Origin of the sequence: Actinosynnema sp. CS-041913, from assembly GCF_050942485.1 — a bacterium.
In the GTDB taxonomy this organism is placed as follows: Bacteria; Actinomycetota; Actinomycetes; order Mycobacteriales; family Pseudonocardiaceae; genus Actinosynnema.
Window position 1 is genome coordinate 8,648,455 of the sequence record NZ_CP192037.1, and the last position, 221,420, is coordinate 8,869,874.

At 70.3% G+C, this 221,420-nt stretch carries 244 protein-coding genes and 4 tRNA genes (2 of these 248 only partly in view); 77 read left to right on the top strand and 171 right to left on the bottom strand.

Annotated elements, in window-relative coordinates; all coding sequences use genetic code 11:
* Positions 1-1,280, bottom strand: the 5' portion of a protein-coding gene (gene eccB, locus ACQPZF_RS38875; RefSeq protein WP_433265759.1) for a type VII secretion protein EccB. The gene continues 355 nt to the left of window position 1, outside the view; only the first 1,280 of its 1,635 coding nucleotides appear in the window; it begins with the start codon at positions 1,278-1,280; its stop codon lies off the left edge, out of view.
* A gap of 130 nt (positions 1,281-1,410) precedes the next feature.
* Here eccB and eccE point away from each other — a divergent pair, with 130 nt between their 5' ends.
* The 5 genes from eccE to ACQPZF_RS38900 all read left to right on the top strand — a co-directional run bounded on the left by eccE (position 1,411) and on the right by ACQPZF_RS38900 (position 6,789).
* Positions 1,411-2,748 (top strand): type VII secretion protein EccE, encoded by a 1,338-nt coding sequence (gene eccE, locus ACQPZF_RS38880; RefSeq protein ID WP_433265761.1) that lies wholly within the window; start codon positions 1,411-1,413, stop codon positions 2,746-2,748.
* Positions 2,745-3,473 (top strand): hypothetical protein, encoded by a 729-nt coding sequence (locus ACQPZF_RS38885; RefSeq protein ID WP_433265763.1) that lies wholly within the window; start codon positions 2,745-2,747, stop codon positions 3,471-3,473. Before eccE ends, ACQPZF_RS38885 begins: the two co-directional genes overlap by 4 nt.
* 251 nt (positions 3,474-3,724) lie before the next feature.
* Positions 3,725-5,284: a S8 family peptidase gene (locus ACQPZF_RS38890; RefSeq protein WP_433265765.1), complete on the top strand. Its 1,560-nt coding sequence runs from the start codon at positions 3,725-3,727 to the stop codon at positions 5,282-5,284.
* 136 nt (positions 5,285-5,420) lie between these two features.
* On the top strand, positions 5,421-6,038 hold the full coding sequence (locus tag ACQPZF_RS38895; RefSeq protein WP_433265768.1) for a Uma2 family endonuclease: 618 nt from the start codon (positions 5,421-5,423) through the stop codon (positions 6,036-6,038).
* A 136-nt stretch (positions 6,039-6,174) separates the two neighbouring features.
* Positions 6,175-6,789: a Uma2 family endonuclease gene (locus tag ACQPZF_RS38900; RefSeq protein WP_433265770.1), complete on the top strand. Its 615-nt coding sequence runs from the start codon at positions 6,175-6,177 to the stop codon at positions 6,787-6,789.
* Here the strand turns inward: ACQPZF_RS38900 and ACQPZF_RS38905 are convergent.
* Positions 6,786-7,889, bottom strand: a complete 1,104-nt coding sequence (locus ACQPZF_RS38905) for a glycosyltransferase family 4 protein (RefSeq protein WP_433265772.1) — start codon at positions 7,887-7,889, stop codon at positions 6,786-6,788. The genes ACQPZF_RS38900 and ACQPZF_RS38905 overlap by 4 nt on opposite strands.
* A 49-nt stretch (positions 7,890-7,938) precedes the next feature.
* On the opposite strand from ACQPZF_RS38905, the gene ACQPZF_RS38910 reads away from it, so the two are divergent.
* The gene (locus tag ACQPZF_RS38910; protein ID WP_433265774.1) at positions 7,939-8,724 is read left to right on the top strand and encodes a PIG-L deacetylase family protein; all 786 of its coding nucleotides are present in this window, start codon (positions 7,939-7,941) and stop codon (positions 8,722-8,724) included.
* A gap of 188 nt (positions 8,725-8,912) precedes the next feature.
* Positions 8,913-9,761 carry a lysylphosphatidylglycerol synthase transmembrane domain-containing protein gene (locus ACQPZF_RS38915; RefSeq protein WP_433265776.1) on the top strand — a complete coding sequence of 283 codons (849 nt, stop codon included), beginning with the start codon at positions 8,913-8,915 and terminating at the stop codon, positions 9,759-9,761.
* Here ACQPZF_RS38915 and truA read toward each other — a convergent pair.
* The 39 genes from truA to rpsL all read right to left on the bottom strand — a co-directional run bounded on the left by truA (position 9,694) and on the right by rpsL (position 34,056).
* The gene (gene truA, locus ACQPZF_RS38920) at positions 9,694-10,518 is read right to left on the bottom strand and encodes a tRNA pseudouridine(38-40) synthase TruA (protein ID WP_433265778.1); all 825 of its coding nucleotides are present in this window, start codon (positions 10,516-10,518) and stop codon (positions 9,694-9,696) included. The genes ACQPZF_RS38915 and truA overlap by 68 nt on opposite strands.
* Positions 10,519-10,574: 56 nt before the next feature.
* Entirely contained in the window at positions 10,575-11,156 is a 582-nt protein-coding gene (gene rplQ, locus ACQPZF_RS38925) for a 50S ribosomal protein L17 (protein WP_433265780.1), read from the bottom strand.
* 57 nt (positions 11,157-11,213) lie between these two features.
* Positions 11,214-12,266, bottom strand: coding sequence for a DNA-directed RNA polymerase subunit alpha (locus tag ACQPZF_RS38930; RefSeq protein WP_433265782.1), 1,053 nt, complete (start codon positions 12,264-12,266; stop codon positions 11,214-11,216).
* A gap of 145 nt (positions 12,267-12,411) precedes the next feature.
* Complete coding sequence (gene rpsD / locus ACQPZF_RS38935) at positions 12,412-13,017, bottom strand: 30S ribosomal protein S4 (RefSeq protein WP_433265784.1); 606 nt, start codon at positions 13,015-13,017, stop codon at positions 12,412-12,414.
* A 23-nt stretch (positions 13,018-13,040) separates the two neighbouring features.
* A complete protein-coding gene (gene rpsK, locus ACQPZF_RS38940) occupies positions 13,041-13,448 on the bottom strand; it encodes a 30S ribosomal protein S11 (RefSeq protein WP_015105236.1) in 408 nt (135 codons plus the stop codon).
* Between the two features lie 34 nt (positions 13,449-13,482).
* Positions 13,483-13,863 carry a 30S ribosomal protein S13 gene (rpsM, locus tag ACQPZF_RS38945; protein WP_433265786.1) on the bottom strand — a complete coding sequence of 127 codons (381 nt, stop codon included), beginning with the start codon at positions 13,861-13,863 and terminating at the stop codon, positions 13,483-13,485.
* A gap of 219 nt (positions 13,864-14,082) precedes the next feature.
* A complete protein-coding gene (gene rpmJ, locus ACQPZF_RS38950) occupies positions 14,083-14,196 on the bottom strand; it encodes a 50S ribosomal protein L36 (protein WP_010148647.1) in 114 nt (37 codons plus the stop codon).
* Between the two features lie 58 nt (positions 14,197-14,254).
* Complete coding sequence (infA, locus tag ACQPZF_RS38955) at positions 14,255-14,476, bottom strand: translation initiation factor IF-1 (RefSeq protein ID WP_009948665.1); 222 nt, start codon at positions 14,474-14,476, stop codon at positions 14,255-14,257.
* A 237-nt stretch (positions 14,477-14,713) separates the two neighbouring features.
* Positions 14,714-15,061 carry a DUF1707 domain-containing protein gene (locus tag ACQPZF_RS38960; RefSeq protein WP_433265789.1) on the bottom strand — a complete coding sequence of 116 codons (348 nt, stop codon included), beginning with the start codon at positions 15,059-15,061 and terminating at the stop codon, positions 14,714-14,716.
* Positions 15,058-15,507 carry a DUF1707 SHOCT-like domain-containing protein gene (locus ACQPZF_RS38965; protein WP_433265791.1) on the bottom strand — a complete coding sequence of 150 codons (450 nt, stop codon included), beginning with the start codon at positions 15,505-15,507 and terminating at the stop codon, positions 15,058-15,060. The genes ACQPZF_RS38960 and ACQPZF_RS38965 overlap by 4 nt, the downstream gene beginning before the upstream one ends.
* Before the next feature lie 158 nt (positions 15,508-15,665).
* Positions 15,666-16,439: a type I methionyl aminopeptidase gene (map, locus tag ACQPZF_RS38970; protein ID WP_433265793.1), complete on the bottom strand. Its 774-nt coding sequence runs from the start codon at positions 16,437-16,439 to the stop codon at positions 15,666-15,668.
* 53 nt (positions 16,440-16,492) lie between these two features.
* The gene (locus ACQPZF_RS38975) at positions 16,493-17,044 is read right to left on the bottom strand and encodes an adenylate kinase (protein WP_433265794.1); all 552 of its coding nucleotides are present in this window, start codon (positions 17,042-17,044) and stop codon (positions 16,493-16,495) included.
* Positions 17,044-18,354 carry a preprotein translocase subunit SecY gene (secY, locus tag ACQPZF_RS38980; protein ID WP_433265796.1) on the bottom strand — a complete coding sequence of 437 codons (1,311 nt, stop codon included), beginning with the start codon at positions 18,352-18,354 and terminating at the stop codon, positions 17,044-17,046. The genes ACQPZF_RS38975 and secY overlap by 1 nt, the downstream gene beginning before the upstream one ends.
* Positions 18,355-18,606: 252 nt before the next feature.
* On the bottom strand, positions 18,607-19,233 hold the full coding sequence (locus tag ACQPZF_RS38985; RefSeq protein ID WP_433265798.1) for a LysE family translocator: 627 nt from the start codon (positions 19,231-19,233) through the stop codon (positions 18,607-18,609).
* 435 nt (positions 19,234-19,668) lie between these two features.
* A complete protein-coding gene (rplO, locus tag ACQPZF_RS38990) occupies positions 19,669-20,112 on the bottom strand; it encodes a 50S ribosomal protein L15 (protein WP_433265800.1) in 444 nt (147 codons plus the stop codon).
* Positions 20,109-20,297: a 50S ribosomal protein L30 gene (rpmD, locus tag ACQPZF_RS38995; RefSeq protein WP_433265802.1), complete on the bottom strand. Its 189-nt coding sequence runs from the start codon at positions 20,295-20,297 to the stop codon at positions 20,109-20,111. The genes rplO and rpmD overlap by 4 nt, the downstream gene beginning before the upstream one ends.
* A gap of 4 nt (positions 20,298-20,301) precedes the next feature.
* Positions 20,302-20,907 carry a 30S ribosomal protein S5 gene (gene rpsE / locus ACQPZF_RS39000; protein ID WP_015105247.1) on the bottom strand — a complete coding sequence of 202 codons (606 nt, stop codon included), beginning with the start codon at positions 20,905-20,907 and terminating at the stop codon, positions 20,302-20,304.
* 46 nt (positions 20,908-20,953) lie between these two features.
* Entirely contained in the window at positions 20,954-21,352 is a 399-nt protein-coding gene (gene rplR, locus ACQPZF_RS39005; protein WP_221455483.1) for a 50S ribosomal protein L18, read from the bottom strand.
* Between the two features lies 1 nt (position 21,353).
* Positions 21,354-21,893 carry a 50S ribosomal protein L6 gene (gene rplF / locus ACQPZF_RS39010; RefSeq protein ID WP_433265805.1) on the bottom strand — a complete coding sequence of 180 codons (540 nt, stop codon included), beginning with the start codon at positions 21,891-21,893 and terminating at the stop codon, positions 21,354-21,356.
* Positions 21,894-21,909: 16 nt separating this feature from the next.
* Positions 21,910-22,308: a 30S ribosomal protein S8 gene (gene rpsH / locus ACQPZF_RS39015; protein ID WP_184689388.1), complete on the bottom strand. Its 399-nt coding sequence runs from the start codon at positions 22,306-22,308 to the stop codon at positions 21,910-21,912.
* Positions 22,309-22,433: 125 nt separating this feature from the next.
* A complete protein-coding gene (locus ACQPZF_RS39020) occupies positions 22,434-22,619 on the bottom strand; it encodes a type Z 30S ribosomal protein S14 (protein ID WP_433265807.1) in 186 nt (61 codons plus the stop codon).
* A gap of 42 nt (positions 22,620-22,661) precedes the next feature.
* Entirely contained in the window at positions 22,662-23,225 is a 564-nt protein-coding gene (gene rplE, locus ACQPZF_RS39025) for a 50S ribosomal protein L5 (RefSeq protein ID WP_433265809.1), read from the bottom strand.
* Complete coding sequence (rplX, locus tag ACQPZF_RS39030) at positions 23,225-23,539, bottom strand: 50S ribosomal protein L24 (protein WP_433265811.1); 315 nt, start codon at positions 23,537-23,539, stop codon at positions 23,225-23,227. The genes rplE and rplX overlap by 1 nt, the downstream gene beginning before the upstream one ends.
* Positions 23,539-23,907, bottom strand: a complete 369-nt coding sequence (gene rplN, locus ACQPZF_RS39035; RefSeq protein ID WP_033436721.1) for a 50S ribosomal protein L14 — start codon at positions 23,905-23,907, stop codon at positions 23,539-23,541. The genes rplX and rplN overlap by 1 nt, the downstream gene beginning before the upstream one ends.
* Positions 23,908-23,983: 76 nt before the next feature.
* Positions 23,984-24,268, bottom strand: coding sequence for a 30S ribosomal protein S17 (gene rpsQ, locus ACQPZF_RS39040; RefSeq protein WP_433265814.1), 285 nt, complete (start codon positions 24,266-24,268; stop codon positions 23,984-23,986).
* Positions 24,265-24,522 carry a 50S ribosomal protein L29 gene (rpmC, locus tag ACQPZF_RS39045; RefSeq protein ID WP_433265816.1) on the bottom strand — a complete coding sequence of 86 codons (258 nt, stop codon included), beginning with the start codon at positions 24,520-24,522 and terminating at the stop codon, positions 24,265-24,267. Before rpmC ends, rpsQ begins: the two co-directional genes overlap by 4 nt.
* 3 nt (positions 24,523-24,525) lie before the next feature.
* Positions 24,526-24,945 (bottom strand): 50S ribosomal protein L16, encoded by a 420-nt coding sequence (rplP, locus tag ACQPZF_RS39050; protein ID WP_433265818.1) that lies wholly within the window; start codon positions 24,943-24,945, stop codon positions 24,526-24,528.
* A 3-nt stretch (positions 24,946-24,948) separates the two neighbouring features.
* Positions 24,949-25,779 carry a 30S ribosomal protein S3 gene (gene rpsC / locus ACQPZF_RS39055; protein WP_433265820.1) on the bottom strand — a complete coding sequence of 277 codons (831 nt, stop codon included), beginning with the start codon at positions 25,777-25,779 and terminating at the stop codon, positions 24,949-24,951.
* Positions 25,779-26,198 (bottom strand): 50S ribosomal protein L22, encoded by a 420-nt coding sequence (gene rplV / locus ACQPZF_RS39060; protein WP_433265822.1) that lies wholly within the window; start codon positions 26,196-26,198, stop codon positions 25,779-25,781. The genes rpsC and rplV overlap by 1 nt, the downstream gene beginning before the upstream one ends.
* A gap of 35 nt (positions 26,199-26,233) precedes the next feature.
* A complete protein-coding gene (gene rpsS, locus ACQPZF_RS39065) occupies positions 26,234-26,515 on the bottom strand; it encodes a 30S ribosomal protein S19 (RefSeq protein WP_015105260.1) in 282 nt (93 codons plus the stop codon).
* An 18-nt stretch (positions 26,516-26,533) separates the two neighbouring features.
* Complete coding sequence (rplB, locus tag ACQPZF_RS39070; RefSeq protein WP_433265824.1) at positions 26,534-27,367, bottom strand: 50S ribosomal protein L2; 834 nt, start codon at positions 27,365-27,367, stop codon at positions 26,534-26,536.
* A 22-nt stretch (positions 27,368-27,389) separates the two neighbouring features.
* A complete protein-coding gene (rplW, locus tag ACQPZF_RS39075; protein WP_015105262.1) occupies positions 27,390-27,689 on the bottom strand; it encodes a 50S ribosomal protein L23 in 300 nt (99 codons plus the stop codon).
* Positions 27,686-28,372 carry a 50S ribosomal protein L4 gene (gene rplD, locus ACQPZF_RS39080; RefSeq protein WP_433265827.1) on the bottom strand — a complete coding sequence of 229 codons (687 nt, stop codon included), beginning with the start codon at positions 28,370-28,372 and terminating at the stop codon, positions 27,686-27,688. The genes rplW and rplD overlap by 4 nt, the downstream gene beginning before the upstream one ends.
* A 2-nt stretch (positions 28,373-28,374) precedes the next feature.
* Complete coding sequence (rplC, locus tag ACQPZF_RS39085; RefSeq protein ID WP_433265829.1) at positions 28,375-29,025, bottom strand: 50S ribosomal protein L3; 651 nt, start codon at positions 29,023-29,025, stop codon at positions 28,375-28,377.
* A gap of 28 nt (positions 29,026-29,053) precedes the next feature.
* Positions 29,054-29,359: a 30S ribosomal protein S10 gene (gene rpsJ / locus ACQPZF_RS39090; protein WP_003938093.1), complete on the bottom strand. Its 306-nt coding sequence runs from the start codon at positions 29,357-29,359 to the stop codon at positions 29,054-29,056.
* Between the two features lie 327 nt (positions 29,360-29,686).
* Positions 29,687-30,880, bottom strand: coding sequence for an elongation factor Tu (tuf, locus tag ACQPZF_RS39095; RefSeq protein WP_433265831.1), 1,194 nt, complete (start codon positions 30,878-30,880; stop codon positions 29,687-29,689).
* A gap of 143 nt (positions 30,881-31,023) precedes the next feature.
* Positions 31,024-33,126: an elongation factor G gene (fusA, locus tag ACQPZF_RS39100; RefSeq protein ID WP_433265833.1), complete on the bottom strand. Its 2,103-nt coding sequence runs from the start codon at positions 33,124-33,126 to the stop codon at positions 31,024-31,026.
* An 85-nt stretch (positions 33,127-33,211) separates the two neighbouring features.
* Positions 33,212-33,682 (bottom strand): 30S ribosomal protein S7, encoded by a 471-nt coding sequence (gene rpsG, locus ACQPZF_RS39105; RefSeq protein WP_184689371.1) that lies wholly within the window; start codon positions 33,680-33,682, stop codon positions 33,212-33,214.
* Entirely contained in the window at positions 33,682-34,056 is a 375-nt protein-coding gene (gene rpsL, locus ACQPZF_RS39110; protein ID WP_090015396.1) for a 30S ribosomal protein S12, read from the bottom strand. The genes rpsG and rpsL overlap by 1 nt, the downstream gene beginning before the upstream one ends.
* 528 nt (positions 34,057-34,584) lie before the next feature.
* On the opposite strand from rpsL, the gene ACQPZF_RS39115 reads away from it, so the two are divergent.
* From ACQPZF_RS39115 to ACQPZF_RS39140, 6 genes are all read left to right on the top strand, one after another.
* Entirely contained in the window at positions 34,585-35,448 is an 864-nt protein-coding gene (locus ACQPZF_RS39115; RefSeq protein ID WP_433265836.1) for a phosphotransferase family protein, read from the top strand.
* Positions 35,449-35,486: 38 nt separating this feature from the next.
* Complete coding sequence (locus tag ACQPZF_RS39120; protein WP_433265838.1) at positions 35,487-35,786, top strand: zf-TFIIB domain-containing protein; 300 nt, start codon at positions 35,487-35,489, stop codon at positions 35,784-35,786.
* Positions 35,787-35,891: 105 nt separating this feature from the next.
* The gene (locus tag ACQPZF_RS39125; protein ID WP_433265840.1) at positions 35,892-36,338 is read left to right on the top strand and encodes a hypothetical protein; all 447 of its coding nucleotides are present in this window, start codon (positions 35,892-35,894) and stop codon (positions 36,336-36,338) included.
* Entirely contained in the window at positions 36,335-36,769 is a 435-nt protein-coding gene (locus ACQPZF_RS39130) for a hypothetical protein (protein WP_433265842.1), read from the top strand. Before ACQPZF_RS39125 ends, ACQPZF_RS39130 begins: the two co-directional genes overlap by 4 nt.
* 108 nt (positions 36,770-36,877) lie before the next feature.
* Positions 36,878-37,372, top strand: a complete 495-nt coding sequence (locus ACQPZF_RS39135; RefSeq protein ID WP_433265844.1) for a YbaB/EbfC family nucleoid-associated protein — start codon at positions 36,878-36,880, stop codon at positions 37,370-37,372.
* 46 nt (positions 37,373-37,418) lie between these two features.
* Positions 37,419-38,057, top strand: a complete 639-nt coding sequence (locus ACQPZF_RS39140; RefSeq protein ID WP_433265846.1) for a hypothetical protein — start codon at positions 37,419-37,421, stop codon at positions 38,055-38,057.
* Positions 38,058-38,191: 134 nt separating this feature from the next.
* Here the strand turns inward: ACQPZF_RS39140 and ACQPZF_RS39145 are convergent, their stop codons facing one another.
* The 17 genes from ACQPZF_RS39145 to rplJ all read right to left on the bottom strand — a co-directional run bounded on the left by ACQPZF_RS39145 (position 38,192) and on the right by rplJ (position 61,765).
* A complete protein-coding gene (locus ACQPZF_RS39145) occupies positions 38,192-38,893 on the bottom strand; it encodes a choice-of-anchor P family protein (RefSeq protein ID WP_433265848.1) in 702 nt (233 codons plus the stop codon).
* Between the two features lie 44 nt (positions 38,894-38,937).
* Positions 38,938-39,696, bottom strand: a complete 759-nt coding sequence (locus ACQPZF_RS39150; protein ID WP_433265850.1) for a L,D-transpeptidase — start codon at positions 39,694-39,696, stop codon at positions 38,938-38,940.
* A 971-nt stretch (positions 39,697-40,667) separates the two neighbouring features.
* Positions 40,668-44,564 (bottom strand): DNA-directed RNA polymerase subunit beta', encoded by a 3,897-nt coding sequence (locus ACQPZF_RS39155; protein ID WP_433265852.1) that lies wholly within the window; start codon positions 44,562-44,564, stop codon positions 40,668-40,670.
* A 113-nt stretch (positions 44,565-44,677) separates the two neighbouring features.
* Positions 44,678-48,160, bottom strand: coding sequence for a DNA-directed RNA polymerase subunit beta (gene rpoB / locus ACQPZF_RS39160; RefSeq protein WP_433265854.1), 3,483 nt, complete (start codon positions 48,158-48,160; stop codon positions 44,678-44,680).
* A gap of 1,199 nt (positions 48,161-49,359) precedes the next feature.
* Entirely contained in the window at positions 49,360-50,241 is an 882-nt protein-coding gene (locus ACQPZF_RS39165) for a hypothetical protein (protein ID WP_433265856.1), read from the bottom strand.
* Between the two features lie 20 nt (positions 50,242-50,261).
* Positions 50,262-50,768, bottom strand: a complete 507-nt coding sequence (locus ACQPZF_RS39170) for a hypothetical protein (protein ID WP_433265858.1) — start codon at positions 50,766-50,768, stop codon at positions 50,262-50,264.
* Between the two features lie 13 nt (positions 50,769-50,781).
* Positions 50,782-52,008, bottom strand: coding sequence for an MCE family protein (locus ACQPZF_RS39175; RefSeq protein ID WP_433265860.1), 1,227 nt, complete (start codon positions 52,006-52,008; stop codon positions 50,782-50,784).
* Positions 52,005-53,156 (bottom strand): MCE family protein, encoded by a 1,152-nt coding sequence (locus ACQPZF_RS39180; protein WP_433274924.1) that lies wholly within the window; start codon positions 53,154-53,156, stop codon positions 52,005-52,007. The genes ACQPZF_RS39175 and ACQPZF_RS39180 overlap by 4 nt, the downstream gene beginning before the upstream one ends.
* A gap of 2 nt (positions 53,157-53,158) precedes the next feature.
* On the bottom strand, positions 53,159-54,331 hold the full coding sequence (locus ACQPZF_RS39185; RefSeq protein WP_433265862.1) for an MCE family protein: 1,173 nt from the start codon (positions 54,329-54,331) through the stop codon (positions 53,159-53,161).
* On the bottom strand, positions 54,328-55,356 hold the full coding sequence (locus ACQPZF_RS39190) for an MCE family protein (RefSeq protein ID WP_433265864.1): 1,029 nt from the start codon (positions 55,354-55,356) through the stop codon (positions 54,328-54,330). The genes ACQPZF_RS39185 and ACQPZF_RS39190 overlap by 4 nt, the downstream gene beginning before the upstream one ends.
* Positions 55,353-56,381 carry an MCE family protein gene (locus tag ACQPZF_RS39195; RefSeq protein ID WP_433265865.1) on the bottom strand — a complete coding sequence of 343 codons (1,029 nt, stop codon included), beginning with the start codon at positions 56,379-56,381 and terminating at the stop codon, positions 55,353-55,355. Before ACQPZF_RS39195 ends, ACQPZF_RS39190 begins: the two co-directional genes overlap by 4 nt.
* Positions 56,378-57,724, bottom strand: a complete 1,347-nt coding sequence (locus tag ACQPZF_RS39200) for an MCE family protein (RefSeq protein WP_433265867.1) — start codon at positions 57,722-57,724, stop codon at positions 56,378-56,380. Before ACQPZF_RS39200 ends, ACQPZF_RS39195 begins: the two co-directional genes overlap by 4 nt.
* Before the next feature lie 22 nt (positions 57,725-57,746).
* Positions 57,747-58,586, bottom strand: coding sequence for an MlaE family ABC transporter permease (locus tag ACQPZF_RS39205; protein WP_433265869.1), 840 nt, complete (start codon positions 58,584-58,586; stop codon positions 57,747-57,749).
* 1 nt (position 58,587) lies between these two features.
* Positions 58,588-59,319 (bottom strand): MlaE family ABC transporter permease, encoded by a 732-nt coding sequence (locus ACQPZF_RS39210; RefSeq protein WP_433274926.1) that lies wholly within the window; start codon positions 59,317-59,319, stop codon positions 58,588-58,590.
* Positions 59,320-59,369: 50 nt separating this feature from the next.
* Positions 59,370-60,458, bottom strand: a complete 1,089-nt coding sequence (locus ACQPZF_RS39215; RefSeq protein WP_433265871.1) for an ABC transporter ATP-binding protein — start codon at positions 60,456-60,458, stop codon at positions 59,370-59,372.
* Positions 60,459-60,759: 301 nt separating this feature from the next.
* The gene (gene rplL, locus ACQPZF_RS39220) at positions 60,760-61,146 is read right to left on the bottom strand and encodes a 50S ribosomal protein L7/L12 (protein WP_433265872.1); all 387 of its coding nucleotides are present in this window, start codon (positions 61,144-61,146) and stop codon (positions 60,760-60,762) included.
* A gap of 61 nt (positions 61,147-61,207) precedes the next feature.
* Positions 61,208-61,765 (bottom strand): 50S ribosomal protein L10, encoded by a 558-nt coding sequence (gene rplJ, locus ACQPZF_RS39225; RefSeq protein WP_433265874.1) that lies wholly within the window; start codon positions 61,763-61,765, stop codon positions 61,208-61,210.
* A gap of 258 nt (positions 61,766-62,023) precedes the next feature.
* Here rplJ and ACQPZF_RS39230 point away from each other — a divergent pair, with 258 nt between their 5' ends.
* A complete protein-coding gene (locus ACQPZF_RS39230) occupies positions 62,024-62,761 on the top strand; it encodes a hypothetical protein (RefSeq protein ID WP_433265876.1) in 738 nt (245 codons plus the stop codon).
* 85 nt (positions 62,762-62,846) lie between these two features.
* On the opposite strand, the gene rplA is transcribed toward ACQPZF_RS39230, so the two are convergent.
* The 5 genes from rplA to ACQPZF_RS39255 all read right to left on the bottom strand — a co-directional run bounded on the left by rplA (position 62,847) and on the right by ACQPZF_RS39255 (position 65,627).
* Entirely contained in the window at positions 62,847-63,563 is a 717-nt protein-coding gene (gene rplA, locus ACQPZF_RS39235; protein ID WP_433265878.1) for a 50S ribosomal protein L1, read from the bottom strand.
* 68 nt (positions 63,564-63,631) lie between these two features.
* A complete protein-coding gene (rplK, locus tag ACQPZF_RS39240; protein ID WP_184689328.1) occupies positions 63,632-64,066 on the bottom strand; it encodes a 50S ribosomal protein L11 in 435 nt (144 codons plus the stop codon).
* An 85-nt stretch (positions 64,067-64,151) separates the two neighbouring features.
* Positions 64,152-65,054: a transcription termination/antitermination protein NusG gene (gene nusG, locus ACQPZF_RS39245; protein WP_433265880.1), complete on the bottom strand. Its 903-nt coding sequence runs from the start codon at positions 65,052-65,054 to the stop codon at positions 64,152-64,154.
* 70 nt (positions 65,055-65,124) lie between these two features.
* Entirely contained in the window at positions 65,125-65,523 is a 399-nt protein-coding gene (gene secE / locus ACQPZF_RS39250) for a preprotein translocase subunit SecE (RefSeq protein WP_433265882.1), read from the bottom strand.
* A gap of 31 nt (positions 65,524-65,554) precedes the next feature.
* Positions 65,555-65,627: transfer RNA gene (locus tag ACQPZF_RS39255), tRNA-Trp, on the bottom strand.
* 184 nt (positions 65,628-65,811) lie between these two features.
* Between ACQPZF_RS39255 and ACQPZF_RS39260 the strand changes: the two genes are divergently transcribed.
* From ACQPZF_RS39260 to ACQPZF_RS39270, 3 genes are all read left to right on the top strand, one after another.
* On the top strand, positions 65,812-67,056 hold the full coding sequence (locus ACQPZF_RS39260; RefSeq protein ID WP_433265884.1) for a pyridoxal phosphate-dependent aminotransferase: 1,245 nt from the start codon (positions 65,812-65,814) through the stop codon (positions 67,054-67,056).
* 257 nt (positions 67,057-67,313) lie between these two features.
* On the top strand, positions 67,314-67,949 hold the full coding sequence (locus ACQPZF_RS39265) for an MmpS family transport accessory protein (RefSeq protein WP_433265886.1): 636 nt from the start codon (positions 67,314-67,316) through the stop codon (positions 67,947-67,949).
* A 159-nt stretch (positions 67,950-68,108) separates the two neighbouring features.
* A complete protein-coding gene (locus ACQPZF_RS39270) occupies positions 68,109-68,519 on the top strand; it encodes an MmpS family transport accessory protein (protein WP_433265888.1) in 411 nt (136 codons plus the stop codon).
* Between the two features lie 7 nt (positions 68,520-68,526).
* On the opposite strand, the gene ACQPZF_RS39275 is transcribed toward ACQPZF_RS39270, so the two are convergent.
* The 7 genes from ACQPZF_RS39275 to ACQPZF_RS39305 form a co-directional block, all read right to left on the bottom strand.
* Positions 68,527-68,946: a MaoC/PaaZ C-terminal domain-containing protein gene (locus tag ACQPZF_RS39275; protein ID WP_433265890.1), complete on the bottom strand. Its 420-nt coding sequence runs from the start codon at positions 68,944-68,946 to the stop codon at positions 68,527-68,529.
* Positions 68,943-69,392, bottom strand: a complete 450-nt coding sequence (locus tag ACQPZF_RS39280) for an FAS1-like dehydratase domain-containing protein (RefSeq protein WP_433265892.1) — start codon at positions 69,390-69,392, stop codon at positions 68,943-68,945. Before ACQPZF_RS39280 ends, ACQPZF_RS39275 begins: the two co-directional genes overlap by 4 nt.
* 80 nt (positions 69,393-69,472) lie before the next feature.
* Positions 69,473-69,637, bottom strand: a complete 165-nt coding sequence (rpmG, locus tag ACQPZF_RS39285) for a 50S ribosomal protein L33 (RefSeq protein ID WP_015105301.1) — start codon at positions 69,635-69,637, stop codon at positions 69,473-69,475.
* Positions 69,638-69,896: 259 nt separating this feature from the next.
* Positions 69,897-69,969, bottom strand: a tRNA-Met gene (locus ACQPZF_RS39290).
* 43 nt (positions 69,970-70,012) lie between these two features.
* A tRNA-Thr gene (locus tag ACQPZF_RS39295) sits at positions 70,013-70,088 on the bottom strand.
* 74 nt (positions 70,089-70,162) lie between these two features.
* On the bottom strand, positions 70,163-72,766 hold the full coding sequence (locus tag ACQPZF_RS39300) for a putative bifunctional diguanylate cyclase/phosphodiesterase (protein WP_433265894.1): 2,604 nt from the start codon (positions 72,764-72,766) through the stop codon (positions 70,163-70,165).
* A gap of 175 nt (positions 72,767-72,941) precedes the next feature.
* Positions 72,942-73,709, bottom strand: coding sequence for a PhzF family phenazine biosynthesis protein (locus ACQPZF_RS39305; protein WP_433265896.1), 768 nt, complete (start codon positions 73,707-73,709; stop codon positions 72,942-72,944).
* Between the two features lie 21 nt (positions 73,710-73,730).
* Here ACQPZF_RS39305 and ACQPZF_RS39310 point away from each other — a divergent pair, with 21 nt between their 5' ends.
* On the top strand, positions 73,731-74,528 hold the full coding sequence (locus ACQPZF_RS39310) for a GNAT family N-acetyltransferase (protein WP_433265898.1): 798 nt from the start codon (positions 73,731-73,733) through the stop codon (positions 74,526-74,528).
* A 13-nt stretch (positions 74,529-74,541) separates the two neighbouring features.
* Here the strand turns inward: ACQPZF_RS39310 and ACQPZF_RS39315 are convergent, their stop codons facing one another.
* A complete protein-coding gene (locus ACQPZF_RS39315; RefSeq protein ID WP_433265900.1) occupies positions 74,542-75,060 on the bottom strand; it encodes a hypothetical protein in 519 nt (172 codons plus the stop codon).
* A 269-nt stretch (positions 75,061-75,329) separates the two neighbouring features.
* Here ACQPZF_RS39315 and ACQPZF_RS39320 point away from each other — a divergent pair, with 269 nt between their 5' ends.
* Positions 75,330-75,572 (top strand): hypothetical protein, encoded by a 243-nt coding sequence (locus ACQPZF_RS39320; RefSeq protein ID WP_433265902.1) that lies wholly within the window; start codon positions 75,330-75,332, stop codon positions 75,570-75,572.
* Between the two features lie 250 nt (positions 75,573-75,822).
* On the opposite strand, the gene ACQPZF_RS39325 is transcribed toward ACQPZF_RS39320, so the two are convergent.
* Positions 75,823-75,903, bottom strand: a tRNA-Tyr gene (locus ACQPZF_RS39325).
* A gap of 123 nt (positions 75,904-76,026) precedes the next feature.
* Between ACQPZF_RS39325 and ACQPZF_RS39330 the strand changes: the two genes are divergently transcribed.
* Both ACQPZF_RS39330 and rfbA read left to right on the top strand, forming a co-directional pair.
* Positions 76,027-76,518, top strand: a complete 492-nt coding sequence (locus ACQPZF_RS39330; RefSeq protein WP_433265904.1) for a YajQ family cyclic di-GMP-binding protein — start codon at positions 76,027-76,029, stop codon at positions 76,516-76,518.
* Complete coding sequence (gene rfbA / locus ACQPZF_RS39335) at positions 76,515-77,387, top strand: glucose-1-phosphate thymidylyltransferase RfbA (protein WP_433265906.1); 873 nt, start codon at positions 76,515-76,517, stop codon at positions 77,385-77,387. The genes ACQPZF_RS39330 and rfbA overlap by 4 nt, the downstream gene beginning before the upstream one ends.
* Positions 77,388-77,511: 124 nt before the next feature.
* Here the strand turns inward: rfbA and htpX are convergent, their stop codons facing one another.
* The 4 genes from htpX to ACQPZF_RS39355 are packed head-to-tail and all read right to left on the bottom strand — an operon-like array spanning position 77,512 to position 79,844.
* Positions 77,512-78,372, bottom strand: coding sequence for a zinc metalloprotease HtpX (htpX, locus tag ACQPZF_RS39340; protein ID WP_433265908.1), 861 nt, complete (start codon positions 78,370-78,372; stop codon positions 77,512-77,514).
* Between the two features lie 20 nt (positions 78,373-78,392).
* Complete coding sequence (locus ACQPZF_RS39345; protein WP_433265909.1) at positions 78,393-78,869, bottom strand: 4Fe-4S binding protein; 477 nt, start codon at positions 78,867-78,869, stop codon at positions 78,393-78,395.
* On the bottom strand, positions 78,862-79,428 hold the full coding sequence (locus ACQPZF_RS39350; protein WP_433265911.1) for an NADH-quinone oxidoreductase subunit C: 567 nt from the start codon (positions 79,426-79,428) through the stop codon (positions 78,862-78,864). Before ACQPZF_RS39350 ends, ACQPZF_RS39345 begins: the two co-directional genes overlap by 8 nt.
* A complete protein-coding gene (locus ACQPZF_RS39355) occupies positions 79,425-79,844 on the bottom strand; it encodes an NADH-quinone oxidoreductase subunit B (RefSeq protein WP_433265913.1) in 420 nt (139 codons plus the stop codon). Before ACQPZF_RS39355 ends, ACQPZF_RS39350 begins: the two co-directional genes overlap by 4 nt.
* Positions 79,845-80,087: 243 nt before the next feature.
* On the opposite strand from ACQPZF_RS39355, the gene ACQPZF_RS39360 reads away from it, so the two are divergent.
* On the top strand, positions 80,088-81,125 hold the full coding sequence (locus ACQPZF_RS39360) for a LysR family transcriptional regulator (protein WP_433265915.1): 1,038 nt from the start codon (positions 80,088-80,090) through the stop codon (positions 81,123-81,125).
* A gap of 3 nt (positions 81,126-81,128) precedes the next feature.
* Here ACQPZF_RS39360 and ACQPZF_RS39365 read toward each other — a convergent pair whose 3' ends face one another.
* A complete protein-coding gene (locus ACQPZF_RS39365; protein ID WP_433265917.1) occupies positions 81,129-81,284 on the bottom strand; it encodes a hypothetical protein in 156 nt (51 codons plus the stop codon).
* A gap of 120 nt (positions 81,285-81,404) precedes the next feature.
* On the opposite strand from ACQPZF_RS39365, the gene ACQPZF_RS39370 reads away from it, so the two are divergent.
* From ACQPZF_RS39370 to fxsT, 5 genes are all read left to right on the top strand, one after another.
* A complete protein-coding gene (locus tag ACQPZF_RS39370; RefSeq protein WP_433265919.1) occupies positions 81,405-81,560 on the top strand; it encodes a hypothetical protein in 156 nt (51 codons plus the stop codon).
* Positions 81,557-82,111 carry a peptidase inhibitor family I36 protein gene (locus tag ACQPZF_RS39375; RefSeq protein ID WP_433265921.1) on the top strand — a complete coding sequence of 185 codons (555 nt, stop codon included), beginning with the start codon at positions 81,557-81,559 and terminating at the stop codon, positions 82,109-82,111. The genes ACQPZF_RS39370 and ACQPZF_RS39375 overlap by 4 nt, the downstream gene beginning before the upstream one ends.
* Positions 82,112-82,355: 244 nt before the next feature.
* Positions 82,356-83,120 carry a hypothetical protein gene (locus ACQPZF_RS39380; protein WP_433265923.1) on the top strand — a complete coding sequence of 255 codons (765 nt, stop codon included), beginning with the start codon at positions 82,356-82,358 and terminating at the stop codon, positions 83,118-83,120.
* 211 nt (positions 83,121-83,331) lie between these two features.
* Positions 83,332-84,330 carry a toll/interleukin-1 receptor domain-containing protein gene (locus ACQPZF_RS39385; RefSeq protein WP_433265925.1) on the top strand — a complete coding sequence of 333 codons (999 nt, stop codon included), beginning with the start codon at positions 83,332-83,334 and terminating at the stop codon, positions 84,328-84,330.
* Between the two features lie 316 nt (positions 84,331-84,646).
* Positions 84,647-87,562 carry an FxSxx-COOH system tetratricopeptide repeat protein gene (fxsT, locus tag ACQPZF_RS39390; protein WP_433265927.1) on the top strand — a complete coding sequence of 972 codons (2,916 nt, stop codon included), beginning with the start codon at positions 84,647-84,649 and terminating at the stop codon, positions 87,560-87,562.
* 440 nt (positions 87,563-88,002) lie between these two features.
* On the opposite strand, the gene ACQPZF_RS39395 is transcribed toward fxsT, so the two are convergent.
* The 3 genes from ACQPZF_RS39395 to ACQPZF_RS39405 all read right to left on the bottom strand — a co-directional run bounded on the left by ACQPZF_RS39395 (position 88,003) and on the right by ACQPZF_RS39405 (position 90,338).
* Positions 88,003-88,266, bottom strand: a complete 264-nt coding sequence (locus ACQPZF_RS39395) for a transcriptional regulator (protein ID WP_433265929.1) — start codon at positions 88,264-88,266, stop codon at positions 88,003-88,005.
* 55 nt (positions 88,267-88,321) lie between these two features.
* Positions 88,322-88,603 (bottom strand): hypothetical protein, encoded by a 282-nt coding sequence (locus ACQPZF_RS39400; protein ID WP_433265931.1) that lies wholly within the window; start codon positions 88,601-88,603, stop codon positions 88,322-88,324.
* Positions 88,604-88,808: 205 nt separating this feature from the next.
* Entirely contained in the window at positions 88,809-90,338 is a 1,530-nt protein-coding gene (locus ACQPZF_RS39405) for a helix-turn-helix domain-containing protein (RefSeq protein ID WP_433265933.1), read from the bottom strand.
* 168 nt (positions 90,339-90,506) lie between these two features.
* Between ACQPZF_RS39405 and ACQPZF_RS39410 the strand changes: the two genes are divergently transcribed.
* Positions 90,507-90,890: a hypothetical protein gene (locus ACQPZF_RS39410; RefSeq protein ID WP_433265935.1), complete on the top strand. Its 384-nt coding sequence runs from the start codon at positions 90,507-90,509 to the stop codon at positions 90,888-90,890.
* A gap of 134 nt (positions 90,891-91,024) precedes the next feature.
* Here the strand turns inward: ACQPZF_RS39410 and ACQPZF_RS39415 are convergent, their stop codons facing one another.
* On the bottom strand, positions 91,025-91,423 hold the full coding sequence (locus ACQPZF_RS39415; protein ID WP_433265936.1) for a GntR family transcriptional regulator: 399 nt from the start codon (positions 91,421-91,423) through the stop codon (positions 91,025-91,027).
* Between the two features lie 135 nt (positions 91,424-91,558).
* Between ACQPZF_RS39415 and ACQPZF_RS39420 the strand changes: the two genes are divergently transcribed.
* From ACQPZF_RS39420 to ACQPZF_RS39460, 9 genes are all read left to right on the top strand, one after another.
* Complete coding sequence (locus ACQPZF_RS39420) at positions 91,559-91,951, top strand: hypothetical protein (protein ID WP_433265938.1); 393 nt, start codon at positions 91,559-91,561, stop codon at positions 91,949-91,951.
* A gap of 161 nt (positions 91,952-92,112) precedes the next feature.
* Positions 92,113-92,370, top strand: coding sequence for a hypothetical protein (locus tag ACQPZF_RS39425; RefSeq protein ID WP_433265940.1), 258 nt, complete (start codon positions 92,113-92,115; stop codon positions 92,368-92,370).
* Complete coding sequence (locus tag ACQPZF_RS39430) at positions 92,370-92,591, top strand: hypothetical protein (protein ID WP_433265942.1); 222 nt, start codon at positions 92,370-92,372, stop codon at positions 92,589-92,591. Before ACQPZF_RS39425 ends, ACQPZF_RS39430 begins: the two co-directional genes overlap by 1 nt.
* Positions 92,592-92,673: 82 nt before the next feature.
* Positions 92,674-94,050, top strand: a complete 1,377-nt coding sequence (locus ACQPZF_RS39435) for an FtsK/SpoIIIE domain-containing protein (protein WP_433265944.1) — start codon at positions 92,674-92,676, stop codon at positions 94,048-94,050.
* Between the two features lie 29 nt (positions 94,051-94,079).
* Positions 94,080-94,544, top strand: coding sequence for a hypothetical protein (locus tag ACQPZF_RS39440; RefSeq protein WP_433265946.1), 465 nt, complete (start codon positions 94,080-94,082; stop codon positions 94,542-94,544).
* A gap of 38 nt (positions 94,545-94,582) precedes the next feature.
* Positions 94,583-95,305: a hypothetical protein gene (locus tag ACQPZF_RS39445; RefSeq protein ID WP_433265948.1), complete on the top strand. Its 723-nt coding sequence runs from the start codon at positions 94,583-94,585 to the stop codon at positions 95,303-95,305.
* 31 nt (positions 95,306-95,336) lie between these two features.
* On the top strand, positions 95,337-96,704 hold the full coding sequence (locus ACQPZF_RS39450; RefSeq protein WP_433265949.1) for a replication initiator: 1,368 nt from the start codon (positions 95,337-95,339) through the stop codon (positions 96,702-96,704).
* A complete protein-coding gene (locus tag ACQPZF_RS39455; RefSeq protein WP_433265951.1) occupies positions 96,682-96,891 on the top strand; it encodes a helix-turn-helix transcriptional regulator in 210 nt (69 codons plus the stop codon). The genes ACQPZF_RS39450 and ACQPZF_RS39455 overlap by 23 nt, the downstream gene beginning before the upstream one ends.
* Positions 96,888-98,279 carry a tyrosine-type recombinase/integrase gene (locus ACQPZF_RS39460; RefSeq protein ID WP_433265953.1) on the top strand — a complete coding sequence of 464 codons (1,392 nt, stop codon included), beginning with the start codon at positions 96,888-96,890 and terminating at the stop codon, positions 98,277-98,279. Before ACQPZF_RS39455 ends, ACQPZF_RS39460 begins: the two co-directional genes overlap by 4 nt.
* A 173-nt stretch (positions 98,280-98,452) precedes the next feature.
* Here the strand turns inward: ACQPZF_RS39460 and ddaH are convergent, their stop codons facing one another.
* Complete coding sequence (gene ddaH, locus ACQPZF_RS39465) at positions 98,453-99,331, bottom strand: dimethylargininase (RefSeq protein WP_433265955.1); 879 nt, start codon at positions 99,329-99,331, stop codon at positions 98,453-98,455.
* Between the two features lie 75 nt (positions 99,332-99,406).
* On the opposite strand from ddaH, the gene ACQPZF_RS39470 reads away from it, so the two are divergent.
* The 4 genes from ACQPZF_RS39470 to ACQPZF_RS39485 all read left to right on the top strand — a co-directional run bounded on the left by ACQPZF_RS39470 (position 99,407) and on the right by ACQPZF_RS39485 (position 103,832).
* Positions 99,407-99,847 carry an Lrp/AsnC family transcriptional regulator gene (locus ACQPZF_RS39470; protein WP_433265957.1) on the top strand — a complete coding sequence of 147 codons (441 nt, stop codon included), beginning with the start codon at positions 99,407-99,409 and terminating at the stop codon, positions 99,845-99,847.
* 10 nt (positions 99,848-99,857) lie between these two features.
* On the top strand, positions 99,858-100,619 hold the full coding sequence (locus tag ACQPZF_RS39475) for an enoyl-CoA hydratase (protein WP_433265959.1): 762 nt from the start codon (positions 99,858-99,860) through the stop codon (positions 100,617-100,619).
* A gap of 274 nt (positions 100,620-100,893) precedes the next feature.
* A complete protein-coding gene (locus ACQPZF_RS39480; protein WP_433265961.1) occupies positions 100,894-102,783 on the top strand; it encodes a 2-oxoacid:acceptor oxidoreductase subunit alpha in 1,890 nt (629 codons plus the stop codon).
* On the top strand, positions 102,780-103,832 hold the full coding sequence (locus tag ACQPZF_RS39485; protein ID WP_433265963.1) for a 2-oxoacid:ferredoxin oxidoreductase subunit beta: 1,053 nt from the start codon (positions 102,780-102,782) through the stop codon (positions 103,830-103,832). Before ACQPZF_RS39480 ends, ACQPZF_RS39485 begins: the two co-directional genes overlap by 4 nt.
* A gap of 87 nt (positions 103,833-103,919) precedes the next feature.
* On the opposite strand, the gene ACQPZF_RS39490 is transcribed toward ACQPZF_RS39485, so the two are convergent.
* Positions 103,920-106,046, bottom strand: coding sequence for a sunset domain-containing protein (locus tag ACQPZF_RS39490; protein WP_433265964.1), 2,127 nt, complete (start codon positions 106,044-106,046; stop codon positions 103,920-103,922).
* Between the two features lie 198 nt (positions 106,047-106,244).
* Here ACQPZF_RS39490 and rarD point away from each other — a divergent pair, with 198 nt between their 5' ends.
* Positions 106,245-107,171 (top strand): EamA family transporter RarD, encoded by a 927-nt coding sequence (rarD, locus tag ACQPZF_RS39495; protein WP_433265966.1) that lies wholly within the window; start codon positions 106,245-106,247, stop codon positions 107,169-107,171.
* 77 nt (positions 107,172-107,248) lie between these two features.
* Here rarD and ACQPZF_RS39500 read toward each other — a convergent pair whose 3' ends face one another.
* From ACQPZF_RS39500 to ACQPZF_RS39595, 20 genes are all read right to left on the bottom strand, one after another.
* Positions 107,249-108,250, bottom strand: coding sequence for a polyprenyl synthetase family protein (locus tag ACQPZF_RS39500; protein WP_433265968.1), 1,002 nt, complete (start codon positions 108,248-108,250; stop codon positions 107,249-107,251).
* A gap of 19 nt (positions 108,251-108,269) precedes the next feature.
* Entirely contained in the window at positions 108,270-109,835 is a 1,566-nt protein-coding gene (gene nuoN, locus ACQPZF_RS39505) for an NADH-quinone oxidoreductase subunit NuoN (protein ID WP_433265970.1), read from the bottom strand.
* A 1-nt stretch (position 109,836) separates the two neighbouring features.
* Positions 109,837-111,402: an NADH-quinone oxidoreductase subunit M gene (locus ACQPZF_RS39510; protein WP_433265972.1), complete on the bottom strand. Its 1,566-nt coding sequence runs from the start codon at positions 111,400-111,402 to the stop codon at positions 109,837-109,839.
* Positions 111,399-113,327 (bottom strand): NADH-quinone oxidoreductase subunit L, encoded by a 1,929-nt coding sequence (nuoL, locus tag ACQPZF_RS39515; protein ID WP_433265974.1) that lies wholly within the window; start codon positions 113,325-113,327, stop codon positions 111,399-111,401. Before nuoL ends, ACQPZF_RS39510 begins: the two co-directional genes overlap by 4 nt.
* A gap of 10 nt (positions 113,328-113,337) precedes the next feature.
* Positions 113,338-113,637, bottom strand: a complete 300-nt coding sequence (nuoK, locus tag ACQPZF_RS39520; RefSeq protein WP_015105349.1) for an NADH-quinone oxidoreductase subunit NuoK — start codon at positions 113,635-113,637, stop codon at positions 113,338-113,340.
* The gene (locus ACQPZF_RS39525) at positions 113,634-114,482 is read right to left on the bottom strand and encodes an NADH-quinone oxidoreductase subunit J (protein ID WP_433265976.1); all 849 of its coding nucleotides are present in this window, start codon (positions 114,480-114,482) and stop codon (positions 113,634-113,636) included. Before ACQPZF_RS39525 ends, nuoK begins: the two co-directional genes overlap by 4 nt.
* A complete protein-coding gene (gene nuoI / locus ACQPZF_RS39530; protein WP_433265978.1) occupies positions 114,479-115,045 on the bottom strand; it encodes an NADH-quinone oxidoreductase subunit NuoI in 567 nt (188 codons plus the stop codon). Before nuoI ends, ACQPZF_RS39525 begins: the two co-directional genes overlap by 4 nt.
* Complete coding sequence (gene nuoH / locus ACQPZF_RS39535; RefSeq protein ID WP_433265979.1) at positions 115,032-116,378, bottom strand: NADH-quinone oxidoreductase subunit NuoH; 1,347 nt, start codon at positions 116,376-116,378, stop codon at positions 115,032-115,034. The genes nuoI and nuoH overlap by 14 nt, the downstream gene beginning before the upstream one ends.
* On the bottom strand, positions 116,375-118,858 hold the full coding sequence (locus ACQPZF_RS39540; protein WP_433265981.1) for an NADH-quinone oxidoreductase subunit G: 2,484 nt from the start codon (positions 118,856-118,858) through the stop codon (positions 116,375-116,377). The genes nuoH and ACQPZF_RS39540 overlap by 4 nt, the downstream gene beginning before the upstream one ends.
* The gene (gene nuoF, locus ACQPZF_RS39545) at positions 118,855-120,135 is read right to left on the bottom strand and encodes an NADH-quinone oxidoreductase subunit NuoF (RefSeq protein WP_433265983.1); all 1,281 of its coding nucleotides are present in this window, start codon (positions 120,133-120,135) and stop codon (positions 118,855-118,857) included. The genes ACQPZF_RS39540 and nuoF overlap by 4 nt, the downstream gene beginning before the upstream one ends.
* A gap of 12 nt (positions 120,136-120,147) precedes the next feature.
* Positions 120,148-120,948, bottom strand: coding sequence for an NADH-quinone oxidoreductase subunit NuoE (gene nuoE, locus ACQPZF_RS39550; protein ID WP_433265985.1), 801 nt, complete (start codon positions 120,946-120,948; stop codon positions 120,148-120,150).
* Positions 120,945-122,375 (bottom strand): NADH-quinone oxidoreductase subunit D, encoded by a 1,431-nt coding sequence (locus ACQPZF_RS39555; protein ID WP_433265987.1) that lies wholly within the window; start codon positions 122,373-122,375, stop codon positions 120,945-120,947. The genes nuoE and ACQPZF_RS39555 overlap by 4 nt, the downstream gene beginning before the upstream one ends.
* On the bottom strand, positions 122,372-123,160 hold the full coding sequence (locus tag ACQPZF_RS39560; RefSeq protein ID WP_433265988.1) for an NADH-quinone oxidoreductase subunit C: 789 nt from the start codon (positions 123,158-123,160) through the stop codon (positions 122,372-122,374). The genes ACQPZF_RS39555 and ACQPZF_RS39560 overlap by 4 nt, the downstream gene beginning before the upstream one ends.
* A gap of 5 nt (positions 123,161-123,165) precedes the next feature.
* Complete coding sequence (locus ACQPZF_RS39565; protein ID WP_184689265.1) at positions 123,166-123,714, bottom strand: NuoB/complex I 20 kDa subunit family protein; 549 nt, start codon at positions 123,712-123,714, stop codon at positions 123,166-123,168.
* Positions 123,715-123,726: 12 nt separating this feature from the next.
* On the bottom strand, positions 123,727-124,092 hold the full coding sequence (locus ACQPZF_RS39570) for an NADH-quinone oxidoreductase subunit A (RefSeq protein ID WP_033428518.1): 366 nt from the start codon (positions 124,090-124,092) through the stop codon (positions 123,727-123,729).
* Between the two features lie 347 nt (positions 124,093-124,439).
* Positions 124,440-125,717 (bottom strand): geranylgeranyl reductase family protein, encoded by a 1,278-nt coding sequence (locus ACQPZF_RS39575; RefSeq protein ID WP_433265991.1) that lies wholly within the window; start codon positions 125,715-125,717, stop codon positions 124,440-124,442.
* Between the two features lie 156 nt (positions 125,718-125,873).
* On the bottom strand, positions 125,874-126,434 hold the full coding sequence (locus ACQPZF_RS39580; RefSeq protein ID WP_433265993.1) for an NADPH-dependent F420 reductase: 561 nt from the start codon (positions 126,432-126,434) through the stop codon (positions 125,874-125,876).
* A gap of 51 nt (positions 126,435-126,485) precedes the next feature.
* Positions 126,486-127,259: a demethylmenaquinone methyltransferase gene (locus ACQPZF_RS39585; RefSeq protein WP_433265995.1), complete on the bottom strand. Its 774-nt coding sequence runs from the start codon at positions 127,257-127,259 to the stop codon at positions 126,486-126,488.
* Positions 127,260-127,733: 474 nt separating this feature from the next.
* Positions 127,734-128,843: a glycosyltransferase gene (locus tag ACQPZF_RS39590; protein ID WP_433265997.1), complete on the bottom strand. Its 1,110-nt coding sequence runs from the start codon at positions 128,841-128,843 to the stop codon at positions 127,734-127,736.
* Complete coding sequence (locus tag ACQPZF_RS39595; RefSeq protein WP_433265998.1) at positions 128,840-129,943, bottom strand: glycosyltransferase family 4 protein; 1,104 nt, start codon at positions 129,941-129,943, stop codon at positions 128,840-128,842. The genes ACQPZF_RS39590 and ACQPZF_RS39595 overlap by 4 nt, the downstream gene beginning before the upstream one ends.
* Positions 129,944-130,098: 155 nt before the next feature.
* On the opposite strand from ACQPZF_RS39595, the gene ACQPZF_RS39600 reads away from it, so the two are divergent.
* A complete protein-coding gene (locus tag ACQPZF_RS39600) occupies positions 130,099-130,923 on the top strand; it encodes an inositol monophosphatase family protein (RefSeq protein ID WP_433266000.1) in 825 nt (274 codons plus the stop codon).
* A gap of 142 nt (positions 130,924-131,065) precedes the next feature.
* On the opposite strand, the gene ACQPZF_RS39605 is transcribed toward ACQPZF_RS39600, so the two are convergent.
* The 7 genes from ACQPZF_RS39605 to ACQPZF_RS39635 are packed head-to-tail and all read right to left on the bottom strand — an operon-like array spanning position 131,066 to position 135,787.
* Positions 131,066-131,662, bottom strand: coding sequence for a hypothetical protein (locus tag ACQPZF_RS39605; RefSeq protein ID WP_433266001.1), 597 nt, complete (start codon positions 131,660-131,662; stop codon positions 131,066-131,068).
* Between the two features lie 18 nt (positions 131,663-131,680).
* Positions 131,681-132,715 carry a 1,2-phenylacetyl-CoA epoxidase subunit PaaE gene (paaE, locus tag ACQPZF_RS39610; RefSeq protein WP_433266003.1) on the bottom strand — a complete coding sequence of 345 codons (1,035 nt, stop codon included), beginning with the start codon at positions 132,713-132,715 and terminating at the stop codon, positions 131,681-131,683.
* Positions 132,716-133,207, bottom strand: a complete 492-nt coding sequence (gene paaD, locus ACQPZF_RS39615; RefSeq protein WP_433266005.1) for a 1,2-phenylacetyl-CoA epoxidase subunit PaaD — start codon at positions 133,205-133,207, stop codon at positions 132,716-132,718.
* Complete coding sequence (paaC, locus tag ACQPZF_RS39620; protein WP_433266007.1) at positions 133,201-134,082, bottom strand: 1,2-phenylacetyl-CoA epoxidase subunit PaaC; 882 nt, start codon at positions 134,080-134,082, stop codon at positions 133,201-133,203. Before paaC ends, paaD begins: the two co-directional genes overlap by 7 nt.
* Positions 134,079-134,363 carry a 1,2-phenylacetyl-CoA epoxidase subunit PaaB gene (gene paaB, locus ACQPZF_RS39625; protein ID WP_433266009.1) on the bottom strand — a complete coding sequence of 95 codons (285 nt, stop codon included), beginning with the start codon at positions 134,361-134,363 and terminating at the stop codon, positions 134,079-134,081. Before paaB ends, paaC begins: the two co-directional genes overlap by 4 nt.
* Positions 134,360-135,310, bottom strand: a complete 951-nt coding sequence (gene paaA, locus ACQPZF_RS39630) for a 1,2-phenylacetyl-CoA epoxidase subunit PaaA (RefSeq protein WP_433266011.1) — start codon at positions 135,308-135,310, stop codon at positions 134,360-134,362. Before paaA ends, paaB begins: the two co-directional genes overlap by 4 nt.
* 42 nt (positions 135,311-135,352) lie before the next feature.
* Positions 135,353-135,787 carry a DUF3592 domain-containing protein gene (locus ACQPZF_RS39635; RefSeq protein WP_433266013.1) on the bottom strand — a complete coding sequence of 145 codons (435 nt, stop codon included), beginning with the start codon at positions 135,785-135,787 and terminating at the stop codon, positions 135,353-135,355.
* Between the two features lie 63 nt (positions 135,788-135,850).
* Here ACQPZF_RS39635 and ACQPZF_RS39640 point away from each other — a divergent pair, with 63 nt between their 5' ends.
* Genes ACQPZF_RS39640 through ACQPZF_RS39650 form a run of 3 tightly spaced genes read left to right on the top strand, consistent with a single transcriptional unit; the run spans position 135,851 to position 138,785 of the window.
* Positions 135,851-137,080, top strand: coding sequence for an isochorismate synthase (locus ACQPZF_RS39640; protein WP_433266014.1), 1,230 nt, complete (start codon positions 135,851-135,853; stop codon positions 137,078-137,080).
* Positions 137,081-137,124: 44 nt separating this feature from the next.
* On the top strand, positions 137,125-137,673 hold the full coding sequence (locus tag ACQPZF_RS39645) for an RNA polymerase sigma factor (protein WP_433266016.1): 549 nt from the start codon (positions 137,125-137,127) through the stop codon (positions 137,671-137,673).
* On the top strand, positions 137,673-138,785 hold the full coding sequence (locus tag ACQPZF_RS39650) for a CU044_5270 family protein (protein ID WP_433266018.1): 1,113 nt from the start codon (positions 137,673-137,675) through the stop codon (positions 138,783-138,785). Before ACQPZF_RS39645 ends, ACQPZF_RS39650 begins: the two co-directional genes overlap by 1 nt.
* Before the next feature lie 57 nt (positions 138,786-138,842).
* Here the strand turns inward: ACQPZF_RS39650 and ACQPZF_RS39655 are convergent, their stop codons facing one another.
* Together ACQPZF_RS39655 and menD are read right to left on the bottom strand one after the other, a co-directional pair.
* Positions 138,843-140,336 carry a M1 family metallopeptidase gene (locus ACQPZF_RS39655; RefSeq protein WP_433266019.1) on the bottom strand — a complete coding sequence of 498 codons (1,494 nt, stop codon included), beginning with the start codon at positions 140,334-140,336 and terminating at the stop codon, positions 138,843-138,845.
* Positions 140,337-140,393: 57 nt separating this feature from the next.
* Entirely contained in the window at positions 140,394-142,013 is a 1,620-nt protein-coding gene (menD, locus tag ACQPZF_RS39660; RefSeq protein WP_433266021.1) for a 2-succinyl-5-enolpyruvyl-6-hydroxy-3-cyclohexene-1-carboxylic-acid synthase, read from the bottom strand.
* Between the two features lie 162 nt (positions 142,014-142,175).
* On the opposite strand from menD, the gene ACQPZF_RS39665 reads away from it, so the two are divergent.
* The 4 genes from ACQPZF_RS39665 (at position 142,176) to ACQPZF_RS39680 (ending at position 146,465) form a co-directional block, all read left to right on the top strand.
* Positions 142,176-143,087: a 1,4-dihydroxy-2-naphthoyl-CoA synthase gene (locus ACQPZF_RS39665; protein ID WP_433266023.1), complete on the top strand. Its 912-nt coding sequence runs from the start codon at positions 142,176-142,178 to the stop codon at positions 143,085-143,087.
* Between the two features lie 9 nt (positions 143,088-143,096).
* Positions 143,097-144,206, top strand: coding sequence for an o-succinylbenzoate--CoA ligase (menE, locus tag ACQPZF_RS39670; protein ID WP_433266025.1), 1,110 nt, complete (start codon positions 143,097-143,099; stop codon positions 144,204-144,206).
* Between the two features lie 128 nt (positions 144,207-144,334).
* A complete protein-coding gene (locus ACQPZF_RS39675; RefSeq protein ID WP_433266027.1) occupies positions 144,335-145,537 on the top strand; it encodes a hypothetical protein in 1,203 nt (400 codons plus the stop codon).
* A 55-nt stretch (positions 145,538-145,592) separates the two neighbouring features.
* Entirely contained in the window at positions 145,593-146,465 is an 873-nt protein-coding gene (locus tag ACQPZF_RS39680; protein WP_433266029.1) for a 1,4-dihydroxy-2-naphthoate polyprenyltransferase, read from the top strand.
* Positions 146,466-147,257: 792 nt separating this feature from the next.
* Here the strand turns inward: ACQPZF_RS39680 and ACQPZF_RS39685 are convergent.
* Positions 147,258-148,307: a PLP-dependent cysteine synthase family protein gene (locus ACQPZF_RS39685; protein ID WP_433266031.1), complete on the bottom strand. Its 1,050-nt coding sequence runs from the start codon at positions 148,305-148,307 to the stop codon at positions 147,258-147,260.
* Positions 148,308-148,375: 68 nt separating this feature from the next.
* On the opposite strand from ACQPZF_RS39685, the gene ACQPZF_RS39690 reads away from it, so the two are divergent.
* Genes ACQPZF_RS39690 through ACQPZF_RS39700 form a run of 3 tightly spaced genes read left to right on the top strand, consistent with a single transcriptional unit; the run spans position 148,376 to position 150,086 of the window.
* A complete protein-coding gene (locus tag ACQPZF_RS39690; protein ID WP_433266033.1) occupies positions 148,376-149,395 on the top strand; it encodes an ADP-ribosylglycohydrolase family protein in 1,020 nt (339 codons plus the stop codon).
* A gap of 23 nt (positions 149,396-149,418) precedes the next feature.
* Positions 149,419-149,790 carry a PadR family transcriptional regulator gene (locus tag ACQPZF_RS39695; protein WP_433266034.1) on the top strand — a complete coding sequence of 124 codons (372 nt, stop codon included), beginning with the start codon at positions 149,419-149,421 and terminating at the stop codon, positions 149,788-149,790.
* A complete protein-coding gene (locus ACQPZF_RS39700) occupies positions 149,787-150,086 on the top strand; it encodes a hypothetical protein (protein ID WP_433266036.1) in 300 nt (99 codons plus the stop codon). Before ACQPZF_RS39695 ends, ACQPZF_RS39700 begins: the two co-directional genes overlap by 4 nt.
* Before the next feature lie 31 nt (positions 150,087-150,117).
* Here ACQPZF_RS39700 and ACQPZF_RS39705 read toward each other — a convergent pair whose 3' ends face one another.
* Both ACQPZF_RS39705 and ACQPZF_RS39710 read right to left on the bottom strand, forming a co-directional pair.
* Positions 150,118-150,375: a DUF4229 domain-containing protein gene (locus ACQPZF_RS39705; RefSeq protein WP_433266038.1), complete on the bottom strand. Its 258-nt coding sequence runs from the start codon at positions 150,373-150,375 to the stop codon at positions 150,118-150,120.
* Between the two features lie 11 nt (positions 150,376-150,386).
* Positions 150,387-150,854, bottom strand: a complete 468-nt coding sequence (locus ACQPZF_RS39710; RefSeq protein ID WP_433266040.1) for an Lrp/AsnC family transcriptional regulator — start codon at positions 150,852-150,854, stop codon at positions 150,387-150,389.
* A 149-nt stretch (positions 150,855-151,003) separates the two neighbouring features.
* Between ACQPZF_RS39710 and ACQPZF_RS39715 the strand changes: the two genes are divergently transcribed.
* Together ACQPZF_RS39715 and ACQPZF_RS39720 are read left to right on the top strand one after the other, a co-directional pair.
* A complete protein-coding gene (locus tag ACQPZF_RS39715; RefSeq protein ID WP_433266041.1) occupies positions 151,004-151,222 on the top strand; it encodes a BldC family transcriptional regulator in 219 nt (72 codons plus the stop codon).
* 31 nt (positions 151,223-151,253) lie between these two features.
* Complete coding sequence (locus tag ACQPZF_RS39720; RefSeq protein WP_433274998.1) at positions 151,254-151,448, top strand: hypothetical protein; 195 nt, start codon at positions 151,254-151,256, stop codon at positions 151,446-151,448.
* Positions 151,449-151,491: 43 nt separating this feature from the next.
* On the opposite strand, the gene ACQPZF_RS39725 is transcribed toward ACQPZF_RS39720, so the two are convergent.
* The 4 genes from ACQPZF_RS39725 to ACQPZF_RS39740 all read right to left on the bottom strand — a co-directional run bounded on the left by ACQPZF_RS39725 (position 151,492) and on the right by ACQPZF_RS39740 (position 156,239).
* The gene (locus ACQPZF_RS39725; protein WP_433266043.1) at positions 151,492-152,877 is read right to left on the bottom strand and encodes an AAA family ATPase; all 1,386 of its coding nucleotides are present in this window, start codon (positions 152,875-152,877) and stop codon (positions 151,492-151,494) included.
* A gap of 100 nt (positions 152,878-152,977) precedes the next feature.
* A complete protein-coding gene (ccsB, locus tag ACQPZF_RS39730) occupies positions 152,978-153,925 on the bottom strand; it encodes a c-type cytochrome biogenesis protein CcsB (RefSeq protein ID WP_433266045.1) in 948 nt (315 codons plus the stop codon).
* A complete protein-coding gene (resB, locus tag ACQPZF_RS39735; protein ID WP_433274928.1) occupies positions 153,925-155,412 on the bottom strand; it encodes a cytochrome c biogenesis protein ResB in 1,488 nt (495 codons plus the stop codon). The genes ccsB and resB overlap by 1 nt, the downstream gene beginning before the upstream one ends.
* A 50-nt stretch (positions 155,413-155,462) precedes the next feature.
* On the bottom strand, positions 155,463-156,239 hold the full coding sequence (locus ACQPZF_RS39740; protein WP_433266047.1) for a cytochrome c biogenesis CcdA family protein: 777 nt from the start codon (positions 156,237-156,239) through the stop codon (positions 155,463-155,465).
* A 122-nt stretch (positions 156,240-156,361) separates the two neighbouring features.
* Here ACQPZF_RS39740 and ACQPZF_RS39745 point away from each other — a divergent pair, with 122 nt between their 5' ends.
* On the top strand, positions 156,362-157,318 hold the full coding sequence (locus tag ACQPZF_RS39745; RefSeq protein WP_433266049.1) for a M64 family metallopeptidase: 957 nt from the start codon (positions 156,362-156,364) through the stop codon (positions 157,316-157,318).
* Between the two features lie 17 nt (positions 157,319-157,335).
* Here ACQPZF_RS39745 and ACQPZF_RS39750 read toward each other — a convergent pair whose 3' ends face one another.
* From ACQPZF_RS39750 to ACQPZF_RS39845, 20 genes are all read right to left on the bottom strand, one after another.
* Positions 157,336-157,905 (bottom strand): TlpA disulfide reductase family protein, encoded by a 570-nt coding sequence (locus tag ACQPZF_RS39750; protein ID WP_433266051.1) that lies wholly within the window; start codon positions 157,903-157,905, stop codon positions 157,336-157,338.
* The gene (locus ACQPZF_RS39755) at positions 157,902-158,528 is read right to left on the bottom strand and encodes a histidine phosphatase family protein (protein ID WP_433274930.1); all 627 of its coding nucleotides are present in this window, start codon (positions 158,526-158,528) and stop codon (positions 157,902-157,904) included. The genes ACQPZF_RS39750 and ACQPZF_RS39755 overlap by 4 nt, the downstream gene beginning before the upstream one ends.
* Before the next feature lie 5 nt (positions 158,529-158,533).
* Positions 158,534-159,823 (bottom strand): glutamate-1-semialdehyde 2,1-aminomutase, encoded by a 1,290-nt coding sequence (gene hemL, locus ACQPZF_RS39760; protein WP_433266053.1) that lies wholly within the window; start codon positions 159,821-159,823, stop codon positions 158,534-158,536.
* 11 nt (positions 159,824-159,834) lie between these two features.
* Positions 159,835-160,194, bottom strand: a complete 360-nt coding sequence (locus ACQPZF_RS39765) for a hypothetical protein (protein ID WP_433266055.1) — start codon at positions 160,192-160,194, stop codon at positions 159,835-159,837.
* A 102-nt stretch (positions 160,195-160,296) separates the two neighbouring features.
* A complete protein-coding gene (locus tag ACQPZF_RS39770; RefSeq protein WP_433266057.1) occupies positions 160,297-160,734 on the bottom strand; it encodes a hypothetical protein in 438 nt (145 codons plus the stop codon).
* Positions 160,734-161,261, bottom strand: a complete 528-nt coding sequence (locus ACQPZF_RS39775; RefSeq protein ID WP_433266059.1) for a hypothetical protein — start codon at positions 161,259-161,261, stop codon at positions 160,734-160,736. The genes ACQPZF_RS39770 and ACQPZF_RS39775 overlap by 1 nt, the downstream gene beginning before the upstream one ends.
* Positions 161,258-161,872 (bottom strand): hypothetical protein, encoded by a 615-nt coding sequence (locus tag ACQPZF_RS39780; protein WP_433266061.1) that lies wholly within the window; start codon positions 161,870-161,872, stop codon positions 161,258-161,260. Before ACQPZF_RS39780 ends, ACQPZF_RS39775 begins: the two co-directional genes overlap by 4 nt.
* A 19-nt stretch (positions 161,873-161,891) precedes the next feature.
* Positions 161,892-162,278 (bottom strand): hypothetical protein, encoded by a 387-nt coding sequence (locus ACQPZF_RS39785; RefSeq protein ID WP_433266062.1) that lies wholly within the window; start codon positions 162,276-162,278, stop codon positions 161,892-161,894.
* The gene (locus ACQPZF_RS39790) at positions 162,275-162,808 is read right to left on the bottom strand and encodes a hypothetical protein (RefSeq protein ID WP_433266064.1); all 534 of its coding nucleotides are present in this window, start codon (positions 162,806-162,808) and stop codon (positions 162,275-162,277) included. The genes ACQPZF_RS39785 and ACQPZF_RS39790 overlap by 4 nt, the downstream gene beginning before the upstream one ends.
* Positions 162,809-162,976: 168 nt before the next feature.
* Positions 162,977-163,585, bottom strand: coding sequence for a hypothetical protein (locus ACQPZF_RS39795; RefSeq protein WP_433266066.1), 609 nt, complete (start codon positions 163,583-163,585; stop codon positions 162,977-162,979).
* A gap of 42 nt (positions 163,586-163,627) precedes the next feature.
* Positions 163,628-164,167 (bottom strand): hypothetical protein, encoded by a 540-nt coding sequence (locus ACQPZF_RS39800; protein WP_433266067.1) that lies wholly within the window; start codon positions 164,165-164,167, stop codon positions 163,628-163,630.
* Positions 164,149-165,126, bottom strand: coding sequence for a porphobilinogen synthase (gene hemB, locus ACQPZF_RS39805; protein WP_433266069.1), 978 nt, complete (start codon positions 165,124-165,126; stop codon positions 164,149-164,151). Before hemB ends, ACQPZF_RS39800 begins: the two co-directional genes overlap by 19 nt.
* Before the next feature lie 71 nt (positions 165,127-165,197).
* Positions 165,198-166,730 carry a uroporphyrinogen-III synthase gene (locus ACQPZF_RS39810; RefSeq protein WP_433266071.1) on the bottom strand — a complete coding sequence of 511 codons (1,533 nt, stop codon included), beginning with the start codon at positions 166,728-166,730 and terminating at the stop codon, positions 165,198-165,200.
* Between the two features lie 14 nt (positions 166,731-166,744).
* The gene (hemC, locus tag ACQPZF_RS39815) at positions 166,745-167,686 is read right to left on the bottom strand and encodes a hydroxymethylbilane synthase (RefSeq protein ID WP_433266072.1); all 942 of its coding nucleotides are present in this window, start codon (positions 167,684-167,686) and stop codon (positions 166,745-166,747) included.
* Positions 167,683-169,017 (bottom strand): glutamyl-tRNA reductase, encoded by a 1,335-nt coding sequence (locus ACQPZF_RS39820; RefSeq protein ID WP_433266074.1) that lies wholly within the window; start codon positions 169,015-169,017, stop codon positions 167,683-167,685. Before ACQPZF_RS39820 ends, hemC begins: the two co-directional genes overlap by 4 nt.
* Before the next feature lie 151 nt (positions 169,018-169,168).
* The gene (locus ACQPZF_RS39825) at positions 169,169-169,972 is read right to left on the bottom strand and encodes a redox-sensing transcriptional repressor Rex (RefSeq protein ID WP_433266076.1); all 804 of its coding nucleotides are present in this window, start codon (positions 169,970-169,972) and stop codon (positions 169,169-169,171) included.
* Between the two features lie 230 nt (positions 169,973-170,202).
* The gene (locus ACQPZF_RS39830; protein ID WP_433266078.1) at positions 170,203-170,850 is read right to left on the bottom strand and encodes a fasciclin domain-containing protein; all 648 of its coding nucleotides are present in this window, start codon (positions 170,848-170,850) and stop codon (positions 170,203-170,205) included.
* Between the two features lie 78 nt (positions 170,851-170,928).
* Entirely contained in the window at positions 170,929-172,419 is a 1,491-nt protein-coding gene (locus tag ACQPZF_RS39835; protein WP_433266080.1) for a molybdopterin-dependent oxidoreductase, read from the bottom strand.
* Positions 172,420-172,501: 82 nt separating this feature from the next.
* Positions 172,502-172,741 (bottom strand): glutaredoxin family protein, encoded by a 240-nt coding sequence (locus ACQPZF_RS39840; protein WP_433266082.1) that lies wholly within the window; start codon positions 172,739-172,741, stop codon positions 172,502-172,504.
* 26 nt (positions 172,742-172,767) lie between these two features.
* Positions 172,768-174,237 carry an AMP-binding protein gene (locus ACQPZF_RS39845; RefSeq protein WP_433266084.1) on the bottom strand — a complete coding sequence of 490 codons (1,470 nt, stop codon included), beginning with the start codon at positions 174,235-174,237 and terminating at the stop codon, positions 172,768-172,770.
* Positions 174,238-174,479: 242 nt separating this feature from the next.
* Here ACQPZF_RS39845 and ACQPZF_RS39850 point away from each other — a divergent pair, with 242 nt between their 5' ends.
* From ACQPZF_RS39850 to ACQPZF_RS39865, 4 genes are all read left to right on the top strand, one after another.
* Positions 174,480-175,079, top strand: coding sequence for a sigma-70 family RNA polymerase sigma factor (locus ACQPZF_RS39850; RefSeq protein WP_433266086.1), 600 nt, complete (start codon positions 174,480-174,482; stop codon positions 175,077-175,079).
* Positions 175,080-175,168: 89 nt separating this feature from the next.
* A complete protein-coding gene (locus tag ACQPZF_RS39855; RefSeq protein ID WP_433266088.1) occupies positions 175,169-176,245 on the top strand; it encodes a DUF5667 domain-containing protein in 1,077 nt (358 codons plus the stop codon).
* A 39-nt stretch (positions 176,246-176,284) separates the two neighbouring features.
* Positions 176,285-177,178, top strand: coding sequence for an HAD family hydrolase (locus ACQPZF_RS39860; protein ID WP_433266090.1), 894 nt, complete (start codon positions 176,285-176,287; stop codon positions 177,176-177,178).
* Positions 177,179-177,185: 7 nt separating this feature from the next.
* Positions 177,186-177,566, top strand: a complete 381-nt coding sequence (locus tag ACQPZF_RS39865) for a hypothetical protein (protein ID WP_433266092.1) — start codon at positions 177,186-177,188, stop codon at positions 177,564-177,566.
* On the opposite strand, the gene ACQPZF_RS39870 is transcribed toward ACQPZF_RS39865, so the two are convergent.
* From ACQPZF_RS39870 to ACQPZF_RS39930, 13 genes are all read right to left on the bottom strand, one after another.
* Positions 177,563-178,501 (bottom strand): lysophospholipid acyltransferase family protein, encoded by a 939-nt coding sequence (locus tag ACQPZF_RS39870; protein ID WP_433266094.1) that lies wholly within the window; start codon positions 178,499-178,501, stop codon positions 177,563-177,565. The two genes, ACQPZF_RS39865 and ACQPZF_RS39870, sit on opposite strands and share 4 nt — an antisense overlap.
* 20 nt (positions 178,502-178,521) lie before the next feature.
* On the bottom strand, positions 178,522-179,559 hold the full coding sequence (locus tag ACQPZF_RS39875; RefSeq protein ID WP_433266096.1) for an NAD-dependent epimerase/dehydratase family protein: 1,038 nt from the start codon (positions 179,557-179,559) through the stop codon (positions 178,522-178,524).
* 214 nt (positions 179,560-179,773) lie between these two features.
* Positions 179,774-179,875, bottom strand: coding sequence for a 30S ribosomal protein bS22 (locus ACQPZF_RS39880; protein ID WP_015105422.1), 102 nt, complete (start codon positions 179,873-179,875; stop codon positions 179,774-179,776).
* Between the two features lie 122 nt (positions 179,876-179,997).
* Positions 179,998-180,207, bottom strand: a complete 210-nt coding sequence (locus tag ACQPZF_RS39885; protein WP_015105423.1) for a helix-turn-helix domain-containing protein — start codon at positions 180,205-180,207, stop codon at positions 179,998-180,000.
* Positions 180,208-180,327: 120 nt separating this feature from the next.
* Positions 180,328-181,140 (bottom strand): pyrroline-5-carboxylate reductase, encoded by an 813-nt coding sequence (gene proC / locus ACQPZF_RS39890; RefSeq protein ID WP_433266098.1) that lies wholly within the window; start codon positions 181,138-181,140, stop codon positions 180,328-180,330.
* 591 nt (positions 181,141-181,731) lie between these two features.
* On the bottom strand, positions 181,732-182,505 hold the full coding sequence (locus ACQPZF_RS39895; RefSeq protein ID WP_433266100.1) for a thioesterase family protein: 774 nt from the start codon (positions 182,503-182,505) through the stop codon (positions 181,732-181,734).
* 41 nt (positions 182,506-182,546) lie between these two features.
* Positions 182,547-183,467 (bottom strand): proline dehydrogenase family protein, encoded by a 921-nt coding sequence (locus ACQPZF_RS39900; RefSeq protein WP_433266102.1) that lies wholly within the window; start codon positions 183,465-183,467, stop codon positions 182,547-182,549.
* A gap of 40 nt (positions 183,468-183,507) precedes the next feature.
* On the bottom strand, positions 183,508-184,290 hold the full coding sequence (locus tag ACQPZF_RS39905) for a sugar phosphate isomerase/epimerase family protein (RefSeq protein WP_433266104.1): 783 nt from the start codon (positions 184,288-184,290) through the stop codon (positions 183,508-183,510).
* Positions 184,287-185,783 carry a hypothetical protein gene (locus ACQPZF_RS39910; RefSeq protein ID WP_433266106.1) on the bottom strand — a complete coding sequence of 499 codons (1,497 nt, stop codon included), beginning with the start codon at positions 185,781-185,783 and terminating at the stop codon, positions 184,287-184,289. Before ACQPZF_RS39910 ends, ACQPZF_RS39905 begins: the two co-directional genes overlap by 4 nt.
* Positions 185,783-186,805, bottom strand: a complete 1,023-nt coding sequence (locus ACQPZF_RS39915; RefSeq protein ID WP_433266108.1) for a hypothetical protein — start codon at positions 186,803-186,805, stop codon at positions 185,783-185,785. The genes ACQPZF_RS39910 and ACQPZF_RS39915 overlap by 1 nt, the downstream gene beginning before the upstream one ends.
* A 27-nt stretch (positions 186,806-186,832) precedes the next feature.
* The gene (locus ACQPZF_RS39920; RefSeq protein ID WP_433266109.1) at positions 186,833-187,513 is read right to left on the bottom strand and encodes a response regulator; all 681 of its coding nucleotides are present in this window, start codon (positions 187,511-187,513) and stop codon (positions 186,833-186,835) included.
* On the bottom strand, positions 187,510-188,703 hold the full coding sequence (locus ACQPZF_RS39925) for a sensor histidine kinase (protein WP_433266110.1): 1,194 nt from the start codon (positions 188,701-188,703) through the stop codon (positions 187,510-187,512). Before ACQPZF_RS39925 ends, ACQPZF_RS39920 begins: the two co-directional genes overlap by 4 nt.
* Positions 188,704-189,008: 305 nt before the next feature.
* Positions 189,009-189,755 (bottom strand): phosphoglyceromutase, encoded by a 747-nt coding sequence (locus ACQPZF_RS39930; RefSeq protein WP_433266111.1) that lies wholly within the window; start codon positions 189,753-189,755, stop codon positions 189,009-189,011.
* Positions 189,756-189,890: 135 nt separating this feature from the next.
* Here ACQPZF_RS39930 and ACQPZF_RS39935 point away from each other — a divergent pair, with 135 nt between their 5' ends.
* A complete protein-coding gene (locus ACQPZF_RS39935) occupies positions 189,891-190,706 on the top strand; it encodes an NAD(P)H-binding protein (protein ID WP_433266112.1) in 816 nt (271 codons plus the stop codon).
* A gap of 125 nt (positions 190,707-190,831) precedes the next feature.
* Here ACQPZF_RS39935 and ACQPZF_RS39940 read toward each other — a convergent pair whose 3' ends face one another.
* A complete protein-coding gene (locus ACQPZF_RS39940; protein WP_433266113.1) occupies positions 190,832-191,056 on the bottom strand; it encodes a hypothetical protein in 225 nt (74 codons plus the stop codon).
* 208 nt (positions 191,057-191,264) lie between these two features.
* Between ACQPZF_RS39940 and ACQPZF_RS39945 the strand changes: the two genes are divergently transcribed.
* The 3 genes from ACQPZF_RS39945 to ACQPZF_RS39955 all read left to right on the top strand — a co-directional run bounded on the left by ACQPZF_RS39945 (position 191,265) and on the right by ACQPZF_RS39955 (position 192,765).
* Positions 191,265-191,966: a Crp/Fnr family transcriptional regulator gene (locus ACQPZF_RS39945; RefSeq protein WP_433266114.1), complete on the top strand. Its 702-nt coding sequence runs from the start codon at positions 191,265-191,267 to the stop codon at positions 191,964-191,966.
* 90 nt (positions 191,967-192,056) lie between these two features.
* Positions 192,057-192,449: a hypothetical protein gene (locus ACQPZF_RS39950; protein WP_433266115.1), complete on the top strand. Its 393-nt coding sequence runs from the start codon at positions 192,057-192,059 to the stop codon at positions 192,447-192,449.
* Between the two features lie 184 nt (positions 192,450-192,633).
* Complete coding sequence (locus tag ACQPZF_RS39955; protein ID WP_433266116.1) at positions 192,634-192,765, top strand: hypothetical protein; 132 nt, start codon at positions 192,634-192,636, stop codon at positions 192,763-192,765.
* A gap of 250 nt (positions 192,766-193,015) precedes the next feature.
* Here ACQPZF_RS39955 and ACQPZF_RS39960 read toward each other — a convergent pair whose 3' ends face one another.
* From ACQPZF_RS39960 to ACQPZF_RS39985, 6 genes are all read right to left on the bottom strand, one after another.
* Positions 193,016-194,578 carry an AMP-binding protein gene (locus ACQPZF_RS39960; protein ID WP_433266117.1) on the bottom strand — a complete coding sequence of 521 codons (1,563 nt, stop codon included), beginning with the start codon at positions 194,576-194,578 and terminating at the stop codon, positions 193,016-193,018.
* A 417-nt stretch (positions 194,579-194,995) separates the two neighbouring features.
* Positions 194,996-195,862, bottom strand: coding sequence for a DUF4349 domain-containing protein (locus ACQPZF_RS39965; protein ID WP_433266119.1), 867 nt, complete (start codon positions 195,860-195,862; stop codon positions 194,996-194,998).
* 232 nt (positions 195,863-196,094) lie between these two features.
* The gene (locus ACQPZF_RS39970) at positions 196,095-196,586 is read right to left on the bottom strand and encodes a YbjN domain-containing protein (RefSeq protein ID WP_433266121.1); all 492 of its coding nucleotides are present in this window, start codon (positions 196,584-196,586) and stop codon (positions 196,095-196,097) included.
* Entirely contained in the window at positions 196,583-197,836 is a 1,254-nt protein-coding gene (mshA, locus tag ACQPZF_RS39975) for a D-inositol-3-phosphate glycosyltransferase (protein ID WP_433266123.1), read from the bottom strand. Before mshA ends, ACQPZF_RS39970 begins: the two co-directional genes overlap by 4 nt.
* A complete protein-coding gene (locus tag ACQPZF_RS39980; protein ID WP_433266125.1) occupies positions 197,833-198,636 on the bottom strand; it encodes an alpha/beta fold hydrolase in 804 nt (267 codons plus the stop codon). Before ACQPZF_RS39980 ends, mshA begins: the two co-directional genes overlap by 4 nt.
* A 68-nt stretch (positions 198,637-198,704) precedes the next feature.
* Positions 198,705-199,850 (bottom strand): L,D-transpeptidase, encoded by a 1,146-nt coding sequence (locus ACQPZF_RS39985; protein WP_433266127.1) that lies wholly within the window; start codon positions 199,848-199,850, stop codon positions 198,705-198,707.
* Positions 199,851-199,931: 81 nt separating this feature from the next.
* Here ACQPZF_RS39985 and ACQPZF_RS39990 point away from each other — a divergent pair, with 81 nt between their 5' ends.
* Positions 199,932-200,663 carry an SDR family oxidoreductase gene (locus tag ACQPZF_RS39990; RefSeq protein ID WP_433266129.1) on the top strand — a complete coding sequence of 244 codons (732 nt, stop codon included), beginning with the start codon at positions 199,932-199,934 and terminating at the stop codon, positions 200,661-200,663.
* 114 nt (positions 200,664-200,777) lie between these two features.
* Here the strand turns inward: ACQPZF_RS39990 and ACQPZF_RS39995 are convergent, their stop codons facing one another.
* Positions 200,778-201,734, bottom strand: coding sequence for a hypothetical protein (locus tag ACQPZF_RS39995; protein WP_433266131.1), 957 nt, complete (start codon positions 201,732-201,734; stop codon positions 200,778-200,780).
* Positions 201,735-201,854: 120 nt separating this feature from the next.
* Positions 201,855-202,988, bottom strand: a complete 1,134-nt coding sequence (locus ACQPZF_RS40000) for a UDP-N-acetylmuramate dehydrogenase (RefSeq protein ID WP_433266134.1) — start codon at positions 202,986-202,988, stop codon at positions 201,855-201,857.
* On the opposite strand from ACQPZF_RS40000, the gene ACQPZF_RS40005 reads away from it, so the two are divergent.
* The 6 genes from ACQPZF_RS40005 (at position 202,975) to ACQPZF_RS40030 (ending at position 208,070) form a co-directional block, all read left to right on the top strand.
* The gene (locus ACQPZF_RS40005) at positions 202,975-203,472 is read left to right on the top strand and encodes a DUF2505 domain-containing protein (RefSeq protein WP_433266136.1); all 498 of its coding nucleotides are present in this window, start codon (positions 202,975-202,977) and stop codon (positions 203,470-203,472) included. The two genes, ACQPZF_RS40000 and ACQPZF_RS40005, sit on opposite strands and share 14 nt — an antisense overlap.
* The gene (locus ACQPZF_RS40010) at positions 203,451-204,260 is read left to right on the top strand and encodes a class I SAM-dependent methyltransferase (protein ID WP_433266138.1); all 810 of its coding nucleotides are present in this window, start codon (positions 203,451-203,453) and stop codon (positions 204,258-204,260) included. The genes ACQPZF_RS40005 and ACQPZF_RS40010 overlap by 22 nt, the downstream gene beginning before the upstream one ends.
* A gap of 18 nt (positions 204,261-204,278) precedes the next feature.
* On the top strand, positions 204,279-205,013 hold the full coding sequence (locus ACQPZF_RS40015) for a maleylpyruvate isomerase family mycothiol-dependent enzyme (RefSeq protein WP_433266140.1): 735 nt from the start codon (positions 204,279-204,281) through the stop codon (positions 205,011-205,013).
* Positions 205,014-205,026: 13 nt separating this feature from the next.
* The gene (gene purU, locus ACQPZF_RS40020) at positions 205,027-205,902 is read left to right on the top strand and encodes a formyltetrahydrofolate deformylase (RefSeq protein ID WP_433266142.1); all 876 of its coding nucleotides are present in this window, start codon (positions 205,027-205,029) and stop codon (positions 205,900-205,902) included.
* A 124-nt stretch (positions 205,903-206,026) separates the two neighbouring features.
* Positions 206,027-206,938: a COG4315 family predicted lipoprotein gene (locus ACQPZF_RS40025; RefSeq protein WP_433266144.1), complete on the top strand. Its 912-nt coding sequence runs from the start codon at positions 206,027-206,029 to the stop codon at positions 206,936-206,938.
* Positions 206,939-206,999: 61 nt separating this feature from the next.
* Complete coding sequence (locus ACQPZF_RS40030) at positions 207,000-208,070, top strand: LOG family protein (protein ID WP_433266146.1); 1,071 nt, start codon at positions 207,000-207,002, stop codon at positions 208,068-208,070.
* On the opposite strand, the gene ACQPZF_RS40035 is transcribed toward ACQPZF_RS40030, so the two are convergent.
* On the bottom strand, positions 208,027-209,442 hold the full coding sequence (locus ACQPZF_RS40035) for an amidase (RefSeq protein ID WP_433266148.1): 1,416 nt from the start codon (positions 209,440-209,442) through the stop codon (positions 208,027-208,029). The genes ACQPZF_RS40030 and ACQPZF_RS40035 overlap by 44 nt on opposite strands.
* Positions 209,443-209,488: 46 nt before the next feature.
* Here ACQPZF_RS40035 and ACQPZF_RS40040 point away from each other — a divergent pair, with 46 nt between their 5' ends.
* Positions 209,489-209,989 carry a TetR/AcrR family transcriptional regulator gene (locus ACQPZF_RS40040; RefSeq protein WP_433266150.1) on the top strand — a complete coding sequence of 167 codons (501 nt, stop codon included), beginning with the start codon at positions 209,489-209,491 and terminating at the stop codon, positions 209,987-209,989.
* Here ACQPZF_RS40040 and ACQPZF_RS40045 read toward each other — a convergent pair.
* The gene (locus ACQPZF_RS40045; RefSeq protein WP_433266152.1) at positions 209,978-210,526 is read right to left on the bottom strand and encodes a YbaK/EbsC family protein; all 549 of its coding nucleotides are present in this window, start codon (positions 210,524-210,526) and stop codon (positions 209,978-209,980) included. The two genes, ACQPZF_RS40040 and ACQPZF_RS40045, sit on opposite strands and share 12 nt — an antisense overlap.
* A gap of 70 nt (positions 210,527-210,596) precedes the next feature.
* On the opposite strand from ACQPZF_RS40045, the gene ACQPZF_RS40050 reads away from it, so the two are divergent.
* Positions 210,597-211,358 (top strand): MerR family transcriptional regulator, encoded by a 762-nt coding sequence (locus ACQPZF_RS40050; protein ID WP_433266154.1) that lies wholly within the window; start codon positions 210,597-210,599, stop codon positions 211,356-211,358.
* Between the two features lie 88 nt (positions 211,359-211,446).
* On the opposite strand, the gene ACQPZF_RS40055 is transcribed toward ACQPZF_RS40050, so the two are convergent.
* The 5 genes from ACQPZF_RS40055 to ACQPZF_RS40075 all read right to left on the bottom strand — a co-directional run bounded on the left by ACQPZF_RS40055 (position 211,447) and on the right by ACQPZF_RS40075 (position 214,114).
* Positions 211,447-211,992, bottom strand: coding sequence for a type 1 glutamine amidotransferase domain-containing protein (locus ACQPZF_RS40055; protein WP_433266156.1), 546 nt, complete (start codon positions 211,990-211,992; stop codon positions 211,447-211,449).
* A 9-nt stretch (positions 211,993-212,001) separates the two neighbouring features.
* Entirely contained in the window at positions 212,002-212,661 is a 660-nt protein-coding gene (locus tag ACQPZF_RS40060; protein ID WP_433266157.1) for an alpha/beta fold hydrolase, read from the bottom strand.
* Positions 212,658-212,927 (bottom strand): DUF2516 family protein, encoded by a 270-nt coding sequence (locus ACQPZF_RS40065; protein ID WP_433274932.1) that lies wholly within the window; start codon positions 212,925-212,927, stop codon positions 212,658-212,660. The genes ACQPZF_RS40060 and ACQPZF_RS40065 overlap by 4 nt, the downstream gene beginning before the upstream one ends.
* A gap of 132 nt (positions 212,928-213,059) precedes the next feature.
* Positions 213,060-213,725 (bottom strand): hypothetical protein, encoded by a 666-nt coding sequence (locus ACQPZF_RS40070; protein WP_433266160.1) that lies wholly within the window; start codon positions 213,723-213,725, stop codon positions 213,060-213,062.
* A gap of 5 nt (positions 213,726-213,730) precedes the next feature.
* Entirely contained in the window at positions 213,731-214,114 is a 384-nt protein-coding gene (locus ACQPZF_RS40075; RefSeq protein ID WP_433266162.1) for a helix-turn-helix domain-containing protein, read from the bottom strand.
* A gap of 111 nt (positions 214,115-214,225) precedes the next feature.
* On the opposite strand from ACQPZF_RS40075, the gene ACQPZF_RS40080 reads away from it, so the two are divergent.
* A complete protein-coding gene (locus ACQPZF_RS40080) occupies positions 214,226-215,347 on the top strand; it encodes a methyltransferase domain-containing protein (RefSeq protein WP_433266163.1) in 1,122 nt (373 codons plus the stop codon).
* A gap of 339 nt (positions 215,348-215,686) precedes the next feature.
* On the opposite strand, the gene ACQPZF_RS40085 is transcribed toward ACQPZF_RS40080, so the two are convergent.
* Positions 215,687-216,061: a zf-TFIIB domain-containing protein gene (locus ACQPZF_RS40085; RefSeq protein ID WP_433266165.1), complete on the bottom strand. Its 375-nt coding sequence runs from the start codon at positions 216,059-216,061 to the stop codon at positions 215,687-215,689.
* A 55-nt stretch (positions 216,062-216,116) separates the two neighbouring features.
* Here ACQPZF_RS40085 and ACQPZF_RS40090 point away from each other — a divergent pair, with 55 nt between their 5' ends.
* Positions 216,117-218,042, top strand: a complete 1,926-nt coding sequence (locus ACQPZF_RS40090) for an NACHT domain-containing protein (protein WP_433266167.1) — start codon at positions 216,117-216,119, stop codon at positions 218,040-218,042.
* On the opposite strand, the gene ACQPZF_RS40095 is transcribed toward ACQPZF_RS40090, so the two are convergent.
* Entirely contained in the window at positions 218,031-219,203 is a 1,173-nt protein-coding gene (locus ACQPZF_RS40095; protein WP_433266169.1) for a pyridoxal phosphate-dependent aminotransferase, read from the bottom strand. The two genes, ACQPZF_RS40090 and ACQPZF_RS40095, sit on opposite strands and share 12 nt — an antisense overlap.
* Positions 219,204-219,283: 80 nt before the next feature.
* Here ACQPZF_RS40095 and ACQPZF_RS40100 point away from each other — a divergent pair, with 80 nt between their 5' ends.
* On the top strand, positions 219,284-220,489 hold the full coding sequence (locus ACQPZF_RS40100; protein WP_433274934.1) for a DUF445 domain-containing protein: 1,206 nt from the start codon (positions 219,284-219,286) through the stop codon (positions 220,487-220,489).
* A gap of 23 nt (positions 220,490-220,512) precedes the next feature.
* Here the strand turns inward: ACQPZF_RS40100 and ACQPZF_RS40105 are convergent, their stop codons facing one another.
* Complete coding sequence (locus tag ACQPZF_RS40105) at positions 220,513-221,049, bottom strand: CGNR zinc finger domain-containing protein (RefSeq protein ID WP_433266171.1); 537 nt, start codon at positions 221,047-221,049, stop codon at positions 220,513-220,515.
* A gap of 140 nt (positions 221,050-221,189) precedes the next feature.
* On the opposite strand from ACQPZF_RS40105, the gene ACQPZF_RS40110 reads away from it, so the two are divergent.
* On the top strand, positions 221,190-221,420 hold the start of the coding sequence (locus ACQPZF_RS40110) for a PadR family transcriptional regulator (protein WP_433266173.1). The gene runs 303 nt beyond the window's last position; 231 of the gene's 534 nt are visible here — the first part of the coding sequence; it begins with the start codon at positions 221,190-221,192; the stop codon falls past the right edge of the window.

Genomic DNA, 221,420 nt, shown 5'->3' on the forward strand with positions numbered 1-221,420 from the left:
ACCGCGTCGCCCGGCACCGGCAGCGACGGCGCGATCGTCACCTGGGTGTGCTGGGACCGGTTGTCCGCGTTGACGTTCTCCGCCCGCCAGTTCAGGCAGACGACCCGGTTGTTCTGGTTGGGCTCCAGGGTGTCCGGGACCTCGGTCGGGTAGTCCAGGAAGTCCAGCGGCTGGGCCGGCTTCTTGGTGTCGATGCGGGCGATGTCGACCCTCTTGGCGTCCGCGCCCTGGGCGTAGGCGGCGCGGATCAGGTCGCCCGCCGCCCGGCTGATCTCCTGGAGCGCGTCCTTCAGCGCGACGTAGAACACCGGCTGCGAGCCGGTGCGCACGACCTCGATCACGTCGCCCACTTCGAGGTTCGCGCCGGTGATGTAGGTCACCGGGTCGCCGAGGCCGGGGATCTCCGGCGCGCGCAGCGGCTTCGCCTCGGGGATCGCGTTGAGCAGGCCGGAGCTGATCGCGCGCACCGTCTTGTTGCGCAGGTTCAGCGCGGTCAGCACCTCGGGCCGGCTCAGGTCCACCTTGGCCCGCACGGTGGACGTCGAGGTGATCTTCGAGTCGACCGGGGCCTTGTAGATCAGGTAGGCCTGCTTGTCGTCGGTGCCCGCGCGGACCAGCAGCGCCTTGTTGCCGTCCAGTAGCTGGCCGCCGCTCATGCCGGCGAGCACCGTGGTCTCGAACTTGCCCTTGGACGCCGGGTTGTTCAGCGTGTCGTCCAGGTCGAGCGTGTCGCACACGCTCCACTCGGAGCCGATCCGGTCCTCCGGCTTGGCGGGCAGCACGTCCGGGCCGTCCGGGATGCCGGTCAGCCGGCCCTTCGGCATCCGCGCGAGGGCCTTCTCGCTGACCAGCTTCGGCTCGCCGCCGGCCGCCGCGGGCGCGGCGTTGACCTGCCCGGCCTGCGCGTCACCGCCGCCGACCGCCGACTGGGCCTTGTCCGGGTTCTGCTGGTTGAGGATCAGCAGCCGGGCCGACGCGAGGTTGGTCATCGGGACTAGCTGGGTGGGGCTGCGCCGCACCACGTAGACCTGCCCGGTCTCCTTGCTGATCGCGATCTGGGTCTGGTCGTCGATCTTCGGGTCCGGCGAGAAGAAGCCGAACACCAGGAACCCGATCATGCCGATGATGCCGAGCAGCACGCCCACCGCCGTCGCGCGCGAGTGGGTGCGCATCGGGTCGTGCAGCATCACCGCGTCTCTGCGCACCAGGGCGGACTGCATGCGGCGCAGCACGAAGCGGTAGGCCTGGACCTGTGACTTGGTGGTGGGTGTTGATGCCATTCTCGGCTCGCTGCTCTCCCAGTCGCGGTACGGTCTGCACGATAGCCGGACGGCGGGTGGCGCGTGTGCGGGTTGGTCAGACCCGATCGGTCCACCGGCCGAACGCCGACGGGAAAGAGAACCAGATCGGATGTCCGTGACCACCCCACATCCGGGCCCGCCCAACCCTGCCATGGCCCGCGCGCAAGCCGCGGGCGGCGCCGTGCGCGCCGCCCTGCTCCGGGCGCGGCGCCGCGCGACCGGGGCCAGCCTCGGCGCGCTGCCGGTCGCCAACCTGGTGGTCCTGGAGGTCGGCGTCGCGGTGGGCCTGATCCTGCTCGCGATCGGCACCACCGGCGACCGGGTCGCGCCCGCCCTGATGTACACGGCGGGCGGCATCGTGCTGGTCGCCCTGATCCTCGCGTTCGCCCGCTCCCGGGGCCGCTGGCTGACCCAGTGGATCGGCCTGGTCGTCCGCTACAACTTCCGCGGCCACACCCGCACCGCCAAGCGCAGCGGACCGGTGGAGATGAAGCCGCCGTCGGAGGAAGAGGCCTCGGTCATCGGCCCGGACGACCCGCGGGTGGCGCTGCTGCGGCTGGCCGTGCCGGACCTGGTGGTGGCCAAGGGCGTCGACCACGAGCGCCGTCCGCTGGGCATGGCCTGGCACCAGGGCGCGTGGACGGCCGTGCTGCTGGTCGACCCGGCGCCCGGCCTGATCACCGCGGTGGGCAGCGCTCCGGCGCTGCCGCTGGGCGCGCTCGCGCCGACCCTGGAGGACCGGGGCGTGGTGCTGGACGCCATCTCGGTGATCTGGCACTGCTACCCGGGCAGCGCGGCGCTGCCGGCGAACTCGCCGGCGCTCAACTCGTACATGGAGGTGCTGGGCCCGCTGCCGGCGGCGTCCCGGCGCACCACGTGGATCGCGGTCCGGCTGGACCCGAGGCGGTGCGCGGCGGCGATCCGGGAGCGCGGCGGCGGCGTCGTGGGCGCGCACCGGGCGCTGATCGGCGCGCTGTCCCGGGTCCGCAACGCCCTGGAGTCGGCGGGCGTGGCGATCCGGCCGCTGGACTCGGACGAGCTGATCCGCGCCGGCATCTCGGCCGCCGAGCTGACCTCCGTGGCGGGCTCGAACAACTCCGTGTCGCTGCGGGAGAAGTGGTCCGGCGTCACGGCGGGCGGTGTCGGGCACGCGTCGTACGCGATCACCGGCTGGCCGGCCAAGGGGATGCGGAACAACCTGAACGCGCTGACCGGTGTGCGGGCGCTGTCCTCGACGCTGTCCATGACGATCTCGCCGAGCAGCGAGCAGGGCCAGGTCGGCCTGCGCGGCATGGTGCGGGTGTCCGCCCGCACGCCGTCCGAACTGGACCGCGCCGACGACCGGCTGAAGGCGTTGGCGGACAAGCTGGACATCACCCTGACCCCGTTGAACGGCCTCCAGGTCGCGGGCCTGGCCGCCACCCTGCCGCTCGGAGGTGTCGCGTGAGCAGTTCGAGGCTGTTGGACACCCGTGGCCAGGGCAAGGGCGTGGCGCCGGAGTTCCTGGTCGCGCCGCAGCTTCTGGACGTGGTGTCGCCGTCCGGCGACCGGGGCGGCATGGTGCTCGGCTCGGGCCTGAAGGGCGAGCCGCTGACGATCTCCGTGCTGCGGAACGCGCCGACCCGCATGGTGGTGGTCGGCGGCCTGTACCTGGCGCGGCAGATCGCGTTGCGCGCCATGGCGACCGGGGCGTGGGTAATCATCGCGACCGGCCGGCCGCAGGCGTGGCAGCCGGTGGTGCGGGCGGCGGGCGTGGGCCCGGACGGGCGTCCCTCGCCGGCGGTGCAGCTTCGCCGGCTGAGCCCGGTCGAGCTGCCCCGGCCGTCGGAGGACAGCCCGCTGCTGGTCGTGCACGACGGCGGCCACGTGCCGCAGGAGCTGTTCCCGCCGCGGTCACCGTGGCAGACCACGATGTACGTGCTGCCGTACCTGCACCCGCAGGCGGCGAGCACGGCGAACACCGCGGACCTCGTGCTGCTGCAGCGGCTGCCGGTCGGCCAGGCGCAGTTGGCGAGCCAGATCTGGCGGCTGCCGCCGCAGATGGCGCACCAGCTCACCACGTTGAAGGACGACCAGGTGATCGCGCTGGGCGCGAACCTGTGGCGTCCGCTGCGGCTGGTGACGACGCCGGGCGAGCAGCAGATCCTGGGCGCCGTCCGCCGCGGCGACTGATCCCGCGACCTGCTTCGACCAGTGCCCCGGACCGGTGTCCGGGGCACTGTCGTGCGCGGCGGCTTCGATCACGCTCCGCGTCGATGCGTTCACAGCACGAATAAATTCTGTGGAGAGCCTTCCATCCCCTAATTCACGGCGGATTCTTGCGCGCGCACCGCAGGGCGAACTAGGAACTACTCACTGTGTCCGACCGGTATCGGAGGCGAATCCGGCCGGACGCACACCCTGCGAAAGAGGAGACCCCTGCCATGGCAGACGTTCGCGCGTCTTGGACCAAACGGCTGGCCGGTGTCGGGCTGGCCACCGGCACGGCGTTCGCGGTGACCGCCGCGCTCACCACCTCCACCGCCACCGCCGAAGGCGACATCCGCGGCCTCGGCGCCGAGAACGCGGTGAAGGACAGCTACATCGTGGTGCTCAAGGACGTGGGCGCCGCCGGCGTCGGCACGCTGAGCGCCAAGTACCGGGCCACCGTCAAGCACACCTACACCAGCGCCCTGCGTGGTTTCTCCGCGACCATGTCCGAGGCGCAGGCCCGCAAGCTGGCCGCCGACCCGGCGGTCTCGTACGTCCAGCAGGACGCCGAGGTCAAGATCTCCGGCACCCAGTCGCCGACCCCGTCCTGGGGCCTGGACCGGATCGACCAGGCCGGCCTGCCGCTGGACAACTCGTACACCTACCCGAACGAGGGCGAGGGCGTCACCGCCTACATCATCGACACGGGCATCCGCTTCTCGCACACCGACTTCGGCGGGCGCGCCACGTCGGGCCGCGACACCGTGGACAACGACAACGACGCCACCGACTGCAACGGCCACGGCACGCACGTCGCGGGCACCGTCGGCGGCACCGGGCACGGCGTGGCCAAGAAGGCCAAGCTGGTCGGCGTCCGGGTGCTGAACTGCGCCGGCTCCGGCAGCTACGCGGGCGTCATCGCGGGCATCGACTGGGTGACCGCCAACGCCGTCAAGCCGGCCGTGGCGAACATGTCCCTGGGCGGCGGCGCGGACGCGACCGTCGACCAGGCGGTCCGCAACTCGATCGCGGCCGGCGTGACCTACGGCCTGGCCGCGGGCAACGACAACGGCGCGAACGCGTGCAACTACTCGCCCGCCCGCACCACCGAGGGCATCACGGTGGGCTCGACGACGAACACCGACGCGCGCTCGTCGTTCTCGAACACCGGCACGTGCGTGGACATCTTCGCGCCGGGCTCGAACATCACGTCGGCCTGGTACACCAACGACACGGCCACCAACACCATCAGCGGCACCTCGATGGCGACCCCGCACGTGGTCGGCGCGGCGGCGGTCTACCTGGCCGCGAACCCCGCCGCGACCCCGCAGCAGGTCCGTGACGCCCTGGTCAACGGCGCCACCAGCGGAGTTGTGACCAACCCCGGCACCGGCTCGCCGAACAAGCTGCTGCGCGTCGTCGGCAGCACCACCCCACCGCCCACCGGCTGCCCGGCGAAGACCAACGCGACCGACGTGAACGTGCCCGACCTGGGCACCGGCACCAGCACCATCTCCGTCACGGACTGCGCGGGCAAGGCCGGCGCGACCGCCACGGTGGAGGTGCACGTCAAGCACACCTACCGCGGTGACCTGGCGATCGACCTGGTGGCCCCGAGCGGTGCGGTCAGGCAGCTCAAGGTGCAGAGCGGCTCGGACGGGGCGGACAACGTCGACGCCACCTACACGGTGAACCTGTCGGCCGAGAACGCGAACGGCAACTGGCAGCTACGGGTGCGCGACACGTACCGCCAGGACACCGGCTACATCGACACCTGGACCCTCGACCTGTAACGGACCGGCCGTCCGGGACGAGTTCGTCAACACGGCCCCTCACCCACTTCCGCCGGGTGAGGGGCCGCTCCACACCCATCACCCGTTTGGTGGACTATGGAAGACTGATGTCGAACCCGAGCGAAGAGGTGAAGTCGTGGCCGCAGCTCCCGGGGACGAACCTCAGTTCGCTCCGCCGCGCGCGTCGCTCGGCCCGCACACCGTCGAGGACTGGCTGGACCTCGAACCCGCAGAGGACGGGTCACGCACCGAGCTGATCCTGGGACACCTCTTCGTGACTCCCCTGCCCTCCATCGAGCACCAAACCGTCGCCTTCCACCTCGCCGTGCTCATCCAGGAGGCGATCCGAGAGGCCGGACGAACAGACCTCCGCGTCGTTCCGGCGGTGGGCGTGCGGATTTCTGCGGCGATGCGCACGGCTGTGATCCCTGATGTGGTGGTGCTCGACCGAAAGGTGGCAGGCGCGAGCGTCCCGGCGGAAGCGCTGGAACTTGCGGTGGAGGTCTGGTCGCCCGGCAATCCTCGCGCCGAGCGCGAGACCAAGGTCGCCGGCTACGCCGATGCGGGAGTGCCGTTCTTCTGGGCGATCGACCTGCCGAGCAAGCTCAGTGGACTGCGGCTGACCGCGCACCGGCTGGAGAACGGCCTGTACAAGGAGGAGAACATCCTCGAATCCGTCGGTCCGGAGGCAATCACCGCGTCGCCGGTCCCGATCACGCTCGACCTGGCCGACCTGGCCGACCTGATCGCCTGACAGCGCCGCCCGATCCATCCGATGACGGGGCAGATGACGCCCCGTCGCGGGTGTCCCGTGGAGGGCCGCTTCGCACCCTCACCCGTTTGGTGGGCCATGGAAGACTGAGGTCGAACCCGAGCCAGGAGGTGAAGTCGTGTCCGCAGCTCCGGAGCACGGGTACGAGCCCTGGCCGGAACGGCCGTACCCGGCGATCGGCCCGTACACCGTCGAGGACTGGCTGGCCCTGCCCTCGACCGTCGACGGTTCGCGTATCGAGCTGATCCTCGGAGACCTCCACGTGACTCCCGCGCCGTCCGGCGGACACCAGTACGCGGCGAGCAGGCTCATCCGGCCGCTGGAAGACGCCATCGCCGCCGCCGAGCAAACCGGCCTCTACGTCGTCGCGGCGGTGAACGTGGAGATCGCCACCGCCTTCCGCACCGCGCTGATCCCCGATGTAGTGATCTTAAAGCAGAAGCCGACCATGGTGAGCTTCCCGGCGGCGGCCCTGGCACTCGCGGTGGAGGTCTGGTGGCCCGGGAACCCCCGCGCCGAACGGGAGTTCAAGATGCTCGGCTATGCCGGGGCCGGGGTGCCGTTCTTCTGGGCGATCGACCAGCCGAGCAAGCTCAACGAACTGCGGCTGACCGCGTACCGCCTGGACAACGGCCGCTACGAAGAGGAGAACGTCCTCAAGCCCGGTGAGGCCGCCACCATCACCGCGTCGCCGGTCCCGATCACGCTCGACCTGGCCGACCTGATCGCCTAACAACGCCGGCCGGCCGCCTCCACTGGACGCACGGCCCGCTCCCGGCACGCCCGCAGCGCCGCCAACACCCGCGGCCACGTGCAAGGCGGCTCGGTGTCGCGGTTGTGCCGGGCGATGCGCTGACGTTCCTCCCGGTCGACAGCCAAGCGCGCCAAGGCGTCCACGAGGTCGTCCGACAGCAGCCCCTCCACCCCGTGGCGCACGAAGTCCGCCACACCGGTCCCCGGCCGCGCGATCACCGGCACCCCGGCCGTCCGCGCCTCCAGGGTCGCCAGCCCGAACGCCTCCGCCACCGTCGGGTTGACGAACACGTCCGCCCCCGACAGCAGCCGCCCGATCGCCTCCCGGTCCAGCCGGCCCGCCAGCGTCACCCAGCCCATCCCGTGCCGCCGCAGGTAACGCCGCATCGCGGGCATCTCCGGACCCGCGCCGACGATGGTGGCGCGCAGGTTCCCGACGCGTTCCTGCGCCTCCCGCAGCACCGCCAGCAGGTGCATCGGCTGCTTGCGCGGCGCCAGCCGCCCCACGGACACGACGTGCACGGCGTCGTCCGGCCGCTGTTCCGGGATGCCCCTCCGCCACAGCACGGGCGTGATGCCGTTCGGCACCACCGCCACCTCGACGCCCGGCAGCGCCGTCCGCATCCGGTCCGCGGCGGCCGTGCTGACCGCGCCCCACACCAGCGGCCTGCGGGTCCAGCCGTCCAGTCGGTCCAACCAGCGGTAGACGCGCTGCACCGACGGATCCCACATGCTGTGCACGACGGCGACCGTCGGCAGGCCGAGCTTCAGCGCCGAGCGGATGCCGGACCACGCGAACGGCGACACCGCGCCCACGTGCGCGTAGACCACTTCGGGCCGTGACTCGCCCAGGATGCGGTCCAGGTGCCCGGCCGCGCGGGGGTGGACCGGGAGGTTCCACGGCAGGCGCATGGCGACCTGGTGCACGGCGTAGCCGGGCGGTTGTTCGGCGTGCCGGGTCGCGGTGACGACGTGCACCCGTTCACCGGCTCGGCGTTGCGCGTCGGCCAGGCCGGCGACCTGCACCTCGATCCCGCCCAGGCGCGGGAGGAAGCAGTCGGTGACGTGGATGATCGACACGGGCACTCCCGTCAAGCCGCCGAACAGAGCAACTGACACTCTTACACCTGTGAGCCGAACGTGCGTGTTCTTCCACGCCCATCCTGATGACGAAGCCCTGCTGACCGGCGGGACGATGGCGCGCCTCGCGGCCGAGGGGCACCGGGTCGTGCTGGTCGTGGCGACGGCGGGCGAGCGCGGGCTGTCGGCGTCACGGCAGGACTTGGGCGCGGTGCGGACGCGGGAGGCGCACGCGTCGGCCAAGGCGTTGGGGTGCGCACGGGTCGAGTTCCTCGGATACCAGGACTCCGGGCTGGACGGGGCGATGTGCCCCGGACTGGACGGGGCGACGGGCTTCGGGCTGGACGGGGCGATGGGCTTCGCGCGGGCGGACGTGGCCGAGGCGGCGGGCGGGCTGGCGGAACTGCTGCACGAGGAACGCGCGGACCTGCTCACCACCTACGACCCGGCCGGCGGCTACGGGCACCCCGATCACGTGCAGGTGCACCGCGTGGGCGCGCTGGCGGCGGAACTCGCGGGCACCCCGAGGGTGTGGGAGGCGACGGTCGACCGGACCCTGCTGCTGCGCGGTCTGCGGCTGGCGCGACTGGCCCGCCGCTTCGACCTGACCCCGTTCAGGACGGCCTACACACCGCGCCCGGAGATCACCCACACGGTGGACGTACGGCGCTACACGACCCAGAAGCGAGCCGCCCTGGCGGCCCACGCGACCCAGACCACCGGCGGTGACCGGACCAGAACCCTGACCGCCCTGCTGAGCCTGCCGAAACCCCTGTTCACCCTGGTCATGGGCACGGAGTGGTACATCGAACGCAAGCGCTTGCGCGCCCGGTGACCCCCGACCGGAACCCATCGGCCGAAACCCACGCCGAGGTCCCCGAACCACCAGCCGAAACCCGACCCGAACAAGCCCGACCACCAGCGAAAACCCGCACCAGGACGTGGCTCCGCGCCACCGCCTCCCTGGCCTCCCTGACCCTGGCAGCGTGGCTGGTCATAGCCCTGATCCCCACCATCGGCGGCGTGGGCTGGGCGACCATCGCGGACCGCCTCGCCCAAGTCGGTCCGACCGCCCTGCTCGGCCTCACCGCCCTCTGGCTCACCGGCCTCTGGGCGTACACCTACGTCCTCACCGGCTCCCTCCCCGGCCTGACCCACACCAGGGCGTTCAGCCTCAACGCGGCCGGCAGCGCGGTCAGCAACCTGCTCCCCTTCGGCGGCGCGGCAGGCGTGGCGGTCACCGCCGTCATGGCCGCGAGCTGGGGCCACGGCGCCCGCGCCATCACCACGTCCACCATCGTCAGCGGCCTCTGGAACACCCTGTTCCGGGTAGCCCTCCCGCTGCTCGCGCTCGCCGTCCAAGGCGCGGCGGTCCTCGGCAACGGCGTCCTCGCCGCGACGGTGGCGTCCGCCGCCGCCCTGACGACCGCCATCGTGGTCCTGGTGGGCCTGCGCAAGCTGAGCGGCCTGCTCAAGGGCAGGGCCCGCCGCTTCCTGATCCGCCTGCACCGCGACACCGGCCAGGTCGTCCGCGCAAGCTGGGTGGGCATGACCCTCGGCATGATCGCCTACCTGGTGCTGCAAGCCCTGCTGCTGTGGTGCTGCCTCGCCGTCACCGGCAGCCGACTGACGGTGCCCGCGCTGATCGCCGCCTTCGCGGTGAGCCGCCTGCTCACCCTCGCCGTGATCACCCCCGGCGGCTTCGGGGTCAGCGAGAACGGCACCATCGCGCTGCTCGTCGCGCTCGGCACACCCGCCGCGCCGGCGGTCGCGGGCGTGGTGTTGTTCGCGTTCTTCACCTACCTCATCGAGATCCCGATGGGCGGTGTGGTGTGGCTGAGCTGGCACGTCCGACGCGCACGTTCCGCGTGACGAGCGCCCGCGCGGCCAGGTCGGAGTCGTCCGGGTAGTCCACCCGCACGAGTGACAAACCGTGCGGCGGCGCGACCGTCACCGCGCTGGACCGGGCGGTCGACGACAGCAGCGAAGCGGGCCACCCCACGGGTTTCCGCCCTTCGCCCACGGCCAGCAGCGCGCCCACCAGGCTCCGCACCATCGAGTGACAGAAGGCGTCCGCCGACACGGAAGCCGTCAGCACGTCCCCGGCACGCTCCCACGACAGCCGCTGCAACTCGCGGATCGTGGTGGCGCCCTCGCGCCGCCGGCAGAACGCGCGGAAGTCCTGTTCCCCCAACAACAACGCCGAGGCCTCGGTCAGCGCCGCCACGTCGAGCGGACGCGGCCACGCCAAGGTGTCCAAGCGCCGCAACGGGTGCGCGCCGTGGGCCGCGTCCGACACCCGGTACTCGTAGTGCCGCCGCAACGCCGAGAACCGCGCGTCGAAAGCGGCGGGGACCACCCGGGCCGAGAACACCCGGACGTCCCCGGGCAGCGCCCGCGCGAGCCGGCGGGGCAGCCCGGCGACGTCCACGGCGGACGACAGGTCGGCGTGCGCCACCTGGCCGGCCGCGTGCACCCCGGCGTCCGTCCGGCCCGCCACGGTGAGGGTCACGTCCTCCCGCAGCACCGTGGACATGGTGTCCTCCAGCACCCCGCACACCGTGCGCCGCGCCGGCTGCCGCGCCCACCCGGAGAAGTCGGTGCCGTCGTACGCCAGGTCCAAGCGCACACGAACGAGCCCGTCGCCCCCAGCGGGAACGACGGGCTCGTCGGCGGAAGAGTCGGTCAGGACTCGTCCTTCTTCTTGTCCTCGGCCTTCGGCTCGTCGTCCGAAGCGCCCTCGGCGGGCTCCTCGGCGGCGTCCTTGGTGGCCGACTCGGGCGCGTCCGCGTCCTGGTCGGCGACCTCGGCGGCCTTGGTCTCCTCGACCTCGTCGGTCGCGGCGGCCTTCGGGGCCTCGTCCTTGGCGAACTTGGTCTTCCGGGCCCGCTCGGCCTCGGAGGTGACCGTCTTCTCCTGCACCAGCTCGATCACGGCCATGGGGGCGTTGTCGCCCTTGCGCGCCAGCGTCTTGGTGATGCGGGTGTAGCCGCCCGGACGATCCGCGAACTGCGGGCCGATCTCGGCGAACAGCTTGTGCACGATGTCCTTGTCGCGGATGACCTTGAGGATCTCGCGACGGTTGTGCAGGTCGCCGACCTTCGCCTTGCTGATCAGCTTCTCGGCGTAGGGACGCAGCCGCTTGGCCTTCGCCTCCGTGGTCGTGATCCGACCGTGGGTGAACAGCGAAGTGGCCAGGTTGGCCAGCATGAGCCGCTCGTGGGCCGGCGAGCCCCCGAGACGCGGTCCCTTGGTGGGGGTAGGCATCGAATTGCTCCTCGGATTACTTTCTGATCCTCTGCTCCGGCCCGGCCGCTGGCGGCCTCAGAGCTGCTCGGTCTCCGCGTAGTCCTGGCCGTCGTCGTGGCTGTCCACGCCGGGGTCCGCGCCCCAACCCTCGGAGGGGTAGTCGGACGCGGCGGCCGAGGGGTCGAACCCGGGGGGGCTGTCCTTCAGCGCCAAGCCGAGGCCGACGAGCTTCATCTTGACCTCGTCGATCGACTTCGCACCGAAGTTCCGGATGTCCAGCAGGTCCGCCTCGCTGCGCGAGACCAGCTCGCCCACCGTGTGGATGCCCTCGCGCTTGAGGCAGTTGTAGGACCGGACGGTGAGGTCCAGGTCCTCGATCGGCATCGCGAACGCCGCGATGGTGTCCGCCTCGGCGGGCGAAGGTCCGATCTCGATGCCCTCGGCGTCGACGTTCAGCTCGCGCGCGAGCCCGAACAGCTCCACCAGCGTCTTGCCCGCCGACGCCACAGCGTCACGCGGCGTGATGGAGGGCTTGGTCTCGACGTCGAGGATCAGCTTGTCGAAGTCGGTCCGCTGCTCGACACGGGTGGCCTCGACCTTGTAGGTCACCTTCATGACGGGCGAGTAGATCGAGTCGACGGGGATGCGGCCGATCTCGGCTCCGGCCTGCTTGTTCTGCACGGCGGGGACGTAGCCGCGACCGCGCTCGACCACGAGCTCGATCTCCAGCTTGCCCTTGCCGTTCAGGGTCGCGATGTGCAGGTCGGGGTTGTGCACCGTGACACCGGCCGGGGGCACGATGTCGCCGGCGGTCACCGCGCCCGGCCCCTGCTTGCGCAGGTACATGGTCACCGGCTCGTCCTCCTCGGAGCTGACGACCAGCTCCTTGAGGTTGAGGATGATGTCGGTGACGTCTTCCTTCACACCGGGGACGGTCGTGAACTCGTGCAGCACACCGTCGATGCGGATGCTGGTCACGGCCGCGCCGGGGATGGACGACAGCAGGGTGCGGCGGATGGAGTTGCCGAGGGTGTAGCCGAAGCCCGGCTCCAGCGGCTCGATGACGAACCGGGAGCGGGTCTCGTTGACCGCTTCCTCGCTGAGCGAGGGGCGCTGGGAAATCAGCATTGGGTTCTTCCCTTCTCAACCCGGCGACCGCCATATGACGCCGGGAATGCCGGTCGCGGAGACCGGCGAACGCGTGCGGCACACCATTCCGTGCCGTCGCGCGATCCGACTGGGGGGCGATCGGGCCGAACGCCCCCCAGGAGGATCACTTCGAGTAGAGCTCGACGATGAGCTGCTCGGTGACGGGCGTGTCGATCTGCGCCCGCTCGGGCAACTGGTGGACCAGGATGCGCAGGTTGGACTGCACGACCTGGAGCCACGCCGGGATCGGACGGTCGCCGAACGACACGCGCGCGGCCTCGAAGGGCAGCGTGGGCAGCGACTTCGGCTTCACGTCGATGATGTCGAACTTCGACACCCGGTAGCTGGGGATGTTCACCTTCTGGCCGTTGACCAGGAAGTGCCCGTGGCTGACGAGCTGGCGCGCCTGGCGACGGGTGCGCGCGAGACCCGCGCGGTACACCACGTTGTCCAGCCGCGACTCCAGGATCTGGAGCAGGTTCTCACCGGTCTTGCCGGTGCGGCGGACCGCTTCCTCGTAGTAGCGGCGGAACTGCTTCTCCAGCACGCCGTACGTGTAGCGGGCCTTCTGCTTCTCCTGCAACTGCAGGAGGTACTCGGACTCCTTGATCCGACCGCGACCGTGCTGGCCGGGCGGGTAAGGACGGCGCTCGAACGCCTGGTCCCCGCCGACGAGGTCGACCTTGAGACGGCGCGAGATGCGGGTGGCTGGTCCCGTGTAGCGAGCCATGTGTTCTTACTCCTCCCCGTGCCTCAGACCCGGCGCCGCTTGGGCGGGCGGCAGCCGTTGTGGGGCTGCGGGGTCACGTCCTGGATGGTGCCGACCTCCAGGCCGGCGGCCTGGAGCGAACGGATCGCGGTCTCGCGGCCGGAGCCGGGGCCCTTGACGAACACGTCCACCTTGCGCATGCCGTGCTCGGCGGCCTTGCGGGCGGCGTTCTCGGCGGCCATCTGCGCGGCGAACGGCGTGGACTTCCGGGAGCCCTTGAAGCCGACGTGGCCGGCGGACGCCCAGCTAATCACGTTCCCCAGCGGGTCCGTGATGGACACGATGGTGTTGTTGAACGTGCTCTTGATGTGCGCCTGGCCGTGCGAGACGTTCTTCTTTTCCTTGCGCCGGACCTTCTTGACCCCGGCGCCCGTGCGGGACTTGGGTGGCATCTCTGGGTGATCTCCTACTTAAGTTCGCGAGGTCTTACTTCTTGCCGGCCTTCTTCTTGCCCGCCACGGTCTTCTTCGGACCCTTACGAGTGCGCGCGTTCGTCTTGGTGCGCTGCCCGCGGACGGGCAGGTTGCGACGGTGGCGCAGGCCCTCGTAGCAGCCGATTTCCATCTTGCGGCGGATGTCGGCCTGAACCTCGCGGCGGAGGTCACCCTCGACCTTGAAGTGGTTCTCGATGTAGTCCCGCAACTTGGCGAGGTCGTCGTCCCCGAGGTCCTTGACGCGCAGGTCAGGGGAGATCTCGGTGGCGGTCAGCAGCTCCTTGGAGCGGGTGCGACCAATGCCGAAGATGTAGGTGAGCGCGATCTCCATCCGCTTGTCGCGGGGGAGGTCGACGCCAGCGAGTCGTGCCATACGGCGCTTGCTCCTGTCGGTTTCGCTCCAGGTCTGCTCCTCGCCCGATTCCGGGACTGACTCGCTGTGTCAGTACCGACCGCTCTCACGGCCGGTGTCCCGGCCCCGGCCTGGAGTCCGGGGGTGTGCCCTGCCCGGTGAGGGGCGGGGCAGGTGCGAAGAGGCTTGCTTGTGTGTCGCGTCCGGCGAGGACCGCGACGTCGTGCTAGGGGGCTCTGGTCAGCCCTGGCGCTGCTTGTGGCGCAGGTTCTCGCAGATCACCATGACCCGGCCGTGACGGCGGATCACCTTGCACTTGTCGCAGATCTTCTTGACGCTCGGCTGGACCTTCACGCCTGAGCTCTCCTGCTTGTCGCCAGGTGCCCACGAGGCTTCGGGGGCACCGTGGAGGTCACTTGTAGCGGTAGACGATGCGCCCGCGGGACAGGTCGTAGGGCGAGAGCTCCACGACAACCCGGTCCTCGGGGAGGATGCGGATGTAGTGCTGACGCATCTTGCCGCTGATGTGTGCCAGGACCTTGTGACCGTTCTCCAACTCGACGCGGAACATCGCGTTGGGAAGCGGTTCGATTACGCGGCCCTCGACCTCAATGGCCCCGTCCTTCTTGCCCATGTCCTCCGCGTTTCGTGACGGTGGGTACTTCACTGGTGGGTTGCGGGCACGCGCCGGCCCCGACTCCTTCAAGGCCCTCGCGAACCCTGCCAGCCGTGGAGTTGCGTCACAGGCATGGCGGAACCGGCGCTACGTGTGCGCCACCTGTCCATAGTACGCGGGTCTGCGGGTTTGCCCAAATCGACCCCGTCCGGCCGGTCCGCGGGCGGTGTCGTCGGTCACGCCCGGTCGCGGGATCTAGGGTGCGATGAGGACCAGCAGGCCCCAGAACACGGCGACCCAGACCCACCACGGGTGGAGCACGTCGCCCAGCGAGAGGCTGAGGATGCCCCACACCAGGAAGTTCACCGAGGTCACCACCAGGTAGACCGCGAACCGCTTCTTCTTCGACCGCCTGACCGGCGTGGCCGGCAGCCCTTCCCGGGGCAGGTCGGCGGTCAGGGCGGTCAGCTCGGCGTAGCTGTCCGCGGCGGCCACCAGCCGGATGCGCTCCGCGTACTCGGCGTCGGTGAGCCTCCCCTCGGCCCTGGCCCGGGAGAGTTCGTCGGCGACGGCCGCGCGGTCGTCGCGCCGGAAGTCGGTCACCTGGCCGGCCGGACGGTCACCAGCCAGACGACGCCCAGCACGGACCCGGCGGGCACCGCGACCCACAGGAACCACGGGTGCACCAGGCCCTGCCCGCCGAGCAGGCTGACCAGCAGCCAGATGGCGAAGTTGAACGCGCTCACGCTCATCCAGATCGTGGTCAGCACCCGGAGCGCGGTCTTCCCGCCGGAGCCGCGCTTGGCGACCACCGGCTTCGGCGGTGGCTCGCGGACCACGCCGGTCTGGGTGAGGGCGGTCTGCGGCAGGTCGGCGGTGAGGGCCGCCAGCTCACCCCGGGTCTTCGCCTGCCAGGTGCGCACGACCCGCTGGTCGAACTCGGCGAGGTCGAGGCTGCCATCGGCATGCGCCCGGTGGAGCCACTGCTGTACCACTTCGCGCTCGGCGTCGGAGGCCCGCATGTCCTCGGGCCGCACAGGATGCGTCACCCGTCCATGGTGGCCCGGACCGGTGGTGGCCAAGAAGGGGGCTAGCCCCCCGCTTGGGGCGGTGGCCGGCCCCCGCCGCGCCGACTGGGCCGGTCCACGGGCTGCGTCGGCCCACAGGCCAGGTCGGTCTGCCAACCGGGGTCGGTCCACCGGCCGGGTCAGTCCGCCGGTGCGGTGAGGACCCACGGGCCGTCGTCGGTGATGGCCACGCTGTGCTCCCAGTGCGCCGCCCGCGACCCGTCCGCGGTGACCACGGTCCAGCCGTCGTCCAGCTCCACGGTCCGCTCGCTGCCCAGGGTCAGCATCGGCTCGATGGCGATCGCCATGCCGACCTTCAGGCGCGGGCCCTTGCCGGGCTTGCCGTAGTTCGGCAGGAACGGGTCCATGTGCATCTTGGTGCCGATGCCGTGGCCGCCGTAGCCCTCCACGATGCCGTACTCGACGCCGTCCCGCTCGCCGGCCAGGATGGTGGCCGACTCGATGGCGAACGAGATGTCGCTGAGCCGCCCGCCCGGCACGGCCGCCTCGATGCCCGCGAGCATCGAGGCGCGGGTGGCGTCGGACAGGCTCGTCTCGGCCGCCGTCACCACGCCCACCGGCAGGGTGACGGCCGAGTCGCCGTGCCAGCCGTCCAGGATGGCGCCGCAGTCGATCGAGATGAGGTCACCCTCGGCCAGGACCTGGGTCCTGCTCGGGATCCCGTGGACGACCTGCTCGTTGACCGACGCGCAGATGCTCGCCGGGAACCCGTGGTAGCCCTTGAAGCTCGGGATCGCGCCCGCGTCCCGGATGCTCTGCTCGGCCAGCTCGTCCAGCTCGCCCGTGCTGACGCCGACCTTGGTGTGCTCGGCGAGCAGGGCCAGGGTCCGCGCCACGACCAGGCCGGCGGCCCGCATGGCCTCTAGCTGGCCGCGGCTCTTGATCTCGATCATGCGGTCGCGACCGCCCGGCACGACGTTGCGCAGAGCATGGAGGAGGCCACCGGTCACTTCTCGCCGCGCAGCGCGCGCAGCGCCCGCTCGCTGATCTCCTCCACGTCGCCGACCGCGTCGATGGTCACGACGATGCCGGAGTAGTAGTCGAGCAGCGGCGCGGTCTCCGAGCGGTACACCTGCTGGCGGTGGCGGATGACCTCTTCCTTGTCGTCCGCCCGGCCACGGGCCAGCAGGCGCTCCACGACGACGTCCTCGTCGATCCGGAACTCCAGCACGGCGTCCAGGCGGTGGCCCTCGGCGGCGAGGATCTCGCCGAGCACGCCCGCCTGGGCGGTGTTGCGCGGGAACCCGTCGAGCAGGAAGCCGTCCGCCGCGTCGGGCTGGGCCAGGCGGGCCCGGACCATCTCGTTGGTCACCTCGTCCGGCACCAGCTCGCCGGCGTCCAGGTATTCCTGGACCTCCTTGCCGAGATCGGTCTGCTGGCTGATGTGAGCGCGGAAGAGGTCCCCGGTGGAGATGTGCGGCACGCCGAGCTTGTTCTTGATCAGTTCGGCCTGAGTGCCCTTGCCCGCTCCGGGCGGGCCGACGAGAACGAGTCGCACTAGCGGAGGAACCCTTCGTAATTGCGCTGCATGAGCTGGCTCTCGATCTGCTTAACAGTGTCGAGGCCGACACCCACCATGATCAGCACCGCCGTGCCGCCGAACGGGAAGTTCTGGTTCTGCCCCTGGTCGGTGATGTCCAGGAAGAAGTTCGGCAGGATGGCGACGATGCCCAGGTAGATCGAGCCAGGCAGCGTGATCCGCCCCAGGACGAAGCGGAGGTACTCGGCGGTGGGTCGACCCGGTCGGATACCCGGGATGAACCCACCGAACTTCTTCATCTCGTCCGCACGCTCGTCCGGGTTGAACGTGATGCCGACGTAGAAGTAGGTGAAGAAGACGATCAGCAGGAAGTACAGCGCGATGTGCACCGGGCTGGACTGGGTGACCAGGTGGGTGGCGACGAAGGTCGCGAACCAGCCGGGCGCCGACCCGTCGGTCGAGGCGGTCAGCCGCGAGATCAGGTCGGGCAGGTAGAGCAGCGACGAGGCGAAGATGACCGGGATGACACCGGCCTGGTTCACCTTGAGCGGCAGGTAGGTCGAGGTGCCGCCGTACATCCGGCGGCCGATCATGCGCTTCGCGTACTGCACCGGGATGCGGCGCTGGGCCTGCTCCACGTAGATGACGCTGGCGATGATGAGCAGTGCCGCGACGCAGACCAGGAAGAAGGTCAGGCCGCCGCGGTTGAGGATGAGCTGGCCCTCGGCCGGGATGCGCGCCGCGATGCCGGTGAAGATCAGCAGCGACATGCCGTTGCCGATCCCCTTCTCGGTGATGATCTCGCCGAGCCACATGATGACGCTGGTGCCCGCGGTCATCGTCACGATCAGGACGATGAGGGTCCAGACGTCCTGCGCCGGGATGACCGGGACGTCGCAGTTCGCGAATAGCTGGCCGCGCACCGCGAGGGCCACGATGCCCGTGGACTGGAGGACCGCGAGCGCGATGGTCAGGTACCGGGTGTACTGGGTCAGCTTGCCCTGACCCGCCTGACCTTCCTTCTTCAACTGCTCGAACCGCGGGATGACCACGGTGAGGAGCTGCACGATGATGCTCGCGGTGATGTAGGGCATGATGCCCAGCGCGAAGATCGACAGGTTGAGCAGCGCGCCGCCGCTGAACAGGTTGATCAGGGAGTAGATGCCCTGCTGGTCGACCTGTTCGACACACGCTTTCACGTTCTTGAAGGAGACGCCCGGCGCGGGCATGGTCGCGCCCAGCCGGTACACCACGACGATCCCGAGTGTGAACAGGATCTTCTTCCGTAGGTCCGGCGTCGCGAGAGCCGAGCGGAATGCGCCGAGCACGCGAACCTCCATCAGCGTTGCCGCCCCGCCGGGGTCGGCATCCTGCGGTACCGGCTGTGTTGCCGGCACAGTCTTGCGGTCTTTCCGCCGGCCGCGCCGGCGGTGGCGGACGCGACGGGTAGCCGCGACCGACCCGGAGGACATCCGGGTTCAGCCCGCGACTTTAACAGCCGCTTGGCCGATCGCCGTAGTCAGTCGTCCTTCACACTTCGTACCTGATCGACTACGCCGGTTCGCAAGCCCCCGAATGGATCAAGTTCGGCCGGGGGTGGGGGTGGTGGCGGTGGTGGCGGTGGTGGCCAGCAGGCCGGCCATGGCTAGGAGGACCGTGCCGGTGCCCAGGTCCAGGCGGCGCCTGGCCTTCTTGGTGAGGTCGGCCTTGCGGATGATCGTGCCGATGGTGATGTAACCGGTGCCTGCCAGGGCTTCTGCTGCCAGGTAGACCGCGCCCAGGAGGGCCAGTTGGGTGGGGACGTCGCCTCTGGCCGGGTCCACGAACTGGGGGACGAAGGCGGTGAAGATCAACAGTGCCTTCGGGTTGGTGATCGCGGTCAGGAACTCTTTGCGTAGCGGGTGGCCCTGTTCGGGTGCTCTTTCGGGGTGTGTAGGTGTGAAGAAGATGCGTGCCGCCAGGTAGGTCAGGTAAACCACGCCCAGCCATTTGATGATCAGCAGGGCGGTGTGGGAGGCCGCCAGTACGGGGCCCAGGCCTGCTACTACTGCCGCGATCATGATCGTGAAGGCGGCTAGGCGGCCTGATAGGGCGGTGGTGGCCCTGGTTGGGCCGTGGTGTACCGCGTGGTGCAGGCCTAGGAGGTTGTTCGCTCCCGGGGTCAGGGCTACCGCCAGGGAGGCGCCGAAGAAGACTGCTAGCCACATGGGGGTGACGTTAAAAGGTGGGGCAAGTTGTTTTACGCCCTGCGCGAACGGTGGGGTTGCAGGGGGTCTCGGCGGGCGCTTGGTCGAAGTGCGTTCAAGCGTCCTCGCCGGACTGGCAGGCCGCCAAGGATGATCACAAGGGCAGGACTCGGGCGTCGTGTCATCCCCGTATGGCCTGGTCAAAGACCACCACCCTTGTCCAGGGAGCGCAAGCGAAAAGCGTGCTTGCGCTCCCTGGACAAGCGCGGTTCCCTGCGGGCAGGCCATACGGGGATGACACGCAGCCCAGCTCGGGGTGTGCGCTGCGCGCAGCCCGACCGGGAGTGTGCGCGTAGCGCGTAGCCAACCGGGGGTGTGCGCGTAGCGCGTAGCGAAAGGCCCCCGGAGCTTGAGGCTTCCGAGGGCCTTTCTGGTGGTGCTTGGTTCTGGTCTTGTCTAGAGCACCGTCGTGGTGCCGCCGGCGGCTGCGATCTTGTCGACCGCGCTGCCGGAGAACTTGTTGGCCACGACGTCCAGCTTCACGCCGTTCAGGTCTCCGTTGCCGAGGACCTTCACCAGCTCGTTCTTCCGCACCAGGCCCGCGTGGATCAGTGCGTCCACGTCGACCCGGCCGCCGTCCGGGAAGACCCGGGCCAGGTCGCCCACGTTCACGACCTGGTACTCGGTCCGGAACGGGTTGCGGAAGCCCTTCAGCTTCGGCAGGCGCATGTGCAGGGGCATCTGGCCACCTTCGAAGCGCGGGGAGACGTTCTTCCGCGCGCCGGTGCCCTTCGTGCCTCGGCCTGCCGTCTTGCCCTTCGAGCCCTCACCGCGACCGACTCGGGTCTTCGCGGTCTTGGCGCCGGGGGCCGGACGCAGGTCATGGATCTTGATGGTCACGACTGGACCTCCTCGACGACCACCAGGTGGCGCACGGCGTGGATCAGGCCGCGCACCTGCGGCGTGTCCTCGCGGACCACCGACTGGCGGATCTTGCGCAACCCCAGGGTCCGCAGGGACTCACGGTGGTTGTGCTTGCTACCGATGCTGCTCTTCACCTGGGTGACCTTGAGCTGTTGTGCCATGGGGTCACACCGCCCCTGCGCGGGCGCGGAGCATGCCGGCGGGAGCCACGTCCTCCAGGGGCAGGCCGCGGCGGGCCGCGACTTCCTCGGGACGCTGGAGGCCCTTCAGGGCCGCCACGGTGGCGTGCACGATGTTGATGGCGTTGTCGGAGCCCAGCGACTTGCTCAGCACGTCGTGGACGCCGGCGCACTCCAGCACCGCGCGGACCGCGCCACCGGCGATGACGCCGGTACCGGCCGAGGCCGGGCGCAGCAGCACCACGCCGGCCGCCTTCTCGCCCTGCACGGGGTGCGGGATCGTGCCCGCGATGCGGGGGACGCGGAAGAAGTTCTTCTTCGCCTCCTCGACACCCTTGGCGATCGCGGCCGGCACTTCCTTGGCCTTGCCGTAGCCGACACCGACCATGCCGTCGCCGTCGCCGACCACGACCAGAGCGGTGAAGCTGAAGCGACGACCACCCTTCACGACCTTGGAGACGCGGTTGATCGCAACCACGCGCTCCAGGTGCGGGGTCTTCTCCTGGGCCGCGCCGCCGCGGCCGCCGTCACGACGGTCGCGACGCTCTCCGCGCTCGCCCCCGCCGCCTTCGCGACGCGTGCGTCCTGGCATCAGGCGTCCCTCTCAATTCGGATGATGTTCGCGTTGTTGTACACGGTCAGAACTCCAGCCCTGCCTCGCGGGCAGCGTCGGCCAGAGCGGCGATCCGACCGTGGTAGGCGTTGCCGCCGCGGTCGAACACGACCTTGGTGATGCCGGCGTCCTTGGCACGGGCCGCGGCCAGTTGGCCGACCTTCGCGGCACGGGCCTTCTTGTCGCCGTCGACCGCGCGGACGTCCGCCTCCACCGAGGAGGCAGCCGCCAGGGTGTGGCCGGCCAGGTCGTCGATGATCTGCACGGTGATGTGCTTCGACGACCGGTGCACGACCAGGCGAGGACGCTCGGCGGTGCCGCTGACCTTCTTGCGCAGGCGGAAGTGACGGCGGGTCTTGGCGATGCGGCGCGTGGTCGAGATGTCCTTGCCGACCGGCTTCCGCTTGGTTGCAGTCTCGCTCATGTCACTTACCCGTCTTTCCGACCTTGCGGCGGATCTTCTCGCCCGCGTAGCGGACACCCTTGCCCTTGTACGGGTCGGGCTTGCGCAGCTTGCGGATGTTGGCGGCGACCTCGCCCACGAGCTGCTTGTCGATGCCCGACACGGAGAACCGGGTCGGGGTCTCCACCGCGAAGGTGATGCCGTCGGGGGCCTCGACCTTCACCGGGTGGCTGTAGCCGAGCGCGAACTCCAGGTCGGAGCCCTTCAGCGCGACACGGTAGCCGACCCCGTGGATTTCCATCTTCTTCTCGTAGCCCTGGGTCACGCCGATGACCATGTTCTGCACCAGGGTGCGGGACAGGCCGTGGAGCGAACGGCTCCGACGCTCGTCGTTGGGACGCTTCACCTCAAGGGTGCCGTCCTCGACCTTCTCGATGATGATCGGCTCGGCGATCGTCAGCGACAGGGTGCCCTTGGGCCCCTTCACGCTGACGGCCCGGCCCGCGATGTCCACGTCGACCCCGGAGGGGACGGTGATCGGCAGCTTTCCGATGCGCGACATGCCTAGTCCCCCTCCCTCACCAGACGTAGGCGAGGACTTCTCCGCCCACGCCCTGCTTGTTGGCCTGGCGGTCGGTCAGCAGACCGCCAGAGGTCGAAATGATCGCGACGCCGAGGCCGCCGAGGACCTTCGGCAGGTTGGTCGACTTCGCGTAGACCCGCAGACCGGGCTTGGACACGCGCCGGAGACCGGCGATGCTGCGCTCCCGGTTCGGGCCGTACTTCAGCTCGACCACCAGGTTCTTCGCAACTTCGCCCTGCTCGTCGCGGTAGCTCGCGATGTAGCCCTCGCGCTTGAGGATCTCGGCGATGTTCGCCTTCAGCTTCGAGTGCGGCATCACGACCTTGTCGTGGTAAGCCGAGTTCGCGTTCCGCAGACGCGTCAACATGTCTGCGATCGGGTCGGTCATCGTCATGGTGACCTGGTCAACCTTTCTCGCTGCGGTTCCCCAGTCAGGGTCCGAGCCTGCCTTGCGGCCGGCTGGTCGTGAGCGGGCCTACAGCGAAGTGGAATATTCGAAAAGACTGCGCCGAGCCGGGACTACCAGCTTGACTTGTTCACACCGGGCAGCTCGCCGCGGTGCGCCATCTCGCGGAGGCAGATCCGGCACAGGCCGAACTTGCGGAACACCGAGTGGGGGCGACCGCAACGCTGGCAGCGGGTGTAACCCCGCACCTTGAACTTCGGCTTGGCCGCGGCCTTGTTGACTAGCGCCTTCTTGGCCATTCTCAGTTCTCCTTGTTGCAACGCTCGGCAACGGACATCGGGTCACTGCTCCTTGAACGGGAAGCCCAGGAGCTTCAGCAGCGCCCGGCCCTCGTCGTCGTTGGTCGCGGTCGTGACCACGGTGATGTCCATACCGCGGGGACGGTCGATCGCGTCCGGGTCGATCTCGTGGAACATCGACTGCTCGTTGAGACCGAACGTGTAGTTGCCGTTGCCGTCGAACTGCTTGGCCGACAGGCCGCGGAAGTCGCGGATACGGGGCAGCGCGATGGTCAGCAGCCGGTCCAGGAACTCCCACATACGGTCGCCGCGCAGCGTGACGCGCGCACCGATCGGCATGCCCTCGCGCAGCTTGAACTGCGCGATGGACTTCCGGGCCTTGCGGACCTCGGGGCGCTGGCCGGTGATGATGGAGAGGTCCTTGACGGCGCCCTCGATCAGCTTGCCGTCGCGGGCGGCGTCGCCGACACCCATGTTGACGACGACCTTCACGACGCCCGGGATCTGCATCACGTTGCCGTACTCGAACTGCTTGCGCAGCTCCGCGACGATCTCCTCGCGGTAGCGCGTCTTCAGCCGAGGAATGGTCTTCTCAACGGTGGTCATCAGATGTCCTTCCCGTTACGACGGGAAATGCGGACCCGCTTGCCCTCGTCGTTCGTCCGGTAGCCCACCCGGGTCGGCTTGCCGTCCGAGTCGACCACCATCACGTTCGACACGTGGATGGAGGCCTCCTGGGTCACGATGCCGCCCGACTGCGCGCCGCGCTGGGTCTGCGTGATCCGGGTGTGCTTCTTGATCCGGTTGACGCCCTCGACCAGGATCCGGTTCTGCGCCGGGTAGGCCATGATGACCTTGCCGCGCGCACCCTTGTCCTTACCGGCGATGACGACGACCGTGTCGCCCTTTTTCACCTTCATCAGAGCACCTCCGGCGCCAACGAGATGATCTTCATGAACTTCTTGTCGCGCAGCTCTCGACCGACCGGGCCGAAGATGCGGGTGCCCCGCGGCTCGTTGTCGTTCTTGATGAGCACCGCGGCGTTCTCGTCGAACCGGATGTAAGAGCCGTCGGGACGGCGCTTCTCCTTGACGGTGCGGACGATGACGGCCTTGACCACGTCGCCCTTCTTCACGCCGGCGCCGGGGATGGCCTGCTTCACCGTGGCGACGATGATGTCCCCGATACCCGCGTAGCGGCGGCCCGAGCCACCGAGAACACGGATGCAGAGGATCTCCTTCGCACCGGTGTTGTCGGCGACGCGCAGCCGCGACTCCTGCTGGATCACTTACCTACTCCTTGACCATTCCTGGCCCGCCAGATTGCCGACCTGACGGGCTCGGTCCGTGGTGCCCGGTTCGGGCTTACTTGGCCTTCTCGAGGATCTCGACAAGGCGCCAGCGCTTGGTGGCCGACAGCGGCCGGGTCTCCATCAGGAGCACCCGGTCGCCGACGCCGGCGGTGTTCTGCTCGTCGTGCGCCTTCACCTTGGTGGTGGAGCGCAGGACCTTGGCGTACCGGCGGTGCTTCTTCCGGTCCTCCAGCGCGACGACGATCGTCTTGTCCATCTTGTCGGACACGACGTAGCCCTCGCGGACCTTGCGGTCGTTGCGCGTCTGGGTCTCAGTCACTTCGTTGCTCTCGGTCATGCCGCACCCTCACCAGTGGAAACCCCGTCAGGAGAGGTCGAGAGACCCAGCTCCCGCTCCCGCATCACGGTGTAGATCCGGGCGATCTCGTGCCGGACCGTCCGGAGACGGCGGTTGTTGTCCAACTGCCCGGTGGCCATCTGGAAACGGAGGTTGAACAGCTCCTCCTTCGCCTCCCTCAGGCGCAGCACGAGCTCTTCCTCGGTGAGCTCACGCAGCAACGAAGCCGCGGAACCCGCTTCAGTGCTTGCCATTGGCTAGAACTCACCACCCTCACGCGTAACGATGCGGCACTTCATCGGGAGCTTGTGGATCGCGCGGCGGAGCGCCTCGCGGGCCACCGTCTCGTTCGGGAAGCTCATCTCGAAGAGCACGCGACCCGGCTTGACGTTCGCGACCCACCACTCGGGCGAGCCCTTGCCGGAACCCATGCGGGTCTCGGCCGGCTTCTTGGTCAGCGGGCGGTCCGGGAAGATGTTGATCCAGACCTTGCCACCACGGCGGATGTGCCGCGTGATGGCGATACGCGCCGACTCGATCTGCCGGTTGGTCACGTAAGCGGGCTCCAGAGCCTGGATGCCGTACTCGCCGAAGGTGACCCTCGTGCCGCCCTTGGCAGCACCGGACCGACCGGGGTGGTGCTGCTTGCGGTGCTTAACCCTGCGCGGGATGAGCACGACTCAGCCCTCCGTCTTCTGTTCGGTCGCGGCCGGGGCGTCCGTGGCCTGTGCGTCGGCCGCGGCCCGTCCGGCCTCGGTGCTCGTCGCCGTGGTGCCGCTGGCGCCGGAACGGCGGGCCCGGTTCGGGCGGTCGCCGCGGTCGCGCCGCGGTGCGCGCTCGGCCGACGACGGCGCGGCGTCCCGCTCGCGCTTCGCGCTGATGCCACCGACGATGTCGCCCTTGTAGATCCACACCTTCACGCCGATCCGGCCGAACGTGGTGCGGGCCTCGAAGAAGCCGTAGTCGATGTCGGCGCGCAGCGTGTGCAGCGGCACGCGGCCGTCGCGGTAGTGCTCGGAGCGGGACATCTCGGCGCCGCCGAGACGGCCGCCGCACTGCACGCGGATGCCCTTCACCTGCGGCGAGCGCATGGCCGACTGGATGGCCTTGCGCATCGCGCGGCGGAAGGCCACGCGGTTGGAAAGCTGCTCGGCCACGCCCTGCGCGACGAGCTGCGCGTCCGACTCCGGGCTCTTCACCTCAAGGATGTTGAGCTGCACCTGCTTCTTGGTGAGCTTCTCCAGCTCACCGCGGATGCGGTCGGCCTCCGCGCCGCGCCGGCCGATGACGATGCCCGGCCGGGCGGTGTGGATGTCGACGCGGACCCGGTCGCGGGTGCGCTCGATCTCCACCTTGGAGATGCCGGCGCGCTCCATGCCGCGCGAGAGCAGCTTGCGGATCTTGACGTCCTCGGCCACGTACTCGGCGTACTGCTTGTCGGCGTACCAGCGGGACTTCCAGTCGGTGGTGATGCCCAGCCGGAACCCGTGTGGGTTGATCTTCTGGCCCACTACCGAGCCCCCTTCTTCGAGTCAGCGCCGGCCTTCGCGCTGGTCTTCTTCGGACGGGACTCCACCTCGACGGTGATGTGGCTCGTCCGCTTGCGGATCCGGTACGCGCGGCCCTGGGCCCGCGGGCGGAACCGCTTGAGGGTCGGGCCTTCGTCCACGTAGACCTTCGACACCCACAGGGTGTCCGGGTCCAGGGACAGGTTGTTCTCGGCGTTGGCCACGGCGCTCGCGAGCACCTTGCGGACCGGCTCACTTGCCGCCTGAGGCGCGAACTGGAGCACGGCCAAGGCTTCGCCGGCGCTACGGCCCCTGATGAGCTCGACGACGCGGCGCACCTTCATCGGCGTGTCGCGGACGTAGCGAGCCCGAGCCACGGCGCGCGGGAACTCCTGCGCCTCAGCTTCGTTACGGGCGTTCATCGCTGCTTCCCCTTGCTCTTCCTCTAGTTCGTCGCCTAGCGGCGGCGCGACTTCCGGTCGTCCTTGATGTGACCCTTGAACGTGCGCGTGGGCGCGAACTCGCCGAGCTTGTGCCCGACCATCGCCTCCGTCACGAACACCGGCACGTGCTTGCGGCCGTCGTGCACCGCGATCGTGTGGCCCAGCATGTCGGGGATGATCGTCGACCGGCGGGACCAGGTCTTGATGACGGTCTTCTTGCCCGACTCGTTGAGGACGTCCACCTTCTTGAGCAGGTGGTCGTCGACGAAGGGGCCCTTCTTAAGGCTGCGTGGCATCCTTCACTCCCTCCCTGCTCAGCGCTTCTTACCGGTGCGACGACGCCGGACGATGAGCTTGTCGCTTGCCTTGCGGCGGCGGGTACGGCCTTCGGGCTTGCCGGCCGGGTTCACCGGGTGGCGACCACCGGAGGTCTTGCCCTCACCACCGCCGTGCGGGTGGTCGACCGGGTTCATGGCGACACCGCGGACGGTGGGCTTCCTGCCCTTCCACCGCATGCGGCCCGCCTTGCCCCAGTTGATGTTCTGGTGCTCGGCGTTGCCGACCTCGCCGACCGTGGCGCGGCAGCGGACGTCCACGTTGCGGATCTCGCCCGAGGGCATCCGCAACTGGGCGTACGGGCCGTCCTTGGCGACGAGCTGCACGCTGGCGCCCGCCGAGCGGGCGATCTTCGCGCCGCCGCCGGGGCGGAGCTCGATCGCGTGCACCACGGTGCCGACCGGGATGTTGCGCAGCGGCAGGTTGTTGCCCGGCTTGATGTCGGCCTTGGGGCCGTTCTCGATCCGGTCACCCTGCTTGAGCTTGGCCGGGGCGATGATGTAGCGCTTCTCGCCGTCGACGTAGTGCAGCAGCGCGATGCGCGCGGTGCGGTTGGGGTCGTACTCGATGTGAGCGACCTTGGCCGGGACGCCGTCCTTGTCGGTGCGGCGGAAGTCGATCAGGCGGTACGCCCGCTTGTGACCGCCACCCTTGTGCCGCGTCGTGATCTTGCCCGACGCGTTGCGGCCACCGCGGCCGTGCAGCGGGCGGATCAGCGACTTCTCCGGCGTCGACCGAGTGATCTCGGCGAAGTCGGAGACGCTCGCACCGCGACGACCGGGGGTCGTCGGCTTGTACTTGCGAATGCCCATCTCTACGCAGTCCTCGTCGTCATCAGGCGGCCGGGCCGCCGAAGATCTCGATCGGCTTGCTCTCGGCGGACAGCGTCACGATGGCGCGCTTGGTGTCCTTGCGCTTGCCGAAGCCCGTCCGGGTGCGCTTGCGCTTGCCCTGGCGGTTGATCGTGTTGACGCTGACGACCTTGACGCCGAAGACCTTCTCCACGGCAATCTTGATCTGGGTCTTGTTCGAGCCGGGAGCCACCACGAAGGTGTACTTGTTCTCCTCCAGGAGCCCGTAGGACTTCTCGGAGATGACCGGCGCGAGCAGGATGTCCCTGTGGTCGGGGATCACTTCTCGTCCTCCACTTCGGACGAACCGGCGATCGCCTCGGCCGAGCCGGGGCCCTGCTGGGCCCTGCTGGCCAGGAACACGTCCAGAGCGTCCTTGGTGAACACCACGTCGTCGTTGACCAGCACGTCGTAGGTGTTCAGCTGGTCCGGGGCGATGATGTGCACGTGCGGCAGGTTGCGCAGGCTGACCCACGAGACCTCTTCGGTGCGCAACAGCACGGCCAGCACCCGGCGGGCCTCGGTCACGGAGTCCAGCACCTTGCGGGCGGTCTTGGTCGACGGGGTGTCACCCGCGACGAAGCCGCTCACCACGTGGACCTGCCCGGCGCGCGCCCGGTCGGAGAGGGCGCCGCGCAGGGCGGCGGCCTTCATCTTCTTGGGGGTGCGCTGGCTGTAGTCGCGCGGCTGGGGACCGTGCACGATGCCACCGCCGGCGAACTGCGGCGCGCGGGTCGAGCCCTGGCGGGCGCGGCCGGTGCCCTTCTGCCGGTACGGCTTCTTGCCACCGCCGGACACCTCGCCGCGGGTCTTCGTCGAGTGCGTGCCCTGGCGTGCCGCGGCGAGCTGGGCCACGACGACCTGGTGCAGCAGCGCGACGTTCGCCTGCGCGTCGAAGATCGCGGCGGGCAGCTCGACGTTGCCGTCGGTCTTGCCCTCCGGGGTGCGGATCTCAACGGAAGTCATGATCAGGCACCACCCTTCGCAGCGGTCTTGACGAACACGGTGCCGCCCTTGGGGCCGGGCACCGCGCCCTTGATGAGCAGCAGGCCGGACTCGACGTCGACCTTGTGCACCTTCAGGTTCTGGGTGGTCACGCGCACGTGGCCCATGCGGCCCGCCATGCGCACGCCCTTGAACACGCGGCCGGGCGTGGCGCAGCCGCCGATGGAGCCGGGCGAGCGGTGCTTGCGCTGGGTGCCGTGGCTCGCGCCGAGGCCGTGGAAGCCGTGGCGCTTCATCACACCAGCGGTGCCCTTGCCCTTGCTGGTGCCGACCACGTCGACCACAGCGCCGGCCTCGAACACCTCAGCGGTGACCTCCTGGCCGACCTGGTACTCGGATGCGTCCGTGGTGCGCAGCTCCGCCAACTGGCGACGGGGCGTGACCCCGGCCTTGGCGAAGTGGCCCGCGACGGGCTTCTTCACCTTGCGCGGGTCGATCGCGCCGAAGGCGAGCTGCACGGCCGAGTAGCCGTCGTTCTCCTGGGTCCGGACCTGGGTGACCACGTTCGGCTCTGCCTTGACGACGGTGACCGGGACGATCCGGTTGTTCTCGTCGAAGACCTGAGTCATGCCGAGCTTGGTGCCCAGGAGGCCCTTAACCTGCCTGTCAGACATTGGTCTCGTTACTCTCCGCGTCCAACGCTTACTGGATGTTGACGTCGACGCTCGCCGGCAGGTCGATGCGCATGAGCGCGTCCACCGTCTTCGGCGTCGGGTCGAGGATGTCGATCAGACGCTTGTGCGTGCGCATCTCGAAGTGCTCGCGCGAGTCCTTGTACTTGTGCGGCGAGCGGATGACGCAGTAGACGTTCTTCTCAGTGGGCAGCGGCACAGGCCCGACGACCCGAGCGCCGGTGCGCGTCACGGTCTCGACGATCTTGCGCGCGGACGCGTCGATCGCCTCGTGGTCGTAGGCCTTGAGCCGGATGCGGATCTTCTGTCCCGCCATGATGGCTTGCCGTTCCTCTGCTTCTCGATACCGCTGCGGTGCGGGCAACCGGAATGAGGCCGTTGAAGACCTCCGGCGCGTACCGCCCCCTATTCAGGACTGACACCTCAGCGGTGTCACGGTGCCCGGTCCACGCGGTCGGGCGTGTCGCGCCCTCGGCCACAGACCGGTCCCACTGATGAAACCTGTGGGATTGTCTTGCTGTCGATCCCCTCGTGACGGGGCGGCCGAGTTCCGAACGGAACCGGCCGCCCCGACGAGCAACCCGTCAATGGTCGCACACGAGGGTGCGCAGACCAAATCGGGGGTGGAGTTGTTGGAGCAAGGTCACTTGAGGATCTTGGTGACCGAGCCCGCGCCGACCGTCCGGCCACCCTCGCGGATGGCGAACCGCAGACCCTCGTCCATGGCGATCGGCTGGATCAGCTTCACGGACATGGAGGTGGTGTCGCCCGGCATGACCATCTCGGTGCCCTCGGGGAGGGTCACGACGCCGGTCACGTCGGTGGTGCGGAAGTAGAACTGCGGGCGGTAGTTGTTGAAGAACGGCGTGTGCCGGCCACCCTCGTCCTTCGACAGGATGTAGACCTGCGCCTCGAACTCGGTGTGCGGGGTGGTGGTGCCCGGCTTCACGATGACCATGCCGCGCTCCACCTCCTCGCGCTTGATGCCGCGCAGCAGCAGGGCGGCGTTGTCGCCCGCGCGACCCTCGTCGAGGAACTTCTTGAACATCTCGATCGAGGTGACCGTGGTCTTCTTCGAGGTCTCCTTGATGCCGACGATCTCGACCTCTTCGTTGACCTTGATGATGCCGCGCTCGATGCGACCGGTCACGACGGTGCCGCGGCCGGTGATCGTGAAGACGTCCTCGACCGGCATCAGGAACGGCCGGTCGACCTCACGCTCGGGCTCCGGGATGTTCTCGTCCACGGCGTCCATCAGACCGATGAGCTTCTCGCCCCACTCGGCGTCGCCCTCCAGCGCCTTCAGCGCGGAGACGCGCACGACCGGCAGGTCGTCGCCCGGGAACTCGTACTCGGAGAGCAGCTCGCGGACCTCGAGCTCGACGAGCTCCAGGATCTCCTCGTCGTCCACCATGTCGGCCTTGTTGAGGGCCACCACGATGTAGGGCACACCGACCTGGCGGGCCAGGAGGACGTGCTCCTTCGTCTGCGGCATCGGGCCGTCGGTCGCCGCGACCACCAGGATGGCGCCGTCCATCTGCGCCGCACCGGTGATCATGTTCTTGATGTAGTCGGCGTGACCCGGGCAGTCGACGTGCGCGTAGTGGCGCTTGTCGGTCTGGTACTCGATGTGCGCGATCGAGATCGTGATGCCGCGCTGCTTCTCCTCCGGCGCCTTGTCGATCTGGTCGAACGGCGTGAAGGGGTTCAGGTCCGGGTACTTGTCGTGCAGGACCTTGGAGATCGCCGCGGTCAGCGTCGTCTTACCGTGGTCGATATGACCGATGGTGCCGATGTTGACGTGCGGCTTCGTCCGCTCGAACTTCGCCTTCGCCACTGGATTGTCCTCCTGGACTTCTATTGCTTTGCCCGGCGGGTGGGTTGCGTTGCCACCCACCGGGCGTCACGTCAGGGTTCTGCGGACCCCAGGGACGAGAGACCCCGGAGAGCCCGCGTGGTGCTGCGGTGCTCCGGTTGGGGTTACTCGCCCGTCGCCTTCGCGATGATCTCCTTCGCGACGTTCGTGGGAACCTCGGCGTAGGAGTCAAAGGTCATCGAGTAGTTCGCACGACCCTGGGTCTTGGACCGCAGGTCGCCGACGTACCCGAACATCTCCGACAGCGGGACCAGTGCCTTGACGACACGGGTGCCGCTGCGCTCCTCCATGGCCTGGATCTGGCCACGGCGGGAGTTCAGGTCGCCGATGACGTCGCCCATGTACTCCTCGGGCGTGGTCACTTCGACCGCCATCATCGGCTCTAGGAGGGCCGGGTCGGCCTTCCGGGCGGCTTCCTTGAGCGCCATCGAACCGGCGATCTTGAACGCCATCTCGGACGAGTCGACTTCGTGGTAGGCGCCGTCGACCAGCGTGACCTTGATGCCGACCAGCGGGTAGCCCGCCAGCACGCCGTACTGCATCGCGTCCTGGGCGCCGGCGTCCACCGACGGGATGTACTCCCGCGGGATGCGGCCACCGGTCACCGCGTTCACGAACTCGTAGAGCGCGCCCGCCTCGTTCTTCTCCAGCGGCTCGATGTTGACCAGGACCTTGGCGAACTGGCCCGAGCCACCGGTCTGCTTCTTGTGCGTGTACGAGTACTTCTCCACCTTGCGGCGGATCGTCTCGCGGTACGCCACCTGCGGCTTGCCGATGTTCGCCTCGACCTTGAACTCGCGGCGCATGCGGTCCACCAGGATGTCCAGGTGGAGCTCGCCCATGCCGGCGATGATCGTCTGCCCGGTCTCGTCGTCCTGCTTGACGCGGAAGGTCGGGTCCTCCTCCGCCAGCTTCTGGATCGCCGTGCTGAGCTTCTCCTGGTCGGCCTTCGTCTTGGGCTCGATCGCCACCTCGATGACCGGCTCGGGGAAGGTCATGGACTCCAGCACGATGGGCGCCTGGGCGTCGCTCAGGGTCTCACCGGTGGTGGTGTCCTTCAGGCCGATCACGGCGTAGATGTGGCCCGCGATGGCCTCGTCGACCGGGTTCTCCTTGTTGGCGTGCATCTGGAAGATCTTCCCGATGCGCTCCTTGCGGTCCTTGGTCGAGTTGATGACCTGGGTGCCGGCGGAGACCTTGCCCGAGTAGACCCGGATGTAGGTCAGCTTGCCGAAGAACGGGTGGGCGGCGATCTTGAACGCGAGCGCCGAGAACGGCTCGTCCGTCGACGGCTTGCGGAAGGCCGGCGTCTCGCCGTCCTGCAGCGTGCCCTCGACCGGCGGGAGGTCCAGCGGAGCCGGCAGGTAGTCGATCACGGCGTCGAGCATGGGCTGCACGCCCTTGTTCTTGAACGCCGAGCCGCACAGCACCGGGTACGCCGAGGCGTCGGTGACGATCTTGCGGATGCCCGTCTTGATCTGCTCGACGGTCAGTTCCTCGCCACCGAGGTAGAGCTCCATCAGGGCGTCGTCGGTCTCGGCGACGGCCTCGACGAGCTTCTCGCGGTACTCGTTCGCCTTGTCCACGAGGTCGGCCGGGATCTCCTCGACCGCGTAGTCCTCGCCCTTCTGGACCTCGCCGCGCCAGGTCAGCGCGCGCATCTCGACCAGGTCGATGACGCCGATGAAGTCGCTCTCCGCGCCGATCGGGAGCTGGATCGGGAGCGGCTTCGCGCCCAGGCGCTCGGAGATGGTGCGCACGGTGAAGTAGAAGTCGGCGCCCAGCTTGTCCATCTTGTTGACGAAGCAGATGCGGGGGACGTCGTACTTGGTCGCCTGGCGCCACACCTGCTCGGACTGGGGCTCGACGCCTTCCTTGCCGTCGAACACCGCCACCGCGCCGTCGAGCACGCGGAGGTTGCGCTCCACCTCGACGGTGAAGTCGACGTGGCCGGGCGTGTCGATGAGGTTGATCTGGTGGTTCTTCCAGAAACAGGTCGTCGCGGCGGACGTGATCGTGATGCCGCGCTCCTGCTCCTGCTCCATCCAGTCCATCGTGGCGGCGCCGTCGTGGACCTCGCCGATCTTGTAGTTGATCCCCGTGTAGAAGAGGATCCGCTCGGTCGTCGTGGTCTTGCCCGCGTCGATGTGGGCCATGATCCCGATGTTGCGGACCTTGGCCAGGTCGGTGAGCACGTCCTGTGCCACGGCTGTCTTCCCCTGTCTTGAGCTCGCAGGCTCACTAGGGCTGGGAGAGCCCGGCCGGTCCTCGGGGAACCGGCCGGGCGTCACGTCACCAGCGGTAGTGGGCGAAGGCCTTGTTCGACTCGGCCATCTTGTGGGTGTCCTCGCGGCGCTTGACGCTCGCGCCCAGGCCGTTGCTCGCGTCGAGCAGCTCGTTCATCAGGCGCTCGATCATGGTCTTCTCCCGGCGCTGCCGGGAGAAGGTGATCAGCCAGCGCAGCGCCAGCGTCGTCGCGCGACCGGGCTTGACCTCGATCGGCACCTGGTAGGTGGCGCCACCGACGCGGCGGCTCTTCACCTCTAGGGCGGGCTTGACGTTGTCCAGCGCGCGCTTGAGCGTGACGACCGGGTCGGTGCCCGTCTTGTCGCGGGCACCTTCGAGGGCGCCGTACACGATCCGCTCGGCCACCGAGCGCTTGCCGTCGACCAGCACCTTGTTGATGAGCTGGGTCACCAGCGGAGAGCTGTAGACCGGGTCGGAGATCAGCGGCCGCTTCGGGGCCGGTCCCTTGCGGGGCATCAGCTCTTCTCCTTCTTCGCGCCGTAGCGGCTGCGAGCCTGCTTGCGGTTCTTCACGCCCTGCGTGTCGAGGGAACCGCGGATGATCTTGTAGCGGACACCGGGCAGGTCCTTCACACGACCGCCGCGCACGAGCACCATCGAGTGCTCCTGGAGGTTGTGGCCCTCACCGGGGATGTAGGCCGTGACCTCGATGCCGCTCGTCAGCTTCACGCGGGCGACCTTGCGGAGCGCCGAGTTCGGCTTCTTGGGCGTGGTCGTGTAGACGCGGGTGCACACACCGCGCCGCTGCGGGCTGCCCTTGAGCGCCGCGGTCTTCTGCTTGGCGACCTTGTCCGTCCGGCCCTTTCGGACCAGTTGCTGGATCGTTGGCATACGCCGGCTGCTTCTTCCGTTCGAGTGCCCGTCGTCTTGGGGACGTCGACCACTGTTTACCTGGTCCCTCTCTGCACCCGAGGTCGGGCGTGTCGCTCCCCTTCGGCGAACCGAGGAGATCCACACGGGCTGGCCCCAGGTCCGCAGGCGACATCCCAGGATGCCCCTACGTGTGGAGGTCACCGCGGCCGGCTATCCAGCACCACTGGCGCGTAGGCACGCGGAGCGGCCCGACATGGGTCGGGCACGAGTACCAAAGATACCCCGCCCGGTTCCCACCGGTCAAAACGGGCCCCTCACAGCTTACGACCAGGTAGACGGGGCCGCACGCCCATTCCGGCCCGGCCCCGGCGGACCGCCTTGACCAGCCCCGACCGGATGCGCCCCCGCACGGCCGCGCCGGCGCCCGCGATCGTGATTCCGGTCTCATCCCCGCGGATTCGGCGCCGGCGGTGCTCCGGGGGTCCGGCGTGGCCCGCGCCACCCCACCCGGACCGGGCCCCTGTCCGGGTGAACCACACTGGTGGGGTGAATTCCGATCTCGTCGCGGGGATGGCCGCGTTGGTGGCCGCCGACGCGCTGCCCGAGGTGCTCGCCGTGCGCGGGGACGTCGTGGTCGTGCGGGTGGGCGACGTGGTGCTCAAGGCGCACGAGGCCGGCACGGACCTGGCGGTGCTGTCCGCGCGGCTGAGGCTGGCCGGCGATCCACGGTTGGGTGAACTGCTGCTGCCGCCGCGCTCGGCGCCGGCGATCGTCGCCGGCCGGGTGGTCACCACGTGGCCGATCGGGACGCCGGTACCACAGGGCGAGCCCGAGACGCTGCCGATGGAGCAGGCCGGCCGGCAGCTCGCGGCGCTGCACGCGTTCCGCCGGGCCGACTTCGCGCCGCCGGTGCCGCCGGCCGGGTCGCGGGCACGGATGGAGCGGGCCGTGCGGGAACTGCCGGACGGTCCCGCCGCGCCGCTGGTGCGGCGGGCGTTCGCCACGCTGGAGCCGCCGACCGGTGGCGACACCCTGATCCACGGCGACTGGCACCTCGGCCAGCTCGTGTGGCGGGACGGGTGGCGGCTGATCGACGTGGACGACCTCGGCGTGGGCGACCCGGCGTGGGACCTGGCGCGGCCGGCGGCGCTGTTCGCGGCGGGCGTGCTCGACCCGGGCTCCTGGAGCCGGCTGCTGGACGCCTACCTGGACGCGGGCGGCACGGCCGTGCGGCGGGACGACCCGTGGGCGCGGCTGGAGATGCCGGCGCGGGCGCTGGTCGTGCAGATGGCGGCGCGTGCCCTCACGGCCGCGCAGCGCGACGACAAACCGCTGACCGAAGCGCAGGACGCGTTGATCGACGCGTGTGGCCGCATCGTGTCCGAGCATGAACCCATTCGGCGCGGCTAATATCGCGCACATCGCACCGAGAGCAGGAGGCTCACACGATGCAGTGTCCCAAGTGTCATGCGAACATGCGCACCTTCGACCGCATGGGCGTACACATCGAGCAGTGCGACGGCTGCCGCGGGGTCTTCCTCGACTACGGCGAGCTGGAGGCCATCACCCGCCTGGAGACCCAGATGGCCCCTCCGCCCCCGCCGCCGGCCGCGCCGGCGCCCGCCCAGGTCCACTACGTGCAGCCGGTCCAGCAGCCGGGCTGGGGTGCACAGCCGCACTACGGCGGCCACGGCGGTTACGGCCACCGCAAGCGCAACGGTCTGTCGGGTCTGTTCTTCTCGTCCTGACCCCGGTCCCGGCCGGTCCCGGCGCACCCCGGGCCCGGTTCCGCCGCCTCCGTTGCGACTCCCGAAAAACTGGGTGATACTCGGTAGTGACTCAGGGAGGTCGCCATGTCCGTCGCAACGGAGGCCGCGCAGATCCGGGATCTCTTCGACCAGATCGAGGAGATCGAGGAGGTCGCCTCCAGTCTGTCCGCGGACGACGAGCGGCGGCACAAGCTCGACGGGGTGGTGGCCCGTGCCCTGCGCACGGCGCCACCGGTCCGGCCGGTGGTGGCCGGCGAGCTGCTCGACCTGACCGAGAAGACGGTCAAGGCCTGGGCCCGCGAGGGCGTGCTGGCCATCCACAGCCGGGAGCCCCGGCTGCTCCTGGACGCCGTGCGGCTGCACGAGGTGCTGCACGTGGTGTCGGAGCTGCGCCGGGCCGGCCGCACCCGCGGCCTGTTGGACGAGGTGCACCGCAGGATCTCCGACCAGGCGCTGCTCGACCGCGAGGACCTGGCGACGAGCCTGTCGCAGTTGCGCCGTGGTGAAGGACGGGTAGTCCGCTCAGCTTGATCAACGTCGTGGAGACGCCGGTGGCCGGCGCTCAAGCCGCCCTGCTCCGCGGCCCCGCCCGCCTGGCGTACGAACGCTTCCTGGACGAACTGTCGCACCGCGGCTGCGCGGCCCTCGGCTACCGCGTGACCGGTCCGGAGCCGCTCCCCCGCCTGTGCGTGAAGCACCTCCGCGGCGCCGACCGCGTGGTCGTGGCGTTCCCGAACCCCGATGAGGCCTGGGTGCTGCTGGTCGGCACCCACGAGGACGACCCCGGCCGCAACCTGTACGACGCCCTGTACGAGCTGGCCGGTGTCCGCCCGCGCCTCAACGAGCGCCGCACCAAGCCCCCGTGCTGCAGCGACGGCACGCCGCCGACCGCCGACGAGGACCTGGTGGACGACCTCGTGGCCCGCGCCCGCGCGCTGGCGAAATCCCGCCGCCGCCCCTGACGGGGATTTTCCGCCGCACCGCCCGCGCGTCGCGCCGTTTCAGCGGGCGGACCACCCGCGGTTGTCGGAATACTCGGCTGAACGGAGCAAGCCGATCAGGGAGCACGGATGCGCGACTTCGAGGAACTCGTCCGGGAGTTCGAGCGATTCCGGGCGGGCCTGCGGACAGCCGGCGCTCCGGGCACGCGGTTCGACGGCATGGCCGCCGAGATCGCCGCGCTGGAGGCCACCGCGGAGTCCCCCGACCGGGCGATCACCGTCACGGCGGGGCCGGGCGGCTCGGTGAAGGCCATCCGGTTCACCGAGCGGGCGCTGGCACAGGGCGCGGAGGCGCTGGGCGTGACCGCGGCGGGCGTGCTGCACCAGGCGGTCGCGGCGGCGGCCCGCCGGCAGGCCGAGATCGTCGAGCGCTACGTGGGCGAGGACCTGCCGGGGCTGGAGCAGGTGCTGCGCACCCCGGTCGACGGGCCGGGCGCCGCAGCGCCGCGCACCGGGGCCGACGTGCCGGACACGACGGTGCCGGACACGACGGTGCCGCGCACCGATGCCGGCCCCGGGACGCCGGCCACCGAAGACCGCGGCGTGCGGGACGACCGGTCGTGAGCGGGTTCCGGGCGGACGAGAGCGGTTCCGACGACCTGGAACCGTGATGCGGGTCGTGCTGTGGGCCGTGGCCGGGCTGCTGGTCTGGCCGGCCGCCGTGCTGGTCGCCGGCGGTCGGCAGGACTGGCCCTGGCAGGTGTCCGTGCCGCTCGCGTGCGCGCCGGCGCTCGGCTGGGCCGTCGCGTGGCTGGTCCGGCGGGGTGCGCACGCGACGCGTGGAGGGTCGTTCTGGGGTTACGGGCTGCCGCGGGTGGCCAAGCGGCGGGGTTGGGAGTACCGCGCGTCACCGAAGGGGCTCCGGGTGGCCGGTGAGCACCGGGGCGTGCGGTTCGTGCTGGTGGACGTCGAGGAACCGGTGGCCGAAGCCGCCCGGTCGGACACGCCGCCTAGCGCCCGGCCGGAGAGCGTGCTCACGCTGCACGGGGTGGGCGGGTTGCCCGCCGCCCGGTTCGTCATCGCGGGCAGGTGCGCGCGGATCGAGGCCGACGAGGGCGTCGCGCGGGCGTTGCGGGACGAGGGGTTCGACCACTGGCTGGCGGGCCGTGGCCCCGCCGCGACCCTGACCACCGGCGACGACCGGATCAGCGCCCCGTTCACCGACCAGACCACGCAGGGCTTCTTCGCGCTGCTGGACTTCCTGGTCGACGTGGCCGAGCACTTCCCCGACCGGTTGCGTCGCGGCTAGCCACGCCGGCAGTCACCTCGTCCTCGGCACCCAGCAGTCACCTCGTCCTCGACCCCACCTTCGGAACACGGGCCGGCCGTGCGCGGGTGTGGCGAGGGGGTCGGGGCCCCTCGCCACACCCGTGGACCGCGCGATCAGCCCGTGACGGCCAGGTGGCCGTCGACGGGAGTCGGACGCGGAGCCTTGCCCGGCGCGGCCGGGGCCGGGCTGGTGGTGGCCGGCTCGGCCGGCGTGGAGGACGTGGTCGGGGCCGGCGGGGCGGTGGTCTCCGGCTCGTCCGCCTTGGCGCACGTGGCGGAGGCGATGTCGATCTTCTGCACCCCCGCGACCTCGATGGACACCGCGACGACGGTAAGCGAGCCGTCCGCGGCGACGGTCTGCTTGTTGAGCACCACGGACAGCAGGCCGGGAACCTGCACCTCGGTGTTCGCGCCAGGCTGCACCTCCAGCCCGACCGTGCCGATCTTCGCGCCCGCCAAGGTGGCCTCGCCGACACCGTCCACGCAGGAGGCGCTGATCGTCTCGGCGGTCAGCGAGCCGAAGTCACCGGGCAGCTTGAGGAAACCGAGCTGCGCCTTGAGGTCCTTCACACTGGCCCGAGCCCGGCCCGCGTCCACTTCGGAGTTCAGCACCCCGACGGAGACGATGGGCGCCTTGGCGTCCGGCAGTCGCACCGAGGCCACGGACGTCTGCCGGAAGCCCTTCGAGCCGTCCAACGCGGCCAGCGGCTCGATGGCGAGCAGACCGGACGCCGACAGCGCGAAGGCGGAACTGGTCGTGGCGGCGAACGCCGAAGGCGCGGCGAACACGCACAGCGCGGCCGTCAGCACAGCCACGTTTCTCTTGGACAGCAACGTTTTGCCTTTCCGGGGATGCTTGGTCACTTGACGATCACCACAGTCCCCAGCGGAAGGGTGAGGAGGAGGTCGAGGGCGTCGTCGGGCACGCGGATGCACCCGTCGCTGCCCGCGACGCCGAACGGACTGGCGTCCGGCCAGCCGTGCAACGCGACGGTGCCGGGCCCGCCGCCGAAGGTCTCGTGGCTGTCCGAGTGCGCGCCGAGCGGCAGGACGTACGGGCTGAACGTGGCCACGGTCTCCCTGATGGAGGCCATGATGTAGGTCCGCCCGACCGGCGTCGGGTGCTCGGGCTTGCCGGTGCCGATGGTCCAAGAACCGAGCGACTCGCCCCGCTCGGTCACGTCCATCCGGAACGCGGCCAGGTCGACCGTGACCAGGAAGTCGTTCTCGGCCCTCTCGAAGTCGTCCGAGCCGGTGAACACCCACCCACTGGACCGGTTGGGCCGAGCCGGGAGCAACACCCTCGACCAACCGTCACGACGGTCGACCTCGGGCACCCACGTCGGCGAACCGAGCTGCGTGGCAGGCAGCCTGGCCACTGTCTTCCCGCCTACGGCGTCGTAGACCGGCACGTCCTTCCTGGCCCGCAACACCTGCCCTGCGGTCGGCGACGAGTCCTCGTCCCGAGGCAGGTTTTCGATCTTGGCGAAGGTAGTGGCCTCGGGCAACGAAGCGAACGACTGCACGTCGACGGCGACGGGCCGAGGCTGTGGTTCGGGGCCGGCGCACGACGTGACGGCAAACACCGACACGACGGCGACCAGCAGCACACGAAACATCGTGGTTCCTGATCGAGTCGAGGGTCCGATTGGCGGCGGAGGTACCTCGATTGCGGCCGGATCGCGGCCTCGGACGCAAGATCACGCCCAAGCCGGACGTTATCTACTACCCAGTAGGGGAGGCAAGAGGCCTACCGGGGCATCACCCGAATGCCGCAACGACCTTTACGCTGCGCTAGCGCCGAAGCCGCTCGGTTGCGGGTGTCAAGGGCGGATCTGGACAGGCCGAGGACTGCGCTCGCGCCTCCGACCGCACCGATCTTCGCAGTGACGCGCTCCGCGCTCTCGCCCCCGGCGCGCTCCGCGCTTCTACCCCCCGGCGCGCACCGCACTCTCCCCTTGGCGCGCACCGCACTCTCCCCTTGGCGCGCTCCGCGCTTTTCGCAGTGGCGCGCGCAGCGCGCACACCGGTCGGTGGGCTGCGTGTCATCCCCGTATGGCCTGCCCGCAGGGAACCGCGCTTTTCCTGGGAATGCAAGCACGCTTTTCGCTTGCATTCCCAGGAAAAGCGCGGTTGTCTTTTGACCAGGTCATGCGGGGATGGCACGACGCCCGAGTCTTGCTTTTGTGATCATCCTTGGCGGCCTGCCTGTCCGGCGAGGACTCTTTAGCTTTTCGTCTAAGAGCGAAAAGCGACGCTCGCCGCTTGGCAGGCCTCCGGGGAGGAAATGCCAAGGCGTCGTGTTCTCCCCGTATGGCCTGGTCAAAGACCACCACACTTGTCAAGGAGGCGCAAGCGAAAAGCGTGCTTGCACCTCCTTGACAAGCGCGGTTGCCCTGCGGGCAGGCCATACGGGGAGAACACGAGGCCCCTTCTTTGTGCTCGCGCAAGCCTCGGGTTGCGGTGCTCGCTCAGGCTGGTGGCTGGGTGTTTGCACAGGCCGCCTGTCGTGGCCCGGCAAAGGGAACGGCCCCCGGAGCGGGAGGCTTCGGGGACCGTTCTGGCTTGCTGTGCGGTTATTCGGACTTCGTCAGCGGTAATCGCGGCCGAAGTCGTAGTCGTCCAGCGGGACCGCTGCGCCCGTTCCGGTGCCGAAGACGTCCGGCGTGTAGTAGCCGTCGTCGTAGGACGGGATGGCGTAGGCCGCGGCCCGTGCTTCCTCCGTCGGCTGCACCTGGATGTTCCGGTACCGGTTGATGCCGGTGCCGGCCGGGATCAGCTTGCCGATGATGACGTTTTCCTTCAGACCGATGAGCTTGTCCGAACGGCCGTTGATGGCCGCGTCGGTCAGGACCCTCGTCGTCTCCTGGAACGACGCCGCCGAGAGCCACGAGTCCGTCGCGAGCGACGCCTTCGTGATGCCCATCAGGACCGGGCGGCCGGCTGCCGGCTCGCCGCCCTCGGCGACCACGGCGCGGTTGCCGGACTCGAATTCCGCGCGCTCGACCAGCGAGCCCGGCAGGAATTCCGTCGCGCCGGAGTCGATGATCGTGACTCGACGCAGCATCTGGCGGACGATGACCTCGATGTGCTTGTCGTGGATCGCCACGCCCTGGGCCCGGTAGACCTTCTGGACCTCCTGCACCAGGTGCAACTGGGCCTCGCGCGGGCCCATGACGCGGAGCACCTCGTGCGGGTCGGGCGTGCCCTCCAGCAACTGCTGGCCGACGGCCACGTGGTCGCCGTCCTGCAGTGGGCCGGTGGCCGTGTTGGCCAGGCGCTGGCGCTTCGACAGCTTCTCGAAGATGATCTCCTCGGACCCGTCGTCCGGGATGAGGGTGATCTTCCAGAAGCGGTCGCCGTCCTCGATGCGCACGCGGCCGTCGACGTCCGCGATGGGCGCCTTGCCCTTCGGCACGCGGGCCTCGAACAGCTCCTGCACGCGGGGCAGACCCGTCGTGATGTCGTCGCCGGCCACACCACCCTGGTGGAAGGTGCGCATGGTGAGCTGCGTGCCGGGCTCACCGATCGACTGGGCGGCCACGATGCCGACCGCCTCGCCGACGTCGACCAGCTTGCCGGTCGCCATCGAGCGGCCGTAGCAGGACGCGCACACGCCGACCGCCGACTCGCAGGTCAGCACCGAGCGGACCTTCACCCTGGTGACGCCCGCCTCGACGAGGGTCGCCAGGGCCGGGTCGCCGAGGTCGTCGCCGCGGTTGAGCACGAGGTTGCCGTTGGCGTCGGTGATGTCGTCGGCCAGCGTCCGCGCGTACACGGAGGTCTGCGCGAACTCGGCCAGGCCGACCTTGTCGCCCAGCTTCTCGCCCACGGTCATGTTCACGCCGCGGGTGGTGCCGCAGTCGACCTCGCGGATGATGACGTCCTGCGACACGTCCACCAGACGACGGGTCAGGTAGCCCGAGTCGGCGGTGCGCAGCGCGGTGTCGGCCAGGCCCTTGCGGGCGCCGTGCGTGGCGATGAAGTACTCCAGCACCGACAAGCCCTCGCGGAACGAGTTCTTGATCGGGCGCGGGATGTACTCGCCCTTCGGGTTCGTCACCAGACCGCGCATACCGGCCAGCGAGCGGACCTGGGTCATGTTGCCCGCCGCCCCGGACTTCACGATCATGCGGATCGAGTTGTCCTCGGGGAAGTTGGCCTCCATCACCTCGGCGACCTCTTCCGTCGCCTTGGTCCACACCTTGACCAGCTCGTTGTTGCGCTCGATGTAGGAGAGCTGACCGCGCTGGTAGCGCTTCTCCACCGCGTCGGCGAGCTTCTCGTACTCGTCCAGGATGCCCTGCTTGGCCTCCGGCACGAGCACGTCGGAGATCGCGACCGTGACACCCGACCGGGTGGCCCAGTAGAAGCCGGCGTCCTTCAGCTTGTCCAGCGTCCGGGCGACGGTGACCATCGGGTACCGCTCGGCGAGGTCGTTGATGACCGTGGCCTGCCGCTTCTTGGGCATGACCTCGTTCAGGAACGGGTAGTCCTGCGGCAGGACCTCGTTGAACAGCACGCGGCCGAGGGTGGTCTTGGCCAGCCACGGCTGACCGGGCTCCCAGCCCTCCGGCTCCTGGCCCTTCGGCGGGTTCTTGTCGTTGATCCGGATCTTGACCATCGCCTGGAGGCCCAGGACCTTGCGGTCGAACGCCATCAGCGCCTCGGCGGGCGACGAGTACGCCAGGCCCTCGCCGATGTCGCCTTCCTTGTGCCTGGTCAGGTGGTACAGGCCGGTCACCATGTCCAGTCGCGGCATGGCCAGCGGCTTGCCCGACGCGGGCGAGAGGATGTTGTTCGACGACAGCATCAGCACGCGCGCCTCGGCCTGCGCCTCGGCGGACAGCGGCAGGTGGACCGCCATCTGGTCACCGTCGAAGTCGGCGTTGAACGCTTCACAGACCAGCGGGTGGAGCTGGATGGCCTTGCCCTCGACGAGCTGCGGCTCGAAGGCCTGGATGCCGAGGCGGTGCAGCGTGGGCGCGCGGTTGAGCAGCACCGGGTGCTCGGTGATGACCTCTTCCAGCACGTCCCACACGGCCGGGCGGGCGCGCTCGACCATCCGCTTGGCGGACTTGATGTTCTGCGCGTGGTTGAGGTCCACCAGCCGCTTCATCACGAACGGCTTGAACAGCTCCAGCGCCATCTGCTTGGGCAGGCCGCACTGGTGCAGCTTGAGCTGCGGGCCGACCACGATGACCGAACGGCCGGAGTAGTCGACGCGCTTGCCGAGCAGGTTCTGGCGGAACCGGCCCTGCTTGCCCTTCAGCAGGTCGGACAGCGACTTCAGCGGCCGGTTGCCCGGACCCGTCACCGGACGACCGCGGCGGCCGTTGTCGAACAGCGCGTCGACGGCCTCCTGGAGCATCCGCTTCTCGTTGTTGACGATGATCTCGGGCGCGCCGAGGTCGATCAGCCGCTTGAGGCGGTTGTTCCGGTTGATCACCCGGCGGTACAGGTCGTTCAGGTCGGACGTGGCGAAGCGGCCACCGTCGAGCTGCACCATCGGGCGCAGGTCCGGCGGGATGACCGGGACGCAGTCCAGCACCATGCCCTGCGGGTTGTTGCGGGTCGCCTGGAAGGCGGCCACGACCTTCAGCCGCTTGAGGGCGCGCAGCTTCTTCTGGCCCTTGCCGCTGCGGATCGTCTCGCGCAGCACGTCGGCCTCGGCGTCCACGTCGTAGTCACCCAGCAGCTTCTGGATGGCCTCGGCGCCCATGGCGCCGGTGAAGTAGTCGCCGTAGCGGTCGTACAGCTCGCGGTAGAGCAGCTCGTCCGCGATGAGCTGCGCGCGCTCCAGCTTGGTGAACGTGGACCAGATCTCGTCGAGCCGGTCCAGCTCGCGCTGGGCCCGGTCGCGGAGCTGGCGCATCTCGCGCTCGCCGCCCTCCTTGACCTTGCGGCGGACGTCGGACTTGGCGCCCTCCGCCTCCAGCTCGGCCAGGTCGGCTTCCAGCTTCTGGGCACGCGCCTCCACGTCGGCGTCGCGCTTGTTCTCCACCCGCTTGCGCTCGACCTGCATCTCGTTCTCGAGCGTCGGCAGGTCGTTGTGGCGCAGCTCGGTGTTCACGCCCACGATCACGTAGGCGGCGAAGTAGATGATCTTCTCAAGGTCCTTGGGGGCCAGGTCGAGCAGGTAGCCCAACCGGCTGGGGACGCCCTTGAAGTACCAGATGTGGGTGACCGGGGCGGCCAGTTCGATGTGGCCCATCCGCTCGCGGCGCACCTTGGCGCGGGTCACCTCGACGCCGCAGCGCTCGCAGATGATGCCCTTGAAGCGCACCCGCTTGTACTTGCCGCAGTAGCACTCCCAGTCCCGGGTGGGACCGAAGATCTTCTCGCAGAACAAGCCGTCCTTCTCGGGCTTGAGCGTGCGGTAGTTGATGGTCTCGGGCTTCTTGACCTCGCCGAAGGACCACTGGCGGATGTCGTCCGCGGTCGCGAGACCGATGCGGAGCTCATCGAAGAAGTTGACGTCGAGCACGTCTACTCTCTTCCCCTTTTTTGGATCGGTTGCCCCAGCGGGGCTGGCACAGGAGCTGGTGGCTGGTCACCGCGCGGGACGCGGGAGGCATCCCGCGCGGTGACCGGCGAGGGTCAGTTGACGACGTCGTCCACGGACGGCGACTCGGTCCTCGACAGGTTGATGCCGAGGTTCGCGGCCGCGCGCTCCAGGTCTTCGTCGTCGCCGTCGCGCATCTCGATCGCGGCGCCGTCCGAAGACAGCACCTCGACGTTGAGGCACAGCGACTGGAGCTCCTTGAGCAGCACCTTGAAGGACTCCGGGATACCGGGCTCCGGGATGTTCTCGCCCTTGACGATGGCCTCGTACACCTTCACGCGGCCGAGCACGTCGTCGGACTTGATGGTGAGCAGTTCCTGGAGCGTGTAGGCGGCGCCGTAGGCCTGCATGGCCCAGCACTCCATCTCACCGAAGCGCTGGCCGCCGAACTGCGCCTTGCCGCCCAGCGGCTGCTGGGTGATCATCGAGTACGGGCCGGTGGACCGGGCGTGGATCTTGTCGTCCACCAGGTGCAGCAGCTTCAGGATGTACATGTAGCCGACCGACACCGGGAACGGGTACGGCTCGCCGCTGCGCCCGTCGAAGAGCTGCGCCTTGCCGTTCTCCTTGACCATCCGCTCGCCGTCGCGGTTGGGGACCGTCGAGCCCAGCAGGCCCGTGATCTCGTCCTCGCGCGCGCCGTCGAACACCGGGGTGGCGGTCTTCGTGCCGGGCTCCACCTCGTACAGGTCGCCGGGCAGGTTCTTCGCCCAGTCCGGGTCGCCGTTGATGCTCCAGCCCTGCTTGGCGATCCACCCGAGGTGGGTCTCCAGCACCTGGCCGATGTTCATCCGGCGCGGGACGCCGTGCGTGTTCAGCACGATGTCCACCGGCGTGCCGTCCTCCAGGAACGGCATGTCCTCGACGGGGAGGATCTTGCCGATGACGCCCTTGTTGCCGTGGCGGCCGGCGAGCTTGTCGCCGTCCTGGATCTTGCGCTTCTGCGCCACGTAGACGCGGACCAGCTCGTTCACGCCCGGGGGCAGCTCGTCGTCGTCCTCACGGCTGAACACGCGGATGCCGATGACCTTGCCGTACTCGCCGTGCGGCACCTTCAGCGACGTGTCGCGCACCTCGCGGGCCTTCTCGCCGAAGATCGCGCGCAGCAGGCGCTCCTCCGGGGTCAGCTCCGTCTCGCCCTTCGGCGTGACCTTGCCGACCAGGATGTCGCCCGGCTGGACCTCGGCGCCGATGCGGATGATGCCCCGCTCGTCCAGGTCGGCCAGGACCTCCTCGGAGACGTTCGGGATGTCCCGGGTGATCTCCTCGGCGCCCAGCTTGGTGTCCCGCGCGTCGATCTCGTGCTCCTCGATGTGGATCGAGGTCAGGACGTCGTCCTGGACGAGGCGCTGCGACAGGATGATCGCGTCCTCGTAGTTGTGGCCCTCCCACGGCATGATCGCGACGAGCAGGTTCTTGCCCAGCGCCATCTCGCCGTGCTCGGTGCACGGCCCGTCCGCGAGGACCTGGCCCTCCCGCACCCGGTCGCCCTCGTTCACGATGGGCTTCTGGTTGATGCAGGTGCCCTGGTTGCTGCGGCGGAACTTGTGCAGCCCGTAGGTCTGCCGGGAGCCGTCGTCGGCCATGACCGTGACGTAGTCGGCGGAGATCTCCTCCACCACGCCCGTCTTCTTGGCCACCACGACGTCACCGGCGTCGACCGCGGCGCGCAGCTCCATGCCGGTGCCGACCAGCGGCGACTCGCTGCGCAGCAGCGGCACCGCCTGGCGCTGCATGTTCGCGCCCATCAGCGCGCGGTTCGCGTCGTCGTGCTCCAGGAACGGGATCATCGCGGTCGCGGCGGACACCATCTGCCGCGGCGACACGTCCATGTAGTCGACGTCGAGCGGGTCGATCTGCTCGACCTCGCCGCCCTTCTTGCGGACCAGGACCTTGGCTTCCAGGAAGTTGCCCTCGTCGTCGATCTTGGCGTTGGCCTGCGCCTTGACGTAGCGGTCTTCCTCGTCCGCCGTCAGGTAGTCGATCTGGTCGGTGACCCGGCCGTCGATGACCTTGCGGTACGGCGTCTCGATGAAGCCGAACGGGTTGACCCGGCCGTAGCTCGACAGCGAGCCGATGAGGCCGATGTTCGGGCCTTCCGGCGTCTCGATCGGGCACATGCGGCCGTAGTGCGACGGGTGGACGTCGCGGACCTCCATGCCGGCCCGTTCCCGGGACAGACCGCCGGGGCCCAGGGCCGACAGGCGGCGCTTGTGGGTCAGGCCCGCGAGCGGGTTCGTCTGGTCCATGAACTGCGAGAGCTGCGAGGTGCCGAAGAACTCCTTGATCGCCGCCACCACCGGGCGGATGTTGATCAGGGTCTGCGGCGTGATGGCCTCGACGTCCTGGGTCGTCATGCGCTCGCGCACGACGCGCTCCATGCGGGACAGGCCGACCCGGATCTGGTTCTGGATCAGCTCGCCGACCGTGCGCAGCCGCCGGTTGCCGAAGTGGTCGATGTCGTCCACCTCGACCGGGACCTCGGTCTCGCCCGGCTTCATCGTGGTCTCACCGGCGTGCAGGCGGACCAGGTACTCGATCGTCGTGACGATGTCGTCCTCGGTCAGCACACCCGTGGAGATCGGGAGGTCCAGGCCCAGCTTCTTGTTGACCTTGTAGCGGCCCACCTTGGCCAGGTCGTAGCGCTTGTCCTTGAAGAACAGGTTCTCCAGCAGGGCCTGCGCGGACTCCTTCGTCGGCGGCTCGCCCGGACGCAGCTTGCGGTAGATGTCGAGCAGCGCTTCGTCGGTGCCCGCGGTGTGGTCCTTCTCCAGCGTCGTCAGCAGCGTCTCGGAGAACGAGAACCGCTCGCGGATCTGCTCGGTGCTCCAACCCAGCGCCTTCAGCAGCACCGTCACCGGCTGGCGGCGCTTGCGGTCGATGCGGACGCCGACGGTGTCGCGCTTGTCGACGTCGAACTCCAGCCAGGCACCCCGGGACGGGATGATCTTGACGCTGAAGACGTCCTTGTCGGTCGTCTTGTCGATCGCGGTGTCGTAGTAGACACCCGGCGAGCGGACGAGCTGGGAGACCACGACCCGCTCGGTGCCGTTGATGATGAACGTGCCCTTGTCGGTCATCATCGGGAAGTCACCCATGAACACCGTCTGGCTCTTGATCTCGCCAGTGGTGTGGTTGGTGAACTCCGCCGTGACGAACAACGGGGCGGCGTACGTCATGTCCTTGTCCTTGCACTCCTCGGTCGAGGCCTTGACCTCGTCGAAGCGCGGGTCGGAGAAGGAGAGCGACATCGAGCCGGAGAAGTCCTCGATCGGCGAGATCTCGTTGAGCACCTCTTCGAGACCGCCCGTCGGCGTCTCGTCACCTTCGTCGACGCGGCGCTGGAACCACGCCTCGTCGCCGGTGAGCCATTCGAAGGACTGGATCTGCAGGTCGAGCAGGTTGGGCGTCTGAAGCGGTTCGTGGATCTTCGCGAATGAAACCCGCTTGGGCGCTCCGGGGATCCCCGACGTGGAGTTGGTCGCAGCAGTGGCCTTGGTCGCGCGAGAGATCGCCAAGATGCGTCCTTCCAGGGACAGGTAGCTGGCTAGCAGCGGGCTAGCACGGCTGTCAAGGGTGCGGCGATGCCCGGCAATCCAGCTCTCGGCGAAGGGCAAACGGAAAGAGGGCAGCGCAAAGGGGCAGTCTAGCCACGCGCATGCCAACTGTCGAGAGGCACCTGGAAGGACCTTTCTCGTCGTCACCGACAGAGTGACCCTGCCGACGCCCACAGTCAAGATGCCACGCGGCGATCACCCTCGTGGCGCAAGCGAGGCTTACTCGGCGTTATCGCCGTGACCTGCGGAATTACACGGTTGTGGGCCACCGTGAACTGTTGGCGGGTGTTCGTCGTCCGAAGGGAGAACCCCGCGATTCCGTTCGGTTACCTTCGTAAAAGTGTGGCGGAGATCACTGTACGTGATGGTTGCCGGCGGCCCGTTCAGTCCACAACGGACCCCTTGGGCCGAGGTGAGGGCTTGATCGCGTTGGGGTTGGCAGCCGCATGCCCGTTGCGCGAGCCACCGCACGCCCGAGGCTGGCGCGAGCACCGCGTACCCGAGGCCGGCGCGAGCACCGCAGCTAGAAGCTTGCGCGAGCACAAAGAGGGGCCTCGTGTTCTCCCCGTATGGCCTGCCCGCAGGGCTACCGCGCTTGTCCAGGGAGCGCAAGCACGCTTTTCGCTTGCGCTCCCTGGACAAGGGTGGTGGTCTTTGACAGGTCATACGGGGAGAACACGACGCCTTGCCCTTCCTCCCCGGAGGCCTGCCCAGCGGCGAGCGCCCGCTTTTGATCTTTGGTCTTGAGGCGGTCGCGATCGCGCTTCGACGAAGAGCTACAAGCGTCCTCGCCGGACAGGCAGGCCGCCAAGGATGATCACAAGGGCAGGACTCGGGCGTCGTGCCATCCCCGTATGGCCTGGTCAAAGACCACCACCCTTGGGTGGGGAGCGCAAGCGGAAAGCGTGCTTGCGCTCCCCACCCAAGCGCGGTTGCCCTGCGGGCAGGCCATACGGGGATGACACGCAGCCCACCGACAGGTGTGCGCGGCTGCGCGCGCCACGGCAAGCGCGAAGCGCGCAACGGCAAGAGCGAAGCGCGCAACGGCAAGAGCGCGAAGCGCGCCACGGCTCAGAGCACGGAGCGCGCCAAGGGCGAGAGCGTGAAGCTCGCGTTTCGGCGTTGGGTTAGGGCTGAGGGCGATGGGCTTCGGGTGTGGGTTAGTTGCACTTGGCCAGTTCGGCGGACTGGTCGCCGGTGGGGCCGAACATTTCCATGTTGTCGACCTTCCAGCGGCCGTCTGTCTTCTGGGCGCCTGCCCTCATCATGGCGATGCCGCCGCCGCTTTGGCCGTCCGTCGTCCTCGTTGTGACCTGGTCCAGGAACAGCAGGACGGTTGCCCGGTCGTTGTCGAGGGCGGTGACGCCGCTGGACACCGCCTTCACCGTGACCACCAGCTTCTGTTCCGGGGCCAGCGTCTTCACGGGGCCGAAGATGGCGTTGTACTGGCACTTCGCCTTGCCCATGAGGAGTTCGTTGGCGGCCTTCTCGGTCGAACCCACGTCGGCGAAGTTGTACGAGAAGGCCTTTTCGACGGCCTCTCGCACCTGGCCTGACACCTCGGTCGTCCCGGCGCTGTCCACCAGGGCCTCGTTGTGTTGCGTCTCGCCGTGTGCCCGGCCTTGCAGCCACACGCCCAGGCCCACCAGCACGGCCGCTAGCACGACCAGCGCGATGGGTAGCGAAGTGCTGGTCGTGGCGGTGGGCTCGGTCGGCTTGGGGGCCCTGCGTTCGGTCAGGACGCTCGTGCCGACGGTCTGCCCCGTCCGCTTTCGGCGGCCGGTGGGGCGGGGTTTCGGGGTCGGGGTCGGGCTCGGCTTGTCGGCCACGTCCTCCACGAAGGGGGACGGGGTGAGGTCCTGGGTCGGAGTGTCCTGGACCGGGGTGTCGTGGACGGCGGTGTCCTGGGCCGAAGTGTCTTGGACCGAGGACTCGGTCGGGGTGGGGTCCGGTGTCCGCAGGTCCGGGCGTTTGCGGAGGCCGGCGACCCGGGGGCGGCCGGTCGGCGGGGACGGGACTGGGCGGCGGCGGGTGGGTGGCATGGGTTTGGTCCGATCCTCGGTCACGCGCCGCCGGCCGCTACCGGCCCCAGTGCGCTGAGCTTCCAGCCGGCGTCGGTGCGGGTCAGGTCGGTCTGGTACCGGTTGACCTTCTTCACCGACTGGCCGCTGTCCGGGGTCACCGTCGTCTCGACCACGGCTATCAGGTGGGCCTTGCCCGCCCTCGCGTCCAGGTCGGTGACCGCCGCGTCGAGCACCCGGCTGACGGTGACCGTCTTGGCGTCCTCGATCTGCTTCTTACGACCGTCGCGGCTCGACTCGATCTCCGTGCGCAGGTCGCCGGTGGACGAGTCGAGCCAGCGGTTCAGGTCCTCGTCCACCTTCTTGTAGTCCAGGGTCGTGAAGTTCGCTAGGCCGACCCGGCCCACCCGCAGCACCTCTTCGCGTTCCCGGGAGAACTCCACCGAGTCGTTGGTCGTGGAGTTCAACCAGGACACGCCGGCCCAGATCGCGTAGCCCGCGGCCAGCACGACCAGGACCGCCGTGATCGGCAGGAAATAACGTCGCACGGTGTCCTCCAACTCAGCCCGGCAGTCCGAGTAGCTGTCCCAGGCTGGTCAGCACGGGCGCCTCGGGCCGCTGCCCGGACGGCTCCCGGCCGGGCTGGGACGTCTCGTTGCCGGTCGGCGTCGTGGGTGTGCCGCCGTAGGGCGCGTTCTGCGCACCGCGCACGGCGGTGGCGCTGCCCCGGGCCAGCGCGCAGTACGCCTGGGTGTTGAGCTGCACGGGGCTGGTGTCGGTGCCCTGGCGGATCTTGGTCCCCTCGTAGCCCACGGTGCACGGGGGCGGGTCGAAGACGTTGACGGCCAAGCCGAAGTGGGCGCCGGTGCCGTCGCCCTTCGCCACGCTGAACCCCCCGCCCACGGCGATGGGGTAGGTCACCGCGATCTGCTCCAGGCCGTCCAGCCTGGTCACCAGGATGTTGCCGGTGGTCAGCAGGTTCGCCATGACCACGCCCAGGTTGGGCCCGGACTCCCGGAGCAGCGCGGAGAGCTGTTCGGCCGCCTGGGGTGAGATGCCGATCAGCCGGCGCAGGTCGCCGTCGGAGTTCTTCAGCTCCTCGGCCAGCGCCTTCAAATCCGTGCTGAACGACCGGATCGCGCTGCCCTGGGTCGCCTGGGTGTTGAGCACGATCAGGCCGTCGTTGATCAACGCCTTGGTCTGCGGCAGGTGCTGCGTGGCGGCCTGGGTGAACGTGCGCGTGTTGTCCAGGAGCACCTGGAGGTCGGGGCCGGTCTGGTTGAACGCCTTGTCCAGCTCGTCCACGACGGTGCGCAGCGAGTCGGTCGGGACGGACTTGGCGAACGCGTCCAGGTTGGTCAGCAGGCCGTCGACCGGGGGCGGGGTCTTGGTCGCGGACTTCGGGATGACCGAGCCGGCCGCCAGGTACGGGCCGTCCTCGCCGCGCGGGCGCAGGTCGACGAACTGCTCGCCCACCGCCGAGCGGTTCGCGACCACGGCCTCCAGGTCGGCCGGGATGCGGGGCGCGCTGGGGTCGATGTCCAGGTCGACGTCCAGGCCGTCGGAGGTCAGGCGCATCTCGCCGACCCGGCCGACCGCGACACCCCGGTACGTGACCTCGGCGTTGGTGAACACCCCGCCGGAGTCGGCGAGTTGCAGGGTCACCACGTAGCCGGACGCGCCGAACACCCGCCCCAGGCCCACGTACCGGGCGCCCACGTAGCTCACGCCCACCAGCGCGACCAGCACGAACACGCCGATCTGCAGCTTGACCTTGCCGGGGATCACCGCCGACCACCTCCCAGCAGCCCGCCCAGCAGGTCACCGAGGCCGGTGCCGCCGCCCACGCCGGGCAGCGGCAGGTTGGGCAGCGGCAGCGGCAGGGACGGCGCGTTGCCGTCGATGCCTGGCAGCGTCGGCAGCGGGCTCTGCCGCGACCGGCCCAGGTTGTCCACGATGGCGCCCAGGTTCAGGTCCACGTCGGCGTACAGGTTGGTGTAGTCGCCCTTGATGCCGTCGACCGCCGAGTCCGGGAACGGGTAGGTCAGCAGCAGCTCGAACGCGTTCGGCAGGTTCGTGCCCGCCTCGACCAGCTTCTGCAACGTCGGTGCCAGCGCCTTCAGGTCGGCCACGATGTCGTCCTTCGACCGGTTCACCGTGTCCACGGCGACGTCGGACAGGGCGTCCAGCGACTGGAGCAGGGTCACCAACTGGGCGCGCTGCTCGCTGAGCACCTTCAGGCCGGGCTCCAACCCGTCCAGCACGCCGGTGATCTGCGCGCGCTGCGCGTTGAGCGTCCCGCCGAGCCGGTTGATGCCGTCCAGGGCCCTGGTGATCTCGGTCTTGTGCTCGTCCAGCTCGCCGACCAGCGTGTTCAGGTTGGCCAGCAGCGAGCGGATCTCCGGCTCGTTGCCCTCCAGGGCGGCGTTCAGCTCGCGGCTGATGTTCTGGAGTTGGGCGATGCCGCCGCCGTTGAGCAGCATGGACAGCGCGCCGAAGACCTCTTCCACCTCGGGGTTGCGGTTGGTCCGCTCCACCGGGATGGTCGCGCCGTCGGCGAGCGTGCCCTCCTCGCGGCCCTCGGCGGGCTTGGCCAGCTCCACGTACTTCTCGCCGAGCAGCGCGGACTGGCGCAGCTTGGCGATCGCGTTCGCGGGCAGCCGGACACCGCCGTTGACCAGCACGGTCACCTCGGCGGTCCAGCCGTCGGCGGCCAGGTCGATCCGGTCCACGCGGCCCACCGGCACGTCATCGACCTTCACGCCGGCCTGCGGCACGAGGTCCAGGACGTCCTTGAACTGGACTTTCACCGAGTACGGGTGGTCGCCCACGTCCGCGCCGCCGGGCAGCGGCATGTTGTAGACGCCGTCGAAGCCGCCCGCGCCGCAGCCGGCCAGGAGCAGCCCGGCGGACGCCAGCAGGGCGAGTCGTCTGATCGTCACCGGGGCACCCCCGCGAGCGGCAGGGGCAACGGCACCTTGCCCTGGGACAGGTCGCCGATCACCTCGGCGGGCGTCTTCAACGGCACCGCGCCGGACAGGATCGGCTCAAGCTGCGCGCACGCCTGGGACAGCGGCAACGGCACCCTGCCCGGCTCCACGGACTGCATCAGCTTGCAGACCAGCACGATCGGCGGCTGGTTCAGCTCGTTGATGTCGGCCCGGGTGTCGAGCGTGCCGGACGCCGCGTTGTACGCGTTCTGCAGGTTGCCCAGCGCGAGCGGGGCCACGTCCAGCGTCTCGGCCAGCGCCGCCCGCTGGTCCACCAGCACCTGCGTGATGCCGGTCAGCTTGTCCACGTTGGACTTGATCACCGCGCGGTTGTCGTTGATGAAGCCCTGCACCTGACCCAGTGCGGTGGCCAGCTCGGTCAGCGCGCCCGCCAGGTTCTCCCGCTCGTCGGCGAGGAACCCGGCGACCTCGGCGAGCTGCCGGTTGAAGTCGCGGACCTGGCTGTCGTTCGCGGCCAGCATGCCGGTGAACTTCTGGAGGTTGTCCACGGTGCCGAACAGGTCGTCCTTCGAGCCGGACAGCGTGCGGGTGGCGTCGCCGAGCTGCTTGATGGTGTCGCCGAGCGCCTGGCCGTTGCCGTCGAGGTTCTTCGCCGCCGCGTCGAGCAGGTCCGACAGCGCTCCGTCCTTGTTCGCGCCGTTCGGGCCGAGCGCGGTGGTCAGCTTGTCGAGGCTCGCGTACAGCTCGTCCAGCTCGACCGGGGTCGCGGTGCGCTCGCGCGGGATCATCGCGTTGTCGCCCATGGTCTGCCCACCGGTGTACACGGGGGCAAGCTGCACGTACCGGTCGGACACCACGCTCGGCGCGACCACGACGGCTTGGGCGTCCGCGGGCACCTCGACCGTGCGGTCGATCGACATGGTGACCCTGACCAGCTCGCCCTGCGGCTCGACGTCCTCGATCGACCCGATCCGCACGCCGAGCACCCGCACGTCCGAGCCGGGGTAGACACCCACCGCCGCGCCGAACAGCGCGGTCACCTTGCGGCTGTTCACCCCGGAGAACGCCCACCACATCGCCGCCGCGGCGACGAGCGCGAGCACGCACGCGATCGCCAGGGCCCGTCCGAGGCCACGTCCCACGCGACTGGTCGCCGTCACTTCCCACCCCCGGAAGGAGCCGAGCGCTGCACGCCGGGGGGCAGGCAGCCCTCTTCGTTGAAGCCGACCACGCCCAGGTTCACCGCGGGCGGCAGCAGGCCGCAGATGTAGACGTCGAACCACCGGCCGTTGCCCAGCGTGTTCGCGAAGACCCGGTAGAACGGGGCCATCAGCGCCAGGCCGCGGCTGAGCGTGTCCTGGTTGCGCTGCAACATCGTGGCCACCCGGTCGAGCTGCTCCAGCGCGGGCTTGAGCTGCGCGTTGTTGTCCGCGACCAGGCCGGACAGCTCCTTGGACAGCTCCCGGGTGCCGGTGAGCAGCGCGCCGATCGCGTCCTTGCGCTTGCGCAGCTCGCCGAGCAGCAGGTTGCCGTCGGCCAGCAGCTTCTCGAACTGCTCGTTGCGGTCGGACAGGGTCTGGGTGATCTGCTTGGTGTTGGCCAGCAGCTCCGCGAGCTGCTCGTCGCGCGACGAGATCGTCTTCGACAGCGCGGACAGGCCGTCCAACGCGCCGCGGACGCTGCCCGCCGAGCCCTCGAAGGTCTCCGACAGCACCTGGAAGCTGTCCGCGAGCTGCTTGGTGTCGATCTGGCCGACCGTGGACGCGAGGCCGTTGAACGCCTCCTGCACGTCGTACGGGGACAGCGTGCGGTCGCGCGGGATCGGGTCGCCGGGGTCCAGCGGCTGCGAGCCCTGCGGGTCCAGCGCCAGGAACTTCTGGCCGAGCAGGGTCTTGATGCGGATGGTCGCCGTCGACCGGTCGCCCACCCAGGCGTCCTTCACCCGGAACGACACCAGCACCTTGTCGCCGGCCAGCTCCACCTTGGTGACCTTGCCGACCTTCACGCCCGCGACCCGCACCTCGTTCGCCGGGACCAGGCCCGCGGCCTCGGTGAACTCCGCCGAGTACGTGGTGCCGCCGCTGATGATCGGCAGGTCGTCGGAGTAGAAGGCGGCGAGCAGCAGCAGCGCGATCACGGTCAGGCCGACCGCGCCGACCGTGACGGGGTTCCGCTCTCTTCTCACGGGCGACACCTCGATTGCGTGACCGGCAGCGCCGTGATCGGGATCGGGTCGTTGATCACCGGCGGGACGGCGACCTGCCCGGTGGCCTCGCAGAGGAAGAAGTTGAACCAGGAGCCGTAGGACGCGGTGCGCGCCATGGCCTCGATCTTGTTCGGCAGGCGCTGGATGACGCCCTCCACGATCGCCTCGTTGTCGGCCAGCGTCCGCGACACCAGGCCGAGGTTCGCGATGTCGTCCTTGAGCGGCTGCCGAGCCTCGTCGAGCAGACCCGCCGTGGTGTTGGTCAGGTCGCCCAGCGCGCTGATCGCCTCGCCGATCGGCTGCCGGTCGCCCGCCAGCCCCGTCGTCAGCTCCTGGAGCGTCGTGACCAGCGTCGACACCTGGTCGGTACGGCTGTTCACGGTGTCCAGCACGGCGTTCAGGTTGTCGATGACCTCGCCGATCACCTGGTCGCGCGCGGCCAGCGTCGAGGTCAGCGACGCGGTGTGCCGGAGCAGGCTGTCGATCGTGCCGCCCTCGCCCTGCAGGACCTGGATGATCTCGCTGGAGAGCTGGTTGACGTCCTCCGGGTTCAGCGCCTGGAACAGCGGCTTGAAGCCGTTGAACAGCACGGTCAGGTCCAGCGCGGGTTTGGTGCGCTCCAGCGGGATCACGTCGCCCGCCCGCAGCGCGGACGAGTCGCCCACGCCGTGCTCCAGCGCGATGTACCGCTGGCCCACCAGGTTGCGGTACTTGATGGTCGCGGTCACCGAGGCGGGCAGGGTGCGCTCGCCGTCGATGGAGAACTCGACCTCGGCGATCCGGCGGTCCACCACCGCGATGCCCTCGACCTGGCCGACCCGGACGCCCGCGATGCGGACGTCGTCGCCCTCGTTGAGGGCCGTCACGTCGGTGAACCGGGCGGTGAACGTGGTGGCGCCGTTGAAGTTCACGTTCGAGATGGTCACCGCGAGCATCGTCGTCGCGAGGATCGTGACGGCGGCGAAGATCGCCAGCTTGACCAGCGGCGCGACCAGGGACCTCACACCGTCACCTCCGCTCCCCGGTACAGCGGCCCCAGCAGCAACGCCGTGAAGCTCGGCATCTCCGACTTCCGGACACCGAACTGGGGCGCGAGCAGCGCGGCCAGGAAGTCCTGCTCCTCCGGCGAGTTCGCCAGGCTGGGCGCCTGGAAACCGCCGACCGACGACGGGGACGTGGTGTCGCCCATCGCGTTGAAGCCGGTGGCGGGCGGCAGCACGCCGTCGTTCGCGACCCGCGCGGGCGGCGGCGGCGTCGAACCGTCCTTGACCGCGCCCTCCGGCGGGTACTGCGGGAACGGGTCCGGCCGCGGCACGATGTCGTAGCAGCGCGGGCCGCGCTTGTCGGCGTACTCCGGCTCGTCCTTGCCCGGCTCGTACTTGCCGCGGTTGGCGGTGATCTCCAGCGTGATGTGCAGGCCCGGCTCGTTCGTGCCCTTGCCGAACACCTGGTCCATGATCGGCTTGAACTCGCTCAGGCCCTTGAGCAGGCACGGGTACTCGGGCGCGTACTCGGCCAGCAGCTCCAGCGTCGGCCGCGACACGTCGGCGAGCTGGATCAGGTTGTTCCTGTTCACCGTGACGAAGCTGGTCAGGTCGACCGACGTGGTGGTCAGCGTGCCGTACATGGCCAGCAGCTTGTCCCGCTGGTCGACCAGCGTGCGGCTGGTGACCGTGGCGTCGCTGAGGGCTTGGACGAGGTCGGGCGCGGCGTCGGCGTAGACGTTCGAGACGTCCGCGAGCCGGCTGATGCCCTCCTTGAGCTTGGGCAGTTGCGGGTTCAGCTCGCCGAGGTAGGCGTCGAGCTGCACCAGCGTCTCGCCGAGCGGCTTGCCCCGGTTGTCCAGCGCCTGCGACATCGCGGTCAGCGTGGTGGCCAGCTTCTCCGGCTGCACGGCCTGGAGCACCGGCAGCAGGTCGTCCAGCACCCGTTCCAGCTCGATGGCGCTGCTGGAGCGGTCCTGCTCGATGACGTCGCCCTCGGCCAGGTGGTCGCCCAGGTCGGGCCGCTGCGGCAGCACGAGGTTCACGTACCGCTCGCCGAACAGCGTCTTGGGCAGCAGCCGCGCCGAGACGTTGCCGGGGATGTGCTCGACCTGGTCGGGGCGCAGCGCCAGCTCCAGCTCGGCGCCGTCGCCGGAGGTGCGGATCTGCTTCACCTCGCCGACGATCATGCCCCGGACCTTCACGTCCGAGTCGACCAGCAACTGGTTGCCGACCCGGTCGGTCTTCAGCGTCACCTTCACGACCTTGGTGAAGGCGTCGTTGTACAGCGCCACGGTGAGGGTGAGGAAGAGGGCGATCACCGCGAGGAACACGACGCCCAGGAGCCGTCGCTTCAGCACCATGCCGCCTCCGCCGAGAAGATGGTCATCCGGCGATCCTCACCGTCGTCGTGGTGCCCCAGATCGCCATGCTGAGGAAGAAGTCCAACAGGCTGGTGGTGACGATCGCGGTGCGCACCGCCCGGCCGACCGCGACGCCCACGCCCGCCGGTCCGCCGCTGGCGCGGTAGCCGTAGTAGCAGTGCGTCAGGATGATCACCACGGCGAAGACGAGCACCTTGCCGAACGACCAGAGCACGTCGACCGGGGGTAGGAAGAGGTTGAAGTAGTGGTCGTAGGTGCCGGCCGACTGCCCGTAGAACTCGACGGTGATTATTCGGGCCGCGAGGTAGGAGGTCAGCAGGCCGATCACGTACAGCGGGATGATCGCGATGAAGCCCGCGATGATCCGGGTGGTGACCAGGAACGGCAGGCTGGGGATGCCCATGACCTCCAGCGCGTCGATCTCCTCCGAGATCCGCATCGCGCCGAGCTGGGCGGTGAACCCGGACCCCACCGTGGCCGACAGCGCCAGACCGGCCACCAGCGGCGCGATCTCGCGGGTGTTGAAGTAGGCCGACACGAAGCCCGCGAACGCGGACGTGCCGATCTGGTTCAACGCGGTGAACCCCTGGAGGCCGACCACGGTGCCGGTGAACACCGACAACCCGACCATCACGCCGATCGTGCCGCCGATGACCGCGAGCGCGCCGGAGCCGAAGCTGACCTCGGCCAGCAGCCGCAGCGTCTCCCGCAGGTAGCGGCGCAGCGTGCGGGGCGTCCAGGCGAGCGCGCGCAGGTAGAACCAGAGCTGGTCGCCGAACGTGTCCAGCAGGGACAGCGGGGCGTTGGCCGCCTTCCGGAACCGGCTGTTGACCGTGGCCATCTCAGCTCCCCTTCGCCGGGACGACCTGCAGGTAGATCGTGGTCAGCACGAAGTTCACGAAGAACAGCAGCAGGAACGTGATGACCACGGCCTGGTTCACCGCGTCGCCCACGCCCTTCGGCCCGCCCGCGGGGTTCAGGCCCCGGTAGGCGGCCACGATGCCCGCGATGAAGCCGAAGATCAGCGCTTTGATCTCGGAGATCCACAGGTCGGGTAGCTGCGCGAGGGCGGAGAAGCTGGCGAGGTACGCGCCGGGCGTGCCGTCCTGGAGGATCACGTTGAAGAAGTAGCCGCCCATCACGCCGACGACGCTGACCATGCCGTTGAGCAGCACGGACACCAGCATCGCGGCGAGCACGCGGGGCACCACCAGGCGCTGGATCGGCGAGACGCCCAGCACCTCCATGGCGTCGATCTCCTCGCGGATCTTCCGCGAGCCGAGGTCGGCGCAGATGGCGGAACCGCCCGCGCCCGCGATCAGCAGGGCGGTCACGATGGGGCTGGCCTGCTGGATGATCGCCAGCACGCTCGCCGCGCCGGTGAACGACTGCGCGCCGATCTGCCGGGTCAGCGAACCGATCTGGAGCGCGATGACCGCGCCGAACGGGATCGACACCAGCGCCGTGGGCAGCACCGTCACGCTGACCACGAACCAGCACTGCTGGATGAACTCGCGCACCTGGAACGGGCGCCGGAACGCGTTGCGGGTGACGTCGATGCCGAGCGCGAACATCCGGCCCGTCTCCCGCAGGGCGCCGACGCCGGGGAAGGTCGCCGGCGAACTCACAGCACGCCCCCCTGCCGAGGCCACGGGCTGGGCGTCTGCCGGGTGCCGGGCACCGTCGCCGCGCCGAGGTCGACCCCGGCCAACACCCGGTAGTGCCGCTGCTCGTCAGGCGTGAGACTGGCGATGATCCCCTGCTGCGCTTCGGGCGGCAGCGTGTGGATGATGCTCATGACCCGGTCCTTGCGCCGCCGGACAGCACCACGGGGAGGCAGACCGGGCGTCGGCTCAAGCTGCGGCACGACCCCGCGCACGTCCTCGTCGGGCGGCCCGTCCGCGTGCCCGGCCTCCTTGTGCGCCAGCTCGGCGGCCATCGTGGCCTGGTCCTTCTCCTCGGACATGCCGATGGGCCCGATCCGCCGCCCGTTGAGGAACTGCTCGACCACCGGCTCGTCACTGGTCAACAGCACTTCCCGGGGCCCGAACATGACCAGTTCACGCCGGAACAACATGCCGAGGTTGTCCGGCACGGTGCGCGCCACCGTGATGTTGTGCGTGACGATCAGAATGGTTGCGTCGATCTGCGAATTGAGGTCGATCAACAACTGCGAGAGATAGGCGGTGCGCACCGGGTCGAGCCCGGAATCGGGCTCGTCGCACAAGATGATCTCCGGGTCCAACACCAGCGCCCGAGCCAACCCGGCGCGCTTGCGCATACCGCCGGAAATCTCCCCGGGTAGTTTCTTCTCGGCCCCGACCAGGCCGACCATCTCCATCTTCTCCAGCACGATCCGCCGGACCTCGGCCTCGGTCTTGCGGGTGTGCTCGCGCAGCGGGAACGCGACGTTGTCGAACAGGTTCATCGACCCGAACAACGCGCCGTCCTGGAAGAGGACGCCGAACAGCTTCCGGATCTCGTACAGCTTGTGCTCGGCACAGCGGACGAGGTCGGTGCCATTGATGGTGATCTTGCCGCGCTCGGGCTTCAGCAATCCGACGAGCGACTTCAAGAAGACCGACTTGCCGGTTCCGGACGGACCGAGCATCACGCTGACCTCGCCCGGCGGCAGGGTGAGCGTGACGTCCCGCCAGATGGTCTGCTTGCCGAAGGACTTGGTCAGGCCCTCGACGACCACCTCGACGCCCATCGCACCTCCAGGTCACCGGCCACCACGCCCGACAGCCCCGCGCAGCAGGACGCCATACCCGTGCAACGAGCCCCGCCTGAAGTGGTTACTCCCCAGTTGGGTTAGCGCCGGTAACGGAAACATAACCTTGAGATCCACCCCACACGGCCCTCCGAAGGGCCCCGGATGGCTCTCCGGGACAGCCACGGCGACAAAGAGAGCGCACCCCGATGAGGTCCCCGACAACGAAGAGGGCGGGCACCCCCGATGGGGTGCCCGCCCTCTTCACGAGCCGTTCAAGCATGCGCCAGGGGCGCGAAGATCACTTGAGCGAGATCTTGGCGCCGGCCGCTTCCAGCTTCTCCTTGGCGGCGTCGGCGACGTCCTTCGCCACGTTCTCCAGCAGCGGCTTCGGAGCGGACTCGACCAGCTCCTTCGCCTCCTTCAGGCCCAGACCCGAGACGACCTCGCGGACGACCTTGATGACCTGGATCTTCTTGTCGCCGGCGCCTTCGAGGACGACGGTGAACTCGTCCTTCTCCTCCTCGGCGGGGGCAGCGCCACCGGCGGCCGGGGCAGCGGCGACGGCGACCGGAGCCGCGGCGGTGACCTCGAAGGTCTCCTCGAAGTCCTTCACGAACTTCGACAGCTCCAGGAGGGTCATCTCCTTGAACGCGTCGAGCAGCTCGTCGGTGCTGAGCTTCGCCATGATCGGCGGTCCTTTCTGTCAACGCCCGAACTGCGGCCGGGACGCGGAGTGTGTCGGGTGATCAGCTTTCGGCCGGAGCGTCGGCCTCGGCGGCGGCAGGCGCCTCCGCGGCCTTCTTCTCCTGGAGGGCAGCGGCCAGGCGGGCGACCTGGGAGGCCGGGGCGTTGAACAGACCCGCGGCCTTGGCCAGGTTGCCCTTCATCGCGCCCGCCAGCTTGGCGAGCAGCACCTCACGGGTCTCGAGGTCCGCGATGGCGGTGACCTCGTCGACCGAGAGCGGGCGGCCGTCCATGAAGCCGCCCTTGATGACCAGGGCCTTGTTGTCCTTCGCGAAGTCACGCAGCGCCTTGGCCGCGTCGACCGGCTCGCCTTCGACAAAGGCGATGGCGGTCGGGCCGACGAGCAGGTCTTCCAGACCCGACACGCCGGCATCCTCAGCGGCCCGCTTGACCAGCGTGTTCTTCGCGACGGTGTACGTGGTGCCCGCGCCGAGAGCGCGACGCAGCGTGGTGAGCTGCGCCATGGAGAGGCCACGGTACTCGGTGACGACAGCGGCCGAGCTACCGCGGAACTTGTCCGTGAGCTCGGCGACGGCCGAGACCTTGCTGGGCTTCGCCATGATCGCCTCCTCTCTGGGCTGTGGGTGACCACCGGCCAACCGAAGAGAAGGCATGAAAAACGCCCCGGCGCACAGCAGCACGGGGCGGACGGGTGCTCGCGCACCCAACGAACCTCGTCCTCCTGCGCGGGCCGTTCGCCAAGCGAACCCTTCGTCCCCGCACCCTGGGGGGAGCGGGAAGACCAGCGGTCTTCGGTGGAACCGCTATTCAGGGTACGGGACGTGTCCCGGCGGCTCCAAATCGGCATGATGTGACCCGTGACCGAAGAGCCACCGAGGAACCCGCCGCCCCCGGACCTGGACCCGGAACAGCTCCGGCAGTTCCAGGAGTTCCAACGGTTCCAGGAGTACCAGCGCTTCCAGCAGACCCAGGGCGTCCAAGCCCTCCCACCGGGCACGTCGACCCCGCCGCCGATCGCACCCCCACCCGCCGCGCCGGCCAAGCCCCTGCGCAAGCCCCTGTGGCTGATCCTGTTGGGCAGCAAGGCGTTCCGGCGGCTGATCTACTTGCTGGTGGTGCTGCTCATCCTGTCGATCGCCTACAACCACTACTTCGGCACGAGCGACGAAAGCGGTGAACCGCGCGCCCAGGGCAACCAGGAGCAGGTGGCCCGGATCCCCAAGACGCCCTGGGGCTTGAACGGCACGATCGGCAGGCTGTACCAGCACGTGGGCCACGACATCGCGGACCAGGGCTGCCTCCTGTTCGCGCGCGACGGCGCGGCGAAGAAGAAGTTCGCCGACGCGATCGGCGCACCCGACTGCGAGTCGGCCATCCACATGTTGAAGAAGCAGGTCACGAACGTCGACCAGTACGAGAAGGCCTACCCCGTGGACACCGGGCAGCAGGTGACCAGGGTCGAGGTCTCCTCCTGCGATCTGGACGTGCGCGGCGGTCCTCGCCTCGGGCGGTTCGTGCTGACGAAGCTGGAGCCGAGCGGCGCGTGGGCGATCACCGACTACGAGGCGCAGCCCGCCGACTGCCGCACCGGCTGACCGCCGGACCGACGGACCCGGGCCAGGCAAGGGAAAAGCCCCTCGGCGGGAGGCCGAGGGGCTTTTCCGCTGAGCGGGAGCCGGGTCAGATCGTGGCTTCGTCGGTCAGCAGGTTGCGCGTGCGGTTCGGGTCTACCGGGATGCCCGGGCCCATCGTGGTGGAGACCGTGACCTTCTTCAGGTAGCGGCCCTTCGCCGCGGACGGCTTGGCGCGCAGGATCTCGTCCAGCGCCGCCGCGTAGTTCTCGACCAGCTTCTCCGAGTCGAACGACACCTTGCCGATCACCAGGTGCAGGTTCGCCTGCTTGTCGACGCGAAAGTTGATCTTGCCGCCCTTGATGTCCACCACGGCCTTCGTGACGTCGGGTGTCACGGTGCCGGTCTTCGGGTTCGGCATCAGGCCGCGCGGGCCGAGGATGCGGGCGATGCGGCCGACCTTCGCCATCTGGTCGGGGGTCGCGATCGCGGCGTCGAAGTCGAGCCAGCCACCCTGGATGCGCTCGATCAGATCCTCGGAGCCGACCGCGTCCGCGCCGGCGGCCTCGGCCTCGGCGGCCTTGTCACCGGTCGCGAAGACGATCACGCGGGCGGTCTTGCCCGTACCGTGCGGCAGGTTCACGGTGCCGCGGACCATCTGGTCGGCCTTGCGGGGGTCGACGCCGAGTCGGATGGCGACCTCGACGGTCGCGTCCAGCTTCACCTTGGACGTTTCCTTGGCGAGCTTGGCGGCCTCCAGCGGCGAGTACAGCCGCTCCCGGTCCACCAGCTCGGCAGCGTTCTTGTACGCCTTGCTGCGCTTCATGCTTCTGTCCTTAACAACAGTTGTGGTGACGAGCCAGCGCGTGGCTCTCCCACGGGTTTCGGGAAAGATCAGCCTTCGACCGTGATGCCCATGGAGCGGGCCGTGCCGGCGATGATCTTCGCGGCCTGGTCGACGTCGTTCGCGTTCAGGTCGACCATCTTGGTCTGCGCGATCTCGCGCACCTGGTCCATGGTCACCTTGGCGACCTTGACGCGGTGCGGCTCGCCGCTGCCCTTCTCGACACCGGCGGCCTTGAGGATCAGCTTCGCGGCCGGCGGGGTCTTGAGCTTGAAGTCGAACGAGCGGTCTTCGTACACGGAGATCTCGACGGGCACGACCGTGCCGCGCTGCGACTCGGTCGCCGCGTTGTACGCCTTGCAGAACTCCATGATGTTGACGCCGTGCTGACCCAGCGCGGGGCCGACGGGCGGCGCGGGGTTCGCGGCCCCGGCCTTGATCTGCAGCTTGATGACCGCTGCGAGCTTCTTCTTCTTGGGTGGCATCTCAGTGCTTCCTCATATTGCGGTGTCCGCGCGCGGCCCTGCCGGCCGCAGCGTGGCTGCCGGCCCCTACGCCAGTAGGGACCGGTCAGATCTTGGAGACCTGGCTGAACGACAGCTCGACCGGAGTCTCGCGGCCGAAGATCGACACCAGGACCTTCAGCTTCTGGCCGTCCGCGTTGACCTCGCTGATCGTCGCGGGCAGCGTGGCGAACGGGCCGTCCATGACGGTGACCGACTCGCCGACCTCGAAGTCGACCTCGACGGCCGTCTTCGTCGGGGTGGAAGAGGCCTTCTTGCCCGCGGCCGGCTTCTCCCGCTCGACCTGGGGCAGCAGGAACTTCAGCACCTCGTCGAGGGTCAGCGGCGACGGCTTCGAGGTCGCGCCGACGAAGCCGGTCACGCCCGGCGTGTTGCGCACCGCGCTCCACGAGGCGTCGTTCAGCTCCATCCGGACCAGGATGTAGCCGGGCAGCACCTTGCGCTGCACCTGCTTGCGCTGGCCGTTCTTGATCTCGGTGACTTCCTCGGTCGGCACCTCGACCTGGAAGATGTAGTCCTCCATGTCGAGCGTCTGGATGCGCGTTTCGAGGTTGGTCTTGACCTTGTTCTCGTAGCCCGCGTACGAGTGCACGACGTACCAGTCGCCGGGCGCGTGCCGCAGGGCCTCGCGCATCTCGGCGGCCGGGTCGGCGGGCTCGGCGTCGATCGGGGTCTCGTCGACGACGGCGGCGGACTCGATGTCGCCACCGGATTCGACGTCACCGCCCGACTCGACATCGCCGCCGGACTCGACGGCACCGGACTCGACGGCGGCGGACTCGATGTCGCCGCCCGACTCGACGTCACCGCCGGACTCGACAGCGGGCGCGGATTCCGCGGTGTCCTCCGTCGCCTCGTCCTGCTCGACGTCCTCGACGCCACCGTCGAGGTCCTGCCCGTCGGTCAGGTCGGTCAGCTCCTGGGCGTCAACGCCGTTCTCGGAGGTCACTGTGGGTCTCGCTTCCTTTCATGCATCACGTGCTCCAGCCGCTGCCCTCGGGCGGCGGCGGGTGTTCGACTCAGGCGAACACCTTGAACACGCCCCAGGCGAAGGCCGAATCCAGGCCGAACACCAACGCCACCATGAAGGCCACGAAGACCAACACGACCGAGGTGTAGGTGATCATCTGCTTGCGGGTCGGCCAGATGACCTTCCGCAGCTCGCTGACCACTTCACGGACGTAGCGGACGATCCTCGCGAAGATGCCCGGCCGCTTCTCCTGGTCACCCCTGGCGCGCGTGGGGCGGCCCTTCTTCTCCTCCGCGGCGTCCGAGTCGGCCTCGGAGGGACGTGCGGCGGAGTCCTTGCGACCCGCCGGGCGCACGGAACCGCGGCGCTCGCGGCGTGCAGCGGCGGTGACCGGCCGGGCCGCGCTCTCGCGCTCTTCCGGCTGGTCCTGCTCGCGGCCCTCGCTCATGCCGTCCTCCGCTCACCATCGCGCTTCGACGCAGGGGCGACAGGACTTGAACCTGCAACCTGCGGTTTTGGAGACCGCTGCTCTGCCAGTTGAGCTACACCCCTTTGGGATCCCACGTGGGGAACCCCTGGCTGAGGACGTCTTGCACCCTCCTCACGTGGCTCGTGAGGCAGCGGCTGGACGTTCCCGGACTCGAAGCATACGGCACCGGGTGCCCCTCCTTCCAACCGGCCCGGTCAGCGAGGGTGCCGGGACCAATCGGATTGTGCCGTCTGCCACGATTGGGGCATGGCCTCACCTGAGACGACCTCCGCCCCCGACACCTCCGCGTTCCCCCGGATCTCGAAGCGGATCGGCGGCATCGCCGAGTCCGCGACGCTCGCGGTGGACGCGAAGGCGAAGGCGCTGAAGGCGGCCGGGCGGCCGGTGATCGGCTTCGGTGCGGGCGAGCCCGACTTCCCGACCCCGGAAGCCATCGTCACCGCTGCCCAGGCCGCGTGCGCGGACCCGAAGAACCACCGCTACACGCCCGCCGCCGGCCTGCCCGAGCTGCGGGAAGCCGTAGCCGCCAAGACGCTGCGCGACTCCGGGTATGTCGTGACCGCCGCGCAGGTGCTGATCACCAACGGCGGCAAGCAGGCGGTGTACCAGGCGTTCGCGACCGTCCTGGACCCCGGTGACGAGGTGCTGCTGCCCGCGCCGTACTGGACCACCTACCCCGAGGCGATCACGCTCGCGGGCGGCGTCCCGGTGCAGGTCACGGCGGACGAGTCGGCCGACTACCTGGTGACGGTGACCCAGCTCGAGGCGGCGCGGACCCCGAAGACCAAGGTCCTGCTGCTCTGCTCGCCCTCCAACCCGACCGGCTCGGTGTACTCCCGCGAGCAGATCACCGCGATCGGCGAGTGGGCGCTGGAGCACGGCCTGTGGGTGATCACGGACGAGATCTACGAGCACCTGGTCTACGACGGCGCCGAGCCGGTGTCGCTGCCGGTCGCCGTGCCCGCGATGGCGGACCGGACGATCGTGCTGAACGGCGTGGCGAAGACCTACGCGATGACCGGCTGGCGGGTGGGCTGGCTGATCGGCCCCGCCGACGTCGTCAAGGCCGCCGCGAACCTCCAGTCGCACCTGACCTCCAACGTGGCGAACGTCTCGCAGCGCGCCGCGCTGGAGGCCGTCTCCGGGCCGCTGGACGCCGCGCACGAGATGCGGGCGGCGTTCGACCGGCGGCGACGCACGATCGTGGACCTGCTGTCGGCGATCCCCGGTGTGGAGTGCCCGACGCCGAAGGGCGCGTTCTACGTGTACCCGTCGGTGAAGGCGCTGATCGGCAAGACGCTGCGCGGCACGGAGATCACCGACACGGTGCAGCTCGCGGCGCTGATCCTGGAGCACGCCGAGGTGGCCGTGGTGCCGGGCGAGGCGTTCGGCACGCCGGGCTACCTGCGGCTCTCCTACGCCCTGGGCGACGACGACCTCAAGACCGGCATCACCCGCATGGCCGACCTGCTGGGCGAGATCCCGCTGTAGCAGCCCCCGGACTTGCCGACCCGCTCCGCGCGAGATCCAGCCGTAGCGGCCCCAGGCCCGCCGACCTGCTGGGCGAGATCAAGCCGAAGCAGCTCCCCAGGCCTGCGGTACGACGCTCCCGCACGAGAAGGCGCCCTCCCGAGGGCGCCTTTTCGTCGTCTTTGGACACGTTCCGGTGAAGACCAGTAACCGGAACGCGGGGCCGCTCGATGGTCCGGTCGTCCGGCTCGCCGAGCCGCATCCCTCAAGGAGCGCCCATGGCCTTACCCCAACCGCCGACGACACACCCCCAGCACGCCGCGCCCGTTCCTCCGCAGAACGGGCTCGGCACGGCCGGTTTCGTGCTCGGCCTGCTCGGCCTGCTGTTCAGCTTCCTGCCCGTGATCGGCCTGGTGGCGTGGCCGCTGGTGATCCTGGGCCTCGTCCTGGGCGCGGTGGGCATCGTGCGCGCGAGCAGCGGGCGGGCGACCAACAAGGGCCTCGCCGTGGCCGGCGTGGTGCTCTCCGCCGCCGGTCTGGTCGTCTGCATCCTGTGGGTGGCCGTGTTCAGCAAGGCCGCGAGCGACGCCAAGGGCACCCTGGACGACCTGGAGCAGGCGGCGAACAAGGAGTCCAGGGTCGTCTACGAGATCAGTGGCGACGCGCCGAAGGCGAGCGTGAGCTACACGACCTACAGCGACGGCGGCAGCACCACGAACAAGGAGGACACCACCAAGCTCCCCTGGACGAAGGAGCTGACCGTGAAGGGCTTCTTCAGCGGCGGCTCGCTGACCGCGATGACCGGGGCCGAGGGCGGCACGGTGACCTGCAAGGTCAAGATCGACGGCGTGGAGAAGAGGTCCGAGACCGCAACCGGACCGTTCGCCCAGGCGACCTGCACGAACTTCTCCTGACGCAACCCCTCCGCAACCCTCCGCAGGGCCACTCGGGCGATCGCCCGGGTGGCCCTCTCCTTGCGGAACGTAATCCCAATGGGTGAACTTCGTAACCCTCGGTAGAACTACACCGATGGACTATTCAGATCAACCGTCCAGCACCCGAGGAGACGACACATGGCGGAGGCCGACCTGCCCGGACCCGACGGCCGCCCCGCGCAGCGGTGGCCCGTGCTCGTCGGGGCGGCGGTGCTGGTGCTGGGCGCGCTGGCGCTGGCGGTGTGGGTCGCCAGACCGGCGGACCAGCCGTCCGTCGTGGTCTACGAGGTGTCGGGCGAGACCCGCCGCGCCACCGTCACCTACTCGACGTTCGACGAGCGGGACAGCCCCACCCGGCAGGTCGAGCTGACCACCTTCCCGTGGTACCGGGAGCTGCGCGTGGACGGTGACGTGAGCGACGGCGTGCTGACCGTGACGATCGGCGCGGAGGGCGGCTCGGTGGCGTGCAAGATCAGCGTCGACGGGGTCGAGCGCAAGGCCGCCACCGCCACCGGACCGCTCACCAGCGCGCTGTGCAACGGCTTCTAGAACGGCGTCAGGACAGGCGGACCCGGGCGGACGCGCCGCCGAGCACCGACTTGCCCTCGAACGAGGCCGTCACGTTGACCTTGAACGTCCCGTCCTCCAAGGCCTTGGTGACCTTCCCGGTCACCTCCACCAGCGCGCCCTCGTCGTCGTCGGGCACCGGCACGGGCCGCCCGAACCGCACGCCGTACTCCACGACGGCGCCGGGGTCGCCCGCCCACTCGGTGACGATCCGGCCGGCCAGGCCCATGGTGAGCATCCCGTGCGCGATGACGCCCGGCAGACCCACCCCGGCGGCGAACCGGTCGCTCCAGTGGATCGGGTTGAAGTCGCCGGACGCGCCGGCGTAGCGGACCAGGTCGGCGCGGGTGATGCGGAGCGACAGCGGCGGCAGCTCGTCGCCGACGGTCACGTCTGCGGCGCGGATCACGCGTCCTCCCCCCGGACCACGAGCGTGCAGCGACCGGTGGTCACGCGCTCGCCCTCGTCGGTGCTGACCTCGGCGCGGATGGCGAGCATGTCGTTGCCCATGCGGGACTGGATGCCGTCCACGTGCAGCTCGACCACCAGCCGGTCGCCGGCCGTGATGGGGCGGTGGTGGGTGAACGTCTGGTCGCCGTGCACCACACGGCTGTAGTCCAGGCCCAGCTCGGGGTCGTCCACCAGCACGTCGTTCGCCTTCAGCGACACGATGATCGCGAACGTGGGCGGCGCGATGACGTCCCGGTAACCCGCCGCGCGGGCGACCTCGGGATCACGGTGCACCGGACTGGTCTCGCCGACCGCGTCGGCGAACTCGCGGATCTTCTCGCGTCCCACTTCGTAGGGCGGCGAGGGCGGGTAGACCCGCCCGATGAACGACTGGTCGAGAGGCACCGGAGCAGGCTACGCGACAAGGCCCGCCCCCTAACCGGGGACGGGCCTCGAACCACACGCCGCGAGAAGACCCGCAACCCTCAGCGAGTCTCCTTGTGCGCCCGATGCGTCTTGCAGTTCGGGCAGAACTTCTTGATCTCCAGCCGATCCGGGTCGTTGCGCCGGTTCTTCCTGGTGATGTAGTTCCGGTGCTTGCACTCCTCGCACGCGAGGGTGATCTTCGGGCGTACGTCGGTTGCAGCCACGGCCTTGCCTTCCTAGAGCACATGGAACCCGAAACCCCAGTACGGGCTTACCGCCTGGCGGGCACAACACCGAGGGACGAAGCCCCTCGGTAACACCACCCCACCGACCAGGTCGACCACCGATCAACGGACAGCCAACCGACGCCGCCGGGGGTTCCAAGGGGGCAAGCCCCCTTGGGCGGGGTCCGGGGGCCGCGCCCCCGGTGTGATGCGGAGCGAGCAGGTCCGCGCGTTCCGCGGACACAGTTCACCCCTCGCGTAGCGGTGGCCGGACTTGAACCGGCGACACAGCGATTATGAGCCGCTTGCTCTACCAACTGAGCTACACCGCTTTACACAACACGGCCGCGATGCCAGTGCACCGCGGCCAAGTCGTGGAGCCCCTTTACGGAATCGAACCGTAGACCTTCTCCTTACCATGGAGACGCTCTGCCGACTGAGCTAAAGGGGCTTGCTCTCTTGTTCTTGCGGAGCGAGGAGAACTCTACACAACGCAAGGGGCGCTTGTGAAATCGGGGGTCCTGCTCAGTGGACCAAGGTGAGCACCGTCTCATCGCGGGCACCCCTGACCTGCACCGTTCGCGCCCGCAGCCACGCCTCGAAGCGCTCCTCGGACAGCGGCCGGGAGATCAGGTAGCCCTGCGCCACGTCGCAGCCCATGGACACGAGCTGGTCCCGCGCGGCGTCGTCCTCGACGCCTTCGGCGACCACGGTGAGGCTCAGCGAGTGGCCCAGCTCGACGATCGACCGCACCACGGCCATGTCGCCGAGGTCGGTGCCCATGCCGAGCACGAAGCTCTTGTCGATCTTCACCTCGTCCACCGGGAGCTGCCGCAGGTAGGCCAGCGACGAGTAGCCGGTGCCGAAGTCGTCCACGGCGAGCACGACGCCCATGGTGTGCAGCCGCCGCAGCACGGGCAGCGCCCGCTCGGGGTCGGCCATCACGCCGGACTCGGTCAGCTCGAAGGTCAGCAGCTCCGGCGGCACGTCGTGCCGGGTCAGCGCCGCCGCCACGCGGTCCGGGAACTCCTCGTCGGCCAGCGTCCGCACGGACAGGTTGACCGCGATGGACATCCGCAGCCCGCGGTCGATCCAGCGGCGGACCCGTTCCAGGGCCTTGTCCATCACGAAGTCGGTCAGCACGTCGACCAGGCCGGTGGCCTCGACGGCGGGCACGAACTCGTCCGGGTCGACGCGGCCGAACTCCGGGTGCTTCCACCGCACCAGCGCTTCCGCGCCGACCACCTGCCTGCTCGGCAGCGCGACCTTCGGCTGGTAGTGCACCGACACCTGGCCGGTCTCCAGCGCCGACCGGAACTGGGTGACGAGCTGGAACCGGCGCAGGAAGATCTGGCCCATGCTCGGCGCGTACGCCCGCAGCGGCTCGCCCTCGCTGGTCGCCCGCACGGCCACGTCGGCGCGCTGGAGCAGGGCGTCCGGGTCGGGGTCCTCGATCTCGCAGTTCGCCGTGGACGCCCAGCCGGCCACCGCGCCCGCCTCGACGGTGAGCCGGTCCACCGGGTACGGCACGGACAGCGCGGCCCGCAGGCGTTCGGCGATCTCCTGGATGCGCTCGGCCTGTCGGTCGAGCAGCAGGGCGGCGAACGCCCCGCCTTCCAGCCGGGCCAGCGGCACCTCGGGGCCGAGTTCGTCGCGCAGCCGGCGGCCGGCCGCGACCACCATCCGGTTGCCCCACGCCTGGCCGAGCGCGTCGGACACGGTGGACAGCACGTCGAGGTCGATCCGCACCACCACCGACGTGCCGGCCTGCCGCATCGGCTCGCTCGCGGCCTCCCGGAGGCCGGGCCGGTTGAGCAGGCCGGTCAGCGGGTCGTGGTAGGCGTCGTGCCGGAGCCGGGCGAGCAGCCGCCGGTTGTCCACGGCGGTCGAGAGGTGGCTGGCGAGCGTGCGGAGAAGCTGGAGGTCGGCCTTGCCGAAGCCGCGCCACCGGCTGAGCCGGTCGTGCACCTCGACCGCGCCGAGTAGCTGGGTCGCGCCGCGCAGCGGCACCACCAGCGCTTCCTGCGCGTCGCGGCGGGACAGCGCCTCGGACACGTCCTCGCCGGCGTCGACGATGCGGCAGTACCGCACCTGCGAGCCGGGCAGTTGCAGGAGTGCGTCCTCACGGAGTTGGCGCGGGTCGTCGCGGCGCATGCCGGGCGGCAGCGGCTCGCCCGCGACCAGCGTGCGCATCGGCGCCTGCGGGTCGGTGCGCAGCCGGAGCACCACGCGGTTGGCGTTGAGCTGCTCGCGGATGCGCTCGGCGATCAACTGCCACTCGTCGTCGTCCTCGGCCTGCCCGTCGCCGCTGTCCGGCGTCGCGCCGCGCGGACCGGTGGCGTGCCGTCCCGAACGGGCGACCCGCAGCGAGACCTCGCTCAGCGCCTCCAGGTCGCGCTGTTCGCGCAACAGCCCGGAGTACGCGAGGTAGATGGCGGTGATACCGGTGAACACGAGGGCGATCAGCAGCCCGCCCCACGGCGCCTTGGTCGCGATCTCGTAGCCCGCCAGGCCGGCGGAGGTGTTCAGCAGCGCCACGACCAGCGTCTGGAGCACCAGCCGCAGGCTCGGCGCGACCCGCATGCCCTTGCCCATCAGCCGCAACGCGGCCAGCCCGAGCACGCTGGCCAGCAGCGGCACCGCGATGGTGCCGAGGAACGCGCCGGCCCAGAACGGCCCGCTGTCGCCGACGAACTGCTTGACGGAGTGGGCGACCGCGAAGGCCACCGATATCTCCATGAACATCAGGCCCGCGTTGTAGACCGCTCGGTCCAGCACTCGCCGACCCAACAGCGTGCCGACGCCCGCGACGACGTGCGCCGCCAGCACCACTTCGAACGGCGCGACCAGCAGGCCGAGCACGAGCGGGATCTCGGTGAACGAGATGGTCCACGCCACGCCGCTGCGCACGTCCACGTTGATGGCCAACTGCTCGGCCAGCAGGAACCCGACCACCAGCAGCGGGCCGGTCAGCAGCAGGTTGCCCGGGTCGGCCCTCGGCAGCCACATCCCGACGGCCAACGCGGACAGTCCACCCGCCACGAGGAGCAGGTAGGCGAACACGCTGAACGCGCGGTTCGTGGACCGGGACGGCGCGTTCGACGCCGTGGCCGACGCGTGGTCGGACATCCAGCCTCCTCGTCGGCCGTCGTCGCGGTCGGCCGGGTCGCGGCCCACGAACTCCTGGCGTGACTGAGGGGCCCCGAACACCGACCGAGACCCCTCCAGGGTTGTCAATGTACCCCGGTTGGGCGACGAAATGGCAGGTCGATGAGCCGATTACCACGACAAGTAACAACACGACTCACACGATCAGCTCTCCGGCCAGCACCGTCACCGCCTGCCCGGCGAGCCGCACCCGATCACCCGCCAAGGTCGCCCGGACCCGCCCGCCGCGCGGCGAGGCCTGCTCGGCGAGCAGTTCAGCGCGGCCCAGCCGCGGCGCCCACCACGAGGCGAGCGTGCAGTGCGCGGAACCGGTCACCGAGTCCTCCGCAACCCCGTACGACGGGTAGAAACAGCGGCTCACGACGTCCAGGCCGGGCCGGTCGCCGGGCGCGGTGACGATCACGCCGCGCCCCGGCACCTCGCTCAGCGCGGCGTGGTCGGGGCGCAGCGCGCGGACCTCGGCGGCGCTCGCGGCCTCCACGAGGACGTCCGACACGGCCTGCGCGACGGCCCGCACGGTGACGCCCGGCAGGCCCGCCCGGAGCGGCGTTGTGATCTCGATCGGCTGAGCCGGATCGGCCGGGAAGTCCATCTCGACCCAGCCCTCGTGGGACGTGCAGGTGAGGAGGCCGCTGCGGGTGCTGAAGGTGCGGTCGCCGGCCAGGACGTGCGCGGCGGCCAGCGTCGCGTGCCCGCACAGGTCGACCTCGGCGACCGGGGTGAACCAGCGCAGCGGCAGTGGGCCGTCGTCGGCGAGCCGCACGAAGGCCGTCTCGGCGTGCTTCATCTCGGCCGCGACCGACTGCATCCAGTGGTCGTCGGCCGGCTCGTCCAGCAGCACGACGCCCGCGGGGTTGCCCGCGAACGCCCGATCGGTGAAGGCGTCGACCACGTAGATCCGCACCCTGGCAGGTTACGTTCAGGTATGGACTCGTTGCTGCCGGCAGTCAACCCAGTGGACGACCCCTACGCGTTCGCCGAGCTGTCCCCGGACGCGTTGAACGCCACCTGGAGCGCGCTGCGGACCCACTCGCTGACCTGGCACCCCGCCGCCGACCTGGACGACCAGTTGCGGCACTGGGCGCTGACCGGGACCGGGGATCCCGAGACGGCGGCGCTGGTGACCGTGCCGAGCCGGGCCGTGGAGGCGGCGGACGTCCTGGTCCGGCACGGCTTCGCGCCCCTGCTGGTGATCGCGGCGCGGCGCGCGGGCCGGCCCGGCGGACGGCCGTCGTCCGACGTGCGCATCCGGCCGGTGACGCCGGGCGACGTCGACGTGGCGGTGTCGATCAACGTGGAGACGATCCGGTACGACGCCAAGTTCGGGATGGTCAACGAGCGCCCGTCGACCGCCGACCGGCTGCGCGAGCACATCGAGTCCCGGCTGTCGTGGGACGACCCCGGCCTGTGCCTGGCGGAACGGGACGGTGAACCGGTCGGACTGCTCTATTACGACCTGCCGCCGCACTCGGACCGGATGGCCGGCCGGACGTCCGCGTCACCTGTCGCGTACCTCGGGCTGCTCGGGGTCCGGGAGGCGGTCCGGGGCGGCGGCGTGGGCAGCGCCCTGGTGGCGCACGCGCACCGCCGGCTGGACGAGGCGGGCGTCGCCGTGACCCTGCTGCACCACGCCCTGCCCAACCCGCGCTCGACGCCGTTCTGGTACTCCCACGGCTACCGTCCACTGTGGACGACGTGGCAACGCCGCCCCGCCCGCGCCTAGCCGGGCCGCACGGCTAGGCGGTGACCAGCTCCTGCCGCACGTCGAGGTCCCGACGAAGGCCGTCGCGGATCACGTCCAGGCACTCGCGGGCCTTCCCGGCGGCCAGGTGCTGAGCCGCGCCACTGCCCACGGCTTCCCGGATCACGAGCCAGGCCGAGGCGTCGTCCTCGCGGACCGCGGTGAGCAGCTCGCCCGGCTCGGGATAGGGGTGCAGGGCGATGCGCTCGGCGTGGCCGCGCAGGTCGCGCAGCGTGTCACGGTCGACAGCGCCGGTCCGGGCGACCCGTTCGAGCTTGGCGGGCAGGTCGACGGAGATCAGCTCGGTAGCCGACAGCGGCCCGAAGTTGAGCACCGCGTTGAGCCCGTATTCGAGGTCGTCGGCGGCGTTGAGCAACTCCCGCAACCGGTTGCGCTGCTGAACATCCGGGGTCTGCCGGCTCGCCGGAGCCCACGCCGCTCTCCGAACCCGGACGACCGCGCCTAGGACGACACCGACGACGAGGGCGGCCAGGACGATCCAGAAGTCGCTCATGGGTTCGAGTCTCGCCCCCGCCGGGCGGCCCCACGGCCGGTATACGGCGGCAGGACCCTTCCCAGCGCCGAGAGGTCGGGTCGACTTCGGTTCGACCGAACAGCCCAACCGATCGGCGCGGCGACGTGACCCGAACGGTCGTGTGGACCAGAGTGGGTGAATCGGCCGGCGAACCGGTTTACCACCCGTTCGGAGGGTACTCAGCGGACGGGTCGAGACCTCCTACAGGACAAGGGGACAGGACGGAAGGACAAGGCGAGGGGGTCGCCATGATCATCACGAAGGAACTCTCCGGCCGGGCGAAGGCCATGCTGCGCGCGGTGGCGGCGGGCAGGGGCCAACTGTCGGGCGGCCGGGAACCGGACCTCTACGTCGACGGCCTGCCGTGCTGCGACCGGACCGCAACCCACGACCTCGTCCACGGAGGCCTCCTGCGCGCCCGGCGCGCGGTGAGCCTGGACGAGCGGACGGACGCGGAGCTGACGGACTTGGGACGAGCTGCCCTCGCGTAACCCTCGAACATACGTTCGACATGGGTTATGCTGTGACGTGGGGCCGGCACGCAAGCGAGAGGAAGCGCTTGCGCGTCGGCCTCACCTTCCGCACAGGCCGGCACCGGAACACCGACGCGCCCGAACGCGACTTCGGCACGCCCTCGGTACAGCCACCCGTAGAACTCCGGATTCGACCGGACACCGCCGGACAGCACAAAGAAAGCCCCCGTGACCTGTCTCCCTGGTCACGGGGGCTTTCCTGGTGTTGTGGCGGGTAGAGGATTCGAACCTCTGTAGCTTTCGCGACGGATTTACAGTCCGCTCCCATTGGCCGCTCGGGCAACCCGCCCCGCTCCCGGCACTGCCGGGTGCGGAGGAGAGAATACATAGGCCCACGCGGCCCCCCGCAACCGGGATACCCCGGTAGGCTGCCAGGCGGTTCCAGACACACCTACGCGGAGGTACCGGGCACGTGGCAGACCCGTCGTTCGACGTGGTGAGCAAGGTCGACCGGCAGGAAGTCGACAACGCGCTCAACCAGGCCGCCAAGGAGCTGAGCACCCGGTTCGACTTCCGGGGCACCGGCACCCAGGTGGCGTGGGCGGGCGAGGAGGCGATCTCCTTCCAGTCCGAGACGGAGGAGCGCTGCCGTGCGGCGATCGACGTCTTCCAGGAGAAGCTGGTCAAGCGCGGCATCTCGATGAAGGCGTTCGAGGTCGGCGAGCCCGCCGTCTCCGGCAAGGTGTACAAGGTCACCGGCAACGTGGTCCAGGGCATCTCCAGCGAGAAGGCCAAGGAGATCGCCAAGAAGGTCCGCGACGAAGCGCCCAAGGGCGTGCAGGCGCAGATCCAGGGCGACCAGTTGCGCATCTCGGGCAAGAAGAAGGACCACCTGCAGGACGTCATCACGCTGCTCAAGAACTCCGACTTCGGGATCGCCCTCCAGTTCACCAACTACCGATGAAGGGCATCATCCTGGCGGGCGGGAGCGGCACCCGGCTGCACCCGATCACCCAGGCCGTGTCGAAGCAGTTACTCCCGGTGTACGACAAGCCGATGGTCTACTACCCGCTGTCGGTGTTGATGCTGGCCGGCATCCGGGACGTGCTGCTCATCTCGACGCCGGTCGACCTGCCGCTGTTCCGCCGGCTCCTCGGCGACGGCACGCAGTTCGGCCTCCGCATCGAGTACGCCGAGCAGGCTCAGCCGAACGGCCTGGCGGAGGCGTTCGTCATCGGCGCGGACTTCGTCGGCGACGACGACGTGTCCCTCGTGCTGGGCGACAACATCTTCTACGGCCAGGGCTTCTCGAAGGTCCTCCAGCACCACGCGGCGACGCTGGACGGCTGCGTGCTGTTCGGCTACCCGGTGCGCGACCCCGAGCGCTACGGCGTGGGCGAGGTCGACGCGGACGGCCGGCTGGTCTCCATCGAGGAGAAGCCCGCGCGGCCGAAGTCCAACAAGGCGATCACCGGCCTGTACTTCTACGACAACCAGGTCGTGGAGATCGCCCGCGCCCTGAAGCCGTCGCCGCGCGGCGAGCTGGAGATCACCGACGTCAACCTGGCCTACCTGCGCGAGGGCCGTGCGCACCTGGTGGACCTGGGCCGCGGCTTCGCCTGGCTGGACACCGGCACGCACGACTCGCTGCTGGAGGCCGGCCAGTTCGTGCAGGTGCTGGAGCACCGGCAGGGCGTGCGCATCGCGTGCCCGGAGGAGATCGCGCTGCGGATGGGCTTCATCACCGCGGACGAGTGCTACGCGCTGGGCGAGAAGCTGGCGAAGTCCGGTTACGGCCAGTACCTGATGAACGTGGCCCGCGAGGTCCGCTGAACCTCCCGTCGGGGAGCCACCGACCCCGGCCGGTGGCTCCCGGCCTGCTCGGCGCACCTGTTCAGCACCTGCTCAGCACACCTGCTCAGCGCGAGCCTGCCCGGCACACCGGGAACGCACCGGGTCAGGAGCGGCGCGCGAGTTCTTCGAGCCGTCGCACGCGGTCCGCGATCGGCGGGTGGGTGGAGAACAGCCTGGCCAGGTTCTCCCCCGCCCGGAACGGCGACGCGATCATCAGGTGCGACTGCGACACCACGGCCGGTTCCGGGGCCAGCGGTGCGGCCTGCGTGCCGTACTCCAGCTTGCGCAGCGCCGACGCCAGCGCGAGCGGGTCGCCGGTGAGTTCCGCGCCGGACGCGTCCGCCTGGTACTCGCGCGACCGGCTGACGGCGAGCTGCACGATGGCGGCGGCGATGGGGCCGAGGATGGCGATGAGCAGCACCGCGAACGGGTTGGGCCGGTCCTCGTCGTCACCGCCGAAGACGCTCGCGAAGATCGCCAGGTTCGCCAGCATGCTCACGGCGCTCGCCAGCGCCCCCGCGACGCACGAGATGAGGATGTCGCGGTTGTACACGTGCGACAGCTCGTGCCCGAGCACGGCGCGCAGCTCCCGCTCGTCCAGCAGCTCCAGGATGCCGGTGGTGCAGCACACGGCCGCGTTGCGCGGGTTGCGGCCCGTCGCGAACGCGTTGGGAGCCGCGGTCTGGCTGAGGTAGAGCCGGGGCATGGGTTGCCGGGCGGTCATCGCCAGTTCGCGGACGATGCGGTACATCGCGGGCTGCTCGACCTCCGACACGGGCCTGGCCCGCATCGCGCGCAGCGCGAGCTTGTCGGAGTTGAAGTACGCGTAGGCGTTCACGCCCAGCGCCACGAGCAGGCCGATGACCAGGGCGGTCCGTCCGAACAGCGAGCTGATCCCGACGATCAGCGCGCCCATGGCGCCGAGCAGCAACGCGGTCTTCAACCCGTTGTAGTGCTTGTGCACGTTGCTTCGCCTCCGGGTTCCTACTTCCTCTCCCTCAACGCGCCAGGGCGGCCCGGGGTTCCGGAACCCCCACGTCCCGGGCGCGTGGCGGCGGTTTCCGGGGCGGGTTCGGCGGCCGGATCGAGCTTCGGCGGCGGTGGCACGTGCGCCACCCACGTGCTCAGGACGTCCCGTTCGTGGACGAGTTCGGCGACCGCCCCGACGCCGTCCGGGGTGCCCGTGCCGGGGTAGGAGAAGTCGGGCGCCCAGTGCAGCGCGTCGAACGGGCAGGCCTCGACGCAGATCCCGCAGTACAGGCACTGCCCGTAGTCGATGGCGAACCGGTCGAGCACGTTGCGCGCCCTGGGCCGGGCGGAGCCGGGCTGCTGCTCGACCTCGGTGTGCGAGTCGATGTGGATGCACCAGTCGGGGCACTCGCGCGCGCAGATCATGCAGACCGTGCAGTTGGCCTCCAGCAGCGCGATCACGCCCCGGGTGCGGGGTGGCAGGTCAGGCACGGTTCTCACCTTCACGTCGAGGGCCCCAGGACGGGTCGGGCACGCCGGGCGGCGCGGCGCGGCGACGGCTGGGGGCGGAGGAGCCGTCTTCACCGGGTTCGAGTCGTCCCGGCCATGGTCTGACCACCCGCGAGGCGAGCACGAAATCCTTGCGCAGGGGGAAGCCGGCGAACGTCGCGGGCAGCAGGAGGCGTTCCACCGGCTCGGCCAGTGCGATGCCGAACATCTCGGCGGCTTCCCGCTCGTGCCACGCCGCGCCCGCCCACAGCCCCGCCACGCTGGGCAGCGTCTCGTCGCCCAGCTCGGTGCGCAGCAGGACGCCCTGCTTGGTGTCCGGGTGCAGCACGTGCAGCAGGACGGCGTGGCGCAGGCCGGACGCGCCGGGGCGGCCCGCGTCCTCGACGCCGAGCCAGTCGAACGCGACGCAGCCCAGGTCGTGGGCGGCTCGGGCGGCGTCGAGCCAGTGTTCCGGCGGCACGTGCGCGGTGGTCTGGCCGAAGGCCGTCTTGACGGTGGCGTGCGGGATGCGGGCGGCCAGGTCGGCGGAGGCGGCGGTCATGACACGAGCCGGTGGAGGGCGGCGAGGCCTTCGAGCAGCGCCTCGGGGCGGGGCGGGCAGCCGGGGACGGCGACGTGCACCGGCAGGGCCTGGTCGATGCCCTTGGTGACGCTGTAGGAGTCCCAGTACGGCCCGCCGGTGTTGCTGCACGCGCCGACGGACAGGACGTAACGGGGTTCCGGCATCTCCTGGTACGTGGCGATCACCGCGGGCAACATGGCATCGGTGACCGTGCCGGAGACGATCAGCACGTGGGCCTCGCCGGCGGCGTGCGCCACGTCGACCCCCAGCGCGGTCAGGTCGTGCGGCCGGCCGCCTTCGAGCGCCGCCATGACCTCGACGCCGCAGCAGGCGAGCCCGAGGTCCAGCACGGTGACCCGGTACGTCGTGCCCCAGTCCAGGGTGGAAACCGTCACATCGGGTCAGGTTAATACGTGGGGGCCCGCCAGGCTTGCGCCCGGCGGGCCCCCAACCCCCCAATACTCCCCCATGATTGCTCCCAGGCGGACTCGCAACTGGTTGCCGCAGAAGTCTCTTACGGATCGCGTATACCTGTCCAGGGAAAGCGGTCAAGATCTTCGGATAATTTCACCGCCAACTGTGGTCAAGTTCAGTACAACTAATCGGTAGAACACTTCGCCCCGACCCGAGAGGCCCCGATGTCCACCTCGGCCCGGCTGCTGCTCCCCGCGGGCAACCAGCTCAGCAGGCTCCTGCACACCTCGCCACTGCTGCTGGACACCACGTTGGACCAGCTCAGGACCCTGATCACGGTGCACGAGACCCGGTCTGCGCTGCGGGCCGCACGCGTGCTCGGCCGTGAGCAGTCCAGCGTGCAGAAGCAGCTCGACACGCTCAACCGGAACTTCAAGTCGCTCTGCGGCGAGCCCCTGGTCGTCAAGCAGGGCCGGGGAAAAGACGTGCTGATCACGCCGACCGGCGAGGCGTTGGTGGAATTGGCGAAGCAGACGCTGAGTGACTGGCTGGATTCGATTCACGAGTGCCGCCGCAAGCTCGGCACCACGCTCACCGTGGGCACCACGCGGTTCATGCTCGACTCGCTGGCGAAGGCGTGGCACCACGTGGCCGACGACTTCCGGCGGCGGGACGTGGAGCTGAAGGTCGTGCACATCCGGACCAAGGACATCTGGCACAAGCTGGAGAGCAAGGAGGTCGACATCGTCTGCGGGAGCGTCGTGACGCCGGCCGGGGGCGGCTCGGACTTCGCGGACTTCGACGTGATCGAGTGGCGGCGCGGCGGGCTGGCGCTGCTGACGAACCTGCCGGAACACCGGCTGGGCGCGAGCGTCGGCACCGGGGAGTTGCCGAAGCTGCCGCTGGTGGTGCCGGGCGACGGGCTGATCGCGGAGTTCCTGCGCGGCTGGTTCGGGCCGGACTACCGGAACGAGTTGGACATCGCCGCGGAGATCGACGAGATCCAGTACGGGATGTCGCTGCTGCGCTCGGGCCTGGTCGAGGGCTGCATGATCGTCACCTCCGGGCTGGGCGTGGTGGCCGCGAACAACGAACTCCGCGAGGGCTCGGGCCTGCGGGTGGTGGAGCTGAAGAACGACCGGAAACCGGTGCTGGAACGCCTGGTCGGGGTCTTCGCCCGCAAGGAGGAGCGGGCGAAGTTCCCGTCCGACCACCCGCTCAACCTGCTGTGGGCGGCGTTCCAGCGCGAGGTGGCCGACTAGCGGTCAGGCCGATCGGGCCCGCCGCTGCCGCTGCGCCTGCCGAACCAGCCACTCCAAGCCGCTGAGCTGCTTGGGAACCTCTCTCCTCTCCCGTTCCACCCGCTCCTCCTGCTGCTGCTGGGGCTGAGGCGACGGCCGCCGGTCGTCGAGGTCGTTCATGGCGCGCTCCCTACCTTGGTCGACAGCGAGTGCCGTCGATCGGAGCACTCCCACCCCCCGCCCCGCTAGCCCGGTCAGTCCTATGGGTGAAGGGCTGACCGACCGCGGGGTGCGCCCGGCGTGCGCACGCGGCCGGCGGTATCCGGAATCGCGGACGAGACCGATCACCTTCCGTGGCGCGGACGTGCCCTGCCCTTGCCTGCGGTGATTACGGCGAAAGTGCAGGTGGAAGCGGGCGGCGACGGCGATGAGGACGCCGTGATGACGGCGTGGTGACGGGCCACGACACGGTGGTTCTCGTCCCGAAGAACGCCGGACGGAGCGCGGACGATCAGCACCCGCGGCACGCGACGCCGGCGACGAATGAGGAGAACGAATCAATGCGCGCTAAGAGAGTGTTGATCGGCCTCGCGGCGATGATCGCCTCGATCACCGGGAGCGTCATCTCCGCTCCGGCGGCCTCCGCCGCGACCATCCACGGATGCCCGGAGGTCTACTTCTGCTTCTACTTCAACAGCAACTACGAAGGTGCCCGCGCCGATTACCTGCGTTCGGACGGCAACCTGGAAAACGAGACGTTCAACAAGGGCGGTTCAAACGGCCAAGGCGTCCAGGTGAAGAACAATGCCGCCTCGGTGGTCAACAACTGGTCCTACACCGCGACGGTCTACTACAACAGCGGCTGCAACGGCAGCTTCGCGTCGCAGTCGTTCGGCACGTATTCCGCGAGCAACTTCAACGCGGTCATGAAGAACGAGAACGCGAGCTTCAGGTGGCCCGAGAGCTGGAGCGTCTACAGCGACTGCGCTAACCGCGACCAGTTCTAGCCGGCAGGATCGGGGTCGCGCCAACGCGGCGCGACCCCGACCGCACATCGGAGGTCCAGCCGTGGTCACATCCGACCACCCGCCGCGCCGCCTGACCCACCGCGCCACCAACGCCTTAGCGGCGGCCGTAACGGTCTTCGCACTCGCCGGATGCTCGACGCCGCCCACCGCCACGTCCGTCACCGCGTCGGACTCGGCCAAGCCCGAGTTCGACACGGCCGACCTCGACGCGGCGCTCGCGAGGGTGCCCGCGGACGTGTCGTCGGTACACGGCCTCGACCTCCCCCTCGACCGGTCACTGCTGGCTCCGGTCGAGGAACTGGAGGTCATCAAGGCACGCAACACGCTGATGGAGCGATGCCTCACGAACCACGGAATGACGTTCACCTTCCCCCCGGTCGATCCCGCGCGGCACGCCAACAAGCCGAGACGACACGGCCTGGTCGACGCGGGCGAGGCAGCGGCCTACGGCTACCGCGACCCGGCGGTGTTCGCCACGCGCGGCCCCACACGGGCCGTTGAGCCAACGCCCGACGTCGTCTCGGTGATCACCGGCACGCGCCACGGCAAGGTCGGCGGACGCGACGTGCCGCCCGGAGGTTGCGCGGGCGAGGCGGACCGGACGCTTGCGGCCGACGCGAAACCCGGCCAGGAGCCGGTGAGCTTCGGACTGAGCCGCCGGAGTCACGAGATCACCCGAACCACCCCACCGGTGACGGCGGCTGCCGCCGCGTGGTCGTTGTGCATGGCGGAGGTCGGTTTTGATTACGACAATCCGGACAATGCGATCAACGATCCGGCGTTCAGCGCGGGCCGTCCGTCCGAACACGAGATCGCCGTCGCCACGCAGGACGTGCGGTGCAAGGAGCGCGTCGAGTGGGTCAGGACGTGGGTCGCGGTCGAGCGCGCCGTACAGGACGTGCTCATCAGCCGACACGGCCCCGACCTGGCTCGGGAGCGGGGGCACAGGGATCAGCAGCTCGCGGCGGCACGCGAGGTCAACGGCTGACGGCCGCCGCGTGGCGGAAGGCCCTGGTGACGACCTCACCGGGGCCTTCGTTTCGCAACGCAGGATCAGCCTCGGAGTTCCATGGTGCAAAGCTGTGAGGCCCCCGTGCGCACCTTGGTCCGCGACGGGCGCGGAGCCGGCAGACTGGGTTCGGTCGGCGTAGCACGTGCACGAGGCGGGAGCGGCATTGCGCAGGCGGACCGAATACGACTTGTTCATCAGCTACAACACCGAAGACCGTCCCCTGGTGCGCAAGTTGGCCGATGACCTGCGCCGCTTCGACGTGCGGGTGTGGTGGGATGCCTGGGAGATGAAGCCCGGCGACTTCATCCGCGACCGGATCAACGACGGCATCACGTCGGCCGGCTACTTCCTCGCGGTCCTGTCCCCCTCCGCGCTGCAGTCGAATTGGGTGAAGTACGAACTCACCTCAGGGATGCTGCTGGAGATTGAGCGGGAGGGAGTCCGGGTCGTGCCCGCTCTCGTGGCGGGGCTGCACGTCGGCGGCCTCCCGGTGGACTTGCGAGCCAAGAAGTGCCTGCTGCTGGACCCGGACAATTACCGGGCGAGCGTCGAAGAGCTGGTCGACCTGATCAAACCCGAACGCCGGCAACGCGCCGAACTGCTCGCCCGGCTGCGCGATCCCAAGGACATGCTCAGGTCGGCAGCGGCCCTGCGGCCGTACGCGCTGCACCAGCACGACCAGACCGTGGAGAAGGCGGCGCTGGAGGGCCTGCGCAAGATCGGCGGCCCGGAAGCGGTGGTCGTCGTGACCGAACGCGCCCTGAACACCTGGGGCGTATCGGCGATCGATCGGGCTCTCAAGACGCTGATGCGGATGAGAGCCGACTCGGGCCTGCTCGCCTTCTGCACCACGCTGCTCCGCGACAGCCGCGACCTGGCCGAGAAGATCAACACGATTGGCGAAACCACCCCCGAGGTCAGCGAGGCACTCGCGGACTTCGAAGGCATTACCAACTGGGAAATCGCCGATAGACTGGGGAAGGTGCTGGACGTTTTCTACACCAGCGCAAACCCGGAAATCCGCTACGGAACAGCCCTGAGCCGTGCCCTACTGCCACCAACCCACCTGACCGGCAAACTGGACCCCCCACCGGAAGGTCTGACAGCCGAGGCCGTCAAGTTCGCCGACCAGGCACTGCCGAACCTGACCGCAGTCCTCCGAAACTGCGACCGATACGGGCTGTAACCCCTGTCTGGTGCGGCTGCGTCGAGCCCGCCGAACGGTCACTGGACGAAGCCTCATTGACGACGGGCGAAACGATCGTGCTGGTCAGATCTGATGCACGGATCTGACCAGGAACGACCGCGACTGGAAGCGCTATGAATCAATCCCGCAGCTCCATCGTGCAGCGCTGCGGTGCTCGCTGTTTTGCCTGGTGGTTCCTTGTTCCGGCCCGGTTGTCGTGGGGTTGTTCCGTCGGTGTTCCGCCATCCGGGTTGAGGGGGTGTGTTGGTCGTCGTAACCCGCTGTTCGCCGGGCACGATGTGTCCGGGTACAGGGCGTGAGGGTGGGTGGTGCGGTGGTGGACGGCTGGGACTTCTTCGTCTCGTATACGCAGGATGATCGGCCGTGGGCCGAGTGGGTCGCGTGGGAGTTGGAGGAGGCCGGTCACCGGGTCCTGATCCAGGCGTGGGACATCGTGCCGGGCAGTAACTGGGTTGCTTCGATGCAGGAGGGTGTGCGCCGGTCGGAGCGCACGGTGGCGGTGTTGTCGTCGGCTTACGCGCGGTCGACGTTCGGGGCGGCGGAGTGGCAGGCCGCGTGGCGTGATGACCCGGTGGGCGGGGACCGCAAGTTGCTCGTGGTGCGGGTGGAGGACTGCGAGCGGCCGGGGCTGCTGGGGTCGGTGGTGTCGGAGGACCTCTTCGACCTACCGCCTGACGAGGCTCGTGGGCGGCTGTTGCGGGTGGTGAAGGGCGCTGTCGAGGGGCGGTTGAAGCCCGAAGTCGCGCCGGGGTTCCCAGGGCGGGGGCGGGCGGTGGTCCGGGAGCCGCGTTTCCCAGGTGCAGTACCCGAGGTGTGGAGCGTGCCGGCGAGGAATCCGAACTTCACCGGCCGTGTGGCATCGCTGTCGGGATTGCGGGAGGCGATGCGGTCGGCTACGACGGTGGCGGTGCACTCGCTGCGGGGTCTGGGCGGGGTCGGCAAGTCCCAACTGGCCATCGAGTACGTCCACCGGTTCGCTGCTGATTTCGACATGGTGTGGTGGGTTCCCGCCGAGCAGCCCTCGTTGATCCCTGACCACCTGGTCAACCTGGGCGCGGCGTTGGGTGTGGACGCGGGTGTCGATACCACCGCGACGGTGGCGAGGGTGCTGGCCGAGCTGCGGAGGCGTCGGCGGTGGTTGTTGGTGTTCGACAACGCCGAGGACCCCGACGCCCTGCGGCCGTATCTGCCGTCCGGGGACGGGCGGGTGCTGGTCACCACCCGCCGCAACGGGTTTCGTTCGCTGGGCACGGTGCTGGACGTGGACGTGTTGGATCGTGCGGAGAGTGTGGCGCTGCTGCGGCGTCGCATTCCGGAGGCGACCGTCGAGGACGCCGATGCGCTGGCCGAATGGCTGGGTGATCTGCCCCTGGCGCTGGAACAGGCGTCGGCTTACCTGGAGGCCACGGACCTGCCGATCATCGATTATCTGGACTTGTTGCGTACCCGCACCGCCGAGATGTTCGGCCGGGGCCGGGTCGCCGGTCGTGAGGAGACACTGGCGACGTTGTGGAGTGTGTCGCTGACGGCCCTGGACAAGCAGGACCGGGCGGCGGTGCAATTGTTGGACCTGCTGGCGTGGATGGCGCCCGAACCCGTTCCCTTGGACCTGTTCACCACCCACCCGGACGCCCTTCCCGCCCCGTTGGCAGAGGTCGCTGCGGACCCGGTCCGGTTTACGGAGACAGTCGGTGCGTTGGTCGGCTGGTTCCTGGCCCGTCGGTCCGGCCACGAGGTGACCATCGCCCACCGACTGCTCCAACAATCACTTCGTTCCCGCACCACACCGCCAGCACCGACACAAAACCCCGCGCCCCCGGCCGCAGCAGTACAAGAACTGCTCGCGGCCGACCTACCCAGCCAAATCATGACCACTCCGGAGAACTGGCCACGGTGGCGTGCGCTCCTTCCCCACGTCCTGACCATGCACGAAGACATCACGACAACCCCTGTCGCCACCACCAAACACAGCGCCTGGCTACTCGACCGCGCAGCCACCTACCTCCAGACCCACGGCCGCCCCAGTGAGGCCCGGCCCCTGTTCGAGCGGGCTCTGGCTATCGCCGAGACCGCCTACGGACCCGACCACCCCACCGTCGCCACCCGCCTGAACAACCTCGGCCTCGCGTTGAGCGACCTCGGCCGACCCGCCGACGCACGGCCCTTGTTCGAGCGGGCTCTGGCTATTACCGAGACCACGTACGGACCCGACCACCCCACCGTCGCCAACCGCCTGAGCAACCTCGGCCTCGCGTTGAGCGACCTCGGCCGACCCGCCGACGCACGGCCCTTGTTCGAGCGGGCTCTGGCCATTACCGAGACCACGTACGGACCCGACCACCCCGAAGTCGCCACCTGCCTGAACAACCTCGCCGGCGCGTTGAGCGACCTCGGCCGACCCGCCGACGCACGGCCCTTGTTCGAGCGGGCTCTGGCTATTACCGAGACCACGTACGGACCCGACCACCCCACCGTCGCCACCTGCCTGAACAACCTCGCCGGCGCGTTGAGCGACCTCGGCCGACCCGCCGACGCACGGCCCTTGTTCGAGCGGGCTCTGGCCATCGACGAGGCCGCGTACGGACCCGACCACCCCACCGTCGCCAACCGCCTGAGCAACCTCGGCCTCGCGTTGAGCGACCTCGGCCGACCCGCCGACACACGGCCCTTGCTCGAGCGGGCTCTGGCCATTACCGAGACCACGTGCGGACCCGACCACCCCGAAGTCGCCACCTGCCTGAACAACCTCGCCGGCGCGTTGAGCGACCTCGGCCGACCCGCCGACGCACGGCCCTTGTTCGAGCGGGCTCTGGCCATCGACGAGGCCGCGTACGGACCCGACCACCCCACCGTCGCCAACCGCCTGAACAACCTCGCCAGCGCGTTGAGCGACCTCGGCCAACCTCCCGACGCACGGCCCTTGTTCGAGCGGGCTCTGGCTATTACCGAGACCACGTACGGACCCGACCACCCCACCGTCGCCACCTGCCTGAACAACCTCGCCGGCGCGTTGAGCGACCTCGGCCGACCCGCCGACGCACGGCCCTTGTTCGAGCGGGCTCTGGCCATCGACGAGGCCGCGTACGGACCCGACCACCCCACCGTCGCCATCCGCTTCAACAACCTCGCCACACTCCTACGAGAACTTGGGCACACCGAACAGGCACAATCACTCGCCGAACGCACCAACCGCAGCCGACCTCCCAAATAGCCGCACACCCACCAGCCCCCAAACAGACGTCGGCAAGCCTGTGGGCTGGTCGATGCCGCTAAGGCGTCGAGCTGGCCACAGGTGCGGCAGCCGAGCGCCAAGACCAGCTCGACCAAGCCAACACCTCGGCGCTCGTCCCAAGCTCCGAACGCCGGAAGCATGACCGCAACACAAGCGAATCGGTCCGACCACACGGTTCCCTGCGGGGGCTGCTGGCCGTGGCCTCCGGCTGTTGTGGGCGGGTTCCGGTGCCTCGCGCGTCGCGCCCGTGGGCCGCCAGGCCCACGTTGGCGCGACCGACAACACCGCCGGAGCCTGCCCACAACAGCCTTCAAGGGCACGAACGGCCAGCGGCCCCCGCAGGGGGCCGCCTTGACCAAGAAAAGAAACTCTGAACACGATTGTCGAGCAAGCTAGACGTTACGGGGCAGGTGCCGGCCCTACCAGCCGTCGGTTTCGTCGTCTAGGTTCTGACGAGGAGTTCGTGTGACCACCTCGAACAGATCATCGAATGCGAACGGTGTCAGCGCTGTGACCGCTCCTGCGATGAACGCCGCACCTGGGCTCAAAGTGCCGTCCAATACCCGTTTCAGGGTGCTGCGGTTGACTTCCATTGCCTTTGCTAGGCCGTAGATACTTGTGAAACCTGCGAGGGCCGATGCCTTTTGGAAAGCGTTGGCCCGCAGCTTGATGGTTAGCGCCAACTCGGCCTCGTGGTGGTGTTGGGGCCGTGCCCTGCGTGTAGCTGGTTTGATCGGCTCATGAGAGGACGTGGTTGCAGCAGCTCGTTGACTTCCCTGATGGAACGGCTGGACTCGGCCCTGCCGCCGTAGCGACCAGTTGGCCGTCAATCCCCTCCGAGCGGTTGACGAATTCGAGTGCGCGTCGGGTGCTGTCGGTGGCGTAGGTTGAGGTTCCATCAGGGAAGATGCCAAGGACGTGGTCGGGAAGCTCGATGATCCAGGCTGCAACCTCCCTGTCCTCGTCTACTACCGCGTAGACGTTCGGAACTTGTGCGATCATATCGGCGAGCGTGGTCATGTGGATTTGCCTTCGTGTTGCCTATGGTGGTGCGACCACACTCGTGGGCAAGGGCGAGAGATTCCATACCAATTACCGATACGGTATCGGAGGTGCCACTATCCGCTGATCAGCCCTATGGGTCGACTGATTATGAGGTGCGCGGGGTGGCTGGTGAGCAATCCTGGGGCCGGGGACGCGTGCGACATCGGCTCCCGGCTCGTGCCTAGACTCGCGGACCCATCGCGGGCAGTAGTGCGCCGGACACGTCCAGGAAATCACGGACGGCGGGTGAGTCGCGGTGTTCGCGTAGGCGGGTGCGGAGGTCGGCGACTGCTTCGACGGAGCGGGAGGACTTGACAGTCGCTGCGAGTTTGGCGGCGGCCATGCCGGCGGAGGCGGCTGCTTCCAGGTCGTGGTTGTCGATCGCGGAACGTGACAGGGCTGCCTGGGCCATGGAGCCTCGGCGGGCGCGGTTTTGGCGTTCGGATTCGGTGATCGACAGGCCGGCGAAGTGGGCGGCTTCCTCGGGGCGTTGGAGGTCGCGGAAGGCGTGGGCGTATTCGCCGTTGAGGTAGGCCGGGTCGATGAAGCGGGCCCACTCGGGTTCGTTGTCGTGGTTGACGTTGCCGAACGCGGTTTCGGACAGGTGCACGCTGCGGGCTGCGGCCTTGGCGTCGCCCATGGCTGCCTCGGCGCGGGCCTGCAATGCCCACAGGTCGGCGAGAGCGGCGTCGGAGTGGCCTTGCGCTAGACCGGCTCGGCCTGCCTTGGCGAGTTGTACGGCGTGGTCCGGGTGGCCGGTGAGGGTGGCCTGGTCGGACAGGCCTGCCAGGACGTGTGCGCCTAGTTCGGGGCTGTTGGCGGCTTGGGCCAGGCGCAGGGACTGGATGAGGTAGCGCTGGGCCAGCGAGTGTTCGCCGTTGTCGAAGGCCATCCAGCCCAGCAGGTAGAGCTGTTCCGCGGCGGCCTCGAACAGTGCCCGGCCGGTCTCGGTGGTCGGGTCGTTGCTGCGCAGCAGCGGGACGACTTGTGAAGTCAGGTACGTCGAGAGCTGTTCGCGCGCGTGGCCGCCGCCGCGCATGACGTCCAGCTCCTGGAAGACGCCGAACGTGCGGCGGATCGCTTCTACCTGCTCGCTGCTGACCTTGCCTCGCGCCGCGCCTGCCTCGTCCAGGGTGGCGAGCAGCCAGTCACGGCTGGGGGCGACGGATGCGGCGACGCTGAACAGTGCGCCGGTGAGGAAAGTCCTGCGCTCCATGTCGTGCCTCCCGAGTTCGGCCACTACTTCCACCGTAGCCGGGAGTGATGCCGCGTACGAGAGCCCGAGGTCGGCTAGTGATTTATCTTGCGCCCCTTGGGTTTCCGCATCGCGGACATCGTGCACCCCTCCGTTGAACCACCGGAGGTGGCGCGGCACGCGCAGGGCGTTGCACCAGCGTTCCAGGCGTTCCAGGTCGGTGACCGGCCGGCGGGAGCGTTCGACCTCGCTCACGCGTCCCTGCGTCAAGTCCAGCCAGGCTGCGAGCGTGGCTTGAGGCAGTGTGGGGCTCTGGGCCTGGCGGTAGGCGCGGAAGACGTGGCCGATGTTGCGGGACTCGAACGCTTCGCGGATGGCCGGTTGGTTCCAGAAGTCGGCGGGCAACGTCGGTGCGTGCATGGCCTGGGCAGCGGCGCAGCGTCCGCACTGGGTGCCCCGGTTGTCGGTGGCCAGCCAGGTGTCACACGTGCGACAGCGACGCTTGCCCGTGTTCACCCGCTCCCCCTTCAAGCTGCTTCCATTTCGGAGTGTAACCCGCTGACTACTGGGCTGAGCTGCGGTTAGTGGTGTCGCCGATATCCGCATCGCTCATTGGTATGGGATCGATCTTCCGCGCGGACGACTGTGGTTGTGGAAGCAGTGGCTGAGCGCGGAGGTGGGTCGATGGGGTTCTACGTGCTGTTGCAACCCGAGGAGGACGCGGAGGCGTCGCTGGTCGAGCACGCGCAGGGGCATCCGTCGTTGCTGGTGATGTCGGCCGGGTCGCAGATCACGGTGCAGATCGCCGGGCGTGACGGCGGTGCGGAACTCGCGATCAACTTCGCGCGGGAGCTGGCGCGGGCTGCGGCGGCGTTCGCTGATCGGTGCCAGGCGTTGACGAAGTTGGCGCCGCTCGACTTCGAGGCCCTGACTGCTGCGGTCGGGACGACGCCCGAGGCGGTCGACAGGGCCATCGGCAGGCACGCCTTGGACGACGAGTCGCCGAAAGTGGTCGACACGCCGTGGTTCGCCGAGACCAGTGCCAGCCGGCCGGACGGCTCGCCTTGATCGCACCGGTCCGCAGAGCAGCAACGTCAACCAACGACCTGGGGGCACGATGTCCGGCGAGAACAAGTGGACGGATGAAGACTGGCGGAACATGCGCGCCGTCACGGAGCTGCTGTTGGCTCGCATGGCGGACCTCAACGACCGGCTGACCCGGATTGAGGATCGTCTGAAGTGGGGCCGAAAAGCTCCGCCTCGACAGCGGAAACACGCTGGCTGAGGTCGTCCAGGGCGCTGTTGATGCGCTCGAACATCTGCCGGAGCTCATGCGGTGAGGGACCGTCGTCCCCCGCATGGGCTTCCGGCTTTTTGACGATGATCGTTCCCTCTCCCTGTCGGGAGATCACCAGTCCTTCGCTGCGGAGCACGTCCAGGGCCTTCTGCAACGTCATCACGGCGCGGCCGTACTGGGCTTGCAGCTCGGCCAGCGAGGGAAGCTTGTCCCCTACCTGGGCTTCATCGGACGCGACGAAACGACGCAGGTCGTCAGCGATCTGCTGGTACGCCGGTCGCGGGTCTGCCGCGTCAAGAGCCATACACGAACTGTAGCGACAAAGCTAGCTGAGCTGGAAGTCACCTGATCGGCCTAGTGAAACTGCTAACTCTACTAGCTATGTTGGTAGTAGTAGGTGGGCGACAGCGGGTCGCCTGCGTCGTGTGGAGGTATCGGGATGGCACTTCAGGACCTGCCGGTCATGCTGAACGGCTACCGGCTGATGATCACGGAGGCTCCGGCCGCGAAGATGCGCGAAGCCGAGGACGGCACCGTGACGCCGGTCGTTGACCGCATGTCCGGTGAGGTGCAGTACGTGGTGACGCTGTTCGCCAAGCCGCTGCCTGTGGAAGGCCGCAAGGCGGGCAAGGGCGAGGAGATCCGCGTCAACCTGCCCGGTGACCCCGGCGAGGGGTTCGAAGAGGGCATGTACGTGGAGCTGGTCAACGTCGTGGTGAACACCTACGAGATCCCGGACCGCGTGGACCCGCGCAAGATCGCCTCGGCGGGTCTGTGGTTTAAGGCGGCCGGTCTGAAGCCGGTGGCGCGTTCGGTGCGCAACGCGGCCTGATCGCCGCACCTCTTCTGTCCGCTCTCTCGGGCTTTCCTAAGCCGTTTCCTTGGGCTGCTTGTTCTTTGTGAATTCCATAGTGGGTAGAGCCATGCCTGAATCCGGCGCACTTGCCTGGTGCGCCGAGGTTTTCTACTAACGAGAGGAGGGCACGACGGCAGATGACGAGCAACAAGCGTGCCGAAGAGCGGTACGCGAACCTGGTCAACTCGATCGACTTCGTAACCGAGCAGTTCGGTCCGCTGGACAAGCTCATCGCGAAGATGCGGGAGAACCCGGCTCCGCCTGGGTCCTGGCGGGTCACGCCTCCGGATGAGCTGAGGAAGCTGCTGGCCAAGGTGCAGCAGAACCTGACCGCGTTGAAGGAGCGGGCGGTCCGCTACGAAACCGAGTTGAAGACCCGCGAATGGAAGGTCTGATGTCACAGCAACTGATCACGGCCCTGGACTGCCTGGACAAGGCCATGCGGCAACTTCGTCAGGCCACTTTGGACATTCCTTACCGACGTGAGGGCTTCAAGGGCGACCACAACGCGTTCGTGCGGTCGGTCGCGGTGCTGCGGACCTCGTTGTCCTACTCCCGCTCGCAGCTCGAATCGGAGTCCGCGCGGCGGCGTCGGCGGGGGAGTCCACGCAAGTAGCACACAAGCACGTCACGGCAACGGCCGATCACTGCGTCCTGGTGGTCGGCCGTTGCCGTGCTCGAACCCAAGGAGCAAGTACATGGCTGAACTGCCTTCGGGCGCATCCCGACGTTCGGTCGGGTGGGAGTTCCGCACGGTGCGGTGGTTGGTCCGGCACCCCGGCGCGATGGTCGGGCCGGGCGCGGTCGGGGCCTCGCTGCACGAGCTGGGCGCGGTCGCTACCGGTGGCGTCGTCGGCGGTCTGACGATGGGCGCGGCGGCTTGGTATCGGGGCCATCCCGATTCGTTCGACGTCTGGGCCGCGCCGGTGCTGCGAGCGTGGCGGCGTCGGTGGGCCGGTGCCTACACCGGTCGTCGGTGGGTGAACCTCATGGGCTCGTGTGGCCTGACCAAGGTGCATCACCGGACCGGGGAAACGTTGGTGCCGCGTGTGTTGCGGGTGCGGGCGTGGTCCCCGTCGATCGACACGGTTCGGGTACGCCTGGTGGCCGGTCAGGCGTTGCGCGCCTTTTCGGCGGTGCTGCCCGAGCTGACCGCGACGCTCAAAGCGCAACGGGTCGCGGTCGAGCAGGGCAAGCCGGGTGAGGTCGTGCTGATCGTTCAGCGTGACGAGCCGTTCGACCGGGTCATCCCGGCACCGGAGATGCCGGAGTCCTCGGACGCGGTGGACCTGCGGTCGTTGTGCCTGGGGGAGACGGAGTTGGGCGGGGAGTGGCGCGAGCCGCTGATCGGCACCCAACACCTGACCGCCGGCGCGACCGGCTCGGGCAAGAACTCGGTCGTCATGGCGAAGTTGCGGGCCGTCGCACCGATGATCCGTGACGGCTTGGTCCGGCCGTGGGTGTGTGACCCGAAGCTGTTCGAGTTCGTCGCGCTCAAGCCCATCCTCGACGGCCGGTACGCGGACTCTCCCGAGGACTGCGCCGAGTTGATCGCTCGGTTCGTGTCGAACATGGAGCGCAAGCAGAAGCGGTTGCAGCGCAAGGGAAAGCGGTCTGTGCCGGTATCGCGGGAACACCCCGTCGACTGGCTGATCCTGGACGAAGTCGGCTACCTGATGGCCTACAACTCCGAGCACGCGCACGAGATCACCAACGCGTGCGCGGTCATCTCGTCCATGGGCCGCGCGACCAATGACGTGCTGGACATCTACGTGCAAGAGCCGTCCAAGGACGTGCTGCCCATCCGGGACTTGCTCCCGCACCGCGTGTGCCTGCGGGTGACCTCCGAACGGCACCCGGACATGGTGTTGGGCGAGGGTGCCCGTGAACGCGGTGCGATCGCTGACGAGATCGCGGCAGACGAGTCCACCGCCGGTATCGGCTTCCGGGTCGACGGCCGGTCCCGCACGCCGCGCCGGGTGCGTGCTGCCTACACGAGTGACCGAGACGTGGACGAGCTGGTCGCCTTCGTCAAGGCCGGTCCTGCCGACTCCGGACTGCGCGTCGTCGCCTGACTTTTCCTTCTCACTGCTGGAGGTTCGCCATGCCTTCCAACCGTTCGCTGGACCGGATCATCCGCACCCTGCGGTCGTTCATGCGCTCCTCTGGCCTGCCCCGGCCGGACCGGTTGGTCATCTCCGCCCGGTCCGGCTCGGTGCACGCCGAGTTCGCCTCCGGGACCGCGCCGGATCGTTTCGCCTCACTGCTGCTGTGGTCCTCCCGGCTGGACGGCCTCACGCTCACGTGGACGTTGCGGCCGGACAACACACTCACCCTGGCGGCGACCGCCCGGAACGGGGCCGGGCTGGCGTTCGGCCTGACCGCCTCGGCGGACGTGTCCGACTTCGACGCCGCCCCGGCGGAGAAAGCCGCGGTGACCCTCGCCGGTTCCTTCCGCCTGGCGGTCCTGGTGGTCGAGCCCGTGACGTACGAGGAGGTCGCGCGCCTGGTCCACCTCGGCCGTGCCGTGGCCGCTCGCCGTGCACGGGTCGCGGGCATCGCGGCATGACCGGTGCCGCGCCGGGGGATGCTGGTGAGACTCGGGCGGTGCGCAGGCTCCGGGCACGTCTCGCCGAGTCTCACCAGCTCCACGGGTTAACTTCCGACCCGCTCTTGCTCGCCGTCCGACTGGAGCGCTTCCGCGTCTCCGTGACCCGCTCCATGTGGTTCTTCCTCGCCTTGGGGCTGGGGTTCACCACCACGGGCGTGCACGAGTTCCTAGCCGGCCACCTGTCGCCGGTCGACGCGCTCTGGTGGGGCGCGTGGCTGGTTGAACCCGCCTTGGCGGGCATCCTCGTCACGCTGCTGCGTTGGGAAGCGGAGATGTTGTCTCGGGGCCTGGCCGTCGATGCCGCCCCGGTCGTCTGGCTGAAGCGGCTCCTGCTCGGCGCAACCCTCGTGACCAATGTGTGGTCGTCGCTGCGCCCGCCGTCCGGCTCGGTCGAGTACGGCGTGGTGTTCCTCCACGTCGTGGTGCCGTTGGTTGTCTTCCTCATCGCAGAGGTCATGCCGGTCATCCAGCACCGTTGCAACGCGGCGCGGGACCGGGTGATGGCCAGCACCCCCTCCAAACCGTCTGCCCTCACTCCGGTGGCTCCTGCTGCACCTCGTGCGGCGCTGAAGCTTCCGGCGCACCTACAAGCCGTGCTCGGCGCGAAAGCCGCTGAGGTGCGTGAGCAGGGCCGTGCCATCACCCCGGCCGACGTGCAAGCGGCCGTGAACGTCCCTGACGCCTTCGCCGCTGCCCTTGCCGACCAGCTCAACGCTTGATCCACCACCACTACCGGGAAGGGGGAGCCTTTTGGTCCTCACGCTTCACGATCGCATCGCGGACAGGGTCCGGCGGGCTGACTACCGGGACTGGCGCGACAAGGTCACCGCCATCGGCGGGTGCGCCCAGCCGATCCGTCTGTTCGGGGCCTGGCAGCTCCACGACCTTGATTCCACGAAGGTGTTGGCGCACCTGGGCGGCGACGTGATGGTGCCCTGCGGCAACCGGCGCGCCTCGGTCTGCCCGGCCTGCTCAGACCGGTACGCCGCCGATGCCTACCACCTGATGCGGGCGGGCCTGGCCGGCGGCAGCAAAGGCGTCCCGGTCACGGTCGCCGAGAAACCACGCGTGTTCGCCACGCTCACGGCCCCGTCGTTCGGCGCGGTCCACAACCGGCCCACCACCCCGGCGGGCAAGGCCCGGCCGTGCACCGGGTGCGGCCAGTTCCACCACCCGGACGACCCGCGTCTCGGCGGCCCGGTCGAGCCGGACAGCTACGACTACATCGGGGCGGTGCTGTGGCAGGCACACGCGGGCAAGCTGTGGCACCGGTTCACCATCGCCCTCCGCCGCGCCCTCGCCCGTGCAGCCGGACTGACCGTGCGGGACTTCCGACACCACGCGCGGGTGTCGTACGCCAAGGTCGCCGAGTACCAGCGGCGGGGCCTGGTCCACTTTCACGCAGTGATCCGGGTCGACGGCCCGGACGGCTCCACCGACCCGGCCCCCGCCTGGGCGACCGTGGACCTGGTGGGCCAGGCGGTACGGACCGCTGCCCGATCGGTCCTGGTCGAATCCCATCGCCCGGACGGCACCGTGCTCGGCCTTGTGTGGGGTGACCAGGTCGACGTGCGCCCGATCAGGGCGAGTTCAGCCGCTGAGCTGGAGGACCAGGCGGGCGCGGTCAGTGACGCCCGGTTGGCCGGCTACGTGGCCAAGTACGCCACCAAAGGCACGGGGGCACGCGACACCCCGGACCGGCCCATCCGGTCGCAGCTCGACCTCGACCACCTACGGGTGTCGGCACATCACCGACGCATGATCCAAACCGCCTGGGACCTCGGCGACCTCGGCTTCTACGCAGAACTCAACCTGCGGAAATGGGCACACATGCTCGGGTTCCGGGGCCACTTCCTGACGAAGTCGAAGCACTACTCAACGACGTTCAAGCGCATCCGTGAAGACCGCCGCGCCTACCGGGCCGCCGAAGTCCTCGAACGCCTCGGCCTCGACACCGACTCGGTGATCGTCGTCAACGACTGGACCTACAGCGGCTCCGGCTACGCCAACGACGCCGAACGCGAACTAGCCGCAGCCCTCGCCGAACGACTCCGCAACCAACGACAACGCAAGTACGCACGAGAGGGGGAACCAGATGGACCTGTCGCCGCTACCTGACCCGAGTGACTTCCTGACCGTGACCGAGTTCTGCGCCAAGCTCCGGATTTCCAAAGACACCTTCTACAAGTGGCGGCAGATTCCCGGAGCCGCGCCTGTCGCGCACAAGCTGCCCAACGGATCGCTGCGCATCTCCGCCACCGACTTCAACGCCTGGTTGACCACGTTGAGGAGTGAAGCCGCGTGAACCTCACCTACAAGGTCAACATCTGGGAGTTGAAGACGCTCAAGCCGGACAAGACCGGCAAGAGACGGCCCAAGCCCTACGGCGTCCGGTGGATCACTGCCGGGCGCGAACACTCCGAGTGGTATCGGACCAAGACACTGGCCGATCGGCGGCGCAACAAGCTGATCAGTGCCACTGAGGCGGGAGAGCCGTTCGACGTCGAAACCGGCCTGCCGAAGTCCGAAGCGGAGAAGGCTGCGGCGCGGTCGCTTCTGCGGCTGGCCCAGGAATTCATCAATCACGAGTGGGAGGGGGCGGCACCCAACACCCGGAAGCGGAACGTGGACACCTTGGCAGTCTCGGTTGCCGCGTTCGTCACCTCGACCAAGGGTGCGCCAGACCGCGCTACTTTGCGACGCACGCTGACCGCTCACCTCCTGGTTCCTCCCAACGCACGAGTCCGCGCGCTCGCGCCGGAGGAGGAAGCGGCGGCTCGGTGGATCGAGGCGGCGTCACGGCCTGTCCGTGAACTGGACAAGATCGAAACCGCGTCGCTCCTTCGTTCGCTCGGCCGGAACATCAACGGCAAGCCGGCGGCGGACTGGACCGTGCGCACTCGGCGCGGAACGCTGCACAACCTGCTCAGCTTCGCGGTGGACGTCGGTGAGCTTGCTTTCAACCCGGTGTCCGGCAACAGGGCCGCGATCCAGCGCGGGAACAGCGAAGTAGACCCGCGTGTGGTGCTCAACCCGACGCAGGCGCGCAACTGCTTGGCCGGCGTGACCTACGCGGGTGGCAGGCCCGGCAGGTTCAGTTACCTCTACGGCTTCTTCGCCTCGATGTACTACGCGGGTCTACGGCCATGTGAGGTCAACCGCCTCCGCGAGGAGGATTGCAAGCTGCCCGAGTCCGGGTGGGGCGAGCTGCTGTTGGAGAAGTCCGCCTCACGCGCGCCCAGTCGTTTTGTCGACTCCGGGCAGAAGTGGGAGGCGCGCAACCTCAAGCGGCGGGCGCAGGGCACTGTCCGGCCCGTCCCCATCCCACCGCAACTGGTCGAAATCCTCCGCGAGCACATCGAGACATTCGGGGTCACCTCCGATGGGCGGCTGTTCCGGGGCCTCAAGACCGGTGACCCGGTGGCTGCGTCGGTGTACTGCGACGTGTGGCGGAAAGCTCGGCTGATCGGTCTCAGCCCTCAGCAAGCCCGATCACCGCTGGGAGAGGACCCGTATGACCTTCGTCATGCGGCGGTGTCGACCTGGCTCACTGCCGGGGTCTCCCCCGCCGAGGTCGCTGAGCGCGCCGGCCACACCGTGGAGGTGTTGCTCAAGGTCTACGCGAAGGTGCTAGACGGTCAGCGCGAGCCGTCGAACCGCAAGATCGAGGACCTGTTGAACGGTGAAGATTGATCTTTCTGGGGGTCTTCGTTGTTCCGTGCATGTTCCGTGAGCGGTGACAGAAGACCGCAGTAAGTGACGGTCACTCACCTACGTCCGAGTCAACGACGGAGAAGGTTTGTGCTGGTCAGCATGGCTATTCCACATTGACCAGCGCAGACCGCAAGACGCCGGATCAGGCTGTTTCAATCCCGAAGTTCCATGGTGCAGCACTTCGGGCCGCCGCCGGATTTGCGGAGTTCTGAGATGTCCACGAAGACGGGCTCGAAGCCTCGCCTGGCGACCTGGTCGGCCAACGACGTCGCCTCCACCGGCAGGATCACGTTGCGGCCGTCGGAGACCGCGTTGAGGCCCAGGCAGGCCGCGTCCTCGGCCGTCCCGATGACCGCGTCGGGGAACAGGCGGCGCAGGACGCGTTGTGAGCCGGGTGAGAAGGCGTCCGGGTAGTAGGCGACCAGGTCCTCCGCCAGCACGAACAGGGCCACGTCCAGGTGGTAGTAGCGCGGGTCGGTGAGTTGCAGGGAGACGACCGGCACGCCTAGGACTTCCTGGGCCTCCGCGTGGGCCGACGGGTCGGTGCGGAAGCCGGTGCCGGCCAGCAGGTAGCGGCCGGTCCAGGTGAAGTCGCCTTCGGCTTCGTTGGTGCGTTCCGGCATGACCACTGACCGGTAGCCGTTGGACAGGAACCAGCGGCGGAAGTGGTCGGCTTCCGGGGCTCGTTGTTCGGCCCGGAAGCGGGAGCCCAGGACTTGGCCGTCGATGACCGTGCCGGAGTTGGCCGCGAAGACCATGTCCGGCAGGCCCGGCTGGGGGTCGATCAGGGCCACCTGGTGGCCCAGGCGTTCGTAGGTGTCCTTCAGGTTCGTCCACTGCTCGACCGCCAGCGCCGTGTCGATCGGCTGGGTCGGGTCCATCCACGGGTTGATCGCGTACTCCACCGTGAAGTACTCCGGCGGGCACATGAGGTACCGACGGGTGGTCGGCACGCGCACGGGGGCCGTGGGCGTGGTGACGCCCAGCACGATCGGCTCGTCGCCGGAGCCCAGGAGGGATACCGAAGTCATGGATCGAAGGGTAAATAGGCTTCTGACCAGCGAACAATGCCGCAGTATTGCGTCTGGTAGTGCAGAATGTTGCGTGTGGACTCGATTGACCAGCGGATCATTTCGTGCCTGATGGCCAACGCCCGCTCCAGCTACGCCGACATCGGCAAGGAGGTCGGGCTGTCCGCGCCCGCCGTCAAGCGTCGCGTGGACAAGCTGCTCGACACCGGGGTGCTGCGCGGCTTCACCGCCGTCGTGGACCCCGAGGCGCTCGGATGGGGCACCGAGGCCTTCGTCGAGGTGCACTGCCGGGGCAACGTGGCGCCCCACGACATCCAGCAGCGGCTGGAGCCGATGGCCGAGGTGATGGCCGCCTACACGGTGTCCGGGGCGGCCGACGCGATCGTTCACCTGCGGGCCGCCAACATCCACCACCTGGAGACCGCCCTGGAACGGCTGCGGGCCGTCGAGATCATCGACCGGACCGTGTCGACCGTGGTGCTGTCCCGCCTGCTGGACCGTCCGCCCGCGCCCTAGAGTCGCGGCCATGTCCGAGGTGCTGTTGGAGCGTTCCGACCGGGTCGCCGTGATCACCGTGCACGACCCGGAGCGGCGCAACGCGTTGACGCTCGACCTGTCCGACCGGCTGGTCGCGGCGGTCGAGGAGTGCGAGCGGGATGCCGGTGTCCACGCCGTGGTGGTGACCGGCACGCCACCGGCGTTCTGCGCGGGCGCGGACCTGACGGCGTTGGGCGCGGCCCGCGAGGAGGGCTTGCGGCGCATCTACGCGGGCTTCCTGGCGGTGGCGGACTGCGCGCTGCCCACGGTCGCCGCCGTGGGCGGTGCGGCGGTGGGCGCCGGGCTGAACCTGGCGCTCGCCTGCGACGTGCGGGTGGTCGGGCCCGAGGCGCGGTTCGACGCCCGGTTCCTCCAGCTCGGCATCCACCCCGGCGGCGGGATGACCTGGATGCTGCAACGGCTCGTCGGGCCGCAGACCGCGATCGCGATGACGTTGTTCGGGCAGATCCCGGACGCCGACGCGGCCGTCCGGCACGGCCTGGCCTGGGAACGGGTCGACGGCGGGCACGACGAGCTGGTCGCCTCGGCCGTCGAGCTGGCGAAGGCTTCGGCCGAAGCTCCGCGCGACCTGGTCCGCACCATCAAGGCGACCATGCGGAAGACCGCGGTGCTGGACGCGCACGCGGACGCCGTGGACGCCGAGATCACCCCTCAGGTCGCCTCCATCGACACCCCGGAGTTCGCCGCCAAGCTCGCCGCGATGAAGGCCCGGATCAGCGGTCGGGCCTGACCGGCGGGCCGGCAACGGACCGGACCCGAGCAGGATCCGGACAGGACCTGGACAGGGCACCCGAGGTACCTGTAACTTTCAGTAACAGTTACTAGTGGGTACGCCCGAACCGGCGGTGATTACCGCGCGGTTGGCCGCCGTCACACCAGGTGGGACGAAGTGTCCCGCACAGTGGTACAGCGGAGACCGGCCCATGCCCGGGCACGACTACCCTCGCGAAGGGGTAGGGGCGACTTGCCTCCAGCGGGCGTGAAGAGAGGGATCGGCGGAGGACATGACTACCGACGTTGGTAACGGCGCCGCGCCAGGTGGTGGCGCCGAAGTCCGCAAGCTCGACCGGGTGGTTATCCGGTTCGCCGGTGACTCCGGCGACGGGATGCAGCTCACGGGCGACCGGTTCACCTCCGAGGCCGCGGCCTTCGGCAACGACCTCGCGACCCAGCCGAACTTCCCGGCCGAGATCCGGGCGCCCCAGGGCACCCTGCCCGGCGTGTCGAGCTTCCAGCTCCACTTCGCGGACTACGACATCCTCACCCCCGGCGACCGCCCCGACGTGCTCGTGGCGATGAACCCGGCGGCGCTCAAGGCGAACATCGACGACCTGCCCAAGGGCGGGATCCTGATCGTCAACACCGACGAGTTCAGCAAGCGCAACCTGACGAAGGTCGGCTACGCGGCCGACCCCCTGGAGGACAACTCCCTCACGGAGGCCTACCAGGTGCACAAGGTGGCCATGGCCACCCTGACCATCGGCGCGCTGGAGAACACCGGCCTGGGCAAGAAGGACGCGGAGCGGGCGAAGAACATGTTCGCCCTCGGCCTGCTGTCCTGGATGTACCACCGGCCCACCGAGGGCACCGAGCGGTTCCTGCGCGAGAAGTTCGCCAAGAAGCCCGACATCGCCGAGGCCAACGTGCTGGCGTTCCGGGCGGGCTGGAACTACGGCGAGACCACCGAGTCGTTCGCGGTCACCTACGAGGTCGCGCCGGCCAAGCTCAACCAGGGCACCTACCGGCAGATCACCGGCAACACCGCGCTCGCCTACGGGATCGTGGCCGCCGGGCAGCAGTCGAAGCTGTCGATCGTGCTGGGCACCTACCCGATCACCCCGGCGTCGGACATCCTGCACGAGCTGTCCAAGCACAAGAACTTCGGCATCACGACGTTCCAGGCCGAGGACGAGATCGCGGGCATCGGCGCGGCCCTGGGCGCGTCCTACGGCGGTGCGCTCGGCGTGACGTCCACGTCCGGCCCGGGTGTGGCGCTGAAGTCGGAGACCATCGGCCTCGCGGTGATGACCGAGCTGCCGCTGGTCGTGATCGACGTGCAGCGCGGCGGCCCGTCCACCGGCCTGCCGACCAAGACCGAGCAGGCCGACCTGCTCCAGGCCATGTACGGCCGCAACGGCGAGTCGCCGGTGCCGATCGTCGCGCCCCAGTCGCCCGCCGACTGCTTCGACGCCGCGCTGGACGCGGTGCGGATCGCGCTGACGTACCGCACGCCGGTGCTGCTGCTGTCCGACGGCGCGATCGCGAACGGCTCCGAGCCGTGGCTGATCCCGGACGTGGCCGACCTGCCGGACCTGACGGTGGATTTCGCCACCGAGCCGAACGGGCCGGACGGCGAGTTCTGGCCGTACCTGCGCGACCCGGAGACGCTGGCGCGGCCGTGGGCGGTGCCCGGCACGGCGGGGTTGCAGCACCGGATCGGCGGCCTGGAGAAGGCCGACGGGAACGGCAACATCTCCTACGACCCGGCCAACCACGACCACATGGTGCGGGTGCGGCAGCGGAAGATCGACGGCATCGAGGTGCCGGACGTGGTCGTCGACGACCCGTCGGGGGCCGCGAAGGTGCTGGTCGTGGGCTGGGGCTCGTCGTACGGCCCGATCGGGGCCGCCGCCCGCCGGGTGCGGAAGCTGGGCATGCCGGTGGCGCACGCCCACCTGCGTCACCTGAACCCGTTCCCGAAGAACCTGGGCGAGGTGCTCTCCCGGTACGAGCGGGTCGTCGTGCCGGAGATGAACCTCGGCCAACTGGCGTTGTTGTTGCGAGCGAAGTACCTGGTGGACGCGATCAGCTACACCAAGGTGCAGGGTCTGCCCTTCAAGGCGGAGGAACTGCAGGACGTGCTCGCCGATGTGATCAAGGGAGTGTCCGAGTGACAGCGACCGATCTCGGTCTGCCCGGCCTGGGGGGCCTTGCCGGAGTTCCGATCGCCCTTGAGCCGCAGAAGGCCAAGGACTACAAGTCGGACCAGGAAGTGCGCTGGTGCCCCGGCTGCGGCGACTACGTGGTGCTCAACGCCGTCCAGTCGTTCCTGCCCACGCTGGGGCTCAAGCGCGAGAACATCGTGTTCATCTCGGGGATCGGCTGCTCGTCGCGGTTCCCGTACTACATGAACACCTACGGGATGCATTCGATCCACGGGCGGGCGCCGGCCATCGCGACCGGTCTCGCCGTGGCGCGGCCGGACCTGTCGGTGTGGGTGGTGACCGGTGACGGCGACGCGCTGTCCATCGGCGGCAACCACCTCATCCACACGCTGCGGCGCAACGTGAACCTGAAGATCCTGCTGTTCAACAACCGGATCTACGGGCTGACCAAGGGCCAGTACTCGCCGACGTCCGAAGAGGGCAAGGTCACCAAGTCCACGCCGCTCGGGTCGCTGGACCACCCGTTCAACCCGGTGTCGCTGGCGCTGGGCGCGGAGGCCACGTTCGTCGGGCGGGCGGTCGACTCGGACCGGGCGGGGCTGACCACCGTGCTGCGGCAGGCGGCCGAGCACCGGGGGTCGGCGCTGGTGGAGATCTACCAGAACTGCCCGATCTTCAACGACGGCGCGTTCGACGTGCTGAAGGACGCCGACGAGGCCGCGCGGCGGATCATCAACGTCGTGGACGGGGAGCCCATCACGTTCGGCAACGGCGAGTACGCCGTGGTGCGGGACGGGTTCGGGCTGGCCGTGGCGAAGGCGTCGGAGGTGGCTCCGGGGGACGTGGTCGTGCACGACGCGTCCGACCTGAACCTGGCGTTCGCGCTGTCGCGGCTGTCGACGCAGGACCTCCAGCACACCGTGACCGGGGTGTTCCGCAACACGACGCGCGCCACGTACGACGACGCGGCGCGGTCGCAGGTGGAGGCCGCCAAGTCGGCCAAGGCCCCCGACCTGGCGGGGCTGCTGCGCGGCAAGGACACCTGGACCGTCGTCTAGACGTCTCCACGGAAGGGCCCCTGTTCCGTCTCCCGGAACAGGGGCCCTTCGCGTTCCCTCCCCAGGGAACCTGTGGCGCCGGTCAGCTCACGGCGCGGGGCGGAAGCCGGCTTTCTCCGCATCGGAGATGGTGCGGAACCAGACGTCCGCCCTGGTCTCGCGGAAGTTCGCGGAGTCGTTCGTGTAGTAGCGGCGGCCGGTGAGGGTCGCTTTGACGTAGAAGTCCGGCGCGGGGGCCATGCCGTCGGACTTCGGCAGCACCGAGCCCGGCCCGAACGGCGAGCGCGGGTTGAAGCCCTCCGGCTGCTGGTAGCGGGTGGTCGCGCTGTTCGCCGGACGGCCGCCCGTGCTGGGGCTGAAGCCGACCGGGCGGGGGCGGACCGGGCGGGGCGGGGGCGGGTTGATCGGCTGCGACACGGGCGGCGGTGGCGGCGGGATGTGCGGGATGTGTGGGCTGTTCGGGCCGTTCGCCGGGCGGGTGGGGCGTTGCGGGAGGCCGTTGCCCGCCGAGGCCAGGAGTTCCGGGGCGAGTTTGGGGACGAACGGTTGGTCGTTGGCCGAGGAGGTTGGTTTCGGCGGGGCCGGGGGTTCGTCCTCGATGTCTTCGGGGGTGAGGAGGGGTTCGAAGAGGGAGCGGGGGCGGGTCGGTTCCTTGGGCTGTTCGGGCTTGGCCTGGGCGGCGGGCTTGGCGGGCTCCGGGCGCGGGGGCGCGGGCTCGGCGGGTGCGGCCTGCTCGGGGCGCGCGGGGGTTTGCTCGGCATGGGCCGCGAACGGCTCGGGGCGGGCGGAGGCCTGCTCGGCATGCGCGGCGAACGGCTCCGCGTGTGGAGTGAACGGTTCGGGGTGGGTGGGTTCCGGCTTGGCCTCGGGCTCCACGAACGTGGCCGAATCGGCGGGCGGTTCGGTGGGCTGGGCGTGTGCGGCGGGTGGTTCGGCGTGGCGGGCGGTCGGCTCCGGGTCGAGGTTGGCGGGCTCGGCGTGCGCGGCCGGCTCTGGGTGCAGGGCAGGCTCGGGGTGCGCGGCAGGTTCGGCGTGTCGGGCCGTGGGTGTGGGGGGTGGCTCGGCGAGCGGGTCCGCCGGGATGGGTGCGAGGAGTTCCGTGCGCGAGGCCGACGGGTCCTGGTCGCGGTGGCGGGGGGCGGACTCCTGTTGTGCGGTCAGCTCCGCGTAGAAGCCGGCCGGGTCGGGTTCGGGGAGCGGGAGTTCCGCGCGGATCGCCGGGTATTCGCCGGTCAGGTCGTGGTCGGGCCAGAGTTGCGGTTCGCTCGCACCCATCCCGTCGGATCGCCAGGTGGTCGTGGGCTGGTCCTGGTTTCCGGCGGGCGGTGGCCCGGTCGGGGTCCAGGTCGGCTCGGCGTGGTGGCTGCCGTCGCGGGGCCGCTCGGGCTCGTCGTCGGTGTGGATCGTGTCCGACTGCGTCTGCCAGACGGGCTCGTCCGCGGAGCCGGTGTCCGGATGGATCTGCCAGGCGGGCTCGTCGGCGTCGTCCTCCCGCCGCCGGTCGTCCTCGGTCGCGTCCACCTCCGCGATGGCACGGGCCAGTGCGGTCGCCGGGATGAGGGTGGTCTGTTCCGCCGCCGGCGTTTCCGGCTCGTCCTCTTCCCCCGGGCCCTCGGCCGGGTCCTCGTCCTCGCCGTACACCTCCGGCACGCCGGCCTGCTCCTCGCGCCACACCTCGCGCGGCTGGAAGGCCTCCACCTCCGGCGGCGCGGTCGGCTCGGGTTGCGGCGTCGCCGGCTCGGCCACCGGGCCGGCGGCCGGGATCAGGTGGGTTTCCTCGGCGCGGAGTGCCTGCTCGGGCACCGGGCCGGTGGCGCCGGGGGTCAGGCGTTCGAACAGGCTGCGGGGGCGGTCGTCCTCAAGTTCCGGGAAGTCGTGCTGCTCCTCGAAGTCGGACAGCGGGCGGTGTTCGTCGTCCAGTTCTTCGAGCAGCTCGTCACGCCGGTCGAGCTTCATGTTCGCCACGTCGTAGCGCGGCGGCTCGTCCTGTAGCAGGTCCTCGACCGGGGAGCGGCGGTCGACGTGCCAGTCGTCGAACTCGTCCCGGGCGGCCTTCGGCGGCGGGGCGGTCGGCCGTGGGGAGTCGAGCAGGCGCTCCTCCAGGTCCTCCAGCTCCTTCTTGGCCGGACGGACCAGCACGAGCCAGGTCAGCGCGACGCCTGCCACGAACGACAGCAGGCTCCACAACCACACCTGCCCGAAGAGCGAACTCACGGGAGACCCTCCCACAGCACAGTCCTGTCACACCCCGACGCGCTCCGCTCCCGAGCCGTCACCCGGTAGGGGAAGCGGTGCAAAACTACCCTGACCACCCGGCCCGGCGCGTGCGGCCGGCCGGAGTCGGCCGATACTGGAATAGTAGGCCACCTGGAGCAACTGACCAGGCAAAACGGTCGGCGTAGAGTAGCCTTCGTGCCGCCGTTGACGAACTCCTCCGCCGTCGCGGCGGAAACTCACCACGCCAACCGGGGTGTCGCCTTCGGCGTCGGCGCCTATGTCATCTGGGGCATCGTGCCCGCCTACTGGCCGCTGCTCGCCCCGGCCGGCGCGGTGGAGATCCTGGCGCACCGGATCGCCTGGTCGCTGCTGGTGATGGTGCTGATCACGGCGGTCCTCGGCCGGTGGGCCGGGCTGCGGACGCTGTCCCGGCGCGGCTGGCTGATGGTGACCGGCGCGTCCGTGCTGATCGCGGTCAACTGGGGCGTCTACATCCACGCCGTCAACACCGGGCACGTCGTCGAGTCCGCGCTCGGCTACTTCATCAACCCGCTGGTCAGCGTCCTGCTCGGGGTGGTGGTGCTGCGGGAGAAGCTGCGTGGCGCGCAGTTCGCCGCCATCGCGATCGCCGTGGTGGCGGTGGTGGTGCTGGCCGTGGACTACGGGCGGCTGCCGTGGATCTCGCTGACGCTGGCCTGCTCGTTCGGCCTGTACGGGCTGCTGAAGAAGACCGTGCCGCTGGACGCCACCGCGAGCCTCACCGCGGAGAGCATCGTGCTGGCCCCGATCGCCGTCGGCTACCTGCTCTGGCTCGGCCCCGCCGGGACGTTCCTCGACCACGGCGCCGGGCATGCGCTGATCCTCGCGTCGGCGGGTGTGGTGACGGCCATCCCGCTGATGCTGTTCGGGGCGGGCGCGCGGCGCATCCCGCTGATCACCATGGGGATGCTCCAGTACCTCGCCCCGATCCTCCAGTTCTCGTGGGGCGTGTTCGTGAAGCACGAGCCGATGCCGCCGTCGCGCTGGTTCGGGTTCGCGCTGGTGTGGGCGGCGCTGGTGGTGTTCACCGTCGACGCCCTGCGGTCCCGTCGCAGGCCGCGCCTGCTCGCGCCGATCGAGTGAGCCGGGGGCGGTGGGAGCCGGAGTCGGTGGGAGCCCGACGGCCCATGGGAACCCGGCGGTCCGTGGCAACGCGGCGGTCAGTGGGAACGGGTGACCACGTACTCGCTGACGGACTCCAGCGCGTCCCGCGCGGCACCCTCGGGCAAGTCGTGCAGCGTGGCACGGGCACGGGCCGCGTAGTCCTCCAGCGTCCGCCGCGCCCGGACCAGGCCGGGTGACGACCGCAGCAGCGCCAACGCCTCGTCCACCTCGGCGTCGTCGGTCAGCGGCTGCGCCAGGAGCCGGGCCAGCCGCGAGTCCGGCTCGTCGGCCAGCGCGTACAGCATGGGCAGCGTCTTCACGCCCTCGCGCAGGTCGGTGCCCGGCGTCTTGCCGGACTCCGTGGACGGGCTGGCGATGTCGATCACGTCGTCGGAGATCTGGAACGCCGCGCCGATGATGTCGCCGTACGCCTGCAGCGCCTCGACCTGTCTGGGCGTGGTGTCGGAGAACATCGCGCCGAACCGGGCCGCCGTGGCGATCAGCGAGCCGGTCTTCTCGGCGATCGTGGTCAGGTAGTGCGCGATCGGGTCCTCGCCCCCGCGCGGGCCCATGGTCTCCCGCATCTGGCCGGTGACCAGCTCGGAGAACGTCTCCGCGATGATCCGCGCCGCCCGCGTGCCGAGGTCGGCGACCAGCGCCGAGGCGTGCGCGAACAGGTAGTCGCCGGTCAGGATGGCGATGCTGTTGTCCCACTTGGCGTTGGCCGACGCCGCGCCGCGGCGCATGGTGGCCTCGTCCATCACGTCGTCGTGGTACAGCGTGGCCAGGTGGGTCAGCTCCACCACGGCCGCCGCCTTGATGACGCTGTCCCGGTCCCACGTGGTGCCGAACTGGGCGGACAGGATGGTGAACAGGGGGCGGATGCGTTTGCCGCCCGCGTCCACCAAGTGCAGCGACGTCTCCATCACCGGGGGGAAGTCGCTCTGCACCACTTTGTGCAGCACCTGCTCGACCTCGGCCAGCCCGGCCTGCACCACCTCCGCGAGCACGGGGTCCGCCAACCGGAACCCCGTCCCCGCCCGCTCGCTACTGGTCACTCCTGAAGCCTACGTACCGCTAGAAGATGAACCCGCCGGCACCCGCCCAATCGAGGGCGAACGCGGGCCAGACACCGAGGATGAGCGTGATCGCCGCGCCCAGCGTGATGGCCACCGAGGTGAACGCGCCGGGCACGCTCACCGTGGGGCCGTCCGGCGCCGGCTCGCTGAAGTACATCAGCACGATGACCCGCAGGTAGAAGAACGCGGCCACGGCCGAGGCCACCAGCGCGATCACCACCAGCGGCGCCATGCCGCTCTGCAGCGCCGCCGCGAACACCACGAACTTGCCGATGAACCCGCTGGTCAGCGGAATGCCCGCCAACGCGAGCAGCAGGAACGTGAACACCGCGGCGGCGATCGGCGAGCGCTTCGCCAGCCCCGCCCACTGGGACAGGTGGGTGGCCTCGCCGTCGGCGTTGCGGACCAGCGACACCACGCCGAACGCGGCGATCGTGGTGAACCCGTACGCCATCAGGTAGAACATCGTGCCGGACAGGCCCTCGCTGCTCAGCGAGATGGACCCGACCAGCAGGAAGCCCGCGTGCGCCACCGACGAGTAGGCGATCATCCGCTTCACGTCGGTCTGGGTGAGGCCGAGCACCGCGCCGATGACCATGGACGCGATCGCCACGCCCCACAACACGCCGTTCCACTCCCAGCTCGACTTCTCGAACGCCACGAACAGCACCCGCAGGATGCCGCCGAACGCCGCGACCTTCGTGCAGGCCGCCATGAACGCCGTGATCGGCGTCGGCGCGCCCTGGTACACGTCGGGGGTCCACGCGTGGAACGGGCCGACCGACGCCTTGAACAGCAGGCCCACCACCAGCAGGCCGAAACCCGCGTACAGCAGCGTGTCGGGCCGGTCGTTGCCGGCGGTCGCGGCGGCGATGTCGGCGAGCTTCACCGAGCCCGCGAAGCCGTACAGCAGGGCCACGCCGTACAGGAAGAACGCCGAGGCGAACGCGCCGAGCAGGAAGTACTTGACCGCCGCCTCCTGCGACAGCAGCCGCCGCCGGCGGGCCAGGCCGCACATCAGGTACAGCGGCAGGGACAGCACTTCCAGCGCGATGAACATGGTCAGCAGGTCGTTCGCGGCGACGAACACCATCATGCCGCCGAGCGCGAACAGGGTGAGCGGGAACACCTCGGTCTGCATCCCGAACCGGCCCGCCTGGGCGCGGTCCTGGACGGTGCCTGGCCGGATGGCCGCGTCGGCGACGAACGCGCCGCCGGGCTCCACCGAGCGGTCCGCGATGAGCAGCACCGCGCCGAAGCCGAGCACCAGCAGGGTGCCCCACAGGAAGATCACCGGCTGGTCCACGGCGATGGCGCCCGCGAGGGTCACCTTGCCCTGCTCCGGGGTGTCGGCGGAGCCGCCGTACCAGGCCAGCGCGCCGCCCGCCGCGGCGAGCGTCAGCAGGGTCAGCACGACCTGGCTGCTCCACCGCTGCGCCTTCGGCAGGAAGGCCTCGACCAGCACGCTGAGGCAGGCCGCGCCGAGCACGATCAGGATCGGCGCGACCGCGAGGTAGTCGATCTCCGGCGCCTGGAGCCGCTGGGTCTGAGCGAGGAACGTCACGTCACTTGCCTTCCTGCGCGACCGGGTCGGCCACCCCGACCTCGCTGAGCGTCGCCCCGACGGACGGGGTGATCACGTCCAACACCGGCTTCGGGTAGAACCCGAGCACCAGGATCAGGGCCACCAGCGGCGCGAGCACCGCCAGTTCCCGCTTGTCCAGGTCGCGCACCGGGGCGCGTTCCGGATCGACCGTCGCGCCGGGCCCGCCGGTCGCGCCGATCAGCGCCGTGCCGCGCACCGGGCCCTGGAACACCCGCTGGTACAGCCACAGGATGTAGAGCGCGGCCAGCACCATGCCCAGCGCGGCCAGGATCGTGTACACCGGCTGGTTCGGGTAGGAGCCGACGAGCACCAGGAACTCGCTGACGAACGAGTTGGTGCCGGGCAGCGCCAGCGACGACAGGCCGGCCACGAAGAACAGGCCGCCGAGGACCGGCGTCAGCTTCGCCATGCCGCCGTAGTCCTCGATCAGGCGCGACCCGCCGCGGGCCATCACCATGCCGACGACCAGGAACAGCATGCCGGTGGAGATGCCGTGGTTGACCATGTACAGCACCGCGCCGGCCCCGGCCTGCGAGCTGAACGCGAAGATGCCCAGCGCGATGAAGCCGAAGTGCGCGATGGACGTGTACGCGACGAACCGCTTCAGGTCCGACTGGCCGACCGCGAGCAGCGAGCCGTAGAGGATGCCCGCCACGGCCAGGACCAGGATCAGCGGCGCGAGTTCCTGGCTGGCCAGCGGGAACAGCGGCAGGCAGTAGCGCAGGAAGCCGAACGTGCCGATCTTGTCCAGGATGCCGACCAGCAGCACGCCCGCGCCGACCGGGGCCTCCGCGCCGGCGTCGGGCAGCCAGGTGTGCAGCGGCACCAGCGGGGCCTTGATCGCGAACGCGACGAAGAACCCGAGGAACAGCCAGATCTGCGTGGACAGCGGCAGCTCGCGAGTGACCGTGACCAGGGTGGCCCAGTCGAACGTGCCGGCGCCCAGCCGGTCCGCCGCCGCGACGTACACGCCGATCACCGAGGCCAGCATGACCAGGCCGCCGAGCAGCGAGTACAGGAAGAACTTCATCGCCGCGTACTGCCGGTTCGGGCCGCCGAAGCGGCCGATCAGGAAGTACATCGGGACCAGCACAGCCTCGAAGAACACGTAGAACACGAACACGTCGGTGGCCGCGAACACGCCGACCATGCCGGTCTCCATGGCCAGCAGCAGCGCGAAGAACCCGCCCGCGCTGCGGCCCTCGGGCAGCTTGTCCGCCCACGAGCCGCCGATGACCACCGGCACCAGGAACGCGATCAGCGCGATCATCACCAGCGCGATGCCGTCCACGCCGAACGACAGGTGCACGCCGAACGCCGGGATCCAGTCGGCCGAGCTGGTGAGCTGGAGCCGCTCGTCCGACGACGGGTCGAAGCCGACCCAGGCGAGCACGGCGATCGCCAGCTCGCCCAGCGCGACGGCCAGCGCGACCGTCTTCGCGATCCGGTCGTTGCGCCGCAGGAAGGCCACCACCACGCTGCCCACCAGGGGCAGCAGGAGCAGCGCGATCAGCGTCCAGCTCACGAGAACCTCACCATCAGCAGCGCGCCCAGGACGAAGATCGCACCCAGGAGCATGGAGAGCGCGTACGAGCGCACGAATCCGGTCTGGAGCCTGCGCAACCGGCCCGAGCTACCGCCCAGCAGCGCGGCCGACCCGTTGACCAGGCCGTCCACGCCCTTGTTGTCCACGAACACCAGCGCGCGGGTGAGCCAGGTGCCCGGCCGCGCGAACAACGCCTCGTTGAGCGCGTTGCCGTACAGGTCGGCGCGCGCGGCGCGGACCGGGAACGACACCCGCTCCGGGCGGGCCACCGGCTGCGGCTTGCGGCCGAACAGCAGGAACGCCACCAGCACGCCCAGCGCCGACAGGCCGAGCACCAGGAAGTTCACCACGCTGTGCGAGAGCACGCCGTGCTGCTCCTGCAGCTCGCCCAGCGACGGCGTGAGCCAGCCCGCCAGGTTGTGGTTGGTCTCGAAGAAGAACCCCGCGCCGACCGAGCCGACCGCCAGCAGGATCATCGGCACGGTCATGGACAGCGGCGACTCGTGCGGGTGGTAGGCGCGGCCGTCCTCGGACTCCAGGTCCGTCCAGCGCGGCTTGCCCAGGAAGACCAGGATCAGCAGGCGGGTCATGTAGAACGCGGTGATGCCCGCGCCCAGCGCCGCCGCGCCGCCGAACACCCAGCCCCGCCAGCCCGGCTCGCTGAACGCCGCCGCGATGATGGCGTCCTTGGAGAAGTAGCCGGACAGGAACGGGAAGCCGATCAGGGCGAGGTAGCCGAGCGTCCAGGTGACGAACGTGATCGGCATCTTCTTCGCCAGCCCGCCCATCCGGCGGATGTTGCCCTCGTCGTTCATGCCGTGCATGACCGAGCCGGCCCCGAGGAACAGCCCGGCCTTGAAGAAGCCGTGCGTGAGCAGGTGCATGATGCCCAGCGCGTAGCCGACCGGGCCGAGGCCGACGGCGAGGATCATGTAGCCGATCTGGCTGACCGTCGAGTAGGCGAGGACTTTCTTGAAGTCGTCGTAGGCGCAGCCGATGAGGCACCCGATGATCAGGGTGACCGCGCCGATGATCATCACGACCAGCCGGCCGTCGGCGGACGCGTTGTAGATCGGGTTGGACCGGGCGATCAGGTAGACGCCGGCCGTGACCATGGTCGCCGCGTGGATCAGGGCGGAGACCGGCGTGGGGCCGGCCATCGCGTCCGGGAGCCACGCCTGGAGCGGGAACTGGCCGGACTTGCCGCACGCGCCGAGCAGGAGCAGCAGCGTCACCGCGGTGACCTCGGCGGCGGACAGCTCGCCGACCCGCGCGAACACCTCGGTGTACTGGGTGGTGCCGAGTTCCTTGAACAGGATGAAGATCGCGATCGCGAGACCCAGGTCGCCGACCCGGTTCATCAGGAACGCCTTCTTCGCGGCGCTCGCGGCTTCCGGCTTGTGCTGGTACCAGCCGATCAGCAGGTAGGAGGCGAGACCCACGCCCTCCCAGCCGAAGTACAGGGTCACGAACCCGTTGCCCAGCACCAGCAGGAGCATCGCGGCGACGAACAGGTTCAGGTAGCCGAAGAACTTCCGCCGCCCGGCCTCGTGCGCCATGTAGCCGATCGAGTAGATGTGGATCAGCGACCCGACACCGGTGATCAGCAGGACGAAGGTCAGCGACAGCGGGTCGAGGCGCAGGGCGAACTCGACGTTCAGCGCGTTCACCGACACCCAGTCGAACAGGTGCAGCTCGCTGGTGCGGTCGCTCCGGCCGAGCGTCTCGAAGAACAGCGCCACGCCGTAGCCGAACGTCGCGATCACGGTGGCGCAGCCGAGCAGGTGGCCCCACTTGTCGGTGCGCCGGCCACCGAGCAGCAGCACCAGCGCGCCGAACGCGGGCAGGGCGAGCAGCAGCCAGGCGAGACCGCCGAGCCCGCCGGCGGCAATAGGTTCCGTCACCGGTGACCCCTCAGTACTTCAGCAGGTTGGAGTCGTCGACCGAGGCCGAGCGACGCGTCTTGAAGATCGCCATGATGATCGTCAGGCCGACCACGACCTCGGCGGCGGCCACGACCATCACGAAGAACGCCATCACCTGGCCGTCGAGCGCGCCGTTGATCCGGGCGAACGTGACGAGGCTGAGGTTCACCGCGTTGAGCATCAGCTCGACGCACATGAACACCACGATGGCGTTGCGCCGCACCAGCACGCCCACCGCGCCGAGGCTGAACAGCAGCGCGGACAGCAGCAGGTAGTAGGTAGGGGTCACGGCTGCTCTCCCTTGAGGGCGTGCGCGTCGGCCTGGTGGCCGGTCCCGGAGACCTCGGCGACGTCGTCGTCCAGGGTCTCCTTGGCGGTCGTCTCGATCAGCTCCGAGAGCGACTCGGCGGCCACCGAGCCGTCCGGCAGCAGCGCCGGGGTGGCGACGGAGTTGGCCGTGGCGAAGACACCGGGGCCGGGCAGGGAGCCGACCCGGTCGCCGTGGAAGCGCTCCTCGACCAGTTCGCGCTGCGTCTTCTTCGCGTCCTTGCCCACCCGCGAGGCGAACGCGAGCACCATCGCGCCGATCGCCGCCGTGATCAGCAGGGCCGACGTCAGCTCGAACGGGAACAGGTAGTCGGTGAACAGCGCCTCGCCGATGTTGGCGACGTTGCCGCCGCCCTGGGTGTTCTGCTGCGCCAGCCCGACCGGCTCGACGTCGGTCAGCGCCCGCGCCAGCGAGCCGACGACCAGGCCGGCGAACCCGATGCCGAGCACGATCGCCGCGAGCCGCTGCCCGCGCAGCACCTCGACCACCGAGTCCGAGCTGTCCCGGCCGACCAGCATCAGCACGAACAGGAACAGCATCATGATCGCGCCGGTGTAGACGATGATCTGCACGAAGCCGAGGAACGGCGCCTGCTGGACCATGTAGAGCACACCGAGGCTGAGCATGGTCAGCACCAGCCACAGCGCCGAGTGCACGGCGTTGCGGGCGAACAGCATCCCCAGCGCGCCGGCCAGCGCCAGCGGGCCGAGGACCCAGAACGCGACGGCCTCGCCCGTGGTCACGGTGTCGACCGCGCGCTGCACCTGTTCCGGCTGCTGCGCCAGGAACGAGAGGATCGCGCTCACTTCCGCGCCTCCTCGGGGCCTGTCTCGACGGTCGCCCCGGCCGGCACCCCGGCCTGCCGGGCCAGCGCCGGGCCGTTCACGTAGTAGTCCTGCTCGTGCTCGCCCAGCCGCATCGGGTGCGGCGGCTGCTCCATGCCGGGCAGCAGCGGCGCGAGCAGGTCCTCCTTGGTGAAGATCAGCTTCTGCCGGTCGTCGTCGGCCAGCTCGTACTCGTTCGTCATGGTCAGCGAACGGGTCGGGCACGCCTCGATGCACAGGCCGCAGCCGATGCAGCGCAGGTAGTTGATCTGGTAGTCCAGGCCGAACCGCTCACCGGGCGAGTAGCGCTCGTCCTCGGTGTTGTCGCCGCCCTCGACGAAGATCGCGTCCGCCGGGCAGGCCCACGCGCACAGCTCGCAGCCGACGCACTTCTCCAGCCCGTCCGGGTGTCGGTTGAGCTGGTGCCGGCCGTGGAACCGCGGCGCGGTGACCTTCTTGACCTCGGGGTACTCCTCGGTGACGACCTTCTTGAACATCGTCCCGAAGGTCACGCCGAACCCCTTGACGGGATCAAGCATCCCCATCGCCGGCCTCCTTCGCTGATGCGGCTACCGCCGCGGGCTCCGCCGTCCGGTCGGCGGTCGGCAGCGTGGCCACCGGCACCTGCCGGCGCGGCGGCGACTTGGGCACTTTCAGGTCCAGCGGCGGCACGGGGAACCCGCCGCCGGTGATCGGCACGGCGTTCGGGTCGCGGTGCTCGCGCTTGTCCGGCAGCAGGAACGCGACCACCAGGATCACGCCGAGCACGATGCCGAACACGGCCAGCACCAGCCCGGTGCCGATGTTGCCCGCCATGCGCTCCTGGTTGAAGTACCGGGTGAACGCCACCGCGACGAACCAGAACAGCGCGATCGGGACGAGGAACTTCCAGCCCAGCCGCATGAACTGGTCGTAGCGCAGGCGGGGCAGCGTGCCGCGCAGCCAGATGAACAGGAACAGGAACGCCAGCGTCTTGAGCACGAACCAGAGCAGGCCCCACCAGCCGCTGTTGAGCACGTGGTCCGGGCCGACGATCGGGAACTGCCAGCCGCCCAGGAACAGCGTGGTGGCGAGCGCCGACACGGTCACCATGTTCACGTACTCGGCAAGGAAGAACAGCGCGAACTTCAGCGAGCTGTACTCCGTGTGGAAGCCGCCGACCAGCTCCGACTCGGCCTCGGGGAGGTCGAACGGCGCGCGGTTGGTCTCGCCGACCATGGCGATCACGTAGATGATGAAGCTGACCGGCAGCAGGATCGCGTTCCACGCGGGCAGCGCGCCCCAGGCGATGGTGCCGGACTGGGTGCCGACGATGTCCGCCGTGGACAGCGAGTGCGAGCTCATCACGACCGCGACGATGGCCAGGCCCATCGCGATCTCGTAGGAGATGACCTGCGCGGCCGACCGCAGCGCGCCCAGCAGCGGGTACGGCGAGCCGGACGCCCAGCCGGCCAGCACGATGCCGTAGACGCCCAGCGAGGAGCACGCGAGCACGACCAGCACGCCGACCGGCAGGTCGACGAGCTGGAGCGCGGTCTCGTGGCCGAACATCTCGACCTTGCCGCCGAGCGGGATCACGGAGAACGCGACGAACGCCGGGATGCACGAGATGACCGGGGCGAGGAAGAACACCCACTTGTCCGCCAGGACGGGGCGGATGTCCTCCTTGAACGCCAGCTTCAGGCCGTCCGCCAGCGACTGGAGCCAGCCGCCCGGCCCGACCCGGTTGGGCCCGGGCCGCTGCTGCATCCGGGCGACGACCTTGCGCTCCCAGTTGATCATGAACAGGGTCATCACGACGAGGAACGCGAAGATCCCCACGACCTTGATCAAGACCAGCCAGACGGGGTCGTCGGCGAGGAGTTGTGCGGTGCTCATGCCTTGCCTCCGGGCGAGGTGGTTTCCTCCGCGGCGTCGGGCGCGGCGGACACGGCCACCACGGAGCCGTGGCCGGCGACCAGGTTGCGCCGCACGGTGACCGCGCCGGAGTTGCCGGGCAGCCACACGACGCCGTCGGGCAGGTCGGCCGCCTCGACCGGCAGCGAGACCTCGCCGCGCTCGGTCGACACGGTGATCACGCCGCCGAGCGCCACACCGAGGCGCCGCGCGGTGGCCTCGGACAGCTTGGCCACCACGGGGCGCGCGGTGCCCGCCAGGTTCGGCTCGCCGTCCTGCAGCGAGCCGTTGTCCAACAGCCGCCGCCAGGTCGCGAGCGCCGCCTGGCCGTCCTTGGGCTGGGACAGCAGCGGCGCGGGGACCGTCGGGACGGCGGCGGTCAGCGTGCCGCGGCCCAGGCGCGCGAAGTCCGCGCCGGCCGCCGCCGGGGTCTGCGTGAACAGGTCGGCCTCCATCTCGACGGCCAGCGTGTCCAGCACCCGCCCGTCGGGCAGGGCGCCGGTGCCTTCGAGCGTGGTGCCGAACGGGCGGTGGCGGCCCTCCCAGTTGAGGTAGCTGCCCGCCTTCTCCACCGCCGGGGCGACGGGAAGCACGACGTCGGCGTACGCGGTCACCGCGCTGTGCCGCAGCTCCAGGCTCACCACGAAGCCCACGAAGTCCAGCGCGCGCTCGGCCAGCGCCGGGTCCGGCAGGTCGAACGGGTCGACGCCGCCGACCACCAGCGCGTCGAGGCCCCCGCTCGCGGCGGCGGTCAGGATGGCGGTGGTGTCCCGGCCGGGCCGCGTGGGCAGCGCGCCCGCCTCCAGGCCCCAGGCCTGCTCGACCTGCGCACGGGCGTCGGCGTCGGACACCAGCCGCCCGCCGGGCAGCAGCGTCGGCAGCAGGCCGGCTTCCAGCGCGCCGCGCTCACCGGCCCGGCGCGGGATCCAGGCGACCTTCGCGCCGGTCCGCCCGGCCAGCGCCGCGACGGCGGAGAACAGGCCCGGCACCTCGGCGGCGCGCTCGCCGACCAGGATCACCGCGCCCGGCTTGGCCAGCTCGGCCACCACGTCGGCGGCGTGCTCGGGCAGGGCGTTCAGCGCGGCGGGCTCGCCGCCGGGCACGCACGCGAGCAGCGTGCCGTAGGTCTTCTCCACCGCGGGCGAGGTGAACTGGCCCAGGTGGAACACCTTGGTCTTCTTCGCGCGGGCCGCCTTGCGCAGCCGCAGGAAGACGATCGGCGCTTCCTCCTCCGGCTCGAACGCCACGAGCAGCGCGGCGGGCGCGGCCTCGATGCCCTTGAACGTCACGCCGTCCTCCGGCGTGGTGCCCAGCACCGAGGAGGTGAGGAACTCCAGCTCCTCGTTCGAGTGCGCCCGCGCGCGGAAGTCGACGTCGTTGGTGCGCAACGCGATCCGGGCGAACTTCGAGTACGCGTAGGCGTCCTCGACGGTCAGCCGGCCGCCGGCGAGCACACCGGCGCCCTTGCCGTCCCGCGCCTTCGCCAGCCCCGTCGCCGCGACCTGCAACGCCTCCGTCCACGACGACTCGCGCAGCTCGCCGGACTCCGCGTCGCGCACCAGGGGCCGGGTGATCCGGTCGTCGGCGGTGGCGTAGCGGAACGCGAAGCGGCCCTTGTCGCAGATCCACTCCTCGTTGACCTCGGGGTCGTCGCCGGCCAGCTTGCGCTGCACCTTGCCGCGCCGCCAGTCGGTGCGCTCCGCGCAGCCGGACGAGCAGTGCTCGCACACGCTCGGCGTGGACACCAGGTCGAACGGCCGCGCCCGGAACCGGTACGCGGCGGACGTCAGCGCGCCCACCGGGCAGATCTGGATGGTGTTGCCGGAGAAGTACGACTGGAACGGCTTGTCCTGCGCCACGCCGATCTGCTGCTGCGACCCGCGCTCCAGCAGCTCGATGAACGGGTCGCCCGCGATCTGCGCCGAGAACCGCGTGCACCGCTGGCACAGCACGCACCGCTCGCGGTCCAGGAGCACCTGCGTGCTGATCGGGATCGGCTTCGGGAACGTCCGCTTGTGCTCGTGGAACCGGGAGTCCGCGCGGCCGTGCTTGAGCGCCTGGTTCTGCAACGGGCACTCGCCGCCCTTGTCGCAGATCGGGCAGTCCAGCGGGTGGTTGATGAGCAGCAGCTCCATCACGCCCTGCTGCGCCTTGTCCGCCACCGGCGAGGTGAGCTGGGTCTTCACCACCATGCCGTCGGCCACCGTCATGGTGCAGGAGGCCTGCGGCTTCGGCATCGGCCGGCCGCCCATCTCCACCTCGACCAGGCACTGCCGGCAGGCGCCCGCGGGCTCCAGCAGCGGGTGGTCGCAGAACCGCGGCACGACGATGCCCAGCCGCTCCGCGGTGCGGATCAGCAGCTCGCCCTTGGGCGCGACGACCTCCAGGCCGTCGATGACGAGCTTGACGTGGCCCTCGGGGACGACCTGCCCGGTGGCGCTCTTGTCAGGCGCGATGGTCATGCGCTTGCTCCCGCCAAGACCTGGGAGTTCCGGTCGCACAGCGCCAGGAACTCGTCCTTGAAGTACTTGATGCCGCTGGTGATCGGGCTGACCGCGCCGTCGCCGAGCGCGCAGAACGAGCGGCCCAGGATGTTGTCGCAGATGTCCAGCAGCGTGTCGATGTCACCGGCGGTGCCCTCGTTGCGGTTCATCCGCTGGAGGATCTGCACGAGCCAGTAGGTGCCCTCGCGGCACGGCGTGCACTTGCCGCACGACTCGTGCTTGTAGAACTCGGTCCACTTCATGACCGCCCACGGCACGGACACCGTCTCGTTGAAGATCTGCAGCGCGGTGGTGCCCAGCATCGACCCGGCTTCCGCCGCGCCCTCGAAGTCCAGCGGGACGTCCAGGTGCTCGGCGGTGAACAGCGGGGTCGACGAGCCGCCGGGCGTCCAGAACTTCAGCGGGATGCCGTCCTTCATGCCGCCCGCCAGGTCCAGCAGCTCACGCAGCGTGGTGCCCATCGGGGCCTCGTACTGGCCGGGCTTCTCGACGTGCCCGGACAGCGAGTAGATCTTCGGCCCCGGCGACCGCTCGCGGCCCATGGTGCGGAACCAGTCCGCGCCGCCGTTCACGATGTAGGGAACCGAGGCGATGGTCTCGACGTTGTTCACCACGGTGGGCGACGCGTAGAGGCCGGCGGTGGCCGGGAAGGGGGGCTTGAGGCGGGGCTGGCCGCGCTTGCCCTCCAGCGAGTCGAGGAGGGCCGTCTCCTCGCCGCAGATGTACGCGCCCGCGCCCGCGTGCACGACGACGTCCAGGTCGAAGCCGGAGCCGAGGATGTCCTTGCCCAGGTAGCCCGCCGCGTACGCCTCCTGCACAGCCGCGTTCAGCCGCCGGATGCAGTGCAGCACCTCGCCGCGCACGTAGATCGCGGCGAAGTTCGCGCGGATCGCGTACGAGGTGATGATGATGCCCTCGATCAGCGAGTGCGGGTCCGCCATCATCAGCGGGATGTCCTTGCAGGTGCCCGGCTCGCCCTCGTCGGCGTTGATGACGAGGTAGTGCGGCTTGCCGTCGCCTTGGGGGATGAAGCCCCACTTCATGCCGGTGGGGAAGCCCGCGCCGCCCCGGCCGCGCAGGCCGGAGTCCTTGCACTGCTGGATGAGCTGGTCCGGGTGGGCCTTCAGCGCCTTGCGCAGCGCCGTGTACCCCTCCAGTTGTTCGTAGGTCTTCAGCGTCCACGAGCGCGGCGACAGCCAGCGCTTGGTGAGGACGGGAGTCAGATTGTCGACCATGTCGGCGTCCCCCTACTTCTTTTCCGGCAGGGCCGGGAACTCGGGGTTCTCCGGCATCGCGGGCGCCGTCCAGCCGCGGTCGGCGGCGATGGCCGCGCCGCGCACCGTCTCCGGCGCCGCCGACGGGCCGTCCAGGTCCGCCTCCCGGCCCTCGAAGAAGCCCGCGAGCTGCAACTCGGCCTGCCGGAAGTCGGTCAGCGGCGCGCCCCGCGTCGGGTGCGGCTTCTCCCCGGCCTGCAACGACTTCACCAGCTCCAGCGCCTTCTCCGGGGTCTGGTTGTCGTAGAACTCGTAGTTCACCTGGAGCACCGGCCCCAGGTCGCAGGCCGCCAGGCACTCGGCGTGCTCCAGCGTGATCGAGCCCGGCGCGCCCGGCTCGCCCGAGGTCTCCTCGTGGCCCAGCGGCCTGCCGTCCGCGCCCAGGTGCTCGCGCAGCTTGGCGTAGATCGCGTCACCGCCGAGCGCCGCGCACAGCGTGTTCGTGCAGACGCTGACCAGGTGCTCGCCGCACGGGCGGCGCTTGTACATGGTGTAGAACGTCGCGACCGCGCTGACCTCGGCGAGGCTCAGGTCGAGCTGCCCCGCGCAGAACGCGATGCCCTCCTGGCTGACGTAGCCCTCCACGGACTGCACGAGGTGCAGCATCGGCAGCAACGCCGACCGGGACTGCGGGTAGCGCGCGATGAGCGCCCGCGCCCGCGCCACCGTGTCGGCGTCGAAGACGCCGGTGTCCGCCGGCGTCTCGTGGACCAGCCGCCCCGTCGACCCGGGGTCGAGCGGCGAGGCCGCGAGGACGTTTTCCGGAGTGCTCATCGGTCACAACCACCCATCACCGGGTCGATAGAGGCCACCGACGCGATGACGTCGGCGACCATGCCGCCCTCGCACATCGCGGGCATCGACTGGAGGTTCACGAAGCTGGGTTCGCGCACGTGCACGCGCATCGGCCGGGTGCCGCCGTCGGACACCACGTGGTAGCCCAGCTCGCCGCGCGGCGACTCGATCGGCACGTACACCTGGCCGGCCGGCACCTGGAAGCCCTCGGTCACCAGCTTGAAGTGGTGGATCAGGGACTCCATGGACTGGCCCATGATCTTGCGGACGTGCTCCAGCGAGTTGCCCATGCCGTCCGGGCCGATGGTGAGCTGCGCGGGCCACGCGACCTTGGCGTCCTCCACCATGACCGGGCCCGGCTCCAGCCGGTCCACCGCCTGCCGCACGATCTTGAGCGACTCGTGGATCTCTTCGACCCGCAGCCGGTACCGGGCGAACGAGTCGGCCTCGTTGGAGGTCGGCACGTCGAACCGGTAGTTCTCGTAGCCCGAGTACGGCTCGATCTTGCGCAGGTCCCACGGCAGGCCGGCGGACCGCAGGATCGGGCCGGTGATGCCGAGCGCGAGGCACGCGTCCACCGGCAGGTAGCCGATGCCCTGCAACCGGTTGCGCCAGATCGGCTGGCCGGTGAGCAGCTTGTCGTAGTCCGGCAGCCGCGAGTCCATCACCTTGATGAAGTCGCGGATGCGCTGCGGGGCGTCGGCCGGGAGGTCCTGCGCCAGGCCGCCGGGGCGGATGAAGGCGTGGTTCATCCGCAGGCCGGTCAGGAACTCCAGCAGGTGCAGGACTTCCTCGCGCTCGCGGAAGCCGGCCGTCATGCCGGTCAGCGCGCCCAGCTCCATGCCGCCGGTGGCCAGGGCCACCAGGTGCGAGCTGATCCGGTTCAGCTCCATCAGCAGCACGCGGACGGTCTGCGCGCGCTCCGGGACCGTGATGCCGAGCAGCTTCTCCACGGCGAGGCAGTACGCGGCCTCGTTGTGCAGCGGGGCCAGGTAGTCCATCCGCGTCACGAACGTGACGCCCTGGGTCCAGTTGCGGTACTCGACGTTCTTCTCGATACCGGTGTGCAGGTAGCCGATGACGCTGCGGGCCTGGGTGACGGTCTCGCCCTCCAGCTCCAGCACCAGGCGCAGCACGCCGTGCGTCGACGGGTGCTGCGGGCCCAGGTTCATGATGATGCGCTCGTCGCCCGCCGCGTCGGCCAGCACCTCGTCCCAGTCGCCGCCGGTCACCGTGTAGACGGTGCCCTCGGTGGTCTGGCGGGACGAGGCGGCGTACGGGTCGGCCTGCTGGTTCGCGCCGTACGAGTCGCTGTCGCGGCCGGCGGCACTGGTGTCGGTGCCGGTGGTCACGTCGGAGAGCCTGCTCGACCCTGCACGCAGGTCTTCGGGATGCCGTTCGGTCATGAGTAGGACCGCCTCTGGTCTGGCGGGGGGATCTCCGCGCCCTTGTACTCCACCGGGATGCCGCCGAGCGGGTAGTCCTTGCGCTGCGGGTGGCCGTCCCAGTCGTCCGGCATGAGGATCCGGGTCAGGCCGGGGTGTCCGTCGTAGACGATCCCGAACATGTCCCAGGCCTCGCGCTCCTGCCAGTCCGCGGTCGGGTAGACCGCGACCACGCTGGGGATGTGCGCGTCGTCGACGTCGACCGCGACCTCCAGCCGGATGCGGCGGCGGTAGGTCATCGACGTCAGGTGGTAGACCGAGTGCAGCCGCTGCGGCGCGTCCACCCCGTAGTCCACCCCGGACACCGAGCTGCACAGCTCGAAGCGCAGCGCCGGGTCGTCGCGCAGGATCCGCGCCACCTCGACCAGGTTCTCCCGGCGCAGGTAGAACGTGATCTCGCCGCGGTCGACGGTGATCTGCTGCACGGTGTCGGCGGGCAGGCCCCGCTCGTGGATCGCCGCCAGCAGCTCGTCGGCGACCTCGTCGAACCAGCCGCCGAACGGCCGCTCGCTGGGCGCGGCGACGTGGGCGGGCAGCCGCAGGCCGCCGAAGCCGGACGTGTCGCCGCTGCCGGAGATGCCGAACATGCCCTGCCGGGCCTTGCCCGCGACGACGCCGCCGCGCTCCTCGTGCTCCTCGTGCTGGGCCTCGTTCATGCTCGCCGAGCTGAGGGCCTCGGACTTCCCGTTCACCGCGGGGTTGTCCGCGCCGGGCGTCTTGTCGACCTCGCGCTTGTCGTCAGCCATACCGCTCACTTCTTCGCAAACCGCTGGGAGGACGGGATGAGGTCCGTGGTGCGGCCGGACTCGGCCAGCAGCGCGGCGCGGTTCGCGCCCAGCGGCTCGTCCATGATCTTGGCGTGGATCTTGAGGATCGCGTCGATCAGCATCTCCGGCCGCGGCGGGCAGCCCGGCAGGTACATGTCGACCGGCACGACGTGGTCCACGCCCTGCACCACCGCGTAGTTGTTGAACATGCCGCCGCTGGAGGCGCACACGCCCATCGCCAGCACCCAGCGCGGCTCGGGCATCTGGTCGTAGATCTGGCGCAGCACCGGCGCCATCTTGTTGGTCACCCGGCCCGCGACGATCATCAGGTCGGCCTGGCGCGGAGACGCGCGGAAGACCTCCATGCCGAACCGCGCGAGGTCGTAGCGCGGACCGCCGGTGGTCATCATCTCGATGGCGCAGCAGGCGAGGCCGAACGTGGCCGGCCAGAGCGAGGACTTGCGGGTCCAGTTGACCAGCTTCTCCACACTGGCGAGCAGGATGCCGTTCGGGAGCTTCTCTTCGAGACCCACGGGTCTTCCCCCTCAGTTCCAGTCGAGGCCGCCGCGCCGCCACACGTAGGCGTACGCGAAGCCGACCGTCGCGACGAACAGTGCGATCTCCACCAGGCCGAACAGGCCGAGCCGGTCCGCGGAGACCGCGAAGGGGTAGAGGAACACCATTTCGATGTCGAACAGGATGAACAGCATCGCCGTGAGGTAGTAGGCGACCGGCATCCGGCCACCGCCCACCACGGGCTGCGGTGACGGCTCGATGCCGCACTCGTACGCGTCGAGCTTCGCGCGGTTGTAGCGGCGGGGACCGATGTACGGCGCGGCCGTCACGGAGAACAGCGCGAAGGCCGCGGCGAGGGCGAACATCAATACGAGGGGGAGGTAAGGGTCCAGCACTCTCCGTCGTCCTTTCCTCGCGTGTCGCGGTGGTGGTGCACCGCCGACCGTTGCGCACCCTATGGGGTGTTCTTGCGCCCTCCGGAAGTTAGGCGTGCCTAACGCTCCTCAGGCCGCTTGTGAAACACTTCACAAGGCATCTCAGCCGGTTGTGAACTGATTCACAAGACCTGCAGGCCAGTGTAGAACGTCACACAGAGGCGTGACGGGCACCCCCTGCACATACCTTGACCTGGGCTTACACGGTGCAGATCCACAGCTTTGCGACCGGGGAGTGAACGGCGGCACAGCGAAAACGAAACAGCGCCGACACGGATGTCGACGCTGCGTCAAGTAGCCGAAGGCCGTTAGGCCGTAGGGGTGAATTTCGTGGTGGCGGCGATGATGCGGTCGAAGGCGTCGCCGTCCTTCGGGTCGTAAAGGCCCGCGAGCAGCTTCAGGACCAGCTTCATCAGCGTTTTCCGAGGTAGGCCGTACTTGGTCGCGGTGCGCATGATGGTCGGGTGGCCGATCAGGCGGCTGAAGACGTTGCCCAGGCGGTAGTAGCTGCCCAGCGCCTGCTCGATGCGCACCGGGTAGCCGTGCAGGGCCCGTTCCCGGCTGTGGCCGGTCCGGGCGAGCGCCTGCACGACGGTCTCCGCGGCGATCCGGGCCGACTCCATGGCGTAGCCGATGCCCTCGCCGTTGAACGGGTTGACCATGCCGCCCGCGTCGCCGACCAGCAGCAGGCCGTCCCGGTAGTGCGGCTTGCGGTTGAGGCCCATGGGCAGGGCGGCGCCGCCGATCTTGCCGGTGGCGTTCTCCTCGCGGAAGCCCCACTCCTCGGGGGTGCCGTCGAGCCAGGACTTCAGCAGGGCGCGGTAGTCCGTGGTCCCGTAGGCCTTGGAGGTGCTGAGGATGCCGAGGCCGACGTTCACCGTGCCGTCGCCCATGCCGAAGATCCAGCCGTAGCCGGGGAGCAGGACGTCGTTGGTCCGGTCCCACAGCTCCAGGTGCGACTCCAGGTAGTCGTCCTTGGTGCGGGGGCTGGCGTAGTAGCGGCGGACCGCGACGCCCATCGGCTTGGCGTCGTCCTTCTGGATGCCGACGCTGAGCGCGAGCCGCGCGCTCACGCCGTCGCAGCCCACGACGATCGGGGCCCGGTAGGTGACCGCCTGCTTGTCCGGCCCGGTCTTGGCGGTGACCCCGACCACCCGGCCGTTCTCCACGACGGCCCCGGTGACGGTGGTCTGCTGGTAGAGCCGGGCGCCGGCCTGCTGGGCGGTCTTGGCCAGCATCTCGTCGAAGTCCTGCCGGGGGCGCACCACGCCGTAGGGCGGGAAGGTGGCCAGGTCGGGCCAGTCGAGTTCGAGCGTGACCCCGCCGCCGACGACCCGCAGACCCCGGTTGTGCAGCCAGCCCGCTTCCTCGCGGGTGTCGACGCCCAGGTCGATGAGCTGCTTGACCCCGCGCGGCGTCAACCCGTCGCCGCAGACCTTCTCCCGGGGGAACGTGGACTTCTCCAACAGCAGCACGTCAAGGCCCGCGCGGGCCAGGTAGGTCGCTGCGGTCGAGCCCGCCGGGCCCGCGCCGACCACGATCACCTCGGCGTCCTCGCCTGCCTTGCGGCGGCTGGGAGTCGTCATTCCCGCTCCTTGTGCCTGGATTCACAAAGTCGAGCGCGAGTCTACTTGCGGGCCGCTGAGAGCCCGCCGGCCGACCGTGCGGCGCCCCTGGCCCGGCGGGCTCGTCGCCACCGGCCCGGTCTTCCCGGCTTTCTCCCCGGACTGCTCGGCCCGGTCTCACTGCCTGACGAGGCTGAGGCCCGGCAGCGGCCCGCCGGGGTACTGCTGCAACCGCCCGCCCTCGGCCAACGGCCCGAGGTCGATCGCGGCCCAGCCGGAACTCTCGACCAGTTCGGCGACCTTGGCGGTGGCCTCGGGGTGGTCGCCGGACAGGAAGATCACCGTGGCCCCGTCGGCCAGCAACCGCTCGGGGCTCAACGTGTTGAACCCCTTGACCAGCAAGGCACCGGGCAGTTTCGCCGCCACGATCGCGCTGGACGGCTGTCCGCCCAGGTCGGCGACGACGAAACCGGGCAGGATCGGATTACTGGCGTCGACCACGACCTTGCCGCTCCAGTCGTGCCCCTGCGTGGCGAGATCCAGGGCGACCCACGGCACGGCGAGGATGGTGATCTCCCGCCGCACCGCGTCCGCCACCGTGCCGGGGGTGACGCCGTCGAGCGGGGGCAACGACTCCGGCCCACGACTGTTGCTGATCACCACGTCGTGCCCGGCGCGTGCCAGCTTGGTGGCGACAGCGGTACCGATGTTCCCCGCGCCGATGATCCCGACCTGCACTCCGACTCCTCTGCTGGGTGTTCCCCGGTGACCTCCGCCGCGTTCCGAACGTCAGGCCCCGGCCGGCTCCGGTTCATCCGTGGCCTCCGGACCCGGCTCGGTCTCGGACTGCGGCTCGGACTGCGGGCCGGACTGCGGCTCGGGCTTGGTCGCCCGGTGCAGCGCGACGACACCACCGGTGAGGTTGAGCCAGGCGACGTCGTCCCACCCGGCGTTGGCGATGATCTCAGCGAGCGCCCGCTGGTCCGGCCACGTGCGCATGGACTCGGCGAGGTACTGGTAGGCGTCGGGGTTGGACGACACGAACCGTCCGATGAACGGCAGTACCCGGAGCAGGTAGCGCATGTAGACGAACCGGAACGGCCGGAACGTGGGCGTGGACACCTCGCAGATCACGAGCCGCCCACCCGGCCGGACGACGCGGGCCATCTCGCGGAGGGCGGCCTCGGTGTCGTTGAAGTTCCGGATCCCGAACGAGACCGTGACGGCGTCGAACACCCCGTCGGCGAACGGCAGGCGAAGGGCGTCGGCCGCGACTTTGGGCACGGGCCGATGAGCCCCGCCGAGCAACATGCCGAGCGAGAAGTCAGCCGCGACACACCAGGCGCCGGACGAGGCGTACTCGACGGTGGACACGGCAGTACCGGCCGCGAGGTCCAACACCCGCTCACCGGCCCGAGCATCCAATACCCGCCGACTCCACTCCCGCCAACGCCGGTCGAACCCCAACGTCATGACGGAGTTCGTGCGGTCGTAGCCCTTGGCCACGCCGTCGAACATCTCGGCAACCTCGCGGGGGTTCTTGTCCAAACCTGCACGCGACATGGAGAAAGCGTAGGTGACGCCCGCCAACCCCGACATCCCGTCCTCCCGCACCTGCCTTGAGCTGCGGAAACAGGTAGTCTTTTCAGTGGTCCGGACCGGCTCCGGGTTGTCCTTGTGCCGAACTTTCACCCGATATCGCGAATCAACCGGGAACGGGGCACTTTCCAGCCCCCGCCAACGTTGCCGTAAAGAAGAGGAGGCGGCACGGCGGGAGGCACCGAGGCACCAGGCACAGGCGTCACAAGGTTGGACGCTGCCCTCACCCAGGGCCCTACCAACCCTCGCCCCAGGCGACGCCCAACCCTGGCCCCAGGCGACGCGGCACCGGGCCATGCGCAGTCCTGGGACATGCGCAGGCTCGCACGCAGGCTTCGGTCCCAAGCCAAGCCGCGAGAGCGAGCCTCAGCGCAACCGCGAAGTCCGCAACCGCGAGTCACAGCGCGGCACGAGTCACAGCGAGCGCAACCGCGAGGCTCAGGTCGCGCGAAGGGCCGTGAGCATCCCGTCCACCGCCGCCTGCCACGGGTACTCCTCCGCACGTGCGCGGGCCGCCGAACGGCGGGCGGGTTCGGGGTTGTCGAGGAGCGCGTTGACCGCCCCCGCGAAGGCGGGCGCGTGGTCCGGCACTGCCGCACCGCAGCCGGGGCGGACGATCTCGCGCAGTGCCGACGACGCGGAGACCACGACCGGCGTTCCGGAGGCCAGTGCCTCCAAGGCCGCCAGGCCGAACGTCTCGTGCGGGCCCGGTGCGAGGGACACGTCGGCGGTTGCCAGGAGGTTCGCCACGTCGGTTCGGCGGCCCACGAAGCCCAGGAACGTCACCGGCAGGCCGGCCGCGCGGCGCTCCAGGGCCTCGCGGCGCGGGCCGTCGCCGGCGATGACCAGGCGCACGTGGTGGCCGGCGGCGTGGAGTTCGGCGGTGGTGTCGACGCTGCGTTCCACGTGCTTTTCCGGTGACAGCCGGCCGCAGTGGACCAGGAGGGCGTCTGCGCCCCGGGACAGGTCCGCCTTCAGCGAGCGGTCGTGGCGGGTGGGGGTGAAGGTGTGCAGGTCGACGCCCAGGGGAACGCGGGCGACGTTGCGGGCGCCTATCCGGTCGAATTCCTCGCGCGCGAACGCCGTGGTGCACACGACCGTGTCGTACGACGCCGCCATCCTCGCGTTCGCCCAGTCCGCGCCTCGCCGGGCCAGGCGCGGCGGCAGGAGGAACTGCTCCATCAGGCGGTCGAGGCGTTCGTGTGAGATCACCACGCTCGGCACGTCCCGCGCCGCCGCCCAGTGCCCCATCCCGCGCAGCGTCAAGCGGTCCGAGACTTCGAGGCGGTCCGGGGCCAGGTGGTCCAGCAGGGTTCGCACGCGCCACGGGTCCACGGCCCGGTAGCCGCCCGTGCCCGGAATCCGGGGCGCGGGCAGCGTGATGCGGCGGACGCCGGCGGCCAGGTGGTCATCGGCGTGCGCCGGGCCGGGCACGACGAGGGTCACCCGGTGGCCTGCCGCCGCGTAGCCCGAGCCGAGGTGGTGCAGCGCGGTGCGCAGACCACCTGACCGGGGGCCGTAGAAGTTCGCCAGTTGCACGATCCTCATGCAGCGCGTCGCTCCGGCAGGCCCAGGACCGCGGCGTAGTGGCCGAGCAGCTCGTCGCACACGGCCGACCACGTCCGGCCGCGGACCCAGCGGCGGGCGGCGTTGCCGAAGCGCTTGCGGCGCAGCGGGTCGCGGAGTTCGAGGACGGCGGACCTCAGTTCCGCGTCCGACGTGAACAGGTAGCCGGTGTCCGGTTGCACGAGGTCGCGCGGCCCGCCCGCGTCCGGCGCCACCACCGGCACGCCGCTCGCCAGCGCCTCCTGCACGGCCTGGCAGAACGTCTCGTGCGGGCCGGTGTGCACGAACACGTCGAGTGACGCGTACGCCGCCGCCAGGTCCACCCCGCCCCGGAACCCGAGGAACGCCGCGTCCGGCAGTTCGCGCCGCAGGGCGGCCTCCTCCGGCCCCTCCCCGACGATCACCACCCGGACGCCGGGCACGTCGTTGAGCACCCGCAGCCGCTCGACCCGCTTCTCCGGCGACAGCCGGCCCACGTACCCGACGAGCAGCGAGCCGTCGGGTGCGAGTGAACGGCGCAGGGCGTCGTCCCGCCGGTGCGGCGCGAACAGTTCCACATCGACCCCTCGACCCCACCGGTGGACGCGCGGAACGCCGTGTTCGCGCAACGCCTCCACCGCCGACGTCGACGGGGCGAGCGTGCGGTCGGCCTGTGCGTGCAGGCGGCGGGTCCACCGCCACGCGGCGCGTGCGGTCAGGCCGAGGCCGTAGTGGCCGGCGAACCCGGCGATGTCGGTCTGGTAGACGGCGACCGTCGGCAGGCCGAGCCGGCGCGCCGCCGACACCCCTCTGGCGCCCATCACGAACGGGCTGGCCAGGTGCACGACGTCGGGCCGGAAGTCGGCGAGGGCGGTCAGCACCTTGCGGGTGGGCACGCCGACCGGCAGCGAGCTGAACCGCGGCAGGTCCACTGCCGGGACGCGCACCACGGGGGTGCCGTGGTGCTGGTCGGCCCCCGCGCCGGGTGCGACGACCAGGGCCTGGTGGCCGTGCGCGCGGAGGTGCTCCAGCACGCGCAGGACGGAGTTGGTCACCCCGTTCACCTGGGGCAGGAAGCTCTCGGTGACGATCGCTACACGCACGTCGATCACCTTGAGGTGCGAAGGACACGGGGGCGTGACGGATCGAGGAACGAAGGTCGAACTCCTCGCGTCACGGTTGACGTTGACCGGGAGATCGTCATCGCTTCACCTGGTGGACGTGTCACGGTCACCGGGGGCGGTGACACTAGTGCGGCATGACCGTCTTGTCGTCCCGGCCCACTCAGCCCGTCGATCCCGGACTGGTGTCGATCGCGCTGGAGATAGCGGGCCGTCTCGCCAACGACGCGTCCGACGTCATCATGGCGACGGCGGGCCGCGGCGCCCGTCCTGATGACGACACGTCCCCGTTCGACTGGGTGACCGACACCGACCGGACCCTCGAACGGCACACCAGACGTGTGCTGACCGCGGAGTTCCCCGACATCCCGGTGTTCTGCGAGGACACCGACGCGGACGTGGCGTCGGACGCCGAGTTCCGCTGGGTGGTCGACCCGGTGGACGGCACGGCGAACTACGTGGCGGGTGTCCCGTGGTGCGCCTACAGCCTGGCTCTGGTGGACCGCTGGGGTCCGGTGGTCGGCGTGGTGGCGGACCCGTACCGGGCGCAGATCTACGCCGCCGCGCGGGGGCGGGGCATGCGGGCGAACGGGACTCCGGTGAAGCTCGGCGGCCAGGCGATGAGTTCGATCGTCTGCACGGAGATGACGCGCACCGGGCCGTGGCCGGGGATGGGGGAGTTCATCTCGCGGGCGGCCGTGGCGGGCACCGGGGTGCGGGTGCTGGGTTCGAAGGCGCTCGCGGTGGCGCAGGTGGCGCTCGGGCACGCGGCGGCGGCCGTGCTGCACAGCTATCACGAGTGGGACGTGGCCGGTGCGGTGGCGCTGGCCGTGGAGTCGGGCGCGGCCGTGCTGGACCGCCGCGGCGAGGACGACCCGCTGCCGGTGGACGGCCTGCTCGTCGCCATGCCGGAGGTGGCGGAGGAAGTCCTGGGGTGGTGGCAGTCTTCGACGGCCCGTTAGTCCGTTCGGCCCATCTGCGGTATGGTTTTCTCGCCGGACCCAATAGGGACCGGAAGTGAGCCCGGTTCACCGTCCGGACGGTCGGTTGCCGGGTTTCGCGCTGCCCGGGACACTTCCAGGCCGGGGCACTTCCCGGCGCGGCTTAGTGTTCGCCCAGGTGCGGAAGCTGCCGCTCCAACACCTCCAGGTGCACGCGGACCGCGTCCAAGGACGGCTGGTCGACCATCTCCAACGCCACCCGGCCCACTTCGTCCTCGAACGCCGTGAAGTCACGGACCACCGAGTGCAGCCGCAGCGACACCGGGTGGTGGTGGTCCGCGTCCAGGGCCCGCCCCAGTTCGGCGATCCGGCGCACGTTCCCCGACTCGCCCGCGAACTGCCCCGCGATCCGCTCCATCCACTCCCGGACCGGCGACGGCGGCACGGTCTCCACCACCGCGTGCACCCGCCGCACGGACAGCTCGGCACGCGCCACCAGGGCCGCCCACCGGTCGGTCACCACCGGCGGCGGCGGCGGGGGCACGGCGGGCCGGCGGATGTGGATGCGCAGTGCGCCCACCACCAGCCCCACCAGACTGCCCGGTAGACCACCGGTCAGCACGGACACGAAGCTCACCGCCAGGAAGTCGATCGCGAACGACTCGGACCAGTCGCTCGTCGGCACCGACATCATCACCACGATCAACGCAGCCATCGCCAAAGTGCCGATGAGCAAGCCCGCCAGCACCGATCGCCCCATGGTGGGCATGGTGCCAGATCAGGCGTCGAAATCGACCGTGACCGAAGGGGTCACGGGCACCGACTGGCACGTCAGCACGAAGCCCGCCGCCACTTCACGCGGCTCCAGGGCGTAGTTGCGCCGCATGTCCACCGACCCCGACACGACCAGCGCCCGGCACGTCCCGCACACCCCGCCCTTGCACGCGAACGGCAGGTCGGAACGGACGCGTTGCGCCGCGTCGAGGATCGGTGTGTCCGGCGGCAGGGGCACGGCGGTGGTCCGGCCGTCCAGGATCACCGTGCCCTCGGCGGCGGACGCCGGCACTTCCTCCGCCCGACGCGGCGGGGGTGGTGGCTCGTCGACGTAGAACAGCTCGTGGTGCACGGCGGTCGGGTCCACGTCCAGTGACGACAGCACGTCCTCCGCGTCGCGCACCAGCCCGTAAGGCCCGCACAACCACCACTGGTCGACGGACTGGAACGGCACCACCGAGGTGAACAGCGCGCGGAGTTTCGCCGCGTCCAGTCGGCCGCTGAACAGCTCCACGTCGCGCGGCTCGCGGGACAGCACGTGCACCAGTTGGAACCGCGACGGATAGCGGTCTTTCAGGTCCGCCAGTTCGTCCGCGAACATCACCGTGTCCGCCCGCCGGTTGCCGTACAGCAGGGTCACCCGGGCGCCGGAGGCCAGCACGGTGCCCGCGATCGACAGCGCGGGTGTGATGCCCGAACCCGCCACGACCAGCCCGTGATGCGAGCCGGCAGCGGGCGAGAACCTGCCCAGCGGCGGCAGGACTTCCAGCACGTCACCGCGCTGCACCCGGTCCACCAGGTGTTCGGAGAACAGCCCCCCGTCGACCCGCCGCACGCCGATCCGCAGTGGCGAGCCCACCGGAGCGCAGATCGAGTACGACCGCCGTTCCTCCCCGATCCGCAGCGTCACGTACTGCCCGGCCCGGAAGGCGAACGTGCCGGCCAGCTCGTCCGGCACGTCGAACGTCACCGCGACCGCGTCCTCGCACAGCCGGTCGACGGCGGCCACGGTCAGCTTGTGGAACACCGGCCGCGCCATCTAGATCTCCTTGAGGTGCTCGAAGGGCTCGGCGCAGTCCGCGCACCGCCGCAGCGCCTTGCACGCCGTCGACCCGAACCGGGACAGCTCGGTGGTCCGCGACGACCCGCAACGCGGGCAGGGGACCTGCCGGGACGGCGGCACGAGGTTCAGCGGCACCGGCCCGACCGCTCGCGGCCCGATCCGGGACGGCGGCGCGATCCCGGCTTCGGCGAGCTTGCGCCGGCCGTCCTCGCTGATCCAGTCCGTGGTCCACGCGGGCGACAGCGACAGCCGCACCTCGACGTCCGGGAAACCGGCCGCGTGCAGCGAGCGCCGCAGGTCGGCGCCCATCTCCTCGATGGCGGGGCAGCCGGAGTAGGTGGGCGTGATGGTCACCAGCACCCGTCCGCCCTCGACCGCCACGTCCCGCAGCACGCCCAGGTCGGCCAGCGTCAGCACGGGCAGCTCCGGGTCGCGGACCTGCGACGCGACGTCCAGCGCGGTCACCATGCCGCGCCCGGCAGCGACCGGTGCAGGTGCTGCATCTCGGCCAACAGGTAGCCCATGGCCTCGGTGTGCACGCCGTCGCGCCCGGCCAGCCCGTTGACCCGCGCGGCAGGCACGGGCTCCGGGCGTTCGAGCCGGGCGGCCGTCAACACGGCGTCCAGCACACCGTCCACTTCGGACCGGAGGTCGGCAGGGTCCACGCCCAGCCGCAGTTCGACGGCGTGAGCGGTGAACAGCTCGTCCAGGTAGGGCCACACGCGCCGCACGCCGGCCCGCATCCGCTCGTGCGACTCGGGTGTGCCGTCACCCAGCCGCACGACCCACTGCGCCGCGTGGTCGCGGTGGTAGGCCAGTTCCTTCAGACCCTTGGCGGCGACGGCGGCCACTACCGGGTCCTCGAACGTCAGCAGCCGCGTGTACTGCGCGATCTTCCACGACGAGAACACCAGCAGCCGTGCCATGGTGGTCGCGAAGTCCCCGCCGGCGAACGGCCCGCACTCGATCTCCGCCAGGTGCACGTTGCGGAACGCGCGCTCGTCGCGCAGGTACGCCAACGCGTCCTCGTCCCGCCCCGCGCCCTCGACCTCGCCGGCCCGGGTCAGCAGCAGCCGGGCCTGCCCGAGCAGGTCCAGCGCGATGTTGGCGAGCGCCACGTCCTCTTCCAGCTCGGGCGCGCGGGAACACCACTCCGCCAGCCGGTGGGACAGCACCAGCGCGTCGTCGCCGAGCATCAGGCAGTAGGCGGACAGGTCCGCCGGGTCCGCGGTGGGCGGAACCGCGCGGTCGACCCCGCCCAGCGCCTCCGTGAACCCCGTCCCGAACGCCCAGTGCGTGTCCTCGTGGTCGATCAGCGACTCGTAGGCGTTGTCGAAGCTCATAGGTGCGGCACGTCCTCGGGGATCGCGTAGAACGTCGGGTGCCGGTAGACCTTGTCGCCGCTGGGCGCGAAGAACGGGTCCTTCTCGTCCGGTGACGACGCGGTGATCGCCGACGCGGGCACGACCCAGATCGACACGCCCTCGTTGCGCCGCGTGTACACGTCACGCGCGTTGCGCAGGGCCATCTCGGCGTCCGGCGCGTGCAGGGACCCGACGTGCACGTGGTTGAGCCCGCGCTTGCCGCGCACGAACACTTCCCACAGCGGCCACGACGAACTCATGCGCTCTGTCCGATCACTCGGGTTTCCTCTTGACGGGAACGCTTCGCCGCGTACGCCGCGGCGGCGGCACGCACCCACTCGCCGTCCTCGTGCGCCTTGCGCCGATGCGCGACGCGCTGCGCGTTCGTCGGCCCGTTGCCGCCGACGACCTGCCAGAACTCGTCCCAGTCGGGCTGCCCGAAGTCGTAGTGCCCGCGTTCCGCGTTCCACGCCAACGCCGGGTCGGGGAGCGTCACGCCGAGCTTCTCGGCCTGCGGCACGGTCATGTCGACGAACTTCTGCCGCAGCTCGTCGTTGGTGTTGCGCTTGATCCGCCACGCCATCGACTGCTCGGTGTTGGCGCTCTCGCCGTCCGGCGGGCCGAACATCATCAGCGACGGCCACCAGAACCGGTCCACCGACTCCTGCACCATGGCGCGCTGCGCGTCGGTGCCGCGCATCATCGTCATCAGCAGCTCGTAGCCCTGCCGCTGGTGGAACGACTCCTCCTTGCAGATCCGGATCATGGCCCGCGCGTAGGGGCCGTACGAGGTGCGGCACAGCGGCACCTGGTTGCAGATCGCCGCGCCGTCCACCAGCCAGCCGATGGTGCCGACGTCGGCGTACGAGAGGGTCGGGTAGTTGAAGATGGACGAGTACTTCTGCCGTCCCGAGATCAGCTTCTCGGTCAGCTCGCCCCGGTCCGCGCCGAGCGTCTCGGTCGCGGCGTACAGGTAGAGCCCGTGGCCCGCCTCGTCCTGGACCTTGGCCAGCAGGATCGCCTTGCGGCGCAGCGACGGCGCGCGGCTGATCCAGTTGCCCTCGGGCTGCATGCCGATGATCTCGGAGTGCGCGTGCTGGGCGATCTGCCTGATCAGCGTCTTGCGGTAGCCGTCGGGCATCCAGTCGCGCGGCTCCACGCGGTGCTCCGCCGCCACGGTGCGCTCGAACTCGGCCTCCAGGTCCATGCGACCGATGTTACACCTGGAGACCGATTACGGGAACAAGTGTCACAAGCGCCGGCGGATCCACCAGACCAGCGGCAACAGCACCGCCCACACGGCGAGCAGGAACGTCCCGATCGGCAGGATCGCCAGCGTCCAGGTGCGCTCGGCGACCCGCGCCACCTCCGGGTCGGCGGTGTCGTACTCGATGCGCACCCACTGGCCGGGCTCCAGCCCCTCCGGGTACAGCACGCCCTGCGCCGGGCTGTGCACCGCGCCGTCGGGTGTCGCGAACCGCACCACCGTGCGCTGGAACGAGACCGACACCACCTCGGCGTTCTCCCGGCCCATCCGCTGCTCGATCGCCAGGTCGTCGCGCAGGCACGCGCCCAGCAGGATCACGCCGATCAGCGTCACCACCGCGCCGAGGACCAGCAGCGCCCGGACGACCAGCGGCCCTGCCTTCCGGCGACCACCGGTTCGCACTGCGTTGTCCGCCACAACCGGGCAGTCTAGAGGCGGCCACGCGCGGAATCTCAGGGACGAGTCCATACCCTCGGTCACGTGACCTCAGCCCCCGCCTCCCGGACCCGACCCCGGCTGCGCGTCCGCACCAGGCACGTCGCGGACTCCGGACTGCTGGGCAGGCTGCCCGCGCCGACCGGCGCGCTGGCCTGGGTGCGGGACGGGGAAGGCCTGGTCGGGTGGGGCGAGGCGGCACGGTTCGAGGTGTCCGGGCCTGGCCGGTTCGCCGCCGCGGACACCTGGTGGCGCGAGTTCACCGCCGGGCTCGACGTGGCGGACGAGGTCGGCGTGCCGGGCAGCGGTCCGGTGGCGTTCACCTCGCTCGCGTTCGCCGACCGGCCCGGCCACTCGGTGCTGGTGGTGCCGGAGGTGGTGGTGGGCGTCCGGGACGGCCGGTCGTGGGTGACCACGATCGGCGCGGGCGCGGCGTCCGAGGTCCGGCCGGTCCGCCGCCCGTCGACCGTGCGGTACTCCGACGGGCGGCTGCCGGTGACGGCTTATCGGGAGGCGGTGCGCGCCGCGGTCGCCCGGATGAGGGCCGGCGAGCTGGCCAAGGTCGTCCTCGCGCACGACCTGGTGGCGGTCGCCGACGTGCCGATCGACCACCGCTTCGTGCTGGAGGGCCTGGCCCGGCGCTACCCCGAGTGCTGGGTGTACGCGGTGGACGGGCTGATCGGCGCGACCCCCGAGCTGTTGCTGCGCCGCTCCGGCCAGGTGGTCGACTCGCGGGTGCTCGCGGGCACGACGTGGCCGCACGACGGGGTGCCCGACGACGAGCTGGCGGCGGCCCTGCTGGCGTCCGGCAAGAACCGCGAGGAGCACGAGTACGCGGTGGCGTCGCTGGCCGAGGCGCTGCGGCCGTTCTGCGCCACGATGTCCGTCGACGGGCCGTCGGTGCTGCGGCTGCCGAACGTGTCGCACCTGTCCAGCGACGTCATCGGCACCCTGCGCGGCACGCCGTCGCTGCTGCGGCTCGGCGCGGCGCTGCACCCCACGGCGGCCGTCGGCGGCACGCCGCGCGCGGACGCGATGGCCGTGATCGAGGAGCTGGAGGGCATGGACCGGGGCCGGTACGCGGGCCCCGTGGGCTGGATCGACGGCAACGGCGACGGCGAGCTGGGCGTCGCCCTGCGCTGCGCGGTGGTGGAGGGCCGGACGGCGCGGCTGTTCGCCGGCTGCGGGCTGGTCGCCGAGTCCGACCCGGACTCCGAGGTGCGGGAGGCGCACGCCAAGATGCGGCCGTTCCGGGAAGCCCTCGAAGGCAGGTGACCGAGGTCACCGGGACGCCGGAGGGCCCTGCGGTCAACCGGGGTGTGACCACAGCACTGGAGAAACCGCCGGACCTGCGCGGGCCGGACGTCACGGCCGTGTTCGCCGAGCTGTTCGACGCGCACGCGCGGCAGCTCCGCGGCTACCTGGCCGGCCGGGTCGGCGAGTCCGCCGCCGACGACCTGGTGGCCGAGACGTTCCTGGTGGCCCTGCGGCGGCGACACAGCTACGACCCGGAGCAGGCCCCGGTCAAGGGCTGGCTGTACGGCATCGCGACCAACCTCGTGCGCGAGCACGTGCGCCGGGAGACGCGTGGCCGCCGGGCCGGGCTGCGCGCCGTCGGCCGCCCCGAACCCGACCACGGCGCGTTCGTGGCCGACCGGGTGGACGCGCAACGGGCGTCCCGGGTGCTCGCGCGGGCGTTGGCCGACCTGCGCGACGAGGACCGGGACGCGCTCCTGCTCACGTCGTGGGCCGGGCTGACCCCGGCCGAGGTCGCCGAGGCCCTCGGCGAACCCGCCAGCACCATCCGCTCCCGCCTGCACCGCGTCCGCACCAGGCTGCAAGCCCTGCTCACCGAGGAGAACCGCTGATGCGTGATCTCGACGACGCGCTCGACCAGCTCAACCACGCCGCCCGCCACTCCGACGCGCCCCTGGGCGACGTCCGGGCCCGCGTGCTGGCCGCCGCGGCGGCCGAGGAGTCCCCGCGCCGCGCCCACCGTTCCCGGCGGTGGTTTCTGCCCGTCGCCGCAGCGGCTGCGGCAGCCCTGATCGCCGGGACAGTGGTCACCCGCGGCGAGCCGGCCCCGCAGCCGTCGACCGGCGGCACGCAGGCCCTGCCGGGCGCCACGACGTCCGTCGTGCCCGACGTCACGCTGCTGTCCGCGCGGGAGATGCTCAACAACGCGGCCGACGCGATCAAGACCGTCGACCCGCAGCTCGCTCCCGGCCAGTACCGCTACATCGCCGAGCACGCCTGGTACTCGCGCGGCGTGCAGCACGGCGTGTCCGTGGACGCCCCCGACCAGACCATCAAGGGCTACACGTACCTCAAGGAGACCGCCCGCGAGGTGTGGATCCCGCAGGACCAGACGCAGGACTGGCTGGAGAAGCGGAGCTGGCTGCCCGGCGTGCGGTGGCTCGGCGGCAGCATCCCGCAGTCCGAGGCCGACGAGCCGCGGGCGATGGACACCGACACCGGTGAACGGCGCGGCAAGTGCGGCGACTTCTTCCCGAAGTCCCAGCCCCGGAAGGTCTGCGGCGACCCCACCGACTGGGACAGCCCGGAGTTCTACACCGCCCTGCCGCGCGACCCCGAGGCGATCGTGGAGTACCTGCGCGAGGCCACCGCGCACCGCGGCTCGGCCCCGGCGACGATGTTCCACTGGGGCGTGGAGATCCTCCGCGCCGGCCTCATGCCCGCCGACCTGCGCGCCTCCTGGTACCGGGCGCTCGCGCTGCTGGACGGCGTGACGGTCTACGACGCGGCGGTCACCCTCGACGGCCGGACCGGCACGGCGATCGGCATCGAGGACGTGCACGAGCGCCGCGACCTGATCGTCGACCCGGCGACCGGCGAGTTCATCGGCGAACGCACCGTGGCAGGCCCCCAGCCGCACGACGCGTGGATCACGCCGGGCACCGTGACCGGCTTCAGCTCCATCACCACGAAGGTCGTGAACAGCCTCGGCGAGACCGGCTGACCACTCCCGGGAAGACCGTGGCCGCGCCCTGACCTCGGGCGCGGCCACGGGTCCGGCTCAGTGCACGTGCCCGGCGAGCAGCTCGTGCGTGTGGCGGATCTTCTGGAACGCCTTCGGCTCCGCGACCGCCGCCGCGGTCGCGAACGTCGCGCCGCCCGGCACGGCCGCCGGCTTGCCCTTGGTGAACAGCCACGTCCGGAACAGCTCGTCCAGTTGCTGCCCGGACACCCGCTCCGACAGCGCGATGAACTCCTCGATGGTCGCGTTGCCGAACTTCTTGGTGTGCGTCCACTGCTTCAGGATGGTGAAGAAGTCCTCGTCGCCCACCGCGACCCGCAGCGCGTGCACGGTCAGCGCGCCCCGGTCGTACACGGCGCCGTGGAACTGGTTCGCCGCGCCCGGATCACCGGGCAGGACCTGCCAGAAGTCGCTCTCCGCCGGGTACGAGTCGTAAGTGAACTCGGCGTTCTCCTGCGCCGTGCCCTCGCCCACGTGCTCCGACCACAGGAACTCGGCGTAGCTCGCGAAGCCCTCGTTCAGCCAGATGTCCCGCCAGGTGCGCACCGACACCGAGTCGCCGAACCACTGGTGCCCCACCTCGTGCGCCACCACGTAAGTGTTCGAGCCGCGCCGGAAGAACGCCGGGTCGTAGGTCGAGCGGGTCTGGTTCTCCAGCGCGAAGCCGATGCCGGGCGCGACCACGCCGCCCTGCGCCTCGAACGGGTACGGGCCGAAGTTCTCCTCCAGGAACTCCGTGACCTCCGGCGTGCGCTCGACGCTGGCCTTCGCCGCGCTGTCGTCCGCGCCCAGGTTCAGCGAGTACGCGTTGAGCACCGGCTTGCCGTCGGGCGCGGTGGACTGGCGCACCTCGAACTGGCCGATCGCCACGAACGCCAGGTAGGTGGCCTGCGGCTGGGTGCTGCGGTAGCGCCAGCGGGTCCAGCCGTTGAGCGTCCGGGCGGTCCCGTTGAACAGGCCGTTGGAGATCACCTCGACGCCGTCCGGCACGGCCACCGACACGTCGAACGTGGCCTTGTCCGTCGGGTGGTTGTTGCTCGGGAACCACCACTGCGCGATGTCCGGCTCGTCGATGGCCAGCGCTCCGTCCGCGGTGCGCTTCCAGCCCGTGAAGCCGTCGATCTCGCGGCTGGACGGGACGTCGGAGTAGGTGACGACGATGGTCAGGTCGGCGCCCTTGCGGAGGTTGCCCCGCGGGTCGACCACCAGCTCGCCGCCCGCCTGCGTGAACTGGGCGCGCTTGTTGTTGACCCGGACCGAACTCGCGTTCAGCGCGAAGTCCAGGTTGAACCGGGTCAGGTCCTGGGTGCTCTTGGCCAGGATCGTGGTGGTGCCGGAAAGGGTGTCGCTCGACGGCTGGTAGTTCAGCCGGATGTCGTAGTGGGAAACGTCGTACCCGCCGTTTCCGGCATTCGGGTAGTAGGGGTCTCCGATGCCCGGCGCGCCCGGTTCGGCGGCGGACGCGGTGCCCGCCAGCAGCAGCAGTGAAGCCGCGGTGGCGGTGGCTAGCGTGAGCTTCGCTCTGAGGGACATGGCGCCGAAGCTAGCTCCGCCGAACGTGCCGCTGTACCCCCGAATGTAGGTTCCTGGCTATTGGAATGCAGTTGACACCGCGGCCTTCAGACGGGTGTGCAGACCGCGCAATTCGGACCGTTCCGCCCGGATTTCCACCACCCGGATTCCGCTCGGCGGCGCCAACGCACGTCTCAATTGGTCCGCGTTCTCCACCCTCGTGTGCGGGACGTGGTGCGCCGCGCACAAGTGGGCCAGGTCGACGCCGTGAGGGGTGCCGAAAACCCGCTCGAACGCGCTCGCGTGCTCCGGGGCGCCCTGTTCGAGCAGCGTGAAGATGCCGCCGCCGTCGTCGTTGAGCACCACCACGGTCAGGTCGGGGCGCGGCTCGTCCGGGCCGATCAGCAGGCCGTTCGTGTCGTGCAGGAACGTCAGGTCGCCGATCAGGGCGAACGTGGGGCCGCGGGTGAGCGCGATGCCGGCAGCCGTGGAGACGCTGCCGTCGATGCCCGCCACACCGCGGTTCGCGTGCACCCGGACGTCGTGGCGGGGCGCGGCCACCAGGTCCACGTCGCGGACCGGGTTGGACGAGCCCAGGAACAGGGTGGCGTGCGCGGGCAGGGCCGCGACCAGGTCCCTCGCCACCTGGAGGCCGGTGGGCCACGGCTCGCCGGCCAGCAGCTCGTCCACCACGTCGGCGGCGGCCTTGTCGGCGTGCTCCCAGGCGGTCAGCCAGTCGTCGTCCACCTCGTGCTCGCCCAGGACCAGGCCCGTGGAGGCGTGGGTGGCGGCGAACTGCGGGTCCGGCCAGTCCGGCTCGTCGGACAGCACGTGGACGACGTTCGTGGCGGCGATGAGCTTCATCACGCCCCGCGACAGCGTGGGGCGGCCCACCACCACCACGGCGTCCGGTTTCAGCTCGGCGGGCAGTTCGCCGGCGTTGAGCAGCAGCGTGCCGTGCCGCAGACCGTGCGCGGTGGGCTCGGCGATCACCGGCCAGCCCGCGCGCTCGGCCAGGTCGGTGATGTCGTCCCCGTTGTCGCCGACGACGACCAGCGTGCGGGGCCCGAGGTGGTCGGCGGGGTGCAGGGAGGTCGTGGTCCGGGCCGCCGCACGGGTCCAGGGCATGTCGAACGGGCGTCCGTCGAGTGGCTCGACCCACTGTGTGTCGTCCGGCACCAACGGCTCCCGGAAGGGGACGTTGACGTGCACGGGGCCCTGTTCGCGGGCGTTCGCGACGGCACGGCAGACCAGGGAGCGCCACAGGCCGTTCTGGCCCCGGCGGCGTTCGGCGATGGGGAACTGGAGGGTGTCGATGCCGAACACGCGCTGCTGGTCGACGGTCTGGCTGGCGCCCGTGCGGTACAGCTCGACCGGTCGGTCGGCGGTGAGGGCGATCAGCGGGACGCGGGCGTGCCGGGCCTCCAGGACGGCGGGGTGCAGGTTCGCGACGGCCGTGCCGGACGTGCAGGTCACGGCGGTGACCTCGCCGCTGCCCTTGGCGAGGCCCAGCGCGAGGAACCCGGCGCTGCGCTCGTCGATCCGGACGTGGAGGGTGAGCCGTCCGGCTGCCGCGGCCTCGGCCAAGGCGAACGACAGCGGAGCGTTGCGAGATCCGGGGCTGAGCACGACGTGCCGGACGTCGTTGCGGACGAGTTCGTCGACAAGCACCCTGGCCTGCGCGGTGGACGGGTTCACCGGCACATTGTCGCTCAGTCCACGAACCGGTGATTCCGCTTGCTGAGTCGTACGCCTGTTCGAACAGCGGACACCGGAGCGTCACACTGCGCGAACACCCGTTCCGGGCCGGCGGGCGGCCTGGGCCACTCTCAGCTTCGGCACGGGCATATTGTCCGTGCCGTGGCAGATCACGGCGTCTCCGAGCTGTTCGACCCGACCCGCTGGAAGCCGGTCGAAGGCTTCGACTTCACCGACATCACCTACCACCGGGCGGTGGACCAGGGCACGGTGCGCATCGCGTTCCACCGTCCCGAGGTGCGCAACGCCTTCCGCCCGCACACGGTGGACGAGCTGTACCGCGCGCTGGACCACGCCCGGATGAGCCCGGACGTGGGCTGCGTCCTCCTCACCGGCAACGGCCCGTCCCCGCGCGACGGCGGCTGGGCGTTCTGCTCGGGCGGCGACCAGCGCATCCGGGGCCGGAGCGGCTACCGGTACGCGTCGGGCGAGACGGCGGACACCGTCGACCCCGCCCGCGCCGGCCGGCTGCACATCCTGGAGTGCCAGCGCCTGATCAGGTTCATGCCGAAAGTGGTCATCGCGGTCGTGCCGGGCTGGGCGGCCGGCGGCGGCCACAGCCTGCACGTGGTGTGCGACCTGACGTTGGCGAGCGAGGAGCACGCGAAGTTCAAGCAGACCGACGCCGACGTCGGCAGCTTCGACGGCGGCTACGGCTCGGCCTACCTGGCGAGGCAGGTGGGCCAGAAATTCGCGCGCGAGATCTTCTTCCTCGGCCGGACCTACAGCGCCGCGGAAATGCACCGGATGGGCGCGGTGAACGCGGTGGTCCCGCACGCGGAACTCGAAACGACCGCGCTGGAGTGGGCGAAGGAGATCAACGGCAAATCCCCCACCGCGCAGCGAATGCTGAAATACGCCTTCAACCTCATCGACGACGGTCTGGTCGGCCAGCAACTCTTCGCCGGTGAGACGACCCGTTTGGCCTACATGACGGACGAGGCGGTCGAGGGCAGGGACGCATTCCTGGAAAAGCGGGCGCCGGACTGGTCCGACTACCCGTACTACTACTGAGGCTGCCCGATGACCAGCCTCAGCGACCTCCGCCGGGCTCTGGCCCCACAGCCCGGCGAAGCGGGCACGGCCGGCGGGTCCGACAGGCCACCACTGGTGGTGGCGCTGCCCGAGGGCCGGGCGGCGAGCCCGAGGGACCTCCGGGGCTGGGAGACGAAGGCCGCCCTGGCGGTCGGCACGTCCGGCTCGACCGGCGACCCGAAAGTCGTCCTGCTGTCCGCCGCGGCGCTCGTCGCCTCGGCGGAACTGACCCACGCCCGGCTGGGCGGACCGGGCACGTGGCTGCTGGCGCTGCCCACCGGCCACATCGCGGGCGTGCAGGTCCTGGTCCGCTCGGTCGTCGCGGGCACCGAACCCGGCGTCATGGACCTCTCCACGGGCTTCCGCGCGTCCGGCTTCGCCACCGCCGCCCGCGCCGTGCTGACCCGCCCGGGCCCGCACTACACCGCGCTGGTCCCGACCCAACTGGCCCGCCTGGTCGCCACCGACGGTCCCGGCCTGGCCGCGATCCGCGAGTTCGACGCCGTCCTGATCGGCGGAGCCGCCACCCCACCGTCCCTCCTCGCCCGCGCACGGGCCGCCGGGGTCCGCGTGGTCACCACCTACGGCATGAGCGAGACCGCCGGCGGCTGCGTGTACGACGGCGTCCCGCTGGACGGCGTCCGCCTCCGCCTGAACGACGGGCGCATCGAGATCGCCGGCCCGGTCCTGGCCCTCGGCTACCAGGGCGGCGAGCCGTTCGGCGAGTGGTTCCGCACCGGAGACCTGGGCCGCCTCACCGACGGCCGACTGGAGGTGATCGGCCGCGCCGACGACGTGATCATCAGCGGCGGGGAGAACGTCTCCCCGACCGAGGTGGAACGCGTCCTCGCCGCCCAACCGGGCGTGCACGAGGTGTGCGTGGTGGGCGTGCCCGACCCGGAGTGGGGCCAGGCGGTCGCCGCCGCCGTCGTGCCGACCGACCCCGACACACCACCTGCCGAGGACGACCTCGCCGCGGCGGTCCGCGCCGCCGTGGGCCGGTGCGCCGCGCCGAAGCAGGTCGCCTACCTCCCGGAACTGCCGCTCAAGGGTCCGGGCAAGGTCGACCGGGCAGCCGTGGCCCGCACGTTCGGGTGAATTTTTCTCATACGGCGACGCTTGTTGGTTGACAGGTAACGCAGCGCCGCGCTTGGCTCGACCCAGCCGTACGGGTAGCCCTGTAGCGGTGCCCTCCGCTCCGCCCGTCCGGATCGAGGAGTGCTGCGATGACGAGGCGCTACCTGCTCCCGCTGGCCGTGACGGCAGCCCTGACCACCACCTTCGCCGTCCCCGCCGCCGAGGCCGGGCAGCATCGCGGAGCGGAGTCCTGGCGAGCCGATCTGTCCATGGTGGACGCCGACGACAGCGGTGTCACCTCGAACGGCCACACCGTCCGCCTGGACCGGTCCGCTGCGATCCCTGCGAGCACCCGCACGGCCCTCCGCACCGGCTACCTCCACCTGACACCCCACAGACTCGCGACACCGGCGAACACCATCGCCGCCACCGCAACCAGCCAGATCCCGGACGGCACAGAGTTGGCGGTAGACGTCCGAGGCGCCCTGGGCGGCGACCAGTGGACCGAATGGGTCGAAGCCCGCCCCGACACCCCCGCCGCCCTACCCACCACGGTCGACACCGTGCAGGTCCGCCTGGCCCTCACCTCGACCGGCCCGCAGAGCCCCGAGATCAGCGACCTGACCCTCACCCCATCCACCACCAGGACGTCCACCAGGGAATCGACCGGCCACTCCTACCGCGTCTACGCCACCCGCGAAGGCCTGGTGGGCGGCACGACAGCGAACGGCCACGTCATCGTCGACCGCGACCACTTCGCCGCCCTGCCCTCCCGCCGAGGCCTGTCGCCGAAGGCGACCGGCGCCTACAGCGTCCAGGTCTGCGCCGACAACGACCGCTGCGAATGGGCGCCGGTCTGGGACGTCGGCCCGTGGAACACGAAAGACGACTACTGGAACCCGCCCGCCACCCGCGAAATGTGGCAGGACCTGCCGCAGGGCACACCGGAAGCCCAAGCCGCCCACCAGGACGGCTACCACGGCGGCAAGGACCAGTTCGGCCGCAAGGTGACCAACCCGGCGGGCATCGACCTGGCCGACGGCACCTTCTGGGACGGCCTGGAACTCACCGCCAACGCCTGGGTGACCGTCACGTACCTGTGGACGGTCGAAGGCCCAGCAGGCTTCGTCCGAACGGCAGGCGACCCGCTCGACGTCCGCAACGGCGCAACCACCACCGCACCCCGGGCAGGCCTGGCCGCGAACCACGCACAGGTCCGCGTCGAGTGCCAACTGACCGGCGAGCCCGTGACCGGCTCCCAGGGCACGTCGGACATCTGGTACCGCATCGCGACGGACAAGTACGTGGCGAAGGCCTACGTGTCCGACGTCGAAGGCGCCACGGCCTGCTGACCCGACCCCGTACCCCGCAGCGGCCCCCCGAGATCCATGTCGGAGGATGAACGACATGGCCACAGTCGCCCAGTGGATCTCGGGAACCCGCCCCCGCACCCTGCCGAACTCCATCGCGCCGGTCCTGGTGGGCGCCGGCGCGGCCCACCACATCGACGGGTTCAACCCGACCTGGTCGCTACTGGCACTGCTGGTGTCGGTGGCCCTCCAGATCGGCGTCAACTACGCCAACGACTACTCGGACGGAATCCGAGGCACCGACACCCACCGCGTAGGCCCGTTCCGCCTGGTCGGCTCAGGAGCGGCGAACCCGAAAGCGGTGCGCACAGCGGCATTCGCGGCCCTGGGCGCGGCAGCGGCGGCAGGCCTGACCCTGATCGCCCTCACCGGCCGCTACTGGATGGTCCTGTTCGGCGCGGTGTGCGTAGCGGCAGCCTGGTTCTACACCGGAGGCAGGAAACCGTACGGATACGCGGGCCTGGGCGAACTGGCGGTGTTCGTCTTCTTCGGCCCGGCAGCAGTCCTGGGAACCCTGTACGTGCAGACCGGCGAGATCACCGGCATCGGCATCGGCGGAGCAATCGCGATGGGCGCGTTCTCGACGGCAGTCATGATCGCGAACAGCCTGCGCGACATCCCGACAGACATCCAAGCGGGCAAACGAACCCTGGCAACAACCCTGGGCGACAAGGACTCCCGCCGCCTCTACCTGGCCCTGACCACCATCCCGTTCGTCATCACACTGGCCATCGGCCTACGCGAACCGATGGCACTGGGAGCCTTCCTAGCCCTCCCGCTGGCAATCCTGGGCGCACGCCGAGTGGCAAAGGGCAACAAGGGCCGCGACCTGATCCCGGTACTGCAACACACAGGCCTGGCCATGCTCCTATGGGCAATCGCGACAACCACCGCCCTAGCCATCGGCTAACCCCTGCCCCTGACGCTCGGCACGCTCCGCGCACTTCGCAGTGGCGCGCAACGCGCTCTTGCCGTGGCGCGCGCAGCCGCGCACACCCCCAGGTGGGCTGCGTGTCATCCCCGTATGGCCTGCCCGCAGGGAACCGCGCTTGTCCAGGGAGTGCAAGCACGCTTTTCGCTTGCACTCCCTGGACAAGGGTGGTGGTCTTTGACCAGGTCATACGGGGATGACACGACGCCCGAGTCCTGCTTTTGTGATCATCCTTGGCGGCCTGCCAGTCCGGCGAGGACGCTTGAAAGCAGTTCGACCCCAACCCGAACGCGACTACCAAGCATCCTCAGTAAAACTCAGCGGCGGCTCGTCATCCCGCCCCAGCGGAGGCTCAACCCGATCAACCCGAGGCTCCTCCCCCCGACACAACGCCGCCAACCACTCCCGATCCGCAGAAAACGCAGCCCGAACCCCCTGATCATCAGCAGCCTCCCCCGACAACACCTGCCGCCAACTCAGATACCCCCCAGCGATCCGCCGCTGCAAAGCCCGCAACTCAGGCGAAGCCTCAGCAGACTTGGCGAACAACATCACCCGCCGAACATCCGCGGCAGAAGGCTCACAAGCCGGGCGCACCTTGGCCGCCTCGCGCAACGCCTGGTCGGCAGCCGCCACAGACCTGGCCAACACATCCTCAGCCGCCAGCACCTCCGCGGTCCGCCACCCACTCACGGCAACCCCTCCCGACACGCCACGCTGCACGCTGCGACGCCGAACACCGGCCTTACGTTCCCCCAACCCGAGAAATCCCTAAGCCGACCACATCCCAGTACCCAGGAACCGCTCCAACACCGCCCGATAGGGCTCCAGATCCATCCCCTGCCCCACCACCCAGGCATCGTCGTAGTAGCTGTTGGCATACCGCTCCCCGCCATCGCACAGCAGAGTGACCACACTGCCGCGCAACCGCGAAGCCCTCATCTCGGCGATCAACTGGAACGCCCCCCACAGGTTCGTGCCGGTAGAACCACCAACACGCCGCCCCAAAAGGGACTCCACGAACCGGATGGTCGCGACCGAAGCCGCATCCGGCACCTTGATCATCCGATCGATCACCTGCCCCACGAACGACGGCTCCACCCGCGGCCGGCCGATGCCCTCGATCCCGGACCCGCGACTGCCGACCAACGTGGGGTCGCCGTCCCGCCAGGCGTCGAAGAACACCGAGTGCTCCGGATCGACCACGGCCAGCCGGGAGCGCAGCTTGCGGTAGTGGATGTAGCGGCCGATGGTGGCGCTGGTGCCGCCGGTGCCCGCGCCGACGACCACCCACTCCGGTTCCGGCGCGGCTTCCAGGGCCATCTGCTGGAACACCGACTCGGCGATGTTGTTGTTGCCGCGCCAGTCCGTGGCGCGCTCGGCGTGCGTGAACTGGTCCATGAAGTGCCCGCCGAGTTCGGCCGCGAGCCGCCGGGACTCGTCGTAGATCGCGCTGGGCTCGTCCACGAAGTGGCACCGGCCGCCCTGGCGCTCGATCAGGGTCACCTTCTCCTGGCTGGTGGAGCGGGGCATCACCGCGATGAACGGCAGTCCGAGCAGCCTTGCGAAGTAGGCCTCGGACACGGCCGTGGAGCCGGAGGACGCCTCGATCACCGGCGTGCCACCGACCACCCAGCCGTTGCAGATGGCGTACAGGAACAGCGACCGCGCGAGGCGGTGCTTGAGCGAGCCGGTGGGGTGGGTCGACTCGTCCTTGAGGTACAGATCGATCCCCCATTCCAGTGGGAGGGGGAAGTGCAGCAGGTGCGTGTCGGCGCTGCGGTTGGCGTCCGCCTCGATGATCCGGACGGCCTCGCACACCCATTCCCTGGTACGGGAGCTACATCGGTCTACCGAATTGGTCACGCCGGCACGATAACTTCTGCGGCGTGACCTCACGTGGCAGCAGTTCTCTGCGGGGCAGCCTGCTCGCCGGCGCCGTCGGCGACGCGCTGGGCGGCTCGATCGAGTTCGACCGCATCGACCGCATCCGGGGCCGGTTCGGCCCGTCCGGCCTGACCGACTACGCGCCCGCGTACGGCAGGCTCGGCGCGATCACCGACGACACCCAGATGACCCTGTTCACGCTGGAAGGGCTGGTGCTGGCACGTCGGCGCGGCAGCGACCCGGTGCACGAGGTGCGGGTCGCCTACGGCCGGTGGCTGCGCACCCAGGGCGGGCCCGTGGTGCCGTCCGACGGGTGGCTGCTGGACGTGCCCGAGCTGCACCAGGCCCGCGCGCCCGGCAACACCTGCCTGACGGCGCTGCGGTCCGGCGTGTTCGGCACCGTCGAGAGCCCGATCAACGACTCGAAGGGCTGCGGCGCGGTGATGCGCGCGGCGCCCGTCGCGCTGTGGTCCGACGACCCGCGCGAGGTGTTCGCGCTGGCCACGGCGACCGGCGCGCTCACCCACGGCCACCCCAGCGGCTACCTGTCGGCGGGCGTGCTCGCGGTGCTTGTGCAGCAGCTCCTGGCCGGCGCGGAGCTGACCGGGGCGATCGAGGTGGCCCACGGGGAGCTCCAGCGGTGGCCGGGGAACGAGGAGCAGTTGGTGCTGCTCGACCTGGCCCTGGAGATGGCCACCCGGGGCGTGCGGCCGACGCCGGAGGTGATCGAGACGACGCTCGGCGGCGGCTGGGTCGGCGAGGAGGCGCTGGCGATCGCGGTGCTCACGGCGCTGGCGGCGGAGAGCCTGGCGGACGGGCTGCTGCTCGCCGTGAACCACTCTGGGGACAGCGACTCGACCGGCGCGCTGTGCGGGAACCTGCTGGGCGCACGGGACGGCGTGGCGGCGATCCCGGAGCACTGGCTGACCGAGCTGGAACTCGCGGACGTGGTGGAACGCCTGGCCGCCGAAGCCGCCGAGGTGTTCGGCCGATCGCCCGGAGACGACCCTGGACGCGCTTAATCTACATAGGTAGCATAGCGGGCGTGGAACCACTCGAACGGATCGGCAAGGCCACCGTCGATGTGCTCGAAGTGCTGCTCGACGGCAGCGATCCCCGCTGGGGACTGGAGATCATCAAGCTGACCGGACGCCCGTCCGGCAGCGTCTACCCGCTGCTGGACCGCCTGGAGCGGGCCGGCTGGGTCACGTCCGACTGGGACGACGACGCCGACCGGCGCGGCCCCCGCCGCCGGATGTACGTGCTCACGCCCGAGGGAGCGCGGGAGGCGGTCAAGGTGTGCGCCCGCCACGCCGCAAAACGAAACACCGCAATACGAAACGCGGCACAACGCAACATCGCGCAACGCAACGTCGGAACGCTCAACGCGACCATGAAGCCGCAGGTGGCGGAATGACCCGCCTCGCACTGGCCCTGATCGGCTTCGCCGCGGCCTTCCTCAAGCCCGCGGAACGAGCCCGCTACCGGGAACAATGGCGTGCCGACGTGCTCGGCGCGCCCGAACTGGGACTGTCGCCGCTGGGCATCGCGTTCGGCGCGCTCCGCGTGGCGAGAACCCGGAAAGGACCGGTCATGCTCCCCATCGGCCTGCTCGCGATCGCCCTCCGACTGCGCGAGAGCAGGCACATCACCGCCGTGCTGGCCGTGCTGCTGCTCGCCAACCTCGGCGGCGGGCTGCTCCTGCTCGTCTAGCCGGCCCGCCACGCGACTTCCGTCGAACCGGCTAGCCGGCCTCGCCACGGAGCTGCGCGCGCAGCTTCTCCCGCTCGGCCCGACGCACGGCCTGCCGCTCCTCCAGCCCACGCGCGACCCGCGTCCGCAGCCCGCGGAACAGGAACATCGAGGCGGGCAGCGCCACCACCACCCCGACCGCCAAGGCGACCAGCAGCGGCACGTTGACCAGGACCAGCACCGCGGTGACCACGGCGACCAGGCCCAGCCGCGCGCAGACGTACAGCGTCACATCACGACCCAGGTGCACGATTACCCAGGTTACGCGGTGCCCTCGGGAGCACCCGCCGCGGTGTTGGGACGGCCCTCGAAACGCGTGGACAGCACGACCGTGGTGCGGGTGCGGGCGACGCCCGGGATGCGCCGCAGCCGCCCCAGCGACCGCTCCAGGTCGTCCACGGTGGCGACGCGGACCTTCACGATGAACGACTCGTCGCCCGCCACCCGGTAGCAGGACTCGACCTCGATCAGCTCGCCCAGCGACCCGGCCAGCTCGTCGTCGTCCGCCGTGTCCGTGGGGTGGATGCTGACCAGCGCCGTCACCCCCAGGCCGACCGCGCTCGGGTCGACCACCGCGTGGTAGCCGACGATGACCCCGGTGGCCTCCAGCTTGCCGACCCGCTCGTGCACGGCCGAGGCGGACAGCCCGACCTTGCGCCCCAGATCGGCGTAGGTGGCCCGGCCGTTCGCCCGGAGGGCGGCGATGATCTGGCGATCAAGTGCGTCCACCGGCCCAGCCTAGGGCCACCGGCCGCGATGTCCGAACCGCGCGCTTCGTCCCTTACTACCTCTTTACCATCACCCAAGTGTTCGAGTACCCGAAGGTCGGGATGCCACGATGCGTCCGGTACGTCTGTTCGGCATCGGGGAGGAAGACCGTGACCGTGACGCAGGGACACCAGGGGGAACGGCTGCTCACACCGGGTGAGGTGGCCAACCTCTTCCGCGTCGACCCGAAGACGGTGACCCGCTGGGCCACCGCGGGCCGCATCGGATCCATCCGCACGCCCGGCGGCCACCGCCGGTTCCGGGAGTCCGAGGTGCAGGCCCTGCTTTCCCAGTTGACCACCGAAGCGACCGAACCGGTGCGGCAGTGACGCCGTTTACCTCCATGACACGGGTAATCTCGTGGCAAAGGAGGTGGCGACCATGCTCTACGTGCTCGCGCTGGTCGGTGCGCTGACGATCGCGGTGCTGCTGTGGCGCGCGTTCGGACCGGACCGGGTCGAGACCGCCCCCAGCCGCCGCGTCGTCGCGCCGGACGACGACCCGGAGTTCCTGCGCAAGCTGGGTGAGCAGAAGAAGCGTCCGGACGAGGAGTAGTCACGGACCGAGGGGCCTCGACCGAGGCCCCTTGGCCCATGGGTCAGCTAACCTTGTTCGGGAAGTCGTCGGCGACCGTCGCGGCGAGTTCCAGCAGCGCCAGCCGGGTCTCCGCGGCGAGCTTGTCCAGTTCGATCTCCGCGCCCTCCTCCAGGTGCGCGTCGAACGGGATGCGCACGACGGCGCGGCACCGCTGGGAGAAGTGCGCGGCCAGCTTGTCGAGGTCGACCTTGCCCGAGCCCGGCCGCACCGAGTTGATCACCGCGACCGACTTGGCCACCAGGTCGCGGTAGCCGTGCGCGTCCAGCCAGTCCAGCGTCGCGGCCGACGTCTGCGCGCCGTCCACCGAGCCGGACGACACCAGCACCAGCGAGTCGGCCTGGTCCAGCACGCCCTTCATGGCCGAGTGCATCAGGCCGGTGCCGCAGTCCGTGAGCACGATGTTGTAGAAGAGTTCCAGCAGGGCCACCGTGCGCAGGTAGTCCTGGTCGCTGAACGCCTCGGACACCGCCGGGTCCTGCTCGGAGGCCAGGATCTCCAGCCGGCTCGGGGACTGCGAGGTGTACGCGCGGACATCGCTGTACTTGGTGATCCGCGACGCGTCGCGCAGCAGGTGCCGCACGGTGGCCGTGGTCTCGCGCGGGACCTTCAGCGCCAGCGTGCCGCGGTCGGGGTTGGCGTCCACCGCGATCACCCGGTCGCCGCGCAGCGACGAGAAGGTGGAGCCGAGCGTGGTGGTGGTCGTGGTCTTGCCCACGCCGCCCTTCAGGCTCAGCATCGCGATCTTGTAGCACCCGCGCAGCGGCTGGTTGATCCGGGCGATCAGCTCGCGCCGCCGCACGTCCGCCGGGCTCTCGCCGAGGTTGACCAGACCACCGGTCACCGCGTGCACGGTCTTGCGCCAGCCCGACTGCGGCGGGCGCTTGGCCCGCTTGATCAACTGCTGCGACGAGACGTCGTGCGCGCTGGCCTGCTGGGGCCGCTGCGGCTGGATGCTCTGCGGGAAGTTGTTCGGGAACGGGCCCTGGAACTGCGCCTGCTGCGCGTTCGGGTCGAAGTGGTGCGGGCCGGACTGCCCCGGCTGCCCACCCACCTGGTAGGGGCCGCTCTGCCCACCCACCTGGTACGGGCCGCTCTGGTTGCCCACTTGGTAGGCGCCGGACGGGCCGCCCACGTGGTACGGGCCGGACTGCCCGGCGACGGGGTAGGAACCGGACGGGGTTCCCTGCGCCGGAAAACCGCCGCTGGGAGGGCCGGTCACCGGGCCGGACGTCGACGGGTCGAGGTACCTCGTCGCGGGGTCGACGTAGTGGGCACCCGATCCCGGCTCGACCGGGTAACCGCCCGACTGGTTCGGGTTGGGCTGCTGCCCCTCCGCGCCGGACGGCGGCTGCCACGACGACTCAGGATTCTCGTAGCGACCGGTCACCGCTGGGGTCCTCCCTGCGCAAAGCGGATCGAGCCCTCCCCGACCTCACGATTGCGACGGTAGTCGGCGGGCAGCGGTTCCACGACACTGGGTGCGGGGTCTACTGCACTCCCGCGTAAGAGTGCAATCCGGTTGTGACCAGGTTGATGAAGAACAGGTTGAACACGGTGAGCGCGAAGCCCAGCGCGTTGACCCAGGCGGCGGGACGGCCACGCCACCCGGCGGTCGCACGGGCGTGCAGGTACGCCGCGTAGACGACCCACGCCACGAACGACACGGTCTCCTTGGGATCCCAGCCCCAGAACCGGCCCCACGCCGCCTCGGCCCAGATCGCGCCGCAGATGAGGCCCAGCGTGAACAGCGGGAAGGCGAACACCGTGCTGCGGTAGGCCAAGCGGTCCAGCACGTCCGCGTCGGGCAGCTTCACGAACCGCGCCCGGCCCGAGGACTTCAGCAGGTACAGCACACTGGCCACACCGGGCAGCAGGAACAGCCCGCTGGACACCGAGATCACCGACACGTGCACCACGAGCCAGTACGACTGCAACGCCGGCTGCACGGGCGCGGCCTCGGCATACAGCACGGTGCCGCCGAGGAACATCAGGATGCCGATCGGCACCAGCACGAACCCGCCGAGCCGGCGCACCGGGAACATCCGCGTCAGCACCAGCCAGCCGACCACGGCGGCGAACGTCAGCAGCGCCGTGTACTCGTACATGTTGCCCCACGGCGCGCGCCCGGTCGCGAAACCGCGCAGCGCCAGGGAAGCGCCGTGCAGCACCACGCCGAGCAACGTCATCGCGACGCCCATGCGCCCCAGCCGCTCGGCCCGCGTCGGCTGCTCCCGCACCACCAGGCCGGGCGTCCACGTGCCGTCCTCGGCGGTGCCCGCGACCTGCGTGCCCGCCGCGACCAGCTCGCGCTCCTTGGCCTTGTTCTTGGTGAAGGCCTGCTCGCACAGGTAGAACACGGCCGCGATCACGTACACGGCCACGGCCGCGCCGTAGGTCCAGTCGCTGTACGTCGCCAGCGTCGCGTTGACCGGCATCAGCTCTCCTCCTTGAGCAGGTCGCGGGACAGTGCGGTGAACTCCTCGCCGTACCCGGCCTGGTCGGTGCGCGCGAGGCCACCGACCTCGACCACCGTACGCCCGTCCTCCTGGGGCGTCGCCCGCACCCACACCCGGCGCCGCTTGATGGTCAGCGACGTGCCGAGACCGAGGATGACCAGCACCGAGAAGGCGAGCACCCAGGTCTGGGTCGGGTCGTGCGACACCTGGAGCGACACCCAGTCCCGCACCCCGTCGAAGCGGATCACGGTGCCGTCGTCCAGCGTGATGACGTCGCCCGTCTTCAGGTTCTGGCGGGCGACCTTGACCAGCTTGCCGCTCTCCACCTGGTTCCGGTCGATGGAGAAGATGGACTGGCCGCGCCCGGAGTCGGTGCCCAGGTCGCCCCGGTAGACGTCGACCGCCACCGCCGGGTCGCGGGCCTCGGGGAACGCCGAGTCGAGCAGCTCACCCCGGAAGGCGGCGGTGGGCGCGAGCAGGCCGGTGATGGCGAGCTGGCTCGTGCGCCGCTGCTCGACGTCGGTCACCCCGGGCGGGTCGAACTTGGTCGCGCCCTCGGACGCCAGCGTCACGTCGTCCACCGGCCGCCACTGGGTCGCGCCGGTGCGCGTGACGCCGTTGGGGAAGGTGACGGTGAACAGCGGCGTGTAGCCGTGGCCGAGCAGGTAGACGCGGTCGCCGGCGGTCCGCAGCGGGCTGTTGACCTCCAGCGGGTAGGGCCGCCACGTGCCGCTGTCCAGGTCCGCGCCGGACTGGTACCCGATGTTCGCGCGGAACGTCTGCGCCTGGCCGTTGTGCAGGTAGGTGGCGTGGAAGTCGTCCACCTTCACGCAGAACTGGTTCAGGTCCGTGCCGTCGACCCGCAGGCCCGGCCGGAACGTGTCGTAGTTGAACACCCCGGAGTTGCAGAACTGGCCGCCGCCGGTCTGCACGATGACCTGGCCCTCGTAGCCGAACATCTTGCCCAGCGCGAACGCCACCAGCAGGCCCAGCAGCGAAAAGTGGAAGACGAGGTTGCCGGTCTCGCGCAGGAAACCGCGCTCGGCGCTGACGCTGCGCGCGCCGCCGGCCTCTTCGCGCTCGACCAGCCGCCAGCCCTTGAGCCGCTGCCTGGCCTGCGCCACCACGGCTTCCGGACCGAGGCCGAGTTCCTTGGACGCGTGGTGCGGCAGCCTGCCCAGGTTGCGCGGCGTGAGCACGGGTTTGGCCCGCATCTGCTTGAAGTACTCCCACGTGCGCGGCAGCAGGCAGCCGACCAGCGACACGAACAGCAGCACGTAGACGGCGGAGAACCAGTAGCTGGCGTAGACGTCGAAGAACTGGAGCCGGTCGAGCAGCCGACCCCACCAGCCGTTCTCGGCGATGTACTCGGCCACCTTCTGCGCGTTGAGCGACCGCTGCGGCAGCAACGCGCCGGGCATCGCGCCGAGCGCGAGCAGGAACAGCAGGGTCAACGCCGTGCGCATGGCGGTGAGACCACGCCACGTGTTGCGCAGGAAGGCCAAGAGCGCTCGCACTACAACGGCAGCTTCAGATCGTTGACCACGGCGTCCCGCAGCCAGAACACGAACTCGCCCCACAGCCCGGTGACCAACGCGACACCGACCAGGATCAGCAGCGCGCCGCCGAACACCTGGACCTGCCGGCCGTGCGCCCGCAACCACCCGCTGACCCGGACCGCCCACCGCGCGCCCAGCGCGATCAACACGAACGGCACCCCGAGCCCGAGGCAGTAGGCCAACACCAGCACCGCGCCGCGCGCGGTGGCCGAGCCGACCTCCGTGCTGCGCGCCAACGCGAGCACACCGGAGAGGGTCGGGCCGACGCACGGCGTCCAGCCCAGCGCGAACACCCCGCCGAGCAGCGGCGCGCCGATCAGGCCGCCGCGTGGCGTGCGGTGCAGGCGGACGTCCTTCTGGAGGGCTGGGATGAGGCCGATGAACACGAGGCCCATGGCGATGGTGATCACGCCGCCGATGCGCTGGAGCAGGTCCGCGTCGAAGTAGAGGGCCGTGGTGAGGCCCAGCACGACGAACGACATCAGGGCGAACACGATCGTGAACCCGAGCACGAACAGCAGAGCCGCCCCGGCCACCCGCCACCGGCCGGCCTTGCGGTCCTCCGCGCTGTCCACGGCCGGCGCTTCCGCACCCACGAGACCCGCGAGGTACGCCAGGTAGCCGGGGACCAACGGGACCACGCAAGGGGAAGCGAACGAGATCGCTCCTGCCAACAGCGCCACACCGGTAGCCAGCAGCAGCGGGCCGGAGGTGGCGAGGTCGGTCGGATCCACGCCGAACAGAGTAGATACGCCATCCTGAGAGCCGCGCACTGGTGTTGGGTTGCGGTGCCCTTATTGGTTAGACCCGACTTTCCACTCTTGTGGGTGAGTGAGGAACTTCATAGCGTGACACCATGCGCGTTCGCCGACTGACCCTGCCGGTCTTGGCCATCGCACTCGTCGTCGTCACCGCCCCGGCACCCGGTGGCGCGGCCGAGTCGCCCGTGGAGTGGCGGGAGGTGTTCTCGCCCGACGGCACCATCACTCAGGTAGCCGTCCCGGTGGCGGTCGAGGCGAGAGCGGCGCCGGCGGAAGTCGACGCCGAGGTCGTCCCGATCCAGCAGACCGGCGCGGCGGACCAGCGCTACGACCTGGTGTTCGTCGGGGACGGCTACACGGCGTCCGAACTGGGCGCCTACCACGAACACGTGGTGGGCAAGTGGGACGAGCTGTCCGCCGTGGAGCCGTTCAAGACGTACAAGCAGTACTTCAACGTGTGGCAGGTCAACGTCGTCTCCAACGAGTCCGGCGTGGACAACGACCCCACCCTCGGGTCGGCCAAGGACACCGCGCTGGACATGGGCTTCTGGTGCCAGGGCCGCGACGTCAACACCGAGCGCCTGCTGTGCGTGAACCAGACCAAGGCGACCCAGTTCGGCGCCCTCGCCCCGCAGGCCGACCAGGTCATCGCCCTCGGCAACACCACCAAGTACGGCGGCGCGGGCGGCGGGGTCGCGACCGCGTCCGGGGCGAATGCCCAGGCCGGCCAGATCGCCGTGCACGAACTCGGCCACTCCATCGGCGAACTGGCCGACGAGTACGACTACCCCTACGACCGGTACACCGGCAGCGACCCGGTCGAGCCGAACACGACCAACGACCCGACCGGCGCGAAGTGGTCCCGCTACCTGGGCCAGCCGTCCCCGGACGGCGGCGTCGTAGGCGCCTACGAGGGCAGCCGGTACTACAAGTTCGGCCTGTACCGCCCCACCGAGAACTCGATCATGCGCACCCTGGGCCGCGAGTTCAACCTCATCGGCCGCGAGGCGATGATCACCGCGTTCAAGGAGAAGATCCCCGAACTGCGCTGACCCGCCTCGGCGCCCCGCTACGCCTCCGCCGCAAGCTCCTTCACCAACGGCACGAGGTCGGAGGCGATGACGCCCTCCAGGAACGCCGCCGCCACCCGATGCTGCTTGTCCAGCACAAAGGTGGACGGCACGGTGTTCGGCGGCAGCCCCTTGAACACCAGCAGAGACCGACCGGATTCGTCATAGATCGACGGGTACCCGAGCTTCCGGTTGCCCATGAAGTCACGGGGCGCGTCGGCGGAGGATTCCTTCACGCTCACCCCCAACACCTGCACGCCCGACGAGCCCGTCTCGTCCTGCACCTTCTGGAGTTCCGGAGCCTCCGTCCGGCACGGCGGACACCAGGAACCCCAGATGTTGACCACGACGACCTTGCCCGCGTAGTCGTCCAGGGTGATCGTCTTGCCCGACTCCATCACGGACGGCCCGGTGAGGCCCTTCACGACCTTGCGCTGGTCGCCGTCATAGCGGATGCGGACCTGGCCGGCGGGCGCGACGAGTTGGAACTCCGAACCGGCGAGCACGGCGTCGTCGCCGGTGGTGCAGGACGTGACCAGCAGCAGCAGGACCAGCAGGAGCCGTTTCACGCGCCCGTCACCCTCGGGTTGGTCGCGCCGGCGGGCTCGGTGTAGACGAGTTTCACCAGCTCCTCGCCCTCGAACACCAGGCTGGTCAGGGACGCCAACGAGCACTCGCGGCGGCGTGGGTCGTGCCACATGCGCTTGCCCTCCAGGAACCGGCGCAGCGTCCAGATCGGGAGTTGGTGCGACACGCACACGGCCTCGTGGCCCTCGGCCGCCGCACGGGCCCGCTGCACCGCGCCGAGCATCCGGTGCGCGATCTCCAGGTACGGCTCGCCCCACGACGGCCGCAGCGGGTTGATCAGCTTCGGCCAGTGCTTGGGTGACCGCAGCGCGCCGTCGCCGACGGCGACCTTCAGACCCTCGAACTTGTTGTCCGCCTCGATCAGCCGGTCGTCGGTGGCCAGTTCCAGCCGGTGCGAGTCGGCGATCGGCGCGGCCGTCTGTTGGGCGCGGTCCAGCGGGGACGCCACGACGTGCGCGATGTCGTGGTCGGCCAGGTGCTCGGCGACGATCAGCGCCTGCTGCTGGCCGCGTTCGGACAGCTTGAACCCCGGTAGGCGGCCGTACAGGATGCCGGTCGGGTTGTGCACCTCACCGTGGCGGAGCATGTGCACGACGGTTCGGATGCCGCTCACCGCGCGGCCTCCGCCGCGGCGCGGGCCGCGTGGGGCAGGGCCTCCGCGATCACCGCGAAGTCCTCCTCCGTCATGGCCGCGTTGACGAACCACGCCTCGAACGCGCTCGGCGGCGGGTACACGCCGCGCTCCAGCAGGGCGTGGAAGAACGGCGGGAACCGCCAGGTCTGGGCGGCTTGCGCGCCCGCGTAGTCGGTGACCTCGTCCGCGGTGAAGAAGACGCTGAGCAGGTTGCCCGCGTACTGCACTCGGTGCGGGACGCCGGCGTCGGTCAGGGCGGTGGTGAACAGCGCGCCGAGCCGGGTCGCGTTGGCGTCCAGGGCCAGGTAGACCTCGTCGGTGGCGGCCCGCAGCGTGGCGAGGCCCGCCGCGACCGCGACAGGGTTCCCGGACAGCGTGCCCGCCTGGTAGACGGGGCCGGCGGGGGCGAGCTTCGCCATCACGTCGGCCCGGCCGCCGAACGCGGCGGCGGGCAGGCCGCCGGACATGACCTTGCCGAACGTGTAGAGGTCGCCGGCCACGTTCTCCAGGCCGAACCAGCCCGAGCGCGACACCCGGAAGCCGGTCATCACCTCGTCCATGATCAGCAGCGCGCCGTTGGCGTGGCAGAGGTCACGCAGGCCGGCGTTGTGCCGGGGCGCGACCGCGCCCATGTTGCCCGCCGCCGCCTCGGTGATCACGCACGCGATCTCGTCCGGGTGCTCGGCGAACGCGGCCCGCACGGCGTCCAGGTCGTCGTAGGGCAGCACGAGCGTGTCGGCGGCCTGCGCGCCCGTGACACCGGGCGAGGTGGGCAGGCCGAGCGTGGCGACGCCGGAGCCCGCCTGGGCGAGCAGCGCGTCCACGTGGCCGTGGTAGCAGCCCGCGAACTTGATGATCTTGCGGCGGCCGGTGAAACCGCGGGCGAGGCGGATCGCGCTCATCGTGGCCTCGGTGCCGGAGTTGACCAGCCGCACCTGGTTGACCGGCGCGACCCGGTCGACGATCTCCTCGGCGAGTTCGATCTCGCCCTCGGTGGGCGTGCCGAAGGACAGGCCGCGGACGGCGGCGTCGCGGACGGCCCGCACGACGTCCGGGTGGGCGTGCCCGAGGATCATCGGGCCCCACGAGGACACCAGGTCCACGTACCGGTTGCCGTCGGCGTCCCACAGGTGCGGGCCTTCGCCGCGCACCATGAACCGGGGCGTGCCGCCGACCGAGTGGAAGGCCCGCACGGGCGAGTTGACGCCACCGGGGATCACCGCCGCCGCGCGCTCGAACAGTGCCTGGGATCGCGTGGAAGTCACGAGGCCCAGTCTCACACGTCCGGTTCGGCGCCCTGCTCCCGACCACGGGTGCGGACCGCGAGCAGGGTCTGGCGGACGGCGTCGAGCAGCAGCACACCGGCCGCCGTGGCCAGCCCGATGGACCCGCTGATCCAGTTGCCGAGGTAGCGGGTCGACTCCAGCGGCGCGCGGCCGTCGACCGGGTAGCTGGACCGCACCACGCCCCGGTTCCAGCACCAGACCGCGAGGAACGCCAGCGCCACGACGGCCACCACCTCGCCGACGGCGATGAGGGCGCGTTTCGGCTGGTGCAGCCTCGGTGCGGGCTCGGGCGCCGGCGCGACGGGGACGCCTGCGGCAGGTGTGCCTGCATCGGGGGTGGCAGCGGTCACGGTGGTCAGCCTCTCACGCCGGGCCGGGGAGCGCGCCGCACACCGGCTTCGTCGACCGCGGACTTCCGCGCCGAGGTGTCCTCAGTGGTCGGGAGATCGACATCAGGCCCGGTGCGCCAACAGGCGGTCCAGGGCGTCCCGCAACGCGTCGGCGTCACGGGCCCAGCCGAGCACCACCGAGCCGTCCGCCAGCCTGATCGGCATCGGGTCCGTGCCACGCGGCAGGGTCCAGCCGCCGCCGAGCACCTTCGCGCCGGACCGGGGCTCCACACCGGACACCGCGGCGATGTCGCGCACCGGCACCTCCTCCCGACCCTGGTGCAACGCGACCGGCGTGAGCCGCACCCCGTAGACGCGCCGCCGGCCCTGCACCCACAGCAGGGTCGGCACGAACAGCGCGACCGCCACCAACAGCCACAGCGTCAACCACACGGACCCGGTCAACGCCTCCGCGCCGACGCCGAGCAGCGCGAACACCGGTCCCCACAGCAGCGGCCACCAGGACGCGCCGGGTTCGGAGTACAGGACGGGCTGGTCCACTAGCCGAGGTTCCCCGCGAAGTAGCTCCGGGCGCCGGCCAGGAAGCTCAGCACGGCGGCCACGGCGGGCAGCGCCAGCCGCAGCACGATCACCGCCCAGGACGCGGGCTCGGTGTCGGCGTCCCGCGACGCGACGATCGCCGCCGCCACCGCCAGGATGCCGACCACCAGGTACCCGCCGCACAGCGCGATCCGGGCGTAGTAGCTCCCGCCCAGGAACGCGATCGCGCCCCACACCCCGCCCACGGCCAGGCAGCCGGTCGCGAAGAGGGTCATCACCGCGCCGAAGCTCGCGAAGGCGCCGTCCTCCGCGAGCACCCGGATCACCGTGCCCACCGGCCACATCAGAGCCGCGAGCAGCCAGCACACGAACGCCGCGAACACCACGCCGGGCCGCACGAAGGCGGTGGTGTGCTGGTCGACGCCGCGCATCGCGCCGGGAAAGCCGACGGGCTGCTGCGGACCCGGCTGCGGCAGGTTCACCGGGCGCATCGGGTGCTCGAAGGGGTCGAACGGCGGCTGGGTCATCGGCGGCTCACCGACCTCACGTAAGCGTTGGACGGGGGGAGGAACATCGCCACGGTGCCCAGCATGACCGACGCCAGGAAGACCAGCGCCCACACGGTGCCGATCAGCCAGTCCGCGTAGCGCACTTCGCCCGACGCGAAGCCGACGAGCGCGAGCAGCCCGAACACCACCGCCAGGCCGCCCAGCACGGCCAGCAGCACGCGCGCCCAGTTCCGGCCGGACCGCAGCTTCACCGCCGCGACCACGAACAACACCGCCGGCACCGCGAACCCGAACGCGAACAGGACGGGTGTGAGCTGCGCGGCGAACTCGGCTTCGGCGTGCGACATCGGCTCCGGGTCGGTCTGCGAGTTGGCGTGCAGCTCGTCGGCCAGCGCGCCACCGCCGGTGGTGAACACCGCCGGCAGGACGACGACCACCAGCACCGTGCCGACGATCCAGCACCAGAACGCGGCCGTCAGCGCGGCGGGCCGGGACGGGGCGAGCGCCCGCGAGTCGGCCTCCGGCATCGGCAACGGGTAGCCGGCGAACCCGGCGGGCATCGGCGTGCTCGGCTGGCCCGGCAGGTTGACCTGGTGGAACGGCGAGGCGAACGGGTCGGGCTCGGACATGCGCGTCTCCGGGTGGAAGCTAGTGCTGCTTCACCCACTCTGCCGTACCGCGCAGCCAGGTGAGCGCCAATCCGGCCGCGATCAGCAGCAGCACCACGACGTTCGGCGCCGCGGCACGGGACAGGACGATCCACAGCACGTGCACCGCGGCCACGACGGTGAGCGCGCCCCGCGCCCATCCCTTGCGCTGCCACAGGAACCGGGCGAACACCACGTACCCGGCGCCGAACACCACCGCGAGCGCCGTGAGCTGCACCAGCAGTGCCGTGACGGCCACCCCGTCCCGCGCGGCGGCGTCCAGCGCGTCCCGCCGCACCCACAGGTAGGCGACGTTGAGCACGCCGAACACGCCGAGCGCGTACCAGAGCGCCACCGCCGCCCGAGCGGACGGCGCCTGCTCGGTCACCGGGCCCGCTTCACCGAGTCGTAGTAGGCCTTGGAGTTGGGCACGTAGAGCAGCACCACGGCCACCACGCTGATCAACGACGTGATCAGGGCGGAGGGCGACGGGCGGAACAGCATCGTCAGCAGCCCGAGCGCGGTCAGCACGGTCAGCACGACCCGGGCCCAGTTCCGCCCGGCGCGCGCTTTGAAGGCGAACAGCACGTAGAGCCCGGCGAGCACGATGCCGACGACGAGGGTGAACATGATCGTCATGGAGACGGCGGCGTCCAACTGCTCCGGCGTGCTCTGGGCGAACTGCGGCGTCGCACGCAGCGCCTCGGAAATCTCCTCACGCTGCGTCAACGCCAGCAGCGCGCCGACCACCGACAGCACCGCGCCCGCGATCCAGATCCAGAACGAAACCTTCACCTCGATGGGCACCGGCCGCGCGGGGGCGTCGGAGGAGCCCTGGAGCTCGGACTCGCTCAACGGCGGAGGTGGAGGGATGTACGGCTGCTGCTGCCCGCCGTCGGGATCCTGTGGCGTCGTCACACCGGGAAACGCTAGAACCACGCAAGGTCGCTGTCCACCGGGGCCGGCGGGTGCGCGACGGACCTCGCGGGAAGAGTCGACGAAGGTCGCCCGCCGGCGCGACTTCGGTCGGCCCCGCCCCCGTCGCCGCCGCCACGACCGGCGGACGGCGACCGGGGCGATCCCGGGTCAGCTCGCCTTGAAGTAGTAGTTGCTCTCCGACTTGAACATGAAGACCAGGGCGCCGATGGTGAGCGCCAACTGGACCAGGTTGAACAGCACCTGGATCACGCCGAGGAAGCCGAGGCCGAACAGCAGGCCCATCGCGAACAGGCCGAGGATGCCGCCCAGCACGCCCAGGCCGCCCAGCACGGCGAGGACGATGCGCGCCCAGTTCGCGCCGTTGCGCATCTGGAAGACGACCACGATCCACAGCGCGAACAGGATCAGGCTGAAGATGCCGCTGCCGTAGGACGGCTGGGCGCCCTCGACCAGCACCGGGTCGACGCTGGTGCCGAGGAGCCGCTCCGCCGTGGCCTTGGCCAGCTCTTCGGCGGTCAGGAAGCTGACGATGGTCGACAGGATGCCGAGCCCCGCGCTGATCATCCACAGCAGGAACGCCGTGTCGACGGACTTGGGCCGGGCCGGCCGGCTCAGCTCGCCCGGCGACAGCGGAGGCGCCTGGGGCGGGTATCCGGGCTGCTGCGGGAAGCCCTGCGGCTGGCCCTGGGGAGGCTGGCCACCGGGCTGCTGCGGATAGCCGCCCTGCTGGCCGGAGGGGTCGTGAGGAGTGGTCATGCGCGGACCGTAAAAGGGCAGGCAGCCCGCGTCGACCGGAAATCACAATCCGTTAGCTACCTGGGGTGGTTTCGCGCTGACGGACCGCTGTGATCGGAAGTGCCCGGAAACTGATGGCAGGTACATCAGCACCAGCGCCACCGCGTCGACGGCCATCGTGATCAGTCCGAACACCAGGTCCACCGGGCTGATGACCAGGCCGAAGGCCGCCGCCACACCGGACGCCACGGCAAGCGTCCGGACCACGCCGAGGACGATCCCGGCGCCCCCGAACACGGTCAGCACGATCCGCGCCCAGTTCCGCCCGCCCGCCATCCGGTTGGCCAGCAACGCGTACACCAGGACCAGCAGCCCGCCCAGCAGGAGGCCGAACACGATGCCGCCGGACGCCGCCGCGTCCAGCTCGTCCTGGCTCAGCCCCGGCTGCTGCGCGCGCAACTGGTCGATCAGCATCTCCCGGTCGGCGAGCTGCACCAGGAACCGGCCCAGGCCGACCACCGCGCTCGCGATCCACAGCCAGCGCGCCAGGTCGACCAGCTTCGGCGGCGGCGAAGCCGGCGGCTTCACCCGCGGTCCAGCCACCGTGCCGCCTCCACGGCCCAGTAGGTGAGCACGATGTCCGCGCCGGCCCGCCGGATCGACGTCAGCGTCTCCAGCACGGTCCGCTCGCGCTCGATCCAGCCGTTGCGGGCGGCGGCCTCGACCATCGCGTACTCGCCGGAGATCTGGTACGCCGCGACCGGCACGTCCGCGACCTCGCGAACGGCCCGCAGCACGTCCAGGTACGGCAGGGCGGGCTTGACCATCACCATGTCCGCGCCCTCGGCGAGGTCCAGCTCGACCTCACGCAACGCCTCCCGCGCGTTCGCCGGGTCCTGCTGGTAGGTCTTGCGGTCGCCTTGGAGCTGCGACTCGACGGCTTCCCGGAACGGCCCGTACAGCGCGGACGCGTACTTCGCCGAGTAGGCCAGGATGCCGGTGTCGGTGAACCCCGCCTCGTCCAGCGCCTTGCGGATGAACCCGATCTGGCCGTCCATCATGCCGCTGGGGCCGACCAGGTGCGCCCCGGCCCGCGCCTGGGCCACCGCCATCTCGCCGTAGACCTCCAGCGTGGCGTCGTTGTCCACTTCGCCGGTCGGGGTGAGCACGCCGCAGTGGCCGTGGTCGGTGAACTCGTCCAGGCAGCAGTCCGACATCAGCACGGTGCTGTCGCCGAGTTCGGCGCGCAGGTCCTGGAGGGCGGCGTTGAGGATGCCGTCCGGGTCGGTCGCGCCGGAGCCGACCGCGTCCCGCTCCGCGGGCACGCCGAACAGCATGAGGCCGCCGACCCCGGCCTGCACGGCCTCCACGGCGGCTTTGCGCAGCGACTCGCGGGTGTGCTGGACGACGCCGGGCATCGAGGCGATCGCGACCGGCGCGGCGGCGCCTTCCTTCACGAACATGGGCAGCACGAGCTGCCGGGGCCGCACGGTGGTCTCGCTGACCAGGCGACGCATGGCCGGCGTGGTGCGCAGGCGGCGGGGACGGTGGGCGGGGAACACGGGCGGCACTCCCTACAAAGAGCCGAGAGAAACAGGTCGGGGCCACCCGGAAGTGGCCCCGACCTGACTGCTTATGAACGGCGTAGACGCTTGGTCTTGCGAGGTGGCGGCAAGGCGCCTTCGGCGCGAAGCCGGGCCGCGTGCTGGGCCAGCGCGTCCACCAGGGCGGGCACGTTGGCGTCCTCCGGCTGCACGTCGACCCGCAGGCCGAACTCGCGCGCCGTCTCGGCCGTCTGCGGGCCGATGCACGCCACCAGCGTCCGGGCGTGCGGCTTGCCCGCGATCCCGACCAGGTTCCGGACCGTGGACGACGAGGTGAAGCACACCGCGTCGAACCCGCCCGACTTGATCATCTCGCGGGTGTCGGCGGGCGGCGGGGCGGCCCGCACCGTGCGGTAGGCCGTCACGTCGTCGATCTCCCAGCCGCGGTCCCGCAGGCCCGCCGCCAAGGTCTCGGTGGCGATGTCGGCCCGCGGCAGCAGCACCCGGTCCACCGGGTCCAGGATGTCGTCGTACGGCGGGAAGTCGGCCAGCAGGCCCTCGGACGACTGCTCGCCGGACGGCACCAGCTCGGGGATGATCCCGAACGACCGCACCTTCGCCGCCGTCGACTCGCCCACGCAGGCGATCTTCACGCCGGAGAACGCCCGCGCGTCCAGGCCGAACTCGCGGAACTTCTCCCACACCGCGCGCACGGCGTTGGTCGAGGTGAACACCACCCACTGATAGCGGCCGTCGACCAAACCCTTCACCGAGCGCTCCATCTGCGCCGGGCTGCGCGGCGGCTCGACCGAGATGGTCGGCACCTCCACCGGGATCGCGCCGTGCGAGTGCAGCCGGTCGCTCATCGCGCCCGCCTGCTCCTTGGTGCGCGGCACGAGCACGCGCCACCCGTACAGGGCGCGCGACTCCCACCAGGACAGCTTGGCGCGGCCGGCGACGGCGCTGCCGACCGTGACGACCAGCGGGCCGCCCAGGTCGCCCGCGTCGGCGGCCAGGGACGCCAGCGTGGTGTCCACCGTCCGCTGCCCGAAACCGGTGCCGTCGACCGTCACCGCGACCGGGGTCTGCGGCGCGACACCGTGCTCCACCAGCGAGGACGCGGCCTCGGCGAGGTGGCTGTTGGTGGCGTGCAGCACGAGCGTGCCGGGCGCGGCGGCCAGGCTCGCCCAGTCCGTCACACCCCGGACGTCGGCCTCGGTGTGCACGGCGCCCAGCGCCACACCCGCGTACGCGGGCACCGCCGTGCCCGCCGGGACACCCGGCACCACGTCGAACGCGATCGTCGTGCGGGAGACGGCGTGCGCCTCCTTGACCACCGAGTCCAGCGTCAGCGGGTCGCCCGCCACCAGCCGGACCACGGCGTGGCCGTTCTTCGCCTCGGCCACCAGGTCTTTCGCCACGTCCGCCGGGTCGCCGACGGCGGGTCGGATCTCCACGCCGTCCGGGACGAGGGCGACCACCTCGGACGGCACGTCCGGGTCCGTCACCACCAGCTCGGCCTTGCCGAGCAGGTCACGGGCACGGCACGTGAGCAGGCCGGTGTCGCCGGGGCCGGAGCCCACGAAAGCGACACGGCCGGGGGTCTTGCGTGCGCGGGTCATCAGGGCACTCCCCATCAACTACGCCCCTCCGACCGCGCAGCGGCGAGGCCGGAGAGGTCGAGCAACTCGGCGGCCAGCGCGCGGCCGAGTTCCTCTGCTGCGGTCAAGTCACCGGTGGCGGACGCACGGAGGAGGTCGCCGTCCTCCGTCGCCATGACCCCGCGCAGGGACAGGCGGAGGACTACCGCTCCCTGGTCGTCAAGGTCTTCCACCACATCGGCCAGTGCGCCGACCGGCGCGCTGCACCCCGCTTCGAGCTCGGCCAGCATGGCCCGCTCGGCGGTGACAGCGGCCCGACTGGCCGAATCGTCCAGCGTGGACTGGAGGAGGTGCTCGGTGTCGACGTCGTCGACCCGGCACTCCACTGCGAGGGCGCCCTGGGCGGGCGCGGGAAGCATCTGGATGGGCTCCAGTGTCTCGGTGATCTCGGCGGTGCGGCCGAGCCGGGCGATACCGGCGCGGGCCAGCACGACGGCGTCCAGCTCGCCGTCCGCCACCTTGCGGATGCGGGTGTCCACGTTGCCGCGCAGCGGGACGACTTCAAGGCCCAGGCCCAGCGCTTCGAGCTGCGCGGCCCGGCGGGGCGAGCCGGTGCCGACCTTCGACCCGGTGGGCAGCTCGCCCAGGGTCAGGCCGTCGCGGGCGACCAGCGCGTCGCGCGGGTCCTCCCGCGGCGGGACGGCGGCCGGCGCGAGCCGCGGGTCACGCGCGGTGGGCAGGTCCTTGTACGAGTGGACGGCGATGTCGATCTCGCCGTTCGCCAGCGCGTCGCGCAGCGCCGAGGTGAAGACCCCGATGCCGATCTCGGCGACCGGCGCGGACGACCGGTCGCCGGGGGTGGAGATGGTCACGATCTCCACGTCGGCGCCGGCGGCGCGCAACGCGTCGGCCACGTGACCGGTCTGCGCGAGTGCCAGCGCACTGCCGCGCGTGCCGATCCTCAGCGTGCGGTTCACCGCTTCTCACCTTTGGTCTGGGTAGCGTCCTGCGTCGAATGGGGTGTGCTGACGGCGGCGGGTTTCTGCGGGTCGAGGCCGAACAGCTCGCGCAGCGCCTCGGCGTACCCGGCGCCGCCGGGCGCGGCGGCCAGCTCCTTGACCCGCACCGTCGGCGTGTGCAGGAGCTTGTCGACCACGCGGCGCACGGTCTTGGCCAGTTCGTCGCGGACCGCCCCGTCCAGCTCGGGCAGCCGCGAGTCCAGCCGCAGCAGCTCGGTGTCCACGACCTCGGCGGCCCGCTTGCGCAGCGCCGTCACGGTGGGCGTGACCTCGGCCGAGCGCTGCCCGGCCAGGTAGCCGCGGACCTCCTCGGCCACGATCTCCGCCGCGCGCAGGGTGCCCTGGCCCGCGGGGGCGTCGGACAGCCTGCGTTGCAGGGTCTCCAGGTCGACCACGCGCACGCCGGACAGCAGCGCGGCGGCCGGGTCGACGTCCTTGGGCAGGCCGAGGTCGCACACGACCAGCGGCCGGCCGGGCTCGCGGTCGCCGATCAGCTCGGCGCCCACGACGACGTCCACCGAGCCGGTGCAGGCGAACAGCACGTCCGCCCGCGCGATCTCGGCGGTCAGGTCCGACAGTCCCGTGGAGCGGGCCGGCACGCCGTCGGCGGCCAGCGCGGTCGCCAGCCGGGCGCCGTTGGCCGCGGTCCGGTTCGCGATGACGACCTCGCCGATGCCGGCGCGGCGCAGGTGCGCGGCGGCCAGGCCGCCCATCGAGCCCGCGCCCACGATCAGCGCCTGCCGGCCGGTCAGCCCGCCCAGCGCTTCGGCGGCGTCGGCCAGCGCCTCGGACACGACGGACCCGCCCGCGTGGTCGATGTCGGTCTCGGTGTGCACCCGCTTGCCGACCCGCAGCGCCTGCTGGGTCAGCTCGTGCAGGGTGCGGCCGACGACACCGGCCTCGTCCGCGCGGTTGTAGGCGGTGCGCAACTGGCCCAGGATCTGCGCCTCGCCGACCACCATCGAGTCCAGGCCGCCCGCGACCGAGAACAGGTGCTCGACGGCGGCGGCGGAGTAGTGCACGTAGAGGTGTTCGAACAGGTCGCCGGGCTCGGCCCCCGCTTGGCGGGCGAGCACCTCCACGACCTCGTTCATGCCGCCGTGGAAGGTCTCGACGACCGCGTACACCTCGACCCGGTTGCAGGTCGAGAGCAGCACGGCCTCGGACACGCTCGGGGCCTTCAGCAGCCGGTCGAGCAGCTTGCCGAGGTCGGAGTCGGCGACGGCGACGCGTTCCAGCACGGGAACCGGCGTGGTGCGGTGGGACAGCCCGACGACGAGGACGCTCATGCCGCCACCGAGCCCGTGGTGCCCGTGGTCGGCTGCGCCACAGAGTGCATGGTCGGCTTCGCCACTGAGCGCATGGTCGGCTTCGCCACTGAATCCATGGTCGGCTTCGCCGACGTGCCACGCGGAGCCGTTCGGCTCACTACCCGCACGATCACGGGCGAATCACCACCCCGTCCACACCGACGCCGTTGACCACGTCGACAGCGGCCTCATCAGCCCGCCGAGCGACGTGGAACGACAGGATCTGCATCTCGACCGCCAGGTCGACCTTGCGCACCTCGACGTAATCCGGCACTTGGAGTACGACAGGTGCGAAGTTCAGGATGCACTGGACTCCGGCGGATACCAAACGGTCGCAGACGGCCTGGGCGGCCTGCGGCGGCGTCGCGATCACGCCGATCGAGACCTCGCGTTCGGCGCAGACCGACGTGATGTCGTCGATGTGGTTGACAGGTATGCCGCCTACCGGCACACCGGTCAGGTCCGGGTCGATGTCGAACAGCGCGGCGACCGGGAAGCCGCGGCTCGGGAACCCGCCGTAATTGGCCAGCGCGTGACCAAGATTACCGATTCCGACGACCGCGACGGAGTGCTTGCGGGTGAGTCCGAGGATGCGCTCGATGTGGCTCACGAGCACCTCGACGTCGTACCCGACGCCCCGCGTGCCGTACGACCCGACGTAGGACAGGTCCTTGCGGAGCTTCGCCGAGTTGACCCCGGCCGCGCCCGCGAGCTCCTCGCTGGAGATCGTGGTCACGCCCTGCTCGACCATCCCGGACAGCACGCGGAGGTAGACCGCGAGCCGCGCGACCGCCGCCTCCGGGATCGCCCGCGCCCGCTCCCGGACGTCGGCGGGCGTCTCGGCGGTTTTCCCGTCGGTTTTCGGCGGCGTGGCGGTGGTCACGACCTCGTCACCTTCGCCCCGCCGACCCACCACGCTGGCTCTCCTCGACATCCGACGCACTGACCCGCCGGGCATCGTCACCAGCGGAGTGATACGACCACCGTACCGCTTGTGAACGTATGCACAAAGTCGGCGGCCCGGCCCCTGCCCGACAACTCGATCCCGCGCTACCCCCATGGAACATCCCCCCACGAGAAAGGTGAGCCGAACCGCCGCTGGGATACGCGGAGACTCGGCTCACCTGAACGTGGGCCTCACCGGAGGCGGGCCGATCCAGCCGGTTACGCGGCCGGGGGCGAGAGCACCTTGCCGATCACGAACACCGTCGCGTTCTTGGTCGGGACGTTGCCGCACAGCACGGGCACGCCGTTGACGGTCATCCCGTCGCCGGTGCCGGAGATCTTCAACTCCTGGCCGGTCAGCGCCTTGACGCCGCCGGCGGAAGCCAGCCCTTCCGCGTCGTAGCGCTTGCCGACCACGTGGTACTGGAGGATCTTGCCCAGCGTGGCCGGGTCGTTCGCCAGTTCGGTGAACTTCGCGTCACCCAGCTCGGCGAACGCGGGGTCGGCGGGCGCGAAGACCGTGATGGCCTCCTGCGAGTTCAGGGTGTCCACCAGACCGGCCGCCTTGACCGCCGCGACCAGCTTCGTGAGCAGCGGGTTGCTGCTCGCGGCGGTGGCCACCGGGTCGTCGACCATGCCCTGGAGCGAGCCCTCGTCGGACGGGTCCTGCGGGACGCCCGCACAGCCGGGGCCGAACACGTCCGTGGTCTTGGTGACCCCGTCGGCCATCGCCTGGGTGGTCGTCGTGGTGGTGGTCGGCGCGGCGGTGGTGGTCGTGCTGGACGCGGTGTTGCCGCTCCCGCACGCCACGGCTGACAGGGCGGCGGCGGCGATGGCGCCGACGATGGCGAGCTTGCTGTTCCGCACGGCGGATCACTCCTCAGGTTTACCGGACTCGGTATTCACTGAGACGTTCGAAGTAGGGGGCCGTCCGGTTCGGGTGAATCACTCGACGGTGAAGAAAATCGAGTGCCAGCCGGTCGCGCCGTCCGGGACGGGCTCCACCCGCTCCTGAGGCTGGGTGAACCCGGAGTTGTCGGTGGCCCGGCTCTCGACGGTGTGCCCGCCGGGCGCGAGGTCCAGCTCGACCCGCCACATCCGCCACGTCGAGCCGTTCACGGCGGCGGCGAGCCGGGCGTCCTGCCACGGCCCGCCGTCGACCCGCACCTCGACCTTCGCGACCCCGGTCGGCTGCGCCCACGCCACCCCCGCGACGGTGACCCTGCCCGGCACCTTGGCCAGCCCCTTGGGCCGGTCGATGCGGGACATGGTCTTGATCGGGGCCTTCTCCGCCCAGCCGCGGTCGAGCCAGTAGGCCCGCTTCGCCGCGAACGTGGTCAGCTCCAGGTCGACCACCCACTTCGTGGCCGACACGAACCCGTACAGGCCGGGCACGACCAGCCGGGCCGGGAAGCCGTGCTCGACGGGCAGCGGCTCGCCGTTCATGCCCAACGCGATCAACGCGCCCCGGTCCTCCTCCATGACCACGTCGACCGGCGTGCCCGCCGTCCAGCCGTCGGCGCTGGTCGAGAACAACTGGTCCGCGCCGGACCGGACACCGGCTTCCGCGAGGACGTCCCGCAACGGCACGCCGACGAAGTTCGCGGTCGAGACGTAAGGCCCGCCGACCTCGTTGGAGACGCACGTCAGGGTGATGGTGCGTTCCACCAGGTCACGGCGGCGCAGGTCTTCGTAACGGAGGTTGAGTTCGCGGTCGACCATCCCGTGCACGCGCAGCACCCAGTCCTCGGCCCGGAGCCGGGGCACGCTGAGCGCTGTATCGACGCGGTAGAAGTCCTGGTTCGAGGTGATGAACCCCGGCGTGCCGTCACCGACGAAGTCCGCGCCGTCCGGGATCGCGGGAGCCGGCCGCACGGGCTTCAACTCGCCGACGGCCCGACGAGACCCCTCGACATCGGTCCGCGTGCCGACGAACTGCCCGCCGACCCCGGCGATCACACTCGCGCCGGCCACGATCAGGAGCCCCCGCCGGCTCTCGCTGCGGACCTGCGGCCGGGACGCAAGCCCGTGCAGCCACCGGAACACCAGCACCCCGACGACACCGGCCGCGACCGGCGCGAGGACACCGAGCTGCCCCAGGTCGGGGCGGTAGAGGACGGCCGCGACCCCGACCACGCCGAGCGCCGACGCCAGCACCGTGCCGGGCAGCGGGCTCTCGCGCGACAGCAACCCGGCCACGACCGCGAGGGCGACGATCACCACGGCCATGCCGACCAGCAGGACCAGCTTGTCGTACGTGCCGAACGTGCGGACGGCGAAGTCCTTGAGCGGACTGGGCGTGAAGTCGATGGCGGTGTTCCCCACCGCCAGGAACGGCGACGCCGTGGGCCCCACCAGCCCCGCGACGAGGTGCCCGGCGGCCAAGGCGGCAGCCACACCGAGGATCCCGAGCAGGGCAGCGGTCCAACGCGTCATACCGTTGATTCGACACCCGACCCCGACCGGTTCGGTGATTCCGTAAGCCCCCGGTAATCAGCCCCGGAGATCAGCCCGGAGATCAGCCGGCCAGGGCGGCCCGCAGCCGGGCCTCCTCGACCGACCAGTACCCGTGCTCGGCCCCGTCGACGAGGATCACCGGCACCCGGTCGCCGTACTCGGCCCGCAGTTCCCGATCACCGTCGACGTCCTGCACCTCCCACGGCACACCCAACTCGCCGCAGATCCGCGCGAGGTCGGCTTCCGCCTGCTCACAGGCATGGCAGTCGACCCGGCTCAGCAACGTCACGTGGTGGCTCACCCACACATCATCCCAGCCCGGCAGCCTCAGGCCGACGGCAACCGCAACCGGGCGCGGGCCAGCTTCCCGGTCGGCGAGTGCGGCAACGCGGGAGCGAACTCCACCACCGTGGGCACCTTGAACTTCGCCAACCGGGCAGCGCAGTGGTCCTTCACCGCGTCCGCGCTGAGCGAAGCGCCCTCACCGAGCACGATCACGACCTTGACCGACTCCCCGGTCCGCTCGTCCGGCACCCCGACCGCGGCGGCCTCGGCAACCTCGTCCAACTCCGACAACACCTGCTCGACCTCGTGCGGGTACACGTTGAACCCGTTGACGATGATCAGGTCCCCGGCCCGGTCCACCAGGTGCAGGTCGCCGTCGGCGTCCACGTACCCCACGTCCCCGGTCCGGAACCAGCCGTCCGCGTCCGGCCCGTGCGCCCCGTCCGGCCAGTACCCGCTGAACAGGTTGTCGCCCTTGGCCGCCACCAGCCCGGTGCCGGGCTCGTCCTCGTCCTGGTCCAACGGCCGGCCGTCGCTGTCCACCAGCCGCACCTGCACGCCGGGCAGCGCCTGCCCCACCGACCCGGCCTTGGGCAGCCCGCCCACCAGCGTCGACGTCAGCACGGGCCCGGTCTCGGTCAGCCCGTACCCCTCGTACACCGGCAACCCCACGGCCTGCCGCATCGTGTCCAGCAGCCCGACCGCCAGCGGCGCGGCCCCGGAGGTGAACAGCCGCACGGTCGCCAGGTCCTCGCGCAGCCGCTCCACCGGCTTGGCCAGGATCGCCTGGTACATCGGCGGCACCCCGACCACGGTGGTCACCCGGTGCTCGCGGATGGCGGTCAGCGCGCCGTCCGGGTCGAACCGCTCCAGCAGCACGGCCGTCGCCCCCGCGCCCGCCACCTGGAACAACCCCGGCCCCAGCCCGTAGACGTGGAACAGCGGCAGCGCCAGCAGCACCCGGTCCCCGGCGGTCACCGGCGCGGGCCGGAGCGACGCGCACTGGTCGACGTTGGCCAGCAGCGCCCGGTGCGACAGCATCGCCCCGCGCGGCACGCCCGACGTGCCGGAGGTGTACCCGAGGACGGCCAGGTCCTCGCCCGACCGGATGGCCGGGAACTCCTCGCCGGCCAGCAGCTCCGGCTCGCCCAGCACCTCGGCGTCCGACCCGGCGCCGTCGCCGACGAGCAGCCGCGCGCCGCTGTCGGCGACCAGGCGTTGCAGCTCGCGGGCGGGCTGGCCGGGGCCGGCGGGCACCACCACGCCGCCCGCGCGCAGCACGCCGAACACGGCCACGCAGAACGCCGGTCCGGTGGGCAGCCGCACGACCACGCGGTCACCGGGCTCGACGCCCGCGTCCACCAGTCGATGCGCCTCGCGATCCACGAACGAGTCCAATTCGGCCCAGGTATAACTGTTCGCAGTCGTGACATCGACCAGTGCCGCGTGCTTGGGTCCACGGTGCGCGGAAGCGCGAACCAGGTCGGCGACGTTGCGGGCAGAAGCGGTCAAGTCGACCTCCTGGGGAACGACAGCGGCCTCCGCGCAGTCTGTCACGCGTGGGCGGCGTCACGCAGTGCCTCCGAACGCGTCGCGGATTCGAGACCGGTTGCCGCTACCTACTACGGAGTAACAACACGTATGCTGCCCGGACGGCGACTCTGTGGAGGTGCCGCGAGCCGATGAGCGCCAGGGCACGCGAGAACACGTCCGACGGACGGATCACAGTCGGAGCCACCCGGAGGCTCCGTTCGATGTGGAGCACTGGAGGGCAGTCCAGCACGATCGAGAGCGTGGAGACGGGCGCGGCGGGAGAGCCGTGGAACCTCGTGCGTGCGGCCCAGGCGGGCGACACGGACGCGTTCGGCGCGCTCTACGACCGGTACGTGGACGTCGTGTACCGGTACGTCCTGTTCCGCGTCGGCGACCGGACGCTGGCCGAGGACGTGACCAGCGAGACGTTCCTGCGCGCGCTGCGCAGCATCGGGTCCATCAGCTACCAGGGCCGGGACGTCGGCGCCTGGTTCGTCACGATCGCCCGGAACATCGTGTTCGACCACGTGAAGTCCAGCCGCTACCGGCTGGAGGTCACCACCGCCGAGCTGGCGGACAACCGCGAGGTCACGAGCGGTCCGGAGCAGGAGGTGCTGACCGACGCGGCGAACGCCGAGCTGCTCCGCTGCGTGGCGCAACTCGGTGACGACCAGCGAGAGTGCATCACTCTCCGCTTCATCCAGGGCTTGTCCGTGGCCGAGACGGCCGCGAAGATGGGGCGCAACGAAGGCGCCATCAAAGCCTTGCAGCACCGCGCGGTGCGTCGGCTGGCCCAACTGCTGCCGAACTGGCTACGGTGACCGCCGACGCGCCGATCGCGCCCGCGTAACCCCGGCGCCTTCGCTTTCGTTACTCGGGACAGGAACTCCTGACGAGTCGGTGCGGGATGGTGGGCAGAGGGATCACGCCGCTATGGCGTCACAGGCAGCGCGAGCAGTTCGCCCGCGCCGTCGAAGCGCTGCCCGGGGACACCGACCCGGCGTTCGCCGACGAGCTGGCCGTCGTCACGCTGCTGCGGGAAGCCGCAGCGACGAGCGGCCCGGACGAGGCGACCAGGGCGCGGATGCGGGAACGGGTGCTCGGCGCGAGCCCGTCCCCACCCACCAAGGTCGACCGGCGGCGTCCGCGCAGCGGAGCGCACGGCCGATTAGCGGTAGCCCTGGTTGCCGCGTTGTGCCTGGTGTTCTCACTCGCCGGGATGAGCCTCCTGCTGTCCCGCGACGCGTTGCCCGGCGACGCGCTGTACGGCGTCAAGCGCACCGCCGAGTCGGCCTCGCTGGGCCTGACCTTCGGCGAGGAGTCCAAGGGGTACAAGCGCCTGGAGTTCGCCTCGGCCCGCGTCTCCGAGCTGGAGATCCTGGTCGACCGGTACCGCGACGCCGGCGGCGGCCCGCTGGGCGGCTACCTCACGGCGCTGGCCGACTTCGACGCCGACGCCGCGGCCGGTTCCCGCGTGCTGGCCGCGTTCGGGTCGGGCTCGGACCGGCGCGCGCTCGGCTCGCTGCGCGACTGGGCGACGTCCCACACCACCCGGCTGGGCGGCCTGCGCGGCAGCCTGCCGGTGGACGCCGCCACCCGCGCCGGCACGTCGCTGGACCTGCTGGCCCGCATCGCGCAGCGCGCCGCCGACCTCGCGGCCCGCGGCCAGTGCGCCACCGTGACGTCCGGCCGGTTCGACCAGGTCGGCCCGGTGCCCGCGACCGGCGACTGCGTCGCGCCACCGGTCGAGCCGACGACCACGTCGACGACCGACCTGCCCGCCGTGCCGGCGTCGCCCCCGGCCACCTCCGGCGTCCCGCCGACCACCGCGCCCGCGCCCCCCGGCGCAGGGACGACACCCGGCGTCCCACCGCGCACGACGGAGCCGACCCTGCCGCTGCCGTCGTTGACCGTGTCGATCACGCCGCCCGTCCAGCTACCTACCCTGACGCTGCCCTCGCTGCCGCTGCCCGGCCTCACCGGCTGATCGCTACCCTGTCCCCATCGGACCCCGGGAGGCGCTGACGTGGTGAGAAGGCGTGTGGTGGAGGGCTCGGCGGAGCGGGAGAGGCTCGCCGAGCTGGCCGGTGAGGCCTCGGCCGAGGCCGCGCTGGCCACACCCGCACTCGAACCGTCGCCGGGGGTTCCCACCGACCTGACCGCCGCCGCGTTCTTCGACGTGGACAACACGATGATGATGGGCGCGTCGATCTTCCACTTCGCGCGCGGCCTGGCGGCCCGCAAGTACTTCCGGAACTCGGACCTCGCGGGTTTCGCGTGGCAGCAGATCAAGTTCCGGGTCGGCGGCCGGGAGGACCCGCAGAGCGTCAAGGCGTCCCGCGAGCAGGCCCTGTCGTTCGTGGCGGGGCGCTCGGTGGCGGAGCTGGTCAGCCTCGGCGAGGAGATCTACGACGAGCTGATGGCCGACAAGATCTGGACCGGGACGCAGGCGCTGGCGCAGATGCACCTGGACGCCGGCCAGCGGGTGTGGCTGGTCACCGCGACGCCGGTGGAGCTGGCCCAGATCATCGCCCGGCGGCTCGGGCTGACCGGCGCGCTGGGCACCGTGTCCGAGAGCGAGGACGGCATCTACACCGGCAAGCTCGTGGGCGACCTCCTGCACGGGCGCGCCAAGGCCCACGCGGTGCGCGCGTTGGCCGCCAAGGAGGGGCTCGACCTGCGGCGGTGCACTGCTTATTCGGACTCGGTGAACGACGTGCCGATGCTGTCCGTGGTCGGCACGGCGGTGGCCGTGAACCCCGATTCCGGGTTGCGCGACACGGCCCGCAAGCGGGGCTGGGAGATCCGGGACTTCCGCACCGGGCGGAAGGCCGCCCAGATCTGGGTGCCGTCGGTGTTGGGGGCGGGGGCGGTGGCGGGGGCTGTCGCGGTGGGATTGGCTTATCGACGCCGTGGGTGAGCGGTATGTGCGGTTCCAGGCCACCGTCCGCAATCAACGAGGCATCTATCCCGGTGTGTTCGGGCTGATCAACGGGCTGGCTCGGGAAGGGCGGCTGACCGCCGGGCAGGAGGCTTTCCGCCGGGTCAACAACGCCTGGTACGACGCTGCTTACACCGATCCGACCACGGTTGACCCGCTGGTTTACGACCGGGAGGTGAATCCCGGGGCGGTGGCCTGGTTCAAGTCTTCCGCCGGGCACCTGATCGAACGGATCGACGGGTATTTGGGAATTCTTGCGGCACACGGTGTGGGCTGTGAGCGCGTCACCTCCGACGATCCTGGTGTGGTCGTCTACGAAGACGCCGACCAGGTCATCGTGGTGCCTGCGGACTCCGGGAAGGCCTAGCCCAGGAACACGTTCCGGCGTTGGGTCAGGAGTCGGTACAAGGTCTGTTGGATCGTCTCTCGCACCTGGTCTGTCAGGTTGAACACCAGCATCGGGTCGTCGGCCGCGTGTTCGCCGTAGACGTCGGTCCGGATCGGCTCGCCGAACTCGATGTACCACTTCGACGGCAGCGGAATGGCGCCGAGGGGGCCCAGTAGCGGGAAGAACGGTGTCACCGGGAAGTACGGGAAGCCGAGCAGCCTTGCCAGGGCCTTGAGGTCGCCGATCATCGGGTAGATCTCCTCCGCGCCCACGATCGAGCACGGGATGATCGGCGCTCCGGTGTTCAGCGCCGCCGACACGAAGCCGCCCCGGCCGAAGCGTTGCAGCTTGTACCGGTCCTTGAACGGCTTGCCGATTCCCTTGAACCCCTCCGGCCACACGCCCACCAGTTCGCCGGAGCGCAGCAGGCGTTCCGCGTCCGGGTTGCAGGCCAGGGTCTGGCCGGACTTGCGGGCCAGGGCGCCCAGGACCGGGGTCTTGAACACCAGGTCCGCGCCGAGCATCCGCAGGTGCCGGCGGGCCGGGTGGTCCGCTCGGACGGCGTACGCCGTCATGGTCGCGTCCAGCGGCAGGGTGCCCGAGTGGTTCGCCACGATCAGCGCGCCGCCCTCGGCGGGCACGTTGTGCAGGCCGATGGTCTCCACCCGGAACCACTTCTCGTACAGCGGCTTCAGCGGCGGCATCAGGACGTTGTCGGTCAGGTCCCGGTCGAAGCCGAACTCGTCGACCTCGTAGTCGCCCTGGAGGCGGCGGCGGGCGAAGGACAGCAGGTCCGTCAGGCGCTGCTCCCAGCCGGTGGGGGCTTGCTCGGCCTCGACCGGGTCGGCCACCACCTCCGGCCTCGGACGCCCCCGGTCCGGGGCGTGCAGCGGGATCACCCGTGCCTCTGCCACGTCCACCTCCTCCGCCGGGTTCACCGGAATCTGGCCGCCGCGTCGAGCACACCGCGCTCCACCGACGTCACCACGTCCGGGTCGATCAGCGGTCGCATGCCGCGACCGCTCACGTAGTCGTCGAACGCCTGCTGCGTCGTCCACCTCGGCGCGAAGCCGAACTCGCGCTTGAGCAGGCCGGTGTCCACCACTCGGCCCCAGTTGAGGAACCGCATCTGGTCGGGCGAGAAGTCCACCAGCCGCGCGCTGCGGAAGAACCGGCCCACCGCGGGGACGGCGGAGCTGGGCACCGGCAGCGGCAGCTTGCCCGCGCGGCGGATCGCCTGTGACAGCAGGAGTACCCCGTCGCCGCCGACGTTGAACACGCCGGGCAGGTCGTGCAGCGTGGCGCGTTCCAGGACGGCCAGCGCGTCCTCCGAGTGCAGGAGCTGCACGCGCGCGTCGTAGCCCATGATCGTCGGCACCACCGGCAGGGCGAAGTACCTGGTCAGCACGGTGTCGATGCGCGGGCCGATGAAGTTGGTGAAGCGCAGCGCCGTCACGGCCACGTCCGGCCGCCGGCGCGCGAAGCCCCGCACGTAGCCCTCGACCTCGACGGCGTCCTTGGCGTACCCGCTCGACGGCAGGTCCTTCGGGCCCATGTCCTCGGTGAACACCGCCGGGTCGCGCGAGCTGGACCCGTAGACGGCACTGGTCGACTTCACCACCAGCTTTCGCACGTGCGGCGACTTCTGGCACGCCGCCAGCAACTGCATGGTGCCGATGACGTTCATCTCCTTCATCACCGTCCGACCGGTCGGCCCGGCCGGGTTGGCGGTCACCGACGCGTGCACGACGGTGTCCACCTGCGCGGTGGCGATGACCTTGGCGATGAGCGGGTTGCGGATGTCGGCGCGCACGAACTCGGCCCGCCCCATCCGCCGCAGCAGGTCGCGTGACGGCGGCTCGGTGTCCACCCCGAGCACCCGGTCGATGTCGGGGTTGGCGGCGAACCGCGCCGCGAGGTGGCCGCCGAGGAAGCGGCTGCAACCGGTGACGAGAACGACCTTGGGCGCCATGCGACTCCGTGCCTGGGTGCGGTGCGACTCGTGGATGTTACCCAGGAAAACGGAGACCCTATCGCTCCGCAGGCACCGTCTTGGCGCAGACCGCGGCGTTCACCCGGATGGCCGCCCGCAGGAGCGCGGACAGCGGACCCCCACTCGTGCGAACGGCATGAAACGGCGCCGGCCCCCCGCGAGGGGAGGCCGGCGCCGGAAAACCCGCTGGGGTCTACTTGCCGCGCTTGCGACGCTGGACGCGGGTCTTGCGCAGCAGCTTGCGGTGCTTCTTCTTCGACATGCGCTTGCGGCGCTTCTTGATGACCGAGCCCATGCGGGGTCCTCACTCACGACTAGACGATGGTCTCCACGCGCCGGTGGAGACACCCGTCAGTTGGGCGCGCCGACACCAGGCACGAACGGCCTGTCAGTTTACCCGGCTGCCGGCGCGTGCCCTCACCCGGCGTCGAAGTAGGCGTTCCGCAGGTACTCGTGCACGGCCTTCTCCGGCACGCGGAACGACTTGCCCACGCGCACCGCCGTGAGCTCGCCCGAGTGCACCAGCCGGTACACCGTCATCTTCGACACACGCATCACCAACGCCACCTCGGCGACGGTCAGGAACTTCACCTGGACCAGTGGTGCTCGATCGTTGTCCTCCGGCATGGATCACCGCGTCCTTCGACACGCGTCGTGCCGTCAGCTTCCCCACCGACGGTTCGACACGCACGTGCTCCCATGAGGGTAACGGGACAGGTGGGACTGGTGCGACGGCCAATGGCGGGATCAATCCGCCTCGTGGGCCTGTCCCAGCTCCACCGAACGGTCCCGAGCAGCCTCGATGGCCGCGAGCAGGGCGGCGCGGACCCCGTGCTTCTCCAACTCGCGGATGGCCATGATGGTCGTCCCGGCGGGCGAGGTGACGGCCTCGCGCAGGATGACGGGGTGCTGGTCGTTCTGGCTCAGCATCTGCGCGGCCCCGACCGCCGACTGGATGATCAGCCGCGTGGCGAGGTCACGCGGGATGCCGAGCAGGATGCCCGCGTCGATCATGGCCTCGACCAGGTAGAAGAAGTAGGCGGGCCCGGACCCGGAGAGCGCCGTGACGGCGTCCTGCTGGTTCTCGGGGACGCGGGCCACCTTCCCCACGGTCTGGAGCATGTCGTCCACGAGGTTCAGGTGCTCGGCCCGTGCGTACTTGCCGGCGGAGATGGCACTCATCGCCTCACCCACGACCATCGGCGTGTTGGGCATGACCCGGACAACCGGTGTCCCTTCGGGCAACCGGCGCTCGTAGAGCGAGGTCGGCAGACCGGCGCACAGCGACACGACCAACGTGCCAGGCTTGATCACCGGCGCCATGTCGTCCAACAACGGCTCGATGTCCTGCGGCTTGACCGCCACGATCAACACGTCGGCCCGCGAAGCGGCAGACGCGACGTCCACCCCTTCGACCCCGTACTGCTTGGTCAACTCAGCGGCCCGATCCGGGTGCTTCTCGGTGAACAACAACTCCTCCGCCGCCCGACCACCTTGCAGCAGCCCGGACAACAGCGCTTCCCCGATCTTCCCAGCCCCCAACACCGCGATCGTCGTCATGGACCTAAGCCTGCCACGCCTCCGCCGTTCGGCAGGCACGACTATCCGCCAGCCACAGCAGCAGCAGACAACCAACCAACCAACCCCGAAGCCTGCGCAAGCACAGCAGCAAGGAGCCTGCGCGAGCACACAAAGGGGCCTCGTGTTCTCCCCGTATGGCCTGCCCGCAGGGCAACCGCGCTTGTCAAGGAGGTGCAAGCACGCTTTTCGCTTGCGCCTCCTTGACAAGTGTGGTGGTCTTTGACCAGGTCATACGGGGAGAACACGACGCCTTGGCATTTCCTCCCCGGAGGCCTGCCAAGCGGCGAGCGTCGCTTTTCGCTTTTAGACGAAAGCTAAAAGCGTCCTCGCCGGACAGGCAGGCCGCCAAGGATGTACACAAAAGCAAGACTCGGGCGTCGTGTCATCCCCGCATGACCTGGTCAAAGACAACCACCCTTTTCCTGGGAACGCAAGCGAAAAGCGTGCTTGCATTCCCAGGAAAAGCGCGGTTCCCTGCGGGCAGGCCATACGGGGATGACACGCAGCCCACCGACCGGTGTGCGCGCTGCGCGCGCCACTGCAAGAGCGCGTAGCGCGCTGGTGCTCAGGTCAGCCGGCTGGGGTCAGGGCTAGTTGTCTTGCCTGGCAGATCAGGCGGCCGGCCGAGTCGATGACGACTGCGTCCTCGTCGAACCATTGTCCGTGCACCGCGCTGCACGAGACCTGCACCCGCAGCCAACCGGGAGCGGGATTGGCTCGTAGTAGTGCCGTCAATTGCACGGTGGGTGACCACCCGAAACGGCCCATGTTGAAGGTCACCGGCATGGAGATGTCGCCGGCGATCAGGGCGAAATACGGGTCCGCTCGTTCACTGAAAGGGCGTACCCAGAGGCGTAGCACCAATGGGTCGTCGGAACGGCCCGACAGGAAGCCCGCGCCTTCCTTGTCCAAGCGCACGTCGCACACGGAACCCAGCTTGTACACGCCGCCCGGACCGAGGGTGGACAGGTCGATGGCGTCCGCAGGCGGCGCTGCGGGGATGTCCGGCAGGTCCGCGTAGTCCGGGGACTGCGAGGGGAGCCTGCCGACGGTCACCGTCGATTCGACGCAGCTTCGGCCCCGTTGTTCGAGACAGGACGAGACGACGGTTGCCGTGCGGCCCGCCTTGCGGATTTCGGTCCTCAACAACACGGGGCCCACCTCCGGTGCGCGGAGGAATTGGGCGCTGACCGCCAACGGCGCCAGGTCCTCGATGGCGGGCATCGCGGTGGTGGCCGAGTGGACCGCCGCGCGCGCTGCCAGGGCCAGTAGGAAGCCTCCGTGGGGTTTCGGGCCGATGGTCCATTCGGCGGGGAGGGTGGCGATGTAGGTGCCGTCGCCCAATGGGCGTACGGCAGTGGCTAGCGAGAATGACACTGGGCTCCTCACGAGCGGCTGACCAGTGAACGCAGGAAGAACGCCACGTTGGCCGGGCGTTCGGCCAGCCTGCGCATCAAGTACCCGTACCACTGCTCGCCGAAGGGCACGTAGACGCGCACTACGTGTCCTTCCGCCGCTAGGAGGGCCTGTTCGGTCGGGCGGATGCCGTAGAGCAACTGGTATTCGAAGTGTTCCGGCGACTTGTCGTGCCAACGGGCTCGTTCGGCCACGATTTCGACCAGTCTCGGGTCGTGGGTGGCGAACATCGGGTATCCGCTGCCTGCCAGCAGGATGTTGGCGCAGCGCACGTAATTCAGGTCGACTTCGTGCGGGTCGGTGAATGCCACCGAAGCGGGTTCGGCATAAGCGCCCTTGCACAATCGGACGCGTGAGCCGGACAAAGCCTTGCAGTCGTCCGACGTCCTGCGCAGATAAGCCTGGAGCACCGCGCCCGTGGACGGCCACGAGCGGTGCAGTTCGGTCAGCACGCGCAAGGTCGAGTCGGTCGTGGTGTGGTCTTCCATGTCCAGCGTGACGGTGGTGCCGCCTTGTTCGGCGGCGGCGCAGATGCGGGACGCGTTGTCCAGCGCCAGGCGTTCGTCCAGGGCCTGGCCGACGGCCGACAGCTTGACGCTCACCTCGGCGTCGACGGCGAGGCCGGTGTCGTGTAGCTGGTCCAGCAGCGACAGGTAGGCCTGCACGGTCCGCTCCGCGACCTCGCGGTCGGTGGTGTCCTCGCCCAGGTAGTCGAGGGTCACCCGGAGGCCGTGCTCGACCAGGTCGCCGGTCACGTCGACGGCCGAGGCCACCGTCTCGCCTGCCACGAAGCGGCGCACCACCCCGCGGCTGAGCGGCGCGGTCGCGACGGCTCGCCGTACCGCGTCGTTGCCCGCGGCGGCGAGGATCAACGAGCGAAGCGGGTTCACGATCAAGACCCTAGTCGGTACTTGACGGGAAAGCAGCGGGTCAGAGGTGCAGCCGGGCGAAAAGCAGGGACTCGGCCAACAGCTCGCGGCGTTCGGCGGCTGTCCGCGCTTTGCGGGTGTTGACCTCCAGCACAACCTGTCCCGAGAAGCCCGAACGGGTCAGGCTCTGACACAGTTCGGCGCAGGGCTGGTTGCCCCGTCCGGGGATCAGGTGCTCGTCCTTCGGCAGTCCGGTGCCATCGGCCAGGTGGACGTGAGTGAGGTTGTCACCCATCCGTTTGGCCAATTCCATGACGTCCGCGTGTGCGGCCGAGGCGTGCGACAGGTCGAGCGTGTAGTTGCGGTGGCCGACGTCGGTGGGGTCGATCGACGGCCGGAACGCCGTCACCTGCACCGAACGGCCCCGGCCGAGCTTGCGCCGCACCGGGAACATGTTCTCCACCGCGATGGCGACGCCGCTCGCGTCCTCCAGCTCGGCGACCAGGTCCGCGAAGCCCTCGGCGTACCGGCGCTGCCACAGGAACGGCGGGTGCACCACGACCGTGCGGGCGCCCAGCTCCTGCGCGGCCTGCACGCTGCGCCGCAGCCGCTCCGCCGGGTCGGGCGACCACACGCGCTGGCTGATCAGCAGGCACGGGGCGTGCACCGCGAGCACCGGCACGGTGCTGTTCGCCAGCCGCTGCAAGGCCCGGACGTCCTGGCTGACCGGATCGGCCCACACCATGACCTCGACGCCGTCGTACCCGAGTTCGGCGGCGGCTTCGAACGCCGTGCCCGCCGGCTGCGGCCACACCGCAGCAGTGGACAGCCCGACCGGGATCAAGATTTCACCAGCAGCATCGCTGCTGGTGAGACGGTCACGATCAGGCCGACCAGCACGGCCAGGATGGTGGTCTGGAGGTCGTCGGCGCGGCGGATCTTGCGCACCAGCATGACCAGCCCGACGGTGACGGCGAGCGCCACCACCAGCGCGGCGGGCGCGAGCGTCCGCCACAGGAAGCTGAAGCCCAGCCACAGGGCCGCGCCGCCGACCACGCCGACCGCCAACTGGCCGATCATGACCAGCCACTCCTTGCCGGGCGAACGGTCCTCGTCCTCGTCCTCGTCGGGGTCGACGTCGGCGAGACCGGCGGGCTCGTCGTCCTCGAAGGCCCGCGCGTCGCGGCGCGGTGGCGGGTAGTCGTCCTCGTCTTCCTCGTCCAGGTCGACGTAAGGGTGGAACTGGGTGCTCTCCGGCTCGGCGGGGCGCTCCTCGTCCTCGTCGTCGCCGAACCAGTCCTCGGCCGACTGGTCGGGCAGCGGCTCCGGCAGCGCGGGCGGCGCGGGCGGGACGATCAGCACCGACTCGGTGGGCAGCGACTCCAGCGGCACGTTCGGCGTGAGCTTGTCCGAGATGCGCGGCAGGACTTCGGTCACCGGCTCGCGGACCGGGGGCTGGCCGACCGGCGGCGCTCCCGGGCGGACGAGGTTCGCGCGGCTGCCGTCCGCAAGTGGTTTCGGCTGCCCCGGGGCGAGCGGGCCGGGTTTGAGCGGCCCGGGCTTCGGGGGGCCGGGCTTCGGGGGGCCCTGGGTGGGCGGGGCGAGGCTCGGCTTCGGCATGTTCGGCCGGGACGACTCCCCCGCGTAGTCGAAGTCGTCGTAGTCGCCGCCCGTGTAGTCGTCGGTGATCGGCGGGACCTGGCGGGTCTCCTCGGCCGGGCTCGGCGCGGGCGGCACGGCACGACGGCGGTCGGGCGCGGACTGGTCCAGGCGGGACAGCGGGTCGAGCCGGGAGGCCGGCGACCCGGGTGGAGCGTCCAGCCGGGACGCCGGTGGTTCCGGTCGCGCGTGCGAGTCGGCGCGGCCGTGCGGCGGCTCGTGGCGGCCGGGCTCGGCGCGGGTGCCGAGCGGCGCGTCGAGCCGGGACGCGGGCGGCTCCGGCCGGGCGTGCGAGTCGGCCCTGGAATCGGCGCGGGAATCGGCCCGGCCCAGCGGCGGGTCGGCGCGATCTCCTCGGCCCAGCGGCAGGTCCGGGCGGCCGGTGGGCGGCTCGGGCCGGGCGGCCGGCTTGGGCTGTTCCGGGCGGACCGGGGGCTGGTAGGCCGTGCGCTCGGCCTCGGTGGAGCGCGACGGCGGGGGCGGCTCGTCGCGGATCGGCAGCAGCCGGCCGCTGTCGGAGTTGACCCGGTCGATGATCGCCTGGGGAGCGGTGTCCGAGGCGTCCTCGGCACGGCGGCGTCGCCGACGCGGCGTCACCTCGCCGGAGCCCGCGCCGTACTGGGCGAGCAGCTCCGCGACGGTGCGCTGGGTCTGCTCCGACTCGCTCTCTCGACTCATCAACTCCACCGTGCCCCGTGGCGGCCAGTCCGTCCAGTGTCACCCGGCCGGCGGGTGCGGGCCGTAGGGGTGTCCCGCTCCGCGTCGCTGTCCGAGCCATTAGTGTGGTCCAGCCGACGCAGGATGACACCTTCCCGCAGCGCCCAGGGGCAAATCTCCAGCTCGCCGAGTGACAGGGCTCGCATGGTGGCCTCCGCCACGAGCGCGCCCGCCACGAGCTGGTGGGCCCGGCTCGCGCTCACGCCCTCCAGCTCCGCCAGGTCGTGCGCGGACATCCGGGAGATGAACCCGGTGAGCTGCCGCAGGCCGGCGTGGGTGAGGACGCGGCGGGCGTGCGGGCCGGCCGAGGACGGCGCGGCGCCGGTCAGGCGGGCCAGCGTCCGGAAGGTCTTTGATGTCGCAACCACACGATCGGGCGTACCCACTCGGCGCAGCTTCTTCACCACCGGCGCGAGCTGGTCGTCCAGCCACTCGGTGGTCTCCCGGATCTCCGACCGGCTCGGCGGGTCGTGCCGGAACCGGGTCCGGGTCAGCCTGCCCGCGCCGAGCGGCACCGAGAACGCCTCTTCGGGTTCCTCGTCCACGCCGGCCGCCAGCTCCAGCGAGCCGCCGCCGATGTCCAGGCACAGCAGCCGCCCGGCGGACCACCCGTACCAGCGGCGCACCGCGAGGAACGTGTACCGGGCCTCGTCCTCGCCGGTGAGCACCTGGAGGTCCACGCCGGTCTCGGTGCGCACCCGGTCCAGCACGTCGGCCGAGTTGCCCGCCTCGCGCACGGCGGACGTCGCGAACGCCATCAGGTCCGCGCAGCCCAGCCGGGCCGCCGACGCCTTGGTGGCCGCGACGGTGCGTACGAGCTGGTCCGCGCCCGCCTTGGTGAGCTGGCCGTCGCCGTCGAGCTGCTCGGCGAGCCGCAGCACGGACTTCTCCGAACTCATCGGCGTCGGGTGGGCACCCCGATGGGCGTCCACCACCAAGAGGTGGACGGTGTTCGACCCGACATCAAGCACCCCTAGGCGCACGGCGTGCACCGTACCTGGTCGGGTGCGTCAGGACTCGAACTTGTAGCCCAGTCCGCGCACCGTCACCAGGTGGCGCGGCGTCGACGGGTCCGGCTCGATCTTCGACCGCAGCCGCTTGACGTGCACGTCCAGCGTCTTGGTGTCGCCGACGTAGTCCGCGCCCCACACCCGGTCGATGAGCTGGCCGCGGGTGAGCACCCGGCCGACGTTGCGCAGCAGGTACTCCAGCAGGTCGAACTCCTTGAGCGGCAGGTTGACCTCGCCGCCGTCGACCGTCACGACGTGCCGTTCGACGTCCATCCGCACCGGCCCCGCCTCCAGGACCTGCGGCAACAGCTCCTCGGACTCGCCGCCGCGGCGCAGCACGGCGCGGATGCGGGCGATCAGCTCGCGTGCGGAGTACGGCTTGGTGACGTAGTCGTCCGCGCCCAGTTCCAGGCCGACCACCTTGTCGATCTCGCTGTCCCGCGCCGTGACCATGATCACGGGCACGGCCGAGCGCTGGCGGAGCTGCTTGCACACGTCCGTGCCGCTCATGCCGGGCAGCATCAGGTCGAGCAGCACGATGTCCGCACCGTTGCGGTCGAACTCCTCCAGCGCCTCCTGGCCGGTGGCCGCGAGCGCCGCGGTGAAGCCCTCCTTGCGCAGCAGGAAGGCGAGCGGATCGGCGAAGGACTCCTCGTCCTCCACGATGAGCACCCTGGTCACAGGTCTCCTCCGGGTTTGCCCGCGCTGGTCGGCACAGGGATGGCGAGTTCCGGCTTGGGTAGGTCGGCGGTGCGATCCTCCGGATCCGGGTGGGCCGGGATGCGCAGCGTGAACGTGGAGCCGGTGCCGGGCAGGCTCCACAGCTTCACCTCGCCGCCGTGGTTGGCGGCGACGTGCTTGACGATCGCGAGGCCGAGGCCGGTGCCCCCGGTGGCGCGCGACCGGGCCCTGTCCACCCGGTAGAACCGTTCGAACACGCGGGTCTGCTGGTCTTCCGCGATGCCGATGCCCCGGTCGGTGACGGCGATCTCGATGAAGCCCGCGACCTGCTTGCGGCTGACCGACACCGGGCTGCCGGGCGGCGAGTACGCGACCGCGTTGTCCAGCAGGTTGCTCAACGCGGTGACCAGCAGCGTCCGGTCGCCCTCGACTTCGAGCCCGCTGGGCTCGTCGGTGGCGATCTCGATGCCGGCGGACTCGGCGGCGAGCTTGGAGCGGCTCATCGCCTCGTTGATCACGACGTCCACCTCGACCCGGTTCAGCTCGGGCAGCTTCTCGGCGCCCTGGAGGCGGGAGAGCGCGATCAGCTCGGTGACCAGGGTGCCGAGCCGGGTGGCCTCCTGCATGATCTTGGCGCTGAACCGGCGCACCTCCACCTGGTCGTCGGCGGCGTCCAGGACGGCCTCGGCGAGCAGCGCGAGCGCGCCGACCGGGGTCTTCAGCTCGTGGCTGACGTTGGCCACGAAGTCCCGCCGGGTGGCTTCGAGGCGGACGGCCTCGGACTCGTCCGAGGCGTCCACCACGACGAAGCCGTCGGTGATCAGCTTGACCTGGGCGTGCACGGCCTCCGGCTGGCGGCCCTTGACCTCCAGCGAGGACAGGTCGACGTTGACCAGCTCGCCGGTCTGCCGGGCCAGCGCGGCGGCCCGCCGGGCCCGGTCGTCGACGCGGTTGTTGCGCACGACACCGAGGTCCTCGGCGCGCGGGTTGTGCAGCACGACGTCCCCGAAGGTGTTGAGGACGACGATGCCGTCGTGGGAGGACTGGACCACCATGGCCATGAGGTCGGCGACGGTGAGGCCGGTGGGGCGTTCCGGTCGCGGGTGCGCGGTCGCCCGCCCGAGGAAAAACGCCGCACCGCCGACCAGCAGAGCGCCGATCGACAGGACGAGGTAACCCGTTGCGGTCACGGACGCATGGTAAGCAGGTCAGGGCGGGTGCGGCCTAGCCCGCAGGCGTGGTTCGTGACACCGGCGACACCGTCCGGCACCGGAGTTCTCCCGGCGGACGGTTCTCGTTCACCCAAACGTGACGGTGTTGGATGGCCGCTGCTTCGCAGACGGCGGGCTCGGCCGCCTGAAGTCGGCAGTTCGACCCTGATTTCCCGGCGATCGAAAAGCGTGATCGCCGGGAAATGAGGCTCGACCTACCGACGCGGCCTCGCGGCGCGCGGGGTGGGGGTGCGGGGTGCGGGGTGCGGGGTGCGGGGTGGGGGTTAGCGGCCCTGGTTGGCTACGGACTTGATGGCGTCGGCGGCTGCGGCCGGGTCCAGGTAGGTGCCGCCCGGTTTGACCGGCTTCAGGGACTCGTCCAGGTCGTAGCGCAGGGGGATGCCGGTCGGGATGTTCAGGCCCGCGATCGCCTCGTCCGAGATGTTGTCGAGGTGCTTCACGAGCGCGCGCAGCGAGTTGCCGTGCGCCGCCACGAGCACCGTCCTGCCCGCGCGCAGGTCCGGCACGATCTCCGCGTCCCAGTACGGGATCATCCGCTTGACCACGTCCAGCAGGCACTCGGTGAGCGGCAGGTCGGGGCCGAGGTCGGCGTAGCGCGGGTCGGCGTCCTGGCTGAACTCGGCGCCCGGCTCGATCGGCGGCGGCGGGGTGTCGTAGGAGCGGCGCCAGAGCATGAACTGCTCCTCGCCGAACTCCTCCAGGGTCTGCTTCTTGTTCTTGCCCTGCAGCGCGCCGTAGTGCCGCTCGTTGAGCCGCCAGTCGCGGCGCACCGGGATCCAGTGGCGGTCGGCCGCGTCCAGCGCCAGGTTGGCCGTGGTGATCGCGCGGCGCAGCAGTGACGTGTGCACCACCTCGGGGAGGATGCCCGCCTCGCGCAGCAGCACGCCGCCGCGCTCCGCCTCCCGCACGCCCTTCTCCGACAGGGGGACGTCCACCCAGCCGGTGAACAGGTTCTCCGCGTTCCAGACGCTCTCGCCGTGGCGGAGCAGCACCAGGGTTCCGACAGCCATGGCGGCAAGCCTGCCAGATGACCTGCCCCGGGTCTCGTCGGCTGTGACAGCCGACGCTGGATCGATGATGTTGACCTCCAGCTAACTGGAGATCCTAGCGTCGGTCCCGCTATCGGAGATCCGGGAGGGGTCCGCATGACATATCTGGTGACCGGCGCGACCGGCAAGGCGGGACGGCAGGTCGTGGCGCACCTGCTGCGGGACGGGCACCGGGTCCGGGCGCTGACCCGCGACCCCGCGCGGGCCGACCTGCCGGGCGTGGAGGTGGTGCGGGGCGACCTCACCGAGCCCGACACGCTGAAGGAGGCGTTCGAGGGCGTCACGGGCGTCCACCTGCTGACCGTGGGCGGTGACGACTACGCGACGCTGACCACCGGGCCGGAGATCATGGCGTTGGCGGCGGCGTCCGGGGTGCGGCGGGTGTCCGTGCTGTGGAACGGCGAGCCTGGTCCGGTGGAGGAGGCGGTCGAGGCGAGCGGGCTGGAGTGGACGGTGTTGCAGCCGACGGACTTCATGAGCAACACGTTGACGTGGGCCGCGCGGATCCGGGCTTCGGGCGTGGTGGACGAGCCGTTCGCGGACGTGCGGACGGCCGTGGTGGACGAGGGCGATGTCGGCGCGGTCGCGGCGGCGGTGCTCACGCGGGACGGGCACGCGGGGCGGCGGTACTCGCTGACCGGGCCGGCAGCGTTGTCGCCGCGGGAGAAGCTGGCGATGATCGGCACGGCGGTCGGGCGTCCGCTCACGTTCGACGAGCTGTCCACGGACCAGGCGCGGGAACGGTCGCGGCAGGCCGGCCTGTCGCCGGAGCTGATCGAGCTCCTGCTGACGTGGCACGGGAATCCGCCGCCCGAGGCGTACACCGTGACATCGGCGGTGGAGGACGTCCTGGGACGCCCGCCCCGATCCTTCGCGTCCTGGGCGGCCGAACACGCCGCATCTTTCCGCTAGACCGCCGGGCTTTCGTCCAGGGCGCTCGTCCAGGCCGTTGCGCTCGCGGTTCTCGCGGAGCGTCGAGGCCGGTGACGTCGAAGGCCCCCGGCAACCCGCGCCGGGGGCCTCCCACCACAGCGGTGTCAGCCGCGCGTCCCGCCGCCGGTCAGCCCGCCGAGCAGCGGCTTGGCCACCTGGTCGGCGATCCCCTTCACCGGCCCGAGCAGACCGGTGAGGCCGCCGAGACCCCCGCCGCCGAGTCCACCGAGTCCACCGCCGCCCCCGCCGGCAGGGGCGGCGTTGGCGACCGGTGCGGTGAGGATGAGGGCAGCGGCCGTGAACGCGGCGAGCTTGCCGAGGATACGCATGTGATCTCCGAACGATGGGTGTGCAGGAACGACCCCCGATCCTGGGTGCAGCCGGCCGGGCCCGCGACCCGAAGTCCGGTCATCAACACTTCCGAGTGACGGCGGTCCGCAGTTCTGCGCCTTGGTGACGCCTGCGGGAGGACGGCGCGGTACACCTCTGACAGGGCGTCGTTGTCGGCCACTAGGTGTACATGTACACTCTGGACTCATGGGAGCGGCACAGTCGGACGTGCGGAACTACGGGGCCGAGGAGGGCTTCCCGCTCCTCAACGGCGATGAGCTGGCATATCTCGACTCGATCGGCACACCGCTCGGCCCGCGTCCACCGGGACACGTCTTCTTCCAGGAAGGCGAGGAGACCGACGAGGTCCTGCTGATAAAAAGCGGACATGTGAAGGTCGTCGCCGGCAAGCCGGGGCACATCGCGGCCATCCGCAAACCGGGCGACATCATCGGCGAGATGGCATTCCTGCGGCGCAAGCCGCGCTCGGCCAGTCTCATCGCGTACGACGAAGTGCACGTCCTGCGCATCTCCGGCCAGAGCTGGTTGAACTTCCTCTACAAATTTCCCCGCGCCATGCACGCCCAACTGGTGGCGGCCGATGAGCGGTTGGACCAGGCGACGAAGAAATTCGTCAGCTCCGACTCCGCGGTGGAGCGGAAGCTCGCCCAGGTGTTGATCGAACTGCTCTCCCTCAACCTGGGTGAACGCGTGGGCGACAGGTACGTCCTCCGCTTCAGCCAGCGCGACCTGGCCTCGCTCACCGCCGCTTCACTCGACGCCGTCAAGAAAATCATCCGCAGGCTCCGCGAAGCGAAGATCCTGGACACCGGCAGGCAGACCGTCGAAATCTGGAACCAACAGGTGCTCGAAGAGATCGCTTCGGGCAACGAAACCGCGATCGCCTAGGTGATCTTCAACCGAGTGGGAGTCGGCGTGGAGCGTCAACCGGAACCCGAAGGCAGGGAAGGAGACCGCCTCCTGCGGTGGCTCCTGCGGATGGAACTCGATCCAGCGCACTTCGTGGTCTTCGGCAGCGCTCCGCTGTTCGTGCACGGCCTGCGCGCCGACGTCCCGGACCTGGACGTGCTGGCCAGGGGCAGCGCGTGGGAGGAAGTCGTGCGGTCGGGCACGCCTGCCGTCGGTGAGCACACCGGCGACATCGTGTGGCAGTTCTGCGGCGGGCGCATCCAGTTCTCGGAACGCTGGATATCCGACGACTTCGACACCGACACCCTGATAGCGGAAGCGGATGTGTTCCGCGGCCTCCGGTTCGCGCGACTGAGCGAGGTGCTCCGCTACAAAGAGGAAATGCACCGACCCAAGGACCACGAGGACATCACCGCCCTGCGGGAACGACTGGGGGATCGCATTCCCGCCTTGGCGGGATGATCGACGGTGCGCACGACGAGGTCGTTCCTCCACTTGGTCCGCGCCGGTTCCCGGCGAACCCGGACGAAGACCACCGCTGATCCCGGCGGTGATTGCCGACGACAGAGAAAGGAGGTGAGAAATGGTGGGTACCTTTGCGCGAGCAGTGCCGCAGCGAGATCCCGATCCTCCACAGCGAGCTGTCGTGATCGCGCTCGTGCTGCTTCTGGAGGCGCTGATCCTGCTCAGCAGCAACCCGGCCCCGCACATCGCGGCAGCCGGGCTGCTTGTGCTGGGCTTCCGCGTCTGGTGTGAAGGATCCGGTAGCGGTAGGTAATTCCCAGCAGTGCGGTAACAGCCGGTGACAGAGTGCCTGGTACGCCTCTGCTCACCAAACTGATTACCGTGAGTGTTGCTCCGCTCGCATTTGGGCGGAGCAACACTCCTGCCCAGTATATCGGCAGCCTAGCGCCTCGTGAAGGCTGATCACTCTTCGTGAGTGATTGTCGGTGTCCGGCTTGTGACGTCGCGAGCGAGGGCTCGCCGCGGGGCGGTGTGGAGAGGGCAGGGAGGCGCGGCCCCGGTCGTCAGCGCGCCTCTCGGGCCCGCAGATCCTTGCGGAGGATCTTGCCCGAAGCGGACTTCGGGATGGTCTCGATGAACTCCACCACCCGCACCTTCTTGTGCGGCGCGACCTGGTCCGCCACGAACGACATCACGCCGTCGGCGTCCAGCGCCGAGCCCGCCTGCAGGACGACGAACGCCTTGGGCACCTCCTCGCCCTCCGGGTCGCGCACGCCCACCACGGCCGCGTCCGCGATGTCCGGGTGGGTCAGCAGCAGCGCCTCCAGCTCGGCGGGCGGCACCTGGTAGCCCTTGTACTTGATCAGCTCCTTGACCCGGTCCACGATGCTGACCAGGCCCTCCGAGTCGATCACCGCCACGTCGCCGGTGTGCAGCCAGCCCTCCTCGTCCAAGGTCACGGCGGTCGCGTCGGGGTCGTTCAGGTAGCCCTTCATGACGTTCGGGCCGCGGCACCAGAGTTCGCCGCGTTCGCCCACGCCCACGTCCTCGCCGGTCGCCGGGTCCACGAAGCGGCACTCCATGTTCGGCGCGATGACGCCGACCGTGCCGACCGGGATGTCGTCGCGGTCGTCCGGGATGGCGTGGCTGACCGGGCTCATCTCGGTCATGCCGTAGCCCTGCGAGACGCGGCAGCCCAGGCGCTTCGCGACGGCCGCCGCCAGGTCGGCGTCCAGCGGCGCGGCGCCGGAGAAGATCGTGTCGAGGCCGGCCAGGTCGTACTGGTCCACCAGCGGGTGCTTGGCCAGCGCCACGGCCACCGGGGGCGCGATGTAGACGCGGTCGGTGCGGTGGTCCTGGATGACGCGCAGGAACTCGGCCAGGTCGAACTTCGGCAGCGTCACCACCGTCGCGCCCACGTGCAGGCCGTTGTTCATCAGCACCTGCATGCCGTAGATGTGGAAGAACGGCAGCACGGCGAGGATGCGGGTGTTCTCGCCGACCTGCAGCAGCGGGCCGCACTGGACGATGTTCGCGACCAGGTTCCGGTGGGTCAGCATGACGCCCTTGGCCCGCCCGGTGGTGCCGGACGAGTACGGCAGCACGGCCACGTCCTCGGCCGGGTCGACGGTCACCTCGGGCACGGGGCCGGTGGAGGCCAGCAGGTCCGGCAGGCTCGGGTAGCCCTCGGCCCCGTCCAGCACGACGACGTCGGAGACGCCCGCCTGCTCGGCTCCCGGAGCGGCGTTGGGCAGCAGCACGGACACCGTGAACAGCATCTTCGCGCCCGCGTCCGATAGCTGGTGGGCGACCTCGTCCGCGGTGTAGAGCGCGTTGACGGTGGTCGCGGTCGCGCCGGCGCGGAGGATGCCGTGGAAGACGACCGCGTAGTACGGGGTGTTGGGGCTGAGGATGCCCACCACGTCGCCTTTGCCGATGCCCCGTTCGGTGAGCGCCGCGGCGAGCCGGTCGACGGCTCCCGCGAGCTGGGCGTAGGTGAGGGACGCGCCCGACGAGCCGTCGATCAGCGCCACCCGGTCCGCGCGGTCGCCGAGGTCGGCGAACAGCAGCTCGTGCAGCGAGACGTCCGGCACCTCGACGTCGGGGAACGGACTGCGGAAGACCATGCGGCAGCCTCACTTACTCGTTGGTAACGACGATCCCGACATCGTGAGCCACGACACAACGCCGGTCAAGGCAAGCCGATGGTCGCAGGGGCGTTATGTACCTCGATCGATAACACTCGAATGGAGCAGCGCAGGGCCTTGTGGTGATCAACGGCGATCTGCCAAGTTGGCAGGGCCGAACGGGTCGGCTCCCACGCACTCCAACGACCTGGTCGGCACAACCGCGGTTTGCCATCCCCCCGTCGAACCGCGGCCCGCTGGGATTCCCGGGCTCCCCCCGCCCGGATCCACCAGTAGCGGGGACTGACGTGGGGCGGCTTGAGCTCGCGACTCCCCCTCTCTCCCAAGCCGCCCCGCGCTCCCGCCGGAGGCCACTCCCAGTAACTCCTCGCTCTGAAAGCACCCCTCTTTCCGGTGTCAGGGGATGACCGCGGCCTTGCGGCGACGACGCCACACGAAGTAGGCGACCAGCGGCGTCCCGAGCACCACGGCGAACGGCAGCACGGCGCCGACGACGACGAGCAGCCAGGAGACCGCGCCGACCAACGCGTCCCAGCCGCCGCCCAACGCGGTCAGGAAGTTCTCCTCCTCGGGCACGTTCACGGGGGCGCCCTTGGACGCCACCGTCACGGTCAACGTCGACAAGGCGACCTGTCCCTTGAGCGAGTCGTGCCGCCGCTGGAGCGACTCCAGCTCGGTCTGCCGCTTAGTCAGCTCGGACTCGATCTGGGTGATCTCCGACGTGCTGCTGGCCCGCTCCAGCAGCCCGCGCACCCGCTCGACGCTCGCGCGCTGGTTGGCCAGCCGCGCCTCGATGTCCACGACCTGCTCGGTCACGTCCTCGGTGCGCACCTCGCGCCGGGCGACGTCGACGCCGGACAGCTCGGTCAGCGACTTCAGCACCGCGTCCAGCCGGTCGCCGGGCACCCGCAGGGTCACCGTGCCGTGGCCTTGGGTGGCGTTCTCCTGCGCCGGGAACCCGCCCTCCGCGATGGCCAGCTCCTTGGCCCTGGCCAGCACGCCCGTGACGTCCGACGTGCGCAGGTCCATCGTCGCGGTGCGCACCAGTTGCCGGTTCTGGGCGATCGTCTCGGCGGCCGTGTGCTGCCCCGAGTTCTGCCCAGTGCCCTGCGTGGCGCCACCCTTGGGCTGCGTGGCCGCGCCCGGCCTGGCCTGGTCCGCCTGCGGCGCGACGGCAGCCTCCGAGCCGCCGCTGCTCCCGCTCGAACACCCCGCCAACGCCAGCACCGCCAGCGCTACCGCCACTCCCACCCGTCTGCGCATGTTCCCCTCCTGTGGTCTTGTCCCCGTGGGACGGACCTCAGGAGCACGACAGTTGCGCGCAATGGATCACGATTCGGACACCCCGCCATACCTCGCCACGCCTCGCCACGCCCCCGCGAGGCCGCGTCGGGAGGTCGTGACTCATTTCTCGACGATCACGCTTTTCGATCGTCGAGAAATCAGGCACGAACTGCCGACTTCCGGCGGCCGAGCCCGACCCGCCGAAGGCGGGTCAATCCAACACAGCTTCGGACACCAGGTGTTGGAAGGCCTTCAAGTTCGCCAGTGATTCGCCGCGTGATACGCGCCAGTCCCACTCGCGCTGGATCGCGCCCTTGAACCCGATCTCCAGCAAGGTGTTGAAGTCGCCGTCGGCGGCTTCCACGACCTGCCCGAGCACCCGGTCCAACTCGTCGGCGTCCACGGCGTGCAGAGCGATCCGACCCACCAGGTAGATATCGCCCCGAGCGTCGATCGTGTAGTGCACGCCGTAGAGCTTCGCGTTGCGCCGCAACAAGAACCGGTACACATCCTCGCGCGCCTCGTCCGGCTTGCGGCACACGAAAGCCTCGACCACCAGGGCGTGCCGGCCGACCACCAGCCAGCAGTTGGTCTGGAGCTTCTTCGTGCCGGGCAGCGTCACGAAGAACTTCCCGGGCTCCTTGTGCTGGTACCCCAGCTCGCGGTCGTCCAGGGCGGATCCGATGATCTCGTCCAGGCTCAAGCGAAAACCTCCTCGCGGAACACGTCCCGGGCTTCGGCGTACCCCGCCAGCAGTGAATCAGTCGTGCGGTCCCAGGAGAACCGGCGGGCGTGGCCGACCGCGTTGGCGGCCAGCTCCTCCCGGTACGCGGGGTGCAGCGCGATCGCCCCCAACGTGCGCGCCCACGGCTCGGCCTCGTGCCCTTCGACCAGCAGGCCCGACACGCCGTCCCGCACGGCCACCGGCAGCCCGCCGACCGCCGCCGCCACCACCGGCGTGCCGCACGCCTGCGCCTCCAGCGCGACCAGCCCGAACGACTCGTTGTGGCTGGGCACGGCGACCACGTCGGCCGCCCGGTACACCCGCGCCAGCGCGTCGCCGCCCTGCGGCGGCAGGAACCGCACCACGTCCGCGATGCCCAGCTCGCCGGCCAGCCGCTTCAGCTCCTCGGGTGTCTTCAGACCGCTGCCGGACGGCCCGCCGACGATCATCACCACCAGCCGGTCCCGCAACCCCGGCGCGTGGAACAGCAGCTCGGCGGCGGCCCGCAGCAGCACGTCCGGCGCCTTCAACGCCTGGATGCGGCCCACGAACGCGAGCACCACGGCGTCCGGCCGCAGCCCCAGCGCGGCCCGCGCGGCGTCCCGGTCACCCGGCGCGAACCGGTCCAGGTCCACGCCCGGCGGCACGACCATCACCTTCCCCGGGTCGGCGGCGTAGAGCTTGATCAGCTCGCCCGCCTCGACGTCGGTGTTGGCGACCAGCCGGTCCGCCTCCGCGACCACCTGCTCCTCGCCGATCAGCCGCATCCGGGGCTCCGGCGTGTCGCACGAGGCCAGGTTGGCGTTCTTCACCTTCGCCAGGGTGTGCGCGGTGTGCACGAGCGGCACCGCCCAGCGCTCCCGCGCCAGCCACCCGACCTGGCCGGACAGCCAGTAGTGCGAGTGCACGACGTCGTAGTGGCCCGGGTCGTGCCGCGCCTCGGCCCGCAGCACGCCCGCCGTGAACGCGCAGAGCTGGCCCGGCAGCTCCTCCTTGCCCAGGCCCTCGAACGGGCCGGCCACCACGTGCCGCACCTGCACGCCCGGCGCGAGTTCCGCCACCGGCGGCAGGTCCGAGGAGGTGGCGCGGGTGAAGATCTCCACCTCGATGCCGCGCCGCGCCATCCGCGTGGCGGTCTGCACGATGTAGACGTTCATGCCGCCCGCGTCGCCCGTGCCGGGCTGCTCCAGCGGCGAGGTGTGCACGGACAGCACCGCGACCCGCTTCACCGGCCGACCTCCGCCACGAACGCGGCGAGGTCCGCGCTGAACCGCTCGGGGCGCTCCAGGAACGGCGCGTGCCCGACGTCCTCGTACCGGCGCAATTCGGCTCCGGGGATGGTGGCCGCCGCGTACTCGCCGGCGGCCGGGTCGACCACCTCGTCGGCGGTCCCGTGCAGCACCAGTGTCGGCTTGTCGACCGCTCTCAGCACGTCGGCGCTGTCCACGTCGCGGCGGAACAGCTCGCCGCGCACCCGGGCCGGCACCCGCAGCGCCGTGCCCAGCAGGCGTTGGACGACCTCGCCGGACAGGCCCGCGGCCTGTTCCGCGCAGAACCGGTGCAGCGCCGGGACGGCCACCGCCGGGTCGTCGGACAGCGCGCCGGGCAGCGCCTCGCGCATCACCCGCCCGGTCACCCCGCCGGGCCGGCCGCGGCCGATCTCGGTGACCGCGCCGACCAGCACCAGCCCGTGCACCCGGGACGTGCCGTGCGCGCGCAGGTAGTCCGCGATCACCAGGCCGCCGTAGGACCAGCCGACCAGCACCGCGGGACCGGTGTGGTCCAGCACGGTCGCGAGGTCGCCCGCCCACGTCGCCGAGTCCCGGTAGCCGTCCCGCGGCACGTCCGATCCGCCGTGCCCGCGCAGGTCCGGCGCGCAGGCGTGGAACGGCGGGTCGGCGAGCTGGTGCGACCACACCTCCCCGGACTGCGCCCAGCCGTGCACCAGCACCACGGCCGGGCCGTGAGCGGGGCCCGCCTCCCGGGCGGACAGCCGCACGCCCTCAGCGGTGAGGAGAGAAGTCAGCACGCCTTAGCTCAACGCGCGCGCCGACCCATCGCTTCCCGATGTATGCGCACATCACAGCGGGTCACCGGTCAGAGGGCGGACATCGTCTGCCACTGCGCCCACGGGATCTGCCAGTCGTACCAGTCGTACTGGGCCGGCAGCGTGGTGATCGAGCCGGTGACCTCCACCGGGTCACCCACCAGGGCGCTGTCGTAGTACGCCTTGGCGTCGGCCTCCAGCAGGTTCACGCAGCCGTGCGAGGTGTTGTTCCGGCCGATGTTGGCCGCGTTGTCGTTGTTCTCGTGGATGAACTCGCCGTGGTTGGAGAACCGGACGGCCCACTTCTTCAGCACGTTGGTGTAGCCGTAGCGCGGGTTGTCGAAGCTGAACTCCGGGTCCTTCTGCATCACCACGAACGTGCCGTTCGGGGTGGTCAGCTCCGGGTCGGCGTCCTTGCCGAACGACGCCGGGTAGGTCGCCACGGTCGCGCCGTCGCGCTGCACCACGAGCTGGTGCGACGGGGTGTCGATCTTCACGACCTGGTTGCGGCCGATGGTGAAGTCGCTGGTCACGTCCGCCTTGCCGTACGCGCCGCCGCCGTAGGGGACGCCGTAGAGCTTGGCCTCGACGTGCACCTTGGTGTTCGCCGGCCAGTACGTCTCGGGGCGGTAGTGCACCTCACGGGAGTTCAGCCAGGCCCAGCTTCCCTTGACGTCGGCCGTGTTGGTCACCGTCAGCGCCTTCTCCGCACTGGCCCGGTCGGACACGTCGGCCTCGAACCTGACCATGATCGGGGCGGCGACGCCGACCGTCTGGTCGTCACTGGGGAACAGCGTGGCCCGCACCTGGGAGGCAGCGGTGAGCGTGGTGAACGCGCCCTTCAGCTCGACCCTCTTGCCGTCGGTGCCGGTGGCCTGGCCGGCGTAGGTGTAGCTCTTGCCGAAGCCGAGCGGCTCGGTGCTCGCCCAGGTCTTCTTGTCGGGGGCCAGCGCGCCCTCGACCGGCTTGCCCTCCGGGTTGGTCACCGCGACCTGGTCGATCGTGCCCTCGGCGACGCTGACCTGCACCGGCACGTTGACCGGCACCCCGGTCGCGCCGTCGGCGGGCACGGTGGTGAACTTCGCCACCGGCGGCTGGTCGCCGCCCTCCGGCTTGGCCGCGCCCTGCTCCACCTTGGCGGAGCAGCCGGCGAGGAACACCACACCTAGCAGCAGAGCAGCCAGTCTCTTGCGCACTGTCTCGACCTCCCGAACGAAGGACGCGCACTGGGGTCATTCGGTGCGAGTGATCCGCATCACACACCTAGGATCACCGCTGTGACCCGTCCTATCGCAGTCGTCACCGGAGCCAGCGCGGGTATCGGTGAGGCCACCGCCCGCAGGCTCGCCGCCGAGGGCTTCCACGTCGTGCTGGGCGCCCGACGGCTCGACCTGCTCAAGAATATCGCGGATGACATCGGCGGCACGGCGGTGGAACTCGACGTGACCTCCGCCTCGTCGGTCGCGGAGTTCGTCGACGCCGTCCCCGCGGCGCGGGTGCTGATCAACAACGCGGGCGGCGCGCGCGGCCTGGACCCGGTGGCGACGGCCGACGAGGACGACTGGCGGTGGATGTGGGAGACCAACGTCCTCGGCACGCTGCGCGTCACCAAGGGCCTGCTGCCGGCGCTGATCGCGTCCGGTGACGGCCACGTCGTGACGGTGACGTCCGTGGCGGCGTACGAGGCCTACGACAACGGCTCGGGCTACACGTCGGCCAAGCACGCCCAGTCCGCCCTGCACCGCACGCTGCGCGGCGAACTGCTGGGCCGGCCGGTCCGCGTGACGGAAGTCCTGCCGGGGATGGTGGAGACCGACTTCTCGGTCAACCGCTTCGACGGCGACGCGGCGCGGGCTGCGGCCGTCTACGCCGACGTGACACCGCTCACCGCCGACGACGTGGCCGACGTGATCGCGTTCGCGGTGACCAGGCCCTCGCACGTGAACCTGGACCAGATCGTGCTCAAGCCCCGGGCGCAGGCGTCGGCGACGCGGGTGCACCGGGGCTGAGCAGGTAGGGATGTTCGGTCGGGACCTGCTCGATCAGCGCCCGGCCCGGTCCGGTGCGCAAGGCTCCGGAGGCGCGGGTACTCGTCCGACCGTCCTCGTCCCAGGCGGTGCGGGTCATGCCTCCACGGCTAGCAGATCCACGTCGAGCTGGTCGAGGACGTTCGCGATGGGGTTGGCGAACCCGCGCAGCCGGCTGCCGCCGCAGTACAGCCCGACCACGCGGTTGTCGTCGTCCAGCAGCACCGCCCCGGAGTCGCCGTGGTCGGCGAACGCCCCTTCCACCCGGATCTGACCCCGCAGGGTCCGCACACCCAGCCCGACGCCGAAGTCCAGCGTGATCGCGGCGTCCGTGGACGCCACCACGCCCTCGGTCAGCGCGGTCGTCCGCCCGCGCTTGCGGACCCGCTGCCCGACGCGCGCTTTCCCCTGTCCCGCAACCGGACCGACCCCGACCACCTCGGCGCGGGCACGGGGCGTGGTGAGCAGGATCGCCGCCGCGTCGACGGTTCCGGACAGCGCGGCCCGCGCGAGGACCCCGATCCGGTCCCGGTACGGGTGCCCGCCGTCGACCCGCGAGGGGTGCACCATCGGGTCGCCGACCGCCCAGGCGTCGTCCACGCAGGCGATGTGGAACGAGGTCAGGGCCATCGTCCGCCTCCTGGTGCGCGGCGTGACCAGGGCGCCCAACGTCCCGGCCACCAGGTAGTCGTCGGCCTCCGCGACGTCCGGCGGCACGAACCGCACGGCCCGGCTCGGCCCGACCCCGATCCCGCCGAGCAGGAACTCGTGCCGCTCGGCCCCGCTCACGCCCTCGGGGGACGCCAGCGTGTGGTGCGGGCAGAACGAGTCCTCCACGACGTCCGTGGGCACGCCGAGGACCTCCGGCGGGATGGTGAACTGCGCGGACCGGCCCTTCCGCCGCACGTACACGATGATCCCGAGCACGCCGACACCCCGCCCGCCGACGACCTTCTCACCGAGATCAACCCCGATGACCCCGGGCCGGCTCAGGAAATCGTCCTCGACCAGCCGCTTGATCGACCTCACCACCGCGCGCGCGTCGCCTGCCATGACGACCTCCAACTACGCTCTACCTCCATGAAACGCGAGGAGTGAGGTTTCGTCACACGGAGTCACCCGTTCGGCCGTTCGGTTGTCCCCCCATGGCGCGGCGCCGGACGGGGTCCGCCGTCAGGACAGGTCGCAGGCCACCAGCACGGGCTCCGGGCGGAGTTCCACGCCGAACGCCGAACGCACCCCGTCCCGGACTTCACGGGCCAGGTCGAGCAGGTCCTCGGTGGACGCCCCACCACGATTCGTCAGCGCCAGCGTGTGCTTGCCCGACAACGCGACCCGACCGCCCGGACCGCGGTACCCGCGGGTGAACCCGGCCCGCTCGATCAGCCACGCCGCGGACAGCTTCCGGTGCCCCGGACCGGCCGGGTAGGTGGGCACCTCGACGTGCCGCCCCAACCGCTCCGCGATCCGGATCAGCACCCCGGTCAGCGTCGAGTCGTCCAACAGCGGGTTGGTGAAGAACGACCCCGCGCTCCACGTGTCGTGGTCGGCCGCGTCGAGCACCATGCCCTTGCCGCGCCGCAACTCCAGCACCGCCTTGCGGGCGGCGTCGGCGGGCACGCGATCGCCTTGGGCCACCCCGAGCACGCGGGCCAGCTCGGCGTACCGGATCGGCGCGGACTGGCCGCCCGACGTCAACGCGAACCGCGCGCGCAGCACGACGGCCTGGTCCGTGCCCTTCAGCACGCTGGTCCGGTAGGCCAGCCCCAACGACTCGGCCGGCACCTGGTGCACCCGCCCGGTCCGGCGGTCCAGCAGGTCCACCGACGTCAGGACCTGGGAGATCTCCACCCCGTACGCGCCGACGTTCTGCACCGGCGTGGCGCCGACCAGACCGGGGATGCCGGACAGGCACTCCAACCCGCCCAGGCCCTGCGACACGGCTTCCGCGACGACGGCGTCCCAGTCCTCGCCCGCCTCCACGGTGAGCTGCACCAGACCGTCGCCCAACGGGTCCAGGCGGCGGCCCTCGGTGCCCACCTGCACGACGGTCCCGGCGAAGCCCCGGTCGGCGATCACCAGGTTGGAGCCGCCGCCGAGCAGCAGCACGGGTTCGGCGGACGCGTCGAGCGCGCGCACGGCTTCGACCAGCTCAGCGGCCGTGGCCGCGCGCACGAACCGCGCCGCCGGGCCACCGAGCCGTAGCGTGGTGCGCTCGGCGAGCGGCACGCGGGTGCGTACCTGGGCACTGGACAGCGGGGTGGTCACGGCCGTCAACGGTAGCCTCCGCGACATGGCACGCCGCATCGAGCACCTGACGACGTCCCGCTGGCCCGCGTCCGACGTGTACGCCGCCCTGGTGGACGAGGCCTACCTGCGCGACCGCCTCGCCGTCCTCGGCGGGACGGGTGCGGAGCTGGTCGCGTTCAACCGGACCGTCGGGACGACGTCGTACCAGCTCAAGCAGGGTGTGCCGGCGGACAGGCTGCCTTCGGTGGCGCGCGGCATCCTGGGTGGCGACCTGGTGATCGACCGGGCCGAGGCGTGGACCGAGGCCGGCTACACGGGGACCGTCGAGGTGGTCCTGAACGGCGTTCCGGGGCGGCTGGACGGCACCATCACGCTGGCCGACACCGACGGCGACGGGAGCGAACTCACCCTCGTGGGTCAGGTCAAGGTGTCCATCCCACTGGTGGGCGGCAAGCTGGAGGACCTGATCGTCGAGCAGGTGGCCCTGCTGCTGGACAAGGAATCCGAGTTCACCGCCGAATGGCTCGCCCGCCGCGCCTAGCCGCGGGCCGAGCCCGCGCGCTCGGCCTGCCGACCAGGGGAACGACCAACCCGAACCGCCTCCGCCGGGTCGACCGGTGGCTGCGCCACACCTACCGCCCGCTGGTCGAGCACGCCGACGACCCGCTCGTGATCGACCTGGGCTACGGCTCCTCGCCGGTCACGACGGTCGAGCTGGCTGCCCGCCTGCGCCCGCTGAACCCGCGGCTCCGCGTCCTCGGGCTGGAGCTGGACGCCGAACGCGTCGCGGCCGGTGAGGCGGCGGCCGACCCGCCGTGGCTGGAGTTCCGCCGGGGCGGTTTCGAACTCGCCGGACGCCGCCCGTTGCTGTTGCGGGCGTTCAACGTCCTGCGCCAGTACACCGAGGAGCAGGCGGCCGAGGCGTGGGCCACCATGCTCGGGCGGCTCGCTCCCGGCGGTGTCCTGGTCGAGGGCACGTGCGACGAGATCGGCCGGCGGTGTTCCTGGGTGGCGCTCGACGCCGACGGGCCTCGGACGTTCACCTTCTCCTGCCTGCCCGCCGATCTGGAGACGCCCGGTGACCTGGCCGAACGGCTGCCCAAGGCGCTCATCCACCGCAACGTGCCCGGTGAACGCGTCCACGCCCTGCTCACCGAACTCGACGTCTGCTGGGCCACGGCCGCGACCTTCGCGCCGTTCGGGCCTCGTGCCCGGTGGGTGGAGGCGATCAGGTTGCTGGCGCAGCGCGGTTGGCCGGTGCTCGACGATCGGAAGCGGTGGCGGCTCGGCGAAGTGACCGTGCCCTGGGAGTCCGTCCGGCCGCTCTGAACCCCTAGGCTCGACCGGGTGGAACACCAGGACTTCCTCGACCAGGCGCACGTCCAGTACCGCGCGCTCCGCGCCGCCGCGATCGCCGCCGGGCCGGAGACGCCCGTGCCGACCTGTCCCGGCTGGGACGTGCACAAGTTGGTGCACCACCTCGCGGGCGTCCACTCGTGGGCATTGGCGGCCCTGCGGACCCCGGTCGACGGTGAGCGACCGAAGGCCGTGCCGCGTCCGGAGGGGTGGGAGGAGCTGCTGGCCTGGTGGGACGAACGGTTCACCGAGATGAACGAAGTGCTCGCCGCGTCCACGCCGGACACGCCCGTGTGGACGTTCATCGGGCCCAAAACGATCGGCTTCTGGGCTCGCCGCCAGGCCCACGAGATCGCCATCCACCGGCTGGACGCCGAGCACGCCCTGCACGGCCCGGAGGTGCCGTCCCTGCTGTTCGACACGGACCTCGCGGCCGACGGCGTGGACGAGTACCTGACCCTGCTGCTGCCGAGGGCCGCGCAGGTCCGCCCCATCACGGGGGAAGGCCGCCTGCTGTTCCACGCCGCCGACGCGGGCCGGGCGTGGGAGCTGCGCGTCACGCCCGGCGAAGTGCCGGCGGCGGGTCCGATCACCGACTCCGCCACCGACGAGGACACGACGGTCGCGGGCACGGCCGACGCGCTCTACCGGGTGGCGTGGGGCAGGCCGAGCGGCGCGATCGTGTCCGGGGACAGGTCGCTGCTCGACTCGCTGCCGCGACCGTAGATACTGCTGAACCGTGCCTCAGCCCGAACGACGCTACGTGATCACCTTCGGCTGCCCGGACCGCACCGGCATCGTGGCCAGGATCTCCTCGTTCCTGGCCGAGCACGGCGGCTGGATCGTCGAGGCGGCCTACCACACCGATCCGGCGACGAACTGGTTCTTCACCCGCCAGGAGGTGCGCGCCGACTCGCTGCCGTTCGGCGTGGCCGAGCTGCGCGAGCGGTTCGGGCTGGTGGCGCGCGAGCTGGGCGCGAACGCCAACTGGCGGGTCACCGACACCGGTGAGCGGCGGCGCGTGGTGCTGCTGGTGTCCAAGGAGGGGCACTGCCTGTACGACCTGCTGGGGCGGGTCGCGTCGCGCGAGCTGGACGTGGACGTGCCGGCGGTGATCGGCAACCACACCGACCTGGCGGGCATCACGCGGGCGCACGGCATCCCGTTCCACCACGTGCCGTTCCCGGCCGGCGACCCCGAGGGCAGGCAGGCGGCGTTCGCGCAGCTACGGCAACTGGTGGACGCGCACCGGCCGCACGCCGTGGTGCTGGCGCGGTTCATGCAGGTGCTGCCGACCGAGCTGTGCGCGGACTGGGCGGGGCGGGCGCTGAACATCCACCACAGCTTCCTGCCGTCGTTCGTCGGCGCGCGGCCCTACCACCAGGCGCACAGCCGGGGCGTGAAGCTGGTCGGCGCGACCTGCCACTACGTGACCGCCGAACTGGACCAGGGCCCGATCATCGAGCAGGACGTGATCCGGGTGGACCACACCGACTCGATCCCGGACATGGTGCGCAAGGGCCGGGACATCGAGAAGGTCGTGCTCGCGCGCGGTCTGCGCTGGCACCTGGAGGACCGGGTGCTGGTGCACGGCAACCAGACCGTCATCTTCTAGGCCGGGGAACCAGCCGAGACGCTCCGTCGAGATCGGGTTGAACCGACCCGGCGCGCCCTCCGTGTCAGGGATGTCAGCCGGTCGGGAGATCGGCGATCAACCCCACAAAAATCGGAGAATTCCCATGCTGCGCAAGCATGTCGCGCCCCTTGCCGCCCTGATGGCGTTCGGCGCCATCGCATTGTCCGCCTGCGGGACCGGTGACGCGGCCCAGCCCACCGCGCCGCAACAGCGGGAGAACAGCGGTTCGGAGGAGTCCGGCGGGTCGTCGGAACTGTCGCTGCTGTCCGGGACGGCCCGCTCCAACAAGGCCGACGAGAAGACCGGCGACCTGGCGCCGAAGAACGCCGCCCAGGACGTGAAGGACAAATGGGTGCAGTTGCGCGCCACCAAGGCGGGCGAGCTGAATCCCGTCGTGGTCAACGGCGCGGGCATGACCCTCTACCGCTTCGACCCGGACACCGCGAACCCGTCCAAGGCGACCTGCGACGGCGACTGCGCCAAGACGTGGCCGCCGGTGACCATCGCCAAGGGCGGCAAGGTGATCGTCGCCGGCGTGCGGAAGTCCGACGTCGGCGTGGTGAAGCGGGACGACGGCCGGTTGCAGGTCACGGTCAAGGGCTGGCCCGTGTACCTGTTCAGCAAGGACGCCAAGCCCGGCGACACGCTCGGGCACGGCGTCGGCGGCACCTGGTTCGGCGTCACGCCGGACGGCCGGAAGGCCGGCGCGCCCCAGGGCACCGGCAAGCCGCAGCCGACGCGGCCGTCGGACCCCGCCGTGAAGCCGGCGACCTCCGTGACCTTGTTCACCGGCAAGGACTTCGACGACACCAGCGGCGACAACTTCGCGCGCGGGCTGGCCGGCAAGGGCTGCCAGAACACCGACGGCGACTTCCTCTCGCTCACCGTCGCCGGCTCGCTCAAGCTGTGGTCCGAGCCGAACTGCAAGGGCACGGCGAAGGTCGTCACCGACGACGTGGCGGACGTGACCGCGCTCGGCTTCCCCACCGGCCCCAAGTCCGTGTTCTTCGGCTGACGAGGACCCGGTTCCCCCTGCACGTGCACCGCGGGGTACCGCGAGACGTAGGCTCCCCGGCGTGCGCACCGAGATCAGGGACCTGGAGCAGGTCCGCGCGGCCGAGGACCTGCGTGGCGCGGTCCTCGTCGGGCTGGATTTGAGCGGCGAGGACCTGCGGGTTCCGTTGGACGGGGCGCTGTTCCTGGGGTGTGTGCTGCCGCCCTCCGGGCAGCGCCGGGCCGACGCGGCGGGCGCGCTGGTGTTCCCGAACATCCCCGACGTGCCGTACTCGGTGTACCGGTCGGCCCTGTACACGCCGGCCGAGCTGTTCGACGGCTTCGACCCGGCCCGCCCCGAGTCGTACGCCGACACCCCCGACGCGCGCATCTACCGGCACAGCAGGCAGCAGGGCCACCATCCGGACCCGCTGCACGCCCTCGCCGAACGCCTCCACGACCACGCCATCACCGAAGCCCTGGACGAGGTGCTGGACGGCTCGCCGGTGGCGGTGATGGGCGGGCACGCGCTGGGCCGGGACACGCCGGGCTACCGGCGTGCGGTCGGCTTGGGCGCGGCGCTCGGCGAAGCCGGATTCACCGTGCTGACCGGCGGCGGGCCGGGCGCGATGGAGGCCGTGCCGCTGGGCGTGCGGGTCGGCGAGGACCCCGAGGTGCTCAGGGACCTGGCGCGAGCGCCGAAGTTCGGCGGTGACACCGAGTCCATCGGCCGGTGGATCGCCGCGTTCCCGACCGACCTGCCCCGGTTCGACCGGCCGCGCACCATCGGCATCCCGACCTGGTTCTACGGCCACGAGCCGCCGAACCCGGCGTGCGAGCTGCACGCCAAATACTTCGCCAACTCGGTGCGCGAAGAGGGCCTGCTCACCGTCGCGACCGGCGGCGTCGTCTACACGCCGGGCAGCGCGGGCACGGTGCAGGAAGTCTTCCAGGACTACACCCAGAACCACTACGGCTCGGTGGGCCCCGCCGCGCCGATGGTGTTCCTGGGCAAGGACTTCTGGGTCGACGAGGTCCCGGCCGCGCCGCTCGTGCAGCAGCTCGCGCGCGGCCGGGAGGCGGAACGCTGGATCCTGGTGACCGACGACATCACCGAAGCGGTCGGGTTCCTGCAGGCGTACTCATCGGCGTGAGCACCCCGAACCGCCGCTCCACCGCGGACGCCGCGTCGAGGCACACGTCCTCGCGGTAGGCGCGGCCGATGAGCTGCACCCCGGTGGGCAGCCCGTCGACCAGTCCGGTCGGCACCGCCACGGCGGGCAGGCCGGCGAAGCTGGTCGCGGTGCACAGCCGCATCGCCGTGCCCACCAGGTCGTGCCCGGCGGCGTCCCGCGACTCGATGCCGGGCTCGACCGGCGGCTCGGTGAACACCGGTCCGAGCAGCAGCGGCCACCGGTCGAGGAACTCCGCCCACGCCCGCTTCACGGCCAGCACGACGCCGGTCAGCCTGAGGTACTCGACCACGTCCACCGGTTCCGCCTTGGCCATCGACATCTCGATGTACCGGTGGCCGCCCTCGCCGAGCAGCGTGCGGACCACCGGCCAGGCCGGGGCGAACTCGGTCATCAGCAGGCGCCCGTACGCGGACAGCGCCTCGTCCAGCATCGGCACGTCCGGGACTTCCACCACCTCGTACCCGGCGTCCGACAGCGCGCCCGCGGCCCGTTCGACCCCGGTCCGCACGGTCGGGTGCACGCCCCGTCCACCGGGGTCGGCGACCACCGCGACCCGACGCGGCACGGGTTCGCCGCGCAGCGGAGCGGGCACCGCGCGGGGGTCGCGCGGCGACGCGCCCGCCAGCACCTCGAACGCCGCCCTCAGGTCGCCGACCGTCCGCGCCAGCGGCCCGTCGACCACGAAGAGCTGCGCGCCCAACGCCGGCTCGTCCTCGGCCCTCAGCCGGTGGTCGGCGGCGAACCGCCCGTAGGTGGGCTTGAGCCCGGCGATGCCGCAGAACGACGCCGGCACGCGCACCGAGCCGCCGGAGTCGTTGCCCAGCCCCAGTGCGGCCATGCCGGTGGCCACCGCGACCCCGTCGCCGCCGCTGGAGCCGCCGGGCGTGACCCCGGCGTCCCACGGGTTCACGGTGTCGCCGAACAGCTCGCTGCGGGTGTGCATCCCGGCCAGCGTGAGCGTCGGCATGTTGGCGTGGCCGATCGGGATCGCGCCCGCCGCCCGCAGCCGTGCCACCGGCGGCGCGTCTTCGGTGGCCACGAAGTCCTTCAGCCGCACCGCGCCGTGGGTGGTCGGCACGCCGCGAATCCCGATGCTCTCCTTGACGGTGAAGGGCACGCCCGCGAGCGGCCCGACGTCCTCACCGGCCGACCGCCTGCGGTCCAGCGCCCGAGCGTCCGCCGCGGCCTGCTCGGCCAACACCTGCGTGACGGCGTTGACCTGCGGGTTCACCTCCGCGATCCGCTCCAGGTGCCGTTCCACCAGGTCGACGGCCGACACCCGGCCCGACCGCACCGCCGCCGCCTGGTCGGCGGCCGTCCACTGCCACATCGCACACCCCCGTATTCGATACGACTGTATCGGATACGATCCACCCGTGCCGAAGGTGGTCGACCAGGACAGCAGGCGCAGGCAAATCGCGGACGCCGTGTGCCTGCTCGCCGACGAACGCGGCCTGGAGGGTGTGAACCTGCGGGACGTGGCGGGCCGCGCGGAGGTGTCGCTGGGCGCGGTGCAGCGGTGCTTCCGCACCAAGGACGAGATGCTGAAGTTCGCGCTGGAGGAAGTCGGCAGACGAATCCTCGGGAGGGTCGGCGAGACGGCGTCCGAAGCCGCCCTGGCGATCGCCCTGCCGGAACGGGCCGAGGCCAAGGTGTGGCTCGCGTTCGTCGCGCAGGCCGCGGTGAGCCCGACCCTCGCCCCGGTGCTCCGCGCCAACTACGCCGACCTGCACCGGATGTTCACCAGGCTGCTCGGCGACCCGCTGGAGGCGCGCACGGTCCTGGCGCTGGCCGACGGCCTGACCACGCACGTGCTGATCGGGCACCTCACGCCCCGGCAGGCGCGCGAGGTGCTGGTCGCGCGGCTAGCGGGCTAGCCCCTCGACCACTTCCGCGCCGGGCAGCTTCGCCAGCACGTCGCCGGGCACGAGCAGCTTGCTGCCCCGGATGCCGCTGCCGATCACCAGCTCGGGCGCGGCGGCGACCTCGGGCGACAACAGCACCGGCCAGTCGGCGGGCAGCCCGACGGGCGTGATGCCGCCGTACTCCATGCCGGTCAGCGCCACCGCGTCGTCCATCGGCGCGAACGACGCCCGCCGCGCGTCCAGCCGCCGCCGCACCACGCCGTTCACGTCGGCCCTCGTCGTGGCCGGCACCACGCACGCCGCGTACCGCACCGACTCGCCCCGCTTACCCGCGACGATCACGCAGTTCGCCGACGCCTCCAGCGGCGAGCCGTAGTGCGCGCAGAACTCGGCCGTGTCGGCGAGCGTGGGGTCGATCCCGCTGACCGCGAGGCGGCCCGCGTCCGCCATCGAGCGGAGCGCGGCGGCCACCGGGTCGGCCACCAGGTCCAGCCGGTCGAGCGCGGGCACGGGGGTCAGGGTTCCTGCGATGGTCCACACGCCGACCATCCTGCCGGCTCGGCTTGACCTTGACGTTACGTCAACATCTACCGTGGTCCGCACAGGGGAGGTGACGGTCATGGCCTGGTCGATCGCACAGGTCGCGCGGATGTCGAAGGTGACTTCACGGACGTTGCGGCACTACGACCGGATCGGGCTGCTCGAACCGGCGTGGATCGGGAGCAACGGCTACCGGTACTACGAGCGCGAGCAACTGCTGCGGCTCCAGCAGATCCTCCTGCTGCGCGACCTCGGGCTGAACCTCGACACGGTGTCCGAGGTGCTCGACGGCCGCCACCGCACGGTGGACGTGCTGCGCAACCACCGGCAGTGGCTGCGCACGGAGCAGGAGCGGCTGGCGCGGCTGGCCGAGACCGTCACCAGGACGATCCGGGAACTGGAAGGGGATGAGCACGACATGAAGATGGAAGAGCTGTTCGAGGGCTTCGACGCCGACCGCCAGGCCCGCTACGAGGCGGACCTGGTGGAGCGCCTCGGCGAGGGCGTGCGGGAGCACATCGACGAGAGCAAGCGCCGGATGCGGGACTGGAAGCGCGAGGACGCCGACAAGTTCACGGCCGAGTGGAAGGCCATCGCGAAGGCGTACGGCGAGCTGTTCGACGCGGGTGTCGCGGCCGACGCGCCGGAAGCGCTGGAGGTGACCGACCGGCACTACCGGTGGATCTGCCTTAGCTGGACGCCGAACCGCGAGTCCTACACGGGGCTGGGTCGGCTATATGTCGACGCGCCGGACTTCAAGGTCCAGTTCGACGCCCACGCCGAGGGGTTCGCCGAGTGGGTGCGAGACGCGATCGCGGCCTACGCCCAGGCTCGGCTGTAGTGGACTGACCTGCCTTCGACAGGTCGGCACTGCCCGCGGGGAGGTGCACATCCCCGTGGGTCAGGGCTCGGAGATCACCGCCCGGGACTCACAGCCCAAAGGCTTTCAGCGCCTCGCGGTTGAACGCGGGCAGGTCGTCGGGCTTCCGGCTGGTCACGAGGGTCCAGCCGTTCATGTCGCAGACCTGGACCTCCAGGTCGTCCCACTGCGCGCCGGCGTTGCGGATGTCCGTGGCCAGGCTCGGGAACGACGTGAGCATCTTGCCGCGCACCACGTTCGCCTCGACCAGCAGCCACGGCCCGTGGCAGATCGACGCGACCGGCTTGCCCTCGGCCACGTACCCCTGCACGAACGCCACCGCGTCGCGGTCCATCCGCAGGAAGTCCGCGTTGGCCACGCCGCCCGGGATCACGACGCCGTCGTAGTCCTTCGGGTCGGCCTGCGCGAACGGCACGTCCACGTCGAACGTGTCGGCCGGGGTGAGGTGGTGGAAGCCCTGGACCTGGCCGAGCTTCGGCGCGAGCAGCCGGGGCGTCGCACCCGCCTTCTCGACGTGCTGCCAGGGGTCGGTCAGCTCGACCTGCTCGATCCCCTCCGTGTCGACCAGGAATGCGATCTTCTTCTGTTCGGCCATGCCGTTCGGCTACCCGCGCAGGAAATCGCCCAACCACCCGCGGACGTCACCCCGATGGGTCAACCACGAGGGCACCAGTTCCAGCCGACCGTCCGGGAACGCGGCGGCGGTGGCCTTGGCGACGTCCTCGGGGTGCAGCGGGTCCTCCGTCGCGCCGACGACCAGCACCGGGATCCGCACCGCGTGCAGCAGCGAGCGGTCGGGGACGGCGGTCTGGCCGGGCAGTTCGGCCAGCGCCCGGTCGAGCCTGCGGAACGCCTGGCGCCGTTCCGCCAGGTACTCGGGCGGCCCGCCGATGACGGTGATCGCGTACTCGCGGGCGAGCGGCCTGCGTGGTTCGTCCAGCACGGCGGGCAGCAGGAGCGCGACCTTCTCGAACGCGTCCGGCTCGTCGGCCAGCAGGGAGAGCAGCGCGCCCGAGGTCAGGGACACGCCGATCGCCCGGGTCGCGCCCACTTCACGGGCGACCGCGCGCAGGTCGGCGGCGATGCGCCGGTAGGTCCAGTACCCCGCCGGCGCGTCCGGGGCGTCGCCGTGCGACGGGAGGGTGACCACGACTTTCGTGCCGGGCAGGCCGGACGTGGGCAGGCGCGCCTCACCGGGCGTCGCGCCCAGCCCGTGCCCGACCAGGGTGACCGGCGCACCGGAGCCGTAGCTCCGGTAGGTCACCACCGCGGGCCGCGCTGGACCTCGATCAGCCGCGGGCGGACGTCGACCATGTACACCATCACCGCGACCAGCCCGGCCAGCCAGAACATCGCGCCGGGGCCGGAGAGGTTGAACAGCAGCAACGCGAACGTGCCGCCGCCGGTGATGCCGAGCCACGCCGGCTTGGTCAGGCGCTCCGCCGCGGTGTAGGCGTCCGCCCGTTGCGACACGGCGTGCGCGAACGCGAAGACGCCCAGGATCAGCCCGGCGTAGTACGCCAGGAACATGATCCACAAGTCGAGAAAGATCAGGTCCGGGGGCGGAAACGAGAAGAACACACCCCCAGACTACGTGCGCACGGTGCCCCGGGGATAGCCGGAACGGGGCGCCCCCTGTCGGGACGCCCCGTGACCGGGCGCTCACTTGGTGGTGTCGCCGGGCTTCTTCACCGGGGTGGACCGGGTGGTGGCCGGCTTGCGCGCGGGAGTCGTGGAGCGCGCGGACGCGGTGCGGTTCGCGGCCTTGCGCGTGGTGCTGCGCACCTCGTGCGCGACGTCGTCACCGGTCTCGGCGACGGCCTCGGCGAGCTTCCCGCCGGCCTCGTCCACCTCGTGGGCGACCTTCTCGCCGGTCGAACGGGTGCGGCGGCTCACCTTGCCGAGCACGTCGTCGGCGATCTCGCGGGCGTCGCTCGCGGCGGCCTCGGTGCGCTTCTGCGCGGTCTCGACGGCTTCCTCGACCTGGTGCAGGGCCTTCTGGACCTGCGGCTGGGCCTTCAGCTTGTCCAGCGCCTCCTGGCCGTGCTCGGCCAGGAACTGGTACAGGTTCAGCGCGGACTGCGTGTACGCGTCCACGACCTTGCGCAGCTCGGCCGGGTCGAACTTCTCGCGGAGGTCCTTGAGGTCGGCCGACTCGGCGGCGGTCCGCGCGGCCTCGGCGCGCTCCTTGGCCTTGCTCAGCGCGTCGACCACGGCCTTCGCGGCCAGGTCGCCGGCGCCCAGGGCGGCCAGCAGCGGCGTGCGCGCGGCGGCGACGGCCTGCTCGCCCGCCTTGCGCAGCTCCTCGGTGGTGGGCAGGTTCGGCATGGAGATCACTCCTCGGACTTGGGTTGGTTGGCGGCGTTCTCCCGCCGGAACGACTCGTAGACGTCGAGCAGCACCTGCTTCTGCCGCTCCGTCAGGTCCGGGGCGGTGACGATGGCGTCCGCCAGCGCGCCGCCTTCGCGCTGCTCCAGGATCCCGGCCTCGACGTACAGCGCCTCCGCCGAGATCCGCAGCCCCTTGGCGATCTGCTGCAGGATTTCGGCGCTGGGTTTGCGCAGGCCCCGCTCGATCTGGCTGAGGTAAGGGTTGGACACCCCGGCGAGCTTCGCCAGTTGGCGCAGCGAGATCTTCGCGGTGCTGCGCTGCTGGCGGATGTACTCGCCGATGTCGCGGCCGAGATCGACGACCGCCTTGTCGATGGACTTGTCCAACTCGCGGCACCTCCTCGGTCCGCCTTCGACGGTACGCGCGAGTGCTAGCTCCTGCAAGCGCTCAGCTAGCAACCCGGACGTGCGCTCGCCCACAGCGCTACGGTGAGGCTCGTGGACGTCGCCGCCAAGCTGCGCCAAGAGCTGGTCGACACGCTGCGCACCACCGGCGTGCTCGCCGACCAGCGGTGGGTCGCGGCGTTTCGCGAGGTCCCGCGCCATGCGTTCCTGCCGGGTTTCTTCGTGCAGGGCGAGGACGGGCGGTGGGAGCCGATCACGTCCGCGCACCCGGACCACCTGTCGCTGGCCTACCGGAACCAGGTGTGCGTGACCCAGTTGAACGGGACGGACGCGGCTTGGGAGCAAGCACTCGCGGGCGGTCCGGTGACCGGGGTGCCCACCAGCTCGTCCAGCATGCCCACGATCATGGCGATCATGCTGGCGGCGCTGGACGTCTCACGCGGGCAGACGGTGCTGGAGATCGGCACCGGGACGGGCTACAACGCGGCCCTGCTCAGCACCGTTCTCGGGGGTTCGGCGGTCACCTCGATCGACGTCGATCCCGGGGTTCACGCGCGTGCTTCGGCTTTGCTGCGGGAGGCCGGGTACGACCCGGTCTGCGTGGCCGGGGATGGTGAGTCCGGGTACGCGGCTCGTGCTCCGTATTCGCGGATCCTGGGCACTTGTGCGGTGTCGCGGGTGCCTGCTGCCTGGTTGGAGCAGGTCTCTACGGACGGGTTGATCGTCACCACCTTCAACCGGGCCATCGGGGCCGGGTTGGTCCGGCTCCGGGTGCGGGACGGGGTCGCCGTCGGGCGGGTGATGTCGGAGGACGGCCGGTTCATGCCTCTTCGGGCGCACAGTCAGCGGTGGGCCGATGCTGCTTTGTTGCACGCTTCGTCGGCTTCTCCTCTTTCCACTCGGACTACTTTGCTGCCTGCTCGGGCGGTGCTCGATCCGGGTTCCGGGTTCGAGTTCTTCGCCGGGTTGGTGTTGTCCGGGGTGGTGGTGGGGACCGATCCCCTTCGGTTGGTTCACCCTGATGGGTCTTGGGTTCGGCATCGGGGGGCGGTGGTGGACCAGGGTGGGGCTCGTGAGTTGTGGACGTTGGCCGAGTCGGCTTATCGGGAGTGGCGGGCGCTTGGTCGGCCTCGTCGGCAGCACTTCACGTTCACGGCTACGGCTTCTGCCCAGTACTTCGCGTTGGACGGCACGTCCTTGACTTGGCCTCTTTGAGCACTTGCGGGCCCAGTTCGGGCGTCGCTCGCCCCGGATCGGGTCGAAGTGCGTCAAGCGTGCTCGCTGGTTCGTGACGAAGAGCGCGCTCGCCGCTGGGCTGGCCGCCAAGGATGATCACAAAAGCAGGACTCGGGCGTCGTGTCATCCCCGTATGGCCTGGTCAAAGACCACCACCCTTGTCCAGGGAGCGCAAGCGAAGAGCGTGCTTGCACTCCCTGGACAAGCGCGGTTCCCTGCGGGCAGGCCATACGGGGATGACACGCAGCCCAGCTCGGGGTGTGCGCTGCGCGCGGCGTGTGCCGGCTTGGCCGCTGTCCCTGTGGTGATCGGCGTGTGTTAGTCGAGCAGTTCTTCCAGGAAGCTTCGTCGCCGGCGTTGGCCGTACTGGTTGTGGTCGTAGTAGCCGCCCGGGTAGGCCGGTGGTGGCGGGCCTGGCACGGTGCCCGGCGGGGGCTGGTAGGGCGGTGGGGCGCCGGTCGGGGCAGGTGGTGGGGCGGGTGGCGGTGCGGTGGTGGTGGCGCCGCCGCCCGGGTATGGCGGTGGTGGGGTGGCGTAGTGTTCGCGCTCGGCTGCGACGATCTGTTCCAGTTCGCCGCCGTCCAGGAACACACCCTTGCAGTTGTCGCACTGCTCGATGTGGACGGCTCCGCGCGTGATGGTGCGCATCAGGTCCTGGCACTTGGGGCAGATCACATACCCGAGGGTACGCACGACACAAGGGTGACCGTGTCACCACCTGGAGTGACAGGTGGGTCATTATGCCCTCGTGTCCGGATTTCGTCAGCGCGCCGTGCTTGTGGGGTGTGTCCTGGCCGCCCTGCTCGCGGCGGCCGGGTTGTTCGTCACCGACTACGGCATCGAGCCCGACCTCTGGTTGTCCGGGCTCGCGGTCGGGTTCTTGGCGTTTCTCGCTGTTGTCGACCCCTGGTTGCATCGGCGGCGGGCTGCCGGTCTTGCCACCGACGACAACCTCGATGCCGCCACGCGGGCGCTTGCCGTCGCCCTGCACGCCCAGTGGACGGAGGAGTGTCGTGCCCGTGGGCTGGGTGAGGAGATCCTCGACCTGCACTGGAGTTCGCTGAACGGGCGTCCTGGGCGCAGTGACGCCGTGGTCGGCGCGTTCGAGCGGCAGCCTCGGCTGGTGTTCCTCGGTGAGGCCGGCGCGGGGAAGAGCACCATTGCCATGTTGCTCACCATCGGGTTGCTGGATCGGTACCAGGGTGGGCCGGTGCCCCTGCTGCTCTCACTGTCCACTTGGGATCCCGAGGCCGAGGACGTCCGCACCTGGATGACCCGCCGGCTCTACGAGGAGCACCCCGCGCTGCGCAACACCGAGCTGTACGGCAGCTACGCCGGTGACCTGCTGGTCGAGCAGCGCCTCGTGCTCCCGATCCTGGACGGGCTCGACCGGATTCCCGCCGCCAAGCGGGTCGAGGCGCTCAGCCGGATCAACCGGGCTTTCCCCTCGTCCGCGCCGTTGGTGCTGACCAGTCGGGTGGATGAGTTCTTCGAGGCCGGCGTCGCCGTCGCGGGTGCGGACGTCGTCCAGTTGCACCCGCTGGACCACGAGGAGATCGCGGGCTACCTGCGCGCGCACGCCGACCCCGTGACGGCTGCCCGCTGGGAGCCGATCTTCCTCCACCTGCGCGCCGAGCCGGACGGGCGGCTGGCCGACGCGCTCGCCACGCCACTCGCCGTGTGGCTGGCCGGGGTCGTCTACGCGTACGGCGAGCCCAGCGAGCTGCTCGACCGCGGTCGGTTCCCCGATCGGCAGTCGATCGAGGACCACTTGGTCGACACGCTGGTCTCGGGCGCGTTCGGGGATCGTGCCGTGGCCCACCAGGCTCGGGCCAGTCAGGTGTGGCCACGGGACAAGGCCACCAGGTGGCTGACGTTCCTCGCGCACGAGATGCGGTCTCGCGAGATCACCGATCTGGCCTGGTGGGAGTTGCGGCGGTCGGTCGGCAAGCGGTGGTTGGCCGTGTTGGGCGCGGTGGTGCTCGGGTCGATCGGCGGGCTCGGGGTCGGGTGGCTGATGGCTTACGCGAGCACGCCGAAATTCGCGCCGGTCACGGGTCTCGTCGCCGGTGTCGCGGTGGCGGTGGCCGCGCTCTTCGCCTCTCGGGATCGGGAGCCGAAGCCGCGGTTGGGTGTCTGGCGCAGTCTCGTGGTCGTCAGCGGTGTGCTCGGGACGGCGATCGGGCTTGTCTTCGGTGCTCTGTACGGGCTCTCCGCGGGTCTGGTGGTCGGGTTGGGGCTGGGCGTCGCCGTGGCACTGCGGTTCGCGTTGAGCAGCAGTGCCGAGTTGACCCACCCGTCCAGTCCGAAGTGGACCATGGCGCGGGACCGGATCGCCGTGTGGACGGGTTCGCTCGTGCTCGCCGTGGTGTTCGGGGCGGCTGCCGGGCTGGTGTTCGGGCCCAACCAGACCGGCATGGTGGGGTTGGGGCTGGCCTGTGGGCTGATGCTCGGGTTCACGTTGTCCGTGCTGCACCTGCGGTGGTGGTGGTTCACCGTCGCACGGGTCTGGCTGGCGTTCAGGGGCAAGCTACCGTGGGAGTTGATGGTGTTCCTGGACGACGCCCGCAAGCTCGGCGTGTTGCGGCAAACAGGCGCCTGCTACCAGTTCCGGCACGCGCTCGTGCAGGAGCGGCTCGCGGGCGCCCGGACCTCCGTGCGGTCAGGCGCCTAGCTTGCGCAGCCGGCGGATCGCCTCGTCCAGGACCTCGTCCTTCTTGCAGAACGCGAACCGCACCAGGTGCTGCCACCGGTCCGGGTGATCGGTGAACACCTGGACCGGCACGCCCGCCACGCCGATGCGTTCCGGCAGCTCACGGCACAGTTGCGCGCCGTCCGTGAAGCCGAGTGGGCGGACGTCGGCGGTGATGAAGTACGTGCCTTCGCTCGGGCGCACGGCGAAACCGGCCTCGGTGAGGCCCGCGGCGAGTCGGGAGCGCTTGTTCTGCAACGACGTCCGCAGCTCCTCCACCCAGGGCAGCTCGTTGCGCAGCGCGTGCGCCACAGCGGGCTGGAACGGCGCGCCGCCCACGAAGGTCAGGAACTGCTTGGCGGCCCGGACCGCGCCCACCAGCTCGGCGGGCGCGCACACCCAGCCGATCTTCCAGCCCGTGCAGTTGAACGTCTTGCCCGCGCCCGAGATGGTGACCGTGCGCTCGGCCATGCCCGGCAGGGTCGCCAGCGGGACGTGCTCCCGACCGTCGAACACCAGGTGCTCGTAGACCTCGTCGGTGATCGCGATCACGTCGTGCCGGACGCACAGCCGGGCGACTTCCGCCAGCTCGGCGCGGTCGAGCACGGTGCCGGTGGGGTTGTGCGGCGTGTTGAGCAGGATGGCCTTGGTCCGCGGGCCGACGGCGTCGCGGAGCGCCTGGACGTCCAGGCCCAGCCGGCCCGTGCCGGGTTCCTCCACCAGGCCGACGGTGCGGCGGGTCGCGCCCGCCAGCGCCACGGAGGCCGCGTACGAGTCGTAGTACGGCTCGATCAGCACGACCTCGTCACCCGGCTCCACCAGCGCCAGGAGGGACGCCGCGATGGCTTCCGTCGCGCCGACCGTGACCAGGATCTCGGTGTCCGGGTCGTAGTCGGTCCCGAACCGCGTGCGGTGTTCGGCGATCGCCTGGCGCAGCACCGGCATGCCGGTGCCGGGCGGGTACTGGTTGAGGCCGCCGTCGATGGAGTCCTTGGCCACCGCGAGCATCCCGGCCGGGCCGTCGGTGTCCGGGAAGCCCTGCCCGAGGTTCACCGCCCCGGTGCGGTTCGCCAACGCGGTCATCTCCGCGAAGATCGTCGAGGTGAACGGCCGCATCCTGGTGACTAGCGCTGGTTCCCGCACAAGTCCGAATCTTCACGGACAATGAGGTGGTGGAGCAACTGACGGCCGCCGACCAGCTCAAGCGCACCGGCCTGCGCCGGATGAAACTCGTCGCCACGGGCTTCTTCCTGGCCGCGACGGCGATCTTCATCGTCGCGCTGCTGTTCGAGGAGGGCGGCCCGGCGTGGGTCGGCTACCTGCGGGCGGCGGCCGAGGCGGGCATGGTCGGCGCGCTGGCCGACTGGTTCGCCGTGACGGCGCTCTTCCGCAGGCCGCTGGGGCTGCCGATCCCGCACACCGCGATCATCCCGAGCCGCAAGGACACGTTCGGGGACGCGCTGGGGTCGTTCGTCGGCACCAACTTCCTGTCCGAGGACGTGGTGCGGGACAAGCTGCGGCGGGTCGGGGTGGCGCAGCGGGTCGGCGTGTGGCTGGCCGAGCCGGATCACGCCGAACGGGTGACATCGGAGCTGGCGAACGTGGTCAAGGGCGCCATCACGGTGCTTCGGGATGACGACGTGCAGGCCATCGTGGAGCAGGCGGTGGTGCGGCGGCTGACCGACCAGCCGTGGGGCCCGCCGCTGGGCAGGCTGCTCGGCCAGGTGCTCACCGACGGCGCGCACCACAAGCTCGTGGACCTGATGTGCGACCGGGCCTACGACTGGGTGCGGGACAACCACGACAAGATCATCGGGCTGGTCACCGAACGCTCGCCGGTGTGGTCGCCGAAGTTCATGGACTCGCTGCTCGGCGACAAGGTCTACACCGAGCTGCTGAACTTCGCGTGGGCGGTGAAGACCGACGTCAACCACCCGATGCGGCAGGCGGTGGACCACTTCCTGATCTCGTTCTCGACCGACCTCCAGCACGACCCGGCCACCATGCACCGGGCCGACGCGGTGAAGCAGCAGGTCATCGACCACCCCGACGTGCAGCGCCTGATCGGGTCCGCGTGGGGCACGGCCAAGGGCATGCTGCTCACCGCCGCCGAGGACCCGTCCTCCGAGCTGCGCAAACGCATGCGGGAGGGCTTGCTGTCGTTCGGGCGGCGGCTGGTGTCCGACGAGTCCATGCGGGCGAAGGTCGACGGGTGGCTCGAAGGCGCGGCCGGGCACGTCGTCGGCAACTACCGCGACGAGATCACCACGCTGATCACCGACACCGTCGAGCGCTGGGACGCCGAGGAGACCTCGCGCAAGATCGAGCTGCAGGTCGGCCGCGACCTGCAGTTCATCCGCATCAACGGCACGGTGGTGGGCGCCCTGGCGGGCCTGGTGATCTACACGATCGGGCAGCTTGTGGTCTGAGGCGCCGGACCGCCCGGGAGCGCTCAGGACACGCTGAGCGCGCGCCGTTCCCGGAAGTTGCGTGCCTTCTCGCGGTTCCCGCACACCTGCATCGAGCACCACATGCGCGAGCGGTTCCGGGAACGGTCGAAGAACGCCCACAGGCAGCCGTCCGCCTGGCAGATCTTGAACCGCTCCCACGACCCGAGCACCGCCAGCCGGGCCGCCGCGCCCAGCACCGCGCCGAGGGCGTCGTCGCTGGACATCGTGGGCACACCGTGGCTGAGGTCGACCCGGATCAGCCCCGCGGTGTGGGTGGGGTCGGGGCCGTCGTGCCGTTCACCCAGCGAAGCCCGCAGCGAGGTGCGGACGGCACGGGCCTCTGCCAGGTCGCCGACGTCGCCTAGGCCGCGTTCGGTGACCCACGCGCGCCAGGCGGCGGCGTTGTCGAGGACGTCCGTGCCGAGTTCGAGATCTCGGGTGTTCAGGAAAGCGAGCAGCAGCTCCACATCGTGTTCCGCATCGCCGGCTCGACTCTGCGCAAAAGTCGCGTGGTCCCAGCCGGCCGCCAGACCAGTCACACCTCCACTGTAGGCGTCGGCGCGTCGCGATGTGGCGAAGTAACCGTCAAGTCACTTTCGCTGGTTAAGCCATTGCCCGTTCGGGCGACCGCCGATCAGGCTATGAACCCTATGTATACCTTGTGTGTATAGTCGCGGACATGTCGATCGGACACACCCTGCTGGGCCTGCTGGAGAAGGGCCCTCGGCACGGATACGACCTGAAGAAGGCCTACGACGAGCGCTTCGGCCAAGACCGGCCGCTGCACTACGGGCAGGTCTACACAACGCTGTCCCGGCTGCTGCGCAATGGTCTCGTCGAGGAGGCCGGGGTGGAGTCCGGTGACGGTCCGGAGCGCAAGCGGTACGCGATCACGGACGCGGGCGTGACG

What these genes read in the sequence shown, in the direction of transcription:
- eccE (WP_433265761.1), top strand. Translation starts at nt 1,411, where the DNA reads ATGTCCGTGACCACCCCACATCCGGGCCCGCCCAACCCTGCCATGGCC.
- ACQPZF_RS38890 (WP_433265765.1), top strand. Translation starts at nt 3,725, where the DNA reads ATGGCAGACGTTCGCGCGTCTTGGACCAAACGGCTGGCCGGTGTCGGG.
- rplQ (WP_433265780.1), bottom strand. Translation starts at nt 11,156, where the DNA reads ATGCCTACCCCCACCAAGGGACCGCGTCTCGGGGGCTCGCCGGCCCAC.
- ACQPZF_RS38930 (WP_433265782.1), bottom strand. Translation starts at nt 12,266, where the DNA reads ATGCTGATTTCCCAGCGCCCCTCGCTCAGCGAGGAAGCGGTCAACGAG.
- rpsD (WP_433265784.1), bottom strand. Translation starts at nt 13,017, where the DNA reads ATGGCTCGCTACACGGGACCAGCCACCCGCATCTCGCGCCGTCTCAAG.
- rpsK (WP_015105236.1), bottom strand. Translation starts at nt 13,448, where the DNA reads ATGCCACCCAAGTCCCGCACGGGCGCCGGGGTCAAGAAGGTCCGGCGC.
- rpsM (WP_433265786.1), bottom strand. Translation starts at nt 13,863, where the DNA reads ATGGCACGACTCGCTGGCGTCGACCTCCCCCGCGACAAGCGGATGGAG.
- infA (WP_009948665.1), bottom strand. Translation starts at nt 14,476, where the DNA reads ATGGGCAAGAAGGACGGGGCCATTGAGGTCGAGGGCCGCGTAATCGAA.
- map (WP_433265793.1), bottom strand. Translation starts at nt 16,439, where the DNA reads ATGATCGAGATCAAGAGCCGCGGCCAGCTAGAGGCCATGCGGGCCGCC.
- ACQPZF_RS38985 (WP_433265798.1), bottom strand. Translation starts at nt 19,233, where the DNA reads ATGTGGCTAGCAGTCTTCTTCGGCGCCTCCCTGGCGGTAGCCCTGACC.
- rpmD (WP_433265802.1), bottom strand. Translation starts at nt 20,297, where the DNA reads ATGGCACAACAGCTCAAGGTCACCCAGGTGAAGAGCAGCATCGGTAGC.
- rpsE (WP_015105247.1), bottom strand. Translation starts at nt 20,907, where the DNA reads ATGCCAGGACGCACGCGTCGCGAAGGCGGCGGGGGCGAGCGCGGAGAG.
- rplR (WP_221455483.1), bottom strand. Translation starts at nt 21,352, where the DNA reads ATGAGCGAGACTGCAACCAAGCGGAAGCCGGTCGGCAAGGACATCTCG.
- rplF (WP_433265805.1), bottom strand. Translation starts at nt 21,893, where the DNA reads ATGTCGCGCATCGGAAAGCTGCCGATCACCGTCCCCTCCGGGGTCGAC.
- rpsH (WP_184689388.1), bottom strand. Translation starts at nt 22,308, where the DNA reads ATGACGATGACCGACCCGATCGCAGACATGTTGACGCGTCTGCGGAAC.
- ACQPZF_RS39020 (WP_433265807.1), bottom strand. Translation starts at nt 22,619, where the DNA reads ATGGCCAAGAAGGCGCTAGTCAACAAGGCCGCGGCCAAGCCGAAGTTC.
- rplE (WP_433265809.1), bottom strand. Translation starts at nt 23,225, where the DNA reads ATGACCACCGTTGAGAAGACCATTCCTCGGCTGAAGACGCGCTACCGC.
- rplX (WP_433265811.1), bottom strand. Translation starts at nt 23,539, where the DNA reads ATGAAGGTGAAAAAGGGCGACACGGTCGTCGTCATCGCCGGTAAGGAC.
- rpsQ (WP_433265814.1), bottom strand. Translation starts at nt 24,268, where the DNA reads ATGACCGAGAGCAACGAAGTGACTGAGACCCAGACGCGCAACGACCGC.
- rpmC (WP_433265816.1), bottom strand. Translation starts at nt 24,522, where the DNA reads ATGGCAAGCACTGAAGCGGGTTCCGCGGCTTCGTTGCTGCGTGAGCTC.
- rplV (WP_433265822.1), bottom strand. Translation starts at nt 26,198, where the DNA reads ATGAACGCCCGTAACGAAGCTGAGGCGCAGGAGTTCCCGCGCGCCGTG.
- rpsS (WP_015105260.1), bottom strand. Translation starts at nt 26,515, where the DNA reads ATGCCACGCAGCCTTAAGAAGGGCCCCTTCGTCGACGACCACCTGCTC.
- rplB (WP_433265824.1), bottom strand. Translation starts at nt 27,367, where the DNA reads ATGGGCATTCGCAAGTACAAGCCGACGACCCCCGGTCGTCGCGGTGCG.
- rplD (WP_433265827.1), bottom strand. Translation starts at nt 28,372, where the DNA reads ATGACTTCCGTTGAGATCCGCACCCCGGAGGGCAAGACCGACGGCAAC.
- rplC (WP_433265829.1), bottom strand. Translation starts at nt 29,025, where the DNA reads ATGTCTGACAGGCAGGTTAAGGGCCTCCTGGGCACCAAGCTCGGCATG.
- rpsJ (WP_003938093.1), bottom strand. Translation starts at nt 29,359, where the DNA reads ATGGCGGGACAGAAGATCCGCATCCGGCTCAAGGCCTACGACCACGAG.
- rpsG (WP_184689371.1), bottom strand. Translation starts at nt 33,682, where the DNA reads ATGCCCCGCAAGGGACCGGCCCCGAAGCGGCCGCTGATCTCCGACCCG.
- rpsL (WP_090015396.1), bottom strand. Translation starts at nt 34,056, where the DNA reads ATGCCAACGATCCAGCAACTGGTCCGAAAGGGCCGGACGGACAAGGTC.
- ACQPZF_RS39120 (WP_433265838.1), top strand. Translation starts at nt 35,487, where the DNA reads ATGCAGTGTCCCAAGTGTCATGCGAACATGCGCACCTTCGACCGCATG.
- ACQPZF_RS39125 (WP_433265840.1), top strand. Translation starts at nt 35,892, where the DNA reads ATGTCCGTCGCAACGGAGGCCGCGCAGATCCGGGATCTCTTCGACCAG.
- ACQPZF_RS39135 (WP_433265844.1), top strand. Translation starts at nt 36,878, where the DNA reads ATGCGCGACTTCGAGGAACTCGTCCGGGAGTTCGAGCGATTCCGGGCG.
- ACQPZF_RS39140 (WP_433265846.1), top strand. Translation starts at nt 37,419, where the DNA reads ATGCGGGTCGTGCTGTGGGCCGTGGCCGGGCTGCTGGTCTGGCCGGCC.
- ACQPZF_RS39150 (WP_433265850.1), bottom strand. Translation starts at nt 39,696, where the DNA reads ATGTTTCGTGTGCTGCTGGTCGCCGTCGTGTCGGTGTTTGCCGTCACG.
- ACQPZF_RS39165 (WP_433265856.1), bottom strand. Translation starts at nt 50,241, where the DNA reads ATGCCACCCACCCGCCGCCGCCCAGTCCCGTCCCCGCCGACCGGCCGC.
- ACQPZF_RS39200 (WP_433265867.1), bottom strand. Translation starts at nt 57,724, where the DNA reads ATGGTGCTGAAGCGACGGCTCCTGGGCGTCGTGTTCCTCGCGGTGATC.
- ACQPZF_RS39205 (WP_433265869.1), bottom strand. Translation starts at nt 58,586, where the DNA reads ATGGCCACGGTCAACAGCCGGTTCCGGAAGGCGGCCAACGCCCCGCTG.
- ACQPZF_RS39210 (WP_433274926.1), bottom strand. Translation starts at nt 59,319, where the DNA reads ATGTTCGCGCTCGGCATCGACGTCACCCGCAACGCGTTCCGGCGCCCG.
- ACQPZF_RS39215 (WP_433265871.1), bottom strand. Translation starts at nt 60,458, where the DNA reads ATGGGCGTCGAGGTGGTCGTCGAGGGCCTGACCAAGTCCTTCGGCAAG.
- rplL (WP_433265872.1), bottom strand. Translation starts at nt 61,146, where the DNA reads ATGGCGAAGCTCAGCACCGACGAGCTGCTCGACGCGTTCAAGGAGATG.
- rplJ (WP_433265874.1), bottom strand. Translation starts at nt 61,765, where the DNA reads ATGGCGAAGCCCAGCAAGGTCTCGGCCGTCGCCGAGCTCACGGACAAG.
- rplA (WP_433265878.1), bottom strand. Translation starts at nt 63,563, where the DNA reads ATGAAGCGCAGCAAGGCGTACAAGAACGCTGCCGAGCTGGTGGACCGG.
- rplK (WP_184689328.1), bottom strand. Translation starts at nt 64,066, where the DNA reads ATGCCACCCAAGAAGAAGAAGCTCGCAGCGGTCATCAAGCTGCAGATC.
- secE (WP_433265882.1), bottom strand. Translation starts at nt 65,523, where the DNA reads ATGAGCGAGGGCCGCGAGCAGGACCAGCCGGAAGAGCGCGAGAGCGCG.
- ACQPZF_RS39260 (WP_433265884.1), top strand. Translation starts at nt 65,812, where the DNA reads ATGGCCTCACCTGAGACGACCTCCGCCCCCGACACCTCCGCGTTCCCC.
- ACQPZF_RS39265 (WP_433265886.1), top strand. Translation starts at nt 67,314, where the DNA reads ATGGCCTTACCCCAACCGCCGACGACACACCCCCAGCACGCCGCGCCC.
- ACQPZF_RS39270 (WP_433265888.1), top strand. Translation starts at nt 68,109, where the DNA reads ATGGCGGAGGCCGACCTGCCCGGACCCGACGGCCGCCCCGCGCAGCGG.
- ACQPZF_RS39300 (WP_433265894.1), bottom strand. Translation starts at nt 72,766, where the DNA reads ATGTCCGACCACGCGTCGGCCACGGCGTCGAACGCGCCGTCCCGGTCC.
- ACQPZF_RS39310 (WP_433265898.1), top strand. Translation starts at nt 73,731, where the DNA reads ATGGACTCGTTGCTGCCGGCAGTCAACCCAGTGGACGACCCCTACGCG.
- ACQPZF_RS39315 (WP_433265900.1), bottom strand. Translation starts at nt 75,060, where the DNA reads ATGAGCGACTTCTGGATCGTCCTGGCCGCCCTCGTCGTCGGTGTCGTC.
- ACQPZF_RS39320 (WP_433265902.1), top strand. Translation starts at nt 75,330, where the DNA reads ATGATCATCACGAAGGAACTCTCCGGCCGGGCGAAGGCCATGCTGCGC.
- rfbA (WP_433265906.1), top strand. Translation starts at nt 76,515, where the DNA reads ATGAAGGGCATCATCCTGGCGGGCGGGAGCGGCACCCGGCTGCACCCG.
- ACQPZF_RS39350 (WP_433265911.1), bottom strand. Translation starts at nt 79,428, where the DNA reads ATGACCGCCGCCTCCGCCGACCTGGCCGCCCGCATCCCGCACGCCACC.
- ACQPZF_RS39360 (WP_433265915.1), top strand. Translation starts at nt 80,088, where the DNA reads ATGTCCACCTCGGCCCGGCTGCTGCTCCCCGCGGGCAACCAGCTCAGC.
- ACQPZF_RS39365 (WP_433265917.1), bottom strand. Translation starts at nt 81,284, where the DNA reads ATGAACGACCTCGACGACCGGCGGCCGTCGCCTCAGCCCCAGCAGCAG.
- ACQPZF_RS39400 (WP_433265931.1), bottom strand. Translation starts at nt 88,603, where the DNA reads ATGACCACGCTCGCCGATATGATCGCACAAGTTCCGAACGTCTACGCG.
- ACQPZF_RS39410 (WP_433265935.1), top strand. Translation starts at nt 90,507, where the DNA reads ATGGGGTTCTACGTGCTGTTGCAACCCGAGGAGGACGCGGAGGCGTCG.
- ACQPZF_RS39415 (WP_433265936.1), bottom strand. Translation starts at nt 91,423, where the DNA reads ATGGCTCTTGACGCGGCAGACCCGCGACCGGCGTACCAGCAGATCGCT.
- ACQPZF_RS39420 (WP_433265938.1), top strand. Translation starts at nt 91,559, where the DNA reads ATGGCACTTCAGGACCTGCCGGTCATGCTGAACGGCTACCGGCTGATG.
- ACQPZF_RS39425 (WP_433265940.1), top strand. Translation starts at nt 92,113, where the DNA reads ATGACGAGCAACAAGCGTGCCGAAGAGCGGTACGCGAACCTGGTCAAC.
- ACQPZF_RS39430 (WP_433265942.1), top strand. Translation starts at nt 92,370, where the DNA reads ATGTCACAGCAACTGATCACGGCCCTGGACTGCCTGGACAAGGCCATG.
- ACQPZF_RS39435 (WP_433265944.1), top strand. Translation starts at nt 92,674, where the DNA reads ATGGCTGAACTGCCTTCGGGCGCATCCCGACGTTCGGTCGGGTGGGAG.
- ACQPZF_RS39440 (WP_433265946.1), top strand. Translation starts at nt 94,080, where the DNA reads ATGCCTTCCAACCGTTCGCTGGACCGGATCATCCGCACCCTGCGGTCG.
- ACQPZF_RS39455 (WP_433265951.1), top strand. Translation starts at nt 96,682, where the DNA reads ATGGACCTGTCGCCGCTACCTGACCCGAGTGACTTCCTGACCGTGACC.
- ddaH (WP_433265955.1), bottom strand. Translation starts at nt 99,331, where the DNA reads ATGACTTCGGTATCCCTCCTGGGCTCCGGCGACGAGCCGATCGTGCTG.
- ACQPZF_RS39475 (WP_433265959.1), top strand. Translation starts at nt 99,858, where the DNA reads ATGTCCGAGGTGCTGTTGGAGCGTTCCGACCGGGTCGCCGTGATCACC.
- ACQPZF_RS39480 (WP_433265961.1), top strand. Translation starts at nt 100,894, where the DNA reads ATGACTACCGACGTTGGTAACGGCGCCGCGCCAGGTGGTGGCGCCGAA.
- nuoI (WP_433265978.1), bottom strand. Translation starts at nt 115,045, where the DNA reads ATGGGGATGCTTGATCCCGTCAAGGGGTTCGGCGTGACCTTCGGGACG.
- nuoH (WP_433265979.1), bottom strand. Translation starts at nt 116,378, where the DNA reads ATGAGCACCGCACAACTCCTCGCCGACGACCCCGTCTGGCTGGTCTTG.
- ACQPZF_RS39540 (WP_433265981.1), bottom strand. Translation starts at nt 118,858, where the DNA reads ATGACCATCGCGCCTGACAAGAGCGCCACCGGGCAGGTCGTCCCCGAG.
- nuoF (WP_433265983.1), bottom strand. Translation starts at nt 120,135, where the DNA reads ATGGTCGACAATCTGACTCCCGTCCTCACCAAGCGCTGGCTGTCGCCG.
- nuoE (WP_433265985.1), bottom strand. Translation starts at nt 120,948, where the DNA reads ATGAGCACTCCGGAAAACGTCCTCGCGGCCTCGCCGCTCGACCCCGGG.
- ACQPZF_RS39555 (WP_433265987.1), bottom strand. Translation starts at nt 122,375, where the DNA reads ATGACCGAACGGCATCCCGAAGACCTGCGTGCAGGGTCGAGCAGGCTC.
- ACQPZF_RS39560 (WP_433265988.1), bottom strand. Translation starts at nt 123,160, where the DNA reads ATGGCTGACGACAAGCGCGAGGTCGACAAGACGCCCGGCGCGGACAAC.
- ACQPZF_RS39575 (WP_433265991.1), bottom strand. Translation starts at nt 125,717, where the DNA reads ATGACGACTCCCAGCCGCCGCAAGGCAGGCGAGGACGCCGAGGTGATC.
- ACQPZF_RS39585 (WP_433265995.1), bottom strand. Translation starts at nt 127,259, where the DNA reads ATGTCGCGTGCAGGTTTGGACAAGAACCCCCGCGAGGTTGCCGAGATG.
- ACQPZF_RS39590 (WP_433265997.1), bottom strand. Translation starts at nt 128,843, where the DNA reads ATGAGGATCGTGCAACTGGCGAACTTCTACGGCCCCCGGTCAGGTGGT.
- ACQPZF_RS39600 (WP_433266000.1), top strand. Translation starts at nt 130,099, where the DNA reads ATGACCGTCTTGTCGTCCCGGCCCACTCAGCCCGTCGATCCCGGACTG.
- ACQPZF_RS39605 (WP_433266001.1), bottom strand. Translation starts at nt 131,662, where the DNA reads ATGGGGCGATCGGTGCTGGCGGGCTTGCTCATCGGCACTTTGGCGATG.
- paaE (WP_433266003.1), bottom strand. Translation starts at nt 132,715, where the DNA reads ATGGCGCGGCCGGTGTTCCACAAGCTGACCGTGGCCGCCGTCGACCGG.
- paaD (WP_433266005.1), bottom strand. Translation starts at nt 133,207, where the DNA reads ATGGTGACCGCGCTGGACGTCGCGTCGCAGGTCCGCGACCCGGAGCTG.
- paaC (WP_433266007.1), bottom strand. Translation starts at nt 134,082, where the DNA reads ATGAGCTTCGACAACGCCTACGAGTCGCTGATCGACCACGAGGACACG.
- paaB (WP_433266009.1), bottom strand. Translation starts at nt 134,363, where the DNA reads ATGAGTTCGTCGTGGCCGCTGTGGGAAGTGTTCGTGCGCGGCAAGCGC.
- paaA (WP_433266011.1), bottom strand. Translation starts at nt 135,310, where the DNA reads ATGGACCTGGAGGCCGAGTTCGAGCGCACCGTGGCGGCGGAGCACCGC.
- ACQPZF_RS39650 (WP_433266018.1), top strand. Translation starts at nt 137,673, where the DNA reads ATGCGTGATCTCGACGACGCGCTCGACCAGCTCAACCACGCCGCCCGC.
- ACQPZF_RS39655 (WP_433266019.1), bottom strand. Translation starts at nt 140,336, where the DNA reads ATGTCCCTCAGAGCGAAGCTCACGCTAGCCACCGCCACCGCGGCTTCA.
- menE (WP_433266025.1), top strand. Translation starts at nt 143,097, where the DNA reads ATGACCAGCCTCAGCGACCTCCGCCGGGCTCTGGCCCCACAGCCCGGC.
- ACQPZF_RS39675 (WP_433266027.1), top strand. Translation starts at nt 144,335, where the DNA reads ATGACGAGGCGCTACCTGCTCCCGCTGGCCGTGACGGCAGCCCTGACC.
- ACQPZF_RS39680 (WP_433266029.1), top strand. Translation starts at nt 145,593, where the DNA reads ATGGCCACAGTCGCCCAGTGGATCTCGGGAACCCGCCCCCGCACCCTG.
- ACQPZF_RS39700 (WP_433266036.1), top strand. Translation starts at nt 149,787, where the DNA reads ATGACCCGCCTCGCACTGGCCCTGATCGGCTTCGCCGCGGCCTTCCTC.
- ccsB (WP_433266045.1), bottom strand. Translation starts at nt 153,925, where the DNA reads ATGCCGGTCAACGCGACGCTGGCGACGTACAGCGACTGGACCTACGGC.
- resB (WP_433274928.1), bottom strand. Translation starts at nt 155,412, where the DNA reads ATGCGCACGGCGTTGACCCTGCTGTTCCTGCTCGCGCTCGGCGCGATG.
- ACQPZF_RS39745 (WP_433266049.1), top strand. Translation starts at nt 156,362, where the DNA reads ATGCGCGTTCGCCGACTGACCCTGCCGGTCTTGGCCATCGCACTCGTC.
- ACQPZF_RS39775 (WP_433266059.1), bottom strand. Translation starts at nt 161,261, where the DNA reads ATGACCCAGCCGCCGTTCGACCCCTTCGAGCACCCGATGCGCCCGGTG.
- ACQPZF_RS39780 (WP_433266061.1), bottom strand. Translation starts at nt 161,872, where the DNA reads ATGTCCGAGCCCGACCCGTTCGCCTCGCCGTTCCACCAGGTCAACCTG.
- ACQPZF_RS39795 (WP_433266066.1), bottom strand. Translation starts at nt 163,585, where the DNA reads ATGACCACTCCTCACGACCCCTCCGGCCAGCAGGGCGGCTATCCGCAG.
- ACQPZF_RS39810 (WP_433266071.1), bottom strand. Translation starts at nt 166,730, where the DNA reads ATGACCCGCGCACGCAAGACCCCCGGCCGTGTCGCTTTCGTGGGCTCC.
- ACQPZF_RS39820 (WP_433266074.1), bottom strand. Translation starts at nt 169,017, where the DNA reads ATGAGCGTCCTCGTCGTCGGGCTGTCCCACCGCACCACGCCGGTTCCC.
- ACQPZF_RS39825 (WP_433266076.1), bottom strand. Translation starts at nt 169,972, where the DNA reads ATGTCGAGGAGAGCCAGCGTGGTGGGTCGGCGGGGCGAAGGTGACGAG.
- ACQPZF_RS39835 (WP_433266080.1), bottom strand. Translation starts at nt 172,419, where the DNA reads ATGACGCGTTGGACCGCTGCCCTGCTCGGGATCCTCGGTGTGGCTGCC.
- ACQPZF_RS39850 (WP_433266086.1), top strand. Translation starts at nt 174,480, where the DNA reads ATGTGGAGCACTGGAGGGCAGTCCAGCACGATCGAGAGCGTGGAGACG.
- ACQPZF_RS39875 (WP_433266096.1), bottom strand. Translation starts at nt 179,559, where the DNA reads ATGGCGCCCAAGGTCGTTCTCGTCACCGGTTGCAGCCGCTTCCTCGGC.
- ACQPZF_RS39880 (WP_015105422.1), bottom strand. Translation starts at nt 179,875, where the DNA reads ATGGGCTCGGTCATCAAGAAGCGCCGCAAGCGCATGTCGAAGAAGAAG.
- ACQPZF_RS39885 (WP_015105423.1), bottom strand. Translation starts at nt 180,207, where the DNA reads ATGCCGGAGGACAACGATCGAGCACCACTGGTCCAGGTGAAGTTCCTG.
- proC (WP_433266098.1), bottom strand. Translation starts at nt 181,140, where the DNA reads ATGACGACGATCGCGGTGTTGGGGGCTGGGAAGATCGGGGAAGCGCTG.
- ACQPZF_RS39910 (WP_433266106.1), bottom strand. Translation starts at nt 185,783, where the DNA reads ATGAGTCGAGAGAGCGAGTCGGAGCAGACCCAGCGCACCGTCGCGGAG.
- ACQPZF_RS39930 (WP_433266111.1), bottom strand. Translation starts at nt 189,755, where the DNA reads ATGGCTGTCGGAACCCTGGTGCTGCTCCGCCACGGCGAGAGCGTCTGG.
- ACQPZF_RS39935 (WP_433266112.1), top strand. Translation starts at nt 189,891, where the DNA reads ATGACATATCTGGTGACCGGCGCGACCGGCAAGGCGGGACGGCAGGTC.
- ACQPZF_RS39940 (WP_433266113.1), bottom strand. Translation starts at nt 191,056, where the DNA reads ATGCGTATCCTCGGCAAGCTCGCCGCGTTCACGGCCGCTGCCCTCATC.
- ACQPZF_RS39945 (WP_433266114.1), top strand. Translation starts at nt 191,265, where the DNA reads ATGGGAGCGGCACAGTCGGACGTGCGGAACTACGGGGCCGAGGAGGGC.
- ACQPZF_RS39950 (WP_433266115.1), top strand. Translation starts at nt 192,057, where the DNA reads ATGGAACTCGATCCAGCGCACTTCGTGGTCTTCGGCAGCGCTCCGCTG.
- ACQPZF_RS39960 (WP_433266117.1), bottom strand. Translation starts at nt 194,578, where the DNA reads ATGGTCTTCCGCAGTCCGTTCCCCGACGTCGAGGTGCCGGACGTCTCG.
- ACQPZF_RS39965 (WP_433266119.1), bottom strand. Translation starts at nt 195,862, where the DNA reads ATGCGCAGACGGGTGGGAGTGGCGGTAGCGCTGGCGGTGCTGGCGTTG.
- ACQPZF_RS39995 (WP_433266131.1), bottom strand. Translation starts at nt 201,734, where the DNA reads ATGGCAGGCGACGCGCGCGCGGTGGTGAGGTCGATCAAGCGGCTGGTC.
- ACQPZF_RS40005 (WP_433266136.1), top strand. Translation starts at nt 202,975, where the DNA reads ATGGCACGCCGCATCGAGCACCTGACGACGTCCCGCTGGCCCGCGTCC.
- ACQPZF_RS40000 (WP_433266134.1), bottom strand. Translation starts at nt 202,988, where the DNA reads ATGCGGCGTGCCATGTCGCGGAGGCTACCGTTGACGGCCGTGACCACC.
- ACQPZF_RS40010 (WP_433266138.1), top strand. Translation starts at nt 203,451, where the DNA reads ATGGCTCGCCCGCCGCGCCTAGCCGCGGGCCGAGCCCGCGCGCTCGGC.
- ACQPZF_RS40025 (WP_433266144.1), top strand. Translation starts at nt 206,027, where the DNA reads ATGCTGCGCAAGCATGTCGCGCCCCTTGCCGCCCTGATGGCGTTCGGC.
- ACQPZF_RS40035 (WP_433266148.1), bottom strand. Translation starts at nt 209,442, where the DNA reads ATGTGGCAGTGGACGGCCGCCGACCAGGCGGCGGCGGTGCGGTCGGGC.
- ACQPZF_RS40045 (WP_433266152.1), bottom strand. Translation starts at nt 210,526, where the DNA reads ATGGTCGGCGTGTGGACCATCGCAGGAACCCTGACCCCCGTGCCCGCG.
- ACQPZF_RS40050 (WP_433266154.1), top strand. Translation starts at nt 210,597, where the DNA reads ATGGCCTGGTCGATCGCACAGGTCGCGCGGATGTCGAAGGTGACTTCA.
- ACQPZF_RS40055 (WP_433266156.1), bottom strand. Translation starts at nt 211,992, where the DNA reads ATGGCCGAACAGAAGAAGATCGCATTCCTGGTCGACACGGAGGGGATC.
- ACQPZF_RS40065 (WP_433274932.1), bottom strand. Translation starts at nt 212,927, where the DNA reads ATGTTCCTGGCGTACTACGCCGGGCTGATCCTGGGCGTCTTCGCGTTC.
- ACQPZF_RS40070 (WP_433266160.1), bottom strand. Translation starts at nt 213,725, where the DNA reads ATGCCGAACCTGCCCACCACCGAGGAGCTGCGCAAGGCGGGCGAGCAG.
- ACQPZF_RS40100 (WP_433274934.1), top strand. Translation starts at nt 219,284, where the DNA reads ATGAAACTCGTCGCCACGGGCTTCTTCCTGGCCGCGACGGCGATCTTC.